This is a genomic window from Fictibacillus terranigra, assembly GCF_030412265.1.
GTDB lineage: Bacteria > Bacillota > Bacilli > Bacillales > Fictibacillaceae > Fictibacillus_C > Fictibacillus_C terrinigri.
Window position 1 is genome coordinate 461,372 of sequence record NZ_JAUHLN010000001.1, and the last position, 230,686, is coordinate 692,057.

Genomic DNA, 230,686 nt, shown 5'->3' on the forward strand with positions numbered 1-230,686 from the left:
CAGTGCCGATCGGGCACTGGCTTTTTCCTTTCGACAGGAAGCCATTACTTGTAGATATTGGCGATGACCATACCAAGCACAGCAAGAATGAGAAACACAAAAGCCATCCCCGGGGCCTTGGCTCTGTAATATAAAAAACCGGCATATACGAACACGAGTGATACCCCAATGATAAGGATGGGGAAATGAGGCAGGACGTACCGGTCAAATGAATCAAAGGAAGACACCAAAAATATCGCCTCTTTTCTGTAGGGGTTGTCTTATAACTATATAATACCAATCATTGTCTTTGCTGCAATGAAGGGATGAAGAGGGACTCGATAGCTGTTCAATCAGAACTCAAGCAAGATAACAAAAAAACCTGCCGCAGCAGGTTTTTTTAATTTCTGATTTTGGAAAGCAGGCGGAGCATTTCGAGATATAGCCAGACGAGTGTAAGCATCAATCCGAATCCTGCGTACCATTCCATATATTTTGGCGCCCTCTGTTCCACGCCTCTTTCAATAAAATCAAAATCAAGCACGAGGTTGAGAGCGGCTACCCCCACAATGACGAGACTGATGATAATGCCGACTACACCGGTTTCATGGATAAATGGAACATGCAGTCCGAAAAATCGAAGAACAAAATCAACCAGATAAACGATGAAAATACCGAGAGTCGCCGCCATGACGCCAAGCCTGAAATTTTTTGTAACTTTAATCAAGCCCAATTTGTACACGATCAAAAGCGCAAAGAGCACGCTGAACGTGAGCAGAACCGCTTGCGTCGTAATGCCTGATAATTTTGCTTCATACATGGCACTGATGCCGCCGAGGGCAAGACCCTCCAGCATGGCATACAGAGGTGCTAAAAACGGTGATGCTTTTGGAACAAAAATGGTGATCAACGAAACGATGAAAGCTCCAATGACTCCTGCGAGCAGAAGCGGCGCCACTTGTTTTCCATCAAAATATTGATTCCACGTGTAAAAGGCTGTGGCACATAACAAAACGAGCAGGATGAACGTTTTATTCACCGTTCCCTGAAGTGTCATAGGATGATCCATCCCCTGGCCTTTTAGCTTGGAAAACGCGGAGTCTTTTAAACTAGGATTAGAACTCCTCATCACTTAACCTCCTTTTACTAAACTATACTATAGACGTGCTTCTTTTAAACCTTTCTTAGCAAAAGAAAGGTGTTTGGGGGCTTTTTTATGGGCTTTTTGAGAAGAAAGTAAATGATATTGAGTAAATTTCACGAGACAGAACCGGAAACGCGGGTTTTTTTAGCCGGTTCCAGTTGATAGGTTTGGAATGGGGGTGCGAAAGCTGCTCATTTTAGGTGTTGGACCGTTGCTTAGTTGTTTTTAGGTTCGATTTTTTAGGTTAATCGTTCAAAAATACCGATTTATGTTCAAAATCCATTCATTTTTGTTCAAATCCTAATGTGCAAGGCCTGAGAGGTGAGAGAGCTTGTAATGAAATTGAAGGCAAGCACTTAGCGGTCGGGGAAAACCATCCAGTAGAACTCGGTGGTTTTTTGTATGGTTTGCCGGTGCAGGTTCGGAGACGCTTTAATGAAAATGGTGTGTTCTGCAAGTAAACCCTGTCGAATCGCAAGTAAAAGGCATATTTTCGCAAGTAAACTTTGTCGAACCGCAAGTAACAGCCCCGTTTCCGCAAGTAATTCATGTCGAACCGCAAGTAACGCGTCTTCCCTAGACTCAAAGGGCGGATTGCCAGGATAACCTATTTGTTATATAACAGACTGTGATATAATTAGACTAAACTTTCTAATTATTTGATTTGTGGAGGGGATCAGTCGATGAATGTGCCAATGCTTTTGCCTCAATTTCTTGATCGCGCGGTAAAGTTGTATGGAAAAAAAACTGCAATCATTGGAGAAAAGCACTCCTATACCTATTATGAGGTGAATCAACGGGTCAACCAGCTCTCACGGGGGCTGCAGGAAGCTGGCATTGAAAAAGGAGATCGCGTGGGTTACCTTGCTCCGAACACGTCTGAGATGTATGAAGGATTTTACGGCGTACTGCAGCTGGGAGCGGTGATGGTCCCGCTCAATACGAGGCTTACTCCGGAGGATTATTTATACATACTGAATCACAGTGGAACAAAAGTGCTCTTTGTTCATCATGAGCTGGTGAACCAGATCGAGCCGGTGCGTAATCAGTTAACTGCAGTGGAGGAGATCATTGTTCACGGTCTTGAACAGGATAAGGATGGGCTGATCGCCTATGAGAAATGGCTGGACCAGTTCGATACCGCAGCGGTGGATCGTCCGGAGATGGATGAGAACGACCTGGCGACGCTTTTGTATACGAGCGGAACGACTGGCAAGCCGAAGGGTGTAATGCTGTCTCATCGCAGCAATTTTCTGCATGCGCTTACATCCATGCATCACCTGCGTGTTTCTGACCGTGATGTCCTGCTGCATGTGCTTCCGATGTTCCATGTCAACGGCTGGGGCTCTCCTTTTTACTATACGGCGAACGGGGCCACACAGGTTTTCTTGAATAAAGTAATGCCTGCAGAGATTTTTAGAAAAATGAAGGAGCATGGCGTTTCGGTGATGCACATGGCACCGACCGTTCTGAACAGCCTTTTGCAATATGCAGCAAATGAGGAGGAAGCTGTAAAAACGGCACAGGAGCTGCGGATTGTCATTGCCGGTTCCGCACCGCCGCCAGCCTTTGTGAAGCGGGTGGAGGAAGAGTTGAATTGGGAATTTATCCAGGTGTATGGCATGACAGAAACTTCTCCACTGATTACGACCTCCATGATCCGGGACACGCAGGCTCATTTGCCGAACGAAGAGAAGTACCGTTTAAAAGCGAAAGCGGGATACGAATTTATTGGGAGTGAAGTAAAGGTCGTCAACGAAAACGGAGATGAAGTGGCCCACGACAGCAGGGAGATCGGTGAGATCGTCGTCAGAAGCAATACGGTCATGGAAGGTTACTGGAACAACCCGGAAGAAACGAGCCATGCGATCCGAAACGGGTGGTACCATACGGGGGATATGGCGGTCGTGGATGAGGAAGGCAACATTGAGATTGCCGACCGGAAAAAAGACATTATTATTTCAGGCGGGGAAAATATTTCGTCCATTGAAGTCGAGGGTGTTCTGTATGACCATCCTGCGGTTCTTGAAGCAGCAGTGATCGCAGTGCCGCATGAAAAATGGGGAGAAACCCCGCAAGCGGTCGTTGTCCTCCGTGAAGGGCATGAGGCGAGTGAGGACGAACTGATCACGTTCGCCCGCAGCCGTCTGGCTCACTTTAAGGCGCCGACGATCATCGTTTTTGCGGATGAACTGCCAAAGACCGGTTCTGGCAAAATACAGAAGGTGCATCTGAGGAAAGAGTACTGGAAGGATAAGGGACGGCTCGTTAACTAGCAGGTTTTGATCGTGACTGGTTATAAATACAAATGGTGTATTTCTCTGAAAATATGTATAATGGCACTTTAAGCGTTTAACGCGTTTCATGGTAATTCAATGCTAGAGGAAGGCAGGGGCAGCATGAAAAAAGATCATCAGGATTTAAAAAAGGGGTTATTGCCGCGTCACGTTCAATTTATCGCGTTAGCAGGGATGATAGGAACGGGTATTTTCAAAGGGAGCTCAGACACGCTTAGTTTGGCAGGGCCGAGTGTCGCATTAGCTTATCTATTAGGCGGGGCATTATTATTCATCGTTATGACGGCATTGGCTGAAATGGCCATTGTCTATCCTAATTTAAATGTTCAGAATCTCGTTTACAAAGCCTTTGGCCATCGGGTTTCATTTATTGTTGGCTGGCTTTACTGGGTCAACTGGGGCATTGTAACGGTTGTTGAAATATTGGCTGCGGGAAGCTTTTTGAAGTATTGGTTTTCCTCAGTGCCGTTATGGCTGTTAAGCTTGTTCTGCGCAGTCTTTATTATTGGAATCAATTTATTTCAAGTAAAATATTATGGTGAGATTGAGTTTTGGTTTGCGGGAATTAAGATCGTTGCGCTTACAGCTTTTATCATCTTAGGGGCATGTATCCTGTTTGGACTGATTCCCAGCTCTATTGATCAGCCTTTGAGCAACTATACCGATTATGGCGGTTTCTTTCCTAACGGGATCGGCGGTATGTTGAGCGCGTTCTTAATCGTCATGTTCTCCTATGGAGGGGCAGAGCTGATTGGGGTAGCAGTGACCGAAACGAAGGATGCACAAAAAGTGCTGCCGAGAGTGATTAAGGGGACAGTGGGAAGAGTTGTGATTTTTTATATTCTCCCCATTTTGATCATCTGTGGTTTAATGCCGTGGAACAAGGTATCCCTCGCTGAAAGTCCGTTCGTTCAGGTTTTCGATATTACAGGAATCCCTGGAGCAGGGCACATCATGAACTTTGTTCTTTTAACTGCCGTTTTATCAGCAGCAAACTCAGGGATCTATGCAACTTCCAGAACACTTTTTTCAATGGCACAGAGCGGTGAAGCGCCTAAAAAGCTGCTGAAGGTGTCCAAAACGGGTATTCCGATCAACGGCATTATTATTACATCCATCTGTATTCTAATCGGGGTCTTTCTCGCGTATATGACACCTGAAAAGATTATTGGCTATTTGATGACCATTCCTGGATTCACCATTCTTCTGATCTGGATTGCGATCTGTCTGGCACAGTTAAAGCTGCGCCGGCATTATGAGGAAAGGCCATTTTTCCAGGTGAGAGGCTTTCCTTTTACGACGATTCTCGGTGCTGTGCTATTATCGGTCATTTTTATTTTCTTCCTGTTCAATAAAGATAACATTATCGGTACAACGGTCTGTCTTATCATTGTGGCCGTTATTACTTTACTCGCTTTCTTACGTAAAGGTTCCAAAAAAGAGTCGATCGATTAATACAAAAAGAAGCAGCTGGCCTTGCAGCCGGCTGCTTTTTTTTATCCTGAATGAAAAAGGAAACACTCGAAAATCTGAATTTGACCCATAAAAAGAAGGTTTTCTATCATTATGGGGAACCTTTTTTTTAAACACTAAAATGAAACTGTACTTTTCTGCTGTAAAATTTCTCTATGGAACAGTTGATGCAGAACAATTTTTATCGGTTGAATGCTAGGAAATTTGGAAGGGCGGCAGCTAATTCTTTTATCATGAATTCAACGGTTATTATAAATTTCAGTAATTTAAAATTTAACAGAGCTAAGTTTGTCAAAAAGCATATCTCGTGTTCCAATATTTGGTTATAATGGAATGGCAGGGGGGGTGTCATATGAGAAGAAAGTTTTATTTATGGGCATTGTTCTTAATCGTTCTTTTATTCGTTATTCCTCCATTACTGGCTCCCGCCATCCACAACGACACTCATCAAAAATCTGCGATACGAAAATATTTGGTGAAGGAGGGCCATCCCTATCAGAGTTTCGTTGCAAGAATGACGAGCAGGGGAAGGGATCAAGACCATGGTGAGAGGTATGAAGTCACTTGGCATGATTTTAGTAGTGATTCCGGAATGACCCCTGCCATTTTCTATGTGAAGAAGAATAAAAAGGGCTATTATGTCGAATCAGCAGGAACCGGCCCCTGAAGATCGCAAGCCTGATCACGAAAAAAGCAGCGGACACTTGTCAGCTGCTTGTCTCATGCAGTAATTTTTGTTTGGCTGTATAAGCCATGTGGAAGTATTTGCTCGCCTTCTTATCGTTTTCAGAGTTGTAGTACTCGGAGGCGAGCTTTTCGGCGTAATCCTGGACATATCCCCATAGCTGGACGGATTCAAAATAGGGAAAGGCTGCAGCGGCCGTCTGTTCCAGCTGCTCAGCAGAGGAGGACTGGTTGTATTCGCTCAGGATGGAGAAATGGTGGATGTACTCCTCGTTTTGAGCATCACGGGCCATTTTCAGCCCTCGGATGATCCAGTCATCGGCAATGTCATGGTTTCTGAGTTTCACATGTTCCCGTGCGATCAGGAAGGTCGTCTTGTAGTCGGTCTCTTTGTCTTCAAATACCTCGGTCAATAGGGCGATCGCTTTTACAGAAAGATTTTGCTCTGCATATAAAAGGCCGAGGTTGTAGCGGATCTTGAGCTCGAACGGTTCTTTTTTCAGGCTGTATGCACGAAGGATATCCAACGCAGATAGAAAATGGTGCTCGGCTTCCCGAAACTGTTTTAAAGAGGTTGAGGCGAGACCGATCACATTTTCGCTGCCGGCGAGTTTCACTTCATAGCCGGATTTGTTCTCAAAGTATTCTTTTGCCTTGATGGCGTGGCGGACGGCGAGCAGTGGCTGACGGATGTGATAATAAAAGGTAGCGACTTTGTAGTTGAATTCCGCTTTTTCGATCTCATCAGGAAACTGGTTTAACATCTTTTCAGCCAGCTGATAGTGCAGCTTGGCTTCGAGATAGTTCCCGGTGTCTGTCGCATAGATCGCTTTGAAGAAGTGAAAGTAATAGGATAAAAAATCGTCTGTTTCCCTTTTTTTCTCTTCAACCAGTTTGTTCAAGGTATACCGCGCTTCCCAAAGATCATTGACCAGAAGCTGATACCTGAAGCTTAACAAAGAGTAGTAGATAAAGAGGGTCTGTGTAGGATCGATTTCCATGTTCTCAATCTTTTCGTCAATTTCCAACTTCAATCTGCGGGATTCTACGAGGTTTTGTGAGAGAATTTCACGATACCAGCTGTTTAACAGCTGAGTCATCCGTTCCGTACTCGTCAGCTCTACTTCCATAGCGTACGCCCCACCCTTTAGCATAAATTTACAATTTAACACAATCTTAGCATAATCGTTATCTTTCCGATTGAGTAAATTGTCGTAATTAACTGAAAATTTTAACCTAACTTTTCTCCTAATTTTTTACTAGACAAGGGAGATTGGTCGGCAAGTCATAAAAAAGAGGGAAGGAGATCGCTCTCTTTCCCTCTTGCTGTTTTATGTTAAGGCCTGGGTGTGCAAACCTGCAACTCGAAAGTTACCCATTTGTCGTAGAAAATGTCTTACCGTGTTCCGCATTCGTAACTGCTGAATGATCCGCGATATAGCCACCAATCAATAAAGCACCAGCCAATGCAATACCTACAAGAGCACTTGTCATTTTCTTCATATTGACACCCCTCAATATTATTTGTTTTGTTTGTTCTGCTGAAGATTCCTCGGTACAGGATTTCAAAATCGAACGCTCCCGGCCTCCTTTGTCTTCAACAATATCTTACAATTTACAACAATAATAGCAAAGATTTTTAAATTTGCATTGGGTAAAATGTCGCAATTTACAAAATTTTCTTATATAACTTTTTTACTAATTTTTCCTTTGTTCTTGTTCCCAAGCGGCGAGGTTAAAAAAATAACCAAAAAGATAGTCTCATAGTGGTATAGACAACCTTTCAGCAGAGGAATACCCTTTAAATGACATCTTAGGAAAGGAAAGGAATGAAAAAGAAAGGAGGAATAAACATGAAAAAGTTAGCAGCCTGTATGCTGCTGGTTATTCTCTTCGCCGGGATCACTGCCCCATTGGCCGTCAGTGCGTCCAGCGAACACAGCGTGAAAATCCGTGTGATGAGCTATAACCTGCACTACGGAAACAGCATGGGGAATGTATATGATTTGAACGCCCAGGCTGAAGTGATCCGCCAGTCGGGGGCGGAGATCATCGGGCTTCAGGAAGTCGATGTTCATTGGGGCAGCCGGAGTTTGTTTGAAGACGATATGAAACTCCTTGCTGAAAAGCTTCATATGCATTACTTTTTCGCACCCATTTATGATCTGCCGCCGCTCAATGCCGGAGAGCCAAACCGCCAGTTTGGGGTAGGCGTATTGAGCAAGTATCCCATTGTGAGGGCAGTGAACCGGGAGATTACAAGACTGTCTACGCAAGTCCCCAACCCAGTTCCAGCTCCTGCACCTGGCTTTGCCCAAACCTTGATCAATGTTAAAGGGATCAAGCTCCATGTCTACTCTACACACCTCGATTACCGTGCGGATCCAGCCGTACGGGCTATGCAAGTGAACGATATGCTTTCCATATTGAAGGAGAGCTCCCGCCAGAAAATTTTATTCGGAGACATGAACGCTCAGCCGAATGCGCCCGAACTAAAGCCCCTTTTCAGCACTCTTCATGATACATGGAACAGCACAGAACTCGGGCTGACTTTTCCGGCGAACCATCCTTCATCCAAGATCGACTACATCCTAACCTCAACGCGTATCCGCTCAAGTTCTTCGTATATTACCAGCACACTTGCATCTGACCACCGTCCCATTATTGCTGATCTAGCCATACCGCGGCCGTTAAAATATAAGGAGGGAGTAAGATGACCAGCAAGTTCGTTCGTGTTTTATTCATTGTTCTGGCCTTCATGATGGCTTTTCCAAGCCAGTCACTCGGCGCTTCAAGCCCGGGGAAGCATGGAAAAGGAGAGGGCTGGATCAAACGTATCGTGAAGCACATGACGGTGGAGGAGAAGGTAGGCCAGGTCTTTATCATTCATGTGTATGGCAAAACGGCTGAGGACCCGGCCTATGAACAAACCAACATCAAACAGAAACGCGGAGCGAAAAACTTCGTGGAAGCAATTGGGAAGTATCATCTGGGAGGCGTCATTTATTTCAACTGGACGGATAATATCGGCATCCCGGTGGATAAGGCCCAAGTGAACAAGCTGTCCAATGATATTCAAAAAGCAGCGATGAAACAAAGGATGCCGATTCCGCTGTTCGTTTCCACTGACCAGGAGGGTGGAGTTGTGGCGCGTGTAACGGAGCCTGGCACCGTTTTCCCTGGGAACATGGCACTGGCTGCTGCTCAATCCGCAGACTATGCCAAACAGTCCGCCAGCATCATGGGTCTTGAACTGAAAAGCCTTGGCATTAACTTGAATTTTGCTCCGGATCTGGATGTGAACGTGAATCCCAACAATCCGGTTATCGGTGTTCGTTCGTTTTCTGAAAACCCGGACGTTGTTTCCCGTTTGGGTGTCGCCCAGGTGAAAGGATATCAGGAGCAGAACATGATGGCGACCGCCAAGCATTTTCCGGGCCACGGTGACACCGATGTAGATTCCCATTCCGGTCTGCCCATCATCAACCACGATTTGAAGACACTGAATGAAGTTGACTTGAAGCCGTTTAAAGCTGCCATCCACTCAGGGATTGATGCGATCATGACCGGACATCTTGTTGTACCGGCGCTCGATGATTCCGGAATGCCCGCTACGTTATCCAAGCCGATTCTGACTGGAGTGCTTCGTGAAAAGATGAAATTCAAGGGACTGATTATCACCGACAGCCTTGGCATGTCAGGAGCGAATATTGTGCCGCCTGACCGTGTCCCGGTGGAAGCGTTTAAAGCGGGTGCAGACATTCTATTAAATCCGCCGGATGTTGATGTTGCCTACAGCGGGCTGTTGAATGCGGTGAAGAGCGGAGAGATTTCCGAAAAACGCCTGGATCAGTCGGTGGCCCGCATTCTAAAAGCGAAGATGAAGCGTGGGTTGTTCCACCAACCGTATGTGAAGCCGGATGCGCTCAGCCAAATCGGTTTGCCTGAAAATCTTCAGAAAGCGGAGAACATGACGGATCAATCGATTACGATGATCAAAAATGAGAACCATACCCTGCCGATTCAGCAGGGAGATAAGGTGCTTGTGACCGGACCGTCCCTCGGCAAACCATTGGAACTGGCGTCAGCCTTGAAGGAGAAAGGATTAACGGCGAGCGGGTTTGCAACCGCAGCCAGTCCGACTGCAGCCGAGATCGCGAGTGCAGTGAATCAAATGGCCGGCAAGGATCTCGTCGTAGTCACCGCTTATACAGCTAACACGAACAGTGCTCAGCAGAACCTTGTAAAAGCTCTGCAAGCAGCGGGTAAGCCGGTTGTCCTCGCCTCCATGCGAAATCCGTACGACATTATGGCGCTGCCGGACGTTACGGCCAATATCTTAACCTATGGAAATCAAAATGTATCGGTGAGGTCCCTTGCGAAAGCCTTGGCTGGAGAAATCAGTCCAGGCGGCAAGCTGCCGATAACGATTCCAGGGAAATATCCATTCGGTTTTGGATTAAGCTACTGATTAAATGAAGCGAAAAGAGCTTGGGATGCAGGGTTTCCAAGCTCTTTTCATTTGAACGATTGTTTAATTTTTAGCGATATAGCCTTCCACTTTATTGACTCCGCCGCCGAACCAGCGTTTGCCTGTTCCCGTGTAGGTGTACCCGAAGCTGTCTTTTTGTTTGTAGTGATTGACCGCTTTATCAAGGTCATGAAAGACCCGATGAAGATAGACAAGCGCTGTTCTGTCCTTGGATAATGTCACCTCTTGTGCCAGGTCTTTGGCATTGTGCAGGTCCTTTTCTATATTTTTATTTTTCACGTGCAGGGTTTTGATGCTGCTTACGAGCTGGCGTGCATGTTCTTGCTGATCACGCCAGTTGATGCGGTGATCGGCATCATAGCAGAGGGTCTTGTTGTAGTATTGATGAAAAGAAGCAATGATTTGAGAGTAGGGTTCAGCGGAGGCTTGTCCTGTTCCGGCGGCTTCCACCCGTTCGGAAACGGATGTGGCTGAGATATAGTACCAGGCCGATCCAGCGATGCTGAACAATAGAAGGGCAAGGACAGTGAATGTTTTCTTTTGCTTAACGAATAGGCTCACGAAATCACTTCCTTCTAATTTTCTATTTATTCTGAATATTATACCATAATTTGGACTTAAAAATATTGTTTTCTTTGTAACTTCTGGTTTAAAGTGACGACTAATGAAGTGTAAATCAAAAATGATTTATAAAAAAACGAGGGTCTAAAGGAGAGGGTCTTGTTATGAAACCATGGAAAAAAATTACGGTATCAGTGTTGACGGCATCAGCTTTGCTAATGGGAGTGCCTTCTATAGCTGGAGCACAAGAAAAGCCCGATTATTCTATTTTTCAACTGCCTAAATCAGGTGTGCTGAAAGTGGGAGACAGAGGAGAAAACGTTAAAGTCTTGCAATGGGCGTTGAATAAAGTGGTGAATGCCGGGTTGAAAACTGACGGAATCTACGGTTCAAAAACAAAGAGTGCCGTTATCAAATTCCAAAAGAGTGCAAAATTAGTTGCAGACGGCATTTATGGAAAGAAAACGCATGCTGCCCTTTCGGAAAAAATCAATTCCTTCGGATTTCCGGAGATCGTTTTGAAGGAAGGCAGCAAGGGAGAAGCGGTGCGCATTCTTCAAAAAGGGCTTAATGAAATTGGATCTGGACTTACAGTTGACGGAATTTACGGCCCCAAAACAAAAGCTGCGGTTCTCAAGTTCCAAAAGAAATATCCTGAGTTAAAAGATACCGGTATTTTTGATGCAGACACGAGAATCCTTCTTGATAAAGTGTTGCATGACTGATTCCCATTCAAAAAAAGCTTGCAGTCTCGTTTAGAGGCCTGAGCCAACCTAAATAAGTGAGACAATATAAAACACCTTCGAACTGGTACAATGAAAAAACAAGTACTATTATCGGAGGTGTTTTTGCATGGGCAAAAACAGATATTCAAGCGAGACCAAATGGGCTGTGGTCAAAGACAAACTCAGCGGTCAGTTCACGACGAAAGAAATTATGGAGAAATATGGAGTAAAAAATAGTACTCAGATTAAAACATGGATGAAATGGTACCGTGAAAATGAACTTCACAGGGTTGATCAACCGATTGGGAAACAGTATTCATATGGGCATGGACCGGAATCCGCAAGTGAAGAAGAGAAAAAAGAACGACAACATTCCCACTTGAAAATGGAGAACGAAATCTTAAAAAAGTACGTAGAAATGGTAGAGGAGTTGAAAAAAGAATAGTTCTTCAATTCAACCAAACCAGGAATCATGGCCGTGTTCGTTGTGCTTACGTACTACATCGAGAAGTTCGCAACGAGATGGAGAGATACTGCCAAAGCATAACTAATTCGAGGGGCAGTGGTCCCTCGAATTTTTGTGTATGGAACAGCAGTTAATAAGAAAATGAAATGTTTTGATGAAAGTATGTAAAAGTGATTCTAAATGATAAGCCATGATAAGGGTTATCCTGTCATCTGTTTCATATCGAATTTACGTAAGGCTACTTTTCAAAAATAAAAAGAATCCTTTCCGTCAGTAAGTAAAGGATTCTTTTTAGATTTCTATTGTACACCTAAACAGACGTTGACTAAATTACTACGTTATTTTTTGTATTCTTTATATAACTCAATCATTGGCCGAATGGTAATGAAAAGTGCTCCTATAGTCAGCCAGACAAAGGCTAAACAAACCCACCCTTTAAAAAAAGTCACACTATACACATAGCCTGTTAAAAACATGATTCCTGGCAAAATGGCAATCAAGACTAGACTTAAACCAATCGCCCAGCGAGTATACAATTTAGTGTCCCTAATTAATTGATCTTCCATACTAGTTCCTCCTCTGTAGCTTGACCTTGATCTTGACCTTTCTCTTCATCAAAGCTTTTAAATTTCTCTTTTAATGATTCAAAATCAAATTCCTCAGAAGATAGTAAACTATGACCGATTGAAATAATACCGCTAACAATAAAAACAGCTAAATTTCCAAATAGCATTGGATATAGTTGACCCAAAGACTCAATATTAACATGACCAGTTAATATGTAAGCAGAACTGACCCATACAAAGACTCCTCCTATCATTCCTAATAAAGTGCCGTAAAAAGCTCCCTTGTTTGTTGCGCGTTTCCATGTCAATCCAAGTGTTATTGGAATAACCGCTGCACTGACAAATATACCCATTGCCATATAAACAAAGCCAAGACTTATTCCTAAATAGAAAAGTAGGATTGACAATAAACCCATTGCTAGGCCGAAACCTAGTGTAATAAAACGTGATACCTTTAATAATTTTTCACTACTGGCCGTCGGATGAATAGAATGACGATAAATATCAGTCACAATAATATTGGTTACTGCAGTAAGTTCGGCAGAACCAGCCGAAGTAACAGCCATAAATAACATGATGATAAACAAGAGAGAGCCTGCTGTACCTAACACATGAGATGCCATAACAGGAGCAACTGAATCAGGAGATGAAACAGCGATTCCCAAACCTGCTGCACTAACTCCTAGAATAGTAGCTATGGCAAATGGAATCGAAAACCATGCAAGTCCTCCATAAAGATATGCTTTAGAAGCAGCTTTATCCGTACTTGCAATGGCTCTTTGCCAATAAGCTTGATCCACAAAAACTGTCCCAAAATTCCCTACAATATTAATAATTCCAAATAGTAGTCCAGGAACCGATGCCATGGTGAGCATTTGTTTCGACTCAGGTAAGTGACGTAAGCCTTCGTAAATATTTGTAATTCCAAATTTGTAATAGACAGCTACTCCAAAAATAGCAAGTACAATAAATAAAATGACAGTATGTAAGTAGTCGGCAATAAAAGAAGCTTTTAATCCACCGATCATGGTGTAGAAGGTAAAAGTTAATGGGATAAGAAAAGCAGCAAGATATAAATTCATTCCCGTTAATTGGTGTAGGGTAATAGCTCCACCTAGAATAATCATGGAGGTTACAATTACATTTGTCCCTAAGGCAAATACCAGCATTAATCGATGATTCTTTTTATCGAATCGTTGAGCGATAAACTCTAAAAATGTGTGAGCTTTTGGTGCTTTTCGTTTTAAATGAATCGTAAGAATTGCAAACAATAAAATTTGAATTGTAGCACCAGCAGCATACCAAAAAGGTCCACTAATTCCATATTGATATCCTGTTGAAGAAGACATCATAAGCGTAGCTGCCCAAGTCCAAGCGGCCACAATTGAGGCACTTGCCAATCCGACACCGACACTCCTGCCGGCTGTATTAAATTTTTCCGCTGTCATTTCATTCCCATGTCTTTTGGAATCCATTCTATGTATTAGAACTGTAATTCCGGTAAAGATAACACCAAAAATTAATAGAATAAGATAACCAGTCATAGGTGTTAACATACTTATCCCTCCTCAAAATTGATTTAATATTCTTAAAATTACCACATGTTCTTTAAACTAACAATACATGTTAAGAAAAATAACATAAATATTTTTTTGAAGTTAATATTTATATATTCATGGTTTAATAATTTTCAAGTCTATACGTATGTTTTTTGAAAGAAAAGGTATATAAATAGCGTGTTTTAAGGGATTATTTTAGCTCGGGTATTATTTGAAATCGATTGGATTGTATGTTTTTTGTTGAAATAATCAGAATTTATACTATAACTTAATCAACTGTTATGTTATGTTTTATTACATAGAAGTTTGGAGGAGGTTTATAAAATGAAATTAACAGAAGTAGAAAAAGAGAAATTGTTAATTGTTGTTGCTGGTCAACTTGCTAAAGATCGAAAAGAACGAGGGGTTTTACTTAATTACCCTGAAGCAACTGCATATTTAACATGTTTTGTTATCGAAAAAGCACGTGACGGTAAAAGTGTCGCAGAGATAATGGAAATGGGACGTCACGTACTTACAATGGGGGATTTAATGGAAGGTGTACCTGAAATGCTAGAAAGTATTCAAGTGGAAGCAACATTTCCTGACGGTGTAAAGCTTGTAACGATTCATCAACCAATATCAATGGAGGTAAAAGCATGAAACCAGGAGCATTTCAAATAGCAGAGGGTACAATTGAAATAAATCAAGGCAGAGATAGATGCGAATTAGTTGTTAAAAATACCGGTTCACGTTCCATTCAAGTAGGTTCACACTTTCATTTTGCAGAAGTGAATGGTGCTCTTTCATTTGATCGAGAAAAAGCAATTGGCATGCGTCTTGATATACCATCCGGTACAGCTGTTCGAATGGAACCGGGAGAAGAAAAAAAAGTAGGTTTAGTTACGTTTGGTGGTCGAAGGACTGTATATGGATTGAATGGCATGAGTGAAGGATTTATGGATGAACGAGGAAAGGAAAAGACTATTAAGAAACTTACAGAAGCTGGTTGGATTACAGAGGAGGTTTTATCGTGAAGATATCTAAACAACAATACGCAGAACTCTTTGGACCGACTGTTGGAGATAAAGTACGCCTGGCGGATACTGATTTGTGGATAGAAATAGAAAAGGATTGTACGGTTTACGGTGAAGAAGTTATTTTTGGCGGGGGAAAAACAATTCGTGATGGAATGGGACAAAACGGAAGGATTACAGCTAAGGATGGTGCACTCGATTTAGTTATTACAAATGTGATTGTAGTAGACTATACAGGTATCATAAAAGCAGATGTTGGTGTAAAAGATGGACGAATTGTAGGCGTCGGTAAAAGTGGCAATCCAGATATAATGGATAAAGTGGACCCTGACCTAGTGATAGGAGCTGGAACTGAAGTTATTTCAGGCGAAGGCAAAATTTTAACTACTGGTGGTGTTGATACACATATTCATTTTATTTGCCCGCAACAGATGGATGTTGCTCTGTCTTCAGGAGTAACAACATTAATTGGTGGAGGAACTGGACCAGCTACCGGCAGTAAGGCTACAACGTGTACCTCAGGTCCATGGTATATGTCAAGAATGCTGGAAGCAGCTGAAGAATTTCCAGTTAACGTAGGATTTTTAGGAAAAGGAAATGCCTCCCATAAAGCTCCTTTAATTGAGCAGATAGAAGCAGGAGCAATAGGTCTTAAACTTCATGAAGATTGGGGATCAACTCCTAGAGCGATTGAAACTTGTATGGAAGTAGTAGAGCAAGCTGATGTTCAAGTGGCGATACATACAGATACACTAAATGAAGCTGGCTATTTAGAGAATACACTTGAAGCAATTGGCGATCGTGTTATTCACACATATCATATTGAAGGAGCGGGTGGTGGACATGCTCCAGACATAATGAAATTAGCTTCCTATCCAAATATTTTACCGTCCTCTACAACACCGACAATGCCTTACACAACGAATACCATGGAAGAACATTTAGATATGATGATGGTATGCCACCATTTAGATGCGAATGTTCCAGAGGATGTTGCTTTTAGTCGCTCACGTATTCGTGCAGCAACAATTGCTGCAGAAGATATCTTACATGATATGGGTGCTATTAGCATGATGTCTTCCGATTCTCAGGCAATGGGGCGTATTGGTGAGGTGATTATCCGTACATGGCAAACGGCTGATAAAATGAAAAAACAACGTGGTGCTGTTGCTGGTGAAAACGGAAATGATAATGAACGTGTAAAACGGTATGTTGCTAAATATACAATTAACCCAGCTATTACACATGGAATTAGTCATGAAGTAGGGTCAATTGAAAAAGGGAAATTGGCTGACCTTGTTTTATGGGACCCAATATTCTTTGGTGTAAAGCCAGAGCTTGTTTTAAAAGGCGGGATGATTGCACGTGCGCAAATGGGAGACCCTAATGCTTCGATCCCAACTCCAGAACCAGTGTTTATGCGTAGAATGTACGCTTCATATGGTAAGGCTAACCGTTCTACATCGATCACATTTATGTCACCCGCAAGTATTGATCTTGGTGTTCCTCAAAAATTAGGTTTAACGAAAATGATTTCACCGGTTCGTAATATCCGAAATTTGAGCAAATTAGATATGAAGTTAAACAATGCTTTACCTCACATTGAAATTAATCCAAAAACCTATCAAGTGTTTGCTGATGGAAAAGAGATTTCATGTCAACCTGTTAGCTATGTACCACTTGGACAACGTTACTTTTTATTCTAACTTTGCTAACTAAAATCAACAAATTAGAAAAGTTTATGACTAAATAAAGCCTATGGATTCCATAGGCTTTTACGATGCGAAACCCAGGTGCCTGGCACCATTGCCCTGTCTCAAATCGCTAGGTCAGTCTAGCCGGCAAGCTTTTTTGTCCTATTTCGTTACCAATACCGGGCAGCTGGCTTCGGACAGTACTCTTTGGCTGACACTGCCGAGAACCAAACGCTTGAAACCGCTGAGACCGCGGCTGCCCATAATAATCAGGTCCATGTCATGGGTGGTGGCATAGCTGCAGATGGAGCGTGCGGCTTCACCTTCGAGCAGTTTGGTTTTCACACTGATAAATGTCTCTGGAACAGCGTCTCTCGCTTTTGCCAACAGCTCCTCTCCATGGCTTTTCTCCATGGTGGCGGCCTGTCTGACTTCCTGTTCGATCGAATCCTGATAGGCTGCCATCGAATATCCTTCTCCATATAGCGGATAAGGCGTCTCGTTCAATACGTGGGCGAGAGTCAATTCAACACCCAGGTTCTTTGCCAGCTCGATTCCATGTTCCAGTGCCTGCTGGCTTCCTTCCGATCCATCGAGCGCCACAAGAATTTTTTCATACTTCATGATCGTTCTCCTCCTTTTTTCTAGTGAAAATAGCAGTGAGAAGCATTCGTGTATGTTTTTATCCAATGGCTTGGCGGTAAAAGAAATGTTTATACTTTTCCATTACCTAATCCGGCAGGTTTTAAACCCCTGCCTTAAGGTTCAAGGTGACTCTTTATGCGGCTGCTTCAGCATGACATCGATTTCTTGAAAGAGAGGATGATTCAAACTTTGTGCCATCCTCCTTTTTATGAAATATGAGCTCCCTTTTCCTTTTTTTCCAAGAGCCATATCGCCATTTGCAGCGTTAGGGCATCCCTAAAACTCCTGGGGTCATAACCAGTTTGTTCTTTAATTTTATTGAGCCTGTAAATCAATGTATTTCGGTGAATATGGAGGCAGTCTGCCGTTTTCTGCATGTTAAGGTGATGTTCAAAAAACACCTGAAGAGTTTCGATAAAAGGGCGCAGCGACCGGTGGAGCACGCGCTGGAGGAGCCTTGTTCCTGCTGCCGTTTCTGTCTGATAAATAAGAGCTTTTGCTTCAAGTTCGGCAAAAGAGACCACTTCCTGATTGCTATTGCTGATTTCAAGCGCAAGAGAGCAATCTTCATAGGAGCGGTGAAACATTTGAAGATCCGCATAAAGGGTACTGAAGGCCAGGCGGAAGGTCAGTTTAAGAAATTTCAGCACTTGATAAATTGCTTCTATTCTCTTGTGGACGATTTCATCTTTCATACCGGATAAGGCGATGCATAATCGGTTGGTGTTCACAAAGCCGATCAGGCAGCCGGCTGCACCGGCTGCTTTTTCAAGTTGTTGAAGAATGATCGTATCGGAAAGAGAACGGTCCTCCAGCTGAATGACCAGGGTATGATAGGGAGGAGCAAGTTTAATGTGAAGAAGGTTAAGCCGGCGCTCGATATGTTCCATAGCAGGATCTTCTTTAAGAAGGTTTTCGATGATCATTTCTTTCGTGCGCTGCTGCCACTCTGCCTGTGTAGCCATGTAGGCCTGTTTGATCAGAAGTTCGGTTGTCATTTTAACAAGTCCCCCAAAATCCCTCATTTCCTCAGGATCTCCAGTAATTCCGATCACACCGACAATTTTTTCATCAAAAATAATAGGGAGGTTAATGCCGGATTGTGCTCCTTTCCATTTTCCCTCATGATCCGTCGGTATTGTGAAAGGCTGTTTGGTCTGCAACACCTCAAGTGCCCCTTCGTGCATGTGATAAAGGCGGGACGGGTCGCAGGAAGCAATGATAATTCCTTTGCTGCTCATAATATTGACGTTTCGGTTTAAACGGGCAGACGTTTCCTTGACGATCATCTCGGCAATTTCCGTTGTGAGCATAACAGCCTCCTTTGGTTGAATCATACAAAAGAATCAAATTTTAAACCTGTGTTTCTGGTTGTTTCGACCATAGATTTCTAATATTCAGATAAGTATAATATAAAAAAATGCAAACTGAAAGCGTTTTCGAAGGAGGAGGTTTAATGATGAAGATTGTGATCGCTCCCGATTCCTATAAAGGAAGCGTATCAGCGGTGGAGGCGGCAGAAGCTATTGAACGGGGGGTCAGGAATGCCGACCCTTCCATCCAAACGATCCTTGTTCCGGCGGCCGACGGTGGTGAAGGAACGCTGGACACATTGGTTTCAGCAACGGGAGGAAGGAAAAAAACAGTACGGGTAACGGGTCCGCTTCACAATGATCTGAATGCTGAATACGGCATTTTAGGAGATGAGAAGACATGTGTCATCGAGATGGCTTCTGCCTCAGGCCTCTGTCTTGTTTCTCCTGAACACCTTAATCCGCTGACAGCGACGACATACGGTACAGGACAATTAATGAAACAGGCACTGGATGACGGGTTTCGTTCCTTTGTGTTGGCCATAGGAGGCTCTGCTACAAATGACGGCGGAGCGGGAATGCTGCAGGCATTAGGTTTAAAGCTCCTGGATGAGAACGGCAGCAGCATTCCATTCGGTGGCGGTGAGCTCCATAAAATAAAAAAAATAGATCTTTCCGGCTTCGATCAGCGGGTCAAAGAATGCTCTTTTCTCATCGCCTCAGACGTGCAAAATCCGCTCGTCGGCAAGGAAGGCGCATCAGCCGTATTCGGCCCGCAAAAAGGGGCAACAGAAGAGATGGTGAAAATTCTCGATGATAACCTTGTCCACTGGGCGGACCTGGTGGAGCAAGCGACAGGAGTCAGGCTTCACGATATGCCTGGTGCGGGAGCCGCAGGGGGCATCGGGGGTGCGTTTCAAGCGTTCTTTCCGGCACAGATGAAGCGGGGAGTGGATGTTGTCACCGAGTATGCCGGGCTGCCGCAGGCTTTGGACGGAGCCGACTTGGTCATCACGGGTGAAGGAAGGGTCGATTACCAGACAGCTTCAGGAAAAACACCGATGGGGGTAGCGCAGCTGGCCAAAGAGAGTAATGTTCCAACCCTTATCCTTGCCGGATCCGTCGGAGAGGGTACAGAAGTTCTCTATCAATACGGAGTCATCAGTATCACAAGTATGATTCAGCAGCCATTAACACTCGGGGAGGCCATGAAGCGTGCGCCTCAATTGCTGGAGTATAGTGCAGAGCAGCTCGTAAGAACGTTTATTCAGCCAAACGGAAAGCGAGGGTCTAGACGATGAAGCTTAAACAAACGATTGAAAGAGTGCCCGGCGGTCTCATGGTCGTGCCGTTATTGTTCGGTGCGCTGCTTAATACGATCGATCAGCTTCACCTTCCTCCTGTGATGAAATTTTTAGAGTCACTTGGTGTAGCAAAAACACCGGAAGGCTATTACGAGTTTTTGAGAATCGGCGGCTTCTCGCAGGAACTGTTTAAAGACAGTGCACTCGTACTGATCGCTCTGTTCCTTTTTTGTGCAGGAAGCCAGATGAATTTACGGGTTGGAGGAGCGGCTCTGAAAAAGGGAGTGCTCCTCGTTGTTTCCAAATATTTGACGGGCCTCGTTATCGGTCTTCTGTTTGGCTGCTTTTTTAACCCGATGGACGGTCTCTTCGGGTTGTCCACAATGGCCATTATTGCTGCGATGACGAACGGAAACGGCGGAATGTATGCCGCGCTGACAGGCCAGTATGGAAATCGGTCCGACGTTGGGGCAGTAGCAGTTCTCTCCTTGAACGATGGCCCGTTTTTTACGTTAATGTCATTGGGACTTCTGGGATCCAGCTTTCCGATCATCGCTTTCATTGCCGTTCTCTTGCCGATCGCGATCGGGATGATTCTCGGAAATTTGGACGAAGATATTCGCGACTTTCTTAAAGCGGGAGAGATCCTGCCTGTTCCGTTCTTTGCCTTTGCTCTCGGAGCCGGTATGAACCTGGCTAGTTTCTTTAATCCTTCGGTCGTTACAGCGGGCCTTACGATCGGGGTCTTAACTACGGTTCTTACAGGATTCACAGGCATTCTCGTGTTTAAATTATTCAGGGAAAACAGCTATATCGCACCGGTTTCTGAAGCTTCCACCGCCGGGAACGCCGCCGGCACGCCCGCTGCCATCGCCGCGGCAGCCTCCGTTGCAGCGGGATCTGGAATGATGAGTGCAGCAGAAGCACAGTCCTACAAGGAAATTGTCAACATAGCTACGGCACAGATCTCCATCGCCACGTTGACGACCGCTATTTTATGTCCGATCGCTGTCATTTTAATGGACAAGTATCAAAGAAGAAAAGGAATCAATGGCCGGCTGGAGAAGTTTGAATTGGAAAGCAGCTCCATCCAGAAGGAACGTGTTCCCCCGACCACAACCTGATCAGCTTATTTAGAAGGAGAGAGCGTAAATGGAAACGACCTTGTTATATGGAAAAGAAGGACTGAAGCTCCGTTTGCCTGAATCCGCTTTTATTGTGGAGCCAAACAACCTAGCTGGGCTTGAAGATGATGAACAGGCTCTGCTGGAATCATTGCGGAAACCAATCGGCACGCCGCCGCTGAAAGAAATGGTCAAACCGACGGATCGGGTGGCGATTGTCATCAGTGACATTACAAGACCTACACCGAACGACAAGCTTGTTCCGCTGTTGATCAAGGAACTGGATCACGTGCCGCTTCGGAATTTTGTCATCATTAACGGAACGGGCACCCACAGGGACCAGACGAGGGAAGAGTTCGTTCAGATGCTCGGCGAATGGGTCGTGGACAATGTCAGGATCATCAATAACCAATGCCATGATAACGAATCCCTTGTGAATTTGGGAAGAAGCCGGTTCGGCTGTGATGTGTGTTTGAACAAGGAGTATGTGGAGGCTGACTTCCGCATCGTTACCGGATTTATTGAACCACACTTTTTTGCCGGCTTTTCCGGCGGCCCTAAGGGAATCATGCCAGGCATTGCCGGAATTGAGACCATCATGACGTTCCATAATGCGAGAATGATAGGAGATCCGCGTTCCACCTGGGGGAATATGGTGGATAATCCCGTTCAGGAGATGACCCGCGAGATCAATCAAATGTGCAAACCTCATTTCATGCTGAACGTGACCTTGAACCGGGAAAAAGAGATCACGAATGTGTTTGCCGGTGAATTGTATGAAGCCCATGACAAAGGCTGCGCGTTTGTGAAAGAGCATGCCATGATTCAGTGCGAAGAACGGTTTGACGTCGTCATTACCTCAAATTCGGGTTATCCGCTTGACCAAAATCTGTATCAGGCCGTCAAGGGGATGAGCGCCGCCCATAAGATCGTAAAAGAAGGGGGAACGATCATTATTGCTTCTGAGTGTTCAGACGGGCTGCCGGATCACGGTAACTACTCAAAGATCTTTCAGTTTGCCCAAACACCTCAAGCTCTGCTTGATCTGATCAATGATCCGGAGTTTAAGATGTTCGATCAATGGCAGGTGCAAAAACAGGCGGTGACCCAGGTATGGGCGGATGTTTATGTATATTCAACACTCACAGATGAACAGGTGAGAGGAGCCATTCTTGAGCCCACTCATGATATCGAGGGGACTCTTGAGGCGCTGAAAGAAAAGTACGGACCGGGCATGACGATTGCAGTATTGCCGCTAGGGCCCCTTACCATTCCTTATGTCGAAGAACGGAGGGGTCACATTGCTGCACGCTAAGTTTGAGAGACTGGAAGAGATTTTACGTGAGATGAAGACGGTTGTTGTTGCTTTTTCAGGCGGGGTCGACAGTACCTTCCTGCTGAAGGTGGCCCTTGATACGCTTGGCAGGGACAACGTGCTGGCGGTGACCGCTGATAGCGAGACCTACCCTTTTGAAGAGCTGGAGGAGGCGAAACGGCTAGCATCCCTTCTCGGTGCCAGGCACCAGATCATTGAAACATCAGAACTGAGCATTCCAGGCTACTCCGAAAATACGTCCAACCGCTGTTATTTTTGTAAAAAGAGCTTGTTTGAGCATCTCATACCGATCATGCAGGAGCACGGCTATGAAAACATGGTGTTTGGCCTTATTGCCGATGATATGGGAGAACACCGGCCCGGCACAAAAGCAGCGAGGGAATATAACGTACGGGGTCCGATTCAGGAAGCGGATCTGTATAAGAGTGAAATCCGGGAGCTTTCTCAAGCCATGGGTCTGCCTACGTGGGATAAGCCTTCTTTCGCGTGCCTCTCTTCACGGATTGCGTATGGCGAAGAGATCACCATTGAAAAGCTGCGGAAGATTGACCGTTCAGAACAGGCCATCCGCGCACTTGGCATCCGCCAGGTACGGGTGCGCACTCACGGGGATATGGCCCGGATTGAAGTGGAGCCCCAAGAGATGCCAAAGCTTCTTCATCATCATGAGGAAATCACCTCCAGGCTGCAGGAATTTGGCTATATGTACGTGACGATGGACCTTACCGGCTATAAGAGCGGAAGCATGAACAAGGTCCTTGCCGAAGCAAAAACAACGTGAGAGGGGCGGATCGGATGAAAAAGTTTGAAGACTTGGGCTTCAGTAAAGTAGATCTGGATCGCGAGACGCGTACAGGCTATCCCGAGGTCATTTACGGAGAAGGGAAGACAGCGGGACAAATCGAGCAGATCATGGCGACGCTGATTGAAACCCATGGCAAGGTGATGGTTACGAGGCTATCAGAAGAAAAGGCAGCTGTGTTAACGAAAGCTTATCCGGATGCACATTATCATGCGGTTTCACGGATTCTTCTATACGGTTCACCAAGGGATAAATACGGCGGTGATGTAATGGTGCTATGTGCAGGCACATCAGATCTTCCTGTTGCCGAAGAGGCGGCAGTTACGGCGGATTGGATGGGCTGTAATGTAAACCGTCTGTATGATGTGGGTGTCGCAGGCATCGACCGTTTGCTTGCCTACCGTGAGGAAATCACAAAGGCCAGTGTGCTTATCGTCGTGGCCGGAATGGAAGGGGCATTGCCGAGTGTCGTAGGAGGCATGGTTCAGCGGCCCGTCATTGCGGTTCCGACTTCTGTCGGCTACGGGGCACATCTGCAAGGATTGACGCCGCTTCTCGCCATGCTCACTTCCTGTGCTTCAGGCATGAGCGTCGTAAATATTGATAACGGATTCGGGGCCGCCTACCAAGCGGCGCTGATTCTTAAACTTGCCACAGAGGGGGTCCAGCATGAAACAGCTCTATCTTGATTGCCAGTATGGGATATCGGGCGACATGACCTTGTCTGCGCTCATTGATTTAGGAGCAGACCTTGCTTATATTACGGAGCATTTAAAAGAATTGCCGATCGATCCGTTTTCTATATCGGTGAAACGGGTCGATAAAAGAGGAATCTCCTCCAATCTGCTGGATCTTCAGTTCAGCGCGGCTGAATTGGTGGTGGCAGGTGTAAATGCAGATGCAGGACATCACCATGACCATGAAGAAGAAGGCCATTCCCACCATCATGCCCACTCTCATCAAGGGCATTCGCACAGCCAAGACCATTCTTCGCACAGCCACGGGCATTCGGACAGCGATGGGCATTCGCATGACCATGAGCATTCTTCGCACAGCCATGAACATTCGCATGACCATTTACATACCCATCATCACCACCACGAACATCGCAAAGCATCCACAATTTTAGAGATGATTCGAACGAGCGATCTGCCTGCTAGGGTAAAAGACAGGAGTCAAAGGGTCTTTGAAGTGATCGCTGAGGCAGAAGGTAAAATTCACGGGATGGATCCAAAAGAGGTCCATTTCCATGAAGTCGGGGCGATGGACTCCATCATTGATATTATTGGCGTCTGCCTGGCTCTTGAAAGTCTGGAGATTGATAGAATTACAGCCTCACCGGTGCCGACAGGCCATGGGAAAGTCAAGATGGCTCACGGACTCTATCCGATTCCGGCTCCAGCAACTGCGGAAATCCTGAGAGGAGTTCCTCTTGAAGATTTTCATGTAAGAGGTGAATTAACGACGCCAACCGGGGCTGGCTTCCTAAAAGCTTTAGCGGATGATTATGGATACATGCCAGCGCGCGCCATCGACAGGATCGGCTACGGCGCCGGCCAGAAAGATTTTGAGCATCCGAATGTCCTTCGTGCTATTTTATTTGAATGATAGTTTACCTGATTTCGCTGATGGACGCCGTTTTATGAAAATGATGTGTTCTGTGAGTAAATGGTGGAAAACGGGGAGTAAAGTAGGCAATTCCGTGAGTAAATGATCGAAAACGGTGAGTAAACTCTGACTTTCCGTGAGTAAGTCATGACGAACCGCAAGTAACGCTGCAGGGCATAAGTGAGAATATTCAGATCGGATCAATTATGGCTGGATTTGGCTCAATCATTCCCGGGTTTGGCTCAATCATTTCATTTTCCGCCCAATTAACGTTCAGTTTGACGACTCCATCCCAAAAACACCTCACAAAAAGGAACCTCAGCCGTCTGAGGACCCTTTTTCGGTACTCTATGAAGCTCTTATTTAGAAACGATCTTTCTCATCGACTCTGCAACGGATTCCTTCCGTTCTTACTTTTAAAATAAAAATAGTACATTATCTCTAGTTTTCAGAAAAGCAAAAAAACAAATTGACACACTTTGACACGATGTACTATGATTATCACAGAAAATGAAAACACAGAACTGAGTTTTATATTATAAAACAACCAAGGCATTGCACCCAGAGAAGAACGTCCAACGCACATTCTATTGAGGGAGCAATGCCTTTTCTTCGGAGAATAACGAAAACTTGGTTTTATAATATAGAACAAAATCACCTCAAGAAGTAAAAAACAAATTTTTTTGCGCAGAGATGTTACCGCTTTCAAAAAAACAAAAAAGGATGGGTGAGCTCCATGAAATTGAAGAAAGGTTTAGGGGTTATGATGGTCGCGGCATTATTATCATCTCTTTTGTTATCAGGCTGTGGAAGCCAGTCTTCATCTTCCTCCTCAGGAGAAAAGACAAAGACGATCAAAATCGCCAACTACTTTGCTAAAGATCATCCACAGAACGTAGCACTCAGGGAGAAGTTCAAGCCGATGGTGGAAAAGGAATCGGGCGGTACGCTGAAGGTTCAGATCTACGATAACAGCACGCTCGGGGCGGAAAAGGAATTTTACGACGGGGTGCGAAACGGCACGATTGAAATGGGGATACCGGGGCTGATCATGCAGGCCGATATTGAAAAAATGGCGGTGCCGGAGTGGCCGTTTCTTTTTAAGGACTATGAACATGTGAAGAAGGTGCTGAACGGGCCGATCGGCAAGGAGCTAACAGAAGACATGGAAAAGAAGCATGGAGTAAAGCCCCTGGCATGGAGCGCAAATGGGTTCAGGATGTTTTCGAGCAACAAAGCCCTTCAGGACATGAACGATCTTAAAGGGCTTCGGATGAGGATGCCAAATATCCCTAACTATATCAAGCTAGGGAAGCTGCTGGGGATGAATGTGACGCCGATGCCGATTTCTGAAGTGTTTTCTGCTCTCGAACAAAAGGTGGTGGATGGCCAGGATAACCCTGTGGCTACTTTACGGGCGTCCGGCTGGTATGAGGTTCAGAGCAATGTACTGGAATCCAAGCATATGTTTAGTCCGAACATCTACATCATTAACAGCAAATTTTTCAATGGACTGTCCAAAAAACAGCAAAAAGTCATTGAAAAAGCATCCAAATCCGCTGCTGACTATGAATTTGGCCTGATGGAAAAAAGTTATGATGCTGATAAAAAATTCTTGTCAGGCAAAAACGTGAAATTTACAACACCTGATGCAGCGTTCGAAAAGAAAATGGAAGATGCGGCACAGCCGATGTACGACGAATTCTACAAGCAATATGACTGGGCCGAGGATCTCGTTAAAAGGATAAAAGCTGAACAATAAGATCGGGATGAAAGGAGGGAAAAAGATGGAAAAGGTCTCAAAGTACTTAGAACGACTGCTGAATATATTTATGGCCGCAGCATTGGGGATGATGGTCATTCTTGTATTTGGAAACGTTGTATTGCGCTACCTTTTTAACTCAGGGATTACATGGTCGGAGGAAATGTCGCGGTATTTGTTCATATGGCTCACATTCCTCGGTGCGATCGGTGCCTTTAAAAGCAAGGAGCACCTGGGGGTAGACATGCTGGTCAGGCGGTTGCCCAAGAGAGCAAAGAAAGTAGTACTCGTAATCAGTGATCTGCTCATGCTGTTTGTTCTCTTCCTTGTTCTTGAAGGCAGCTGGAAAATGACCATGATCAACATGGACAGCAAAGCGCCTGCTACTGGCCTGCCTCTTTCCTTTGTTTATGGGACCGGAATTCTGGTCAGTGTGGCGATGGGGCTGATCCTTATCAACAATCTATACAAAGTGCTATCCAACAAGCTGGAGGAAAAAGATCTCATCCTGATCAGCGATTCAGAAGAATTGATAGATTTTCAGGAAAATGAACTTGGGAAGGAGGAGAAACAAGCATGATTGGAGTGTTTATTGGTTCACTGCTCGGTACGATGGCACTTGGAATGCCTATAGCGTTTGCGCTGCTTTTAAGCGGTGTTGCACTTATGTTCTTTCTTGGCATCTTCGACAGCCAGATCATCGCTCAAAACTTAATTAACGGAGCTGACAACTTTCCCCTGATGGCCATTCCTTTCTTTATGCTGGCAGGTGAAGCCATGAACGCCGGCGGCCTTTCTCAGCGCATCGTCCAGATGGCCATGTCGGTGGTCGGACATATCAGAGGCGGCCTCGGTTATGTGGCTATTATTGCAAGCGTTTTATTTGCCAGTCTGTCAGGTTCTGCTGTTGCTGATACCGCTGCATTGGGAGCAATCCTGATCCCGATGATGGTGAAGAGCGGCTACGATGTTAACCGTTCGAGCGGACTCATTGCCTCGGGGGGGATCATTGCACCGATCATCCCGCCAAGTATTGGTTTTATCATATTTGGAGTAACGAGCGGAGTATCCATCACCAAGCTTTTCATGGCTGGAATTGTGCCAGGAATGTTGCTGGCAGTTGGGCTTTGTGTGACATGGGCCATTGTCGCACACAAGGATAAGGTCAAAGTTCAGCCCCGTAAATCGATGAAAGAAATCCTGATCTCGGTGAGAAAAGGGTTTTGGGCGCTTCTATTGCCGGTCATTATTATCGGCGGCCTGCGCGGCGGTATTTTTACACCGACTGAAGCAGCGGTTGTTGCGGCCGTATATGCTCTGTTCGTCGGACTGGTCATCTACCGTGAACTGAAAATTTCAGAGCTATACGGCATCTTGGTGCGGTCGGCAAAAATGACAAGTGTCGTTATGTTTCTTGTTGCCGCAGCGCTCGTATCCTCGTGGCTGATCACGGTAGCTAATCTGCCTGCTCAAGTCATCGGGCTGCTCGAGCCGCTCATGGACCATCCGCTGCTCATCCTATTAATGATCAACCTGCTAGTCATTCTGATTGGGACAGCGATGGACATGACCCCGACGATTCTTATCCTTACCCCTGTTTTAATGCCTGTTATCCAGCAGGCGGGGATTGACCCTGTTTATTTCGGGGTTCTGTTTATTATTAATAATGCGATCGGCCTCCTGACTCCTCCGGTGGGTACAGTATTGAACGTTGTTTGCGGAATCAGCAAGATCAGTATGGAGGACATCATGAAAGGGATATGGCCGTTTCTTCTGGTGGAAGTGATCGTGCTGGTCCTGCTGATCTTATTCCCGTCCCTCGTTATGGTTCCGCTTGGATGGTTTACCTGATTAATAAGGAGTGAAAGTTATGAGCAAGTTTAAAGTGGTAGTCACAGACTGGGAATATGATGATCTGCGGTATGAAGAAGCCGTTTTTCATCTCTATCCCGAAATTGAACTGGTTGCGGCACAATGCCGGACAGAAGAAGAGGTCATCGAGGCGTGCCGGGATGCGGACGCACTGGTGAATCAGTACGCTCCCATCAGCAAGCAGGTCATAGAGAAGCTGGAAAAGTGCAAAGTGATCACGCGTTACGGTGTCGGTGTAAACACGATTGATCTGGATGCTGCGACTGCAAAGGGAATCTGTGTCGCCAATGTCCCGGATTATTGTATGGACGAAGTGGCGGACCATGCGCTGGCTCTTCTGCTTTCTGCCAAACGAAAAGTCGTGGCCGCTAACCAAAACGTGAAGAAGGGTCTGTGGGATTTTAAAGTCACCCAGCCGATCCACCGTCTTCGCGGCCAGGTGCTCGGGCTTGTAGGCTTTGGCAAGATTCCGCAAAGCCTTGCTGAGAAGGCCAAGCCTCTCGGGTTTAAAGTGGTGGCTTTTGATCCGTATTTTTCAAAAGAAGATGCGCTGAAAAAAGGGGTCGAACTCGTCAGCCTTGAGGAGCTATGCCGTATATCAGACGTCATTTCCGTACACGCTCCGTTAATGGATGGAACGAGAGGGATGATCAATGCCTCACTGTTTTCCGTGATGAAAGACACCGCTCTTCTCATCAACACTTCCAGGGGGCCGGTCGTGGATGAACAAGCCTTAATCGATGCATTGGAATCAGGAAAAATCGGAGGTGCGGCTCTGGACGTGATCGAAGAAGAACCCATCTCTGCCGGCCACCCGTTCCTCTCCATGGAAAACGTCATTTTAACACCGCATGTCGCGTGGTATTCCGAGGAGGCAGCAAAAGAGATGAGGACGAAAGCGGCGCTGGGAGCCGTCGATGTGCTGATGTGCAAGGAATATCCGAAGTATCTCGTCAACGTTCAAGTGAAAGAGCAATCACACCTTAAGTCCAGTCAGCCGGAAAGCCGTTATGTGATGAGTTAGCCATTTCAATTCAAGGGGGAAATAAGATGAATCATTGGGTGAAAAAGCTGGCATTGGGGATCGTCCTTCCAGGGATGCTGGTTCTTGGAGGCTGCGGCGCCAGCAAGTCTGGAGGATCCGCTTCAGGATCAGGAAAGAGTGGAATTCAACAACGAACGATCAAAGCAGGAATCGGGTTGAATGAAGACCATCCTGAAGGACAGGGAATGATCAAGTTCAAAGAGCTGGTGGAGAAGAAGAGCGGCGGGAAAATGAAAGTCCAAAACTTCTTCAGTGCCACTCTTGGTGATGATCAGAAGATGACAGAAGCACTGCAGGGCGGGCTTCAGGAGGTGACGGTTCCTTCTACATCTCCTCTTGTTGGAATGATCAAGGAATACGGTATTTTTGATTTTCCTTTCGTCTTCAATACCGAGGAAGAGGCTTATGCGGTACTGGACGGAAAAGTGGGACAGGAGCTTTTGAAGAAACTGCCTGAGCACAATCTGATAGGACTCGGATATTGGGAGAACGGCTTCCGTAACCTGACGAACAGTAAACATCCAGTAAAAACGGCGGAAGATTTTAAAGGGCTGAAGATCAGAACGATGCAAAACGAGGTTCATCTGGATGCCTTTAAAAAGCTGGGGGCCAATCCTTCACCGATGGCTTTTTCAGAAGTATTTACCGCTTTGGAAGGGAAAACGGTAGATGGCCAGGAAAACCCGCTCGCAACCATTAAATCAAGCAAATACGATGAAGTTCAGTCTTACTTAAGCATGACAAAGCACGTCTACACGCCGTTTGTTTTTCTCGTCAGCAAAAAATTCTGGGACGGGCTTTCTGAAGAAGAGCAGAAGATTATGAAAGATTCCGCGGTGGAAGCCGGTAAATACCAGCGCGACTTAAACCGCAAAGAAAATGAAAAAGCGCTGAAGGATCTTGAAAAGGCAGGCATGAAGGTCAATGAAGTATCTGATGCGGAAAAAGAAAAGATGAAAGAGATCATCAAGCCGGTGACCGATAAATACGCCAAGAAGTTTGGAGAAGACCTGGTCAATCAAATGATGGATGAAGTAGATAAAGCAAGAAACCAATAAAGAGAAGCACCATTTGAGGAGGAAGATGGATGGAAATCATATCACAGCTTCTTCATGACATACCCCTTCCAAAAATGTTGAGAGTTAAGCAGGTCTTCCATGCTCCAATGCTTGAGGACACAGCAGAGGAGGTTCGGAAAACCCTTAAGGATACCGGCCTTTTATCCAGAGTATCTCCTGGAGACCGGGTGGCCATTGCGGTTGGAAGCCGGGGGGTCGCCGACCTTCCTATCCTGGTCAGGGAAACTGCAGCTGCTGTTGAATCAGCCGGAGGGTCGCCTTTCATCGTTCCTGCCATGGGAAGCCATGGCGGAGCGACGGCAGAAGGCCAGCGGGAGGTGCTGGAACAGCTTGGTGTTACTGAGGCATCCGTGGGTGCGCCCATCCTTTCGAGCATGGAGGTCGTGCAGACTGGCATGCTGCCAAACGGCCTTCCGGTGTATACCGATAAACATGCGTATGAAGCGGATAAGGTCATCGTTATTAACCGGATCAAGCCGCATACCGCGTTTCGCGGTCCTGTCGAGAGCGGATTGATGAAGATGATTACGATCGGCCTTGGAAAGCAAAAAGGAGCAGAAGCTGCCCATGCCTACAGTTTTAAACACATGGCCGAGCATGTTCCGGAGATGGCTAAGATCGTTCTCTCCAAGGTTCCAATTATTTTTGGACTGGGATCCATTGAGAACGCTTATGACCGGCCGGCCAAAATCGTGGCGGTTCCGGCAGAAGAACTGGAACAGAGAGAGCCTGGCCTTCTGCTGGAAGCGAAGCAGCTTATGCCAAAAATCATGTTTGATCCGATCGATGTGCTGATCGTCGACGAGATCGGAAAAGATATTTCGGGCGACGGAATGGACCCGAACATTACAGGCAGGTATGCTACCCCGTATGCGTTTGGCGGGCCTAAAGTGTCACGGATTGCCGTACTCGGCCTGACCGGGAAGACACATGGAAACGCAAACGGAATCGGCATGGCGGACATGACGACAAGGGCATTGGTTGACAGCATCCATTGGGAAAAAGGGTATGCCAACGCCTTGACGAGTACGGTCACCGACGTCATCAGAGTGCCGATGGTTCTCGAAAGTGAGGAAATGGCTGTTAAAGCGGCGATCAAAACCTGCAATGCGTACGATCTTACAAAAGCCAGGGTCGTCCGAATAAAAAATACACTGGAGTTGGAGCATATCTGGATCTCGGAAAGCCTGATGGAGGAAGCGGCGGGACAAAAGGAAATCGAAGTGCTGTCCGAACCGGCAGCCATTCATTTAGCTGGCGAAAAAGGGTGATATTACTCGCTGTTTACAGCATGATGGTTCTTTCCTATACGGTGAACCTGTTTTTGGACAGCATCATGCTTGATGAAGTGACGGGGATCCTTGCCCTGCTTTCTCTTATTCTTTCCTTTCCGAAGGCATCAGGCTTGTACAAAACCACCGGCACGGTTTTCATGGTGATCGGCTTCTCTCTGTATCTCTATTTGCAGAAGCCGCTGCTTGAGCTTCCGCATTACATGAATTCAACGGTGGTCCTGCTCGTGATCTTCTATGTTCTTCCTTTTATCAACAGCATTATCATCGTCGGGCGGTACGATAAGAGTGTCAATAAACTGCTCAAGCGGCGCGCCGGCCATCTTGGGCAGCTCTATTACAGAAGCTCTCTTGCCAGTTTTCTGCTCGGCTCTTTTTTAAATATAGCGACCATTCCGCTCGTAGAATCGGTGCTGCGCCGCAATCTACATAAGGTGGAAGACCGTGTACGAGATCTTTTCATCAGCCGGGCGATGCTCAGGGGATATGCCCTTTGCCTGGCATGGAGCCCGATGGAAATCCTGGTGGCGATCAGTGTGGATATCACACACTCTGACTATGTTCGCTTGCTGCCGTGGCTTTTCTTGTTTTCTATGATTCTCTTAATGATTGACTGGCTGATTGGCCTGCGCTACCGGAGATACAGGATTGAGCAGTCTGCCGCGATGGAGGATGTGCCGCTTGATCCGGGAACACTCAATAAAGCAGCCATCCTTCTTGTGTATCTGAGTGTGTTTATCATCACTGTAATTGCAGCCAAAAGGTGGCTCGAAGTAAATTTTCTCATGTCCGTTGCCCTTGTCATCATCCCGTATTCGATTATCTGGGCGCTGCTCATTAAGAGGATTAAATCGTTTGGTTCTTATAGTTTAAGAGAATGGCGGAGGAGAGCCGGTTCGCAGCAAAATTATATGGTTCTGTTTTTGGCCGCCGGTTTTATGATAAGTACGCTGAAAGAAACATCCTTCTTGGACTATTTGCAGCAGCCGTTTGCTTCTGTTCAGCATGTGCCCTTTTATCTGTTTCTGATGATTCAGGTCATCTTTCTGGGGCTTGCCATGATTGGGTTTCATCCGCTCGTAACGATCAGCATTCTCGGTGAAGTCATTCAGCCTCTGCTGGGGCAGATCAATCCGCTTAGCTTTGCGATCGTCCTGATCTCTTCCGGTCTTTCCACCGTTATGGCAGGACCTTATAACATTACCGTTTCGTTAACTGGAAGTTTGCTGCATCAGAATCCATACCGCATTTCATTCTGGAACATTGGCTTTGCCTTTCTATACAGCAGTGCAGGAACCATCATCGCCCTGCTGCTCTTGTGAAATGGAAATGTGGCATTGCCAAAAAAGGAGGCCAAATGACAAAGATCACGGGTTTTCAGCTCTTTAAAGTAGCTCCCCGGTGGCTGTTTTTAAAAATTGAAACAGACGAAGGCATCTCGGGATGGGGAGAACCGATTGTAGAAGGCAAAGCGAGTACAGTGGAAACATGTGTGAATGAACTGAGCCACTATTTTTTAGGAAAGGATCCGCGCTGTATAGAGGATCATTGGCAGGTCATGTACCGCGGGGGATTCTATCGGGGAGGGCCGGTTTTTATGAGTGCCATCTCCGGAATCGAGCAGGCGTTATGGGACATCAAGGGCAAATTATATAATATGCCTGTTTATGAAATGCTGGGAGGCAAGGCCCGTGAAAAGATCAGAGTGTATTCATGGATCGGCGGTGACAGGCCGAGTGATGTCGCGGCTGAAGCAAAAATAAAATCAGAGCAGGGCTTCACCGCTGTAAAAATGAATGCAACAGAAGAAATGGACTATATTGATTCTTTTTCAAAGGTTGAAGACGCCATTAACCGAATAGGGGCCGTCCGTGATGCAGTAGGGAAGGATTTTGGAATCGGGATTGACTTTCATGGGAGAGTCCACAAGTCTATGGCTAAGATTCTGGCCAAAGAACTGGAGCCCTACCGTCCGATGTTTATTGAAGAGCCGGTGCTGCCTGAAAACAACGAAGCATTGAGGGAAATTGCCAGATACACTACCGTTCCTATCGCGACAGGAGAGAGGCAGTACACAAGATGGGGGTTCAAGCAGCTGCTGGCAGACGGATATGTTGACATCATTCAGCCAGACCTTTCCCATGCCGGCGGTATTCTGGAATGTAAAAAGATAGCAGCCATGGCTGAAGCATACGACGTTTCGGTTGCTCCTCATTGTCCGCTTGGGCCTATTGCATTGGCTTCTTCATTACAGCTCGATGCCTGTACGCCTAACGCGATCATTCAGGAGCAGAGCCTCGGCATTCATTACAACGAGGGCAGCGATTTACTGGATTATCTTGTGGATGCCTCTGATTTTAAATACGACGAGGGTTTTGTCGAGATTCCTCAAGGAGCCGGCCTTGGCATTGAAGTAAATGAGGAACGTGTGAAAGAGGCTTCTGAACGGGGCCATGAGTGGAGAAATCCTGTATGGAGAAATACAGACGGCAGTGTAGCTGAGTGGTAAAAGAAAAAGAGGCGGTGAAAGAACATGGAGTACCCCTATATTCAGAACACCTATAACCCGTATCGTGACAATGTTCAGGGAAAGGCCAATGAACCGATCTGTGTCGCTGGCCTCCTGGACCGGTCAAAGCAGATCGTCGGACACGCCTACGAAGGAGAAGCGCCGGATTGGACACTGGAGGAGATCTACAATCGGCTTCATGAGAATGCGCCGAGGATCGCTATCATCGGAGGTTCGCCTGACCATCCGGCACATATCATGGATTTTCAGACGTCTGCCAGAGCTGCTTTGCGGATATGGCAGAACGGCGGTGTTCCCTTTTATTTCTCAACGCCTGTCATGTGTGATGGGACAGCTCAAAGCAACCAGGGGATGAGCTATTCGCTTCAAAGCAGAAACGCGGTGGCGGAAATGGTGGTGAATCAGATCGAAGCTCATAGTTATCATGGCGCTTTCGTCATTCAAGGCTGTGATAAACAGCCTCTTGGCGTTGTAAGCGCCCTGGCTCATCTGGACCGCGTCCGCAATTACAGGGGGGAGGCACCTTTTTTTGCGACATTCGCACCAGCACACGTCTTGCAGGGAGGTACCATTCCTGCAGATTTATTCGAAGAGCTTGAGGCCGTAGCGAAAGCTGCAGAAGACGGAGGTGCTGAGGATATTGCCTTTGATCTTCGCGATGCCATGGCCTACATCCTTCAATGCTCTTCCAACACTGCTTTTCAGGGGGTGCTGCAGCGGGCAAAAGAAAGAGGATTCATCACCCAGGCCGCACATGATGACTATGAAAAACGCCTTGCAGTCAATACGTGTGACGGGCTTGGCGGTGTATGCGCCTTTAATGGAACAGGCAACAGTTCCCGTCATCTGGTAGCGGGAATGGGGCTCGTCCATCCTGAACTGGAGCTCCTTACGGATCCGCCAGCACAGGAGCAGATCAATAAGGCACTCGATTCACTGTCTGTCATGATTAATCAGCCGGCCTTTGGCGTTTCGAATATCATGGCGTCAAATATCAAGAATGCGATCCGGATCCACAGCGCTTCAGGAGGATCGACCAACTTGATGATGCATATAGTGGCGGGCATGCTGTATGGCGGCTACACGTTCAGCCTTCATGAACTCGACCGCATTCATCATGAGGTGCCGGTGCCCGATTTGTTCGATTACAGTTTGACCCAGGGCAGGGATATTTTTGCCTTGGCCATGCAGTGCTGCTCAGGCAACAGCCGGGGCATGGAGTCACTGTTTTATGAACTGATCCAGAACGGAGTTCCGATGGATGTGGATGCACCGACCGTAACCGGAACAAGCTGGCGGGACCGGCTGGAGAAGGATGGAAAGAGTCCCATCGAAAGGATTGCACAGAACCCCGTCATCCTTTCAAAGCCGAGGCGGCCATACAGTGGAGTGGATGTACTGACGGGGAATTTTTTCGAGAGTGCTGTCGTGAAAATCAGCGGGATGACCACCCGGCAGCTTGATGAGTTTGATAAGAAGGCAGCCTTTGTCCTTTATTATGAAAATGAAGAGGATGCGAATGAAGGCTTGCTTGATGCCAATCTGTTGGAGAAGCTGAAAAATGATCGTCAGTTCTCTCAAAAGAATCTTCTTGCGGCTCTGAAGCAGAATGCGCCCGAACAGTATTCGGCGTATGCTGAACTTGCCTATGACCCGTTGTTCGAGGCGATGGTGGAGGAAAGTATTCTAAAAATAGCCGTAGTGGTATCGGGGCAAGGACCTGCAGCGTTTGGCATGCCTGAAATGTTTACCCCGATGCAGCATATCAATGCCAGCCGTAAGCTGAAAAAACTGGCCACTCTCATCAGTGATGGACGCTATTCAGGCGTAACGTACGGAGCGGCTGTCGGCCACATGACGCCTGAAGCGAAGGAAGACGGCGGGATTCTCTACCTTCAGACAGGTGATGTTTTGTTCCTTGATTTTAGGGAGCGTTCGATTCAGTTCATGGAAGAAGATTCTTTTCAAAAAGGCGAGCAGGTCTTTGCGTTTGATCATATACGGCAGCAGCGGAAAGCCCTGGCAGAAAGACGGATGAAGACGATCCGCAAGCGTCAGCGGTCGGTGGCAGCGAGCAACCGTTTGACCAGCCATACCGATGCGGCGCACGGAGTTGTCCCGCTGCAAGTGTTTGAAGAAGCTGATCTCGATTATAGAAAAGATATCGCTTCCCTGAAATTGGCTGAACGTTAAGTAATCAAAAACGGAAAGGTGGAATGGAAGTTGGAACAGACAAGAAACGCGATTGAGAAACTGGGGTTTCCAGGACGAGACTGTCATGAGCTGCCAGATTCATCAAAAACTTTCCCGGATGGGGCACAGTATCGGGTGGAGATCCCCAGTGTGGAAGGCCCGGCTTCTTTTGAGGCTGTCGTAGAAGCGTGTGAGAAGTATGAGGTGGACATCCACCGGATTTCACAGGGAAGCGGCATCATGCTGCTGACGGATGAAGAGCTCGAACAGATGTCAGCCATCGGCAAGCGGGAAAACCTTGAGGTCAGTTTGTTTGTAGGGCCGAGGGGAACGTGGGATGTATCAGCCATGCAATGGGCGAGTGCCGGAAAAATAGCCGGCCTGCGCGTTCAGGGAATGGATCAGCTCGTTTATTCCATTGAGGATATAAAGAGAGCATGCAACGTCGGAATCAGGAGCATCCTGGTAGCGGATGAGGGGTTGCTGTGGCTCGTGAACGAGTTCAAGAAAATGGGAGAACTGCCGGGAGATCTTATCGTCAAAGTTTCCGTACAGGTCGCCCAGGCCAACCCCGTTTCCATCCGCCTGATGGAGCAGATCGGGGCCGGGACCTACAATGTGCCGACCGATCTGACGCTGTCGAGGCTGGCGGCGATCAGGCAGGCAGTTGACCTTCCGATCGATATTTATGTTGAAGTGCCGGACGATGTCGGCGGGTTTATCCGGCATTATGAAATTCCTGAGATCATCCGTGTAGCCGCTCCAGTTTACATCAAATTCGGCTTGCGGAACGCACCGAACATTTATCCTTCAGGTTCCCATCTTGAACCGACATCGATTGCCCTTTCGAAGGAACGAGTAAGAAGAGCCAAGCTTGGGCTGGAGATGATCAAGCGGTACGCACCTCATCTCAAGGTCTCCAAAAAGGGCGCTGAAGGCATTGCCATCCCCGTGTACGGTGAAAAAGTATGGACGTCGTAACGTTCGGTGAAACGATGGTCCTCTTCCATCCATCATCAGCCGTCCCTCTCCGCTTTGCGGGACAATTTGAAAAAACGATTGGAGGAGCAGAATCAAATGTGGCCATCGCCCTATCGAGGCTGGGACATCAAGCAGGATGGATCAGCAGGCTGGGGAATGATGACTTTGGTTTATATGTCCGGAATTTTATCAGGGGGGAAGGAGTGGACACCTCCAGGGTGGTATTCGACCAGGCAAGCCCTACCGCGGTTTTTTTCAAAGAAAAGCGTACAGAACAGGAGCCCAAGGTGCATTATTACCGCTCAGGTTCCGCGGCCAGCCGGATGATACCGGAAGACCTTGACGAAGACTATCTGGCCAAGGCAAAGTATCTGCATGTAACGGGCATTACTCCGGCGTTAAGCGAAAGCTGCCGAGATTCAGTGTTCCATGCCATTGCTCTGGCAAAACAGCACGGAGTGACGGTTGTTTTTGACCCTAATATCCGGTTGAAGCTCTGGAGCAAGGAAGAGGCAAAAAAAACCTTAGTGGAAATCGCCTCGCGAAGTGATATCGTCCTTCCGGGAATCGAAGAGGGGACCCTGATGACCGGCCGATCTCAGCCTGAGGAAGTGGCCCGGAACCTTTTGAGGAATGGAAGCAAGGCGGCCGTTGTGAAATTAGGGGCTGAAGGCGCCTATTATGATAATGGCAATGAAAGAGGTTATATTGAAGGTTTCCATGTTTCCCATGTGGTGGATCCCATTGGTGCCGGGGACGGTTTTGCCGCAGGTTTTCTTTCCGGCCTGTTAAGAGGATGGCCGTATGAGGAGGCAGTTAAGCTGGGTAACCGGGTAGGGGCCTATGCTGTAACGGTTTCTGGAGATGTGGAAGGCTATCCTTATTTTGATCAATTATTAAAGGACAATGAGGAAATCCTTAGATGAGAGGAGCAACGGTATGCTGCCAAAAGTGAACTTGCTTCAGGAATTAACGAAAAGCGGCATAATAGCTGTCATGCGCCGGATGCCGAGAGCACAAATCGCTCCCATCGCAGAAAGTATTGCAGAAGGAGGAGTCAGCGCAATAGAAGTAACGGTGGACTCTCCAGATGCCTTTCGGGTGATCGAAGAATTGTCAGATCAGCTTAAAGGCCGGGCGATCGTAGGGGCGGGAACGGTTATTGACGGTGAATCTGCGAGATTGGCCATTCAAAGCGGCGCTGAGTTCTTGTTTAGCCCCTCCTTGCATGAGGAGGTCATCCGCATGGCACTCCGCTATGGAAAAGTAGTGATGCCGGGAGTGATGACCCCATCAGAAATGATTCAAGCGATGGAGTGGGGAGCTGACATGGTGAAGCTTTTCCCGGCTTCTGTCCTAGGTTCGAAATACGTAAAGGACATCAGAGCTCCTTTTCCACATATCCCAGTCGTTCCAACAGGAGGGATTCATCTTGATAATACGGCCTCCTATATCAAGGCCGGCGCTGCTGCAGTCGGCATAGGAGGGAGCCTCGTCCCTTCAGAAGCCGTTCGAACCAAGGATTATACTTGGATTCAGCAAAACGCAGAGCAGTTTGTTTCAATCGTTAAAGGTGCACGTCAATCACTCTCGCTTACTGACAATATACCGTTAATGTGATTCTTTCCAATATGAGGTATGTTACTATTAGGGAAAGACAAGCCTACTAATCTTCTGTTAAAGGGTGATTGAAAATGCCGATTATTCAGTCCGTAGACCGTGCACTTCGAATTCTGGATCTTTTTGATGAATATGAAACCGAGCTGAAAATTACGGATATCAGTTCAAGAATGAACCTTCATAAAAGTACCGTCCATTCCTTGTTAAAGACGCTTCAGCATTATCGATACATTGAGCAGAATCCTGAAAATGGAAAGTACAAGCTGGGAATGAAGCTGTTCGAAAGGGGCAACTTTGTCATTCATAACCTGGACATTCGTTCCGTTGCAAAAAAGCATTTGTTGGAACTTTCCATGAAAACAGGAAACACGATCCATCTCGTTATTTTAGATGGAAAAGAAGGCGTTTACATCGACAAGGTAGAAGGTTCCGCTGCCACGATCCTCTATTCAAGGATCGGACGCAGAATTCCGGTTCATTGCAGTGCTGTCGGAAAAGCTCTCGTTGCGTTCAAAGGCCAGGATGAGCTGTATTCCATTTTAAAGGATTATGAGTATATCAGCCAGACTCCGAAAACGATCACGAATGAAAAAGACTTCCTGGCAGAATTGGATAAAGTCAAGGAAGAGGGGTATGCCGTCGATAACCAGGAAAACGAACCTGGCGTTTCCTGCACCGCCGTACCGATCAGGGATCACTCCGGGAACGTCATCGCGGCCATCAGCATGTCTCAGCCTGTTCACCGCATCAATAAAAAAACGGTAAACGAGATTGTCAGTATGCTGAAAGATACAGCAGAGAAAATCTCCCATGAGCTTGGCTTCGGTGTAAAAGCTTCTTCCAGCTGATCACGACAGCACTCCTCATGGCAGGAGTGTAACCAATTATGAAAACTCAGTTTTATAATATAAAACCAAGGAGAGTGACCAATGAGAATTTTACGATACAAAAACAAAAGAGAAACGATTGTATTAGCAGCGCTGGCAGATGATGAAAGAGTATACGACCTTCCTCATTCTGACTTTATGGAGCTTGTTTACGCTTCTGAACGTGAAGGCAAACCAACGATTCAATATGTGAAGGATCTAATCGCGGGACAAGAGCCGATTGAAGAAGCTTTTGATGAACTGCAGCTCGCCGTTCCGATTGCGGCGCCGGAAGTTTGGGCGTCAGGTGTGACCTATGAAAAGAGCAAGGATGCCAGAAACTATGAAGCTACCGCAGGGAAATTAGATGCGGACACATTCTACGACAAAGTATACGAAGCCGAACGCCCGGAGATCTTTTTTAAGTCAACAGCGGCCCGTACCATTGGACCCGGGCAGCCCGTCTATTTACGCAGTGATTCTGACTGGCAGATTCCTGAACCGGAGCTTGGGCTAGTGCTGAGCAAGAGCGGAAAGGTTCTCGGTTATACGGCAGGAAACGATATGAGCTGCCGGGACATTGAGGGTGAGAATCCTTTGTATCTTCCGCAGGCCAAGGTGTGGAAGCATTCGTGTGCCATCGGTCCGGTCATCTTGCTGGCTGAAGCGGTAGATGATCCGTATTCCTTTGACCTTGCGTGCCGAATCTACAGGTCGGATGAAAAAGTGGTGGAAGGAACGGCCAATACGAAGCAGCTGAAAAGAAGATTTGATGAGCTGGTAGAGTTTCTTGCCCGTGATAACGAATTGTTTGACGGAACCGTTCTTCTGACAGGAACTTGCATTGTGCCGCCGAATGAATTTACTTTAAAGGAAGGCGACCGGATTGAGATTGAGATTTCTTCGATCGGTGTTTTGAACAACCCGGTGAAAAAGCAGGAAAGCAAGATCCCAACGGCTCATTAACCCTTAAAAAGACTGAATCTTCAGGGAGATGGGAATTCATTGAAACTTTACACAAAAACCGCGCTTGTCACCGGGGCAGGTTCAGGAATCGGCGAGGCCATTGCCAAACGGCTGTCAGAAGAGGGCGCCTATGTGGTTATCGGTGGGAAAAAGAGTAGCGGAAGACATCAATGCTGGCAGAGAGTCGCTGCAGAGTTTACTTCCGTTGATGTGACAAAGCAAGCGGACATGAAGCGAGTGGTAGAAAGGGCTGCCGAAACGTTCGGCACCCTGGACATCCTTGTGAATAATGCAGGTGTGGGGAAAGCGGGTGCCCGGGAACAAATGAGATGCGCCAGCCGATCGGCCGGATGGGAACGCCTGAAGTCTTCTTTTATTACAGGAAGCCATTTGTGGCGGATGGCGGCTTAACGGCGAGGTTGTCGGACCTATCAGGCGCTTGCGCTTTTCTTTAAAGGAGGAAGTGGATATGAACTATAAAACGATCATGATGAAACCGCTGGACCATGTGGCAATCGCCTTAATGGATCTTCCACAAGGGGCATTGATCCATGTCCGGTGCGAAGAAAAAGTACACGAGGTGGAACTGAAGCAGGACATTCGCTTCGGCCATAAATTTGCGGTGAAACCGATTGGACAGGGCGGGGAAATTTTGAAATACGGTGAAGTCATCGGCAGGGCAGTTGCTGACATTGCAACCGGAGAGCATGTTCACGTTCATAATCTGGAAGGCATAAGAGGAAGGGGGGATAAAGTTGAATCCAGAGTTTAACACCAACGAATTGCTAGGGTACAGGAGGCCGGACGGGAAAGTGGGCGTAAGGAATCATGTTTTGATCCTTCCGACGATCACGTGCGCCACCCAGGCCGCAAAACAAATTACGGAACTTGTGCACGGAACTGTGAGCTTCATCCATCAGCATGGCTGTGCACAGGTGGGAGAGGACTATGACCAGACGTTTCGCACGTATGTAGGAATGGGATTGAACCCGAACGTGTACGGTGTAGTCGTCCTTGGCCTGGGCTGTGAGACCCATCAGGCAAGAAGCGTAGCTGGAGAGATCGCCAAGAGCGGCAAACCAGTGGAGGTCGTTTCGATTCAGGACCATGGAGGCACCTTGATGACGATCGCTGAAGGGGCACGGGTTGCGGCGAGAATGGTTCAGGATGCCTCCGCTCAGCGCAGGGAGCCCTTCGATTTTAGCGAATTGATCATTGGTACGGAATGCGGAGGATCGGACGCCTGCTCCGGCCTCTCTGCAAACCCGGCGGTCGGAGTTGTGAGTGATATGGTCGTGGATGCCGGCGGAACGGCCATCTTGGCGGAAACGACAGAGCTGATCGGTGCTGAACATTTATTGGCGAAGAGAGCCGTGAATGAAAAGGTAGCGAAGCGGGTGTATGAAGTGATCGAACAGATGGAAAGCAGGGCCATCCTGATGGGAGTTGATATCAGAACCGGTAATCCTAGTCCCGGAAACATTGAAGGGGGCTTGAGTTCACTGGAAGAAAAATCGCTTGGCGCTTCCAACAAATCTGGCAGCCGTCCACTGCAGGAGATCATTGATTATGCACAGTATCCGACCCAAAAGGGTCTCGTTTGGATGGATACACCGGGACATGATATCGAACAGCTGACAGGTATGGTCGCCGGCGGGGCTCAGGTTGTTCTGTTTACGAGCGGCCGCGGCACGCCGACAGGATCACCGATCGCGCCAGTGATCAAGATCTCCACCAACACGGCCATGTTCGAAAAGATGAGGGATAACATGGATTTGAACGCCGGGACGATCATCGATGGAGAAGAAACCATTCAAACGGCGGGAAAACGGATCTTTGAAGAAATTAAAGAGGTTTCTTCAGGAAAACTCACAAAATCGGAAGTGCTCAAGCAGCATGATTTTGGTATTTGGAGAATCGGGCCTACGTTTTAACCGCCTTCTGAATAGCAGAAGGATTTAAGCAAGTTTTTTCCTATCTGCTTTTCGATGCCAAAATAAAAGTAACTCAGATATATGCTTTAACCGAATCTAATAAATTAAAGGGAGAGATGAAAAATGACGGTACAAACACAAGTGAAAACCTTTCTGAACTATGTGAACGGTGAATGGGTAGAAGCATCCACAAATGAGACGATCCCTTGTATAAATCCAGCGAACAAATATGAAACGGTCGGCTACGTTCAAAAATCCGGCAAGGAAGATGTGGAACAGGCGGTATCTGCTGCTAAGAGAGCGCAAGTGGCCTGGAAGAAGCTTTCAGGTGCGGCAAGAGGCGAATACTTGTATAAAGCAGCGAGCATCTTGGAAAGCCGGGCGGATGAGATCGCAGAAACGATGACGAACGAGATGGGAAAAACGTTCGCTGAAGCAAAGGGAGAAACGTTGAGAGGCGTTGCAATCCTTCGCTATTATGCGGGAGAAGGGATGCGCAGGACGGGTGACGTCATTCCTTCCACCGATAATGAAGCACTCATGTTTACGACGAGAGTGCCTCTCGGAGTCGTCGGGGTCATCTCACCATGGAATTTTCCAGTGGCGATTCCGATCTGGAAGATGGCACCCGGGCTTATTTATGGGAACACGATCGTGATTAAACCGGCACAAGAAGCGGCGGTTACTGCCGTTAAGGTCATCGAATGCCTGGCTGAAGCGGGAATTCCTGCCGGAGTCGTAAACATGGTGACAGGCACCGGCTCTGTCGTCGGACAAGCGATCGTGGAGCACCCGGATGTGAATGGAATCACGTTCACTGGTTCGAACGCGACAGGAAAAGCGATCGGACAGGCAGCTCTCTCGCGGGGAGCCAAATATCAGCTGGAGATGGGCGGAAAGAACCCGGTCATAATTGCCGCTGACGCGGATCTTGATCTTGCCGTGGATGGTACGATCAGCGGGGGGCTCCGTTCAACAGGGCAAAAGTGTACAGCGACGAGCAGGGTCATCATCCATGAGGATGTTTATGATGTCTTCAAAGAAAAACTGCTGGCTAAAGTCAGAGAGCTGAAGGTCGGTCCTGGACTCGACGGGGAAACGTGGATGGGCCCTTGTGCCAGCGAAAAGCAGCTGGAGACGGTGTTATCTTACATCGAAAAGGGACAGGCAGAAGGGGCCGCGCTCCTCTATGGCGGACGTCAGCTGACCGAGGATGTCGCAAAGGATGGTTTCTATGTGGAGCCAACGATCTTTGAAAATGTAGAGACAGGCATGGCCATCTCTCAGGAAGAAATCTTTGGACCAGTACTTGCATTGATTAAAGTAAGTACGCTGGAAGAAGCGATCGAGCTGGCGAACGATGTGGAATACGGATTGAGTGCTTCGATCTACACGACCAATATCAGCCACATGCTCTCCTTTATCAATGATATGGATGCAGGACTTGTCAGGATTAATGCAGAAACAGCAGGTGTGGAGCTGCAGGCGCCGTTCGGCGGGATGAAGCAGTCCAGCTCCCATTCCAGGGAACAGGGGCAGGCTGCCATCGAATTCTATACGTCGATCAAAACCGTTTTTGTCAAAGGATAATAAAGATGAGGATTACATGATGGTGCCAGGCACCGTCATGTAATCCTCCTATTTCATTTAAAAAGGAGATGTCATATGAAAACGCTGACGTTTAAAAAAGATGGAAAATGGGCGCTTGGTGTAAAAACCGAGCGGGGTGTTCTGGATGTAAAGGAAGCTGTCCATCTATTGATGGCCGATGCTGAGGGGATTCCAGAAACCGTGGATGAACTGATTTTAAAGGGACAAAAGGGCAAGGAAGCTCTTCAACGACTGGCAGATACAGAAATCGCGTCGGATGACGTGTTTTACCGTGAGGATTCACTTACTCTCGGACCATGTGTGGTTTCTCCGCAAAAAATAATCTGTGTGGGTTTAAACTACAAAAAGCATGCGGAAGAGTCGAACATGGCATTGCCGGAAACACCGATTTTATTCAGCAAGTTCACCAATACCCTCGCGGGACACCTGCAAGAGGTCAGATTACCGGAGCGTTCCCTGCAAGTGGATTACGAAGTGGAGTTAGGGCTGGTGATCGGGAAGACGGCCCGCAATGTGGAAGTTGCAGAAGCAAGAAATTATGTTTATGGGTATTGTACGGCCAACGATCTCTCGGCAAGGGATCTTCAATTTAAAACCGGGCAATGGCTGCTCGGTAAAACGTGTGACGGTTTCAGTCCGGCCGGGCCTTACCTAGTGAGTGACGATGAGATAGAAGATCCGAACCGCTTGCCGCTGAAGACTGTCTTAAACGGATCTGTCCGCCAAGATTCCAATACATCGGATATGATTTTTTCCTGTGAGGAGATCATCAGCTATATCTCACAGCATATGACTCTCTATCCCGGTGATCTTATTTTAACCGGTACCCCTGAAGGTGTGATCATGGGTGAGCCTGAGGGCGAGAGGAATTGGCTCAAGGACGGAGATGAAGTGACGGTAGAAGTAGAAGGCCTTGGTCAATTAACGACGATTATGAGAAAATAAACAAAAAGAGAATAGGAGATACATATGGAGTTTACGACCGTCTTAATCATGGCATTGCTGCTCGGACTGAAGCATGCCCTTGATCCGGACCACATTGTGGCGGTGACGACAATCGTCAGCCAAAAGAAAAAAGCCCGGTTTTCCGCTCTTGTCGGGGCCTGGTGGGGAGTCGGGCATATGACGACAATCGTCTTGATCGGCAGCGCTATTATTTATTTCAACCTGCTCATCTCTCATTCCGTGGAAAAACTCCTTGAAGGCATTGTCGGTGCCATGATCATTTACCTCGGTGTAAAAGCATCTTACTCCCTGAGCACAGAAAAAAAGCAGGAGCACGCCGCAGATCGTGACAAAAACGGCTGGATGCTGAGACCGCTGATTGTCGGTTTACTGCATGGCCTCGCAGGCAGTACCGGTGTGGCTTATTTATTCCTCAGCACGATCGATGACAAGTATATGGGCTTATTATATCTGCTTGTCTTTGGTGCAGGAACCCTTCTGAGCATGGTACTCGCTACCATTCTGATCGGCATGCCTTATTCCTGGGCTTCGGATCATAAGAGGCTTAACCTTTTATTAACACGAAGCACCGGTATTCTGAGCGTCATCTTTGGAATCTATTATCTTTGTGAGATCCTGTTCCTTTCCTGAAAGGACAGGGTCTTTTTATTTATAATGGCTGATGGCCATGTTTTTTGCCTCGTCATAAATCGTTTGAAGCGGGAGATTATGCCTCTCGGCCAAAGCCCTGCAGTCCTCAAATTCCGGTGAAAACTTAATCTTTTTTCCCTGATAGATTCCAATCTTGACTGAAACCTCGCCCCACGCTGTTTTTGCTATGTAGAATTCCCTTCCGAGACGGTGACAGGAAACAGGAAAAAAGCGAAGGCCGAAACTGGTCGTTTCTTTGAAAATAATCTCTTCGAGTTCCGGCTGTCTGAGGGGAGTAGTAAGAACAGACAGTTTATAAGCTGGACGATTCTTTTTCATATAGATGGAAGTGTAATACACATCATTGGCACCCGCAGACAGCAGCTGGTCCATCGTAAAGCCAAGCACTTCACTGCTGCAGTCATCAAGGTTCACTTCAATCATAATCATCTCGTGATCAAGCTGTTCACGAGCGTGCCGGGATGAAAAATCAGTCATGTGGAAGGACTCCTTTTCTCTAAGTAATGTTGTTTACATTATACCAATTAAACACACGTTTAAGAAAAAAGCTTGTGGTCATCCTCTTTAGTGTTGAGGTATGATGATAAGAGATCGACTGGAAGCGTTAACATGGAGGGGATTTTGATGCTGAACAACAATGGCCAGCAAGACGTGAATGCAACGAGTTCGGAGACCAATATCCATACGGATTTTAAAAATAGTATGACCTACGGTGAGTATTTACAGCTGGATAAAATTTTATCAGCGCAGCGCCGGCTTTCCGGCCATCATGACGAGGTGCTGTTCATCGTTATCCACCAGGTGAGTGAGCTGTGGATGAAACTCATTCTTCACGAACTGCATTCAGCGATTGAATCGATCACGAACGACGACTTGTCCAGTGCGTTCAAAAAGCTGGCGAGGGTGTCAAAAACGCAGTCACAGATCATTCAGGCGTGGGATGTACTGTCCACGATGACGCCTTCCGAATACATGGAGTTTCGGGATTCGCTCGGACAGGCGTCCGGGTTCCAGTCTTACCAGTACCGAATGATCGAGTTTGCGCTCGGTTATAAGACGCCGCATGTATTGAAAATCTATGAGAAAGATCCTGAACTATTAGTAGAGTTGAAGAAGGCTTATGAAGCGCCAAGCCTCTATGATGCGGCCATCCGTGCATTGAACAAGGCCGGTTTGGCAATCGATGAAGAAGTGCTCAACCGTGACGTGAAGCGCACGTATCAAGAGAATGATTCGGTTCGCCAAGCGTGGACCACGGTCTACCGTTATCCAAACCAATATTGGGATCTGTATGAGCTCGCTGAGAAACTCGTAGATATTGAAGACTGGCTTCAGCAATGGCGCTTCCGCCATATGAAGACGGTTGAGAGAATCATAGGGTTCAAGATGGGGACTGGGGGTTCCTCTGGTGTCGGTTATTTGAAGAAAGTGCTCGACCAAAGGTTTTTCCCGGAACTGTGGGATATTCGGACGATATTATAAAAAGTAAGGGCCAAGGGGTGCGAAGTGACCATCTTGGTTTTTATTTTGGTCTTTATAGGTACATCTATCTATTAACTGATGATTTAAAATTAATATGAAAATAGTATATGTAGTCTATATTCTCGTTCCTCACGCTCTATTATACTTGCAATGTAACAATATTTTACAAAAGGGGGAAATTCAGTGAAAAAGAAGTATGTCATTCCAATGGTTTTAACCGCTTCACTTTTTGCATCTCCATTTGCGGCCTCTTCCGCATCTGCCATTGCCAGCACTGATTCAAAGCCTGTGTTCATTACTGAGGTAAAATCTCCGAAATTCAGCCACAAAAATGCAGCTAACGCCATTGCCTACTTACAGGAAAATAAATCAAAATTCGGTTTAAAGGATCCAAAAGGACATCTTAAAGAAAAGAAGGTGGAATCGGATAAGCTCGGAATGACGCATGTTCGTCTGCACCAATCCAAAAATGGTTTACCTGTTGAAGGTACAGAAGTCATTGTCCACTATAGAAAGGACGGAAGTATTGCCAGTGTCACAGGCTATTACAATAATACGGCAGAGGAAGCCGAATTGGATACAACAGCAGCCATCTCCTCGGGCAAAGCTTTAGAAATCGCGAAACGATCGGTAAAAGCTCCTGACTCAATTGACTACGAGCCGACGACTCAGCTCGTTGTTTATCCATACAACGGAAAAATGCACACCGCCTATAAAGTAAACGTAAACTTTCTTGGTGAAAACCCGGGTAACTGGTTCGTTTTTGTCGATGCCAAAACAGGAAAAGTCATCGATCAATATAATGGATTAATGCATGCAGACGAATTGAAGGCTTCCAAAGGCTCAGGGATCGGTGTAAAAGGAGCTCACCGTAATCTGCATATTTCCCACCAAAATTTAAAGGATGGAAATGGAACAACCTTCTTCTTAAAAGACATATCTCATGATAATCTTGCAGGAATTTCAACGTATGATTTTAAAAATCAGTGGCGTTCGGCTGAAGTGAACCTCCCAGGCGTGCTGTTTGCCAACAAAAGTGCTTCGTACAAGAGTGACTATGACCGTGCAGCCGTTGACGCCCATTACAACTCCGAGGAAGTATACCACTATTATAAAGATGAGCATGGACGCAACTCCATTGATGGTAAAGGGATGGAGATCATCTCATCTGTCCATTATGGCGTGGACTATAACAACGCGTTCTGGAACGGCGAGCAGATGACCTATGGAGACGGGGACGGCACGTTCTTTATTCCTCTGTCTGCGGCACTCGATGTTGCAGGGCACGAAATGACCCATGGAGTAACCACCCATTCTGCCGGCCTCCTGTACCGTAACGAATCCGGGGCGCTAAATGAAGCGTTCTCCGACATTTTCGGTGCCTTGATCGATTCAGATGACTGGGAAGTAGGCGAGGATGCGATGGCACAGGAAGCAGTGGAAAGCGGACGGCCATCTCTCAGAAGCTTAAGCCAGCCGGACAAGTACCCGGTGAATGCCGCCTATGTCCCATATGGCAACGGAAAAGGGATGTATCCAAAACACATGGACGAGTTCTACAAGCTGCCTCTCAGTCTTGATAACGGCGGTGTTCATATTAACTCCTCTATTATCAACCACGCAGCCTACCTGACTGGTGTTCAGATCGGCAAAGAGAAACTCGGAAAAATCTACTACCGCGCGTTAACCACTTATCTAACGCCAACCTCCAACTTTAAAGACGCACGCAGAGCGCTCATTCAATCAGCAGTGGATCTGTATGGTACAGGAAGTGAAGAGACTGACGCAACAGAAGATGGATTAAATAAGGTAGGAATTACGGAATAAGTCGATTCAGGAGCACCTATGCCATCCCCGTAAGGGAAGCATAGGTGTTTTTCTTATTAAACACTCGTTTAATGCTGTTTAAAAATCGCAGGATTCACATTGAAATGTCTGGACACAATTTTTTGGAAGACGGCGGACTCCCGTTTGATGTAAGGAAGGGAAGGAACAGGCTTAGGAACGCCGAAAATGGGTCCACTGACATTAATTGTGAAGCGTGAGGAACCGATGAAGCTTCCTGTCACACGGATTTGGTCAGCAATCAGCAGGATGGCGAGGCGCTGTCAATGACATCGATAAGAGTGGTGGCAGCCTGGCCGCTGCCAATGCCTTCTAATCGTGTACATCAGGTCAAGGGTCCTCCTAAAGAGGGACGAAATCCACCTGGTGTCACAAATACCCCGGTGATTGAAATTTGTCCAGTGAGAAGCAAGGCCGCTGTTGCCAGACTCAGCCCCCTCTGAAGGGCGGTTATAACCTGTAAATCGCTATCAAGTTTATTCGCTGTTTTTCCATGACCTTGTTCCTGTCAGTGCACTTGTTAATCCGTCCATCTTTAAGTACGTAAAAAGAAATGTTCAGATTGTCGAAGCCGCATCCACATTTGGCCAAGGCATCACGGTAGCCGACTTTAGGGATCACCCGGTGATCAATCCAGGCCAAAATGATTATTCTGTTATTGCCAATGACTTGGATTATGATGCATTTTTAAAGGATGTTTACACTGTTATCCGGTCTTAAAATACGCCTGTTTACATAAAGTTCACGTAATTTTAAGAGATGCTCAATCAATGCTTTACCAAATATTTAACTGTCTTAACATTGATCTGTTACTATTATCCTGACTTTATGCAAGCAGAAAATTTTCCTTATTCCTTAAACGGCATGGCCTTTTTAAGGATTAATTGTTCCATTCATTTACATCATAGGTAAAAATACCCTTTTTTACAATTCACTTTCTCTGATATGATCATAGCGGATTTCAATTTTTATCCAATGATAGATTAAGAGACTATGAATGAAAGAGGGGAAAGGGCAAGATGAAGGGAATCATGAGAACGATGGCATTGTCTGCTGCATTGATTGGAATGGGATCGGGAGTGGTTACACAAGTGGAGGCGGCTGATCACAGAACGAAAGTCGTAGACGTGGCCCATCGAGGGGCTTCAGGCTATGCACCTGAACATACGATCACCTCTTATAAAATGGGTGAAAGGCTTCATGGAGATTACATTGAAATTGATCTGCAGATGACGAAGGACGGCAAGCTCATTGCGATGCATGATGAGACTGTAGACCGGACAACGGACGGAACGGGCCGAGTGAAAGATTTGACGCTGGAACAAATTAAGCAGCTTGACGCCGGTTCTTGGTTTAATGAAAAGTATCCGCAATATGCCAATGAAGATTATGCTGGCCTAAAGGTTCCGACGTTAGAAGAGATTTTTAAGCGGTTTGGCAACCATAGAAACTATTACATTGAAACAAAAGCGCCAGATATTTACCCGGGCATGGAGGAAGAGCTTCTTCGTCTTGTGGATAAATACAGAATCAATAAGCGCACTTTATTGATTCAATCGTTCAGTAAGGAAAGCCTTCTGAGGGTAAAGGAACTGGATGCGTCGATCAAACTCGTCCAATTGCTGTCTTATAAAGAAGCAGCAGTCGCAACTGACGCTGAAATCGCCGCATGGAAAGAATATGCCGTTGGAATCGGGCCGAACTTTACGTATCTCGATCAAAACTATGTTCAAAAAGTAGTAAAAAGCGGGCTTCAGCTGCATCCGTACACGGTGAACGAAACCGCTGATATGAAGCGCCTGATCGACTGGGGTGTAACGGGCATGTTCACGAACTTCCCAGATCGGCTTCATCAATTGCTGAAGGAACAGAGAAAATAAAAAAAGAATGAAAAAAGCCGCTCATGGGGGATGAGCGGCTTTTTCGCTGCACCAGCCTTTATGCGGCGTTGAGCTTTTGTGCCTTTTTTGCTTTTGCTTGGACGAAAAGCATCATGATGGCACCGATTAACGGACCAGAAGCGAGTACAAGGAATCCGTAGAAGTAGCTTGAGGTAGCATCCACCACCATGCCGACAACAAGCGGGGAGATGAGTGAACCGAGCTGCCAAATCGCGTTGACGAGGCCCATCGCTGTCCCGACAAGCCGCTCTTCCACCAGTTCGCCGATAATGGCGGTCATCACGGGACTATAGATGAATGCTGTGACCCCAAGGATCGCCGTGAGTGTGAAGAGAATTCCTGTATGTGTGTTTACACCAAACCAAATAAGAACGGGTGCGAACAAAAACAGCGCCCAAAACGCGATCGTCTTTTTATTAAGATAGTCGGACACGAATCCGATGAGCGGCTTGCACAAAAGACCCGCCATGCCATAAACAGCCATCATTTTGCCCGCCGCAACTAACGAAAGGTGGAGCGAATGGTTTAAGTACGCATTGGCCCAAGTGGCGGTCCCCCAGGTTGCCCAAAGTCCGCCAAATCCTGCAATTCCTGCGAGAATGAGGTTTTTATTGTTTAGAACGGTGAGGATCTCACTCATGGAAGAGACGGATTTCTTTGTTCCTTGATAGCTGCTGGTTTCTTTCAGGAAAAAGAAGCTTAGCACGATGCCCGCGATGGGCAGAAGCCCCGCAACGATAAAAGCAGAACGCCAGCCGTGAGCGGCAGCAACCGAAGGTACAAACAAGTTCACAACAGTCACTCCAAGCGAAGTGGCTGTCATGAAAAAGCCGATCGCGATCCCTCTTCGTTTAGGGGAGATATGATCGAATATAGCAGCGAGAGATGCCGCAAAGATTGCACCAGAGCCGAGCCCTGCCAGAAGCCGGAAGACAAATCCCTGCTCAAAAGAATGAACGGTCGACATCGTAAGGGTGAAAATCCCCATCATAAAATACGAACTCAGCAGCACTTTCCGGTAGCCGAACCGGTCGGTCAGTATGCCGCCCGGAAACTGTGTAATCACATACCCGATATAAAACGCAGTCATGTAGCTTCCGGCATCGGCCGCTGACAATCCCATCTCTTTTGCAGCAAGAGGAAGGACAGGAGGCCACGAAAGTCTGTCCACAAACGAAAACATATACGCCATCCAGACAAGAACAATGACAGCCACTTGCCGGATCCAATTTTTTCTCATAAATGATATCTCCTTGTAACGGTTTGTGATCAAAGGCCATCTTCTTCGTCAGACGCTCCTCTTCCTCATGTACGTCCAGATACATTCTAAGAGAGTCGCCGTTTGCTTCCTTCAAGAGGCCGCTAACAAACCTATCAGTTATTACACATTATTAAATATAACAAATGAAGCACGATTAAACATAAAAAAAACCTTCCTGAATTAAAGTTCCAAGAAGGTTTAAACGGTGAAAAAGGCAAGCACGGATAAAATGACCGAGGTCACAGTCATCGCGGCGAGCGGACGAAGTGCACGGTCTCGAAGTGCATGGAAGCTGATGTTCAAGCCGAGTCCGACCATCGCCATCGTAAGGATGAAGGTACTGAGGTTTGAGATGTCATCCAGCACTCGTGAGGAGACGGGAATGACGCCACCCAAGATATAACTGCCGATCAGGCTCATGACGATGAATCCGATGAGAAACCAGGGGAACTCTACTTTTGCCGCGTCTTCATGCTTTTCGGGTGAGCGTTTTTTCATCCGATACATAAAGAAAAAGCAGAGCGGAACGAGCAGAAAGACGCGCCCCAGTTTTGCGAGCAAGGCCACCGCCAAAGCATCCTGGCCGGCCGGTGCACCCGCCAATGCGACATGGGCGATCTCATGCAGGGAAATGCCCGCCCACGTTCCATATTCGGTGTCCGACAAGGGGAGCCAGGGCAGGAGCACAGTATAAAGGATAGAGAACAGCGTCCCCATCAAGGCGATGATCCCGACGCTGATCGCCGTGTCTTCTTCCCTGGATTTTACGATCGTGGAGATGGCGGCAATGGCCGCTGCTCCGCACACACCTGTACCAACACCAAGCAGCAGGGAGATCGAAGCGTCAGCTTTCAGCCATTTGGATAGTGCGTACATCACAAGGATAGCGAAGGCAACGGATCCGATGCCCCGGACGAGCAGAGGCAGCCCCTGATGAAAAATAATGTCGATGTTTAGTTTTAATCCATATAAAATAATTGCAAAGCGCAGCAGTCTTTTTGATGAAAACTCGATGCCTGACCTGAGTTTTTCAGGATAGCCGGAAACTTGCCGGAAAACGACTGCAATCAGGATCGCACTGGCAAGCGGTCCAATGTGATCGAATCCAGGCAGTTTGGATAAGCCTAATCCCAGGATCGCGATAAAAAAGGTAAAACCAATGCCGGCAAGCCAAAACAGGCGCGAACCTTTTACGATGTTATTCGATTTTTCGGTGTATTCCATAGGCCGTTCCTCCTGTATGATTTCATGTTACTCCCGTACGATGTATAAGTAAAATCACTCTTTTGGATGCTGATGATAACTAATTTGTTATAAATGAGTTAAACTAAGATTTAAACAGATGTTTAAAAACGGAGGGGAGAGACTGTGGATCAGGAGCTGTACGTGTTTGTGACAGTCGTTGAAAAAGCCAATTTTTCGAATGCTGCTGAAGCTTTGCATATCACCCAGCCGGCAGTGAGCCGATACATTAAAAACTTAGAGGGGAAAATGAACGCGAAACTGCTGGAGCGCAGCAACAAGATGGTGCAGATGACAAAGGCTGGTGAGATCGTCTATCATCACGCGAAGGAAATTTTATCATTGCACGGGAAGATGAATGTGCTTGTCGCTGACTTGATGAGTGAACCGAGCGGCAGACTGAGCATTGGTGCAAGCTATACATTTGGTGAATATATCCTGCCTCACATCATCGCATCGATCCGTTTGGAATTTCCGAGGATCCATCCGTCCATCATGATCGGCAACACCCGAGAAATCGTTCATCAAGTGGCAACCCGGCAGATTGATATGGGAATTATTGAAGGTAAGATGACAGATGAGCACGTCGTAATGGAGCGGTTTTCGGCAGACAGCTTGGTGGTAGTTGTTTCAGCCGGACATGAGCTTGCTCAGAAGGCAGAGGTTTCGTTCTCGGATCTTGAGGATGAAACGTGGATTGTCCGCGAGCAGGGGTCCGGAACCCGTGAGGCAACTGAGCAGATGTTTACTGACCACCACATTACTCCAGGTTCGGTCATGGAGTTCGGCAGCACACAGATCATTAAAGAGTCGGTTGAAGCAGGGCTCGGCATTTCTTTTCTTTCCACATGGACGATACGGAAGGAGTTGGCTCTAGGAACGCTTAGAGTCCTTGATCTGACGGGCTTTCCGGTGCAGCGCCAGTTCACGCTGGTCACGCAGGATACGGAATTTCGGACGAAGGCAATGGAAGTGTTTTTGAGGGTTCTGAAGCAGGGATGAGGTTTGTTTTTTGTGCGTTTCCCGAAAAAGTGTAGTACTATTCTACAAAAGAGCAATACATCAAGGGAGGTTGCTGTTTTGCAGAAAAGATATGGATGATCTCGTGAAAAGTGACCAATGTTTCTTTGTCGCGACAGGCATTACAGATGGCATTCTCTTGAATGGTGTCCGCAAAAAAAGCGGAGGAGCCCTATTTACCCACTCGTTCATCACCGTGGGCGGAAAAGGCAGCTATTTTCAATTTATCGAGACCCGCCATTAAGATGGCGGGTTTTATGATGAAAACCACTCCCGCAGAGGAGTCTCTACTTTTAGAATTAAGAATTCTGGGGCTGTGAGGACTCGGGCTGAATGGGAAAGGTAAGTATGAATACCGTTCCTTTTCCGACCTTGCTATGCACTTTAATGTTGCCTTTCATTGCTCGGACGATGCTGTACACGACCATCATTCCAAGACCGGTGCCTTTGGATCCTTTCGTTGAGTAGTAAGGCTCACCCAAGCGGTCCATTTGGTGTTTGGTCATGCCGACTCCTGAATCTTCAATCCGGACCATGGCCTGTAATGGTGTAGCGATGGATTCGATGGTAAGCTGTCCGCCGCTCGGCATCGACTCAATGGCATTTTTTACGAGATTTAAAAAGCACTGGCGTATCTTTTGCCGGTCTCCATAAATGGATGATACCGGTTCCAGTTTTTCTGTAATTTCTACGGAATATTGGTTAGCGAACGGATGAAGTATTTTAATGACATGATGAAGTTCGTCGTGAAGATAGATATGGCTTAAAGAAACGATGGAAGGTTTAGAAAACGTCAAGTAATCCTGAATCACTCTTTCTGCTGATTCCAATTCACTTTTTACGAGGGACAAATATTCGGTGCGCTTTTCATAATAGGTATCCTCTTCTTGAAGAAGCTGGACAAAACCCATCGCCGTAGTCAGCGGATTTCGTATTTCATGCGAGATCGCTGCCCCCATCTGTTCCACGGCTTCAAGCCTCCTTGTTTTCACAACATGCTCCCGCAGCACCATATTTTTATCAATCAGCTCCAAAAAATACGAAATCATGCCGACACCGAGCGGCGGAATGACCATATAGGCAAACCAGACGTCTACAAGCTCTTTTGAAGAGAACATCATCTGGGTGAATATCATCGTTAAAAAGCTGATGATCAATGTATAGAGGGAAGATAAAGCGACCCTGTAGTTAGACGAGAGATTAAGGAACCAGGGCGAGAGGCGCCACAAGGAAACGCCGAGCACGGCATAAAGCAGAATATTTAAGAAAAAGCCGGTGTCAACCCCGTAAAAGGCCCTTAATAGTACAGCCATCAAACAAAAGAGGGGAGCATACCCCGTATAAAAACCGGCGGCGATGACCGGAATATTTCGAAGGTCCAAGTACATGCTGCTGCTGAGCTTATAGGAGAACAAATAACAAAGAACAAGGGATACAGTGAAATAAACATAGGTCATTTTCCGGTAGCGCTCCTGGGCGTGGGATTTTCCAGTTCCAAGCAGGCAAAGAAAGAGCAATACAATGAGCAATGAGAGGTTAAACCAGAAGTGCACAGTGATCTCCATGTGCTATTCACATCCTGTTGATTTTAGGTATATTTTACCTTTTGTACACAAAGTGGACAAGATTTTTAAGTAAGGCAGGTATGGAAAACTAGAGTCAATAGTTAAAATATACCACTATGACCAGATACCGTCGGGTTGACACTTTCTTTATCTGTCTGATATATTAGCATGGTAAAGTAATAAACTATAAAACAGATTTCACTATGAAACGCGGTGGTGAACAGCCATGCGTTTTTTTATATTAGAGGGGATAGATTTAGATGCATACAACGGATACAACGAAAAAATGGGGGTTCTGGCTTTTAGCGGCCTTCGTTATCGGAAATATGGTGGGTTCAGGCATATTCATGCTTCCGAGTACACTGGCACAAACGGCGAGCCCGCTAGGAGTTACCTTTGCCTGGCTCGTTACAGGCTTCGGGGTGATGATGATTGCACTCATTTTCAGTAAACTGTCGATTCGCCGTCCAGACTTAACTGCAGGACCGCAAAGCTATGCACGCGCGCTATTCAAATCAGAGAAAAAAGGGAACTTAGCAAGCTTTAGCATGGTTTGGGGGTATTGGGTAGCCAACTGGATCAGCAACGTGGCCATGGTCACTAGCTTTGCTGGCTACTTGTCTGCGTTCTTGCCGATTATGCGAGCTGAAAATGTTGTGTTTTCCATCGGTTCACAGGATATCCGGCTCGGTAAAATCATAACGTTTGGCGTATGCACGGTATTGCTCTGGGGCATTCACTTTATTTTGGTAAGCAGCATGAACAGAGCAGGGAAATTGAATTTTGTTGCGACAGCATCCAAGGTTGCTGGTTTTGCACTCTTTATTGTTGCTGCCCTTTTTGCATTCCAGTCTTCCAACTTCGGTGATTTCTATACACCTGTCGTGGAGGAAGGCGGAACATCACATGGTTTGTTCAGCCAGGTGCAACTGGCAGCCATCTCAACGTTATGGGCGTTTATCGGCATTGAATCCGCCGTTATTTTATCAGGGCGCGCGAAGTCGCAGCGGGATGTGAGCCGCGCTACGATCTTCGGCCTTATCGTTGCGCTTGTCATCTACATGGCGATTACGCTTCTAACGATGGGGATCCTGCCTCAGGACGTGTTAAAAGCATCGGACAAACCATTTGTTGACGCGCTTACTGCTTTGATTGGAAGTGCGGGCGGACAGGTGATGGCGATCCTTGCACTCGTTTCCTTATTTGGGGCAACGATCGGGTGGATTTTGTTAAGCTCCGAGGTTCCTTATCAGGCGGCAAAATCGGGAACGTTTCCTGCCTACTTTGCAAAAGTGAACAAAAAGGGAAGCCCGACACGAGCGCTTACAGTCACAAATGTGATGTCACAGATTTTAATTTTCTCTACCATTTCAGGCACCATCAGCCAGGCGTATACGTTCTTAACGACAGCAGCCACGCTTGCTTATTTGATTCCTTATCTAGTTTCAGCTGTCTTTTTCCTGAAGCTGACGTTAAAAGGGGAAACTTCCGGTGGATCACGTGTCATGGACGTCATTATCGCGATTTTAGCACTTATTTACTCGGTATGGGTCATTATTACAGGTACAGCGGATATTAAAACATTTGCTCTGGGGATTGGCTTGTTCCTTGCAGGCTTTATCATCTATCCTTTGATCAACAGGAAGAAGAGCAGAGAAAGCTCAGGATCTGCGGTGTCAGTAAAGAACTAAATCATAGATAAAAGGGAAATAAACGGTGCCAGACACCGTTTATTTCCCTTTTTCATTATTATTCCCGATTTCAGGCTTCACCCATAGCTTTCGGAAATCCGCCCAGCCGAAGTCATTCAGCCGAACGCCCTTCAACAGCACCGGATAGTTCCATTGTTTGGCGATGTGATACAAGTGGAGAAGGATCTTTTCGTCTTCCATGTACGTTTCGATCTCCTCTAAAATTAAATCGCGTTCCTCATAACTTTCCTCACGGGTAAACCTGGCCAGGTGATCGTCCAATATGCCGATTTGCTCTTCAGACAAAAGAGTACGCATGCTCCGCTCACTTTTTATAAAAGATAGGAAGCCGTATTGGGTATCGCGTTCGAGAACTTCGCCCTTGGAGAGGATTTCAGCGTCCAACGGCTGAGGGTCCAGCAGGGTGTAAGGAGACAGCTCAACCGAAATGCCGGCCCGAGAAAATGTTTTCTGAAGCCATTCTGCTTCCCGGAGGCCCTCGCTCGTATAGTCCAAGTACTTAAAGGTAAGAGTCTCTCCCTGATAGGAGCTTTTGCTCAATAAGCCCCTCGCACGATCGATGGAAGCTGGATGAAACGCTGAAAGCTTGCTCCGCTCCGCCCACATGCTGCTTGCCGGACTGTTTCGCCGTCCGCCAAGCTCTGCGATCATGCGGTTCCGGTCGATGAGCTCATCGATGGCCTTGCGGAAATAAAGGTCATGGTGCGGGCCATCTTTTTGGAAATTAAAGACTAAATATTGAGAGCCGTTGTTGTCTACCCTCATCTCGCGGTTTTCCATTCCCTCACTTCCCGGCAGTTCATAGTGCACGATCCGGTCAGCGTTCAGCTCGACGAACCATAGCTCTACACGGTCAAGCAGTGCCCTGCCGTTAAAGTGTTCATCAAAGGCTTCAAGGATAAATACTTTTTCGTTATACTCCGTTACTTTAAACGGACCGGTTCCAATGAGCTCCTTGCCGGTTACAATCGGTACATCATGCGGCAAAATTGGTGCATGGAAGGAGCTCAAGTAATGCAAAAAGAACACGTTCGGCCGTTTTAAAATAATCCTCACTGTGTAGTCATTGAACGTTTGGATGGTATGGATCTCGGAAAACAGATGGAGGTATGGTGATCTTATCGAAGGATCCCGCAGCCGGTCCAGCGTATACTTTACATCCTGTGCAGTAAGGATTCGCCCGTGGTGAAACCGAACGCTTTTCCGCAAATAAAAGGTCCACTCGGTTCTTTCAGGATCCACGTCCCAATGGTGGGCAAGATGAGGTTCAAACTTCTCGGTGACAGGATTAAAGTTCACGAGCGTATCAAAGATCTGCCGGACAAAATGAGCTTCTGCTGCCGAATAGGAATGAGCGGGATCGAGTGCGGCGAGCGGACGCCTCATCGGAATCTTCAAAAGATCCACCCGGCTGGATACGGTCTGTTTGACATGAAGCCCGAAGTTGTCCTGAATACGGCTCTGCAGTTTTTTCGCTAAATGCTCAGGAAGAAGCGGGCGGTTCAGGAATTCCGCAGCCTCCGTGATCAGATTTTTTGCCAGCAGCTTTGAGAAATAGGCGTCGACGGCCTCTTCCAGACTGTAATGGAAAAGCACTTTCGAGCGGTTCCCGCGCCCTTTCCCCGGGATCCACGTGAGCCACTTTTCCTCGCCCATCCTTTTTAGGAGAAGATTGACGTTTCGCTTTGTACAGAAAAATAAGGTTTCCAGCTGGCTGATGGTGACTTCTGCAGGGGCTTCCTCTTTTTGTTCGGGATGCTGCAAGTGCAGGGTGATGTAGTAATCCAGGATCTCCATGCCGGTTTCCTCCATAAAAGGTGAAATTCTTTTCTGAATTTTACACTTTTTCTTCCCCTTTTACTAGAGGAAAATAAACTCCAGATAGAAGAACTGGTAAAAGGAGGGAGAAAGAATGTTTCGAGATTTACATCCGAATATAAAGATAAGGATTATAACGTCATTTATGACACGTGCCGTTGGAACGATGATTTTTCCGTTTATGGCGATCTACCTGTCGGACAAAATGGGTCAGGCGCTCGCGGGAATCATCCTGCTGATCAACGTGTTTGTCTCCATTTTGGTTGGGTTTTATGGAGGGTATGTCGCGGACAGGGTCGGCCGTAAAAAGGTCATGGTCATCGGACAGCTGATTACTGTGGCCGCATTCCTGTTTATGACGGCCGCCAATTCCCCCTGGTATGATTCCGCCTGGGTTACATCGTTCATGATGCTTATCCAAAGCATCAGCTCAGGGCTGATGAATCCGGCGGCTGAGGCGATGCTGATTGACGTCAGCACGAAGGAAAACCGGAAATTCATGTACAGCATCAACTATTGGGCGGTCAACCTGTCCATCGCGCTCGGTTCCATTGCAGGGGGATTCCTGTTTAAGTCTCACCGTTTTGAACTGTTTATAGCTATAACAGCCGTCAGTATCCTCACGCTGTACCTTGTCACCTATGTGATGAGAGAGTCCTACACCAAGACTGCCGCAAATCCTGAAAAGATCAACGTGTTCAGGGACATGGCCAACAACTACAAAACGGTCATGAAAGATAAAGTGTTCTTGTGGTTTTGTTTAGCATCCACTCTCATCGTCGCGATTGAGTTTCAGACAGGAAACTACATCTCCGTGCGGCTTGAGGACGAATTCACCTCTCAAATGGTATCGTTCGGCGACTGGTTTACCTACCAGCTCGACGGCTTGCGGATGATCAGCTGGATCCGGACATTGAATACAGTGCTCGTCGTTGCGGGAACCGTGCTTGTTACGCGCTGGATGAGAAGATATTCGGATCAGAAAGTCATCTATACCGGCTTTTGGATGTACACAGCCGGTTACGCTGTGCTTGGCTACAGCAATTCGGTCGCCCTGCTGCTCGTTTCCATCTTTATCGCTACGATCGGCGAGCTCATGTACGTACCGGTCAAGCAATCGATTATGGCTGATATCGTAAATGATGATGCGCGAAGCTCCTATATGGCGGTTCAGGGCTTAACCTTCCAGATGGCTAAAATTCTTGGAGCGGCCGGCATCACGATCGGATCATTCGTCCCATCCTGGGGGATGGCACTCGCTTATCTCGTGTCCGGGATGCTTGGAATCTACTGTTTTACAAAAGTTACGGGACCACTGAACAAGACTGTTAAAAAAGAAACAAAGAAAGCAGCAGCTGTTTAAAAAAAGGAGGCGTTTTAAGAGCGCCTCCCTCTTGCTTAAAAATATATCGTATTGTACGATATAAAAAGAGGTGAAGAAAATGGATGTTTCATTCTTTAATGAACTATGGACAGATCTGTATTATTTGCTGCATTACAGACATGAAGAAAAATTAACCCACCAAAACGTGAGGTGCATGCAGGCGGTAAAAAAGAAGAAGGATGCGACGGTTGCTGATGTGGCCGATGTTTTGCAAGTGACGCATCATTCTGCATCCGAGCATGTGAAACGGCTGATCGATAAAGGTTATTTAGAGAAAGAACGATCAGCTTCAGACAAAAGGACGGTTTTTGTAAAGCTGACTGTGCTTGGTGAAGACGCACTGAAACGGAACACCGAACTCGATGAACAAAAACTGCAGGCTGTCCTGGACCGTTTGAGCAAGGACGAGCAGAAGAGTCTGATGGACGCATTTGAGAAGCTTAGAACGGAGGCAAAACATGTATACGGTCGTTAAAATTACAATATCGGCACTGGTCATTGGTATGATTACTGCTCTTGCCAAACATTCACCGCGCTATGGAGGAATCGTGGCGGCACTTCCGCTGGTCAGCCTGCTGAGTTTGTTTTGGCTCTACACTCAAGGAGAGCGGCCGGATCACTTGAGCCAGTTTATGTATGGCGTGCTGTACGGGCTGCCGAGCACCATCGTTCTGATTTTCATTGTTGCTCTATCACTTAAGCATGCGGTTCCTTTTTTTCTGGCGGTCGTATTCGGTATCGGAGGCTGGGGACTGTGCCTGCTTGTTCAAAAATTCCTCTTGTCAGGGGCTCTGCTCAATTTTCGCTAGGTTACGTCTCTGAACGGTACGTTTTCCCGAGTTCTTCTCCAAGGCCAAAATAGTGCCTGAAATTATAGATTAAAGGCCGCCATTGGGCAGGATCGATGTGGTTTGTTCCTGTGATGATTTCTGGATGAGCATGAACGTTTACGGCCTGTGTCTCCACGATAGCAAAGAACGGTGAATAATCAGGAACACGGATCTGCTCCACTTTTGCTTCGATTTGAAGCGGGCATTCCTGGATTCGGTCCGGCTGGACGCTCACCGATGGTGTGGATGTGAAGCCAGATTCAGTAAACTTGTCTTTTTTGCAGGTGAACCCCAGCATCTGTTTTTCGTAAGGAACTGGATCTTTCGCCGTGTAGGGAGCGAGTTTCTCGACCTTCTCCCATAATAAGGCGTCCGGGATGTTCAGTACGCATTCTGGTGTGCTTTCCAAGTTTTCAATGGCCTTTCCACCGAGGCCGATGCCTAAAATGATGCTGTTGCCCAGCGCCCAGGAAGATGAAATGGGGCTGATATTGGTTGTATGGTCATCGTTTAAGGTGGTCAGCAGGATTACAGGGGTGCCGTAGTATAGGATTTTCGGTGTGATCGTTTGGATTTCTTTCATATCGTTCGCTCCTTTTTTTAACGTGATTTTATTGTAGAGCAGGAATTCTTCGATGTTCATCGAAGTATGGATGTAAAAGGAGGCGATGTTGGGATGGCACAATCGAATGTGGCCGAGATAGCTTCGATCGTGAGTGAATCTTCACGAGCGGCGATGCTGACAGTTTTGATGGACGGCCGGTTTCATACGGCCAGCGAACTTGCCTTTATGGCTGGCATCAAACCTCAGACAGCGAGCTTTCATCTTTCAAAAATGCAGGAAGCCGGTTTGATCGTACAGGAAAAACAGGGCCGGCACCGTTATTACGGCATTCAGAACGAAGAGATCGCGAAGGTGATGGAGTCTTTTCTTTTCATAGCACCGCCTGTCAAAATTAAATCGCTGAAGCAGTCCTCGCAGGATAAGGCGATGAGGTATGCACGAACCTGCTATGACCATCTGGCGGGGAGCCTCGGAGTCCAACTCGCGGATGCACTTTTGAAAACGGGTGTTTTACGTGAAGACCACGAGAACTTCCGTGTTACGGAAAAGGGTGAGCTATTTTTTAAAGAACTGGGAATTCCACTCGAAACGGTAAGCAAGAAACGCCGGTCGTTCTCTTACCGGTGTCTGGACTGGAGTGAACGGCGCCATCATCTGGCAGGTGCACTCGGCCAAGCGGTTTTAGAACGGTTAATAGAGCTGGGATGGATTCAGCGTGTTCCTCAAAATCGTGCGGTAAAGGTGACCGAAGAGGGGAAAGACGGCCTGAAAAAAACGTTCGGCATTGATCATTCGAAGGAGGGAACGTAAAGTGGCAAGCCATAAACAAATTTTTTCTGAGGCAGGCAAGGGAATGCTTCAGCAGGTGCGGGAGATCTGCAAAGGGTTTCCGGAAGTGACGGAGCAGATTGATGGCTTTGGCCATACGTCCTTCCGTGTGAAGGACAAGCCTTTCGTCATCATGGGGGAAAATGAACAGGGAACTTCTTTGGCGATGAAAACACTGCCAGAAACACAGGAGATCCTTTTGCAGGACGAGCGTTTTTTCAGACCGGCTTACATAGGCCAGCACGGCTGGACCTCCATTTACACTTCGGACCGTCTAAATTGGAACGAGATTCAGAGCTTGATCCTTGAGGCATACTGCCGGACGGCACCAAAGCGGCTGGTGAAGATGCTCAAAGACAAATAAACTAGTGAGGGAAAGGAAGTTCGTATCGTGAACGAAAAAATAGAAAATTATCTTGAAGAGAACAGAGATGCCCATTTGAGACAGCTTAAAGATTTTCTTGCTATTCCGAGCATCTCGACACAAACCGAGCATAAGGGAGATATGGAGAAGGCAGCGGAATGGACCGCACAATCCCTCCGCCAGCTTGGTATGGACAATGTTAAAGTATATGAAACAAAGGGGCATCCGGTCGTGTATGGCGAGTGGCTGAAAGCGGAGGGAAAGCCAACGGTGCTCATCTACGGGCATTACGATGTACAGCCGGTAGATCCCGTAGAGCTATGGAACAGCCCGCCGTTCTCGGCTGAGATCCGTGATGAAAAGCTCTATGCCCGTGGGGCGAGTGATGATAAAGGGCAGACGTTTATGCACTTTAAAGCGTTGGAAGCGATCCTGGAGACAACGGGTACACTGCCGCTGAATTTCAAGTTCTGCATTGAAGGCGAAGAAGAGATGGGAAGCCCGAACCTGCCCGCTTTTGCGGAAGAACACGAAGATTTGTTGGCAGCAGACCTGATCGTGGTTTCAGATACAGGCATGATCGAAAAGGGGAAGCCGGCCATCACCTATGGACTCAGGGGATTGTGCGGTCTGCAGATCGACTTGAAGGGACCAAGCGGAGACGTTCACTCCGGTCTTTATGGAGGGACCGTTCAAAATCCGATTCATGCACTCGTTAAAATTGTAGATTCCTTCCACAGTGAAGACGGGCATATCCTGGTCGATGGCTTCTATGATGATGTTTTGACCGTGACCGAGCAGGAGAAGGAAGAGTTTGCTACCCTTCAGTTCAATGAAGAGGAAGTAAAGAAGGAGCTGGGTGTCAACGAGTTATACGGTGAAGCAGGCTACACTTATCTTGAGCGGACATGGACCCGTCCGACCCTTGAAGTGAACGGCATCTATGGCGGCTACCAAGGCGGAGGTCTGAAAACGGTCCTGCCTTCAGAAGCCCATGCGAAGATCTCCTGCCGTCTTGTGCCGAACCAGGAACCTGACAAGATCGTGGAGCAGCTGAAACAGCACATTACGAAACATCTGCCTCCTGGGGTCGAAGTAGAGATGAATCGGTTCGATCAAGGCCATCCTTACTTGACGCCGATCGACCATCCTTACGTTCAGGCGGCTGGTGATGCCTATGAAAAAGTGTACGAAGTGAAGACTTCCTATATTCGAAGCGGCGGCTCCATCCCAATCATCGCCACATTTAAACAGTTGTTTAACCTGCCGATTGTGTTAATGGGATTCGGCTTGCCGAGTGAAAACTTCCATGCGCCTAACGAGCACTTTCATCTGGAGAACTTTGATAAAGGGCTGCGCGTTCTGTGCCATTATTGGGAGGATGTAGCGAAGATCGAGTTATAAATCAGGGAGTAACGCCCAGGCTGGAGGAGCCTGGGTTTTTTTACGGGTAAAAGTGAGAGGGATTGAGGCAGAGTCTGGTGTTAAGTGGCCATTTGGCCTGAACCGCCTGCTATAAAAAAAGGGACTCCCGCAAAGGAGTCCGTTTTTGCAATCGATTAACTTGCCGGCACTTCTTTTTTTACTTCTGCTTTCTGTCCGCGGTTGCCCATCACATACCGGTCGCCACCGACGAACAGGGCGACGATGAACCCGATGGCACAAGCGGTTAACGCGAGGTAAAAGCCGTGATGCAAGGCTTTTTCCAACGCCTCTCTTAAAAAGCCGACGACTTGAGGAGGAAGCTGAATGTCCTTTTGCATCAGGATTTCCGGCTTAGCCATCTGCTCAACTTTATCCGCTGGCAGCTGGGACGTTGCCGCGAACTCCTTCATTTTGTCTTTTAAATCATTGTTAACGATCGTAGCGGTAATGGCAGCTCCCATGACACCGCCGATGCTGCGCCAAAAACCGACGACAGAGGAGGCGATCCCGATGTACTTACTATCAACGGACTGTGCAACAGCGTTTTGTGAAACGCTCATGAGCGGCCCCAGGACGAGAAGGCCCAGTACAATCATGACTCCTGTTACCATCCAGTTGCCGGTTTCATGAGTAATGGTGCCGAGCAAATAAGCTTCGATCACTCCAACACCCATCGCAAAGGCCATGATCGTGCGAAAACGTATTTTGGTACAAAGAAACCCGGCGATGATCGCTCCAACCATGATAGGAAACATCATGGGCGTCAATACGCTGTTTGAGTTTTCATTGCCGATAACGGCGACCGAAAGAATCGGCAAATACGTGATGGCCGAGAACATGATGGCACCCTGGCAAAAGACGACGATGCTCGTTCCGAGGACCATTTTATTTTTAAAGATGGTAAGCGGAAGGATCGGCTCCTGCGCTTTTCGTTCGACGAAGAGGAAGAGCACAATTGACACGGCAGCACCGGAGAAAAGTCCGATGATCTGTACGGAATCCCATGCATAATCCTTTCCGCCCCACTCCAATCCGAGCAATAGAAGGACCGTAGATGAGACGAGCAGCAGCGTTCCTAAGTAATCCACCTTTGGTTTAAGATCGGATTTGGACTCTTTTAAGGCGATCGCCAGCGTGATGATGGACAGAAGGCCAAAAGGAATGTTTACGTAAAAGCACCATCTCCATCCTAATAAAGAAGACTCTGATATCCATGTGCCAATCTGCGGACCGAGAACAGAGGAAATACCAAAAATCCCTGCAAAAATTCCCGACATCTTCGCGGCTTGCTTCGGATCGGTCGAGACAGAGTAGATGATCGTGAAGGAGATCGGAAAAATTGCTCCGGATCCTACCCCTTGAATGACACGGTAAAAGATCAGCTGATCAATGTTCTGTGCGGTTCCGCATAGGGCGGATCCAATAAGAAACAGGCTGATTCCAATCAAATAAAACAGTTTACGTCCAAACAAATCGCTCATCTTGCCGAAGACGAGCATCGTACTGGTCGCTGCCAGCATATACGCTGTGAAAATCCAGCTCATTTTATCAAAGCCGCCAATATCTTTGATCACTTGACTGATACTGGCTGAAACGATGGTGTTATCCAACGAAGACATGAAAAGCCCCAGTGCCATTGCCAAAACAACAAATCCCATTCTTTTGTTTTGAGCCATACCTTCACCACTTCCCCTTATATTCAATAAATACCATTATTTAGAATACCATCATCCATGATGGCTGAACAGTAAATTTTTTATAAAGGAAAATAGTTTTCAAGTACAAGCACTAAATTGAAAATAATCATAGTTTACTAGAAGGGGGTGATGAAGTTGCAAAACAAGTGCAATTGCTGTTCGGATCGAAAACAGAAGAAGTCTAAACGTAAACCGGTAAAGGTTATTACGTTTGGAGGACATAAAGGCTGTTGTTCACGTTAAGAAGAACGCTTAGGATGCTGTCGATTATTTTCCGGGAAATATGATGCGATCTGTCGTTTAGATTCAGGGTTTGGCGGATACACATAAGTATAGGCGATGGAAAAATAAATGTAGACATATATTGCAACCATCTGCGACACGTTTTTTAACCAAAATAGACTAATCTAAACCCAGAAGAAACTAATCATAAATTGTCTGTTAGAAAATATCACGAATTTCTATTTTATATAGCCATTTTTCCGTATAGTTGCATAAAGATATGTACTACAAGCCTGTTTTGAATAAAAAGGAGAGGCGTGTAAACCAATGGCAACCTACCACAATCAGGTATTTGTGTCCATGCCGGAACACGAAGTTCATGATGAACGTTCACCGATTTACTTTACTTGTATTCAGGAAGGTTTGATCGTGCGTGCCACTTATACAGGAGAAGGCATTCAATATGGAACATTAGTAGGAATGGTTGATAAAGAAGGGGAACTTCATTTTAAATACCATCACGTGAACAAGAACGATGAGCTGCGGAGCGGCGTGGGGAAGCTGGTGCCTGAAAGGCAGCCAGATGGCCGCTTAACGCTGACTGGAACCTGGCAGGGGATCGACGGTGCACAGCAGGAAAAAATGCAGTGCTGTGCATTTCAGGGTCAAGGTGCCAGGCACCTCAATTACACAAGTTTGTAATCGTGGTGCCTGGCACCAATTTTTTAACGACAGAGCTGAAGGGGCTGAGATAAAACCTTGATGGCTTCCTTATTGTTTGAAACATCCAAATAGATTTTTGTTTTCTCCCCTAGATAGATCGCTTCAATCTTAACCTTACACCATAATGCTCCCTGAATCATTCCCAGTTGTCCAGGTGCCCCTGAAGCAATCTCAAGGATCTGAATAACGTGCTTTTCTGTCCAATGCACATGAGAGGATGAAAGGATGTTTCTGACGGCTTCGATTTCGTTTGGGCTCTCACCTTCTGTGCTGCCCACTACAAATCTAAAAACGCTAAGAGGACTGTAAGGGTCTGGTTTCAGCTGTTGGAATCCATTGATATTGATCCCGCTTAGAGCAAGGTGCTTGAGTAATTTCGCAAGGGTTGGATCATCAGCCATCATTCGAAACTGGGTTCTGACATTATACTTTAAACCATTCTGCATAGGCTCAATACTCCTTTACTGGCACATATTAATATAAAAATATGTTATTGGGGATTGTACTCATAACTAAAACCAGACGGAGCAGGCAGAACATCACTTTAAAAAGTCATAAGAAAACAAGAGAAGCCCCTTCCTATTTAGAGGAGGGGCTTCTTAACGTAACTCTATTACTTAAAGATATCATATGAAACGGTTCCGCTTTTGATCGTAAGTGATTTTAGTTTTTGAGTGGTCTCAGGATTGGCTTTCAGTTCCCCCATGAACTTATCATAGGCTTCCTGTACGGAGGAGACCGTATAAACCGCACGCTGCCGCCTTTGATCGGTTGAAGCTTCTACTAAATAGAGATCAAACGTATCTTTGTTCAAGAATCGCACCCCCATAGCTTGATAGTATTATTTTCTTCAATCGTTTAGATAGTCCTGCCTGTGGCGGGGCTGTTACAAAAAAGTAAACTTACCTCCTAGTAAATGGAGAGTTGGAGGCTGTTACCGATGAACAATGTCTTTTTTTGTCCGGTTAAGAGGAGAATGTTGCGATTTTGTCGCACAATTTATCATCCAGGATGTACCTATATAGAGTAGAATAAAAGTGGGTGATCGAATTATGCTGAAAAAGTTAATCAAAAACATGGATTATAGTTTAATAGCAGCCACACTGTGTTTATGTATATTTGGTCTGGTCATGATTTACAGCAGCAGCTACTGGGTCGCGTTTAATTATGGAAGAGAAGCAGACTTTTTCTTTAATCGCCAGCTTATCTTTGTGCTTGGCGGCACTCTGGTTTTTTGTCTCTCCTCTATCTTTCCGTACAAAGCGTATATGAAGCTTACTAAACTCATATTAACCATAACCGTTTTTCTGCTCATACTAGTTTTTCTATTGGGAAAGGTCGTCAATAACGCGCAGTCGTGGATTAGTCTGGGAGGATTTAACCTTCAGCCGGCTGAGGCAGCCAAGATTGCGATCATCATCTACTTGTCATCGATTCTATCAAAAAAACAGTCTTACATTTCCGACTTTAACAAAGCGATTGCGCCTCCGTTAATTGTCGTTGGGTTTATTGCCTTACTTATTCTCATGCAGCCTGACTTCGGTTCGATGCTGATCCTGGTTTCAATCGCAGCTTGTATTCTCGTTTGTGCGAGGATCCGTTTCCGTCATGTTGCGATACTGGGAATAGCTTCTGCGGTACTGATGGTTATTTTCTTCCTGTTTGTGGCGAGCGACGAGCAGCTGTCCCGATTTAAGGGAGCTTATTCACCATTTGAGCACCAAAAGGAAGGCTATCAGCTCATCAATTCATATGTGGCCATTTCAGCCGGTGGAATGGAAGGGGTAGGGCTTGGCAACGGGCGAACAAAATACGGATACCTGCCAGAGGGGCAGACGGACTTCATCATCGCCAATGTATCAGAGGAATTTGGATTTGTGGGTGTTTTGGCTTCGATAACCGGCTTGTTTTATATTGTGATCAGAGGATTTATTATCGGCCTTCGCTGCAAAGATACATTTGGCCGGCTGCTGGCATTTGGTGTCGCCAGCATGATTGGCATACAGTCGTTCATTAACCTGGGGGCTGCCACAGGAATCCTGCCCGTAACCGGCGTTCCGCTGCCTTTCCTGAGCTATGGAGGATCCTCACTTCTCGTCATCATGTTTTCGATGGGCATTCTCACAAATGTTTCTGCGTTTGTGAACCTGAAAAGAAATCCGGTTCCGGAAGATGCCTTGGAAAAAGACAAGCCTTTACAGCCGGTTCGTAATAACGTGGCTTCGTTTCCTTATCAAAATAAAAAGAAGCCAGCTCATTAAGAACGTAAGTGGTGCCCGTAGGCGGTGCCAGGCACCGCGATTACACAAGTGTGTAATGCGGGTGCCTGGCACCACTTTTTTGCGATTCTTAGTCAAAAAGGTACAGGCAATTCGAAACGGTGAATGTAAAATACGTAAAGCCTGCATTAAGCAGATTCGTTGAAGATTTTAGAAAGCCTGCTTAAGATCTTTTAAATTCCCCCATATTTTACCTTGGATAAACTCCTTTTAAGCCCCTCTTTCTCTATTGGGATAAAATATCCTTTCCATAAAGAACCATAGTTAATAAAGTGAAGTAGGATGGAACTTCTTGGGATAAATACACCCGATTTGTACTGTTGTTAAATGATTGTAAATGTTCCCCAGAGTTCAACTAAAGTCCCGTTCTATCAACATGTTTTCCTGCTATACTCAATTTGAAAATTTCACCTGTTTTGCTTATTGATCCACATTATACTTTTCAGATTTCTGACCTATACAGACCTGCCAATTTCCTTACGAAAGTTATAGCTTTAGAGCGCGCACCAAGGAATCGGCCATTTGCGGGATGGCTGTCTTTTGGTGATTGCCTCGTAATTGAAAAATAGGCAGACGCTAAAACAAAAAGCCGTGCATCTCAATGAAGTCTATTAAAGAATGCATGGGCCTGAGCTTAACGGCCCGAACAGGAACAAATGTATGATAATACGGGAATATCAAATACACAACTATAGGAGGACGCTATGATTGACATTCATTCACACATCCTGCCAGGAATTGATGACGGAGCACCTAATATTGAAGTGAGTCTGGAGATGGCCCGGTGTGCACTAGATCAGGGGATAACATATGTGATCGCAACACCTCATCATCGAAACGGTATGTATGAGAACGAAAAATCTTTTATTTTGGAGCAGGTCGAGCAGTTAAACAACCGTTTAATGGAGGAAGGGCTTCCCTTGACGGTACTCCCCGGCCAGGAGTTAAGGATCCAATACGAAATTCCACAGAACTTGGAACAGCTGCTGTCTTTAAATCATACGAAATACATGTTTATCGAGTTTTCATTTACAAGGGTGCCTAATTATTCGCATGAACTGTTCCATGAAATGCTCGTCAAAGGCTTTGTACCGGTGATCGTTCATCCTGAACGGAATACAGAGCTGCAGGAAAATCCAGAACTGCTCTACGAGTTTGTCCAGCAAGGGGCTTTGACGCAGGTTACAGCGGGAAGTGTGTTAGGATACTTCGGAAAAAAGTGCAAGTCATTCTCTCAAGAACTCATCAGCCACGTCCTGACTCATTTCATCTCATCCGATGCGCATAACGTTTCAACGAGAGGATTTTGTTTAAGGGAAGCGTATGAGGAGATTACAAAACAGTTTGGTGTCAGCAAAACAACCTATTTTCAGCAGAATGCACATTCCTTAGTGGAGGGCCGCACAATCCCTGCAGGGGTACCTGATCCGATTAGGAGTAGAAAGCTTGTGGGTATTTTATTGACTACTTAGTAAAAAGGTGCCAGGCACCGCGATTACACACTTGTGTAATGCGGGTGCCTGGCACACCCTATTTTGCGTGTTTTTCTTTTTTCATACTCTTTGTAAGGTAGCCGCCTTTGAAGCTGCGGATTTCAAAGGAGACGAGGAAGGCTTTTGGTGCAATTTCATCGACGATTCGAAGGAGTTCTTTTTCCCGGCTTCTTTTCGCCAGTACATCCAGACGAAACCGTGCATTGTCTTGGCGGCCTTCACCCTGATAGACGGTAACGCCGAATCCTTCTTCGCGAAGACGGTTCACCAATTTTTCTGACCGGTCGAGCAGGTTGATCTGGTGGGTGACGTAGCCGATCGCCAATTTATTCTCGAGCACTCCGCCCAGCAGGAGTCCTACTCCAAATCCGAGGGCGTAGGCGATGATGTTCCAAATGTTCGACATATCCTGAAACACGATTCCGAGGGAAAGCACGTTGATGGCCGCTTCCACCACCCCGATGACGCTGGCTTTTCGTGTTTCGCCTTTCACAAGCAAGATGGTACGGACGGTCACAATTGGGAGCAGAGACAGCTGCATGAGAAAAATAATGAGGGGTTGCCACATATGTTGGACCTCCTTGATCATTGTTCTGGTATTAGACAGTGTTCCATAATGATGTTTTACCTAAAACAGACGCCATGAAACGCGATACCCAAAAGTAAACGCTTTCAAAGAGAACGGAATAAAAAAACAGACGGTGGGATTTAACGTCTGTCTTATAAGAAGCGGGAGAAAAGATTCGCCACTTGTTCTCTTCCCTTTTGCAGGAGAGGTCTCTTTTGGTAGCTTTCATACGTCAGAAGCTCTGAACGCTGGATATCCTCCTCGATCGTTTCTTTCACTCTATTAATGAACGAAGCGGTATAGATGAACCCATTCATTTCGTCATTTATATAAAAGCTTCTCTTGTTAAAGTTTCCAGATCCGATGTCACACAGTTTATCATCGACCACAACAACTTTCGAGTGGTAAAATCCCTGGTAGAATCGATAGATCTTGCATCCATGCGGCAAAAGCAGGCCGTAATAGCGGAAAGCCGCTTCTTTTACAAGCGGGTAATCGCCATTGAACGGAACGAGAACCTTCACATTTACTCCTCTTTTTAACGCGCGGATCAATTCATCTGTCAGTTCTTTTCCAGGGATGAAATAGGGTGTGCAGATGTAAAGCTCTCTCTTCGCTCGTCTTACCATCGCGAGGAAGGTTTCCTGAAGATAAGCTCCGTTCGTACTTTCAAAATGATGTTCAATTCCGCCGGTCTCCCGGACATGCTCCTGAGGCACGTATGTTTGCTTTTCACCGGTTGCCCTATTCCAATCCCGGTAAAATTGGTTCCTTAAATCGTCCACGCTTTTCCCGAGAACCTTCAAGTGATGATCCCTCCAATAGCCGAGCTTTGGGTTATTTCCTAGATAGTCTTCTCCGAGGTTAAACCCGCCAATATACCCGATCTCACCATCAATCACACTTATTTTCCGGTGGTTATGGGTAAGGGAGGTGAACAGCAGGTAGGGAAGAGAAGGTTTGTGGGAAAAAGCTACCTTTACTCCTGCGTCCCGGCAACGTTTGATCTGTTCTTTCTTCACATTCTTTGAGCCATAATGGTCGAGCAGCAGGCGAACGGTGAGACCTTCATGGGCCTTCTGGCGAAGGATAGCGAGAAATTCATTGCAGATCTTGTCGTCACATACGGTATAAAACTGAATCTCCACTGAGTCTTTTGCGTTTCGAATGTCTTTAAAGTAGCTGGTATACAGCTCATTCCCGTCCGTAAAAAGGCTGAGCTTGCCCGTACGCTTCGGGTAGCGCTTCACTCGATGCCGGTTCAAGTGCTTCTTGTAACCAAGGTAATAGCTGAGCCATAGTGAAAATACGAGACATATAAGAATGAGAACTGTGATCGTGAGGGCAATCATTGTATGGGAAACCTCCATAGTTATTAAATCATGCATATCCTTCACAGTTTTGCTCAATATCGACGGATTCATTCAATAGACGGACCTAGAATTATGAGGCTTTTCATAGTATATTGGCTTATATAAATACACGTAAGTCACGGAAAGCCAGGTGAATTCATGAAACGCTTCATCTTTTACTGGCTGCCGGTCCTTTTAGTAGCCGGCGGTATATTTTACTCTTCCGCTACACCTTATCAAAAACAGGACATGCGGCCGACACTGTCACATTATTTGGACCATACAATGATCGCCGATTTCTTCTCGTCCGCAGGATTTGAGTATGCCGGGGAGGAAGTCAGTGTGCAGGCGCTCGGACCTGCTGGTTTTGTAGAATTCCTCATTCGGAAACTGGCTCATTTCTCGGTCTATTTTTTGTTAGCCTTTCTTTTGTACAGAGCGCTTCGCTTTACCTTTAATAGAGGAAAAACGTTCATTCTGTCGTTTATCCTGACGGTAGCCTATGCGGCATCGGATGAGATTCATCAGCATTTTACGTCCGGACGCTCACCGCACGTGGAAGATGTAATGATTGATGCAACGGGTGGATTAGCAGGATTGATTATAGCCGTGCTGATTTACTGGAGGCATTTTCGCCGAACAACCCATTAATTTTCGACAAAAATTTTATTCCCTATGTAAGGTGGACCATTTTCTGCTGATAGGTGTAATGGCAGAGATGATAGCTGGGGGAAGGTTGAATTTTATAATTGATATCAGGGAAATAAGAAAAATTCCCCTTGTGGATGTTAAGGGGAATTTTTGTGTTAAACAAGTGTTTAAATAGGTTGTCGTTACATTTCGTTGATGGGATTCGACAGTCTTGATTACTCACTACTTCCAGTCCGTAATAGTTGTTTTAGTGACGAAAATTTTAGGTAATATATGAAGATAGCACTTATGAGGTACTGGAGGTTCACTCATGCTGATGTTTATCGCAGGCTGTTTTGTCGGGTCCATCCTAACTGTCTTTATCATGAGCCTGATGATTGTATCCAAACGAGCAGATGAAACTAGTGAAAAACAGTATAAAGATAAAGAATAGGAAGGTGCCAGGCATCGCAGTTAATCCCAGTGTCTGGAACCTTTTCCGTTTTAACCCTCTTGCTGGCGTTTTTTAATCTCCTTCAGTGCGACCAGCTTTAAGGCTTCCATTTCTTTTGGGGACAGCTTTTCGTTTAGAGTGGCTTCGATCTCCTGTCGTTCTTCTGGTGATACACCATCCAGCGCTTTATCCTTCATGTCCTTCAGATTATCCATGCCCACTTTTTTAATGACGGTCTTCAGTGCTTCCTCTTTAGTATGAAATGGCAGGTCCTTCTGTTTGGCTAATTCATCAAGATCTCCGCCATCCTTTATGTAATTTTCTATTTCAGGATCATCCATCAACTTGTCCGCATCTTTATTATCGACGATCTCAGCTGCTACTTGGTCCACCAGCTTGTTGGCTCCGTAGTGGACGATCGCGTTATAGGCAAAGTAACCAATCGTTCCAAAGAGCAGGACAAACACTAAAACCCATTTCAGCATCGAAAAGCCCCCGTGTTTTTCTTAGATTTTAAAAGGGTGCCATGCATCTTCAAATGCGGTGCCTGGCACCCACAAATGACACCAAAACGAAAACCTTCTATTTATACATTGTTTTCATCTGTTTTTCTGTTCCTTGAATGAAGACCGGATTTTTCGCAGGGTCCATCCACTTCAGCAGCTTCACTACATTATCTTGAGATACCGCTGTACAGCCGGCGGTTGGCTTATCAGACGCACGCCACACATGAAAGAAGATCGCACTTCCTTTTCCTTTAACGATCGGGTTCATGTTGTACTCAATGACAGCACCGTAGTGATATAACGGTTCAAGCTTCATGCGCTCAAACGATTTCCAGCGCTTATTAGGATCGCCCTTATAAACGATCCATTTGTTGTAATCCTTAGAGGTTACATCGTCGACCCAATAGTCATACTGATCGGTTTTCGTATATGATAGTTTGACGCCTGAAGGCTTGTTCACTGTTCCGAAGCTTCGGCCGATGTCATAGATGCCGGCTGGTGATTTGCCATCGCCTTCTTTTTTGTTTGTACTAATGCCGTTTTTCCCGAGAACAGCAGGCATGGAATATTTCTTTACCCATTTTCCTTTTACATTCTCATATGCGGTAATCTTGGCTGTAAACTTGTCTTCCTTGTCTGCTGTTACAAAAACAGCCTGTTTTGCTTTTCTTTCCTTATATACTTTTTTGAGCAAAGCATTTTGGTGGGAAGGCATGGAAAGCGCATAAGTCGGAGTAACAGCACTCAACACGAACAGCCCGATAACTAGGAAACTCAGAAACTTTTTCATAAATCTTTCCTTTCTACACTGTTTTCCTTCATTATACAATTTATGCTAGGGCATAAAAGCGTTTTATGGAGATTTGAGAACAAGAACCTAGTCGCAAATTGTGGTTTGTGTACTTCTTACTATCGAGGTGCCAGGCACCGCGATTACACAAGTATGTAACGCCGGTGCCAGGCACCTTTATTTGACAAAAAAATACGTATTTATCCTTATGTTCTGAAATATTCCTTTGTTAGTATAATTAGAGAGTTAGGGATAAAAACAAAAAAATTCATACCATAGGGGGAAAAGGATGAAAAAGATAGTATTTACACTTGTATTGGCTGTCCTTGTCGGCTTGTCAGGTTTCAGCTTCACACCTTCTGCTTCGGCAGCCAGCTACGTCAACCCGATTCAGACCTATACATACTCAGAAATGACAGCGGATATGAAGGAACTGGCGAAAGCCTATCCTGGTCTTGTCCAATACCGTATACTCGGCAAAACAAAGTACGGTCGAACCATCTATGCGATCAAGCTCGGAAAAGGAGATGCCACAGTATTCTACAACGCCTCTCACCACGCCCGAGAATGGATCACGACGAACATCGCCATGGAAATGGTCGATGCCTATGCAGATGCCTACAAGAGAAATACAACCTACCAAGGCTATAACGTTCGTAATCTACTGAATGATGTATCCATTTGGATCGTCCCGATGGTCAATCCTGATGGAGTGACGCTACAGCAATCCGGGCTAAAGGAATTTCCGAAATCTGCACACAGCGGCCTCATTAAAATGAACAAAGGGAGCACGAACTTTAAACGCTGGAAATCAAACGCGCAGGGGATCGACCTGAACCGGCAATATCCATCCGGCTGGGCTGAAATTCCGCGAAGTGAAGCGCCAAGCCCTTCCTATCAAATGTATAAAGGAACTAAGCCTCTTGAGGCACCGGAAGCGAAGCTTCTTTACAACTTCACTTCCTACGTCAATCCGGAAGCGACTATTTCTTATCACACGTCAGGACGTGTCCTTTACTGGCATTACCTGAACAAAAAAGAAAACTACAACCGTGACTATGCGATGGCCAAAGCTTTCGCATCGATGACCAAATACACACTCGTCAAACCAAATAACGATAAGAAGGGCGGAGGCTATAAGGACTGGTTCATTACCCAATACGGCCGACCAGGCTTCACACCTGAACTGAGCTATCATGTCGGAGCGACCAACCCTCCGGTTTCAGTCATCAATGAGGAGTGGAACCGTAACCGAAAAGCCGCTCTTTACGTAGCAAACGAAGGAAAGAAGCTGTGGGAGAAGAAATTCACGAAAACAAACACAGTGATCACAACCTTTGCTCCGTTTAACCTGTACGACCGCCCGAGTTCCACGTATAAAACGAGCACGAAGCTGAAAGCACAGAAATTAACGGCGATCGGAACGAAAGGAAGCTATTTCAGGATCAACACGAAGGATTACGGGAAAAAGTGGATCATTAAAGATAACTATGTTACAGGCACGGTCACTGATTTTCATACCAAGCCAAAAACCTTCCTTGTAAAAGAAGCAACACCGCTTTACTATTCACCGATCGCATCCAAGAAAACGACAAGCAAGCTCTATCCGGGTGAGGTTCAGGCCATTAAATCATACGGCAGCTATTATGCCGTGAAGACGAAGTTCAATTACGACCTTTGGATCAAGAAGGACAGCAATACGGTAGATTTCAATCCGGCAGCAGCCAACGAACAGCTGGCGCTGAAAGCTGCAACACCGCTGTATTCATTGCCGCTTGAGGCCAAGAAAACAGCAGCAGCCCTTAAGCCGCAAACCGTAAAGGTAACAAAAAAGTGGAGCAACTGGCTCTATGTTGAAGGTGCAGAAGGAAAAGGCTGGATAAAACAGATACAATAGTATCAGGAAGAAATGAGGACTGCCAAATGGCAGTCCTTTTTTAATTGTTCGGCATGGGGACAAAAAAGAATAATATTTTGTAAGAAAACTATTAATATCTGACAAAAAGTGTCGATAATACTTTTGTAGCAAGTGAAGATGAGAAAATAGGAGCGGACTTAATGCACTACTAATATTGTAATTTATTACAGTTGTTAGTTATAAATTCATATTAAGTTTACAAATGATACTAGATTTTTATCAGAATTTGCTATATCATATGAAATGTATTACAAGTTTGGAAGATTATTCCTATTTAGGTATAACTAAATACCTAAAGGGTGTCTCTTTCGACAAAGGCTTTTGGTTTTAAAAATTAATTAGAGCTGGCAATAGGTATATAGTTACATAGCTTCCTTGTCCGGGAAGATTTTTGCTCTCTGATTAATTTTTATAAAATAATTGTGATTTAGGAAGGGGAATTTCAGGTAATGGACAAAAAGAAAGCTCTTAAGATCGCGACAGCAACGACTGTTGCAGCAAGCGCATTCGTTTCTGTAGCACCGGCAACATCCGCTGCTTCTACAACTACAGCATCTAAAGCAGTAACAAAAGCAGAGGCAGATGCTAAGAAAGTAAAAGATCTTTACAATGCCAAAAAACTTAGCTTCAAAAAGATCTCTTACAAAACAGCTACGGCTTCATACAACAAAGCGGTAGCAGAAGTTAAAAAGCTTAGCAAAGGCAAAACAAAAACGGCTCTAGAGAACCGTTTGAAATCAGTGAAAAGCATCCACACTTATGCTGCTAACTATAACAAAGCAGTCGATCTTGGTGCTGCTCTAGCAACTGCTACTAGCAACGTGAACGCAGAGCTCAAAAAAGCTTCTTTCGATCTTGCAGGAGCTAAAAAAGATCAAGCTGCTCTTAAAACAGCGACAACGAACTTCACTAAGCAGGTAGCAAAAGGTACTGTTTACGGTGAAAGCCCGCGCGCTCAATTCAACGCTAAATACCTAACTCCAGCTAAAACTGCTGCAACTGCAGTAGACAAAAAGATCAAAGCTGTTGAAGCTGAACTTAACGATGTTAAAATCGCAACTGCTGACGCAGTAGCTCTTGAGTCTGCAGTTAAAGGCCTTAAAGACGAAGCTTCTGTAGCAACTGCAGAAAAACTTCTTACAGCTGCTAAAGCTTCTTTCGCAAAGGTTGACACTGCATCTGCAAAATCCAGCCTTTCTAAGCGCATCGCTGCTGCAGAAAAAACACTTGGCGATTTCAAAACCGAGTGGAACGAAGTTAAAACAGCTACAGCTGACGTTGTAAAACTTGAAGAAGCTGTAAAAGTTCTTAAAGACGAAGCTTCTGTAAAAGCTGCTGAAGAACTTCTCGATGCTGCTAAAGCTTCTTACGCTAAAGTTGACACTGAGTCTGCAAAAGCTGATCTTGGAAAACGCATCGAAGACGCTGGAAAAGCAATCGAAGCTAAAAAAGCTGAACTTGCAGTTCCTAAGGTTGAGTCTGTAAGTGCGGTTAACGCTAAAACAATCACTGTAACATTCAGCAAAGCTCTTGATGCTAAAACTTTAAAAGCTAACAACACAGACGTAATTACTGTAGCTGCTGGTGATAATGCCCATGATGCTGGTACAATCACTCAAGAACTTAGTGCTGACGGCAAAACACTTACTCTTAAAGCTGCTAACTACTTTAAAGGTGAGTATACAGTAAAAGTTCCTTTTGAAATTGTAAAAGCTGTAAGTGGTCAATTTGTTAGCCCAGTAAACCAAAAGGTAACAGTTAGTGACACTGCTGCTCCAGTTCTTTCTTCTGCTAAAGCTACAGTTAAGGACACAAAAGATGGAATTAAATCTGTTACCTTAACTTTTAACGAAGATGTTTCTTCTATTGACACTGTGAAAATTGGTAACCAAAACTACACACCTGTAATTGTTGGGAACACAGCTACAATTAATATAGACCTTGATGCAACTAAAGCGTACGATTTAACAGTTGTAAATGCTACTGATGCAGCTGGCAACATGAAAGATGTTCAATCAGCTCCTGTTACAGTTTCTGTAGACAATGTTGCACCATCTATCACAAGTGTAGTACCAGCAGGTGAAAATAAAGTTAAAGTAACATTAGATAAAGAATTAAAAAATAATTCATTAGTTATATCTGCTAAAGTTGGAACGTTTACTACTAATATTTTCTCAAGCGCAGTAGTTAATCCTGAAAATAAAAAAGAGTACACTGTTACATTGAACAGCAGCTACCTATTCAAAAATGGAAGCACTGACACAGTAACATTAACAGTAGCTAAAGATGCGCTTCAAGATTCTTTAGGCAATTCAAATGCAACTGAAATTACAAAGTCTGTTACCCTTGCTAAAGATACAACTGCTCCAGCTGTATCAAACGTAGCAACTACAGTAGTTAATGGTAAAGTAACTGCATTTGAATTAACATTTAACGAAGAAGTAACTTCCCTAGACGCTTCTAAAGTTTATGTGGTGAATTCTAAGGGTGAAATCATGTCCCTGGCTAATGTAGCTACTCCATTAGTAAAAGTTGACGATAACAAAAAAGTTGTGTTTACTCTTGCAAATGGTTTAACTGCGGATAAGTACAGCTTCGATTTATCAGAAGGATTCGTAACTGACAAGTCTCTTGCAGCTAATAAAAACACTAAATACTCATTTATGGTTGATGTAACAGAAGCTGGAAAGCCAGTTGAAACAACGTTTACTATTGCAGATGTAACTGAAGCGGACAATATTCTTACTGTAGATTTTGGAGCAAAAGTAAAAGCAACTGGAACTGGTTCTGCATTAAATCCAGCATCTTACCAAGTTAATGGAGTCACTTTACCTTCAGATACAAAAATTGAATTTGCTCAGGATAGCAATGGAGTAGTTCAATCGAAAGTGGTAATCACTCTTCCTGGAGGATTTGTAAAAACTAGTGATACTAAAGCTGTATTCCGTGTTACTGGAGTACAAACATTAGACAACAAAGTTAGCAATCCTTTCATTAAAACTATTGATATTGAAGACAACACTGCTCCAGAAGCAAAATCAATTGTAGCTACAGATCTTGATGAAATTACTGTAACTTATTCAGAAGCTCTTTCTGCACTTGCGTTAGGTTCTGATGTTGCAGATGAAGTAAAACTTTATGACAGCAAAGGTGCTTCCGTGGCAATTGAAGGAGCAACAGTTTCGGCAGAAGGAAAACTTGTCCTTACTGTGGCTGATTCTTCTGCTGTAACAAAATTAACAACAGTGGAGACAAAAGAAACTGCTGACATTAAAGACCTTGCAGGAATTATTCAAAAAGCAGGTTTAACTGTTAATAAATAAGTTTTTAATGTGCTGGATTAAGGATTGATAAAATCTTAATTCAGCACCCCTTTCCTGGAGAAACCCCAAAGACATAAGTCTTTGGGATTTCTTCTATAGATAGAACCTTGAAGCGATATTTCATACACACGTTTAAGAAATATGTACCGCATTGACTCTATGAAAACGCGTCAGAAAAAGTACTCCTTACCCATTTATAATATGTATCAATACATACAGCCGCCGAAATACGCTATAGAGTCCTACCTCGTTCTTTCGCAAGACTATGTCTGTACTACGTTTTTCAGCGAGTAGCAATTGACCATTGACTCAAAACCGACACAAACCACAAATTCCCAACCCCGACCTGCTGCTGCTTGTCTGCCATACGCTGCAAAGCCAGAAAGAAGTGTACAATGGCATATTGCGGTTCAAACTAAAAAATAAAGCATTGATACAAAGCGGAATGCAGGAATTGAGGAAGTAGACTAAAATGAAACAATGAAAAACGGACCGTTATGCATGAAAGCGGCCCGATTTTCATTATTCACTTATTTAATACTGATCTTCCAAGGCCCATTGGCTTGAATTCCAATCGCATAAACAGAGTCATCCGGTATGCTTTCAACCGTGGAGCCGTGATAATTACCGATCTCGTTAGCCAAAAGAACGGAATCGTTGATCTTAACAATGAAGTTTTCACTGCCGGAGTGTGAAAGTGTGAATGTTCTGGCACCAGAGTTCATCCGTACAAATCTAACATCGTCGCCATTACCGCTGATTGTTCCCTTTTCCTCTTTCGGAATATCCTGGCTTCCCTGGATGGTCCATGAACCGCTTGCTTTGACATTAAACATATAATTACCGCCATCTGGAATAGCAACAAAGCGTTTACCGTGATAGGATCCAATGGTATTGACCAGGAGATCCACCTGGCTTCCATTCTCATCAAGAAGACTGACAATGAAATTTTGCGAACCGGTATATCTCGCTTCAAAAACGACAAAACCTGGGTCAAGTTTGATCGTTTTAGTTGCTGTGTCTCCATTACCAGATATTTTCATAGCATCAGCTTTACGTTTTGCTATTGCAGCTGCTTTGGCTTTAGCTGCCGCTTCTGCTTTCTTCTTTGCTTCAGCCTCGGCCTTTGCCTTTTGCTCGGCTTCTGCTTTTGCTTTAGCTTCTTCCTTCGCTTTTTGTTCAGCCGCTGCTTTCTGTTTAGCCTCGTCTTTAGCTTTAGCTTCTGCTATCTTCGCTTTTTCTTCTTCAGTGTCTTTTTTTACTGCCTTATTATTTGTACTGGCAGTCTGTGTTGTATCATTTGCACTATCCAGTGAGACTGCTGCTATAAAAACGACCATGCAAACCCCGGCAATTAAAAAATTCTTCTTAGCTTTTCCATTCTTTTTAACGAGGCCAATAAGAGCCAGGATAACAAAAACGAATAGAGCAATTAAACTTGTAAATCCAAAAAACATCCCCACTTTGCGATCTCCCTTTTTACCTTGGTTTTAATTTCACAAGAAAAGCTAATCACATGAAAGTGATTAGCTATAGCATTTACGCTCCAACATTCTGTCCTGAGGCAGCAGTCGTAATGATTCCCCGACCCTGAAGCTCTGACTGTGTTTGCTCGTCAGCAGGACGGTATCCTTTTTCCAATAAATCTTTAATATTAATTTTGTTATAAATAAAAGAAAAGATAATTCCAGGAATCCAAGCACCAAATCCAACAGTAAAAATACCGGCAAGCAGTCCAGTAATAAACATAATGGCTGCCCATTTCAGATCACCTCTGAAAAGAGCGGGAAAGAAACCAAAGAAAAAAGTAGTCCAGCTAAAACCAATCTTTACTTCTTTAACAACCCCTGCTTCATTTTGTAACCTTGCACGCATTAAAACACCCCCTTTTGACCTATGTAAAAATTACTAATCAATTATACCACTATATTAAAAATTATGAAGTATTTTACATGGAAAATAACTATTTTTATGTTAAATAACAAGGGCTGGCACTTTTACTGTTTTTGTTCCTTAATCAGACCATATCTATGCAAGTGTGTTGAATAGGCCAATGGTATTAAAATCTATCAATTGAAAAAATAGATATTTCTATATAAAAATCTGAAAATATGGTATATTTTTTCATGGAAAAACCTAAAAATTAAAAAAAGTCTTACAATGTTTTAACGATTTCTACAAAAAAATTCTTAACTTTTTTCAGAGGTCAAATTTGTGAGTGGGGTGGCTGTATTGAAAGGAATTATATTAGCAGGCGGTTCAGGCACAAGGTTGTATCCGATTACAAAATCGATATCAAAACAATTGGTTCCGATCTATGATAAACCTATGATCTATTATCCGCTGTCTGTATTGATGCTGGCGGGGATTAAAGAGATTCTGATCATCTCCACACCGCAGGACATCCGACAGTTTAAGGAACTGCTTTCGGATGGAAGCAGCCTCGGGCTATCCTTGTCGTATGCCGTCCAGGAAGAGCCGAGGGGGCTTGCAGAGGCCTTCATCATCGGAGAAGAGTTTATTGGCTTCGATAAGGTGGCACTTGTTCTGGGCGACAATATCTTCTATGGACAAGGGTTCTCGGAGACGCTCTCGCGCGCTGTATCTGTGGATGATGGTGCCGTAGTGTTCGGCTATTATGTAATGAATCCTGAAGACTATGGCGTTGTCGAATTTGATAGTACCGGTAAAGCAGTGGCGCTGGAGGAAAAGCCTGCGTATCCCCGGTCCAACTATGCGGTTCCAGGCCTTTATTTCTATGATAATGCTGTTGTGGAAATCGCGAAAAATGTGGAACCGAGTCATCGGGGGGAGCTTGAGATCACCTCCATTAATGAGGAATATTTAAGGCGGGGACAATTAAAGGTGCAGGTGCTGGGACGCGGAATGGCATGGCTGGATACCGGCACACACAGCAGTCTGCTGAAGGCGAGCAATTTTGTCGAGGCCGTGCAAAACCGCCAGGGGCTTTATATCGCCTGCATCGAAGAAATCGCATACCGAAAGGGATACATCAATGAACAACAGCTGCTAGCCCTTGCGGAACCTTTGAAAAAGACAGACTACGGACAATATTTAATCCGCCTGACAGACCAGAGCAGGCATTTGTCAGAAATTCAGTAAGAGGTGTGAACAGATGAAAACATACTTAGTAACAGGCGGTGCCGGTTTTATCGGCGCTAACTTTATCCATTACATGCTGAACAAGTATGACAGCATAAAAATCATCAATGTAGATAAATTGACCTATGCGGGAAACCCAGAAAACGTTAAAGAGTTTGATAGTCATGCAAACTATCATTTCATTCAGGCTGACATCTGTGACAAGAGCCTGGAGGATGTGTTTAACCAATATGATATTGATTATGTAGTGAATTTTGCCGCAGAGTCCCACGTGGACCGAAGCATTGAAGATCCGGAAGTTTTTGTGAAAACAAACGTCCTCGGTACATTGAACCTGCTGAATCTGGCGAAGAAAAGCTGGTCTTTTGGGGAGGATCTCTATAAAGAGGGCAAAAAGTTTCTTCACGTGTCTACCGATGAGGTGTACGGTTCGCTGGGAGAGACAGGATTCTTTGAAGAAAGCACGCCGATCGATCCGCACAGTCCGTATTCTTCGAGCAAGGCTTCGTCTGATCTTATGGTGAAGGCTTATTTTGACACATATAAAATGCCTGTCAACATTACACGCTGCTCCAACAACTATGGGCCGTATCAGTTTCCGGAGAAGCTGATTCCGCTCATCATCACTAACTGCCTGAACGGAAGGGAGCTTCCTTTATACGGGGATGGATTGAACATCCGTGACTGGCTGTATGTTGAGGATCATTGCAAGGCGGTCGACATGGTCATCAACAGCGGAAAGCCGGGGGAGGTATACAACATCGGAGGGCATAACGAGCGCACCAACATCGACATTATGAAGACGATCATCGGATACCTTCAGACCCGGGTGGATGCGAATATTTCTGAACAGATGATCACGTATGTGACCGACCGCAAAGGCCATGACCGCCGGTACGGCATCAACCCGGAGAAGATTAAACAGGAGCTGGGCTGGGAGCCGGATACGAAATTTGACGACGGCATCGTTAAAACCATCGAATGGTACTTGAACAACAAGGACTGGATCAAGAACATCCAAGACGGCAGCTATCAGACACAAGCCTATGTGAACGCGCAGAAATAAAAAGAGGAAGGGGGTATTCTGTGTCTGCAGAATAGCTCCTTCTCATATATCGCCGTCTTAATGATCCGAAACGGTATAGGGGAGGAAGAACGATTGAGAGTCTTTATCAAAAAGGCCATGAAGAAGCTGATGCTTGGCCATCGAATCAGTCATATCGAGATAGAAGACAACCGCAAGCTGAAGGTTATGTTTGATCAGTTAAGCCACCTGTCCGGTAAAACATATCTTGTACTCAAGGACAAGGCGACGGGGCGAAGGCTGCAGAGTGAGATTCAAGGGAACAAGGCGTACATCAACCTGAACGAATTGCACGAGATGGCGGATGCAGGAAAGATGGATTTTTACCTGAAAAGCTACCTGTTCAACAGGACACTGCAGACAAGGATTGCACATAACCATGATGTTCCGCTGTTTGAGCATATTGATGAAGAACGAAAGAAGAAGCTTCGTTTCTATAAAACGATCCGGAATAACCTTTCACTGATGACGGAAAAAACCTCGTTCCGCTGCACGCTCCAGGAGCTCAAACCGATGGGGAACAACTTCTATCTTGCGGGTGAAGTGGAACCGCTGGAGGAGATGAAGCCGGCAACCGTTGAGATGGTGCTTGTCAGAAGGGATACGCGCCAGGGATTCGGCTACAAGTTTGAGCTTAAGAAGAAACCGGGCAGCGGGAACATGTACACCTTCAATGGAATGATTTTCATTGAAAAGCTGAGAAGCGCACTCGCGATGAACTCTCGCTGGGACGTTTTTTTCCAGCTCAGGGACGATAAAAACAACCTCATTCACCGTGAAATCATGAACACGCAAGGCTTCAGAAGCTATGAGCGGGAAGAGTACCGTTACCTTGAAACGGCACAGCTGAACGATGAGCATGTGGCGGTCCTTTACGCGACGATGGGAAAAAACAGCCTGGCTCTCTGGTATACCGACAAGAACCAGTATGCGAGAACCTATCAGATCGCGAAAGGAAAAAGCATCTTTAATGAAGTGTGTGAAAGGGAAAAGCTGAACACCAGGATGGTTTTCTTTGAGAGCTTCCTGGGGAAAAACTATTCCGGAAACCCAAAGTACATATATGAAGAGATGATTCAGAACAGCCGGTTCAAAGACTACATTTTCGTCTGGTCCTATTCAGGTCCGAATCCGGAATGTATTCCAGGCAATCCGATCATCGTGAACCGCAGCTCCGAGGAGTATTACAAATTTTTGGCGCGCGCAAAGTATTGGGTAAGCAACATCATCCTGCCGATCCACCGAAAGCGGGAAGGGAACGTCTATCTGCAAACGTGGCACGGTACACCGCTGAAGAAGCTGGGTTTTGATATTGAAATCGAAGGGCCTGAAACACTGGCCCGTGAAAACTTCTATATCGAATCGCGGAACTGGGACTACCTCGTGGCGGCCAACAAGTATTCCAGTGATATTTTTAAACGAGCGTTTAAATTCGATAAGAAGGTGCTGGAGGCCGGGTATCCGGCGAATGATATTTTTTATCAGGGGGATACATCTTCCAAGGCGCAAAGGCTCAAGGAAAAACTCCTCATTCCTGCGTCCAAAAAGGTCATTCTTTATGCCCCGACATGGCGTGACAATGAGATGGCGAATTCCTGGGATCATACGTTTACTCTGCCGTTTAACCTTGAGGATATGTATCAAAGGCTGGGTGAGGAGTATGTTCTCGTTCTGCGCCTGCATCATCTCGTATCGGAAATGCTGGAGATCGATCCGAAATACAAAGGCTTTGTCTATGATTTTTCCAAGTATGATGACATCCAGGAGCTGTACACGCTGTCTGATCTGCTCATTACGGACTATTCCTCCGTGTTCTTTGATTATGCCAACTCAAGGAAACCGATCCTGTTCTTTGCGTACGACTTTGAATCGTACAGGGACAACATCCGCGGCTTCTATTTGGACATGGCGAGGGATCTTCCTGGTCCGATCATCCGGACAAGTGATGACCTGCTCGACGCGATAGAAAACATTGATTCAGTGAGTGCTCAATATGCTCAAAAATATGAAGAATTCTATAAGGAATACTGTTCTCTTGAAGAAGGAAATGCGGCGAAAACAATAGCTGAACTTGTGTTTAAGTAGAAGCAGCTTGGGTGAGGGGGAATGAACCGCTTTATGAACTCCATTTGCTTCAAATCAGCCGGCTCTTAACATCGCCAGCGCCCCCCTGCTATAGAAAAAAAGACTTGAGGGTCCTATTCAAGCATCAGCATGCCCGATAAGAAGGATATTCAACAACAGTCTTTATAAGGTTTCGATAATAACCAACGTAAAAAGAGGTGTCTGCAGTTTTGAAGAAGAATGTCCTGGTTTTTCCCTGCGGTTCTGAGATCGGCCTTGAGATTAACAACGCCCTTCGATTTGTAAAGGGATACAAGTTATTCGGCGGGTCAAGTGTTTCCGATCACGGAAAGTATGTTTATCAACACTATATTGATGGAATTCCGAACATCGACGCTCCGGATTTCATCGATCACATCAATGAAGTCGTGAAGAGGCATCACATCGACTATATCTTTCCCGCTCATGACAGTGCGGTCTTAAAGCTCGCCCAGCATCAGGATGTGCTCGATGCTGAAGTGATCACCTCGCCAAAAGAAACATGCGAGATCTGCCGCTCGAAAAAGAAAACGTACGAGTATTTCGCTGATTCTCTCTTTGTCCCGGCCATGTACCGAACAGCGGATGATATTGCTGGATATCCGGTGTTCTTAAAGCCGGATGTCGGTCAGGGCTCTAAAGGGGTGGCTCTGGCGAAAACCCGCAGCGAGCTGGAGTACCATATGGAGAAAAATAAAGATCTGCTTGCACTCGAGTATCTTCCGGGCAAGGAATATACGATCGACTGTTTTTCTGATTTTAACCGTGAGCTGAAGTTTGTCGGGATGCGTGAACGAAAACGGATCAAGAGCGGGATCAGTGTGAACTCGGCTTCTCTGGAACCGGCGGCTGTCGTTCGGAAGATAGCAGAAGAGATCAATCAGAAGCTGAATTTCCGAGGCATGTGGTTCTTTCAAGTGAAGGAGGATCGACACGGCGAGTTCAAGCTGTTGGAGATCTCACCGCGAATCGCTGGAACGATGAGCCTGTACCGCAATAAAGGCATTAACTTTCCGCTGCTGAGCCTGTTTGATCGTCAGGAGTACAAGCTCGATGTGATCGAAAACCATTTTACGATCGAAGTCGACCGGGCGCTGATCAATCGTTTTACACTGGATTTTGAGTATGAGCGGGTATTTATTGATTTTGATGATGCGATTACAAAGGATGAGAAAATCAACCCATTGGTTATGATGTTCATTTATCAGTGCATCAACAAGGACATCGAGCTGGTCCTTATTACGAAGCATGCAAGGGATATCAGAGAAACGTTGACTCATTTAAAGGTGGACCACAGCATCTTCAGCGACATCGTTCATATTACAAAAGAGGACGACAAGCACAAATATATTAAAAATGAAAAGCCATCCATTTTTATTGATGACTCCTACAGCGAGCGCAAGATGATGAAAGAGATGACCGGAATGCCTGTTTTCGATTTGGATGCCATTGAATGTCTCATTGACTGGAGAAACTGACATGATCACTGAATTAAAGCTAGAGAAACCCATACAGGTGACAAAGCCGAAACTTCCAGACTTCGACATCTACCAGGAGTATATCCGGGGAATCTGGGAGAACCAGTGGCTCACCAACGATGGGCCGCTGCATGAAAACTTTAAAAAGAACTTAAGAGGATACTTGGGTGCCGATCACCTGGAGCTGTTCACGAACGGCCACCTGGCGCTGGAAACAGCGATTAAGGCATTGGATTTGAAAGGCGAAGTCATCACGACTCCGTTTACGTTCGCATCTACGGTTCATTCCATCGTCAACTGCGGTTTGACGCCAGTTTTCTGCGATATTGAGAGGGACAACTTCACGATCGATGCCGATCAGATCGAAAAGCACATTACAAGCCGTACAAGTGCAATCATGGCCGTTCACGTGTTTGGTCTGCCGTGCAATCTTGAGAGAATTGAAGAATTGGCTCAAAAGCATAACCTGGCGGTGATCTATGACGCCGCGCATACTTTCGGGGTAGAGGTGAACGGCAGAAGCATCGCCGATTATGGAGATGTTTCCATGTTCAGCTTTCATTCGACAAAGGTGTTTCATTCGATCGAGGGAGGACTTCTGGCTTTCAAGGATGGCGAATTAGCACAGAAGCTGAAAGCTCTGAAGAATTTTGGAATCACTTCTCCTGATTCGGTGGACTATGTAGGCACCAATGCCAAGATGAATGAGTTTCAGGCGGCGATGGGCTTGAGCAACCTGCAAACGATCGATGCGGATATCCATAAAAGGAAGCTCGTCCATGAGACGTACATCGAACATTTGAGCTCGGTGGAAGCGATCCGCCACCTGCCGAATCCTATGGTGAACGTGAAGCATAACTACTCGTATTTTCCGATCCTGCTGAATGATCAGGAATCAAGAGATCAGCTGCATGAATCGTTAAAGAATTACAACGTGTTTACGAGGAAGTATTTTTATCCGTTGTGTACGGAATTCAGCTGTTATGCGGAGTATAAGCAGGATATGCCGATCGCTTCTTCCGTCAGTGAACGCATCTTATGTTTGCCGATGTATACGGAGCTGGAAACAGAGATTGTCCAGCGAATTTGCAGCATAATCAGATACGAGTTGGGTGAAGGAAGATGAATAACTATAAACTGAGTGTCGTTGCATTAGTCTATAACACGGAAGAATTTTTAAGAGATTGCCTGGAATCTCTCGTTAACCAGACGCTAAAAGGGATCGAGATTATTCTGGTCAATGACAGCAGCCCTGATAACAGCCACCTGATTCTTGAGGAGTACCGCGAAAAATACGATAACATTACGGTCATTCATCAGGAGAACAGCGGAGGTGCGGTAGCCGGCAACAACGGTCTTAAACGTGCAACCGGAGAATATGTGACCGTCATGGATTCAGATGATATCGTTCCTTTGGATGCGTACGAGAAGCTGTATCGAAAGGCGAAAGAAACAGATTCTGATATCGTGATCGGGAAGCCGAACATTCTTGTTAATGGAATTCAGAAGGAGATCATCTATAAACGGGAACGTGATGTTTGGATGAGTCCGAGGGAAGTGAACCATCTTCTGGAGTTTCCGGATATCTTCTACGATGGCTTCTATTGGAACAAAATCTATAAACGCGATTTCATGATCGAGAACGAATGCTTCATGCCGCCGGGAATGCTGTATGCGGACCGGCCGATGGTCCATAAAGCGTTCACGAAGGCAAAGAAGATCAACATTATTACAGACACCGTCTACTTGTGGAGAAAACGTGAGGAAGAGACGGATAACAAGTCGATTACCCAAATGAAAAACGATATAAAAAATTTCCTCGACCGCATGAGCTCTTTGCAGCATCAATTGAATTACTTTGACAGCCTGCAGGATGAAGAACTAAAGACCGCTTTTCTGAAGCGAAATATTGACCGATTGTTCTTCCCGATCAAGGGGATCGTGGAGGATGAAACATTTAGGGACGTTTATTTGCGTGAAGTAAAAGCTGTCCTGAGTGATATAAAAAATGTGTATGACAATGATCTGGGTGTCCTAAGAAATCTTTACATCTACATGATCTTAAACGGTCTAACGGATGAACTTCTGTCCTACCTGGCTAAAGAACCGACCGGGCCAATCGTCGAAGAAGGTGATCACTATTATTGGGCGCTGCCGTTCTTCAGGGATGGCTCTGGACGGATTCCAGATGAATTTTACCGTATTAAAGTGCTGCTTGCTAACTTTGTTAAAATCAGAAGCATACAGTACGAGGGACATCGCATATCAGTCAGCAGACTGAGAATTCCAAATGTTTTTGATGTGGAACAGGCATCTATCATTCTTAGATCCCGAACGGATGTTACAGATCGGATCGTATTGCCGCTCGTGCCGGACAGTGATGGGGGTTTCTCCGCTTCAGGAGAATTGAACCGCCAGCAGGAATCCAACATTTTCGATGTGTATGTGGAATTCAGGGATATGAACGGCACGGAAAGTATGTTCCGTATTAACAGCAGGATGGTGGAGACTCCGCTGACAGAGCAGAAGTCCAACAACAGAATATACTTTACGGGCAAGCAAAATTTATCGCTGCTCGTTTCAAATCTCCGAATCTCGCATATCACCTGTGATGACCAAAAAATCTGGCTCTCGGCTCCAGGCACGAACCCTAACATTAGTTTCTTTATGAGGGACAGGCGATCGAAGGAAAAGATTTTTTTTCAGAAGGTCGACGACTCACAGTTCCAGCTTCCATGGAAGTATTTTCTTGAGAGGCATGGTTCATATGATCTGTCCTACCGGCTGATCAATGATAATGTAAGAATCAGTGCCGCCCAGTTCGACCGTTTCGAACCTCAGCTTATCCGAATCGATGACCGGTACATTGATCTGTATAAAACGGGCAATAACAACATATCCCTCATGTCGTTTACAATGATCAACCGGATTACGGGGAAATTGAAAAAGCTCATAAAAATGAAGAAGTAATAAAGCACATTTAGATGGTTTGGAACAGCAGAGGAGCTGACTCATAAAAGGGAGTCAGCTCTTTTTTACGTTTCCCCGGGTTATTTCTAGTACGGCAGGGATTTCCATTCATTTATAGTATTAACATGAGTTGAACCGAACTTCGCACTCCAATTGTACGTACTATTCACCGATATAATGGAGCTGGATCTTAAAATGGGCCCCCCGCTCATTCCACTTGTCACATACGAAGAATGAATGATGGCATTGTATTGAACATCAGTTATGGATCCAGCACTTTTATACAAATAATAGTATCCAGAACCCTCCCCTCTATCAGTGGGATACCCAAATGAAATGATAGAGTTTCCAATTCCGGAAGCAGTCGAAGTGATAGGCAGATGATGGGAATGGCTGGAGTCAATTTTTATGACGGCGTAATCATATTGTACATCTCTTAAATAGATTTTCCCTTGGCTGGGAGGAGTCGAGTTTACCCATCCAATCGGCGCATAAGCTTTGGTGGATGACCATCCGCTGTGAAGGAGGGTACTATTATTATCCGCAGGATAGACAGACCAATAGGAATGGAATTTATGAGTATATGCATCAAATACACAGTGAGCTGCAGTAAGTACGGTCGTTTTGTTTAAAAAGGTTCCGGAGCATGCATACCAATCGCCCCTTGCATCTTTAAAATCAATTTGTGCCATCGCGTTGTACGGACTTGCATCCGTTTTTGTCACTTTCACTCTATCATCGTCAGAAAATGGAGGAACTGCAGAACTGGTAAATGAAATCCTGCTATTAAGAACTGGGCTATGTTTTCCTTGTATAATATCCCCTTGAGAACTAACAGACATAAATTTATTTTGTATATTTTTTATTCTTATTCGTTCACTTGCACTAAATTCTTTTACAGGGTTGAGTTTAGCACTTTTAAGTTTTTCATTTAATCTTGAGGCTTTCTCTTTTTCCAGTTTTAGCAAACCGATGTTATCATAGAGCTGACCAGTTCCTCCATATTTTTCTTGTTGGAAAGGGGCTGCCTTGGGAGTGAACAGAGGAACAACAATGAACAAACATAACAATAAAAAGCTAAGTTTCTTCATATTTCACATCACCTCCTAATACGTTAATGTAACAATCTGAAAATAGGAAAAAAGGAGGAGTTATGCTGAAATACCTTAAAAGTATCTTGCTTATCATTTTGTTAGCAAGCTGTTCTTCCCCAGGAGAAAAGGACCATTTAAGGTCCAAGGAGATCACCTTGCAAATTGTTAATACACAGGAAAAAAATCAGCATTACTTACTTACGGTTACAACGGATGGAACAGAAACAGATCAGTCCGCTGTACTGCCAAAAAGTCTTTTCGTCATTACAAATGAAAATAAAGAAGCAAGGGTAAAGTTAAATTTGAATTCCAAATACACCATTAAAGCAGCGAAGACCCCTGTAACAAACATCGATGAATTCCAAAACAAGAAAAAAAGGGGACAAAAAGTGGCAGGTCCCCTTTTAGCAAGTGTTGATTTCACACCTACCAAAGATTCAGACACATTGAAAATAAAAATAAATAACGATAATCATTAAAACAGATCGCTCAGAGCGAAAACAAAGCAGGCCTAAACCTGCTTTGTCATTAATAGTCCTTCTTCTTTTTCTTTTTGCAATCACATTTAGTTGGATACCCCGGATCATAGGTCTCTTTTTTCGTTTCTTCTTTATAAACATGGCGAGGGACATATTTGATATGTTCTCTTTCAATACGGACGACAGGATGAACGAAGGTTACTTCTTTTTCAGTATATTTGTCGGAAATAATATACTTGGGATCACAATAGATCTTTTTACCAGATTTTTTTTCTTTTCCCATTTAGAACACCTCCCTTCTACTCTATTAAATGCAAATAGCAGAGAAGTGGATACGGACAAGTTAATCACTATTGAAAAAAAAGGCCATGAACGGATAAACGCAAAAACTGGTATCCTGCGGGATGCTAGTTTTATGAGGGAATAAATTTGTGGCTTATGCCTGGGCGCTTTTTGTTATTGCAAGAAAATTTAAACATTTATCGTTCCTGTTAACTTTCGACAATTTTTGCCGTTATTACTAGAGTAGTAAATTTACTGAGTAAGGGTGAAAAGCATGAAACAATATACAGTGATTTTGTTCATAGCGGCCGCTTTGCTTTTGAGTTTGAACGGCTGTTCGACTGCGAAAGAGCCGGCCTTTGCGGCTAAAAAGAGAGTCAAGATCGGTATCATGCTGTCGGATGCAGGGCTTGGGGACCAGTCATTTTCCGATGCAGGGTTTGCCGGTCTGGAAAAAGCGCGCGACGAGGAGGACATCGTCTTCAACTATCGTGAGCTTAAGTCCAGCGAGAGCTATGAAGCGGGGATTCAATCTCTTGTAAAAGAAGGAAATGACCTTGTCATCGGGCTTGGATTCGCCATGCAGAAGGATTTGGAAAAGGTCGCTCAAAAGTATCCGAAGCAGAAATTCCTGCTCATTGATTCTCAGTCCAAGCTTTCCAATGTCTATTCCGTTACCTTTAAGGAGGAAGAGGGATCCTACCTCGTCGGGGCGATTGCCGGAATGAAGACGAAAAGCAATGTGGCTGGATTCATCGGAGGAGTGGATGTTCCGCTGATCCGGAAGTTTGAAAAAGGCTATATCCAAGGCATAAGGGCAGTGAATCCCAAGGCAAAAGTGATTTCTGAATTTGCGGGAACGTTTGATGATGATAAGCTTGGTGAACAGATGGCTAAAAGGATGATTACCAAGAGGGCGGACTATATTTACCCTCCGGCGGGATTTACAGGAGTGGGAGCCTTGCTGGAAACACAAAAAGCAGGAGTCTATGCTTTTGGTGTCGATACGGACCAGTATTACCTCGCAGAAAAAGCGGTTGCCACTTCCATGGTGAAGAAGGTGGATGTCGCGATCTATCAAGCGGCAAAAGAGATGGCTAAAACAGGACAATTAAGAGAAAAAGACAGCGTTCTCGGCATAAAAGAGGGCGGCATCGATATTGCACCGGTTCGGGTGATTCAACTGAACGCCAAGCAGCAAGCCAGATTGAATGAGTTAAAGGAAGGAATCTCTCAGGGAACGATTCACATCCAGCTGTAGAGGCGAGAAGGAGCTTACACCATGAAATTGAAAACTAAAATTTTAATGATATCGATCGTGCCGCTGCTGCTGTCTGTCATCATCATCGGCTACAACATTTTTGGAATGACGAAACTGAATTCATCGACCGAAAAACTAGTAAACATTCTCGTTCAAATTGAAGAGCTGAACAGCTCCGCCAAGAGCCTTGAAAAATCATTAAGTGCGTACTCCCTGAACATTTCAGCGAGCAATACGAACGATGTGACCAAAGATTTTCAAATACTCACTTCTGATTACAAGATGCTGAGAAAAGGGCTGACCGATAAAAAACAAACGCAGCTGATCGAACGGATCGGAAGTAAATTCGATGAGCTTAAAAGCGAGTCCGGTACGGCTGTAAAAGAAGGTGACCAGGCCGAGATCAAACGGCAGTCTCTCAGGACAAAAGGATTGATCAATGATGTGTACCAGCTGAAACTGCTGATCAATAACGAGTACGAATGGATGCAGTCCGATTTAAAGGAAAGGATCAAAGGAATGATTCTATTCTCCATGATCGCTCTTATCGTTTTGGTCATCGGCAGCCTTATTTTTTCCATCAGTATCACCCGCAAAATTGTAACACCGCTGAAAAAGATTACGGAGAACGCTGAGGAAGTTGCGAACGGAAATCTGGCTGTGCCGGCTATTGCGGTTCGGACGAGAGATGAAGTGTTTGCGTTAAACCAGTCGTTCGCTCAGATGATCGATAACTTAAGAGCTGTTATTACCCAAGTCGGAAATGGATCTGGACAGGTTGCTGCTTCAGCAGAACAGCTGATGGCAAGTGCCGATGAAACGATGAAGGGCAGCGAATTGATTACGGCGTCCATTCAACAGGTTTCGGAAGGGGCCGAAAGTCAAACGAGAATGTCGAATGAATCCGTTCGCTCAGTAGAGCAAAGCAAGAACGCGGTGGGGCAGATCTCAGAAAATGCTGCCTTGGTGCTTGAACTGGCCGAGAACGCCAGTGAACAGACCCACCACGGCTCGGCACTCGTGCTTGACACCCTTGAGCAGATGGATTCCATTCAACATTCGGTGGCAGGAACCGACCAGGCATTAAATGATTTAAGCCAGCGTTCCGTAGAGATCGGTTCCATTCTTAACATCATCAATGACATCGCTGAACAGACGAATCTGCTTGCACTCAATGCTGCCATTGAAGCAGCACGCGCAGGAGATGCCGGTAAAGGGTTTGCCGTCGTAGCGAATGAAGTCCGCAAGCTTGCCGACCAGACACGAAAATCGGTGCTTGATATCTCAAAAATGACGAAACACATACAGGAAGAAACGAAAAATACGGTAGCCTCAATCCATGATGTGAAGGAAAAAGTGGACTCAGGATTGGAGATCGCTCAGAAGACCAATGAATCGTTTACGACCATTCTGAACGCGATCGTCCAAGTGACAGAGCAGATCAAGAAGATCTCCTCTACATCTCAAAAGATAAATGAGGAAGTGAACCACGTTTCCGGTCATGTTTCGGAGATGTCGAACGTAGCAGGAACGACATCCGCCAGCGCGATAGAAGTAGTCGCAGCTTCAGAAGAACAGCTCGCCAGCATGGAGGAAGTGAATGCGGCAGCCACCGCTCTCACCAATCTGGCTGAAGAGCTGCAGGACGTCGTATCGAAGTTTAAATTATAGTTTAATAATGCCGGGGGCAGCAGCCCTCGGTATTTTTCTGCTTTATAAAAAGTAAAGGCCATTGGACCGATAATAGGTATATGACTATACGTTTTACGTAAACGACCGGGAGACATGCAAAACATGACTTTGAATATCATTACTTGCCATTGAGCTGCCATTCGTGCTGCTCTCTATACTTATTGCCGCAGCAGCGTCTTATACGGCGCTCAGCCTGGGAATACGGATACATAGAACGAAGGGAAAGCTGCGTTACTTATGGCTATGGGGCGGATCAAGAACGCTGAGCGGCTTTGTACCGGGTAAAAGAGGAAGGAAGAAATGTTCGTAAGTGTGGAAGCTCTTTTGCGCTGGGAACATAAAGAGCTTGGGATGAAGGCTTATATTCAGCAAAACAAAGCGGACGAAATCAGGTTCGATTTACCTGAAGCAAACACAAGAATTGGGGGAAATGAGGCATGGATCAGGTAAAGGTTGAAATAGGGCAGGAGCTGTTAGAAGATCTGTATTCCGCTAGCAGCATCCTGCTCCTTCGAAAAGGAACGATCATCAACGAAATTCATATGCGCCTGCTGGCGAAGTATGATGTGCATACGATCAAAAGGAACAGCATCAAGCAGAAGCCTCTGCCAGTGGAGGAAAAAGTGAAAAAGGTATACCAAGAGACTTTTTTAAAACTGAAAGAGCAGTATGCTTCCATTTATAAAAAGGAAGTTTTAACGAATGAGGATGCGGTCTGCATAAAAGAGGCGTTCTCTGGGTTGGACATCAGGGACAACATCTCACTCATTCAGCTGAAGGAGCAGCTCAGCCAGGATGAATATTTGTATCAGCACAGTCTGAATGTTGTCCTCGTCGCAAAAAAAATAGGCCAGGTGCTGTATGTGAGCAAGAATGAACAAAACATGCTGGCACAGATGGGCATTTTTCATGATGTGGGCAAATTCAAGATCGACCCGGCCATCCTGAACAAACCGGGGCGATTGACGGGCGAAGAGTATGAAACCATGAAAAAGCATCCGCAGTATGGCTACAATCTATTAAAAGATGCGGGGCTCCCTCAGGAAATCCTGCTGGGTACACTGATGCATCATGAACGGCTGGATGGAACGGGGTATCCGAATAAAGTGTCTTCGCACATTCCCTTTTTAGTCCGGATCCTGTCTGTGGCGGATACGTTTGATGCCATCTGTTCCAGAAGAGTCTATAAAAACAATCGATCGATCTTTTTTGCCGTCGATGAGCTCATTAAGGACGCCAGGCAAAACCGATTGGATATTGATGTTGTCATACCGTTCGCCAACTATTTGATGGAAGCTCTGAAAGAAAGAAAAATTCCGCTGCGCAACGGGAAAACCGCTGAGATCCGGCATGTGTTCCCGGACAGTCCCAACCAGCCGATCCTTGAGGTAGAAGGCTATCTGCCGCTGAATTTGAAGGAATCCGGATTGACCCTCTTGCAGGTAGCGAGTGTTTGAATGATTGTTTATGGGTGCCAGGCACCGTCGTTACACAAGTGTGTAATTGCGGTGCCTGGCACCTTAATGATGTTTTAGATAAACATCGTATATTTTTAGCAGCTCCATGTAGTTCGGAGGGGGATCCAAATCAGGTTTTCGCTGCCGCACCACTGCAAGTGCCTGAGCAAGCCCCAAGTTAAATCTCTGCATAAAAAAGGCGGCTATGAAAAAGCCCAAACGCTGATAACCTGCTTTATCATGAACGAGAATATGGTGGCCTGAATCAAGCAATTGATTCATTTGGTCCATCATTTTTACCACCCATGGGATATCCGGAGCATGATACAGCGTCAACGGGGCCCAAATCATTACCCGGCCAGAAAAGTCGAACGGAGGATGATCAGGAGTTGTTCTCAGGTTAATGATGGCTGTGATATGCTGTTGAATAAATCCCCAATCCTCACTCCTTATAAGACCCCCGATATACAGTTTGCCTGGAATCATTTCTACCATAGTTCATCTCCTAGTTCAGCCCTGTTACTGTATGTATATTTCAGACTGCAGCCATGAGGAACAAAGTTTTTCGGGCGGGGTGCCTGGCACCACCCAAAATAAATAGGTGATCGTATTATTTTAGTAACACTTGTCCTATAGCCGAATATGCTAGACAGTGAAGGATGCAAGTAATTTTCTGCGGCTATTTTCAGTGAACAGACAGGTCGCTTGGACAAGCTTGAATCCATTCGGAAACTCAAATTTATAGGAAAGTTAGGGATATGATGTTCGAGTATGAAACGGGCGAAATGAATGAGATGAGCAATACGTGCAATTCATGCAGTGGCAATACGGAAAATGGGGGCGATGTTATGGGCACCATGATGAATGAAGAGATATTTGAAATCGGCGCCAATTGTCTGCTGGTGATTGGGCACCGCTTCTTCGCTGTCGTAGAAATAGAGTCGGAGGTTCCAGGTGTCGATTTGGAAGTGTTTGTGATCATCCGTATTGATGAAGAAACCGCAATACGACTTCGTCGTGCAGGATTGGAATTATGTGAAGTCGTGAATAGAATTCCGGAAGCAACAGAGGATGTAACTGTAGAGTTTAAATGTATTTTTATCAATAAAAACAAGGCGTTTGCATTGTTTGATGTAGAAGATGGATTTGACCGGGCAGTATTTGTGAGAATTTCCTTAGATGAGGCGAGAGAACTGATCAGGATGGGCGCGCCGCAGTGCACCGTTGTTGATGCTCGAGAACATCATCATTAAAAAGGAGGTGCCAGGCACCACTCATTACACAAGTGTGTAATGGCGGTGCCTGGCACCTATCCGTTTGTTTACTTCTTCGCCGCGTCGATAATACGGCCCTCAATTTTAGGATCTACCGTTTTGATTTTTGCTACATAATCTCTTAGGTTTTCCCAATCAGAGAAACCGAGGTCGGTTACACGGCCCTGTTCGTAGGCTTTTTTAAATACTTCGAAGTTGTCTCCGCCTTTTGCTGTGAAGGCATTAGTGGCAACAACGTATTCTTTGGCTGGATCAAGGGCCGTAAATTGTCCTTTTGTTTCTTCGACGTCTACTGATACTACTCGCTGACCAGCAGGTTTGCTGCTGTCAAACTTGAATTTCATGCCTGATACGTGAAGGAACGCGCCGCTTTCTTTCGGTGATTGATCTACACTGTGCTCAAGAGCCTGTTTGATTTCAGCACCAGTCAGTGTCATCGCAGCTAATGTATTGCCGAAAGGAAGAGTCGTTAGTACTTCTCCCAGCGTGATCTCACCTGCATCGATCGGAGCGCGGATGCCGCCGCCATTTTGGAACGCGATTACTGTTTTTGAGTTGAATTGCTTCGCTTTATCGAGCATCGCATCTGTGATCAAGTTTCCTAATGGGGTTTCATTGCTGCGCACACTCGGACCAACGTCGGAAGAGCGCGGGTTTTCCATCGCATTCACTGCTGTTGCGCCGGTCGGTGTATTTTTAAGATCAGCAATTTTGTCAGAGTACTTCTTCAGCATACCGGCTGCTTCTGGATCATCCTTCTGGTCGGCCACTTTAATCAACTTGCCTTCTTCTTTCACTACTTTTCCGTCCTGGTCAAAGTCAACATCCAATGTACCGAGATAATCGCTGTATTGGCCTGTTTGAACGATAACGGTAGAATCTTTATCCTTGCCGTCTTCGTCTTTTGATACTACAACAGGTGCATTCAGCTGTGTATGGCTGTGTCCGCCTACAATGACGTCGATCCCATCGACTCTTTTCGCAAGCTCGAGGTCATTGTCGTATGCAGGATTGTCATCATAGCCGATGTGAGTCACCGCGATAATTTTGTTGATGCCGCGGTCTTCAAAGGATTGAACGGCTTTTTGTGCTTGTTCAGCATAGTTTTGGAATTGAACTTTGCCAGGGCTTGAGATGTCCTTCGTTTCCTCAGTCGTCAGCCCGAAGATTCCAACGTCCTCACCGTTTACTTCTTTAACGATTCCAGTATAGATGTTTCCGTTTTGCGGGGACGCACTGATCTTTTTCGTTTGCAGGCCGTTGAACAGGCTGTCTTGCGAAAAATCTACGTTCGCGCTGACGAAAGGAAAGTTAGCTTTTTTCACAAAATCGGATAAAGCTTTATGTCCGTCCGGGCTTGCGCCAAGATCGAACTCATGGTTGCCGAATGTCATTACATCGTATTTTGCAAGGTTCATAAATTCAAGGTCAGCCTGTCCTTTGAACTCGTTAAAGTACAGGGTGCCGGAGAAAACGTCACCTGCATCGATCAATAAAGAGTCAGGCTTTGCTGCCCGAACGTCTTTGATGGCTGTGATGCGTTTTGCCACGTTATCGAGGTGAGCGTGCGTATCGTTCGTGTGCATGAGGGACAAGCGGAAGTCTTCAGGCTTGTCACCTTTTAAGTCGTACTTGTAGATGCCGAAGCCCCTATCATCCGTTTTTCCGGTATAAGAGATCTTGCTGTCCGCAGTAAGGTAATCGGCTCCTTTTGGAGAAGAGGTAAACGTAACATCAGCATCTCCCTGGATCGGTGCGATGGACCAGTTGTTGTCAGCAGTAGGGGTGATCTCCTTTTTCTCTGTGATGTAGTCCATCAAGATTTGACGGTTCTCTTCTGTAGAGTCAATCACATACTCTGCACCTTTAACGCCAGGGAAATTTCCGCCGCCGGAGGCACGGTAGTTATTGGTCACAACGATGAAATCCTGGTCCGGATCGATGGATTTGCCGTTGTATTTCAAGTTCTTAATACGGCTGGAATCTGAAATTTTCACGCCTTTAACGTCATAGCGGGCTGGTTTTGTAACATCGATCTGGTACGTTACACCGTCGATCACATCGAAGTTGTAAACTGGGAAGGTCTCGTTCAGCAGCTTTTGCTCTCCTGTTTTGTTCGGATCGATCGTGTTGAACTTCCCTGCTGACATTTCAAGCCATTGCTTGATATCAGACCCTTTTACTTTAATGGCTTTGATGGTGTTGTCATAAAGATACAGGTCAGCGGCACTGCGGATGGTTAAGTCGCCTTTGTTGATCTCTGTATATTCTTCCGCCCCGTTGCGTCCTGCCTTAAATGGTGCACCTACAGAAAGGATCGGCAGGTCTTTATATTGCGGCTTGTTGGCAGCGATGTATTTTTCCGCGTACCATTTTTGTGCGTTCGTAACGACCTGAACGGAAGGATCGTCTTTGACAAGCGCGAAATAGCTGTAGATATCATCGGTTGTTTTCCCGATCGGTGTGTTGACGTATTTGAATGTTGCGTTTACTTCTTTTCTTACGGCGTCAACGATCTCAGGATCTTCTTCCGCTTTGTAGCCTGTGTTTTTATCGTAAATGGCTTTTGTGGACGACTGCGTGTTGTAGATCTTCCATTTGCCTTTCACTTTTTGAAGGTTAAGATCGATGATTCCAAGGTTGCTTCCGCCATAGCCGGCTTGGACTGCGGCAACACCATTGATGGTTCCTTTTGCGTTATCAACACCAGGAAGGACATTTCCTTGTGCGTCTTTAAAAAGAACATCGAGTGATTTTTCATCCGCTGCAGGGAAGACCTTGTGCGTATGAGAGAAGGTGATCGCATCGATTCCAGGAACTTTGCTCAAGGAATAGATGACATCCTCCTGGTTTTTCGTATCGCCGTTGAATCCTGAGTGAGTCATCGCGACAACAACGTCTGCTCCGGCTTTTCTCATTTGCGGTACGTATTTCTTCGCCGTTTCAATGATTCCGCGGGCTGTGACTTTGCCTTCCAGATTGGTTTTATCCCAATCCATGATCTGAGGCGTCACAAGGCCAAGATAACCGATTTTTACCGATGTTGTTTTACCGGTTTGGTCTGTTACTTTTTTCGTAACGATTTTGTAGGGTGTGAATTGGTTTTTATCGTTGTTGGGATTGCTGTCTTTGTCCTTTTTATAGATGTTAGCGTTGATGTAGGGGAAGTTAGCACCCTTGATTGCGTTGTCCAGGTAATCCAAGCCATAGTTGAACTCATGGTTGCCGAATGTGGCCATGTCATACCCCATGAGGTTCATAGCTTTATAGACAGGATGAACTTCGCCTTTTTTAAGTGGATTAATCTTAGCTTTATAGGTTCCGAGCGGAGTTCCCTGGATCAAGTCTCCATTGTCGACAAGTACGTTGTTTTTTACTTCCTCACGTGCTTCCTGAACGAGTGTTGCTGTCTTGGACAGGCCGACTGCGTCAGATGGAGCCGCTTTGTAAAAATCATAAGCTACTAGATTGGTATGAATATCTGTTGTTTCCATGATACGAAGTGTGGTAGGTGATGTTGATACCGGGGTTGCGAGGTTCGTGCCAAACTTGCTGGTGTTGCCGTTGTAGTTCTTAACGACAAAGACTTGCACCCAATAGGTTGGGTTTTTTGAATCAAAATGAGCATAAAATTTGGAGCTCGTCTTGATGTCTGTTTCTACTGCTGCCTGTGAGACGGGCGTTTTGCCTTTCATCAGCTGAAAAACAACTGCTTCTTTACCCGGGTTTCCCTTTTTGGGTGTAACTGTAACGGAAGCCTTCGTGCCTTTTGAGAAATCTACGTAAGGAGCAGAGATTTCAAATGGTACTTTTGGAGCAGGTTTTTTAGCCGGTTTAGAAGCGGCGAGCGTTGGACTGGCTAATTGTGATGATACGAGTCCGATCGCAAGTGACGAGGCCAGTAACTTCTTGAACGAGCGTGTAAACGACATAGATTCACAGCCTTTCAATTTTTTGCACTGCTAGATTAATATATCACGAAAGTCCTAGAAATTTGTAGATTTTTTTGAATTATTTTGAAGATGGACCGGGATGAAAGAGAGGGGTCTAGGGCGGTGTGAGGGGCGGAGTGAAAGGCAGTGGAAAGAAGGTACAGAAAGGCGGTAGAATGGCGGTGCCAAGCACCGCCCTTTGACATATGTCAAAACGTGGTGCCTGGCACCAAAATAAAAAAAGGATTCAACAAGCTTTTGTGGAAGTTAATGGGCTGGAATGGAAGAATGCCGGCCTGTGGGTACTGGCCGAGAAGGAGGATGCGGATGGAAAACACGCTGCCATGCAAGGGATGCAGAGGCCTTTGCTGCGGTCCGGTTGCCATTACGGAAGCAGAGCTCAAGAAGATAAAAAAGAAAGTAAAGGCTATGCCGAGGAAACTGCGCAGTGAGCTGGAGAACCAGAAACGCTACTACGGAACATGCATCTTTTATGATTTAGAGCAGGACAAGTGCGGCATTTATTCAGCACGTCCTGAGGTGTGCCAAAAGTTCGGTTATCACAAAGGGCTGGTTTGTTTTAAAATGCCGGATCTCGCGGTGAAGGAGGATCCCGCATTCAAACGAAGGGTCACAGCTGGGGTGCTGTCAGTTGATTATACATGGACGGATTTTAAATAAATGAAAAAAGAGATGGAAGTGATCCATCTCTTTTTTTATATTTTTCAGGTCGGCTCAGTGGGTCTTCCATCTGTCGTACAGGCCCTCTTCATTAAGGACGGAGATGAGCGTCTCGGCCATATGGGAAGGAGGCCGCCACTTGAATTCCGTTTGCTTTCAAGATCCTGATCTTTTCATCGGCTGTTCCTTTGCCGCCTGAAAATAATCGCCCCCGCATGGCCCATCCGTTTGCCCGGCCTGGCCGCCAATTTCGCCACTCATGATGACCGCATAGGTCTCTGGATCTTCATAATGCTCGAGGGACGTCAATAAAATTCGTCCCGTTGACAGAGGTGGACGGGCTGATTCCCGCCTGTGACATCGTCAACTGCATCACGGAACACATCCCCGTATTGAATATGTTAAAAGTCAGAAGATACATGAGAGGCAAAGTGGATTGCCGCTCCTTCCTTAAAATTGGAAACAAGTTGCGATACGCTGTGTTCATTTCTTACGATAGGAAAGGTGAAAGAAATATCAACACTTTTAATAGCCTTTCGTGTAATCCACCTTGTTGATGGAAGGAGACTCTCCCTTCACATAATGCCTTAAATTAGGAATCAGGATGTCCTCGATCACCCGCTGGTCGTAGTATTGAGTGGAGCCGGCGGTATGAGGAGTGATGATGACATTTTCCATTTCCCATAGCGGGCTGTTGTCCCCGAGTGGTTCGGTCTCGAACACATCCATGCCGGCTCCTGCAATCTCACCACTTTTCAAAGCCTGGACGAGATCTTCTTCGACCACGATATCACCGCGTCCTATATTAATGAAGAAAGCGGACTCCTTCATCAGCTGGAACTCCTTTTGGCCAAGAAGCCGATGAGTCTCTTTCGTTAGCGGCAGTGTCACCACGACATAGTCGCATTGTGGTAGCAGGTCATGCAGCTGACTGGAGGAATACATTGTATCGATGTATTCTTCCGGCTTTCCGGAGTGGCGCATTCCCAGTACCGTCATGCCGAACGCCTTGGCGATCTTGGCGGTTTCTTTTCCGATGGCACCAGTACCCAGGATACCGATGGTCTTTCCATGGATCTCAAGTTTAAGATTGGAATGGTCCCAAGTTTTTGACTGTTGGTTGCGTACATAGGTGTGAATCTTGCGTGTTAGCCCGAGCATGAGAGCAAAAATGGTCTCAGAGATCGGGTAGGCATGTACCCCGTTGGCGCTGGTGAGGTGCACATTGTGGCTTGAAAGCTTCTCTAACGGAAGGCTGTTCACCCCGGCACTCCATGTTTGAATCCACGTTAGAGGTGAGTCCTCTTTGTTAAGCGTGTATTCCTCCATCCCTTTTTTCCATCCGGCGATCACTTCAGCATCAGGTGCTTCCTTTTGCCAGATCTCCTTATCCCTGCCGGTGACGATGGTCCATTCCGGTATCACCTCTTGTATTTTTTCCACATAAGAAGAATCCACATTTTGAGCGATCAGCAGTTTTCGAGCCGTCATCCTATCCCATCCTATCTATGTATTTTCATTTAGTTTAACAGAAGGAGGAGAATTTTTGTGGTGCCAGGCACCGCATTTTGACACTTGTGTAATCGCGGTGCCTGGCACCAAAATAGGATAAAAGACAGACAGGATTTTTACATCGTTTGGATGAATGTTTATTCAGTGTACTTTTAAAAAGTTCAATATTAATAGGAGGAAGAAATGAAAGCGCTATCGAACTTCTTTACTGCCCTTGTACAAAGGTTTTTGCCTGATCCGTTTGTTTTTGCTTTGATTCTCACCATCATTCTATTTTTGTCAGGCGTTATTTTTACCCATCACAGTCCGATTGAAATGGTCGGGTTCTGGGGATCGGGTTTCTGGAATCTCCTGGCTTTTGCGATGCAGATGGCTCTTGTCCTGGTGACAGGGCATGCTCTTGCGAGTTCGCCACTTATTAAAAAATGGATGGTTAAGCTAGCCAGCTTTGCGAAAACGCCAGCTCAAGGCGTTATTCTGGTTACGCTCGGTTCTGGGCTCGCTTGCTTTATCAACTGGGGATTCGGACTCATTGTTGGTGCTCTGTTCGCAAAGGAGGTGGCCAAGCGGATTCCGGGTTCGGATTATCGTTTCCTGATTGCCTGTGCGTATATCGGGTTCCTCACCTGGCACGGAGGACTATCAGGATCTATACCGCTTGTAGCCGCAACTCCGGGAAATCCGATGGAAAAAACGGCGGGGCTAATCCCGCTCACGGATACCATTTTTACAAGCTATAACTTGTTTATTACGCTCGCGCTGCTCATCATCCTGCCCATCATGACAAGGCTGATGATGCCGACTGGAAGAGATGTGATCGGCATTGATCCGAAGATTTTGGCGGAGGACGAGGCTTCTGCAGCAACGGCGATCGCCCGGGCTGAAGTAAAACGAACGTTTGCCGTGACGATGGAAAACAGCAGAATCCTCAGCCTGGCTATCGCTGTGCTTGGCTACTCGTACATCGTCTATTACATAGTGGAGAATGGTTTTAAGATTGATATTAATACCGTTAACCTGCTGTTCTTTACGACAGGCCTTCTTCTGCACGGCACACCGCTGTCTTATATGAACGCGGTTGCCAATGCAGCAAAAGGGACGGCAGGCATTTTAATTCAGTTTCCGTTCTATGCAGGGATCCAAGGGATGATGGAGCTGTCAGGCCTGGGAGGTATGATCACCAACGCGTTTATCTCGGTTTCCAACCCGTCCACCTTCCCGTTCTTTGCGTTTTTGAGCTCAGGTTTTGTTAACTTCTTCGTGCCGTCCGGCGGAGGGCACTGGGTCGTACAGGGGCCGTTCATCATGCCGGCCGCAGAGCAGCTCGGCGTCGATCCTGGCATCGCAGCGATGGCGATCGCCTACGGTGAAGCATGGATGAATATGGCGCAGCCGTTCTGGGCGCTGCCGGCACTGGCTATCGCAGGCCTGGGTGCCAGGGACATCATGGGATACTGCGTGACCACCCTTCTTGTATCGGGTGTCATCTTCACGATTGGGCTGTCGTTCTTTTAAGGTAGTGGCGTGCCCGTTTGGCGTGCCAGGCACCGCCATTACACAAGTGTGTAAACGTGGTGCCTGGCACCAAAATAAAACTAAAGAGGTAAAACACGTGAATGTCGATCTTTCAAAAGATACCCTGTTTTCCACGGTTGTCTTCAGGCTAAGGAGTGCTGGCTGTGTATATGCCGAGGAAGAGACCCGGCTGCTTATGGATGAGGCGGAAACACCGGCACAGCTGGATGCTATGATAAACCAGCGAATGGCAGGTTATCCTCTCGAACATATCGTTGGCTGGGCAGAGCTATGCGGTTTCCGCATCGAAGTGGACCCTGATGTTTTTGTCCCGCGGCGCCGAACAGAGTTCCTGGTTGCCCAAGCAGCAAATATTATACGGCCGGGAGATATTGTCGTTGATCTTTGCTGCGGATCAGGTGCTGCAGGTGCAATACTTGCAGCCAGCCATGAAGACATCCAGCTGTACGCTTCAGACATTGATCCCAAAGCGGTTCAGTGCGCTCGCCGAAATATCGATGCTTTCGGTGGCCATGCATATCAAGGTGACTTATACGAACCTCTCCCAGAAACCCTCCGCGGCTCCGTTAATGTTCTGGTTGCAAATGCGCCCTACGTACCGACGGATGCGATCGGGTTGCTGCCTGCTGAGGCCCGTCTCCACGAGGACCGAATAGCACTGGACGGCGGTAAGGACGGCCTCGACATCCAGAGGAGGGTGGCTGCTGGTGCGCCAAACTGGCTGGCACCTGGAGGCTATCTTCTGGTGGAGACCAGTGACCGGCAGGCACCGCTATCTCTAGCAACTTTTACTGAAATCGGATTGTTGTCAAGGGTGGTCAGCTCCAGTGAACTTGAATCAACGGTTGTGATGGGCATGAAACCAAAAACGTAAAATGAAAATAAAAAGCCGCATCAGCAGTAAACAGCTGATGCGGCTCTTACTTTTTAACACTGATTAACGCTGTGATTTTCGATAACCTGCTTTTTGAGCTTCAGCCTCGGAGCAGAACATGACCTCGGCTTTCGTCCGGTCATAGTATTCTCCGCTAGGCATGTGGTAGATACCCGATTGGTTTCCTTTAATGTTGCAGCTGCCTTTTGGTTCCTCAGATGTTTTTCCTTGATTGCCCTGATTGTTTGCTTGTGAACTCCCTCCAGAAACCGTTCCGTTTTCTCGGCTGTCTTTCGCTTTTGCATGGAAACCGTCTTGTTGGGCGTAGTTCTCGATCGACCATATTCCGATCCCTGCTTTTTGAGCTTTTTCCTGTGTCGCACGGAACTGATCAACGTATTTCGTGTTCGGCGGGTATACATATGCCACACGAGCAAGGCCTTTTTCCAGGAGCAGCTGGTTAAAGTTTTGCTTGCCGATCCATATGTAAGCGAGCAGCCTTCCATATTTATCGCGCTCCGAAACGTCCAGCTCCACACCGACTTTTTTGCCGGTCAACTGTGATTTCGTAAATTTAGAGCTTTCCGGTCCGAATGGCTGAACACCAAGCCTCGGGTGTTTTGTTTCAGGTGTATCGATGAGAAGCATGCGAATACGTTCTTTTTTTCCATTCCTAAGCTTTACGTCCAATGTATCGCCGTCAACCACATATGTAACGGTAGCCGGGATGCCTTTTACTGCGTTTTGTCCTGTGGCGGTATTGGTTTTAACATTTTTTGACGATGGGTTTTCTTGTTTGGCCGCAGGATCATCTGCATTGTTGCCCGGATTTGTGCTTGTTTGGGCTGAATTAGGCGATTGGGCACATCCTGAGCTAAAGACGGCGGTAAGCAGCAGAATGATTAGTCCAGTTAGAATTCCATTTGATTTTGTTTTCAAGTTGATCTCCCCTTATGTTTTAAAACGTTCAAGATGGTTAGCGGGTCCGAATAAAAATACAAAAGCTATTATACTACGATATGGAATGGAGAAGGGAACAAATATGGTTAAGTTTAGCGGCTCTTTATAAGAAATAAGAAAAAGGGGTTTTTGTATGCAGGGTGAATGTAAAACTCTGGGATGAAAGTATTGCGATGGGAAGGCAGAAAGCGCAAAATTCAAATAAATAGGATGTGAAGGATTGAAAAAACTAGTAGCTGCGGTCATTCTGCTGTTGCTCAGCTTGATTTATGTAGTAGCACGAGTCACGCAAAAAGCATTGTATTTAGACAGGTTTTCGGTAAATGCTGAAAATCCCGTGTGTTTTCATTGGAATACGATTAGTATCAACACAGGCTTTATTAAAGAGGATCCAGGATCCGTCTATTATATTTGGGTCACACCGGTCTACATCGCCGTACTGCTTGCCCTCCTCTTAACGATCATGGCTGTTGTCAAGAGGAAATAGAAGTAAGGGTGCCAGGCACCGCTTTTACACAAGTGTCAAAAGCCGGTGCCTGGCACCTTCAAAGGAGAAGAACTCTTAGTAAGCCAGGCGGTGGTCGCAGCAATCAACTTATTGAAGTGAGGGATGGAAGAAAACGTATGGTTAGCTCCTTTAATGAGATGAATGTTGCTGTTTCCACAGGCTCTTTTTCGTGTTTTCTCAAAAAATTCACTGCAATAATGGGCCGAAATGTCTTTGTCATCTGTACCATGAACAAGCAGCACGTCACCGGTAAATCGGGAAAGCTGATCTAACGGGTGAAACTTTTTAAGCGACTGCATGAATGTTGTGGTCAGGGAATAACCCAAGTGATCCACATACCCTTTAATAAATAAGTTGCTGTATTCTTCTTGTCCAATGATTTTTACGATATCTTCAAACGGTTTTCCTACCGCCGACCAGAGGATCAACCGTTTTACCCGTTCGTCGCGGTCTGCAGAGTGTACGGCGACTGCGCCTCCAAGGCTATGGCCGAGCAGCGTGATTTGATCGGGATCAATGCCAGGCAGCTGCAGGGCAAAGCTGACAGCAGCATGGGTCTGGTCAATCAAGTCTTCAAAGCAATGTTCACCATAGTTTCCTTCGCTTTCTCCGCATCCCGCATAATCAAACCGAATGACTACAAATTGATTTTTTGAAAGCTGCTGAGCGGTTTTAACAAACAAGCGATCTACTCCGATCCGATTGCTCGTAAACCCATGGCATATAACAACGACTGGCTGCTTGGATCGCTCTTTGCCTACGGGGGAATCTGGATAATGTACAGTTGCAGTCAGCTTTTTTCCTTTCCAGTGGATACAGTCATGCTTTTCCATATGACCAACTCCTTAAATTTTAGTTTTTATAAATAACTATTCTTATCTATTTACTAGGAATTAGGATGTTAAAGAACCCCTTCCTATGTTCACTGAAACATAAGAAGGGGTTGAAGAGACCGAAGAATGATCAACACAATTCTTATCTTCCAAGCAACTCGGCTTGTTGAAATTGGCACAGTGCTCTAAAAGAGTCTGTTGCCGAGGTTTCTCAGGGTCAATTCCCTCCACCTCTCTTGATAAGAAGTATATAATTTTATTTAATGTAAAATAAATTTAAAAGTTTGTCAATTGGAAAATCCTAAATTGGGACAACTCATTCAAACCGGTATGTATACATCCTATGCTTTTTTTTTATTTTGGTGCTATTATTTTGGTGCCTGGCACCAAAATCTAAAATATTTTATACTGTAAATTAATAAACTGTTAGAGTAATAGACTCAGACCGGAAGAAGGATAAATGTGATAGAAAAAATAAACCAACAGCTGGAAAGATGGATGCCATTTATTACACCCGCAAGTGTCATCCTAGGAATTTTGCTTACGAACGAACTGAAGAGCTGGCTTTTTTTAGTCCCATGGATCTTTTCATTCATGACATTTTCAGGTAGTTTAGCATCTAATTTCAATCATCTCCGCCATACACTTTCCCGGCCGTTGCCCATACTGACAGCACTTATCATCCTGCATATCGTGATGCCGATGTGGGCATGGGGAGTCGGACACATTGCGTTTTCCACTGATACTCATACCATCACCGGACTTGTATTGGCAATGGTTATACCGTGCGGCGTGACAAGCAGCATATGGGTGTCCATCTATAGAGGCAACAGTACCCTCGCGCTTTCCATTATATTGATTGATACACTGTTATCACCGATCGTCGTTCCTTATAGCCTGGCGCTGTTTGTTGGAGAGACCGTTTCCATTGATGAATGGTCCATGGTAAAGGACTTGCTGATTATGATCGTGATTCCGTCTGTGATCGGCATGCTGCTGAATCATTGGACAAAAGGAGAGATAAAAATCACGTTTGGCAAACGAATTTCGCCTGTTTCTAAAATCTGCATGAGTGTTGTGGTCGCCATCAATGCTTCGGTAGCTACCCCCTATTTGGTTCATGTGAACGGCAAACTATTGTTGATTGGCTTGTTCGTTCTGTTTATTGCGGCCAGCGGATACTTAATATGCTGGCTGACCGGTATGTTTTTTGGTTGGAAAAGAGAAACGGTCATAGCCCTTGTTTTCAGTGGAGGGATGCGTAATATTAGCGCCGGTTCTGTTATTGCGCTCACCTACTTTTCACCGGTAACTGCAGTACCTGTTGTTGTCGGGATGCTGTTTCAGCAGATCCTCGCCTCCGTTTATGGCCACGTGTTAGCAAAACACTACGGCAGGCACGATGTTCATCCTAAAGAGAGCAGGAAGGCCGCTGTATAGTCAAAAGCTGGTGCCAGGCACCGTCATTACACATGTGTGTAAACGCGGTGCCTGGCACCAGTTTGCTCATTTCCCTTTCTTAACGGATAGGATGAAACGTACCAGCAATGTTTCGAGCTGCTCATCCTTTATCTTTTTTGTGTTGAAATGCTGGTGAATCTGTTTTTTTAGCACGTCACTGGTCATCACCATTCTCCTTTCCTCTTTGTTTTCCTACTTTTTTCTTCCATTTGAACAATATCCCTGCTTGTTGTCGAAAGAAGGGGTAATATGTCTTATGCGCTATATGTAGCGGGTCCATTTATTATGATTTTATTACCATAATTGCTTGAATATATTTCCTGATTTTTGAAGGATTAAACATGAAATTAATAAAGTTGAAGGAAACGAGAGTTTGAGTGGGGGGTTCCTTTTTCAGCACTTTTTTTATGAAAGCATGCTAAACTGATTGTATACATGAATTACCAATATAAGGGGGGGATTTGATACGAAACGAATCAAAAATCGCCTTGTCGCCTTTCAGTTTTAAGAGTCGATACTAATAAAGTGAAAAATTCTTAAAACAAAGGAGAACAATCAAGTCATGATTTATGAATCGCCTCGTGAACAATACGCTAATATAAAGAAACTGTTGAAAGAGCACAAGCATCATCCCGTATTACAGGGAGTCATTTCAGGAATAAACCGCGGAAAGATCTTTGTCGATGATGTTGAAACGCCGTCCACCACATTAGTCTGGGCGTTTAATGAGATGTTTTATCTGGCAGGAGTCTGTACAAACCATGCATTCAACTCCTGTCTGCAGCCATTTATAGCGGATGTTATAAAGTCACAAGCCTTGGAAGTTGGTGAGCAAGACTTCAATCTTGAAGTCTATCCTTCTGAACTGTGGCAGGACGTGATCCCATCTATTTTTCCTGTGGGATTAAAAGTCGGTGAGCGGGTGCCTTTCAAGTTTCACCCAGAGCAATTTTCATCTTTTAGACTTAATCCCTTGCCTGAAGATTATCGAGTGCTGAGAATTACTCCACAGTTGCTTTTCTTGGATTCTCAACAGATCATCAGTAATGAGATTAAGAAATTCTGGAGTTCAGAGGAAGCATTCTTTTTACATGGGCTGGGATGGGCTGCTCTCCATGGCAACAAAATCATTGGCACATGTATAAGTGTATTTGCTTGTGGAGATGGCCTGGAGATTGGCATCCATGTTTATGACACATCACATCGGGGCAAAGGGCTCGCAACGTGTATGGCTCATGGCATGATCACTGATTGCATGACCATGGGGATTTCCCCTCATTGGACAACGGAAAGCTTTAGGTATGATTCCATCGTTATCGCACAAAAGCTTGGTTTTGAAAGGCTTCCTAATTATCAAGTGTACTATCTTCCCTATAACTATTTTTAATGGAGCCAGCAATCATTGCTGGTTTTTTAATGTTTATATCGACACATTTTGTCGATGTTTAGGAATTTTATGGTATAATCATGGATATTATTTCAATTTTTAGAACTATTAGAATAAAACGTTGGAAAAACATTTCCATGATGTATGGCTGTAGAAGGAGGGGGAATAATCATCAAAAAGGTATCTGTTATTATTCCAATCTATAATACGAAAGAATTTTTACCAGAGTGCCTGAATTCGGTAATCAACCAGACGTACCCCAATTTAGAGATATTGCTTATAAATGACGGTTCTGATAAACCATGCCGTAAAGTGATCATGGAATACGCAAAAAAGGACGATCGTATAAGCGTTATCCATTCTACAGAACGAAAAGGCGTCGGGGCCGCCAGAAATGCAGGGATGGATACTGCAACAGGTGATTATGTTTACTTCTTGGATAGTGATGATTATCTGCCTTTGACCACTATTCAGCTCCTGACCGAAAGTATTGGGCAGTACAGCATGCTATCCGGAAGTGTAAAGAAGATTACCTTTAAAGTAGAAGCCGATCTCCCTGAGCGCACACATAAAGTTTTAGAAAATCGGAACAAAGACCGCTTGTTTAGAAATAATTCGGTACTCAACCGATTAATTTCACTTCATTTTATACATAGCCACAACCTCAGATTTAATGAGGAGGTGGAGTGCTATTCAGACATTTCTTTCCTGATACCCGCCATGATTTATTTAGATCGATGTCCTTATTTAACGGACTGTCTTTATTATAAGAGGGTCAGGAACGATCCCATCACTAACCCAGCGCTCTCCCAGCTCGAAAGGGATAAAAAGGTTGGTGATTTTTTGCGGATCTATAATGATATGAAAGACTGTTATGGCAATCATGCAGCGGCGTCCAATTTTCTTGATCAGCAATTTCTAAATTATTACCGCCGATCGATCATCATGCTTCTTGCGGATCGAAAGCAGGTTGAGCAAACCTTTAACAAAGCTTCAATATCAGCAAAAAAAGTAAACCCCCGATCGATGAAGAAGTTAAATATACTTGTAAAAGCTGAGGTGGATCAGCTGAAAAAAGAGAGGAAGGCCATCTTTAGCGGATTAATTAAGCTTCACCATTTTCTTTATAATGCAGCAGGAGCCATCAGAAGCAAGCGCAAAATATTTTTAATTCTGTATCGAAGCCTATTTATTCGGCTGCCCTTAAAAGAAAAAACGGTGGTTTTTGAAAGCTTTTTAGGAAAAAACTACTCTGACAGCCCAAAATATATTTATGAAGAAATGCTAAAAAGTAAAAAGGGGTATAAATTTGTCTGGATCTTTAATGAAAAAAGGAAAATACCGGGTAACGCAAGACAGGTAAAGCGATTCAGCCTGGCTTACTATTATTATCTGGCTACTTCTAAATACTGGGTCAGCAATTCGAGACTCCCGATGCATCTTGATAAAAGGCCCGGAAACATCTATTTGCAGACATGGCATGGGACCCCTTTAAAGCGGCTTGTTTTTGATATGAATGATGTATATTCTGCGAATCCAGATTATAAAAAGCATTTTTATAAGCAGTCAAGAAGATGGGATTATTTGATAGCGGCTAACCAATATTCATCTGAAATTTTCAGAAGCGCCTTTAAATATGAAAAAGAGATGCTGGAGTTCGGCTATCCCCGCAATGACATTTTGCATGATGCGGATCGCGAAGAAAAAGCACAGCAAGTGAAGCTTCAGCTTGGCCTTCCTTTGGATAAGAAGGTAATTCTTTATGCTCCAACATGGCGTGATGATGATTATTATCAATCTGGAAAGTATAAATTTCAGTTAAGACTGGATCTGGAGGAGATGAAGCAAAGGCTAGGCGATGAATATGTGATCCTTTTGCGCATGCATTATTTTATTGCGGACAACATTGATACGGCAGGAGCGGAAGGTTTTGCCTATAACTTCTCCAAGCACAATGATATTGCAGAGCTGTATTTGATTTCAGACTTGTTAATTACGGATTATTCGTCGGTATTTTTCGATTACGCGAATTTACAGCGTCCTATTCTTTTTTATACTTATGATTTGGAAAAATACCGGGACACGCTCAGAGGGTTTTATATTGATATGGAAAAAGAAGTTCCAGGACCGCTTTTAAGAGACAGCAGTGAGGTCATCAGCTCGATTGAAAACATAGATATAGTAAAGAAGCAGTATAAAGAAAACTATGGTCGGTTTTACGATAAATATTGCAGCTGGGAAAATGGCAATGCAACGCAGCGAGTGATAGAAAGGGTTTTTAAATAAGGTATAACAAGGGGCCGGTGAATTACCCGGCTTTATTTTTATGTAAGGTCTGGACGAGAGGTGAGAAAAAAGGTATACTCTAAATAAGAACATATGTTCGTTTTATAATTCGTATTATTCCTCAGAATTAATCCCTTGTAAAGACCTATTTTAAAAATTCCCCCATCTTTCTTTGACTTCTAACATTAAATATTAGGAAATTATGTGAAATCAGCAGGGATTTCAGTCTTCCATGAAGTAATTGTGCTATCATCAATTGTTGAACTCAGTGACTAAGCTGAAAGGAGCCTGCTTTGACATGAACGTTCTGGTAGCGGAAGACGACTTGCATCTCGGAAAGTTAATTGTCCATATGCTGAAAAAAAACAAATATCATGTGGAGTGGGTATCAAATGGCGACGATGCCTATAACACCGCGCTGGCAACTGATTTTGACATTGTTATTCTGGATTGGATGATGCCTGGCCAAAACGGACTGGAAGTGTGCAGGCGGTTAAGATCAAAGGGCTATTCTCAAGCGATCTTAATGCTCACGGCAAAGGACTCCGTGCAGGACCGGATTCATGGGCTCGATGCAGGAGCCGACGATTACCTCGTCAAACCGTTTGAGATTGACGAGCTCCTTGCCAGGCTTAGAGCTTTGTCGCGCCGGAATTTTGCTCCTATCGTGGAGGAGAAAGCCGTTCTTTATGATATTGTTTTGAATCGTACAAGCTATAAAGTGAATTCAGCAAAGCGGGAGATTCAGCTGACACCGAGAGAATTTCAGCTCTTTGATCTTCTTGTGCGCAATAGGGGCCAAGTGCTCCCGAGGGAAACCATTCTTGACCGAGTATGGGGCATAGATGCAGATGTATCGGCGAAAACAGTGGACGCTACTGTAAAGCTTCTCCGCAAAAAACTGGGAAAGCTCACTAAAAAAGAGATCATTGAAAGTGTCCGCGGAGTGGGGTATCGCCTTGAAAACTAGCCTTTATTCCCGCTGGAATCTGTTGAAAAACCTGAACCTCATCAGCCGTACCCAATGGCGGCTGACGATGATTTATACCGGCATCCTGATGCTGTTTTTAATTCTTTTTATGGTCATCGTTTATTTTTTGCTTTATGGAGTGATTGTCAGCAGCCAGGAGGATCAGCTGAAAAAACTCGTGGATCAGGAAGTAACGGTCATCAAACAAAAACTGATAAAAGGAAAAACGCCTTCCATACAAAACTTTGTGATGCTTTCTGATGAGCAGTTCTTCTATTACGTGGTCGATGCGAAAGGCAATCTTCTGACGGGCGATGAGCTTTATCATCATCTTCGCCCGAAGCTGTATCAAGAGCTGGAAGGATGGAATCCAGACCCCAAAGAGATTCGCTATGAGAACCTAGATATCTCCTATTTTGTTCCCTGGAAAGAGGATCCGAACAAGCGGAACATTGATTTAATGATGGCAGGACGCAAAATATATAAAGGAAATCAATTCATTGGTATTTTATATGTAGGGAAAAGCATATCCAATAGAGTAGAACTTTTTGACTGGCTATTGAATATTTTTGCCATTTTGCTTGTATTCTTTTCCTTTGTCGCCTTTTTTATCAGCTATTTTATGTCGAAGCGAGCGATGTCGCCGATCATTAAATCGTATATGAAACAGCGCGAATTTGCTGCGGATGCGTCACATGAACTGCGAACGCCATTAAGCGTTATTTTATCGTCAATTAATGCATTGGAGATGGAAAAGCCGCTTCAGGAGGATGAATTTTCAAACTCCGTACTCTCCAATATGAAATATGAAGTGAAGAGGATGATTAAGCTGGTAGGAGATTTGCTCACATTGGCCCGTTCCGATGCGGAAAATACGAAGTTGCGAAAAGAAGTGTTCGATCTTCACGAGCTTTCAAAAAAAGTGGTTCATTCGGTTGAAACTCTTGCGGATGAAAAACGTATAACATTAAAGCTGAACGCACCTGCTAAGCTTTTTGTGTACGGGAACCGTGCGCGGCTGGATCAGCTTCTTTACATTCTGCTGGAGAATGCAATCAAGTATTCACCGGAAGAAGCAGAGGTTAAGCTTGAACTTACTCTGAAAAATGAAGATAAAAATAAAATGCTCGTTATATTGGTTGAGGATCAGGGTATAGGGATAAAGCCTGAAGAACGCGAACGGATATTTGAGCGTTTTTACCGTACGGATAAATCACGGTCCAAACAGCTTGGAGGCCACGGTTTGGGGCTTGCGATTGCAAAATGGATCGTCGAATCTCACAGCGGCTGGATCCATGTTGAGGGCAAGTCCGGAAAGGGAAGCGTTTTTACAATTAAAATACCGCAATAATAAACGAAAACAACTGCTAAAGTAAGAAATTTTTAGGAAAAATAAATAAAAATAAAATTAAATCTTTGCTTTTCATCATATTTTCACTTTTGCTATTTATAATAAAATAGACTAAAATTTACAGGTGCGAAAAAAAGCAAATAGACAATTATGTTTTAGAGGTACTAGAAGAGGTGAAAGAATTGAAAGGTCTTTTAAAAGCTGGCCAAAATGTTGTACAAAAGCATCTTGGTTTTTTCATTTTAGCTGTTGTTCTTTTTTGGCTAAAAACGTATACAGGCTATCTCGCTGAATTTAATCTTGGTATAGAAAATGGAATGCAGAAATTCTTGCTGCTGATTAACCCGATCAGTTCAGCTATTTTCTTTTTTGGGCTGGCTCTCTTTGCAAAAGGTAAAAGAGCCTACATCTGGACGATTGTCCTTAACTTTTTCCTTTCCTTTGTTTTATATGCAAACATCGTGTATTACCGATTTTTTAATGATTTCATCACGATGCCGACCCTTACTCAAACGAAAAACTTCGGGGATCTGGGAGGAAGCATCTGGGAACTGCTGAAGCCTTATGACCCGCTTTATTTTATTGATACCATCATACTAACCGTTCTGGTGGCTGCAAAATTCATCAAACCGGAGCCGGTTCGAATGGCTCGCAAGAAAGTGCAGCTCGTGCTGGTTTCAGCGATTGCGCTGCTTATTATCAACATCGGTTTGGCGGAAACAGATCGTCCGCAGCTTTTGACGCGTACATTTGACCGCAACTACTTGGTGAAATACCTTGGAACATACAACTATGTGATTTATGATGCTATTCAAAGCATGCGTATTTCCGCGCAAAAAGCATCTGCAGATTCAAGCGATATGGGTGACGTCCTCAACTACAAAGACGCCAACTACGCTAAGCCTAATCCTGCTTACTTTGGCAAGGCGAAAGGCATGAATGTCATTTACATTCATCTGGAATCATTCCAGAACTTTTTGATCAACTACAAACTGAATGGTGAAGAAGTGACACCGTATTTAAACTCGTTCACAAAAGATAAAAATACGTTATACTTTGATAACTTTTTCCACCAAACAGGTCAAGGTAAAACATCAGATGCAGAATTCATGCTGGAAAATTCCATCTATGGACTTCCGCAAGGTTCAGTATTTACTACGAATGGGAATAACACGTTCCAGGCAGCACCTGCTATTTTAGGTCAAAAAGGTTATACTTCTGCCGTGTTCCACGGGAACTACAAAACATTCTGGAACCGTGATGAAACGTATAAATCTTTTGGTTATGACAAGTTCTTTGATGCAAGCCATTATCAGATGAAGGATGAAGATGTAGTTAACTACGGCCTCAAGGATAAACCATTCTTTAGAGAATCCATCCCAATGCTGAAAACATTGAAGGAACCGTTCTATACGAAATTTATTACGCTATCCAACCATTTCCCTTATCCGATCGATGAAGAAGAAGCTACCATCGGTCCGGATGATACAGGAGATGGATCAGTCGACCGTTATTTCCAGACAGCACGTTACCTGGATGAATCGATTAAAGAGTTTATGGATTACTTGAAATCTTCAGGGCTTTATGACCGCTCTGTCATTGTCATGTACGGTGACCATTATGGTATTTCTGAAAACCATAATGAGTCGATGGCCAAAGTTCTGGGCAAAGATCAAATTACTCCATACGACAATGCCCAATTGCAGCGAGTACCGTTCATGGTCCATGTTCCAGGGATTAAAGGCGGAGTACAGCACCAGTATGGCGGACAAGTCGATGTGCTTCCGACATTGCTTCACTTGCTCGGAATCGATACAAAAGAGTATGTCCAGTTCGGAACTGACTTGCTGTCCAAAGATCATCAACAAGTTGTTCCATTCCGTAACGGAAGCTTTGTGAGTCCAAAGGTTACCGCGATCAATGGAAAATACTTTGATACCAAAACTGGGCAACCGGTTAAAAAAGATCCGGAAATTCAGAAGGAACAGGAATTTGCCGAAAACTCACTCCAGCTTTCTGACAAAGTGGTTTACGGAGACCTGCTTCGCTTCTATACTCCACGTGATTTTAAACCGGTAGACCGTTCGAAATACGATTACAACTTCCGCGGTGAAGAAAAAAGTAAAGCAAAAACCGAAGGCGAAGGGCAACCAAAGCAGGAAGAAGCACCTGCAGGCCAGTCACAAGAGCAAAACTAAACAAGAAAGCATTGCCTGGAAACAGGCAGTGCTTTTTTCTTTATAAAAAAAGCACCCGTTCATGCGGGTGCTCAAATTTACACGTTTTTACGGGTTAGCAAGTAGTCAATCACTCGGTCAGAAGAATGGCCATCATGCAAGCTGCAAAACGTTTTATAAAACTCGCTGTAATCAGGTGCTACTCCTTTAATGACTTTAGGCAGGGCCTGAAGCAGCTGTTCTTCGGTGTAGCAGATCTCACCTGCATGCCGTTCGCTTAAGTCAAAGTAAGAGCCTCTTAAAGGACCGACATAATCGTCGTAGTCAGGGACGTAATAAATAACAGGTTTCAAGCTGCAGTACCAGTCAAATACAATGGAAGAGTAATCGGTGATAAGGACATCAGCTGCACACATCAGCTCAATGGCATCGTCCCAGCCGCTGACATCAATAACTCGGCCAGCGAGACCTGTTATTTTATCATCAGAGCTGCTCATATGATGAGATCGGATGAGCAATATCGCGTCTTCAGGAGCATGCTCAATAAATTTAAATGGATCTAACATCAAATTGAATTCGAACATAGAGTTCCCAAGATGTTTGCCATCGCGCCAAGTGGGCGCATAAAGGTAGACAGGCACGTTATCGTTGTGTACTCCAAGTTTTTCTCTTATTTTTTGTCTGACATTCAAGTACCTATCGTTATCATAGAAGATATCATTGGAAGGATAACCGAATTCTACGACTTCCCCTTCATACCTAAAAGCTGATTTGAAGATCTTTGTAGAATAAGGATTTGGAGATAATAGGGCATCCCATTTCGTTGATTTCACATAGAACTCAGGAGTCGAGCGTCTTTCTAATGGACGGGATAAAATGTCCCAATGCAGTCTTTTGAAAGGTGTACCGTGCCAGGTTTGAAAATAGAATGTCTCCGGCCGATGGTACCAAAGCGGGAAAGTCGTGTTGTTGATAATATATCGTGACCGTGCGAGAAAGTTATAATACTCTGAGGATGCTCTTTCTACAATAATAGGATCTCCCGGAATCTTTTCTTTGCCGGAATAACACCACACATATGTATAATTCGGATACCGTTCAATCATGCGTTCATAAATGTATCTCGGGTTGCCAGTATACTGTTTTCCCAAATTACTCTCGAAAAAGAACAGGTGCTGATCAACCTTATTAGCCTCTGCGGCCTTTTTGTATTGCCAAGGTACTCCAAATCCGCGAGACTGCGCAATGAAATTAAAAACTGCAGGATATTTGGGGAATACATTCTTCTTTAAGTCATCCTGAGAAATCGTCGAAAAATAATCCAAAACAAAGGGGTTTAAATCCAAAGAATCCGTTTTCATTTCTCCACCTCCAGCGTCTGTTAGAAAACATTTTTATCCATTGTCATCATTTACCTATTATACCTTAAGCCCAAACATCTTCCAATGAAGTGTTGTCGGATGGTGGAACAGAAAAACAGATGCCAAGGCGATGGCATCTGTTTTTTTAACTTATGCTGTTTTGGCTAGCTTAGGTGACGTGTTCTTGATTTTACGATTGATGTTGCCTACAATATAGGATCCAAACGGCAGAATGGATATCAGTTTAATTAGAACCATCGAGATCAAAAGTGTGATCAAGAAGAGCGAAAACACTTGCAGATGGGTTTGATCAAACCATTGAGCGCTATAGGGAGCCAGGTAGCGCTGAACCTGCCAATGAACCAGGTAGATCCCAAATGAATAATTGCTGATCAGGTTCACGATTTTCATGTTCGGAAGCCGCTGTCCCCAAGCCAGAACGAAGAGGCCGAGAGATACGGTTAGCGGCAGCAGATCAAGACGTTTTGAACCTACACTGACGTAACCGGATATATAAAAGATGAGTACGATCACAAGACTTAAAATCACCCCAATGAGGGTATGATAACGGTATTCCTGCAGTTTGGCGGCAATGACTTTATAATTTCTGCCAATCGCATAGGCAATGGTAAAGTATGCAAACCATGCGGTGAACGGAATTTTCAAATACGTTAAATTTTCTTTAATCCAAGGGTGCGCGCCCTCCATTACTTTAAAATGAAGAGCCATCACAAGAATACTGAGCGGAATGAGCCAGTTCATTGTGATCCTGTACTTTGTTACAACGTAATGCAGGAGATAAAATTGAAAAATGATCAGAACAAAATACCCTTCGTAATTTCCCAACAGGTTGTTTTTAATCATAATAGCGATATCAATATTGGGGTTAAGGTGGTAGCTCACCAATGCATCAATGACCGCAAAGACGATGAAAGGAGCAAGAATCCACTTCACTCTCTTCTTCCAAAAATTTTTTGGAAGCTCATCGGGATAGCGGTTTGCCAGAATGATCTCGGACAGGATGACAAACGTTGGCGTGGCGTAGCATAAAACGATACGCAGCAGGCTGTAAGCTTCGGACGCAGGGTAACCGCCGACAGAAACGGCTGTCAGTGATGTGCTGTGCAGGAATACGATGCACAAGCAGGCGATGGTGCGCATTAAGTTCCATTCTTTAATCAAGGGTATTTGCCCCCTTTCCATTAAAATCAGACGTTCCAATCAATTCATGAACACCATAACAATGAACAAGGAAAGGGAGCAACAAGATTCTACATTCTTAACAATTATTTATATAAACTTTATAAAACTTTTAAAAAGTAAAATACATGAAAAGACGGCACTCTCTGAGACGAAAAGTTGCCGTCTTTCTTATGATTATTTGATGGGGATGAGGATATCCATCTGCTTGGTTTGAGGATCTGCGCTTCGATTATCGTAAAGCTCGATCTCGACTCCGCCAGCGTGTTCATAGCCAGAGGATGGGAACCATTCCTTAAAGATATATTGCCATGTTGCCTGAATGCTGTCGGAAAACTCGTAATCCGATACTTTTGGTGTGGTGAACACCGCGTATTTCGTTTCAGGAAACGTTCTCGCAACCAAGCCATCAGGTACGTTGCTGGCATCTGTCACTTCAGAACAGATTAAGTAGCTGAACGAACTGTTCTCCTGGTTAAAGTCTGTGCAGATGCCAAGTTCTACAGACGGATCCTTCTTATCTGGAATGGCTTCTCTCATTTTATTGTTGTGCAGGTAAGTCTGCCAGAACGCCGGTATTTCCTTTAGATTCTTACCGTCTTCACTCGTGGTTTTGAGTTCATATCCGATCACGCTGAATTCTGGTTTCATTAAAATTTTCGGCTGCATGAATGGTCCTCCTACAATGGGTTTGTTGATGAGGGCGGCTTTTTCAGGGAGCGTAAAGGTGTACAGCTTTTCTTTCCGAAACTGCGTGGGTGTCACCGCGAATCGTTTTTTGAACGCCCGGTTAAAGGACTCATGGGAAGAAAACCCGCAGCTGAAGGCAATGTCCACAATCTTGAGCTCTGAATGGACAAGCAGATCCGCTGCGTGCGCAAGCCTTCTTTTCCGAATATAGTCCATTACCGGGTGGCCGACCAGCATCAAAAAGACGCGGTGAAAGTGAAAAGGCGAAAAGCAGGCAATGCTGGCGAGTTCCGGAAGTGTTAATGATTCCTCCAGGTTCTCTTCGATATAGTCGATCGTTTTTTGAATATTGTAGTAGTAATCCGTAACGTCCGCCTCCCTCATGACTCTATCTTAAAATGGTTCAGAAAGGAATTCTTAACCTTTTTTGCGGTGTTGAGGTTTTTAGTGCCTTTTTGGTGCCAGGCACCGAAATTAAACCCTATTCTTTTTCGGCAAATGAATGAATAAAGCCTTCTTTTCGGGAAGTAATGGTAAAATGAGGATAAGAAAGGCAGGCTAAATCGGGTGCCAGGCACCGTAAATAGGAAGGGGCGATGTATATGTTTTGTGATCTTGGAGATGTTCGGGTTCATTATGAGGTACGCGGGGAAGGGACACCAATCATTTTGATACATGGGTTTTCTCTGGATTACCGGCTGATGGAAGGCTGTATGGAACCGGTTTTTGCAGGTAAAAGCGGATATCAGAGAATTTATCTGGACCTCCCGGGGATGGGGAAGACCAAGGGAGAGCACTGGATTAACGGAACGGATGACATGCTGGAGGTTGTGACACGTTTTATCGATGAAGTCATTCCAGGGCAGTCATTTTTAATTGCGGGTGAATCGTACGGGGGCTATCTTGCGAGAGGAGTTGTAAGCAAGATGGCTGGAAGGGTAGAAGGGCTGCTCACGATTTGTTCACCGATTTATGCCGAGCATGCCAAAAGAGAGCTGCCGGAGCATACGGTGATTAAAACGGATAAACGGCTGATCGCTTCCTTAACAGAGGAAGAAGCTGCGGAATTCACCTCCCTTGCAGTGGTACAGGATGAGTATGTCCTGAACCGAACGAGGGAGGAAATCATGCCAGGCGCGTTGCTGGCGGATCCTGATTTTTTGGAGAAGATCAAACAGAACTATTCTTTTTCCTTTTCCATTGATCTGGCGAAGCCTTTTGAGAAACCCGTACTGTTCTTTGCAGGAAGGCAGGATGCGGTCGTCGGCTATAAGGATCATTGGAAAGTCATGGGCCAATTCCCTCGTGCATCTTTTGCTGTGCTGGATCGTGCTGGGCACAACCTTCAGATTGAACAGCCAGCAGTATTCAATGCGTTAGTGGCTGACTGGCTGGACAGGACAGAAGAGACCACCTCCCTGAAAAAAGAGCCCATAAAATGACCGGTGTGGTATAATGGTTTTTTCCAAAGAATAACTATATTACACAAGAATTGAAACAAAAAGGTAAGGTGAAAGAGGCATGATAATAAGAGAAATAAAAAAGGAAGCACTGGTGGCCTTGGAAAACAAATGGGGCTTTGCGGTTTTGCTGGCCTTCCTTTTGGGGATATTTACGGTTTTCCTTCCAAACGTCATTGATTTTTTTGTATTGGGTGGAGTTGATGAGTTTAATGGAGCAACACGAAGCGTATGGGCAGACATATTTTCTTTGATCATTACGGGTATTGTTTATCCCATTTCGATTGGTTTTAACTGGGTGTTTTTAAGTCTCATACGGCGCGAGCCTCAACAAGTGAAGAGCATGTTTCAGCCCTTCCTGGATATCGGCACTTTCCTGAAAATTATTGGTACATCGATTTTAATAGGAATTTTCACGATGCTATGGACACTGCTGTTGATCGTTCCAGGAATTATCAAAGGGCTTGCCTATTCGCAAACCTTTTATGTACTCAAGGATAACCCGGGCATTTCCATGACAGGAGCAATCACCGAAAGCCGTCGGTTAATGGACGGATACAAGTGGAAGTATTTCCTTCTTCAGCTGAGTTTTATCGGCTGGATCCTCTTGGCGCTAGCGACATTCGGGATTGGATTCCTATGGCTGATTCCTTATATCACGGCTTCCTCTGCTGAATTTTACAATGAAATTCGCCAGGCTAAAAACAACGATTCTGTTGAAGCTTAATAAGAAAGGGCATCTGTGCATTAAGCACGGATGCCTTTTCTAGTGATAGGAAAACCTATTCTCTTAGTAATAAAAATTCCCCTGTTTGCAGGTGGTCACCGTAATGTTCTGCTTCTTCATGTTCGACCCCCAGGAAAACGAGCCGCTCTTTTCCCGAGAGATTCTGTGAGAAGGACGAGTTGTCGGATTGGTCCAAAAAATGCTGGATGGTCTGCTCGTTGTCTTCTTTTTCTTCGATGGTCTCATAGGGGCCAACGACTAAAAAAGTGCTGTTCTCGTGCTTCGGTTTCAGATGATTTCTCTCATCCACCGCTTCCTGCTCGGTTTTATACACTCCCACTACGTTAAACATTTTTCTTCCCCTCCCTAAAGATGTTAAATATTTAAATAATGAAAATAACTTTCCAATCAATACCCGTAATGTTTCAATCTGTAACATTATGTAACAAAAAATCCTCTGAGTGATAACCAGAGGACGAAGGAGTCGTGTTTTTTAGTTTTGTTTTTCCAGCGCCAGTTTCATGCCAAAGCCGATCAGGACCACCCCGGTGACTCCCTGCATGATCCGCTGAGTCGCAGGCCGTTTCATTAAGACACTGATCTGGTTGATTAAATAAACGTAAAAGAAGAACCAGACTGCGGTCAGAACCGTATAGGTAAGTCCCATGATGGAAAACTGAACAAATGCATCGCTTCCTCGTTCTAGAAACTGCGGCAGAAAGGTGAGGAAGAAGAGGGCGACCTTCGGGTTCAGCAGGTTCGTCAGGAATCCCTGTCTGAAACATGAGCTTGGCCTGTGGTGATGAGCTGACTGCTCTGCAGAATCTTCTGCATACCCGGTCTCAATTTTCCGTTCCTTCATGGACCAGAGCGATTTGATCCCAATGTAAACCAGATAGATCGCACCGGCATATTTAAAAATAGAAAAAAGAAGTGCCGACTTTACGATAATGGCAGACAAACCGACGACTGCCGCAATGGTATGTATAAGTAAAGCACAGCATGTACCAAGCATGGTTTTAAAGCCGCCGTTCTTGCCGAGAGATAACGTGTTCCTTGTGGCTATGGCTGTATCAGGGCCCGGAAGAATAATCAGGCACACCGCCATGACGACAAAAAGAAAAAAATGTTCCAACGTTTTAAACGCCTTCCCCAGTTAAATTTATTCCAATGTACCACAAATTCTTGGTGCCAGGCACCCCAATTACACACATGTGTAATCGCGGTGCCTGGCACCTGTATTTTTTTAGCGGATTTTGGTGGAATTTTTTGTCGATTTGCCGATAGAAATAGTAGAAAAAATTAGTAGAAAGATAGAAAGTGAGAAAGGGGGCTAACGCTTTTGAGAAAGATGACTTCACTGGCTCTCATCCTGGCATTCTTTTTATCTCTTTTTATCACACATGCGGAAGCAGCAGCGAGCCAGACTAATCAAAAAGCAAAAGTTACAGCAACAATTTTAAATGTCAGATCGAAGCCAAGTACGCGCAGCAGTATCATCGATAAACTGAAAAAGAATGCAGCCGTTACCATTAAAACAGAATCGAATGGGTGGTCCCAAGTATCTCTTAAAAAGGGGACAGGCTGGGTATCATCCAAGTACTTGAAAAAGGATGCCCCGGCATCCACGGCGAAAACAGGGTACGTCGCGGCGACCTCTCTTAATCTTAGAGCAAAGGCTTCGACTTCCAGCAAATCATTGATGTTTTTGAAAAAAGGAAACAAGGTGACCATTCTAAAAACGTCTGGTTCCTGGTATTACATCCAGGCATCAGGCAGCAAGAAAGGGTATGTATCCAAGAATTACATCTCTGCGAAAGCACCTGCTCCTTCCTCATCTCCAGCAAAAACGGTATATGGCTATGTCAACGCCTCTTCTTTTTTAACGCTGAGAGAAAAAGCTTCAACGTCAAGCAAATCTCTCATGCAGCTGCCACGAGGAACAAAGATTACAATCATAAAGACGTCAGGGTCCTGGCACAATGCAAAAGCTCCTAACGGAACAATAGGCTGGGTTCTTAAAAGCTATGTCACCAGCAAAGCACCCGCACCTGCTCCAACTAAAACGGTTTATGCTTATGTTAATGCGGCATCTTTAAATGTAAGAGAAAAAGCGACAACCTCCAGCAAATCGTTGATGACGCTGAAAAAGGGCCAGCAGGTGAAAGTTTTGGATCCTGGAAGCACGTGGAGCTATATTCAGGCTTCAAACGGCACAAAGGGATGGGTGTCCAAGAAATACTTGTCACCGAGTGCTCCTGTCTCTCCGCAGCCATCCATTAAAAAAGGGTATGTGACAGCTAACGATTTAAATGTAAGACAAGGGGCGGGAACCACTTATATAGTACTGGGCAGACTAAATGCCGGTGCCGAAGTGCAAGTGATTTCCAGCAAAGGAGACTGGCTGAGCATCAAGACATCCAAGGGATTAAACGGGTGGGTGCATATGGCCTATATCACTTACACCAATCTTCAGGATGACAGCTTGTCTCTACCGGCAAGTTTTCCGAACCTAAGAGGAAAAAAAATTATGATTGACCCAGGGCACGGCGGTTCAGATGTCGGCGCAATAGGTGCTGGATATGGCACCTATGAAAAAAATGTCACGCTGTCCACCGCACTAATCCTGCAGCAAAAACTCCGAGCGGCCGGGGCAACAGTCTACATGACACGCTCCACCGATACATACATTCAGCTTACTTCGCGTCCACAGTTAAGCAATAACTACTGGGTGGATGCATTTGTTAGCATTCACTACAATTCAGGAGCATCTGCTGGAACAGGGATCGAGACGTTCTACCAGCGGGGTTCACAGTATAGCCGATTAGCTTCCTTAGTTCAGCAAGGGGTTGTAAAATATACAGGCTTCAGAAACAGAGGTTATGCAAGTAATAACCTTCAAGTGCTGCGAACCAACAAGCGACCTTGTGTTCTTGTTGAACTCGGTTTCCTATCGAATAAAAGCGAAGAAAAGATTGTGAAAGCATCAGCCCATCAGCAAAAAGCTGCCGCTGGCATCGCAGAAGGGCTGAACAATTATTTTAGATAGCCAATTGATTTGGTGCCAGGCACCGCCCTTACACAAGTTTGTAATCGCGGGTGCCTGGCACCATTTTTTTTTCTACTTGAGAAGGGAAGTGAAGACGGCTGTAGAACATTATACTCTACCTCTTGTTTTTGCATCGCTCTTTCCCCATCCTTTAAAACCCCCAATCGAAAGGAGCCCCGTAATGCCGCGCAAACAACGACCCTGGTTTCCGGGTGCAATCTACCATATTACCTGCAGAGGAAACCGCAAAACCCCCATCTTCTATGACCGAGAAGACTATCTCTACTACCAATACCTGCTGAAAAAGACAAACAGACGACACCCTTTCAACCTTCATGCTTATTGCCTCATGCCTAACCATACTCATCTTCTTCTGGAAACGACCGTCAGTCCTCCAGGCGAAGCGATGGGTTATTTAAATACTCAATATGCCAAGTATATCAATAGAAAATATGATCTCGTCGGGCATGTGTTTCAGGGACGGTATGGTGCTTCTCTCATTGATTCCATGATGTACTTAATAGACGTCAGCCGTTACATTCATCAAAATCCTGTAGCCGCACTAATGGTACTGAATGCGGAAGACTATGAGTGGAGCAGCTACAGTCACTATATTGCAGCTGGGCTGGATCCAGGTGTAAAGGTGAAAACCGAATATATCCTGTCACAGTTTCCAGCCCCTAAACAGGAGAATTACAAGAGTTTCATAGAGGGAGCGGAATATGGCGATATTGTGAGGAGGGCGCCGGTGCTTTAATAACGGATTGGTGCCTGGCACCAACAAATTACCAATATTTTTAAGAAATTTCATTTTACTAGAAAAGAAAAATGATATAATTAAGCTTTCATAAAATTAGACAAAGATGGGGAAGAGAATGAATACATTTAAACGAACGCTATCCGTTATAACCGCTGGATTGGTAGGAACGAGCCTATTAGGTTCAGCTGTTCACGCGCAAGGAACAGAGCTTGCTAAAAGAAACATGTTTTTCAGCACACAAACGATCGAACAACCCGCTGAATCCATCGATCTAGCCAACGTAAATAAAAGAGAAATTATCGTAAAAACCAAAGAAGGAAGCACGTTTGCACCATCTGCTTACGGTTTGGTCAATACCGCCTCACCTTCGATCCTGAAAGAAGAAGGAATCAGCGTCTATCAGATACCAAACGATAAAAATTATGAAAAGACACTGAATCAGATTAAAGAGGATCAGGCAGTTGATTATGCTGAGCCGAACTATGTTTCCAAGAAATCAGCAGAGCCGGTATTGCCGAACGACAAACTGTATGATCAGCAGTGGGCTTTGAAAAAGATCAACTGGACAAAAAACCTTGTGAATCCTTCCGCAGGACAGAAGCCTGTTATCGTTGCGGTTTTGGACACTGGAGTTAATGCGAACCATCCTGATCTACAAGGAAAGCTGCTTAAGGGCAAAGACTTTGTCAACAATTTACAAGCGCCCACTGATACGGTCGGCCACGGGACTGAAGTCACCGGGATCATAGGGGCGACGACAGATAATAAGATCGGAATCAGCGGTCTTAACAATTATGTTAAAATCCTTCCTGTACGGGTCGGAGGCAAGGTATCCATCCCTAATTCAAGCGTGATCGCTGGTCTTCATTACGCGATCAATCAAGGGGCAAAAGTTATCAACATGAGTTTTGGATCGGCGGAACCGAGCCAGGCTGAATACGATGCGATTATGGAAGCTGTCCGCAAAGGAATCACCCTTGTTGCTGCATCAGGAAATGAGAACCCGGTGTACGGTGTGAACTATCCTGCTGCCTACCCTCAAGTCATCAGTGTCGGTGCGACAAGATATAACGACACGATCGCGCCTTTCTCTAGCAGAGGGCCTGAGCTTGATGTGGTGGCTCCGGGAACGGACATCATGACGACATTGAAGGATCGCACCTATGGCCAAAAAGGTGTGTCAGGGACGTCATTCTCGGCACCGATGGTATCCGGATTGGCTTCGCTTTTATTAACAAAAAATCCGTCACTGACACCTCAGCAGATCGAATATATGATTGAAAAGTCAGCTTACAAGCCTAATCGTTCCGGTTATAATACCGCTGCCGGACTGACTGATTTTTATGGATACGGAAGAATTGATGCGGCAAAAGCTTTAGAAACAAACTTCCCTTCTCTTTCTGGAGATACAACAGAAAATCCGGCGAAAGCGAAATGGATAAGCAAGGGAACCGTATACAAGGATAAGTTTGACGTTCCTTTCGATGGCGATATGCACCGATTCAAATTAACGAAAGAGTACAATGTGAAGATTGAAGTATCTGCTGCAGCAGGCATGGATCCAGTCATCGCTGTGGACAGAGTTTCACGTGACGGAAAGTTGACGTATGAAAAAATAGCAGATAAAAGCGGAGTGGGCAAAGCCGAAACATGGTATGCGAAACTGAAGCCAGGCATCAATTATGTGACTGTTTATGAAGCGAACAACCACTGGTCCGCAAAGCCGTACAGTATGAAACTTACAGCGTATGAAGCTGTAGCGCCAGCTGCTCCTAACGTAAACAAAGTCGATAGCAACGATAAATATGTTACCGGAAAGGCAGAAAAGAAATCCAGGGTAGAAGTCAAAAAAGGGAATACCGTGATTGGAAAAACGACGGCAAGTTCTACAGGCGCGTATAAAGCCCCAATCAAAGTTCAAAAACGCGGCATGGTTCTATACGTAACAGCAACCGACGCAGCAGGCAACAAAAGCAAGCCAACCAAGATCACAGTAAAATAATATAATATTCTTTGATGATCAGCTGAAAGGCTCTCCGTTTTTTAACCCGGAGAGCCTTTTTTATTTGGTGCCTGGAACTGCGATTGCACACTTGTGTAACGCAAGTGCCAGGCACCAAAATTAGCGCAATTGAAAGTGAAGCTTAAGCCGCCCTTGCATTTCTACCCGATACGTAAAATGTACCGAGATAAGAAGAATGAACTAGTCTTATAGATATGTTCCTACAGGGTGCCAGGCACCGCCGTTACACACTTGTGTGAAGATGGTGCCAGGCACCCTCTCGGCACCCTATCAAATCACACCAAAAAATACATCTTTCTGCCCAAATATACAAAAGAGTTAAAAAATTTACTTGTAATCTTATAGTTTCTTCCGATATATTTAGTAGTATATGGCACTTATGGTCGAATAAGGAGGGTTACGCATTTGAAAAAGGGAAGCACGAACGCGGTCAAAACTCTGGTCATTTCCTCTGCTTGTGCGGGGGCTATTCTATTGCTTCCGTCCAAAGGAGAGGCAGCATTAGGAGATCAAGTGTTAAGGAACGGCATGAAGCACCCGGATGTGAAAGAACTGCAGCGGGCACTTTTGCAGCAGGGCTACTTAAAATCTTCTTATGTTACGGGTTATTATGGATCGATCACGACAAATGCAGTAAAGCAATTCCAGAAAAAGCACCATCTCGTCATCGATGGGATTACAGGCAAGATGACGGTGCGGGCGATTACTCAAACGACTGGGATCAAAACACCTCCGAGTACTCCTAAAACTGCAGAAGCAGCCTATAAGACGCTGAAGCAGGGTTCACAGGGGATTGAGGTTGAAAGACTTCAGAGAAAGCTTAAGGAGCTTAAATACTTTAAATACCCTAAGATCACTGGGTATTATGGCAGGGTTACTGCAGATGCTGTAAAAGCCTATCAGAGGGAAAAGAAGATAACGGTATCAGGAATCGCGGACGATCGGACTCAGCTGTTACTCTTTAAGACCTCATCAACTGCTCCTGCAAAAGGCCAAATGCCCGTATCTGCTAAACCGAAGCCTGCATCAGGGGCTTTGCGTTTGAATTCAGTAGGATCGGAAGTATATGAGCTTCAGTCCAATCTAAAGGATCTTGGTTTCTACAGCTATAGCCTCGACAGGATTTTCGGAAAACGGACCGAGGCAGGCGTCAAGTCCTTTCAAAAAGCTTACAAGCTTCCCGTCACAGGAGCAGCAGACAGTAAGACTCTTGCAAAATTAAGTGCCGAAGTAAAGAAAAAGAAAGATGAGCAGGCCCCTCCTCCATCCACAGGACTTCGTTTGAAATCTGTAGGGCCTCAGGTTTATCAGCTTCAATCCAACTTAAAAGCTCTTGGTTTTTATACATATAAGATGGACAACATCTTTGGAAAGATGACTGAGTCGAGCGTCAAGTCTTTCCAGAAGGCTTATAAGCTTCCTGTTACCGGGGTCGCCGACAGCAGGACCCTTGAAAAAATTACGGCTGAAGTGAAAAAGAAGGGGATTGAACCGGCTAAACCGGAAACGGCCGCCAAGCCGTTCAGCGTCATTAACCTGGTGGGGGATGCGGCTGAGCTTGTCGGAACGCCATATACTTGGGGCGGTGACACCTTGGAAGAAGGCTTCGACTGCAGCGGCTTCCTCGTGTACTTGTTCAAGAAACAGAACGTTCAGCTGCCTCGAACGGTTGCATCTATTTGGAGTGCTGGAAAACCAGTAAGCAAACCGAAAGTGGGGGATATCGTATTCTTTGAAACGTACAAAAAAGGGCCTTCCCATGCGGGCATCTATATCGGCAACAGTAATTTTGTGCACAGCGGTTCACGCGGAGTAACCGTCAGCGACTTTAGGCTGTCCTATTGGACCGACCGCTATCTTGGTGCCAAACAGCTATATTGATACAAATCGGGTGCCAGGCACCGCCTTTTGACATATGTCAAAACGTGGTGTCTGGCACCTTCTTTTTGGCGCGTTCTTTTACTTCTTCAGTTTAATCATCCGGGTACCGTAACAAAGGTATTGGGTCCGGCTTGATTTGGTAAGGGAAGGATAAGTGTATGTGTGGTTGCCGATGTAATGGCCGTCTTTATGGATACGTTTGATGACCGAAGGATTGGCTTTTACCTGTTTTCCGACGACAAAGAAGGTCGCTATCACATGGTATTTTTTTAGGATGGTGAGAATTTGGTCCGTTGTTTTTCCGTCGGGTCCGTAATCCATGGTGAGGGCAGCTGTTTTCTTTGTATTTGGACCTGACCGGTACACCTCAGTCGATTTTGTGGCTTTAACGGGTTGGTCAGAAGAATGAATGAAATGTCCAGCAAAAAAGCAAACAAACCGAAAAAATATCCCCTTTTTCATGTTTGATCTCCCTTTTCTCAATGGAGTGAATTTCTTACTGTTGGTGGTTTTAAAGGAGTAGACAGTGCTTCCTGAAAAAAGTTTCATGGAACAAATTAAATCATCCAATTTTTTAATTTCGGTTGGAGAGACATTGACTTTTTGCCTATCCGTTACCATAATAGGAATAAAGTACTTTATTTTTGGATAATAAATGGAAAAATCATATTAATATATTACTGGAAAACGTATTTGAGGAAGGGTAAACAACATGAAGGCAGGGGCAATTGAAGTCCATGACTGGAAAAGTAATATTGTTCCTCATCAAACAGAGGAATGGTACTATCATTCTTTTAAAACCTTGCTGGGATTGAGGGTTAAAGGATATCAAAACCGCCATCGGTATTACTTTTCTCTTTATAAAAAAAATATTCGAGCGCTATATATCACGAAGCATGCGGCATACCGATGGAACATCCGCATCGGTCCGAACATGGGCCTTGTTTCCCTGCGGTCCTACATGAATACACTGTGGTCTGAGCCGGAGCGGGTAATCATCATCGGACGGAATACCGGAATCATAGATAATGAGATTGTATTTACTTTTGAAGTCGAAAACAGCAGCATGATTGTTACGACCTTTTATGGAAGGATTTCTATTCTGCCTGCTTTGCAAAGCATCACAAACCTGCATAAACTGGACGATTATCCCCATCAGCTGCTTGATCTGTATCGGCCGGAACATGTACTGCGGCATCAGAAGCTTCCGATTCTGCCCATGAATTCCATGATGTTCTCTGGATCCCGTTTTTCCTATAAGCTTGAGGAATTCCTATTCGAGCAGAACACCCAAAGACTGATCAGCGGCTTCCGTCCATCTTCTATGGGTTTGGAACGCAAACGGTTTTTGTATACGTTTATGAATAACGGTCAGCTGACGGTAAAAGAGCTCATCCCCGGACAAAAGATTGGTAAAAGTGTAAACAGTGCGCTGCGGCTTATCTCACAGCCGGAGATGGCTGCCTCTTCCTCAAGCGAGCTTCTGACCCAATAAACGGAAAAAAGAGAAACCCGCCGAGGGTTTCTCTTTTTCTTTAGGATTGCGGGGGATAGACCTTCCATGCTGAAAGATCAGGTGTTTTGTTAAGAAGCAGTGCTTCCGGAAAAATAAAGGTCCATGGCTTGCTTGTGTTGGCCTTTACTTCAAAATCAGTCAGCTGGAAGGCTCCTTTGGCTGTCAGTTCACCGCTGCCGTCTTTAAAGCATAACGGAAGCTGTTCCACTTTGATGTCTTTATCGCTCCCGTTACGGATGAGCAAGGTAACAGAAAGGTCACTGTTATCGGCCATACGGGCTTCGATGCCCATAAAATTGATCTCGCCGGCTGTCAGAGGAGGGAGGTTACTGACCATCTCATAAAGCCTTGTCTTCTGCACATCGTTTAAGCTGTTCTTCCAGCTTTCATGGAGCATAAGCTGGTGTTCAGATGGTGCTTTCTTCTTCAATTCAAAAGCAATTTTCCAGTCATTATCTGCAGGAAACACATTTCCGGTCAGATCTTCTTCAGAAAACATGAAAATCCATGGCTGGCAAGCGCCCGCCGGAAGATCGCCCATCAGCTCAAGATCAAACGTTTTGCGTGCAAAGGCGGTTCCCTCCGCATCAAGAAGAAGCAATGTCACTTCCTCGAATCGGATGCTTTTGGACAATGTGTTGCGGATGAAGGCATTCACCATAAAACTGTCGTCATCTGCTGCCACATCCATTTTTGAGATCGAAATTTGGTTTGGTTTTAATTTAGGCAGCTGTGCATGGTGGAACTGGTACACATAGCGCTCCTGTATGGCAATGTCCCAATCCGGATGAATGTGAAGTTCCGTTTCCGCCTCTTCAGCAGCGGGCTCCTGGCCAGCGTCGGTATCTTGAACCGGCTCCACCACGGCTACGGGTGTCTCGTTCGTATCTTTATGGTTTGTATTCTTTTTGAAAAAGGATAGCATTACTGTCCTCCGGTTAGTTCCGTTTGGCTGTATTGGACCACAGTCGCAAACTGGATGGTGATTTCTTGGCTCCATTCTCTGTGCATGCCGAGGAACGCATCATACGCGTCTTTTTCAAACATGCGGTAAGGATCTTCCTGAGAGTAGCTCTTCAGGTGCATGCCTTCTTTTATAAAGTTCATCGTTTCCAGGTGGCGGAGCCAGAGGGTATCGAGCGAACGCAGGATAAAGCCTTTCACCTCGTGATCGCGTTCTGTATTCCCTTCTTCGGCCAAACGTTTCATCAGACGATTCCTCTCTGCCAAAAACCGATCAATGGTTTCCTGAATCTCTTCCTTTTCCATGTCGTTAAACGTGGATTCGGTCAGCGTTTGTTCTGGAAAAATCGTTTGAAGATCAGCCCTCAAACCGTTAAGATCCCAGTCGTCAGACGGCAATTCCTCCACACAATGGGCATCGGCCACATGCGTGGCATATTCCTTCGTGCTCTCCTGGATGAGGGGATAGACGGATGGTTCATCCAAGATGCGGTTGCGGAGGGCATAAACGACCTTGCGCTGCTGATCGGAAACGTTATCCACCTTCAGCAGGTGTTCACGTGCCGAGTAGAAGATTCCCTCAATGGAAAGCTGTACTTTGTTTACAAACTTGAGAGGTTCGGGTTTGATGACTTCCCCTGTGGAGTTGGTCTCGGCTTTTTTGATCCATTTGTCGATTTCTTCTTTATCCATCTTGCTGAACAGCTCGTCCTCAAGAGACAGGATAAACTGGGAAGAACCCGGATCTCCCTGGCGTCCGGCACGTCCGCGCAGCTGGTTGTCGATGCGGCGGCTCTCATGACGTTCCGTTCCGATGATATGGAGTCCGCCAAGTTCGGATACGCCCTCACCGAGCAGGATATCAGTTCCGCGTCCGGCCATGTTCGTTGCGATCATGATCGCTCCTTTTTGCCCCGCCATCGAGATGATGCGCGCTTCCTGCTCTTCGCTTTTTGCGTTCAAAATCAGGTAAGGGAGGTTCTCCTTGTCGAGAAGGGAAGCCAGATGCTCGGACTGCTCGATGGAAGTCGTTCCGACGAGAATCGGGCGTTCCGTCGCATGAAAAGTTTTGATATCAGCTACGATCCGCTTGAATTTATCAGCAAGGCTGCGGTAGACAACATCCGGGAGGTCTACGCGCTGTCTCGGACGGTTCGTAGGGATCTCAACAACATTCAAACGGTACGTGTTGTAAAACTCCTGTTTTTCCGTCGAGGCAGTACCTGTCATGCCGGAAAGCTTGGAGTAGATTCTAAAATAGTTCTGGATCGTGATGGTCGCCTGGGTCTCGTTCTCATCCTTGATCTCAAGCCCTTCTTTAGCTTCGATCGCCTGCTGAAGGCCGTCGCTGTAGCTGCGCCCTTCCATGACCCGCCCGGTGAACGAGTCGACGAGCGTCACTTCGCCGTCCTTAACGATGTAATCAACATCGCGTTTCATGACCGCGTGGGCACGAAGGGATTGAAGGACAAAATGGAAAAGCAGCTGATGCTCTTCATCAAACAGATTGGAGATCCCGAAAGAGCGTTCGATGGTCTGAACGCCTTTCTCTGTAAGAAAGAGCTGTTTCGTATCGGTCACGAGTTCAAAGTGCTCGTCCCTATTGAAGAGGGAGACGATCTGATTTGTGATATAAAACAGATCGGCGGATAGCTGTGATTTATTCGCGATAATGAGCGGTGTTCTCGCTTCGTCGATCAAAATCGAATCAATCTCATCCACGATGGCATAGTGAAGCGGCCGCTGCACTTTTTCAGAAGAGTGAAGCACCATATGGTCACGAAGATAGTCAAAACCGAACTCGTTGCCTGTTCCGTATGTAATGTCGGCAGAGTATGCTTTTTGTTTCTCTTCCTTAGAGATTTGCGATGTATTCAAGCCGACTTCAAGGCCAAGAAAACGGTGGATTTTTCCGATCGTTTCAAAGTCGCGGCCGGCAAGATATTCATTGACCGTAATGACGTGAACGCCTTTTCCTTCTATAGCGTTCAAATAGCTCGGAAGCGAGGCGACGAGTGTTTTGCCTTCCCCTGTCTGCATTTCTGCGATTGAACCCTCGTGCAGGACGAGTCCGCCAAGAAGCTGAACGTCATAGTGGCGCTGCCCGAGGATTCGCTTTCCAGCCTCACGGACGACAGCGAAGGCTTCAAGCTTGATGTCGTCCAGTGTCTTTCCGCTGTTGAGCAATTCCCTAAAATATTGAGTCTTCTGCCGCAGCTCTTCATCCGTTAAGCGAGAGATTGGGTCTTCCAGCTCATTGATCTGCTGTACTTGTTTATTTAAACGTTTGACATCAGCGGAAGAGTATCCTTCCATAACCTTTTTTACTATTCCCAGCATAATAAATCTGCTCCCTTTGTCAATTGCATATATATGGCATTTCTATCATATAAAACTATTTATTGGATGTCTATTCCAATTCATTGACGGTGCCAGGCACCGTTTTCTCTTCTTCTTTATTATCGTCCAAGTTGTGTTCTTATTTTAGGATAAAACTTAAAAACCCTGATTGAAGGCTTGAAAGCTGCAGAGCGCGATACAGTGCTTTCGAAGCAAAACCCCTGCATATCCTGAATGGAATAGCTTCCTGTTCCATTTAGGCCAGCCGATGTTGGGCTATGGGGCTTTGGCTCAAACAACACATCGTGACCATGGAAGAGGGGGAATTTAAGCTTACGAGCGGAGATGAACTATATATCGATCAGCCGTTTAAAGCGGTTTCTGTAAAAGGAAAGTATCTGTCTCACAAAAAGAGGAACTACAACGGCGTCCTGGAAGTGTCTTTCGCCGATCCTAAAAAGAAACGTCTGAATGCCATCTGCCGTCTGAACGTGGAAACGTATCTCCAGGGTGTCGTACCGTCAGAGATCAGTGCAAGCTGGCATCCGGAAGCAATTAAGGTACAAGCGGGGCAGCAAGAACGTATGCGCTGAAGCTTCTTCGTCCAGCGGGCAAGTGGGATGTTTACGATACGGTCGATTCGCAGGTTTATAAAGGTGCCGGACAGGAAGAGCCAATGTCAATGCTATCATCAACGGGGCTACAAAAGTTGAGGTTATCACATACAAAGGCAGTTTGATCAATGCTTACTTTTCGGCCTCTGCCGGAGGATACACGGTCGGTTCAGGATTCGTCTGGAGTACGGATCTGTTGTCATACTTAGTGGGCAAACCCGATCCTTATGACCAGTCAAAATTCGCGAAAAACTGGTGGACGTATGAACTCAGCTTTGATGAGATCAGCAAAAAGGCGGCTTCCTACTAAATTGGCGAAGTGATTGACATTAAAATTTTGGAAAGGGAATATACACGGGCGACGAAGGTAAGAATCACTGGATTTAATGAAACTATTGAGATTTCAGGAGCTGACTTTCGAAAAATGATGAACGCGGACGCCATGAAATCGGCTATTTTTACGCCTCGCCTTGTGAAGAATGAACCAGCAAAAAAAGAGAGTTATCCAAAAGGATAACTCTCTTTTCAGGGGTTAGGGGTTGGTGGTGGTTATATAAAATATGTACCCCGCCTGCCATTGTTCTAAACCTGAAAAAAACAAACTTTTTTATTTAGATTGTGGCATCATTGACTACAGCGTAAAATAAAGGTAGCATGAATCATTAATGAATACATACAGCCTACACAGTTGTACTTAGCGAGGTATGAATATGAAAAAGAAAATTAAAGTAATGACGATCTTCGGTACACGGCCCGAAGCGGTTAAAATGGCGCCGCTCGTCCTGGAGCTGAAAAAATACCATGAAGAAATAGAGCCTGTTGTTACAGTGACTGCCCAGCATAGGCAGATGCTCGATGCGGTCCTCGATACGTTCGACATCACCCCTGACTATGACCTGAACATTATGCAGGACCGGCAGACGTTAAGCCAGATAACGACCAAGGCGCTCATTGGCCTTGAAAACATTTTGAAGGATGTCAAACCGGATCTTGTCCTCGTCCATGGGGATACAACGACGACATTTGTGGCCGGCTTGGCAGCATACTATCAGCAGATCGCGGTTGGACATGTAGAAGCAGGGCTGCGTACACATAACAAATATTCCCCGTTCCCGGAAGAGCTGAACCGCCAGCTTACCGGTGTGATCGCTGACCTTCATTTTTCACCGACGCCTGCTGCTGCCCGCAACCTGCTGGATGAGAACAAGCAGGGAGACAGCATTTTTGTCACGGGTAATACAGCAATCGACGCGTTATCCACGACCATTCAGGACGTTTACACTCACGAGGTGCTTGAAAAGATCGGCCATGACCGTCTGATTTTGGTTACGGCTCACCGCAGGGAAAATCTCGGAGAACCGATGAGGAATATTTTTCGCGCCATCAAAAGAATGGTGGAGGATTTTTCAGACGTACAGGTCGTTTACCCCGTCCATTTGAACCCGGCGGTCCAGGAGCTGGCGAATGAAATTTTAGGAAACGATCAAAGAATTCACCTGATTGAGCCGCTTGGTGTTATTGATTTTCATAACTTCGCCTCACGTGCCCATTTGATTCTGACAGACAGCGGCGGAGTGCAGGAGGAGGCTCCGTCTCTTGGTGTTCCGGTACTTGTTCTCCGCAACAACACAGAACGTCCCGAAGGCATCGGAGCAGGAACGCTAAGGCTGGCTGGAACGGAAGAAGAAAATATTTATATGATCACAAAAGAACTGTTAACCAACAGCCGTGCGTATGAAGAAATGGCCAAAGCGTCCAATCCGTACGGAGACGGACAGGCTTCACGCCGGATCGTCGAGGCGATCCTCTATCATTATGGTATGCGGACGGAGCGTCCGGATTCGTTTCACGCATAATCAAGTACACGATGCAGCACTTAGCCTTCATGGATTTCCGATGAAGGCTTTTTGCGTTTTATTCAGGAGTCCATTGGGGAAAATAAGACGGTATGTATTCAAAATGGATTTGGAGTGATTGTATGTCTTCACCTTTTCGCCAGACAGCAAGAGAATTTCTTCAGAGTGATAAAATCGAAATCGTGAATTATCCTTCAAGGAGGCCGGCCAAATGGTTCGGCCGCAAAAAGAAAATAACCGTCGTTACCGCAGCTTACAATGTGGAGACGTTTATCCACAAAACGGTAGATTCAGTCATCCAACAAACCATGGACTTCGATGACATCGAATATATTATTGTCGACGACTGTTCGACAGACAGAACGAAAGAAATTCTTCATCATTATGCCTCTAAGCATAAAAACATATGTGTGGTTTCCTTGAAGGAAAACACAGGAACACCTGGAACTCCGCGTAATATAGGAATTGAGCTCGCAACCGGAAAATACATTACTTTTTTAGACGGAGACGATTGGCTGGAGCCGGACGGGCTCGAAACACTCGTAAACATCCTTGAGGAAACGGGTGACGATTATGCAGTCGGAAAAACGATCAAGGTCACCTCGGATTCAGAGACCATCATTGGCGAGCATGAGTCGGTCAAAGAAAGACGGAGCATCACACCGTACGAGATTCCCCGCATGTTTTACCATATGGGGCCTCGTGCCAGAGCGGTAAAGCTCTCCTTGCTTAAAGAGCATGACATCGGCTTTCCTGATATGAAGTTTGGGGAAGACAAACAGTTTTTCTGTGATGTTTTTTTTCATGTAAATACCATTTCCACAACGACAAAGCCTGTCTTTTACGTCAACCGGACCGATGAGAACCCCGGTTCACTAACGAAGGTAACCTCTGTTCTGGATAAACGGCGCTGCGATCTGCAGGTCATCCAGCATATTAAAGCGCAGAATCTGCCGGTTGAAAAAGAGAGAGCCGCGTTAACCAGGCTCTATGAAATTGATATGTTTAAGACGTTTGACAGCCAGGTTTTTGTGCGATCGGATGAGAAAGAGGCTTTCATTGGCGTACTCCGCGAAGCGATGGAAACGACGAAGGACCTTCGGTATGACTTCAGGGAGTCCTTTCAGGTTCCAATGTACCGTGCCGCCGCTGATCTGTTTATGGAGGACCGAATCGATGACTTTATCCAGTTATTTACATGGCTGAAAAGAGAAAAGAACAAGAAATACGTGATAAAAGACGGACTCCCGTATTATGAGCTTCCTTTCTTCAACGACAAGTTTCAGCACATCCGTATACCCATGCTTGCACGAGCTATCGATTCCTATACCGAAAATGGGGACTACGTGCAGACCTTTGAAATCTATGGCGACCATGTCGATCACGTCAACACGGTGTTGATCAGAGACAGGAAGAACTATTGGAATGAAATACAAGTGGATTTCGAGATTAGCGGAAACAGAGGGGAATTCAGAGTCCCATTCAAGAAGCTGAATCAATTGAAAACAGCTTTCTATACAGTTTTCATCCGATACAATGATTATGAACTGATCAATATTAAACGGATCCTGAAGAATGAAATGGTGTATAAAGATCGTACGTTTAATTTTTACTCTACCAAAGCAAATAATATCGGTTTGAAAATTACCGAGTAACCAGGATTGACAAGGGCTTAGACGGCTCTTGTCTTTTTTTGTTTCCAATATGTTGTAATAAAATAATTGGAAAACGGTTGTCAAAAAATGAAGAATTCAGATGAATAGTATAGGGTAGGGCCGATTTATGCCGGATTTTATGCGGGTATTTACAACTTTTTTACATGTTTTTTACAAAATTAAAGAAGAGACGAAAGGATTTTTGTATGCTTTTTAGTTCAACTGTCTTTATGTTTTTATTCTTGCCAATCGTATTGCTGCTTTATTTCCTATCGCCTCGCCCGTTTAAGAACACGATCTTGCTCGGCGCGAGTTTGATTTTTTATGCCTGGGGAGAACCGCGGTTTGTACTTGTCATGCTGTTCTCCATCGCGATGAACTATGTGTTTGCACTGATCGTAGATGCGAAGCGTGAGGAAAAAACGAAGGTGAAATGGATCATCGGCGTCATGGTGGCCGCTAACTTGCTGCTGCTCGGAGTGTTCAAGTATTCCAACTTTATTGTGGATAACATTAATGAGTTGTTTGGAATGAGTATTGATATTCCGAAAATTCCGCTGCCGCTGGGAATCTCTTTCTTTACGTTCCACGCCATAAGCTATGTGATCGATGTTTACCATAAAGAAAAAGCACAGAAAAACCCGATCGACCTGGCACTGTATATCGCGCTGTTTCCGCAGCTCATCGCAGGCCCGATCGTCCGGTACCATACGATTTCCCACCAGCTTAAAGAGCGTTATGAGACGTTCCAGCGCTTTGCCTATGGGACGAAGCGGTTCATTATGGGGTTAGGGAAAAAAATGATTCTGGCGAATGGCTGTGCTTATGTGGCTGACCATGTTTTCGCACAGAATCCCGGAAGCATGTCAACCAGCCTTGCCTGGATCGGAATCATCGCCTATTCCCTTCAGATTTACTTTGATTTCTCGGGATATTCCGATATGGCGATCGGGCTGGCGAAGATGTTTGGATTTGATTTTCTTGAAAACTTCAACTATCCGTATATCTCGCGTTCCATCAGCGAGTTCTGGCGCCGGTGGCATATATCCCTCGGCTCTTGGTTCCGTGATTACGTGTACATCCCTCTTGGCGGAAATCGAAAAGGGGAGATGAGGACGTACTGGAACTTGTTCATCGTCTGGATGGCAACGGGCATCTGGCACGGAGCGAGCTGGACCTTTATCGCATGGGGTCTTTATTACGGAGCATTCATCATGCTTGAGAAAGCGTTCCTTGGCAAGCTGCTGATCAAGGTGCCGCGGTTTATCCAGCACATTTATGCCGTTTTTATCGTAGTGATCGGATGGGTGTTTTTCCGTTCTGAAACGTTCAGCTATGCGTATTCCTATATTCAAACCATGTTCGGCCTGAACGGGACAGGGCTGTGGGACACAGATGCTTCCTACTATTTTACTCAGTATGGAATGGTGGTCCTGCTCGCACTTATTGGGTCAACGCCGTTCTTAAAGCTATTGATGGACAAGGTGGAGGACAGAGCGGAGACCTCTCAAGGAATTGGTATTTTTGGACGGGATATCGCAATGACGAGCTATTATGCCGTCATCCTTGTACTGACTGTTATTTATATGGTTTCTAATTCGTTCAACCCATTCATCTATTTCCGGTTCTAAAAATCATAAGAAGGGAGACGGGGGCACGAGATGAAGAAAAAAATAGCGGATATGATTCTTATTGGCTTTTTGCTGCTGTTCATCTTCGGCTTTGGATTATGGACGTGGCTGAAGGATGATAACCCTGTTTCAGCATTGGAGAACAGGGATTTGAAGATGCGGCCAGATGCAACGGTGGAACGGCTGCTATCAGGGGAATACTTCAAATCCTTTGAAGCTTATTTTAATGATCAATTCCCGGGTAGACAGGCGTTTATTGAAGCCAATGCCTCGGTTGATAAATTTATCATGCAGAAGGATGAAATCAGGGATGTGTATGCTTTAAAAAATGGCTACCTGATCAATCCGGTGCATCCGAAAGACAAGACGAAGGAAGTAAATCATAAGATCAATTCCTTCGCCCATACACTTAAAAAGAAAAACATAGATGTGTACTTTGCATTGCCGCCAAACAAATCGACCATCATGGAGAATAAACTCCCGGATTACATCGAGGCCCACGGCAATGAGCTGTCAGATAAGCTGATGGATGGTTTCTCTAAGGATGTTCATGCGCTCGATCTGCGGCCGACGATAAAGCCTCATCTTCAAGAGCCGAATATGTATTTCCATACGGACCATCATTGGAAGCCGAAAGCCGCTCATTATGCCTATGAAAAAATCATTGATGAAATGAATAAACAGCATCCCGGCGTAGGCAGGCCGATTCCGAAGAGCCAGTTTACGTGGAAAGAGGCTCCAGAAAAATTTTACGGTTCAGATGCAAGGAAAACAACCAAATCGTATGCTTCCAAACCCGATACGATTACGATCGCACAGCCAGAGTTCAAGGAAAAGCCAATTTCGATCTGTTATCGGAAAACGTGCGGCCATTCATTTTATGATATGTCCAAGCTTAAGGAAAAAGGCACTTACGCTAACCATTATCAGACATACTTCTCTGGAGACGTCTCTGAGGCCGTCATCAAGAATCCGAACAAGCCAAACGGTCCGAAGGTGCTCATTCTAAAGGATTCCTATGTGAATCCGATGATCCAGTTCCTGTCCCGCAACTTTAGCGAGACACGAATTATTGATATGAGGCACTACAAGCAGAAGAGCGTCTATCAGTACATTGACCAGCACGATATCGATGCTGTTCTGTTCGTGCATAACATCAACTCCATTAATATCACACCAGCCTTTGTGGACTTCAAACACCCAGGCGGCGGTGAAAATCAATAAATGGTGTAGTGTTATCAAAGTAAACCATCCATTCCGGGGGGACAGCTCCCTGGAGTGGATGGTTTTTTGTGCAGGAGAAAAAGATGCGCAGCTTACCGAACAACACAAAAAATCCCTCTTCAACAGGAGAGGGATTTTTGTTTCTTCCTATTTATTAGGTTTTCTGATCGCGTTCAGTACAGGCCGGTAATTTTGACCGACAAGCCCTACGCCTTCAACTACAAGCTCGATGCCCAGAGTTAGAACGGCAATGATGAACAATGAACCCCAGAGCGTCGAGGTTGAGAAGAGGATCGCTGCAATCCCGAACACCGCGCTCATCGCATAGATGATCAATACCGTTGTGCGGTGGGAGTAGCCCAAACGCAGGAAGCAGTGATGCAGATGCGATTTGTCGGGTGCTGACAACGGCTGCTTATGCAAAATCCTTCTTATGATCGCGAAGATCGTATCAGAGATTGGAACACCAAGGATAATCACCGGCACCACAAGAGAAAACAACGTAACGTTTTTAAACCCAAGAAGTGATAAGACCGATATGATGAACCCTAAAAAAAGTGCTCCGGTATCGCCCATGAAGATTTTAGCGGGATGGAAATTGTAGAACAGGAATCCAAGAGTTCCGGCCAAAACGACACCGGCGATTGCCATGACAAGCACGTTGCCCATGATAAAGGCCATCGCGGCGATCGTGAACAATACAATAGAAGAAACCCCGGCGGCAAGCCCGTCCAATCCATCGATCAAGTTGATCGCATTCGTAATGGCAAGAACCCACAGCACCGTTAGCGGGATGCTGAACCAGCCCAGCTCCAGACGTCCGTCGAAGGGGAGATTAATGAAATGAACCTGAATGCCTCCGAAAACGACAACACAGAGAGCGGCTGCAATTTGCCCCGCAAGCTTTACTTTGGGTGATAATTCATAAATATCATCAAGTAATCCGGTCATAATAATGATAGCTGATCCCAAAAGGATGGGCACCGTATATGGGCTTTCCGGATGAAGGACCCAGAAGCCGATTAAAAAGCTGATAAAAATGGCGAGTCCGCCCGCTCGAGGCATCACTTTCGCATGAACTTTTCGGTTGTTTGGACTATCGACCGCTCCGATAAAGAAAGCGGCTTTTTTAACTAAAGGTGTTAGTATGATCGATGCTAGAAAACATACGAACAATGTAACGTAAAACATATGACACCTCATTAATTTCAAGATATGTTTCTGCTGTGTACCTACAAAAGGGTCGAAACGATTTGTCGATTCTTGTAGGTTGAAACAGAAAATACATCAATATTGTCAAATTTTTCGATTTGGTCTCTAGGATTATACCATAGAAAATAGATTCTCAAGTATAAAAATATAAATTTTTGGAAATACTGTACGGCGAATTAAAAAATCCCCGGAAGAAGAAGCAAAATGCTCTTCCTTGCCAGGGATTTACTGAATGAAATTTTTTATCGGACTGGAACTTTTGCGATCTGCTGCATTTTAACCTGAAGCACTTTTAAAGCGAATTGCGGAAGTGCAATCTGGCGTTTCCAGCGGGATGGCTGCTTCACTAAACGGTAGAACCATTCAAGGTTCATCCTTTGCCACACTTCAGGCGCACGCTGTACTTCTCCAGCAAGAACATCGAATGTACCGCCGACACCCATGAAAATTCCGTGCTCGAAGCGGGAAAGATGCTGGTTAATCCACGCTTCCTGACGCCCGGCGCCTAATGCAACAAGGACGATGTCAGGTTTGATGTGCTCAATCGTGCTCGCTATCTTATCATCATTCAGATCAAAGAATCCATGATGGTAACCGGCTATCGTAACGTTCGGATATTCCGTTTCAATGGTTTCAGATGCTTTTTCAATGACCTTGTCCCGTCCGCCAAGCAAATAAACACTGTAGTTTTTCTCGTTCGCAAGGCTTAAAAGGCGAAGCGTCAGATCAAAACCGGTCACACGTTCCGGAAGAGGAAGTCCGAGAAGGCCGGCCGATTTAATGATCCCGATGCCGTCAGCTGTGACGTAATCCGCGTTTTTAATGACGGACATAAAGTCTTCTTCTTTACGGGCCTTCATGACGACTTCCGGATTCGCCGTTACGACGAACGCCTTCTTTCGGTCCTCAAGGTGAGAATGAAGTGTATTTATAAAATTGTTAATGGTTGTATTTAAAAAGTCGATTCCCAGTATGTTCACTGTATTATTCATCATTAATCCCCACTTTTTGCAATTGGATCATTACACAGCTTCTGAAATAGGAAGTTTCTCCAGCACCCTATGTGCAACTAAATGCCTAAATCATTTATGTAGCTGTTTAAAATGTGAGATACATTCATTCCGATAAAGAACAGTATCAAGAAATAAATGCCATTGTTTATTAAGAACTTGTAAAAAGACCTTAAAGATTATATTATAAGTATTGACGTTCCGATAGGGAACATCTGTTACAGGCTATTATACCATGAAACTTGTAAGTTTGTAAAAAATATATTAAGAGTTCGTTAACATAAAGCTGAATAGCAGGCTGACCATCTGCGATTCAGTGCATTAACGCTATTCTATAAGGAAGCTTTTCTTTTGTATTCCCATTATTTTATTCATAAAACATTTACAATAAGTTAACAAAACAACAAATTTATACGAAAAGATTATTAGCGAGAGAGAAAAGCAACGATACAATTTACAAAATATTTACCTGTTATTTATTTATTGGAAGAAGGGTAAATATAATTAGAACATTAAGGAGAGGATTGCAAGATGAAAAAGGTATTAACTTACGGTACATTTGACCTGCTTCATTGGGGGCATATCAATTTATTGAGAAGAGCTAAAGATCTTGGTGACCATCTGACAGTTGGATTATCTGCAGATGAGTTCAATGCGATCAAAAATAAAAAATCATACCACAGCTTTGAAAACCGCAAGATGATTCTAGAATCGATCCGTTACGTGGATGAAGTGATTGCGGAAAAGACTTGGGATCAAAAAATCTCCGATGTCGTGGATAATAACATTGATATTTTTGTGATGGGTGACGACTGGGAAGGCAAATTTGACTTCTTAAAAGAGTATTGTGAAGTGGTGTATCTGCCGCGTACGATTGGAATTTCCACTTCTCAGATCAAAAAAGATTTATTTACTGTTAAAAATGGTTAAAGAAATTGCTATCTGGCTGTATCTGTTTTACTTCAAGCTTCAGTTTACTTTTTTTAAACTGTTTCCAGTCCGGAAAAATAAAGTGACCTTTGTTGTTTCATTTGGAGACAACTCCATGTTTCTTTATGAAGAGCTGAAGAAGCTGCAGCCGGATAGCCCTATTGTTTTTTTGGCGACGAAAAATGCGATTCCCAAATTGCATCCTTACCAGTCCGGTGCCAGACTCATCCCGTTTGAAAATTCGATAATGAGCATGGCAAGGACGGCCTATCACCTGGCAACCTCCAGAGTAGTTGTGGTGGATAATTATTTTGGGCTGCTTTCAGCCGCCAAATTTAAGAAAGTGACAGAATGCATACAGCTTTGGCATGCCGCGGGCGCTATTAAAACGTTTGGACTGAAGGATAAATCCATCTCCTTTAGAAGCCAGCGTGCGCATAAGCGGTTTTTAAATGTTTACAAAAACTTTCACAAAGTTGTTGTTGGATCGGATGCCATGGCTGATATATTTAAGGAAGCTTTTCAACTTTCATCCGCCAACTTTTTACGGACCGGTGTACCCAGAACCGATCTTTTTTTTAATAAAAAATGGACGAGTGAAGTGAAAGAAAAATTATACGGGGAAAACTATATCCTAAAAGATAAAAAGGTCATTCTGTACGCTCCGACTTATCGGGATCATCACCTGGAGGAGTTTGATCTGCAGCTTGATTTTGACCTGCTTCAGCGGGAGCTTGGGGATGAGTATGTGATCCTGCTGCGCAGTCACCCAGTACTAAAGGATAAGGTTGACGTTGAAAAGCATTATCCCGGTTTTGTATTCGATTATTCATCGGGTTGGGACATTAATGAAATCTTATTGGTTACTGATCTTTTGATAACGGATTATTCTTCGATTCCCTATGAATTTTCATTGTTAAACCGGCCGATGATCTTTTATCCGTATGACCTGGAAGAGTACAGTAAAACAAGGGGTCTTTGGGACAACTATGAAAATCTGGTCCCCGGACCGGTTGTGTTTGACACCCGTGAGATGATAAAAGTTATTAAAGAAAAGGGTTATGACATGAATAAGGTTCAGCAATTTTCGGCCATATGGAATCAATATCACTTCGGACATTCGAGCCGGTTATTGGCTGAATATATTCTTGAAACAGAAAGAGAGAGAGACGTAAATGCAAGCGGAAGCTAACTTACAGGTTCAAGAGGGTTTTGCACCTACTAAAAGAAGAAAGTGTATTCTTCATAACATCGAATTGAATCAAGATATTGCTATTATAAAATATCTTTTGAAATACAACTCAGTCTTCCAGGAGCCTTTAGCTGGACACCTTTTATTGGTGGAGCGCATGTCTGGGCGTGAATGGGAGTTACCGTTTACCGTTTTAGAGGCGAATGAGCAATATTACGTTCTTGAATCAAGACTGGAGCAGTCTGAAGTTGTAAAAGGGCTTGTTTGGGATGTCTATCTTATCATCCATGCAGAGCAATCCGTTTCACTTGAGGAAACCCAGCAGGCGGATACGAAACCTGAAGATGATTTTGACGAGGGTGAAGCAGCGGAAGAGGAGACCCTAACCGACGCTGATACAGACAACAGCACCGAAAATGACAGTGAAGATGATCCTGAAGCGGAAGAGACCATCGAAGAGCGTGGCATTCTGGAAAAGAAATACCGGATGAGGACGAAGCATCCATTTCTAGAATTGGGTTCTGCAGTGGATCCTCGAACGAAGCAGGCGATTACACCTTATACGACAAATAAAGGGAATCTTTCATTCAAGATTCACGATCGCGGTCCTGTAATCAAAGTGGAAGAGGCGGAGCTTGATAATAGAGGAAACGTGACCCTTGAAGGGTTCTTCTTCTCTCCTTTCCCTTATGAAAATAATGTGCTGGAAAAAACACTCGTGATCGGCGGCCCAGAAGGGATTGAGGAGCGTGTCATTCCCTACCAGACGATTGAACGAGACGACTTGAGCCCGTATTTTCAAGATCAGCAGCCACACAGAGCAACTGGTTTTAAGGTAAAGCTCCATGTAAGGGACCTATGCAGCACTGATGAAAATTCAACATTCCGTCTCTACTTTAAATGGGAGGATGAGGATACCCTTGGACCTGACCAAGGAGACCTGGCGATTCCTCTCCAGCTGATATCCTTTAAACGCAGAATCAACAAGCATGTTATTCTCAACACAGACAGCGGGAAGAAAAAGGTTTCCCTCACAGCACGCAAAAAAACGAGATCGATCGTCATTAAAGTGGTTCAGTACAGCTTTGTACAAGAACTGAAAAAGAAAGTTCGCCGCACCCTTACGAAGGTGAAACAGAGCAAACGTACAAAAAAAGCCTACATGGCGGCTTTCAGGATGGCGGGCTATCTGCCGGTTAAGAAAAACCTTGTGATGTTTGAGAGCTTTCTAGGTAAACAGTACAGCTGTAACCCGCGCGGCATCTACGAATACTTGAAGGTGAACCGTCCTGACCTTGAGCTTGTGTGGAGTGTGGATGGAAGAAATATCGGCAAGTTTGAGAATGCCGGCATTCCTTATGCCAAACGTTTCTCCATCAAATGGCTGTTTAAAATGGCGCGTGCCCACTATTGGGTAACGAACAGCCGGATGCCTTTGTGGATTCCAAAATCAAAACACACGGTGTATTTTCAAACGTGGCATGGTACACCGCTCAAACGCCTGGCAGCCGATATGGATGAGGTCCATATGCCAGGAACGAACACGAAGAAATACAAAGCCAACTTCCATAAAGAATCAAGCAAGTGGGATTATCTGCTTTCCCCAAATGCCTATTCCACTGAGATCTTCCGCCGGGCCTTTAATTTCCATAAAGAAGTGGTGGAAGTGGGCTACCCAAGGAACGATGTGCTCTATACGAAGAACAGCCCAGAGGACATCAAGGAACTAAAAGAGAAACTTGAGCTTCCTCAAGATAAAAAGGTTATTCTTTATGCACCAACATGGCGGGATGATCAGTTCTACGGCAAAGGAAGATATAAATTTGACCTGGAACTTGACCTTCTGCAGCTTAAGGAAAAATTTGGCGAGGATTATGTTATAGTGTTAAGGATGCATTATCTCGTGGCGGAAAACTTTGACCTGTCGCCATACGAAGGATTTGCTTATGATTTCTCTTATCATGGAGATATCAATGAGCTTTATCTTGTATCTGACGTCATGATTACCGACTATTCTTCTGTGTTCTTCGACTATGCGAACTTGAAGCGGCCGATGATTTTCTTTGTTTATGACATTGAATCCTACCGTGATAAGCTAAGGGGCTTTTACTTTGATTTCGAACAGTATGCCCCTGGTCCACTCGTGAAAACAACAGATGAGGTCATTGCAGCTATAGAAAAGTTTGAGTCAGACGGATTTACGATTCATTCAGAGATCTTTGATGACTTTTATGAACGATTTTGCTACTTGGAAAATGGACAATCTTCTCACAAAGCCGTTCAAAAAGTATTCTAAACCAATCTCTTTGGGAGAGGATTACGAAAATGATTTCAGCTTTTAAAGTACTAAAAGAACAACTGAACAGCTTTTACTTGATGATGCGTTTATCAATGTACGAGCTTAAAATTAAGAACAACAACAACTATTTAGGCATGCTTTGGGAGATCCTTAATCCTGCTATCCAGATCAGTGTGTATTGGATTGTTTTCGGGATGGGGATGCGAAATAATTCAAACGTTGGGGATGTACCTTTTCTGCAATGGCTTGTAGCCGGTATTGTTATCTGGTTTTTCATTAGTCCGGCCATCCTGCAGGGATCGAAATCCATATATACAAGGATTAAGATTATATCAAAGATGAATTTCCCATTAAGTGTCATTCCGAGTTATGTTATATTTTCTATTCTTTATCCAAATGCTATGCTATTAGGAATTATTGCAGTGATTTTCCAATTTACCGATAAGAAAATTTCTTTATATTATTTGCAGCTTCCTTATTACATGTTGGCTGCAGTGGCACTTGTATTTTCTCTGTCACTTATTACCTCAACCCTTTCAACGATTGTCCGCGATGTGCAGATGTTCGTGCAATCGATCATGAGGATGCTATTCTATGTGACACCGATTTTATGGAATCCTTTTGAAAATGAAAATTTGCCGAAATTTTTATTGTATCTTGTAAAAGCCAATCCTTTTACTTATATTGTGGAGGGTTTCCGAGATGCCCTTTTAAGCAGAGGCTGGTTTTTTGAAAACAGCCAGCAGAGCCCTCATCTAGAGTACACCCTGTATTTCTGGGGATTGGTATTGGTTCTGTTCCTGATTGGTTCCACGCTCCATGTGAAATTAAGAAACCGATTCGTGGATTACTTATGATGCGGAGAGATGGACATGAGTAAAACTGTAGTAGTCAGCAACGTAACGAAAAAATTTAAAATGTATAAAAAGCCTGCCGAAAAGCTGTTGGACATCATTTTGCCTAAGGGCTACGGTGAGGACTTTTATGCGATACAAAATATAAGCTTTGAGGCCGATCAGGGTGACGTCATCGGTATTGTCGGGGTGAACGGTTCGGGCAAGTCCACACTTTCCAACCTGATTTCAGGGATTATTCCACCAACGTCAGGGACAATCGAACTGAACGGAGAGGTGTCGCTCATCGCGATTGCCTCCGGTCTGAACAATGAGCTGACCGGCCGTGAAAATATTGAGCTGAAGTGCTTGATGCTTGGGTTCAGCAAACAGGATATAAAAAAGCTTGAGCCTGAGATTATTGAGTTTGCGGACATCGGGAAATTCATCGACCAGCCTGTTAAGAAGTATTCGAGCGGTATGAAATCCCGTCTCGGTTTTGCGATTTCCGTAACGGTTGATCCAGATATTCTCGTCATTGACGAAGCACTTTCTGTTGGTGACCAAACGTTTGCCGACAAGTGTTTGGATAAGATGAATGAGTTTAAAGAGCGCGGAAAAACGATCTTTTTTATCAGCCATTCCATGGGGCAAGTTAAGAAGTTCTGTGAGAAGATCCTTTGGCTGGAATATGGAGAAGTCAGGGATTACGGTCCGATGAAAGAAGTACTTCCGAAATATCAGGCGTTCCTAAAAGAGTATAAGGCTATGACAAAAGAAGAGAAGAAGCGGTTTAAAGAGCAAGTGCAGCTCAAACAAAGCGGGAAGGCAACGCCTAAAAAAGAACTGCAGCCAACAGCAGAAGAGAAGTAAATCGGTTTGCACCGCATTAATTGAATGAAGTCTTTCGAATAGAACGGGGTGCAGCTTGGACTTAAACGGATGCACCCCTTTTATATGTACGAGCAATCAGAACGACTTGGGGAATGATCGAGCAGTATAGGGGCCTATTACTACTACGATTCTTATAAACAGAAGGAGAAATAATGATGAAGCGACGAACCGGCATCTTAAATCGAATCATAAAAATTCTCAGGCCGGAAAAAAAGGCAGTTAGACGAAAAACGTTCAAAGAGGAACTATCGATCCGACAATCAGGAGAACAACTAACCTTGGAGGGCAAATTAAAGCCAGGATTCCTGGCAAGAGGCTTGTCGTTTTATTCACGGGCAACTGGTGAAATGATAAAGGTTGCGGAAACGGAAGCTTCTACGGAATTTGAATTCACCCTTTCCGTCAAACAGCTTCTTCCTTATGTTCAGGAGGAGGGCAGGACAAACTTTGATCTGTATTTAACGATACAGCGGCCAACTGAGCTGTTTGCAGAAGAAACGCTTGAAAGAATGGAAGACCGTGGTGTGTACATCCCACGGGAGGACGGCGGGCAGGATATTGCCTATCCGATCAGACTCGGACGCTTTGCCGAAATGAACGTGCAGGAGTTTATCCCTTTTGAGAATGAGGATTTATGTTCTTTTATTTATGTGACGAAAAAAGGTAACGTTTCCTTCGTTGCCAATTCGGCAGTTTTCCTAAGGCCAAAAGTTCAAATTGATGAAATCGTCTTACAAAAGGATCAGCTGTATTTTAACGGAAAGTTTTTTACCCGGGATGCAGCCGTTCAAGAAGCCAAGCTGCTTCTGAAAGGGCGCGATACCAATATGGAGCACCGTATCCCTGTTTCCATTGAAAAAATGGCTCGGGAAACGAAGCTGAAATTTGGTATGCACAGGTACCGGTATAAGGTTGAGGCTGATTTCAAGCCGTTCTTTCAGCAGTATAACTTTGGGCAGGATATCTATGATTTCTTTTTTGAGCTGAAGTTTGACTTTTCTTCAGAACCGCTGCTTGCAAGAATTGGCCGCCCGCGGTTCAGGGCCCGTTATTTCTTAAAGGATGGCTATGTAAAGGCAGGTCCATCGACCTTTGCGCTTGCTCCGTACTTTACGTTCAAAGGGTTCAATCTGTCGCTTCAAGTGGATGAATTTACGAACGAAGCCTATCGGTACATGACAAAGATTAAGCGCTGGGCATGGCTTTTACGCCCGTTTTATAAAGGTAAAAACATTTGGCTCGTTGGTGAACGGCCTTATAAAGCCCAGGATACCGGATACCATTTCTTTAAATATATTAGAGAAAAGCATCCGGACAAGAATGCTTATTATGTCATTGAAGAGCAATCCCCTGAACTTAAGAATGTAAAACCGCTTGGCAATATTCTCTATTACAAATCGAAAGAGCATATTTTCAACACGTTTATGGCGAGAAAAGTGATTAGCTCCCACCATCCAGATTATCTGTATCCTTTGCGGACGAAACGTTATAAAAAAGCGATCAAAGCGACCAAGGTATTCTTGCAGCACGGGGTCATGGGCACGAAGAACATGGTAGCGAACTACGGGAAACGCGCCCCGGGCTTTGATACCGATCTATTCCTGGTCTCTTCAGACTTTGAAAAGGAAATGATCGTAAATGACTTTGGCTATGACCCGGATGAGGTCAAGGTCACCGGTTTGTCCCGATTTGACAGCCTGCTTGCCGGAGATGTAGAGAAGAAGCGCCAGCTCTTGATCATACCAACATGGCGTGACTGGATCATCAATGATGACGTCTTTTTGGAAAGTGAGTATTTTGAGCGTTACCGTGAATTGATCAATCACCCGAAATTGCATGAGATAGCGGAGAACTTTGATTTCGAACTCATTTTTTGTCTTCATCCAAACATGCAGAAGTTCACGTCCTTTTTTGCAGGATCACCCGTGCGCATCATCAGCCAGGGGGAAGTGGATGTGCAGCTTCTCTTAAAAGAAAGCGCCATGATGATCACGGATTATTCTTCCGTCGGTTTTGACTTCAGCTTCCTGCATAAGCCGATCTTATATTACCAGTTTGACCGCGATCGGTTCATTGGAAAGCGTCCGTCGCACCTGGATCTGGATAACGATCTGCCGGGTGAGGTCGTGCTTGGAACAGAGGAGATCCTGGCCGAGGTCGAGCGCTATGCTAAACGAAACTTTGAAGTGGAAGAAAAATATATAAACCGTTCTAAGAAATTCTTAAAATACAGGGATCGCAGCCACAATGATCGGATCTATAAGACGATCGAGGAATTTGCAGCTGAAAAGAGATGGATTGACAAGGTTCGGGAGGATGAACTTTATCAAGCTGCATTCCGAAGGTTCCGCAGAAGCAAATATTACTTCCCGTCCATGAGGCTGTTTTACCGGACGGCCCGTCTGCTGCCAGTGGACAAGAATCTGATTGTGTTCGAGAGCGGGGTAGGAAAGCAGTATGCCGACAGCCCGAGGGCCATCTATGAAGAAATCCTGAAGCGAGACCTGAATTATAAAAAGGTATGGATCTACAATAAGAATGTAAGGTTCCCGGATCAGGATACAAAGGTGATCAAAAGACTCAGCCCGAGCTACTATTATTATCTCGCTAAGGCAGGGTACTGGGTGAACAACCAGAACTTCCCGACCTATCTTGGAAAACGCCGGCAAACCACATACATTCAAACGTGGCACGGAACACCGCTCAAAAAAATGCTGTTTGATATCGAAAAGGTGGAAGGCCGTGATGAAGGTTATGTTGAACGAGTCCATAAAGCGACGAAAACATGGGATTACCTTATCTCTCCAAGTGCCTACGCAACGAAAGCATTCCGCAGTGCTTTCCGCTATGAAGGCAATATGCTGGAGATCGGTTATCCGCGCAATGATATCTTTTACCGCGAGGACCGTGACCAGCTGGCCGAAAGCATCCGTCAGCGCCTGAACATTCCAGAGGGGAAAAAGGTCATCCTTTATGCGCCGACCTTCCGGGATAACCAGACGTCGAAAAATAATAAGTTTACGTTTGAGCTGCAGTTTGATTTTGAGCAGATGCAGCGTGAACTCGGTGATGAATATGTGCTGCTGCTGAGAATGCACGTTGTTGTCAGCAACAAGCTTTACATTCCTGAAGAATATAGAGAGTTTGTGTATAATGCCTCAAGCTACCCTGACATTCAGGAGCTCTATCTGGTGACTGATGTTTTGATTACCGACTATTCTTCGGTCATGTTTGACTTTGCGAACATGAATCGCCCGATCTTGTTCTTCACATATGATTTTGAAATGTACCGTGACCAGCTCCGCGGCTTCTACATGGACTTTGAAAACGAAGCTCCTGGCCCGCTGCTGCGCACATCGGATGAAGTAACATCGGCGATCAAGAACATTGACCAGGTGATGGATAAATACGAAGGCCGATATAAAGCCTTCCATGAGAAGTTTTGTTCATTGGAAGACGGCCGTGCGGCAAGCCGCGTCGTCGATAAGTTTTTTAAATAGTGGAGCTAAAGGCCGGATCGGGAGGCTGCTTGAAGGCAGTCTTCCGGTCCGGTTTTTTTGTTGTGGGAGGGGGTGCTTGGTCGACAAAAGGGATGTGTCAAAATGAGTAGAATGATGTCGAGTGCATTCGTTCATTTTTTTGAACATAATATTCATTTTTTGAACATACACGCAGTATCTTTGAACATAAATCATCGGTGGCTTAAAAATGCATCAGATGATCGCGGATTTCGACCTTTAATTTTGCCTTATGCATTATCTATTAGTTAACAGAGAGGATATTAAAAACAACTTAGTCCCTACTTTAATAAAACCAAAGAAAATTCACTGCAAACAGGTGAAATCTCCATACATGAACTAAATCGACCCGCACGCACTCCAATTCACCATCCCTCACAAGCACCCCAAAAGAAAAAGCCGGCCATCAGGGCCGGCTTAAACTCAATTCTGTTGTTTGCTTCCGCAGTACTATTCTGTCGAAGTGGAGTCGGTACTGGAATCTGTTCCAGTACCTGTTCCGCTGTCCTGTGTGCCCGAGCCGGTGTATGCAAGATGCTCTTTGAGCCGGGCACCGATATTTTGTACTGATTGTTCGTTTAATGAATAGTAATAGATATTATTGATTCTTGTATCGGTTCCTTCTAATTTAAGTGATTCGATATCACCTACGGATTTTGCGTATTTAAGAAGTGCGAGCATGTTGCCGAACGTGAAGTTGGTGGACATGTTGTCGCCGACGTTCTCAATGAGCTTTCCGTATTTTGGAATCGATTTGATCTGTGTTGATTCCTTAATGATCGCTTCAACGATTTGTTTTTGTCTGTCGCCGCGCATAATGTCCGAGTCAGCGTGCCGAGTACGGGCAAATGCGAGTGCTTGTTCAGCGTTCAGCCTTTGCTGGCCAGGCTCAATGGTGATGGCTCCTGGGCGGTCTTGGCTGTCCTGCTCAACGATTTTCTTTTTCACGTCCACATCCACTCCACCCAGCGTATCTACAATTTGCAGGAAGGCATCGAAATTAACGCGAACATAATAATCGACCGGGATGTTGAAGAGGTGTTCCACTGTATCCACGGTAAGGTCGATGCCGCCGAATGCATGGGCGTGTGTGATCTTGTCCTTATTCATGCGCCCCGGTATCGTAACGTAGGAGTCACGCGGGATGCTGACCATTTTTACGGATTTTTGATCACGGTTGAAGGTAGCAAGGATGAGGGCGTCTGTCCGGTTGCCTTCAAATCCTTTTTCTCCTTTACGGTGTTTACTGTCATCGATCCCTGCGATGAGTACGGAGAAGTTGTCCTTGCCAGGATCGACTTCATTCATACGCAGCTGCGATTTTTCCCCTCGTGAAAGGGTCTCCTGCGCTTTTGATGAGGCATTGGCCAATTTATAAGTTAAATAAGATCCGAAACCGACTGTTCCTAAAAGAATCAGAATCAATGGGAAGACGATAAACTTTATGCGTCTCTTTTTCTTCTTTCTTTTCCGTATTTGTTGACGGTCCATCTATAGTATTCTCCTTTTCTTCTCTCCATCAATATCTATGATTTTATGGGTCGTGCATATAATGAAATTCCTCTATTATTGTCGAAACCCCTCGACATAAGGAACGTAAATTTATGGAAGCATACAATAAAGATACCTTTAAAGTTGTGTAAATACAATAAAAAAAATTTAAAGAATATTACAGTTTAATGAAGAATCCAGGAGAAGTAAAGGGTTTTTGGGCGAATATTTACAAAACCTTCATGAGAAATTTAAGTTTAGTTAATAAACAACCACTATCATGAGAGTTCAGGCCTCCTTTATGCCATTTGCATAAAAAGCGAGTTTTCAAAAATTCAAATGGCCCACCGAAAGATTAAGGGAACAGCCTTATACATGCTCTTTTTGGCAAGAATGATAAGAGCTTCAGGATTCAAAGGATGGTGAACAACATTGCAGAAGGAAATGAAAACAGCAAGAGAGCACATGATCCTGATAACCAACCGTTATCCTTACCTGCCCGGGGAGCAGTTTTTAGAAACCGAAATGAAATACATGGAACCGTTATTTGAAAAAATTGAAATTGCTGCAGTTAACGGAGCAGGCGAAAAACGGCCTGTGCCTGAAAAAGTAAGTGTCCATCAGCTTCCCGGACGGCCCGGGGGCACGAAAAAATACATTCATACGTTTTACAGTGTCACGGCAGATGTGCAGGGCCGGCGCTGGCTTTCCAGCGAGCTGCCGAAAGCCCGTATGTTTGGAAGTAAAGGACTGCTGCAGCTGGCCAACTGGCTGAGCCATGCGATCCGGATCCGGGATGAAATCAAAAGAAAGTGGCTGGATGATAAGAACTTTGACAGCCGCAAGGCCGTCTTTTATTCGTATTGGCTGACACCTTCAGCTGTGGCTTTGGCGATGCTGAAGGAAACCTACGGAGATGATCTTTTTACGGTATCCCGTGCTCATGGCGGGGACGTCTACGATTACAGGCATTCCATCCCTTATCTGCCGTTTCAGGAAAGGGTGATTTCCGCCTTGGATTCGGTGCGGATGATCTCCGATGACGGAAAACAATATTTGGAAACTAAATATCCGAACTCTGATGCGCGGCTTCTCGTCAATCGCCTTGGGACGGAACGGCCTGGATTTACGGCATCACCTTCAGAAGATGGAATTCTCAGGATCGTTACGTGTTCATACGTCAAACCGGTAAAACGGCTGGATCTGCTCGTAGAGGCGTTGAAAGAAACGACTTCACGCATCCACTGGACGCACATCGGCGATGGGGAACAGCGGGAAGAGATCGAGAATCAAGCGAAGAATGAGCTCCCGGCACAGGTTACCGTGGATTTTAAAGGGCATTGTACGCAGCAGCAGATCTTTGAGTTTTATGAGTCCCAGCCGGTGGATCTTTTTGTCAATGTGAGCGAGAGTGAAGGAATTCCAGTGACGATTATGGAAGCATTCAGTACCTCAATTCCGGTGATCGCCACCGATGTTGGCGGTGTAAAGGAACTCGTCAATGAGAACAATGGCTTCTTGATCCCATCAGACATTGATGCTGCGGAATTGGCACAGTATATCGAGCGTTTCGCTGCACTTCCGGAGGAACAGAAAATGATGTACCGTTCGAATGCCTTTAGCAAATGGGAAAAAGATTATGATGCCCAGAAAAATTACAGAAACTTTTTACACAGTGTAAAGAATGGGAGCGGAATTTTGATATGAGCGACGGCAATCGAGGCTTTGTCAGAAACAGTTTCTTAACCTTTTCGAGACAGGTGACCAATATTGTCATCGGCATATTGCTGCTTGTTGTTCTGGCTCGTATTCTGGGGCCAGCCGGACAGGGTAAGTATTCCCTGATCACCCTGCTGCCAACAGTTCTTCTGACTTTTCTTACTCTTGGCATTAACACGTCGACGATCTATTACATCAGCAGGGGAGACGTGAAACTAAATACGGTCTACAACAATAACATCATCATCGGTACGCTTCTAAGCCTGGTCAGTATGGGGATCGGGGCGGTTGTCATCTTCTTTTTCTCGGAAAAGTTTTTCAATCAAACCCCTCATACGCTGCTGTACCTTTGCTTATTGGCATTGCCGTTCATGTTTTTGCGCGAGTATTTTCAGACGGTCTTTCAGGGTTTGCAGGATTTTAAACTGTTCAATACGGCGATGGTCGTCAACCAGCTCGGGATCCTTGTTTTTGTTGCAGTATTCGTCCTTGTTTTCAGGCTTGGGCTGGAAGGCGCCATCATGGCGTTTATCGCAGGAAACCTGATCAACGTGGTTTATATGGTCTATCAGCTGAAGAAAAAGCATAAGCTGCGTTTTGATATCAGAGGATTTTCGTGGGAGTATTTCCGCAAGTCCGTGAACTACGGGCTTAAAGCGCATATCAGTAACTTTGCGAGCTTTTTGAACTACCGGATCGTTGTTTTCCTCATCGGGTTTTTCATGGTCGACTCAGCGGTAGGGATCTACGTAACCGCGATGAACATCGGGGAGAGGCTGACGATCTTTGCGGCTTCTATATCCAACGTCCTTTACCCAAAAATCGCAGCCATAAAAACCGATGAAGAGAGAAACCATCTCACCTCTCTCGTATCAAGAAACATTATGGCGATTACGTTAATCATTGCGCTGGCAGGTACGATTGTCGCTAAGGATCTGATCGTCACTCTGTTCGGCCATGAGTATGAGACAAGTGCGAGCCTGCTTCAAATCACTCTGCCCGGTGTGGCGCTTCTGTCGGTCGAGAAGATTCTGTCAAATGACATTGCCGGCCGCGGCAAGCCTGAGTTAAACATGTATCTTTCCATCTTCAACGTGCTGTTTAACCTGGTGCTGAACGTGGTGCTCATTCCTAGGTATGGAGTGACCGGAGCAGCATTTTCTGCGACGATCACGTATTTTGTCAGCTTCCTCGTAAAGGTCGTCTTATACAAAAAAGTGACAAACGAGCCATACCACCGCTTTTTGCTCATTAAGAAAAGTGATCTTAAGCTCTATAGAACGGTGATTCGAAAACTAAAACTCAGGTACTGACGGGAGGATTTCAGCATGAATGTATTAGTAACAGGCGGAGCAGGGTTCGTCGGGACATTTACGAAAAACGAACTGGTGAAGGAAGGGCATACCCCGATTTTGGTGGATAACTTTACGACGGGAAGCGAAAGCAATGTAAACACGGAGGATGTGATCATCCAGAGTGATATCCTTGATCCCTCTCTGCCTGAACGGCTGCAGCCGCATGAAATTGACGCGATCATCCACCTGGCGGCCCAGACAAGTGTGCCTTCTTCGGTAGCGGATCCGCTATACGACATGAGATTGAACATTGAAGGAACGGTCAGAATGCTTGAGCTGGCGAAAGCTCTCGATGTGAAAAAGTTTGTCTTCGCATCCACAGCTGCCATCTATGGGGAGAATGAAAATGTGCCTCTTAAAGAGTGTGAACACTTTCAGCCTACCGCTCCCTATGGCATTTCAAAAGCATCCAGCGAAATGTATATCGCCAATTTTTGTGAAACGCATAGTATCGGCTATTCGATTCTTCGCTATTCCAACATCTATGGACCGAAACAGACGAAGGATGGAGAGGGCGGAGTGATTAAGATTTTCCTCGATAAGCTGCTGAGCGGACAGCCTGTCTCCATTTTTGGGGATGGCAACCAGACCCGTGACTTTATCTATGTGGAGGACGTAGCACGTGCCAATACCGCAGCTCTGTTCTGCGAAGACGGCATTTTCAATGTCAGCGCGAACGAAGAGATCACGGTGAACGAGCTGTACCGTGTGATGGCGAAAGAAATCGGCAGCAGCCTGGATCCGGTTTACGGAGAGCCGCGTGAAGGCGATATTTACCGCAGCTGCCTCGACAACCGCAAATTCATGGCGCTTGTGAACTGGAAGCCTGAGGTGCCGCTCGCAGAAGGCATCAAACAGACGGTGGATCAGATGAAAGCACAGAGAATTTAACATAAAAACACGGACAATAAGAATATATATATAGCACTCTTCTTCAATGAAGGGTGCTTTTCTTATTTTTAGGGGGTCAATTGGCGGCCGGCAAAATCTCTTTTATTAAGAAAATGTAAATCTCATACCCTTTGATGCTGCTAGCCCTATGGGCAAAAAGCCCCCCCAGCAGCGCCTTTTTGTAAATGTCCTTAACAATCTCTTAACCGAGAATTTACCTGAAATTCCTTGGAAATAATATAAAATGGACGAAGAAATCTAGTGAACAGCAAGTTATTGTTTTTACACAAAAGGAGTTTTGTCGATGCTTAATTTTGCGATTGTAGGATGCGGCCATATTGCTAAGAAACATGCGGAAGCCATTGACCGGGCAGAAGGAGCAGTACTCGCTGCTGTATGTGACATGATCCCGGAAAACATGGACTTCTACAAGGAGACGTATAACGCAAAAACGTATACGGATTACGCGGAACTGCTGGCCGATAAGGACATAGACGTGATTAACATTTGTACGCCGAGCGGCTTTCATGCAACGCTTGCCGTACAGGGTGCGGAGGCGAAAAAGCACATAGTCGTAGAAAAGCCGATTGCTCTTTTGATGGATGATACAAATGCAATCATAGATGCGTGCGAACGCAATGATGTAAAGCTGGCGGTCGTTCACCCGAACCGATTCCGCCCGGCGATGAAAAAGCTGAAAGAAGTTGTCGAAAGCGGCAAGCTAGGAAAGATCAGCCACATTAATGCAACCGTCCGCTGGAACAGAAACCAGGCCTATTACGATCAGGCGCCATGGAGAGGAACGAAAGGATTGGACGGCGGAGTACTCATGAACCAGGCCATCCATAACCTGGACCTCATGCTCTGGATGATGGGTGATGTGAACGAGGTGTTCAGCATGAGCGCCACTCGAATCCGTGACATCGAAGCAGAAGATGTCTGCACCGGCCTTGTCAAGTTTACGAGCGGAGCACTTGGAGTCGTTGAAACAGCGACCACCATCTACCCGAAAAACTTTGAAGAATCACTCAGCATCTTTGGTGAAAAAGGAACGATTAAAGTCGGCGGACCAACCGCAGTGAACGTGGAACACTGGAACGTTGAAGGCACGAGTGAAGAAGAAACAGCCGAACTTAAGAAACTGATAAAAGAAGATCCATTTGGAAAACCTGGCCATCAATGCATCATAGAAGACATGGTCGAAGCGATAAAAGAAGACCGGGGGCCGATCGTCACAGGTGAAGATGGCAAAAAAGCATTAGAACTGGTCCTTGCCATGTATGAATCAGCAGAAACCAATCAGCCTGTCAAAATGCTACCTCAGGAGGTTTTAAACTAATGGAAACTCTACAGACTACACAGCGAGATGTTACAAAGCAACTGTTGAACAAAATCGAAACGAAAGAGGCTGTCATCGGAGTGGTTGGCCTTGGTTATGTCGGACTGCCGCTTGCCGTTGAAAAAGCAAAAGCAGGCTACAAGGTCATCGGCTTTGACGTTCAGGAAAACCGTGTTGAAATGGTGAATGACGGAATCAATTATATCGGAGACGTTGTGGACGAAGAGCTGGCGATGCTTACTTCTTCAAAACAGATTCGTGCGACAACGGATTACTCTCTGATCTCAGAAGTGGATGCCGTTGCGATCTGTGTACCGACTCCGTTGGATATTTACCGCCAGCCGGATACATCCTATGTAGAGAGCTCAGGTAAAGAAATCGCACAGTTCCTTCACGAGGGCATGCTCGTCGTTCTTGAGAGCACGACATATCCGGGAACGACTGAAGAACTTCTTCGTCCGATCCTTGAATCTTCAGGGTTTACATGCGGTAAAGACTTCCACCTTGCGTATTCGCCAGAACGTGTCGATCCGGGCAACAAGGTGTTCAACACGAAGAACACGCCGAAAGTGGTAGGCGGAGTAACTCCGGAATGTACAAAAGTCGCTTCTGCTCTCTACCGTGCTGTACTTGAAGGAGAAGTGCATGAAGTTTCCAGTCCTTCAGTAGCTGAGATGGAAAAAATTCTTGAGAACACCTTCCGAAACATCAACATCGGATTGGCGAACGAGATGGCCATCCTGTGCGACAAGATGAACATTAATGTTTGGGAAGTAATCGATGCTGCCAAAACGAAGCCGTACGGATTCATGGCCTTCTATCCAGGCCCGGGCCTTGGCGGACACTGCATTCCGATCGATCCATTCTACCTTACTTGGAAAGCCCGTGAGTACAACTATCATACCCGCCTGATCGAAACAGCCGGGGAGATCAACAACAGCATGGCTGACTTTGTTCTTGAACGCAGCATGAAGATCTTGAACCAGGAAAAGAAAGCGATGAACGGTGCGAAGGTCGTTATCCTCGGTGTCGCTTATAAAAAAGACATTGAAGACATGAGGGAATCACCGGTCATTCCAATTCTTGAAAAGCTGGACGCTGCAGGCGCCAACTTCACGGTTGTTGATCCGCATGTGAATACGTTCCGGTACATGGGCGGTATCGTAGAAACACACGAACTATCCAAAGAAGTGCTTGAAAGTGCCGACCTTGTTCTATTAACAACAGATCATACAGCTTTTGACTATGAATTGATTGCGGAACACAGCCCTGTCCTCTTCGATACTAGAAATGCAATGAAAGAACTTTCTAATAAAGTCAAGAAGTATCACCTTCTATAAGCTTGTACGCTTATAAGATGGTTATATGTTAATCTTTGTTGCTCTTGAGAGGGTTGATTTCCGTTCCAGGCTGCTCGCTTTCCGCGGGGCGTGCGCTGAGCCCCACGGCGCAAGCGTCTTTGGGTCTCACCTGTCACGCTTCTCCCGCAGGAGTCTCGCACCTTGCACTCCAATCAACCTGTCTAGGAAGATCTTACTAAAATCTTTCAAAGATCCAATCTTTAGACCAAAAATAAAAAACCAGGCCAGCAAAGGTCTGGTTTTCCATGCAAATGGTTAACTCCCAAACTAAAGGTAGTGAACGTTGCCGTGAAAATCTGTCATTTAACTTCAGTCCATCCCGCTGACGACATCCGCATTTTTGTGAAGGAATGCCGGTCACTTGCTTTTGCGGGGCACGATGTATATTTAATAGCACCTAACACCGAGAATAAAATCATAGATGGTGTAAAAGTCGTTGGTGTATCCTCAACGGCCAGCAACCGTTATACCCGGATGTTTGCCGCAGCAAGAAGCGTGTATCAGGCAGCAATCGAAGTAGATGCTGATGTGTACCATTTCCATGATCCGGAGCTGATGACGATCGGTCTTCTTTTAAAAAAGAGAGGCAAGAAGGTCATCTATGATGTACATGAAGACGTGCCGGAACAGGTTCTGTCTAAACAGTGGATTCCGAAGCTCTTCAGAAAGAATATCTCGGTCGCGGTCAGAAAGATGGAAAAATACGCAGCTCGCCGATTTGATGCCGTCGTAACGGCCACACCGACGATCACGAAACGTTTTGAAACGTACAACTCCAACACGGTGACGGTTCACAACTTCCCGATTTTAAAAGAACTGATGGGAAATCCGTCAGTAAAAGAAATAGATAAAAGGAAAGAGAACAGCTTCCTTTATATCGGCGGAATTACAGCGCTTCGCGGTATTAAAGAAATGGTATCTGCCATCGAAGTGCTGAACGGCCAGGGACTGAACGGAGAGCTTGTGCTAGCCGGCAAGTTTGCGCCAGAACAGCTTGAACAGGAAATGAAGCAGCAGAACGGCTGGAGACATGTGGACCATAAAGGCTGGCTCAGCCGCAGCGAAGTAAAGGACGTGCTTCACCAGTCCACCGCCGGACTCGTATTGATCCGCCCGGAGCCGAGATACATGGTGTCCTACCCGATCAAGCTGTTTGAATACATGGCAGCCGGACTTCCATCGATCGCCTCCAACTTTCCGCTCTGGGAGGATTTTGTTATCGGCAACCGCTGCGGACTATGTGTAGATCCTCTCGATCCAAATGCAGTAGCTGATGCGATGAGATGGATCATGGAACATCCGGAGGAAGCCAAGCAGATGGGTGAGAACGGACGGAAAGCAGTGATCGAGAAGTACAACTGGGAAAAAGAAAGCCAAGAGCTGGTTGCGTTATATGAAAGGTTGGCCATGGCTGACAACAGGTCTTTAAAATGGGGTGAACAAGCAGATGAAGGTATGGATTTTAAATCACGTGGCGTTAAAACCGTCGGAAACAGGAATCACTAGACACTATGACATTGCCCATGAACTCGTAAAAAAAGACCATAAGATCCGAATATTCGCAAGCAGCTTTCTGGCCTACCGTTTTGTCTGGAGAAACAAGCAGAAGAAGAACTATAAGGAAAACGTGAACGGCGTCATTTTCGAGTGGCTCTGGACCCTTCCGTACAAAGGAAACGGTGTGATGCGGATCCTGAACATGATTTCTTACTTCTTCATGGCGTTGTGGCGCGGAATGATGAAAAAAGAGCGCCCCGATGCGATCGTCGGTTCGTCCGTCCACTTGTTTGCCTGCCTGGCAGCCTACTTTTTAAGCAAATGGAAGAAGGCGGCTTACATTGTGGAGATCCGGGATTTATGGCCGCGGACATTGATCGAGCTCGGATCGATGTCGAAGTATCATCCGGCCGTGCTCATGTTTGGTGCGATTGAGAAGTTCGTATATAAAAGAGCCGATCGGATTATCGTTACTTTGCCGGGTGCTGCGCAGTACATCAAGGAGATGGGTGTGGACGAGAAAATCATCCACGTTATTCCGAATGGCATCAGCATGGACCGAATGGAAGAAAAAGAAGGCAAGAGCTCTCTGGAGGATCAGATCAACGAGATCAAAGAAAGACACGGACAGGTTGCGATGTACGTCGGGTCTCACGGCGTTGCAAATTCACTGGAAACAGTCGTAAACAGCGCCAAGTTTGTCAGCCCGGAAAAAACAGCCTATGTCCTTGTCGGAGATGGCCCTGAAAAAGACAATCTCAAAAAGCTCGCCGAAGACTATGAGCACGTTTATTTCTTTGACGGCATTCCGAAAAAAGAAGTGATGCCAACACTTGCTTTGGCAGATGTTTTGTTAGTTTCCATGCTGGACACCCAGCTTTATAAATATGGTATTTCATTAAATAAACTGAACGATTACCTGCTCATCGGGAAACCGATCCTCTTTGCCGGCAATGTTTCCAACGACATTGTGGCAGAAGCGAAAGCCGGCAAGTCCGTTTCTCCTGAAAAACCGGGGGAGTTTGCTGACGGATTGGAGGAGTTATTGAGTTTAAGTGAAGATGAAAAAGAACAGATCGCAAGAAACAGCTATCGTTATGTCAACGAGAAGCACAACATTACGAAACTCGCCGACCGTTTCCTAGACATCTGCGCTATCCAGGAACGCGACGAAAAATCCCGCGCCTACCAGCTGAGCATGAAGGAGAACTAGGCGGATGCGGCTAAAGAGCTTACTGCCGCTAAAGAGACCCTGAAAATCTATCCTTCAGCGTGCGAGCCGTGATTCGCAAAGCGAATCACGTGTAGCCAACCCGAGAAAACATCGGCAGTATGAAGTTTTTACATCAGGATGAACACTATAAAACAGACAGAAAGAGGGATCATAGATGAAAGTGCCTATGCTTGATCTATCAGAACAATACCAAATACTCAAAGAGGAGATATTTGCAAGCTTGGAGGAGATCATGTCAGGCTCTCGCTTCATTTTGGGAGACAACGTGAAAAAGCTTGAGAAGGACGTAGCGGATTATAGTGCTGCAAAGTATGGGGTTGGCGTAGCGAACGGCAGTGACGCGCTTCATATTTCTTTGCTGGGGTGCGGTGTAAAACAAGGGGATGAGGTCATCGTTCCTTCTTTCACGTTTTTTGCCACTGCAGGTGCAGTTGCCCGTGCGGGGGCTGTTCCTGTTTTTGTCGATATCGATCCTAAAACGTACAATATCGATCCGGCGAAAATTGAAGCAGCGGTAACCGAAAAAACAAAAGCGATTATCCCGGTTCACTTATACGGCCAGATGGCCGATATGGAGCCGATTGCTGAAATCGCGAAAAAGCATAGCCTGGCCATCATTGAAGATGCGGCGCAAGCCATCGGTTCCAAATACAAAGGAAAAAATGTCGGTGAGCTTGGCACAACAGCGACCTACAGCTTCTTCCCAACGAAAAACCTTGGCGGATACGGCGACGGCGGCATGATCATCACCAATAATGAGGACATTGCCGAAACGATGCGTGTCATCCGCGTTCACGGCAGCAAGCCGAAGTACTATCACCACATCCTCGGATACAACAGCCGTCTGGACGAGCTTCAAGCAGGAATCTTGAACGTGAAATTCCCTCATCTGAACACATGGAGCGAAGCACGCCGTGAAAAAGCTGCGGTATATACCGAACTGCTGAATGAAAAACTTGGTGATCTAGTCGTGACTCCGTTTGTGGAAGAGCACAACTATCATGTGTTCCATCAATATACGATTCAAGTGCCCGACCGCAGCGGGCTGCAGGAATTCTTGAAAGAGCAGGGAATTGGTTCAATGATCTACTATCCAAAACCGCTTCATCTTCAGCCGGTATTCAAAGAGCTCGGCTATAAAGAAGGCGACCTGCCTGAAACCGAAAAAGCGGCAGAGCGCGTGCTGTCTCTTCCGATGTTCCCTGAACTAAAAAGAGAACAGCAGGAATATGTCGTTGAACAGATCGCTGCTTATTTCAGCAAGAATCCTATAAACGAAACTAAAGAAAAATCATTCGCATAAACGGAAGCAGGCTTTAGGAAGAAAGGGTGTTCTCATTGACGGTCAGCCAGGGGAGTAATGTAGTTATAGGAAAAGATGTTCAGCTCGGTTCAAACGTGATGATCGGGCACAATGTTGTCATCTACGACGGTGTCTCCATCGGTGACAACTGCATCATCCAGGATGGTGCAATCATCGGCAAGCAGCCGGCGAGAGCCAAAAATTCAGCGCTGCCGGCACTAAAAACTTTGCCGCCGGCGAAGATTGGTTCGGGTGTTACGATTGGTACACATTCGATCATTTACGCCAGTGCAGAGATTGCGGACGATGTCTTTGTCGCTGATCTCGCGACAGTCCGGGAGCGCGTGACGATCGGCGATAAAACGATCATCGGACGGGGCGCAGCGGTTGAGAACGACTGTGTCATCGGCGTAAAATGCAAGATCGAAACGAATGCTTACATCACGGCGTATTCAGAACTCGAAGACCTTGTGTTCATCGCGCCGGGTGTTGTTACTACCAACGATAACTATATGGCAAGGTCCAAGGAGCGGTTTAAGCATTTTAAGGGAGTTACGGTAAAAAGAGGCGGGAGGATCGGAGCTAACACAACGGTTCTTCCCGGCAAAGTTATTCATGAAGAAGCAGCAGTGGCAGCGGGAAGCCTCGTCACAAAGGATGTGGAAAGCGAGACTCTTGTCGCCGGGCACCCTGCAAGAAAATTTAAAAGCGTGCCTGATGATCAGCTGCTGAAAAATCAAGAGGCGTAACCTCTCCATGTTTCCCTTGAAAACAGCGATGAACTTACATCTTTGGAGGAACGGCGAAGGGAGGGGAGTACATGCCTGATCTGCGAACCATCTTACAATCAAAAATCACACAAATCTTTTTAGCCTTATGCTTTGCGGCCGTTACCGGCAACTGGCTCATCGACAGAGTGCCTGTCCAGTCGCCGGTGCTGCTGACAGCAGGACTTATCGGTTATGTGGCCATAATCGCGGTTTTTATCGCCATCAAACCGGTGGTCCAGCAGATCCCATTTATGAATTTACTGCTCTACATGTTGATTTTTTCCTCGTTTCTGGGCGCAGGGATTATGAACATTCCTGCAGGTCCCATTTCGATGTTTCCGTATCGCATGGTGTACGTTCTGATGGTGCCTGCTGTTCTTTATCTCGCGTTATTCAGAAGGGACGTCCTGCAGTGGGAGCAGGTAAGAGTCAAACCAGTGCTGTACTTTCATTTGTTCTGGATGCTTTATGCTCTCTTCTCTCTGAGCTGGAGCCGCTCGTTTTCCATGGGAGCCGTTGATCTGATCTTCTTGATCATCGGTATCTCCCTCATCTTTTTTATGGTCTTTCTCATGAAAAAGGAAGAGGAGTTCAAGTATGTGTACTGGATTTGGATAGTCATGTTCGCCGTTCTGACCGTGATCGGCCTTTGGAACCATGTCACACATCAACATCTTGCCATCTCCAGAATCAATAACGTGGCGGAATATCAAAAAGGAATTCCCACATCCGTTTTTGTCAACGAGAATGATTTTGCCAGCTTTATTTCGGTCAGCTTCTTTCTTGTTTTAGCGTTTGTTCATCGCACGAGGTCCTGGCTGATGAAGGCTGCGGGAGCTGCACTCATGCTGCTCTCGCTCTATGTGATGATTTTTACCTCGTCGAGGGCAAACTTTATCGCGATCCCCTTAGGTCTCGCCTTCTGGTTTGTCTTCTTAACGAACAAAAAAGCAAAAAGAGTGCTCGTTGTCCTCGGATTCATCGGGCTGGCTGCCGGAATTTTTATGTTTAAAGAAAAATTTGCAGCTGCCATCGGAAAGGTGGAGGGCATGCTGCACAGCTTGATGTCCAGCGGCTCGCAAACCGAGATCGCCTCAGTCGATATCCGTTCCAATCTTATTAAGAACGGATTGCTTTTTTTCGAAAAAAGCTTTGGGTTCGGCATCGGTTCTGGGAACTCTAAGTATTATCTCATGCATTATGCAGAATTTCCGACGAAGGGAATCATCAACGTCCATAACTGGTGGATCGAGATTCTCGTCAACTATGGAGCTGTTATTTTTGCCGGTTATGTCCTTCTATATGTATGGGTCATCCTGCAGCTATTCCGTATCTTCAGACAATCGGGTACCCTCTATGAAAAAATAATCAGTGAAGGACTGCTTGGCGGCATGATTGCTTTCTCGCTTTCCTGCATCAGCCCAAGCTCGCAGATCTCGCTAAACTACCTCTGGCTGCTTTTCGCATTCTCCATAAGCTACATTAATTTCTGGAGAGTGAAACAAAACGGGGCTAAATATCGACCAACGAAGTAAGGGAGTAAGTGTATGGACACGCAAATGAAAGAAATTACAGAAAGCATCTTGCACCGATTTAAAAAGTTATTCATCCTATTGCTGCTGATTCCTGTTCTAACAACAGTCATCGCCTACTTTATGGCAGCAAAAGCGCCGAGCTCTGCACAGGCCACCGCCAAAATAAAACTGGGGCAAGCAGAAAACTCCATGCTGAATACGCCGGAAAGTGCGAAAGAATACCTGGCGAGTGATGAGTTTTTAAGTTCTATTAAAGGCCTGAACAAGGATGAAGAAAAGGCGATGAAAGAAAAGCTGCAAGTCGCTCCAGAAACGGATACGATTATCACGCTGACCCTGGCGGATGAGAATAAAGGGAAGGCGAAGTCACAATTGAAGTCAGTGGTGAAGGCGTTCATGACCGAACGCAATCACCAGACTGAGCAATGGAAAACCACACTGGAGGATCAGATCAAGAAAGTGGAAGGAACTGAAGTCACCGGTGAAGGAACGATCAAGAAGGAAGAATATTTATTTGACCTTAAAACAAGAGCGATGAAAATAAAAGAACCAAAGCTGCTTGAAAAGGTAGACACGGCAGAAATGGCCGGCGATCCAAAAAGGAAGGCTGTGCTCGGGCTGTTGGTAGGGCTCATGCTGAGTGCCTCCATCCTGCTGCTTCCGGAAATTTTTAAAAAGTAGCTTCAACCCTCTCATTTGGTGGTAATGAGAAGAGATGAACTGCAATATGGGGAATGGATTTTTGAATTCACAGCGGATAAGCATAGTTTTACTTTTGTTTATCAAAGTTTCGAGATATAATTTTTGAAGAGATTGAATGCGAATTTTCATGGGGCGTTGTTGGGCAACATAAGCAGGAGGACCCTTGCTTAAATCCATTGAAGAGTTGGAAAAAGAGGGATAACATGAATGTTCAATTGATCATTGCTGCGGTTGTGTCGTTCGCGGTTGTAGTGGTCGCCATGCCTTTTATCATTAAGCTGGCGGTCCGCCTGAATGTGACCGACAAACCGAATCAACGAAAAGTGCATCAAAAAATAATGCCTCGCTGGGGTGGAGTCGGCATCTTCCTTGGCGTTGTTGTCGGATATTTTGTCTCGGGCCTGTATGAAATGCAGCTAACCGGGATTATTGTAGGTGCAGTGCTTATCGTATTGATCGGAATGATAGACGATAAGTACGAATTAAGTGCAAGAGTTAAGCTTGCCGGCCAGATCCTGGCCGCTCTTCTTGTCGCATCTACAGGGTTAACCATTGAATTGCTCACCATACCTTTTGTTGGTACATTTCATTTAGGTCCATGGGCATACATCACGACAATTTTCTGGATCATCGCCATCACGAACGCCATCAATCTGATTGACGGCCTTGATGGCCTGGCCGCCGGCGTGTCGGTTATCGTCATGGTGACGATCGCGATCATGGCGGGGTTAAACGGAAACATGATGATCCTTTCCCTTGCCCTTGTGATCGCAGCTTCTACGGCAGGCTTCCTGATGTACAACTTTAATCCGGCAAAAATCTTTATGGGCGATACAGGATCACTCTTCCTGGGGTACTCCATCTCGATCCTGTCGCTGCTTGGACTGTACAAAAGCGTTACGCTGTTCAGCTTTGTCGTACCGATCATCATCCTTGGTGTGCCGGTATTCGATACGTCCTTTGCCATCATCCGCAGAATGGCCAACAAAAAGCCGATCTCTGCGCCGGATAAAGGGCATCTGCATCACCGGTTGATCAATCTGGGCCTGTCCCACCGAAAGACCGTTCTTGTGATCTACGGGCTCAGCATCGTATTCAGCGTCGCTGCTGTAGTGTTTGAATCCAGCACATTGTGGGGCTCAGTGGTCATCGTCATCGGCCTGCTGCTGATGCTTGAGGTGATCGCCGAGATCATCGGCCTCGTGCATCATAAATACCGACCGGTGCTCTTCCTCTACAAGAAGTTCATCGGCACGATGCAGGTGAACAGTCCAGACAAGGATTAATGAACGAAACCATTTTAGGTGCCAGGCACCCGTTTTTGACACATGTCAAAAGCCGGTGCCAGGCACCTTTTTCTTATCTTAAAAAAATACAGGAAATCATAAAAAAGTGCAGAAAATCCTGTCTCTTTAAACAAGAAATCATTTTTATACTATAAGTATATGTAAACGCTTCCATAGGAATGACGCCGCCTATCACACGTTTTTTAGGCGGACAGGCTTTATTAGTCACTAAGCTTTAAATCCAACTAAACAAAGGAGGTGTACTTTATTAAGCTGTTATGATATCGCAAGCGGTCAAAATCATTTGGAGGTGTAACGTTTTGAACAATAAGAAAAGAATGCTTTCTGTATTCACGTCCACAATATTCCTTACATCGATTCTCACCCTCCCTGTCAGTCAGCCTGTGAACGCACTAACCCATACGATAGAGAAGGGTGTCGATGACTTCTATACCTCATTTGAGCAGAACCAGCCTCAGCCTTCCTGGGAAAATACAGTGGAAACCGATGCAGAAGGCCGTAAAATGTCTTCTGGAATCGATGGAAACATTCGGTATGAAGGCATCCAGGGCGACATCACTCATAAAGTGGAAAAGGTGACGGTGAGCGCGGAAAACCCGCCCAATGAGATTGGAGAGAAATTGACTGACAGAGATGTGAACACAAAATGGCTCGCATTTGAGCCAACAGGATGGATTGAGCTTAAGCTGTCAGAACCGGAAGCCGTTGTTAAGTATGCTTTAACATCTGCCAACGATTATGACGGCAGGGACCCGAAAGACTGGCAGCTCGCCGGTTCCAACGACGGAAAAAGCTGGACTGCTCTCGATACGAGAACGAATGAGGATTTTCCAAAGCGCTTTGAACGCAAACTCTACTCGTTTGAGAACCAAACCAAATACCTCTACTACCGCATCAATATTTTGAAAAACTCAGGAGAAAACCTCACACAAATTGCTGAGATCGCCCTATCCAACGGGATTGACGTACCCGCACCGCAGCCTGCCGATATGAAGTCCGAGCCAGGAAATGGCCCTTCAACTTCGTATACCGCAAAAACGAAGGCCGGCTGGACGGGGACAAAAGCCATAACCTATTCAGGAACGCATCTTCCGAAAGACAGAGCGTATTCCTACAATAAAATAGTAGATGTAAACATTGAAGTGAACCGGAAAACCGAGCTCTCCTACTACATACATCCCGAGTTTACAGACAGTGACCAAAATGACTATTCGAGCTCATATGCGGCCGTAGACCTGGCTTTCTCGGACGGCACCTATCTTCATGATCTCCAGGCATACGATCAGTATGGAATCCAGGTAAGCCCCCAAGCACAAGGTAAATCTAAAACCCTTTATATGAATCAGTGGAACTACAAGCATTCTAATATTGGGGCTGCAGCTGCCGGGAAAACGATCAAACGAATACTCATTGCTTACGATAACCCGAAAGGCCCAGCCGTTTTTAAAGGTTCTGTCGACGATATCAAAATTGATGGAACGCCGGTGCGCAAAGCTTACGATCATCGTTCAGATTATGTCAATATTTTGCGGGGCACACAGTCCAACAGTACGTTCTCAAGAGGAAACAACTTTCCGGCAATCGCTGTTCCGCATGGCTTTAATTTCTGGACGCCTGTAACTGATGCAGGTTCCACAAGCTGGCTGTATAGCTATAACCAGAACAATAATGCAAATAATCAGCCGGAGATTCAGGCATTCTCGATCAGCCATGAGCCAAGTCCGTGGATGGGCGACCGCCAAACCTTTCAGGTCATGCCATCCGATTCTGCGAAAGAAAAACCGGACGCTGATCGAAAGGCCAGGGCACTGCCGTTTAAGCATTCCAATGAAACGGCAAAACCCCATTATTACAGCGTTACCTTTGACAATGGAATCCGTACGGAAATTACACCTACCGACCATGCCGCCTTGCAGCGGTTCACATTTAAAGGCGACAGCTCCAGCCTGATTTTTGACAATGTGAACAACAACGGGGGCATACAGATCGACAAAGAGAAAGGCGAGGTCAAAGGCTATTCAGATGTCAAAAGCGGCCTTTCTGCAGGTGCTTCGCGCATGTTCGTCTATGCGAAGTTTGATCAGCCGATCACGGACAGCGGCATGCTGACTGGCGAAGGAAGGGATAAGGTCACCGCTTTTGTACGTTTTAATACGAAAGACCAAAAGGCCGTTACGATGAGAGTGGCCACGTCCCTCATCTCTGTGGAGCAGGCCAGGAAAAATCTTGAACAGGAAATTTACCAGGAGGACACTTTCGATTCCATAAAACAAAAAGCACAGAAAAAATGGGATAGCCTTCTGAACAAAATTGAGGTAGAAGGGGCGAGTGAGGATCAGCTCGTAACTTTGTACTCTAACATGTACCGGCTGTTTTTATATCCGAACTCCGGCTTTGAAAATACGGGGACGATAAAAGAACCTCATTATCAGTATGCGAGCCCGTTTTCTCCGCCAGTCAGCGAAAGCTCGCCTGTTCAAACAGGAGCAAAAATCGTGGATGGAAAAACGTACGTCAACAATGGGTTCTGGGACACGTACCGCACCACTTGGCCAGCCTATTCTTTATTCACACCTACAAAGGCGGGCGAGATGATTGATGGTTTCGTTCAGCAGTACCGTGATGGAGGATGGGTTTCCAGATGGTCATCACCAGGCTATGCGAACTTGATGGTTGGAACGAGTTCAGATGTAGCATTTGCTGATGCCTATCTAAAAGGTGTTCACAACTTCGACGTTAAAAGCTTCTACCAATCCGCCATAAAAAATGCTTCCACCGTCAGCCCCAATCCTGGAACAGGGCGCAAAGGCCTTGCAAAGTCCATCTTTGACGGGTATACCAATACAGCTACCGGAGAGGGACTGTCCTGGTCCATGGACGGTTACATCAATGACTATGGTATTGCCAATCTCGCAAAGTCGCTGAGTGAAACCGCCGGTAAAAACGACGCAGCTAAGCTTCAATATAAAACAGATGCCAAGTATTATTTAAATCGATCCCAAAACTATGTCAATCTGTTCAATCGTGATGAGAAATTCTTTATCGGCAGAGCACCTTCGGGTGAATGGCGGGCGAACGGAGAGGAATTCGACGCGAGAGAATGGGGCGGGGACTACACCGAAACGAACGCGTGGAACATGGCATTCCATGCACCGCAGGACGGACAGGGCCTTGCTAATCTGTATGGAGGTAAAAAAGGCCTGGCGGCAAAACTGGATCACTTTTTCAGCACTCCAGAAACAGCCCTGCATGCAGGTGAATATGGTGGCGTCATACATGAGATGAGAGAAGCTAGAGATGTGCGCATGGGCATGTATGGACACAGCAACCAGCCTTCCCATCACATTATGTACATGTATAATTATGCAGGCCAGCCTTGGAAAACACAGGAGAAGGTGAGAGAGGCTCTTGACCGCCTCTACATCGGGAGTGAAATCGGGCAGGGCTATGCTGGTGACGAAGACAACGGAGAGATGTCAGCATGGCAGATCTTCAGTGCATTGGGCTTTTATCCTTTAAAGATGGGAAGTCCGGAATATGCCATCGGAGCTCCACTTTTCAAAAAAGCAACCATTCAATTGGAAAATGGGAAGAAAATTGTCATCCATGCTCCTAAAAACAGTAAAAAGAATAAATATGTTCAGGGCTTGAAGGTTAATGGAAAAAGCTACAGCAAAACGTTTATTCTTCACTCAGACCTGGCAAAGGGCGCAAGACTGGACTTTGATATGGGCTCTAAGCCTTCGAAATGGGGAAGAGGTAAAAAGGATGCCCCAGCTTCCATTACACAGGACTCGACAGATGGATCCTCCCTGCAGCCAAAACCCATGGGCGACCTCACAGACCATCAAGCAGGAGAAGCCAGTGAAGCACAAGGTGGAAAAGTAGAGGCTTTATTTGATAACACGTCGACTACCGCTGAAAATCTGAACAGTAAGCGGCCGGCCATACAGTATCGTTTCAAAAATGCAAAAACAGTGCAGATGTATACCATGACGTCAGCCGCTGGTCCATCCGGTGACTCCGATCCGCAGCGTTCGGATCCAAAGAGCTGGGTCTTAAAGGGATCCGTGGACGGAAAACGCTGGGTGGAGCTGGATAAGAAGGAAAACGAGCATTTCACATGGCGTCTTCAAACACGGGCATTTTCCGTCAAACAGCCTGGCCAATACATGTACTACAAGCTTGAAATTACGGAAAACAACGGCGGCGGCAGCACCTCACTTGCTGAACTTGAGCTGCTGGGGAAAGATCTAACCTCGGATTTTAACGAGATGAACAAGAGTGTTGACGATTTCTTTCAATCTGGAGACTTGAATGGTAAGTTAAAAAGCGCACTTGAACAAGATTTGAGCAGCGCACAGTTGTTTTATGAAAAAGGACTATACAAATTGTCAGGCAGCTATATGCAGAAGTTTATCAATCATCTCAATCAGAGAGACTCCCAACAGTATGTATCGAAGGAGGCAATAAGGAAACTGGATGCAGATGCCCACGCTTTGATGTCTTCCCTCCTTCAGGTTGTAAATTAGCACCTGGCGAGTTTCTACTATCTTATTCTCTTTTCCCTGGGAAAAGGGTTGAAAGCGGTTAAATAAGGGGATGAGAGCCTTACATGAGGGGGAAACGTACTTTTTTCCTTGATCAGGGACCAGCTTTGGGACGTTATTCACGGAAATCCTTCATTTACTCACGGTTCGACACGAATTACTCACAGAAATGGACTCTTTACTCACGGAAATGGACTCTTTACTCACGGAAATTCACTTATTAATCACAAAACCAATCATTTTCATAAGATAAAACTCTAATAAACAAGCAGAAAACATAAAAAAACCCGCCAAATCTGGCGGGTTTTCTACTTTCTTATTCTCCTGTCCCCTGGCTATCGCTGCTGCCGTCAGCGGAAGAGGAGCCATTGCCTTTATAATCAAGGATCTCTTTCATTCGATCGGTTACTTTTTGAACGACTTGCTCATCAGGGCTGAAGTAGTAAACACCGTTGATGTACTCATCTTGTCCCCCAATGTTCATGCGTTCAAGCTCTTTGCTTTGAATTTGTTTGTAGAAGTTCCTCATACCGAACAATTCTTTGAGTGAAATATTCGTTTGAACGTTATTTCCTACAGAGTTCAACAGGTTGTCCGCCCTTGAAATCGACTTGATGGACAGCGCTTTGTCAGCTACGGCTTTCATCGCTTGCTGCTGGCGTTCCTGGCGGCCGAAATCCCCGCGTTTATCCTGTTTACGCATCTGAACGTACGTAAGAGCTTCATCGCCGTTCAGATCCATCTTTCCTTTGTGGAAGTAGATCTTCTTGCCTTTCAGGTTTTTCTGAGAGAAGTCGAACGGCACGTCTACGGTAATTCCGCCGACGGAATCTACGACCTCTTTAAACCCTTGGAAGTTGGTACGGACATAATAATCGATCGGTACATTAAGGAAATGCTCAACTGCATCAATCGTTGCCTGTTCTTTATGCCCTTTTTTGCCGTATGCATAAGAGTGGCCAATCTTGTCTTTGCGGCCTTCCACCGGCAAATACGTTCTTGTATCCCGTGGAATACTGACGATCGCCGCTTCTTTCGTATCGGGATTAATGGTTAGGACCATCAGAGCATCAGAGTGGCCTGGTGACCCTTTGTAGTTTTCGACACCCATCAGCAAGATCGTGACAGGGTCTTTACCCATTGTGACTTTATCCATGCGAAGATCGGATTTGTTGCCATGGGCAAGGCCTTTGTAGCTTTCATCCGCTGTGGATTTCACCTTGTAGGCCAAGTATCCGGCATAAGCGACTCCACCGAGCATACAAAGCACAAGGAGAACAAGAAACATGCGGATCAATCGCCGGAATGGACGGCGTTTTCTTTTTTTTACTCTCCTTCTGACAAGCCGTGTCGGCTGCCTTTCTTCATTATAATAGCTCATGTTTTATTCCTCACTTTAACGGGAAAGTTCCCTAATTGATCTCTCAATAATTCAACCCTACAGTCCATAGGTTTCGACACTTTCTGAAATAAATGGGGATAGAACTACAAGATTTTTTCTTCCAAGTATTCCATTGAACCGTCTTCTATTGTAGCATGCGCATTTGTGAGGTTTATTAAATATTCTTTAAAGTTTTGTACGTCTTCCACAGAAACATACGCAAGAATTTCAACCTGCTCAAGATAGTTAATTTCTTTGATAATGTATGGAGAGGATCTTAACTCATTCTCGACTTTGCCGAGAAGTGTATAGTCAATCTTAGTATGGACAATTTGCATCAGTTTGCGTTCTACCACTCCGATGGCGTTCAAACCCTCGCTGACGCTTTTTCCGTAAGCGCGTATCAATCCTCCTGCACCAAGTTTGATTCCGCCGAAATAGCGGGTAACTACGACGACGACATCTTTTAATCTTCTTTTTTTCAGAACCTCGAGCATCGGAACGCCAGCAGTGCCGCTCGGCTCTCCGTCATCGTTCGCTTTTTGAATCTGGTCGTGCTCCCCGATCAGATAGGCAGAACAGTTATGGGTCGCGCCATGATGGGTTTTTTTGATGCTTTGTATAAATTCCATCGCTTCAGCTTCAGTCGTTGCCCTTGCGAAATGAGCGATGAACCTTGACCGCTCGATGACAATCTCATGCTCGCCGGTTTCTTTGACGGTAAAATAGTTGGATAACATTTTTCAGCGTGCTCCTTAGTAATGGATTTAAATAAATCGTAAAATAAATGGTAATGAAAAAATGTAAAGTTCACTTAAAAATTATCCCAAAAAAGCTACAAATTGAGGGGATTTAGTGCTATCCTTCATTATAAGGCGCAAGCAACTTTCCTACAAATTTCTATGCAGAATAGACATAAAATTCCTTTTTCATACGAATGATTTATGGAATAAATGTTTTTATTTGGATTTATGGTAAGAAAGTCCCATGTCCAATTTAGGTAGGATGGTTCTAGAACTAAAGTCTGTTCTTCTTTATCGTTTTAATTGGAGGATATTTACAAGATGGCAGCTAAAACACAAATCGATCCAAAGCTTTTAGATGGCATTCTTACAGAAACCATCAATACCGTTAAAGTAAGCCAGACTCAAGTGTTTGATATCAGCGAGGAATCGCGGCAGGAATTTTTGCGGCTGGCGAAAGAGCTTGAAGATGTCAAAGAAAAAGCGCTCGAAGCCATTGACCGGTCGGACCTGCTTGAAGAAAGGTCCAAGATCGCCAGGTCAAAGCTGGCTCAGGTAAGCAAACACTTTCAAAAGTACAGTGAGGGCGACATTCGCGAGGCCTATGAAAGCGCAAATGCCATTCAGATCGAGATGTCGATTGCCCGCCAGACGGAGAAACAGCTGCGCGAAAAACGGAACGATTTGGAAAGGCGCTTGAATGCTCTGAAAGAGACGGTGGCTAAAGCTGAATCGCTCGTTGGGCAGATTTCGGTCGTCCTGAATTATTTAAGCGGAGATTTATTAAAGATTAATGAACTTGTGGAGGATGCCAAGCAAAAGCAGGAGTTTGGCCTTCAGATCATTGAAGCTCAAGAGGAAGAACGCCGCCGGGTATCACGTGAAATTCATGATGGTCCGGCCCAGCTCATGGCGAATGTATTAATCCGCTCCGAGCTGGTTGAAAAAGTGTTCAATGAAAAAGGTACACAGGCTGCAGTAACTGAAATTAGAGACTTACGAGAGATGGTCAGAGCCTCCTTAAGGGAAGTCAGGAGAATTATTTACGATCTCCGGCCGATGGCGCTCGATGACCTTGGACTCGTCCCTACATTAAAAAAATACTTGCGCAACGTCCAGGAAAGTACCGGAATTGAAATCGAGCTCGTACCCATGGGAAATGAGCGGAGATTTCATACGAAGATGGAAATAGCGTTATTTCGATTGATTCAAGAAGCTGTCCAGAATTCATGCAAACACGCCGATCCGAAACATATCTCGGTGAAGATCGAATTTACGGACCGCAATGTATCCTTATTTGTAAAAGATGACGGTAAAGGTTTCGATGCAGGTGTTCCGCAGAAGACCAATTCGTTTGGGCTGATCGGAATGAGGGAGCGCGTAGAACTGCTTGAAGGCACACTGAAAATCAGCTCGCGCTTGAATATCGGAACCGGCGTTTATATTCAAATACCTATACGAGATCGGGAGGGTTCAGAATGAGAAGTCTAAATGTTTATGAATCCAGTGCAGCGGCACCGGATAAAACAAGAATTGCAATTATTGATGACCATCGATTGTTCAGGGAGGGCGTAAAGCGCATCCTGGATATGGAGGATGAATTTTCAGTCGTAGCCGAGGGAGATGACGGTTCTGAGGCTGAAGATATCGTAAATGAGCATCATCCTGATGTCGTGCTGATGGATATCAACATGCCGCACATCAACGGTGTGGAAGCAACACGCCGTTTGGTCGAAAAGGCTCCCGAAACGAAAGTGATCATCCTTTCCATCCATGATGATGAAACGTATGTATCCCATGCCGTCCAGACGGGGGCTTCTGGCTACCTGCTGAAGGAAATGGATGCTGATTCTTTGATCGAGGCTGTAAAAGTAGTCGCAGAAGGCGGAGCGTACCTTCATCCGAAGATCACTTACAATCTTTTAAATGAGTTCCGCCGTTTATCAACATCGACGAAGAACAATGCCAACAACCCGAACAATATCGGTCTTACTGAAGTGGAGTATCGCAAACCGCTTCATATTCTGACCCGCCGTGAATGTGAAGTATTGCAGCTCTTGGCTGATGGAAAAAGCAACCGCGGAATTGGAGAAGACTTGTTCATCTCCGAGAAGACGGTCAAGAACCATGTCAGCAACATTCTCCAAAAGATGAACGTGAACGACCGAACCCAGGCTGTGGTTGAAGCCATCAAGAACGGCTGGGTAAAAGTAAAATAAATACGATTGAGATGCCCGGTTCTTTATGGAGCCGGGCTTTTTTTTATCCTTCAGCTCCTTACTTAACTGGCGGTAGGGCTTGGAAACCCCTTCACACTTTCAGCCGGGAGCGAAATCTCGGCGATTGTCCCTTCTCCAACGGTGCTCGTGAAGTGCAGATGCCCCTGATGGTTGTCCAAAATCTTTTGGGCGACCATCAAGCCGAGCCCCTTGCCGTTCTCTTTTGTCGTGAAAAAAGGATGAAAGAGCTGGTTCAGGTGGCCATCGGCAATCCCCATACCTTCGTCCTTGATCTGAATCAGCAAATTTTTGTTTGGATTTGATGTAACCGTTATCGTTACCTTGCCGCCGCCAGGCATCGCTTCGATCGCGTTCTTGATCACATTGACAAAAACCTTCTTTAACTGGTTTTCTTCGCATTTAACGGTCGCTCTGTCGATGCAAAACTGAGTATCGATCTGTGCATTGTTGAGGCTGGCCTGTCCGGTGAGAAGCCGGATGACCTGGTTGATCAAAGGAAGGAACTCAACCACTGTGGTGACCGTCATGTGCGGCTTGGCCAGCACCATGAATTCATTGGTAATCTCGTTGATCGATTCTATGTCCTCCAGCATGATGTGTAAGTACTCTGTGAAGTTGAACATCGAGGGGTGATCAAGAAACATCTGTGTGAACCCTTTAAGGGAGGTAAGAGGATTTCGGATTTCATGGGCGACCCCGGCAGCCAGCTCCCCGACAACGGCTAATTTTTCTGATTGATGGATCTTTCTCTCCATACATCTCCTTTCTGTTAAATCTTTAACCGTACCGATGATGCCGGTCAGTTTGTGATTCACGAAATAAGGGATGTTAGTGATCTCTGCTTCAAATACAGTCCCGTTTTTATGTTGGATGAGCACCTCCCGTTTGATCGGTTCACCGGCGAGGGTCCGCTGAAACAGTTCTTCTGTTTTTTCTTTTTCCGATGAGGCCAGGAGAGAGGTATAGAGAGTACCTTCCAGTTCAAGTGCAGAGTAGCCGGTGATCTTTTCCAAAGCATGATTGCCCCCTGTGAACCTTCTGTCTTTACCGATCATATAGACGCCGTCCGGATTCAGAGCGATCAGGGAATGGTTGCGCTGTTCACTTTCATCCAGCTGCAAGGATTTCAGCTTCAGCTGCTGATCATTCATTGCTCCAAGTACATACAGCAGTGTAATGAACAAGGAGGCTACGATCACAATAGCTGTGGCGATTAAAGAGAGGCTTCCGAGACTTGGATCATGCATGGCAAGAAAAAGGTGATGAGACTTCATCAGCATCGCTTTTTCACCGATATAGTGAAGACCGGTCAAAGACGCAGCCAAGAACAGACTGTTGATGACCTGGTTGAATGATGAAGGATGGGGAACAGAAAACTGTCGGTAGAGAGCGATGCCTGAAAATAGATAGGCAGCTGCAGCAGCGAGGCTGGATACAAGAACGTCATAGTGAAGACTTGAGTTCATTGCCGCCGTTTTCATACCGAAATAATGAAGGGCAATGATACAGGACCCCATGAAGGAAAAAGAAAGTAAGACACTGCTCTTTTTATGAAAGGACTGGGTAAAATAAAAGGCTCCGTACGCTCCGGCAACAGCGATGAGCATGCACTGGCTGATGGCGGAAATATGATTGGCGGCTGTCAAGGACATGTTGAGCGACATCATCCCGACAAAATGCGTACCCCAAATCCCGATACCCATCGTCAGGGAAGCGCTGAACAGCCAAAAGCAGCGGGAATGATTAGTTTTCCGGTTACTTCTACGGGCAAAATCTAAAGCAACGAAAGAGTAGACGACGGAAACGACGACGGATAGAGCAACGATATATAGATTATGCTGCATAGTATGAAAGGACCTCCTATACATGAATATAATTTACTAATTTCTTACAATTTCGACGTTTTCCTTCTTTTAATCACAATTTTTTGCAAATATTTTCCTGGGTCCATTGGACCTTCTTTGCAATTGGTATCAGCCTTGTGGCCAAGTCCTGTTTTTTTCGATCCCGTCTGGGGTAATAAGTAAGAAAAACAGGAGTGGTGGGCTGAATGGAAAAAGGATATTATTTGACAGCAGATATTGGCGGAACGAACGTGGAGACTGCCCTTTTTAAAGATGGCACAATGCTGGGGAACAGAGAATTTCCGACACAGGAATTTGTGGATTCCGGTGTTCTTATAGAATTGGCGAAACAAGCTAAGGAGATGGCAGAGGAAGAGAACGTAAGCTGGGGGGATATTGTTTCGGCTGGAATCGCAGCACCCGGCGTGATCGATCCAGAGGAGGGCATTGTTTTTCGTGCCCCCAATCTGAAATGGAAGGATTATGCGCTGAAAAAAGAAGCGGAGGAACGGCTGGGTGTGCCTGTTCATATTGATAATGATGTAAATGCCGGATTGCTGGGCGAAGTCTATTACGGAGCTGCACAGGGAAAGAAAAATGTCCTCCTGTTCATGGTTGGAACAAGCATTGGGGCAGGCCTGCTGATTGATGGCAAGGTCTATCGCGGAGCAAACTGGGCATCAGGTGAGGTCGGCCACATGATCAGTGATCCAGAAGCAGCATCCGGTTCGTTTGTTCCGATCAAGGAAGGCTACGGCTTTTTAAGCAGCAAAATGGGTGGTGTGGCTATCGCCCATCATTATCGGGAAGGAAAGCGGCTGGAGGGGGGAGTGTCCGAGGAAGACCTCAACCAACTGAGAGCCGCTGATGTGTTTCAGTTCGCGGAGGAAGGGGACAAGCTCGCCCAGGGTACGATCCGGGAGGGCATTCTTCATATGGGGATCGCCATCATAAATGCTGCTGCTCTTCTTAATCCTGAAACAGTTGTCATCGGCGGAGGAGTCGCTCAATCGGGCAACTGGTTCCTTGGAAAAATAAAGAGCATGCTGGAAGAGTGGGTTCCGTGTCCTACCGAGGTGGTTCTTGCCGGCTTAAAGGATCAATCACCGCTCTATGGGGCTCTAGCTCTTTGCCAGCTGATGGATAAAGAGGGAAAGGTTCAGGCAGGAAATGGATGAAGGTTAGCGAAAGTAAATATGGAAAAAGAAAGCGCCGTTTTAATGAAAACGGCGCCTGTTTCGTGTAAACTACTAACGTAGATGAGACAATGGACGAAATACTGTCAGGAAAGGAAATTCCAATGAGCAAGGTAGCGATAATGACAGACAGCACGGCATATATTCCAGAACATATCAGAAACGAAAAAAACATTGTAATGATTCCGCTCAGCGTTATTTTTGACAATGAATCGTATAAAGAAGAAGTGGAACTGAACAAAGATGATTTTTACGAGATGGTCGGAAAGAGAGGTGCCCTTCCTAAAACATCACAGCCGTCCATCGGCGAACTGGCTGACACACTCGAACGATTATCACAGGATTATGACGAAGCCATCATGATCACCCTATCGAGCGGCATCAGCGGTACATATCAAAGCGCCCTAAGCGTTGCAGACATGGTGGAAGGCATCCGGCTTCATGTGTTTGATTCCGAGATCAGCTGCTCTCCGCAGGCTTATTACACATACAAAGCAGTGGAGTTGGCGAATGGGGGAGCGGACGGAAAGGAAATCATGGAGGAACTGAACCGTATCAAAGAACGCGGAATTCCGGCCTACTTCGTGGTCGATGATCTGAATCATCTTCACCGCGGCGGCCGAATGAACGCGGCTCAGCTTCTCGTCGGAAATCTTCTGCAGATCAAGCCTGTTCTTCATTTTAAGGATAAAAAGATCGTACCTTTCGAAAAAATCCGCACGAAGAAAAAAGCGATCGCACGCATTCATCAGCTCATGGAACAATCGGTAACACCCGATGAGCGTTTGCAAGTGAGTGTGATCCATGCCCAGCGGGAAGAAGAGGCGAAAGAAATCGCAGCCGACATTCAGGGACGATACCCAAATGCAACCGTCGCGATCGATTACTTCGGTCCTGTCATCGGCACCCACCTTGGTGAAGGCTCGATCGGCATCACCTGGATGAAAAATTAAATAACCAAACGGAGGAATGAAAGATGAAACTTCCTTTTCAACAGGAGACGGCGCCATGAGGTTCGTCTCTTTTTTTGCTGATGGAAAAACACTGGCGGCTCCAGATGCCCTTAAGCCGCCGGATGTCAGTGCTGCCCCTGTTCCCTTTTACAAGCTTCCAGTCCTTGATCCCCCTGATTTTTTCGGGCATCTCCCCTTTTCCCATGAACTTCAAGCCTTCTTATCAGGCAAGCTTCTCTCATTTGATGAACTCCCCTACCCGATGGATATGATTCATGAGCATTACCTTCATGGCTGCTTAACGTATGTAAAAGGAATAGCAGTTGATGTTGGAGGCTCGTTTGTATGCAAACGGTGTGGCAATGATAAGCCGCGGCTGTTTGCTTCTTTCTCCTGTTTTCGGTGTAAGGAGACTGAATGTGTTTATTGCAGGAAGTGCCTTGTGATGGGGCGGATCAGCCGGTGTACACCTCTCGTCCGCTGGTGCGGACCTCAGTTGGACTGGCGGGTGGATGACGTAGCGCTTGAGTGGGATGGTGATTTGTCGGCCGCTCAAAAGAAAGCTTCAGATCAAATGGTTTCCCGGATTGGTGATGAGGGTGAGCTGCTGATCTGGGCGGTATGCGGTGCAGGAAAAACAGAGGTTCTTTTTCATGGAGTGGAAAAAGCGCTGAAGGCTGGACAGAGGGTTTGTTTGGCGACTCCAAGGACAGATGTGGTACTGGAGCTGCTTCCACGATTGCGTAAAGTGTTTCCCGGTGTTACTTTGGCAGGTCTGTATGGCGGAAGCGAAGAGAAGTCGGAGGGAGCTCAGTTGATTGTTTCAACAACCCACCAGCTGTATCGCTTTCGAGAGGCGTTTGACCTTGTGGTCGTTGATGAAGTGGATGCCTTCCCGTATTCCTATGATCAGTCATTGGAATATGCAGTTCATCAGGCGAAAAAGGGAAATGCCCTGCTCGTATATCTCAGTGCTACACCAAGCAGAAAGATGAAGAAAAGTGCGTCGCTTGGTCATCTAGCACATGTAAGGATTCCCGTTCGATTTCATGGGTTTCCGCTGCCTGTTCCAAGGTTTGTTTGGTGCGGAAATTGGAAGAAAAGGCTGAAAAAAGGCAGGCTGCCAAGCAATGTAGTGGACTGGGTGAGCCATCAGTTGGAGGTAAAGAGGCAGGGATTTTTGTTTGTTCCGTCCGTTGCCGCACTTCATCAGGTGGTGGCTCTATTGAAGGCCGGTTTCCCAGGAATTGAAGGTGTACATGCAGAGGATCCGGAGCGTAAAGAGAAGGTGATGAAGTTTCGGAAGGGCGAGGTTTCAATAGTAGTCACGACGACTATCCTTGAGCGCGGGGTAACCGTTCCCTTTACGGATGTAGCCGTGCTCGGTGCGGAAGAGGATATCTTCACGGAAAGTGCTCTTGTCCAGATCGCCGGCCGATCTGGACGAAGCAAGGACGATCCAGCAGGCGATGTCTTGTTTTTTCATTATGGGAGGACGAATGCAATGGTCGATGCTAAAAGGCATATTGAGGGGATGAACAAGGAGGCGGAACTATGAATTATTGTCTGTATTGTGATAAGGGGTTCTATGATCCTGTCAATTGGCGTTCTGTTCTAGGGCTGGCTGATGAAGTGCACTTTTGTGAGGTGTGCAGTTCTTCTTTCGAGAGAATTCAAGGAGAAGTATGTGAGATTTGCGGCCGCTCTTTTTCTTTATTTCCCGAGAAATATCGACAGGAAAATCGCTGTAACGACTGTTTAAGGTGGGAAGAAGACGACAAATGGCGAGGGATTCTCGCTAAGAACCGGTCATTGTATGTCTACAATGATTTTTTGAAGGAGCTGATCAGCCGTCTGAAATACAGGGGTGATGCGGAGCTTGTGAATGGGTTTAGGCAGGAGTTAAAAGGCGTTTATCGGCAAGAATTTAAGGGGTGTGTTGCCGTTCCGATGCCGTTAAGCCGCGAACGGCACTACGAGCGGGGATTTAACCAGGCACAGCTGCTGGCAGGATTGTTGGGTGTGGAAGTGGTGCATGCCGTGAATCGGGTATTGCATGAAAAGAAACAGAGTAAAAAGTCAAGGAGAGAGCGGCTGGAAATGAGAGAAAGGATTTTCATGTTGGGCGTTGATGAAGAGCTCGTTAAAGGAAAAAGTATTGTCCTTGTGGATGATGTGTACACGACCGGAGCGACGATCCGACAGGCGGCTATCGTCTTGAAGGAGGCGGGGGCTCGGAGTATTGCCTCACTCACACTGGCTCGCTGAAAATTTTTATGCCTCATTAAACTAGTTGAAGCAGCTTCCGATAATTACGGTAGAGATATTAGAGGAGTGATATCGGAATGGGGGAATTGAAAAATTGCCCAAGCTGTGGAAACTTATATGTCGAGCACCTTCGTCCAGTATGTGATACATGCTTTAAGGAAGAAGAGCAGATGTTTGAAAAAGTGTTTCAATACATGAGGAAGCGGGAGAACCGTCAAGCCACCCTGTTTGATGTTCATCAGCACACCGGGGTGGATGAAGAGAAGATCACGAAGTTCATCCGCCAGGGAAGAATCCGTGTGGTCGGGTTTCCGAATTTTTATTATCCATGTGAAACCTGCGAAGGGCCGACCCAGGAAGGAAGACTGTGCAGCTCCTGTAAAAAGAAGATCATGGGTGATTTGAAAACCGATGAATTTGAAGCGAAAAAAAAACTGGTTGATCTAGGAAGGTCTTACTATACCGATTAATCGAAAGTCCTATTTTTATATGAACAGCTTCAGTGTTTATATTTTAAACCGATATAAGAAATAGGAAACGCAGGAGTGATCCTGCAAAAAAGAGGTGAATCCTATGAAGATCAATAGCTTTAATCTCGTCAATATTAATCCCTACATGAAACAGAACCAACAATATTCCATAAAGAACGAGGAAAAGATGAAGCAGAGCGACGAAATCCAAATCTCAGCTGAAGCAAAAGATCTTCAATCATCACAGCAATTTTCAGCAAGCCGCCAGGATAAAATAAATGAAATTAAAATCCAGATCAATTCCGGACAGTATCAGCCAGACTCAAGAGAGATCGCCCGGAAGTTCTACCAATTCTGGAACTAGGAGGACCTCATGGCACTCACGGACATGACATCTTTATTAAACGAGCTGCTCCACGTCCACCGGGAGCTCAACAGCATCGCCGAACAGAAAACAGCGATCTTAAAAACAGGTGATGTAAAGGTGCTCGATGCTTTGATGCTTAAAGAGAATGAGCATGTGAAGACCTTGATGGAGCTTGAAGAAATGCGTAATGGAACAAGCACTCTCACGATGCCACAATTGATTGATCAGGCTGGACCAAGTGAAAAGGAACAGCTTGAAGCACTTCAATATGAACTTTCAAAAGAATATATGCTTTTAAAGGAACGCAACGAACTGAACCAGCAGCTGATCCATCAGTCTCTGCAGTTTGTGAATATGTCACTGAACATGTTCATGCCGGGGCCTGAAAAAGTAACGTACAGCCGACCGCAGGCAAAGGAATACGCGGGAGCAGGGAGCTTTTCTCTGTTTGATTCAAAAGCCTAGAACGGAGGAACATTCATGGTATCAACGTTTCATGGGTTGGAGACCGCCCGCCGCGGGATGACAACCCAGCAATATGCCCTGCAAGTGACCGGGCAGAACATCGCCAATGCCAACACACCCGGATACTCGCGCCAGCGTGTAAACTTCACCCAGACCGCGCCTTACCCTGCACCAGCCATGAACCGCCCGCAAATTCCGGGGCAGATGGGGACTGGAGTGGAGGCTGGTTCGATTCAGCGTGTGAGGGAAAGCTTCCTGGACGTGCAGTTCCGCGGAGAGAACACGAAATCCGGTTACTGGGGAGCCAGAAGCGAAGCACTTGAAAAAATGGAAGATATCATGAACGAGCCTAGTGACAACGGCTTGTCCAGGACCCTCGATCAGTTCTGGCAATCCCTGCAGGATCTCGCAGTCAATCCTGAAGACGATGGTGCCCGTTCGGTTGTGCGCCAGCGCGGGGTAGCTGTAGCAGAGACCTTTAACTATCTATCAACCTCGCTATCAACCATTCGTGATGACATCAAGAGTCAAGTGGATATCTCCGTTAAAGAGATCAACTCGATCGCGGAACAGATGAATAACATTAACCAGCAGATCAGTGAGATAGAACCGCACGGTTATCTTCCGAACGATCTGTATGATGAAAGAGATCAGCTGGTGGACCGTCTTTCCCAGCTCGTTAATGTGAAGGTGACGAAGACTTCGAGCAGTACTACAGCTTCCCCGCTCGCTGAAGGGAAGTACACGATTGAGATTACAGATGCATCTGGAGCATCATTAGGTACATTAGTAGATGGAAACAGCAGTCCGCTTTCTTTTAAAAGCCTGTCTGCAGACGAGAGCAACGGTAATATTTCCGGCTTTTCTTTGGGTGGAACCGCACTGGCATCAACTGCTGTCGGAGGCAAGCTGGAGGGAATGACTTCAGCTTATAATAATGATTATCCGGCTATGCTCGATCAGCTGGATAATCTAGCTCTTGATTTTGCGAAGGCATTTAACGATGTGCACAGTAAAGGATGGAGTTTGAACGATATTAATAGCACCACTGGAACTCAAACGCCACACGACTTCTTTGCCCTTGATAATCCTTCTACACCAGCAAATGATCAAGTGAAAATTGATGGTACAACTCCTGCAAAAGGTGCAGCCAAGCTCCTTAAAGTGTCCTCAGAAATTACGGATGACCTCAAAAACATCGCGGCGGCTACAAGCAAAGCAGCTGGAGATGGAAGCAATGCATTAAATCTAGCAGGTGTAAAAGATACGACGAACTTAAAATCAAAGTATGAGGCAGCGATCGGAAAGATGGCGGTTGATGCCCAGCAGGCGAACCGAATGAGCGCGAACTCGGATACTCTCGCGAATTCCGTCGATCAGCGGCGCCAATCGGTGAGCGGAGTCTCATTGGATGAAGAGATGACCAATATGATTCAGTTTCAGCATGCATACAATGCGTCTGCCCGAATGATCACAATGGTCGATCAGATGCTCGATAAAATTATTAATGGAATGGGTATGGTAGGAAGGTAGGTGACTTTTTATGCGTGTAACACAAAGCATGCTGTCAGGAAACATGCTGCGTAACCTTAGCAGCAGCTATGCAAAGATGGGAGAATACCAGGATCAGCTTGCCACCGGAAAGAAAATTAAGAGACCATCCCAAGATCCGGTTGTCGCGATGAAAGGGATGGCCTATCGTACAAACCTGGCGGAAGTAGAACAGTTTAAACGGAACTTTGGAGAAGCATACAACTGGGTGGAAAGCTCAGATGATGCTCTTGATAAAGCAACGAGTGCTTTACAGCGTATTCGTGAACTAACGGTCCAGGCTTCCAATGGAACGTATGAAGAAAACCAGAAAGCGGCAATAGGTGAGGAAATCAAGCAGCTGAAAGAGCATTTAGTTACCATTGCGAACACCCAGGTTGCAGGAAAGTATATCTTTAACGGGAATGATACGACGAATGCACCGGTTACGTTGACAAATGGAGAAGTAACAAAAGTGTCGACCAACAGCAACGACGTGAAAATTGAACTCTCCAAAGGCATCCAGCTTGGTGTCAATGTGAAAGGTTCAGAGATTTTTACAACCGGTACGAATCCTGGAGATGGATTGTTCAGTGATCTATCCGCATTGGAAAAGGCACTGGACTCTCAAAGCACTCCTGGAGGCTATACGAAAGAAATTGGTAACTTCCTAGGGTTGCTCGATGGTCATATTAATAAAATTGTTGCAGAGAGAGCTGAACTGGGTGCGAAGAACAATCGTCTGGAACTAATGGAAGACCGGGTGGATGAGCAGGAAGTGATCGCAAACCGCATCCTTTCTGACAATGAAGATGCTGACGTGGAACGTGTGATCACTGACATGAAATCACAGGAAAGCGTTCTTCGGGCGGCAATGGGTGTTGGCTCCCGCATTATTCAGCCATCATTATTGGACTTTTTACGCTAAGTAGGAGCTATCTATGTGATAGCTCTCTCTTTTTTAGGGGGAATTAAAATGAGTGTTCCTCAGCTTAGAATGGAATCAACCAAAGGGCAAATCGGAATTACCACCACACCGCCTGTTCAGGAAATCGAACAGCAGCCGGCAGATCTTGAAATCCAGCAGCCAAAAGCCGATCTGAGCATCGAAACGATTCCAGGAAAGCTTACGATTGACCAGTCACAGGCCTGGGCACACATGGACTTAAAGCCCATATCGAAGAGGATTGAGGAGTTCGCACAAAGAGGATACAGCGACTGGCTGGATGGCCTGTCCAGAATGGCTGAGCAAGGCGATGAATTGATGAGGATTGAGAACGGCGGCCAGCCCATTGCTGATCAGGCGAAGGAAAATGGAGAAGATCCGATGCTGGAATTGAACATTGGGTTTGTTCCGTCTCCTTTTAGTGTAAAAACAAACTATGAACCTCCTAAAGTTAATATTGACTGGCAGGTTAACAGGCCGATCATTGAATCAAGGATAAACAAACCTATTCACGGCTATAAACCTGGTAAGGTGCAAATTGATATGAAGCAATGGCCTTCTTTAATAATTGATGTGACAGGCCAAGAGATTGACCAAAAAAAGTAAAGTGGTGAAAACATGGAACTGAAAACTAAATTTCATGGTGATATAGAAGTTGAAAAAAATGATGTCATAACGTTTGAACACGGCATTCCGGGATTTGAAGAAGAGAGGGGATTTGTTATCCTTCCGTTCGAAGATACTCCGTTTTCTGTGATGCAATCTGTATCTACATCGGGGCTTGCATTTGTAACGGCAGATCCGTTTACATATTTTCCTGGATATGATTTTACATTGCCTGAATCTGTAGTTAATGGATTAGCAATAAAAGAACAGAAGGATGTGTTTGTGCAGGTTATTGTTACATTGCGTGAAGACCTGAAAGAATCGACAGCCAACTTGCAGGCGCCAGTCATCATTAATAAAGTAGAAAGTCTTGGTAAACAAGTGGTATTGATTGATAACAAGTACACGTCAAGACATCTTATTTTCGCCTCAGCAGCAGAAAAGCGGGGTGTTTAGAGATGCTTGTACTCACTCGCAGGATAAAAGAAGCGATCCAGATTGGTGATGATATTGAGATCACCATTCTTGGGATTGAAGGTGACCAGGTAAAGCTCGGGATTAATGCACCAAAGCAGGTGGAAATTCACCGCAAGGAAATCTATCTCTCCATTAAAGAGGAAAACAGTGAGGCTGCCAATACTTCTATTAACCTTATGGATCAATTAAAAACATTAAATAAGTAGTATTTTACTATAAACATTCCCATTCGATAGACGATATTAGTGGTGAGCAAACAATCAAGAGGATTGACGGCCGCAATCGTCTTTTTTGTTTGATAACATGACCAACCACAAGGATGTGGGCGGGAAACATTTCAAGGAGGAAATAAATAATGAGAATTAATCACAACATCGCGGCGCTAAATACTTACCGTCAATTGAACAGTGCTTCTACAGCACAATCTAAATCAATGGAGAAATTATCTTCTGGACTTCGTATTAACAAAGCGGGAGATGATGCTGCAGGGCTGGCAATTTCTGAAAAAATGCGTGGGCAGGTACGTGGTTTAGATCAAGCATCACGTAATGCTCAGGATTCTATCTCCATGATTCAAACAGCAGAAGGCGCATTAAACGAAACACATGACATTTTACAACGTATGCGTGAATTAGCTGTTCAAGCAGGAAATGATACAAATACAAGCGGGGATCGTACTGAAATACAAAAAGAAATCAATCAGTTAACTTCAGAAGTTAACCGTATTGGGAACACTACAGAATTTAACACTCAAAAATTGCTAAATGCTAGCGCAGGTACAGTAACTCCTGCTGCCGCTGCGGTAGCAGGTGATTATGCAATTACTATTGGTACAGCTGACGTCACAATTGACGGTAAGATTTTCACTTACAATGCTACTGGTGGTGGAGTTACTAACTTTAAAAACTCAGCTGAGCTAGCTACTTTAATTAATAATGACGCAACATTATCTGCGAAGTACACGGCAGCTGATGCAACAGGTAAGTTGCAATTAGTTCAAAAAGCAGGTCAAGAGTCAGCTACAGCTCCAGTTGCATCAGGGACAGGTGTTGCCTTAGCTACTACAACAGCAGGAAAAGTGGCAGCAGCTGCAAAATCTTCATTTTCTTCTCAAATTGGTGCGAACGAAAACCAAACTATGACTTTAGACTTTGCTGATATGAGAGCTGCTGCACTTGGAATTACTGGTACTTCGGCAAATTTCACTTCTACAGCAACAGTCACTGATGGAACAAACAATACTGCAAATGAAAAAGCACTGGATGTGAGTACTTCTGCTAAGGCAGGTAATGCCGTAACTGCTATACAAGGTGCTATTGATAAAGTTTCTGCTGAACGTTCTAAATTAGGAGCTAACCAAAACCGCCTAGAGCACACAATTAACAACTTAGGAACATCTTCCGAAAACCTAACTGCTGCGGAATCCCGTATCCGTGACGTAGATTATGCTTTAGCTGCTTAGGCAGTGACAAGCACAGTCGTCCTGGCTGGTAACGGTCAGTGATAATTATCGGGTGAATTGCTGGAAACCCCTTAAGCTTTTCTTGCCACAACGTAGTTGGAAACGACAGGCGTGAAGGTTAAAAAAAGAAAAGATTGGGCAATCAGCAGCCAAGCTCCTGTCTCGAAAGAGTGGAGAAGGTTCAACGACTAGGATAGACCATCTAAGGCCAAAAGCTATGATGATGAAATCCGTAGGTGACACAATGTGGTTCAGCATTGTGGATCCGAAGTGCCCGACCCTTACTAGATTGCTAGAGGGTGAAGATATAGTCTGGTCATTTATGAAAGTAAATGTTCGCACGATGGCGAAAGAAATGATGAACCAAACAAAGAACTCTATTCTTTCTCAAGCAGCACAAGCTATGCTGGCTCAATCCAATCAAATGCCTCAAGGTGTATTACAACTCTTGAGATAATTGATTCCAAGGGCGTCTAGTTTGGCAACGAGCTAGATTATCACTGGGTGAATTGCTGGAACTTCCTAAAGCTTTCTCAACCACAGCGCAATCGGAAACGATAGACGTAACGGTTTGAAAATGAGAAAGATGTACAATGGATAATCAGCAGCCAAGCTCCTGTCTCGAAAGGGTGGAGAAGGTTCAACGACTAGAATGTACTGTCTACGGCAGATGCTATGACAATGAGATTCGTAGGATGAGAAATCATTCGAAGTGCCCAGCCCCTTAACATTAAGGGTGAAGATATAGTCTATTCTGTTGCTGAAAAGCACAGTGGCAAAGCAAGCCAACCAACAACCACAAGGAGTTCTTCAACTTCTTCGTTAATATTTCAAATGGTCATCTCTATGGGGGTGGCCATTTTTTTGTTCATAGTAGATTAGTCCAGTTATTACTGGAAATCATTAAAAGTTCTAATAAGTAACCGATATTAGTAATAACTGAATTTACGGTTTGCAGGAGGGCTTGTATCAGTGGAAGTTCAAGGCACGCTATCAACGATTACCAATATTTTTGCTAATAATGACCGGAAAGCTGTTAATAAAGAAAACAAGCAGTCTGAATCAATAGTACATTCAGAAAAAGTAGCTAAAAAAGATTTAGAAAAAATGATTAGTGGAGTGAACGATTTACTGCTGCCCACTCATACATCATCGAAATTTGTTCTCCACGAAAAATTAAACGATTATTATGTGCAGGTTATTGATGACAATACAAAGGAAATCGTCCGAGAGATTCCGTCGAAGAAGTTTCTGGACATGTATGCCTCCATGCTCGATTTTGTTGGACTTTTTATTGATAAAAAATTTTAATGAGAGGTGAAGTGAATGAGTACATTGCGCATTAGCGGGCTTGCCAGCGGTATGGACGTTGATTCCATGGTAAAAGAAATGATGAAGGCCCAGCGGTTGCCGCTCGATAAACTAAATCAAAAGAAACAATTACTGGAATGGCAAAAAGATGATTATCGAACGATGAATACCCTTCTTTCAAGCCTGAAGGATTTGTCCTTTTCCATGAAACTGACATCTTCCTACCGTGCAAGAACGGTAACTACCTCAGATGAGAGCCGGATCACGGCAACAGCCAGTTCATCAGCAAATCCAGCTTCCTATAATATCTCTTCAGTGGAAAAACTGGCAAGTGCAGCAACCAAGGTTAACGCCGGAGCGTTATCAAAATCATCTACAGAGAAAATAGATGCCAATGCTGGCCTATATGATCAAATGACGAAGTTTGCCAGCTATGCAGACAGCTCAAGCACAGGATTTGATTGGAAACAAGGGAGTATTGAAAAAGAAACACAAACCGTTGGAACAGCTACCGATACGATTCAATTAAAGGGAAAAAATTTAGAGAGTTCATTGCTGTTAAGCAGCACCATCAAAGTAAACGGGAAGGACTATGAGGTCGTCAGTTCCTTCAGTGATCCCAAATCACCTGGACAAGTTATTGTCGGTCAAGACGGCAAGCTGACGTTTAGTGAGCAGCTTGCGGCGAACAGCTCAGTATCGGCCACGTACTTCACACCTGATCATACAGACACTATTACTGCACCTGGCGAAACGAAGGATTTCCAGCTTTCCAAAACTTCAATTGTGTCTGGTTCGTTAACGACTGTTGCAGTAAAAACATCAGCTGGAGCAGTTGAGAATTACACAGTGGTCAGTGATAAGAGCCTGCTCACTACCGGTTCAAAGAATGTATATGTCGACGAGAAGACAGGCCTACTCTCAGTTGCCGATAATCTAGAAAAAGGCGCTGAAATATCAGCAACCTACAAAGAGAATTATTTGACGTTTGGCATTCAAACCTATGATACAGACGGAAAAGCAGTTAAACAGACGTTCGCAGTGAACGGATCTACGTCATTAAACACGGTCATTAATCAAATTAATTCATCCAATGTTGGAGTAACTGCTTTTTATGATACTCAGACCGACCGAATGACGCTAACCCGGTCACAGACAGGGAACTTTAATCCGAACGGTGATGAAATCAATACAACGGGTGATTTCTTAACATGGGCGGCACGGTTTGATGGTAATGTGACTAAAAGCGGTGGGGAAAATGCTGTCTTCACCATAAATGGGCTTAAGACGGAGCGCACTTCCAACACCTTCGCCATGAACGGAGTGACCTTCACTTTAAAACAAAAATTTGATACGGGTTCGGTTTCCTTGGCCGTGGGAAATAATGCGGATGACGTAGTAAAAAATATTAAAGCATTTTTCGATAAATACAATGAGACGATCTCAAAGGTGAAAGATAAGATTTCAGAAGAACGTTACCGAAAATATGATCCGCTGTCAGATGAAGAACGGGAAGCGATGACAGATAAACAGGCTGAGCTTTGGGATGAGAAGGCCAAGAGCGGGCTGATCAAGAGTGATCCGATTCTTTCATCCGCTTTAAATGAAATGCGCCAGAACATGTTTGCCGCCGTGACAGACAGTTCGATTAATCCAAAATATAACCAGTTAGCCAAGATCGGCATTACCACTTCGAGTAATTACCTTGAAGGCGGAAAGCTTGTGCTTGAAGAGGCGAAATTGAAGAAGGCGATTGAAGATGACCCTGCCTCTGTTGAAAAGCTCTTCACCAATACGAGCAGTGTCAGCAGTGAGAACGGCCTCATGCAAAGAGTGTACGATACGTTGGGCAAGGCGGTTAACAGTATTAAGGATAAAGCGGGAAATTCCCTTCTGGTCAACAGCCAGTTTGTCATCGGGAAAGAACTGAATGATCTGGATACCCGTATCGATGCGTTCAATGAGCGGCTGACTCAAATCGAGAACCGCTATTACAGCCAATTCACCGCGATGGAGCAAGCGATTCAGCGTTCCAACCAGCAGAGTGCCTACCTGTCACAGTATTTCAGCCAATAACAAGCAATACATTAAGGGAGTGACATGATGTCTTTACCAAACCCATATCAGTCGTACCAGAACAACTCGGTTCAAACGGCATCGCCCGGAGAACTGACATTGATGCTCTATAATGGCTGTCTGAAGTTTATTAGCCAGGCAAAGCAGGCCATTCACAATAAAAACCTTGAAGAGAAAAACACCAGCTTATTAAAAGCACAAAAAATCATCCAGGAGCTTATGGTCACGTTGAACATGGATGCTCCGGTTTCCCAGACTCTCATGCCGATGTATGATTATATCCATCGCCGCCTGATTGAGGCGAACATTCAAAGCAGCGTGGAGATTTTGGGTGAGGTGGAGGGGTTTGTGACCGAATTCCGTGATACATGGAAGGAAGTTATCCATATCCATCGCCGTCAGCAGTATGGCCAAGGGGGGAGAGTATAATGGGAGCCATCAGCGTTTTGCTCGAAATCACTCACAACCTGCATGGTCACGTGAAGAGCGGTCTTCCAAAGGAAGAGCGTGAACCCTACATTGAGCGGTTGAATGAGCTGCTGGATCAGCGCGAAAGACTGCTGAGCGAAATCCCGGTCACTTTTACAGAAGAAGAGAAGCGGATGGGGCTTACCATCCTTCAGCTGGATGAGATGGTTCAGCCTCTGCTCGACCGCCAGCTCGCTGAGATTCGCCGTGACATCACATTGATGAATCAAAAGAAAACCAGCTCCCTACAGTATGCTAACCCATACGCGGCTGTTTCGGGTGACGGCATGTTTTTTGATAAAAAGAACTAAGTAACTCCGGCTTGTATATGAGCCGGAGTTTTTCGTCTCCATTTGTCAAAATGATGTGTTTTGGGAGTAAACATGGATTTTCCGTGAGATAACGGTGAAAAACCGTGAGTAAAGTCCGCGTTTTCGTGAGTAATTCGTGTCGAACCGATAGTAATGATCTTCGATTTGCAAGTAAACACCAAACACCGGCAAAAAGCAACGGCGATTAAGCCGTTGCTCTCTTTTTCTTCTATTATTCTAGTTTACGGCTCTTTCTACAAGCTTTGCATAGGCGGATGCGCCTTCTGGCTTGAGATGGACACCGTCATTATAAAAGTATGAGGTTTGTCCGTTGCTTGCCTCGTTCCAGTTCACAAGCTTCGTATGAGGATGTGAGGACGCGACTTCCTCCAGCGTGGTGTTTACTTCCTTTTCCCACGGACGGGGAACCTGGCTGTTGATCAGTACGATCTCTTTGTCTTTTCCGACCTTATCGAGGACGCTCACGAGCTGATCTTTGGAGAAAGGTCCGTTCGTTCCAAGCCCGATGACGACTGTGTGCCCGAGGCTTCCGTTTGCCTTCATGTGATCGATGACATCTGAAGCATCCTTCAGCTGGCGGCCGATCTTGGCGTCAACCGTTGCCTTGGGGAATTTTTCTTTAATATAAGGTGCTACGTTCACCATGACCGAGTCACCGATCACTGAGATTCGTTCGTCCGCCGGTTTAGGCGGCGGGACAGGTGCTGGTTTTGGATCAGGCTTTTGACCAGAATCCGGTTTTGACTTCTCTTCCGGTTTTGGTTGTTCATGCTTCGGTTTCTCTTTCGGTTTTACAGGTTCAGGGTTCATGATGGCCTGCACGGCTTTCTTTTCCTGTCCTTCTTCGAGCTTGTGAAGCGTTGGGACGACAACCGTGAAAAAGATGACGACGATGACCGCTGCAGAGCAGCCAAGGATAGACTTTTGCACGAGGGTCGCGCGTTTCCACGAATGAGTGGTTACGTTTAATTTCGATCTCCATCGTTGCAGTGCCCCATGGCGGATCGGCTCCTCAACAAAGTGCCAAGAGAGCGTGGCCAAAATAATGATTAATGCAAATTGAGTGATTTTGAGCCATGCAGATGGATGAACATTTTCCTGTGCCGGGTTGGATAGAACAATAACCGGAAAGTGCCATAGATAGATTCCGTACGACCGGACACCGATCCAGCGAAGCGGCTTGCATCCCATCACCATGCCAAGCCGGCTGGACGGGTGGGCAAGAGTCGCTACGACAAACAACGTGAAAATGGAAAGAATGACCATTCCGCCGCGATATAAAAAGCTATCGAATTGGCTGGTGAATCCGATCAAGAGCAGAATGCCAAAGAGACTGAGTATTCCTACCATATCGAGTGCTTTGCGCTGTTCTTTCGGGAGACGGGTGGACAGTTTTCTGCTCGGCCAAACGATGGCAAGTCCGGCTCCGATGAGCAGTGCGAAAGCTCTCGTATCGGTGCCGTAATACACACGGCTAGGATCTTCTCCCGGTGTATACAGGACAGCCATCGCAATAGCTGAAATGATGGCTGCGGCCAGTATGCTGTTTAGAATCACTTGTTTATTTTTTATGTAATGAAGGCCGAGTAACAGTATGAGCGGCCATATGAGATAGAACTGTTCCTCCACCGCCAGCGACCATAAGTGGTTGAGCGGAGAGGGAGGCCCGAACTGGGCAAAATAGGACACTTTGTGAAAAATGAGCCACCAGTTGCTTACGTATGTAAGAACAGAAAGCACATTAGCCCAGAGGTCCAGTAAAAACGAACGTTCGAAAAGAAGGACCCAAAGAATAACGAGAGCCAGCATGGACAGCAAGGCTGGCAGGAGTCGGCGTGCCCGTCTGATCCAGAACTGTTTAAAGTTAATTTTTCCTGTTCGATGGTATTCGGCGATGATTAAATCTGTGATCAGGTAGCCGGATAGCACGAAAAAGATGCCGACACCCAACAATCCGCCCGGTGCCCATCCGAGATTTAAGTGATAGGCGATGACGGCGAGAACAGCGAACGCCCGCAGTCCATCAATCCCCGGCATATACCGCTTGTTTTTCTGGGTAGGTTCAGGCATCCAGCTCCCCCCTTACCCAGAAATCTTTCTTCTTATTATATAGTAACCTTGCTGCCTTAAAATCTGCAGTAACTCCTCGCTGCTGGCAGCATGCAATGTAAAACATGGTTGTTCTCCCTCCATATGAAGCACATCTTTTTATCTCCCATAATAGTTTAGTGGTTTTCCAGTAGATTGAAAACAAAACATTTCTACTATTTTCGACAAAATTTCATGTAAAAAAATTCCTGATCGCGGGGGAATTTAGCCTATGGTCTACTATAGTTCAATTGGTTTTACTGAATCAAGGAATAAATGGCTCATGGAGCTGGAATAGGAAATATGTCGCACGGGAATAGGTACAAACTTCCGGGAATTTACCTAATTTTACTAATAACAGCTAGTTCATATGAGTGTGTACCTTCATTACAATAGGAAGAGAGAGAACAAGCGGGCGGTGATCAAATGTTATTTGACAAGCAAAAAAATACAGGATGCAGGCGGAAATGCCAGATTGGTATTCCGGCAACGTATCGGAGTCGATGCACAACCTGGATAGCCTCGGACGTGACCGCGCACATGTACAGACCCAAGCCCAAGACTGGGAGAGCAAAAGCAAAGCGAGCTATAAGCAGGCCATGTCAGAAGCGGCAAGCACCCATTTTTCATCAGCCAGTACGGGAGAACAGTTGAAAGATGCGTTAAAAAGAGAAGCGGCCAGGCTCAGACAGCAAGCCATGAGATTGAGAGGCAGGAAAGCTCGAGGAAGCAAAAAAGCTTGAAGAGGAAAAAAGGTTAAAAAAAGCATTAATCTTGAAGGACCGTAAAATCACAATGTCTTTTTTACTGGCTTAACAGAATAGAAAGGGTTACTTAAATGGGTTGTTTAAGTTCATTTTTTCGGTTTTTGTTTTTTGCAGTCAGCTTAATTCCTATTATATGGTGTGGTCTCTTTTCGCTCGTCTCCTTTTTCTCCGCCTTATTTGGAGGAGGAAGCTGGATCGACCGATAGGGGAGAAAGTTTTCTTGGAGCAGTCCTGGAAAGGCAGTGAATCGAGTTGGAAGGTTTGTAGCAAGGCGTTAGGATATTTCGCTCATAAGGAACGCTCTTTGCTGTAGAAATCTCTGCATAGCTACCCTTTTATTTCCAAAAGTGATGTATAATGTGGTTGGTACATAGAATGAATCAATATACAGCTGCAATATTTGATGCAAAAGTGGGGTGTAGCATGAAGGGTCCAGAATTGATCAAGGACTTGTTTGACCTGAAGGAAAAAGGATATCTAAAATATGAAGATTATTTGAGGGTGGTTGAAGGGATCAACCGTTATGAAAGGGACCAGAGGAGGTTTGCGGAAGGGAAGGAGCTCTATGTACAGGCGGCTATTGAACCGGAGCGGTTGGAGGAAACACCACAAGTTCAAAACGAAGAGCCCGGCCACACGAATAAGGTACCTGAGGCTCAGCCTGTACCAAAGCCTAGACCTGTTCCTCCGCCACCGGCACCAAAGCCGGCGCTCACTGCGGAACAAAAGCGGGAACGAAACTTGACGCTGCTCATGACAGCAGGCGTCGTGCTTCTTCTTCTCGGCGGGCTTACCCTCGCAACGAGCAACTGGGAGGTTTTCAGTTCTCTCACGAAAACATTGCTGGTGGGCGGGATCGCTGCGCTTTTTGGAGGGCTCGGTGCACTGTCACAGCGGGTGCTTCACATTACGAAAACTGCCTTTGCGTTCTTTGTACTGTTTGCGCTATTCGTACCGATCACCATTCTGTCGGCAGGATATTTTGAGCTGTTCGGCAGCTGGCTCAGTTTTTCAGGGGATGGAAAATATGTGCTGGGGGCTGTTACCAGTCTGATCTGTCTGCCGGTCTATTGGCTGTTCACGAAGTCGTTTTCATCCAAATTGTTCGCCTGGTTAACGCTGATCGCCTCGGCCATCGGCTATGCGTTTGTTCTTTTGGCGTTCGGCATTGAGAAAAACGCGTTCTATTTTGCATATGCCCTTGGAAATGCGGGTTATATCTATCTTTATCATGTACGAAAAGCGAAGGATGCAGATATCTATCAAAAGGTAATGCCTATTTTTATTCAAAGCAATCTGATCTTATCAACGTTATTCATTATCATTTCTTTCGAACAGCCGCTTTCTCAGAGCTTCAACCTGGTTTTGGCCGCTGTACTGTATTTGGCGATGAGAATGGTGAACAAGCGGGTTGAATATGAGCTCCTGTTCATGGCTTTCATTTCGTATGGACTCTATCAGCTCGTTGAACAAGCGGTGGGAGCTGGTCTGAGCCTTGTTCTTATCCCGGTCGTTCCTGTTGTGCTGCTCGCTGTTGCCCGTTATTCGAAGGGCAATCTGAAAAAGTATTATCAGATCGCCAACGGGGCTGTCTCTGCCCTTGCGTTTTTACTCGTGACGGGAAAGGGGCTGATGCTTTCAAGCGGAGAGGGGAGCATATGGATGCTTCTCGGGTACCTCGTTATCGCGGGGAACTTTGTTTACTTAAGCTATAACACGGCTTTCCGTCTCTTTACGTATCTCGCCCCTTTCTATATTTTCTGTGCTGCGTTGGAGGTATATCATCTCACCAGCTCGTCCAGCATGGAGTATTGGCCGCTGGCGGTCGGGATTTCCGGATTGGCCACGTATGTGATCGGCCAGTTCATCCAGCCGATCCGCCGCCCCAGCCTGTATATGGGCGGAGTATTCCTGCTCGTAGGTTTCGGATTGACACTGTTGATTTCTGAGTTTTGGCAGACGGTCGTTCTTTCCCTGCTGCTGGCCGGACTTTCGGCAAGGCACTATACAACAGAAGAGGGCATGACTCAAAAAGTGTTCGCCGCAGGCGCTACGGTCTTTCTATTTTTTGCGGGCTTTTCATTGGGAATGGCGCTTATACCTGATCCGGATCATTCGCTCGCGATAGGAATAGGCACAGTACTGCTTGCTGCATTGCATTATTGGAAAAAAGGTGACCGCACTCTCGGCCAGTACGCATTGATCGGTGCCATGTTCGTTTCTCTGGCGAGTTTTATTTCGTCCTTCAGTACGGAAGCCGACTGGATCCGTTTCGTCTGCAGTCTGCTGTTTACTTTTATGATGTTTGTCGGAACACGTTATTTTAAACAGATCGTTGGTTATGGAGTGGTGCAGGCTGGGTTGTTCTTTGTTTTTTATTCGCTGCTTCACTTAGCGGCAGATCCGCTGAGCGAACGTCTTACCCTGATCTCGATTTCGGTGCTTCTCTTTGTTTCCTATGAAGCGTTAAAACGGGTGGAACGCCAAAGCCATCTTCCCGCGGTGATTGTGAGTCAGGCAGCTCTGCTTTATGCCGTATTCTATAACATTATTACATCAGGTGAAACACTGCCTTATCTCTTACTGACCGTCCTATACGGTTTATACGTGTGGCGCTCCGCGTTTGAAGCAGAGAGAAAATACAGTCTTTACGCGGGACTGACGGTTTTATCCGCTGCATTCGGATTTATGGTCAATGAGTGGTTTCCTAACGAGAACCGTCTTGTTTACAGTCTGTTGCTGCTGGCTGCTTATTTTGCTGTCTCAAAAGTGTGGAAGGAACGTCTCCGATGGTATATTGTTCCGTTCACCATTTTGGTGATGGCCGAATATCTGGCGGATTCCTATTACAGCGGAGATGTGATCTCTCTTTGGTTTTTTATGGTTATCATCTTTGTGTTTATGGCGTTTTTCCATTCTCTTAAAGGCTATTGGAGAACAGCCGCAGCCTTCCCGCTGATTTTTTTCTGGATCGGGATGGCCCATTTATTGGATTTTTACAGTCTTTCTTCTCCGATCCGTGCGGGCGTGTGGTATGCGATCGGTATCCTGTTTACAGCTGCAGGCATGTTTTTATATGAAAAACTGTATCAACAGGAAAACGATGAAAAAGTGGATATGTACGGAATTGCAGGGCTCGTCTATGTTTGGACCGGCTGCATGCAGGCAGTGGAATGGGTGTTCATCGCAGGGCTTACGCTGATTGCGGTAGTGCTGTATCAGCATTCGAGAAGGATCAGAGTCGTTCCCATCGCCCAAAAAGTGCTTCAAACGCTTTCACTGCTCGTTAGTCTATTAACCTATTATACGATCATCGACATCATTGATTTCCCTGACTATCTCATGGCTGAGCTGTATGTGCTGCCATGGATCCCGGTCAGCTGCCTGCTGGCGAGAAAGACATGGAATCTCACCGAAAAGGTCAACATGTATGTCCAATACAGCTTGATCGGCGTCATCTCTTTGATCCTCATGATCGATGCGATGTACAGCTACAAGATCATCGATGCGATCATCCTTGGGACACTGGCCGTCATCTTTATCCTTTACGGTTTTGTTTCGAAACAAAAAAGCTACTTCTTCAGCGGCCTGATCGTGCTGCTGGTCAACGTACTCGTACAGACCCGGCCATACTGGGGCAACATGCCGTGGTGGGTGTACCTGTTGATCGCGGGAATCCTGCTGATCGGGTTTGCCGGTTCCAATGAATATAAAAAACAGAAGGGCGTTGAGTCACCATCACTGAAGGAACAAATTTTGCGAAAGTGGAGTTCGTGGTTCGGCGCCTGGAAATAATGAAACAAGGACAGTTCCTCTAAGGGGGCTGTCTCTTTTTTAAGCGTTCAATGGTTTGTGTAAAAGGCGAGGGATTGATAAAATAAACCGAAAATTCCCAGTCAGGAGGAGCAGCAATGAATATAACGGGAAATACCATTTTGATTACAGGTGGAGCATCAGGGATCGGACTGGCCTTCGCTGAGCGGTTTTTAAAAGAAGGAAACAAGGTCATTGTAGCAGGCAGACGGGAAGAAAAACTGGCAGAAGCCAAAGAGAAGTACCCGGAATTGCACACAAAAGTGTGTGATGTTTCCAAAGAAGACGAACGCATCGCTCTGTTTGAATGGGCATCCAGTGAATTTCCAGATCTCAATGTACTCGTAAATAACGCAGGCATTCAGCAGCGCGTCAATTTGCAAAACGCCGACCATGACTGGAGTTATTATCAAAAGGAGATGGCGATCAATATTGAAGGTCCTATCCATTTGTCCATGCTGTTTATTCCACACCTGAAGAAACAAAAAAGGGCAGCCATCATGAACATAACGTCAGGGCTGGCGATACAGCCTGGTGTCTGGGTTCCGATTTATAGTGCGACAAAAGCGGCCATGCATTCCTTTACGCTGACACTGAGATATCAGCTCGAAGACACGAATATCGAGGTAGTGGAAATTCTGCCGCCAGCGGTGAATACGGATCTAGGCGGTGTCGGGCTGCATACGTTCGGCGCTCCGGTGGATGATTTTGCGGATACCATTTTTGAAGGACTGAAAAAAGAAAAAGTGGAGGTTGGCTACGGCGGGACAGAAGAGCGTCTTAGCGCACCGAGAGAAGAAATTGAGCAGGGGATTTTGGCAGCTTGGCAGAATTTCCTGAAAAGCAATCCCGAATTTATGAAGTGATCTTTCATCCCCTTTCAGTTGGAAAGGGGGCTTTGTTTGGTGCCAGGCACCGCTATTACACAAGTATGTAAAGGCGGTGCCTGGCACCTGGTTGTTGGCACCATTTCAAATGAAAGAGCTCTCGACGCTGTTGGCTTCACAGTAGTATTCGCTTGAGCGTTTGTATTGTTTCTTTCGGTAATAATAATCTCCGAGCTGTTCATAGCACATACGGATGTACATGAATTCATCCTTTTGCTTGAAGATCGGAAGGGCGGTCTCCTCCAGAAAGATTTTATAGTCCTCCTCGTTACGCCTTTTTTGTACCTGAAATTGGAGGATCTTCAGCAAGCAATAGGTTTCATTCAATTCCCCTTTTAAGAGCACGAGCCCCTTTTCAATCCAGCGGGTGGCATCCTCAACTTCATTCAGCTGAAAAAGGTTACTGGCGAGAAGGTAGATCGTAAGCTCCCCGCCTTGCAGTTCTTTGCGGACATTCAGTGATTTTAGGAAGTAATCGATCGCTTCCCACGGTTTCTTTTGCTTATGATAGACAATCCCCATATTATGATAGATATGTACTTTTAAATGGCCGATATCCGGCAGGGACTCTATGCCTTTCAGCGCCTTTTTAAAATAAGAGAGGGCAGTAGCATGTTTATTGATCCGGTTGTAGTTGATGCCCAACAGGATATAGCAATCGACCACTTTAAAAAATAGGATGTTTTTATTGAACTCTTCCATCGCCCGCTCGGAGTGAAAGATGGAAAGTGTGATCTTGCCCAACCGGCTGTAGATGAGTGCAAGCTGGTAATGGTATTCCGGCTCATTCACATACTCGCTTGCTTTTAAATACAGCTCCAGCGCTTTTTGAAAGCGTCCTTTTAAGTATTCATTCAAACCTGAAAAGTAAAAATAGTACGCTTCAATCTCTTTTGGCATATACGCCATGTATTTTTCAGCAAAAGCCAGCTGTTCTTCTGCCTGTTTAAAATCCCTTATAAGAAGAAAATGGCGAGTCGCAGCCAAGTGAAACATCGTTAAGAGTTCTATGTCGGAGATGCCTTTAATCTTCTTCTCAATCGCTATGTAATGTTCGGTGGAGGCCGGCCGGTTTCTCGCTTTTATATCTTCATACCAGTCAAAAATCATCTTCTTGATGCCATCGGCTGAGGAGGATTGCAGCAGCTCATCGTATTCTATATTCAGCCTTTTGCAAAGCAAAATAAGAATTTCCCGAGAAGGGACGATGCTGTTGTTCTCGACTTTACTAAGGTAGGGAACTGAACATATGCCAGAAGTGAGCTCTTTTTGGGTAAGTTTGTTTTTTTCTCTGAAATATTTTATTTTCTCCCCTCTAATCATGATTCACCTCTTCATCTATTCTATTTTTTTCTATATCATATCATAGAAAAAAACGGATTTTTCCTATAATATACATAATTTTACCGAATTACAACCTTATTTGTCTGTAAATGGTAATAAGGTTCGAAAGAATGGGGAATAAGTCGAATTTCCTAGGAAATAATCTGTCGATACCTGTTCATATTTACTGTTTTTATAAGTGAAAAAGGACTTGAGCCGTGAAGGAAGAAAGTTAGGCATAGGGAAATTTAAAAAAGGAGTTGAAGCTTTTGAAAAAGCGTATTGGAATCGTAGGAAGCGGAACGGCCGGATTGCAGCTGGCTTACGCTTTAAAGGATGATTTTGAAGTCATCATGGTTTGTCATCGTACACCAGAACAGCTGCGCAGCGGCCGGATCATGTCCACGCAGGTACATTTCGGGCCGACACGTGCCCGCGAGGAACGTTTTCATATGCCGAAATGGGAAAGCAATTCATTGATTGAAAGTATTCATATCACGGTCGGGGATCAAAAGCTGTTTGCAGGGATGCTTGAAAAAACAGGTTTATCCGTCGATCAGCGCCTGGCTTACTCTCGCTATGCTGAAGATTTGGAAAGAGCTGGTGTTTCCTTTCAGCAGAGGAAGGTGGAAAAAGAGGACATTGAAGAATTGCGTGACGAATTTGATCTGGTCATTGACTGTACAGGGAAAAACGGCCCCCTTGTCCCGTTTCCGATTGAAAAAGAACTTACCCCGTTTCAAAACCCACAGCGTAAGAGTATCGTAGGATATTTTAAAGGAGTAAAGCCCATCTCTCCTCTTGGGGTCAACGTGACGGTGATCCCGGAACTCGGGGAGATGTTTGAGATTCCGTCTGAAACGGAGTACGGTCCTGTTACCATCCTTTTCATTACAGCCGTTCCAGAGGGGCCGTTGGATATGTTTAAAGGCATTAAGACACCTGAAGCATTCACGATTAAAATGAGAGAAGCCGTTGAGATGTTTTTCCCGCACATCCATGAGCGAATAGTGGATTTAGAGTTTGCCCTATGTGATGAGAACGGCTTCTTACAGATCGCGATTACACCTGAAGTACGTATCCCTTATCTCAACAAGAACGGCAGGCTGTACCTGGGCTGTGGAGACAGCGTGATTCTCAACGACCCGATCACCGGACAGGGAAGCAATCTCTCATCCTATTGTGCGGAAAAATTATCTGACCTGCTGATCGAACATAAGCATGCGGATAATTGGGATGAAGAGATGGGACGTTTATACTGGGAACGGATCAAGCCGTTTGTTAAAGAGGTGACAGAGTGGACGAACGCGATGATTCAGCCTCTTCCCGGCCATATCGTTCAGATGCTGCTCAGTGCTGCAGAAGATCAGCAAAAAGCGGATAAAATCGCCCGCTGGTTCGAAAACCCATCCACCGCTCACGAAGCATTTCTCACGAAGGTTTAAAGATTGAGGGTGCCAGGCACCAGTTTTACACACTTGTGTAATCTCGGTGCCTGGCACCCTTTTGTCTAGTCTTATCACCCTGTTTTAGCAAATTTTAGTAACTTAGTCTAGTACCTCCATCCCTTTTTCTTTTTTACAATAGAATGACAGAGATAGAGCAGGCGGTGATGTTATGATTTTTGATAAGCAAAAATACAGGATGCAGGCAGAGATGCTGGATTGGTATTCGCACAAAGTGAATGAATCGATGCAAAAGCTCGACCAGCTTAGATGGGGTCGAAACCGTGTGCTGACAAAAGGGGATACGTGGGGAAGTAAAAGCAAAGCTACATACCTGCAAATCATGTCAGAAAGTGCAAGCACTACTTTGCTTCGGCAAGTACAGGAGAACAATTGAAAGAAGCGTTAAAAAGGGAAGCCGCCCGGCTAAGAGAAATGGCAGATGAAATGGAGAGGCAGGAGAAACTCGATGAGTCAAATAAACGTCAAGCCCGATGAACTCGAAGCTCTGGCCAAGGATATAGAGAAATTAGAAGATCAGTGCGACGACATAAAAGATGCGCTAAAATGGAACTTCGAACAATGATTATTATGAACTCTTCTTAGGTAATAATATTTACTTTTTTGGAACTGCCAGTGTTGATCGTCCACTAGTTTACATTCTTACTCAAGTCTAATAAGGTAATCGTTCAAAAAAGGTAGTGCTTAATTTCGATAGTACATGATTTTTGTATACGTTTAAAAAATAGTGAAAAGCCCTGGATAAACTCATCCAGGGCTTCCCTTATCATTCTACCTAGAAAACTCTCCCTCCAGCGCCTTCACAATCTCCTCCACCGACTGTCCTTGTCCGCTCTGAACAGCGGCGAGGAACGCGCCCTCAACAAGCGGAACATCCGCAAATTGAATGGTACGGCCACCGGTATAGAGCTCGAGTGCCATCTCGGCGTTCATGGTCGCGGAGCCAATATCAGTTAAGATGATGGCGTCGTCGGTTATGGCAGAGAAAGCTTCTTCAATCCTGGAGACGTCTGTGCCTATTTTCCCCCCCTCCAGGCCCGCCGCATTATGAATCTCCACATCTGATGCCATCTCAGCGAGGAGTTCTTTGAGACCGTCCGCCAATTTTTCGCTATGAGATACAAGAATGAGATTAACCATTCAGCACCTCCGCAATCTGGCGAAGCAGAATGGAGCTGGATAGGGCACCCGGATCCTGAACACCCTTGGTGGCGTCGCCGAAATAGGAGGCCCGTCCTTTAGTTGCCTTTAATTCCTTCGTATCTGCCAATGCGTTTTCAATGACCGTTTCAAGCGGTTCAGCACCCATTAGAGCTTCAGTAAACGGCTCCCAAACATCCAACATGGTCTTTTGGCCGGTTTGTGATTTTCCGCGGGCGGCAACGCCTTCAACGGCCTCACGAAAACCGTCGTACAGTTGATCACCCTCAACCGCTTCTTTTCCGTTCCATTTGGACGCGAATTTTACAAAGACAGTGCCGAAAAGGGGACCGGATGCACCGCCGACCGTCTTGATCAACGTCATGCCGACAAGCTTGGAAAGCTCACCGAGATCTTCAAAAGGATCCTTGCCCTGCAGTTCTTTTTTTAACGCCTGAAAACCGCGTGACATGTTAATGCCGTGGTCACCGTCTCCAATCTCCCGGTCAAGGTCTGTGAGTTCGTCTTTTTGCTGTTCGATCTGATCTGCTGTGTTTAGCAGCGCTTGTTGTAATGCTTCTGCAGTTAGTTTCATTTTTATTCACCTCTCACTGGAAATCCGATCGTATTTGATGGGGCATCCAAGTACCCGAGTAATTCATCGTCCACGGCAAGCAGTGTGATGGAAAATCCGTGCATCTCTAGTGCTGTCATATAGTTTCCTGTATAGCTGCGCTCTATTTTATAATCTTGCTGTTCCAATTGTTCACTCACATATTTATAGGTCAGATAAAGCTCGGACACTGGTGTTCCTCCCATACCGTTCACCATGACGGCGATCCGTTTGTCGGTCACTTCTGAGGTGAGTTTATCCAGCAGCTGAGCGACGATCTCTTTTACCGAAGCAATGGGTTTCCGCTCAATGCCTTTCTCTCCATGGATCCCTATACCGATCTCCATTTCATCCTTAGGCAGCTCGAAGCCTGGTTTTCCGCTTTCCGGCATATAGCAGGGGGAGAGGGCCATTCCGATGGACCGCACTTGGCGAATCGCTTTTTCGGCGACCTGTTTTACCTCTTTTAACGATTTTCCTGAAGCGGCTGCAGCACCGGCAATTTTATGAACGAACACCGTACCGGCCACACCGCGTCTGTCATCATGGTTTTGGATGGCGATATCATCATTGACGATCACTGTCTCTACCTGGATGCCTTCGAGCTCTGCCAGTTCCTTGGCCATGTCAAAGTTCATCACATCGCCTGAATAGTTTTTGACGATCAGCAGGACACCAGCACCTCCGTCTGCCGCCTTGATCCCTTCGAGCACCATGTCCGGTGTCGGGGAGGTGAATATTTCCCCGCAGACCGCCGCACTAAGCATGCCTTCCCCAACATAGCCTGCATGAGCGGGTTCGTGTCCGCTTCCTCCGCCGGAAACGAGTCCGACCTTTCCTGAAGGGGTACCGCCTTTTCTTTTTATCAGATTTACGCCTTCCACTCTTTCATAATGACCGGGGTGGGAGCGTACGAGTCCGTCAACGATGTCTGATACGAATTGATTGGGATCCTGCATGAGTTTATCCAACATTCATCTCTCCTTATCTGCTTGAAATCGAGTACGGATAAGAACCCGTTACTATAACTTTCGCCTGAAATCTAGAAAACTGTCAAGGAATTAAAACGCTTTCTTATTATTCCCCGCGCCTTTTTGTTTGAATCATAGAAAAGCTTCAGGGTGAAATTAGTCGGTGTTATCCGCATCATCCGTTTGCAATTACCGGATCATCAAGCGCGGCATGTACGCCCCAATAATAAAATAGGAGAGAGACCCGCCACGAGGGTGTCCCAAGGGGCATGGATTAAATGATCGGTTTTTGCTCCAGGTCCGTAGCTTCCGGCATAGGACATGGCGAGCAGAAATAAATAGTAGATAATGAGCCACCATCCGGATTTTAGGTGGAGCTTAACTATTTCTTTCGTATGCGATGGTTCACGATAGGCAAAAACGAAATATAGAATAAGAGACAGGATGGTGATCGGTATGATGAACGAAACGACCTTCCATTTGCTCCAATAGATGACGAGTGTCGCACCGACAAAAGCGAGCGGTGTGACGATTTTGGCCGCACGGAGCAGGAATGGGCGTTCCAGCTTTGGTACTTTATGGCGAAGGGACATTAAAGAGACCGGCCCGACGATGAAGGTTAGCGCTTTTAACGAGGTGCTGGCGTCCACTAAATCTGCCCATGCCTGGAATCGGTATGGCAGCATCCAAATGATGGCCAGGACAAGAGCGAGCCAAAGGGCAGTTCTGCCGCCTTTAAAAGCACCTCCTTATTCGTTCACTTTGTGTACAAGTATAGTTAAATTTCCCTGAAATTCTCCCGTATAAACCGCGGCAAAAATAAAAACCAGTTCTTTCAGGTTTTGACCTGAGAAACTGGCTTCTTTTCTACCTTTTTATCATATTGAAATGCGCGTTCAGCTGCCCCCTGATCATCGTATCCCGCAACTGCTCTTTTCTTGTTCGTTCCTCTGCTTTTTTCAGCTCCTTTCTGATCTCATGCGTCTGAACCCCGTCTTCTCTCTTGTCTGCTATGCTCATCAGCATCTCCACATCTGAAAAGGAATACTTGCGTGTGCCTTTTTCTGTCCGGGCAGGAAAGATTAAATTCCGCTCCTCATAATACCGGATCTGCCTGACCGATAACCCCGTTAATTCTTTAACCGTGCCGATGGAAATCACTTTTTTCTCTTTATATGATGAACTCTCATTAGACACCCACATCACTCCTTTGTCAGTGGTGGCACGAAGTTCTTTCCATTACTATAATGTTTTCTTACGCTAAAGAAAAGGAGTATGTTAGATTTTCTCACATGAGTTTTTGCCATCTGAAAAAAGTGCGTAAGGTAATCTTACAGGTTAGGGGATTTTCCTGTTTTCCTTTTTTATAATAGCCTTAACATTTCCGGGTAACTGAGGAGGGATCGCGTGAAGACATTGCTTTGGCAGTTTGGGATCATCCTTATGGCCTTAGGAGCCGGTAACGCAGCGTCGGCGTTCTTTCATCTGCCGCTGCCGGGAAGCATCATCGGGATGTTTTTGCTGTTAGCTGGCCTTCTCACAGGGATTGTCAAACTGGAATGGGTGGAAGGTGCCGCGAACTATCATCTCCGGCACATGACGCTCTTGTTTATCCCGCCGGTTGTAGGTCTCTTTTTGAACTGGGGAACCGTTCATGTCCAGATATGGAAGGCCCTGATCGTGCTTTCATTGAGCAGTTTATGTATTTTGCTTGGCACAGGATTTTCTGTTGAATATTACGAAAAACGAAAGAGGAGGAGAGATTCATGAGCATGATGTTAGGGAACGCCATGATGAGTATTGTAACGACCGGCCTTGCGTATGCTTTTGGCCTTAAAGTCTACCGCAGAAGCAATCACAATGTCTGGCTCAATCCGTTATATACGGTCACGCTGCTTCTGTTTCTCCTGCTGCCTTTTCTTCATATGGATGTAAAAACATATGAACAAGGAAGCAGCATCTTTTCCATTCTTCTTCAAACAGGCATAGTCTCGCTTGCTATTCCTGTTTATAAACAATATCCGCTCATTAAAAAAAATATAAAGAAGATTACGGTGGGGATTGTCAGCGGGGGAATAGCTGGAGTAGCTTCTGCTGGCGCATTCGCTGTTCTGCTCGGCTTTAAAGGGAACGTGGTCGCTTCCATGCTTCCAAAAGCAGCCACGCTGCCGGTAGCGCTGTCTGTCTCAGATACATTGGGAGGAACGTCTTCTTTGACGATTTTATTTGTGCTGGTTTCTGCATTATTCTCCCTCATCGTCGGTCCCCGGGTGCTTGACCGATGCAACATTAAAAGTAAAACAGCCCGCGGACTCGCGATGGGGATTTCCGCACAGGCGCTCGGAGCGAACCGGTCGTTTCAGTGGGGAGAAGAAGAAGGTGCCATGGGAAGCGTCGGCATGACGACAACTGCCATTCTGGTTTCGGTTTTCATTCCAGCGGGCATGATAATAACGGCGTATTTATAAAAGGAGGGGATCATTCAGCATGGAACAGAAAAAACAGACCCTGATCACAAAGCTGATCGATGCAGGCTACTATAAATCAGAGAACGGCCACCTGCACGAACTGAGCATAGAAGAGCTCTTAAAGGAATACCAGACAATCAAGCTGATCGATGGTGGTGCCAGGCACCGCCATTACACAAGTATGTAATCGCGGTGCCTGGCACCCCATGATAAAAACACCTTCCTCTCAGAAGGTGTTTTTATCATGGGGTTTATTAAATAAAACAGTGAATATTTAATAAATGATTTTATTAACATGGTTAAAATACAAAAAAAGAACTAGATTACCATAATAATCGTTCATAAAGAATTATCGTATGGAATGAAAAAACCAAATAGAGATGGAAACAACCATAAAGGAGGAAGAGAAAGGGGAGAAAACTAATTTTTGAGCAAAAAGTGCCGAATCGAGGGTTCCCTTTAGACGGGTAGAAGGGAAATCGCAATAAGGGCTCTGTTGCGCCTCATGAAGGGCCGAATTTCCGTTGGAAGACAAATCCAGATTCGCTTGTGAATGGCGTTCCGGAATAATCATCCGCGGTCATGGCTACAGGCGGAGTAAATGGGAAACACAAGCTCATCTGATCATGGAAGCCTCCATCCAAGGGGTTAATGACTCATACTTGGTGATTTTAATCATCGGCATCCTTTTTTTCCTTCTCGCCTTCTTTATTAAACGCGTGGATCAAGCTCCCGAAATAAAGTCATCAAACATTCACCTGGACAAAGCAGTCATCGTAAAAGCTTGATTCAATACGTGGCTTTTTTTAAGAATATCTATCTAATGAAAACCGCATGGATTTGGGCGGTTTTCCTTTTGGGTCTGTAACTTTTTCCACTTTGGTTCGTATATGTGGTATGGTTTGTTTAGATGAACTTACAGATTCTTACTTCTTGCCGCATAGATTATTGGAGGAATGATGAATGGCTGAAAGAGCTGAGAAGAAGAACCAGTCTAAGTTCTGGACGGTTCTTGCCGCAATCGGTGTGTTTTTGCTTGGAAAATTAAAATGGGTTTTTGGATTATTAAAACTGGGAAAATTTGCGACGCTTATCTCCATGATCGTGTCCCTCGGTGCGTATGCCGTTTTTTATGGATGGAAATTTGCTGTAGCTCTCGTGTACCTGCTATTTGTTCATGAGATGGGCCACCTGGTGGCGATGAAACGAAAGGGTATACCGACATCTCCAGCCATTTTTATCCCGTTCATGGGTGCGGTTGTTGGGATGAAGGAAATGCCGAAGAACGCGAAGGATGAGGCATTTGTGGCCTATGCTGGTCCGCTGTTCGGCTTGCTGTCGTTTTTGCCGGCCGTTTATTTGTATGAGACTCAAGGGTCTCCGTTCTGGGGGCTGGTCGTCTTTCTTGGCGCCATGCTGAACTTGTTTAATCTGTTTCCGGTATCTCCGCTGGACGGCGGCCGGATTGTTGGAGTCCTCTCTACAAAATTATGGCTGATCGGGCTCATTTGTATGATCCCGTATATGTTTATTTCACCCGATCCGATCATCTTTTTAATCTTCTTGTTCGGAATCGCTACTTGGTGGAAACGGGTACGTGAGGATTATGTTCTTCAGGAGAGCAGCCAGGCACTGGAAATCTACCGTAAAGAGGAAGAAAAGGTCCATTCCCTTGTGAAGGAAATGGACGAATACAGGGAGCTCCCTAATTTTCCGTATATCGTCGACACATTTATCGATGAGGGAAGGGTGAAGCAGGAGCGGTTGATGCGCCAGGTTCCTGCCGGATGGAATATTCCTTTCTTCCATGATAAGAAACGGCTGAAAAAAGCCGCCTTGCTGACAAAGCTGGAACTCCTCGCAAAGCGGGAGAAATGGTTCCTCTTTATTTTTAAAGAGGAAGTGATGAAAGAACGGGAGAAAGCACGGCTCCTCTCTGAAAGAGCCATTGATACCGAAGAAGATGATCATTGGGAAGAACCGGAGGCCGGCCGTCCTGAACGGGTCGTTGAAGCATACCTATCTGCTGTAAGAGATGAAGCGGATAAACAGCAGGAAGAAGTCGGCCGACGTAAAAACTATTACGTCGCGAACATGAAAACGAAAATTACAGTGCTGATCCTGTATCTTGCACTTGCTGGTGTATTGTCCTACTTTGCCGTATACGGTCATACCATCATGGAAGTCCACCGCGAGCTGTTGACGAGATAGGCCTTTTTTAGGTGCCAGGCAACGCCATTACACACTTGTGTAAACGCGGTGCCTGGCACCCTTTTTATTTAATAAATGCTCTGAATTTTCATATAAACTTTACCTCTAGCAGCCGATAAAAAGGAAAACAAAACTATCTGCAGCTTTAGGGGGATCAGAGGATGTTTAAAAAATTACAGTCTAAACTAATGGTATCCATCGGTATATTAGTAGCATTATCGCTAATCACCGTTTCTTTGTTTACCTACCGGCAAACGAGCGGGGAAATGCAATCCAGTATTGAACAACAGGCAACGGGGGTTACCGGTCATTTAAAGAAAACAACTGAAATGTATCTGACACTATATGGGGATACCATTGAACGCTACAGCCGTGACAGCAGGGTAATCAGTTATCTTCAAACCTTGGAAAAAGATGAAAAGAAAGGCCTGGGTCAAAAGTGGCCATTGGTAGACGATGATTATCAAACTTTTCTTCAATTGAATAAAAACGCAGCCGTTTTATATGTCGGGGCTGCAACAAAGCAATTTAAAACGACGCCTAAAATTGATCTGCCGCCTGGATTTGATCCAACATCGCGGCCATGGTATCAGAAGGCTGTGAAACAGCCGGATCAAATTTTATGGACGGACCCCTATATTGACGCAAGCTCGGGAGAATATGTAGTGACAGTCGCCAAAAGTATTGTTGAGCCTGGAAGCAGCAGGGTCCTGGGAGTACTTGGGCTTGATTTAAGCTTGGCTGGTTTATCCAAGATAATCAATGAAACCAATGTCGGGTATAAAGGGTATCCCATACTTTTGGATGGGAAAGGTATTGCTTTAGTTCATCCGGCACAGCAAAAGAAAAACCTTTCTAAAACAAGTTATGTAAAGAAGGTTTTGGGAAGCCATGACGGATTGGTTCATTACACAGGCAAAAGCAGCAAGTATTACCTGTTTTATCAGACGATCGATAAAACCCATTGGAAAATAGGAGTCGTATACGACCAAAAGGTATTAATGGCCGGTGCTGCTAAGCAAGGGAAAATCATGCTGTTGATTACGGTGCTATCCGTTATTGCTTCGTTGATCGTTACGTATTTTCTTTCGCGCAGCATCGCTAGACCGATAATTGAAATGCGAAATAAAATGGAACTGGTTGCTGAAGGGAACCTGACGATAAAATTGCAGGAAAAAGGAAGAGATGAGATTGCTCAATTAACCGTTCATTTCAACAAAATGGTGGATGATATAAGAAGATTGATCAGTTCAGTGGAAACTTCCATTTTCCAAGTGACCGATTCAGCGTCAAATCTAACCGCTGTCGCTGAAGAGACGATAGCTACTAGTGATGAAGTGGCTACTGCCGTGACAGAAATTGCTGCAGGGGCAACGAAGCAGGCCGAGGATGCAGAAGAAACCAATAACAGGACACTTGAACTGTCAAACCATATACAAGAGCTTCATAGCCAGACAGACAAGATGCTGGGCTTATCCGATCAGGCTTTTGAAGCGAATCAGACAGGAATAGCCAAGATCACCCTGCTGGATGAAAAATCGAAAGAGACGGGCAGCGTGCTAGAAACCATAGGCATCGTTATCGGTGGGCTTTCGGAAAAAGTACAGGAAATCGAAGAAGTGGTCCAAACCATCACGGACATATCCAATCAAACGAATCTGCTCGCCCTCAACGCCAGCATAGAAGCTGCGAGAGCTGGTGAAAGCGGCAAAGGGTTTGCCGTTGTAGCAAATGAAGTAAGAAAACTTGCTGAGCAATCCAAACACGCAACGGAACGTATCCGACGAACGATTGAAGGGATTGAGACTGAGACAGAACGTGCAGTAAAAGAGATGGAGAACACAAGAAATATCTCTGTTGAGCAAAAAGAGAGTGTGAAGAACACCATTCAGGCTTTTCGCCTTATTTCAAGTACGGTCCTGCAAATTGTTGAATCCATTTCCGGCGTTAAAAAAGAGGTTGAATTTGTTCGATCCTTTAAGGAAGAAGTTGTAGCATCCATTCAAAATATCGCAGCGGTAGCGGAACAATCTGCAGCCGCCTCACAACAAGTCAGCGCTTCAACGGATGAGCAATTACGCGCGCTTGACAGTGTGGCTCAATCAGCAAATGAACTGAACGCGGCGAGCAGCCATTTACAGGATCAGATCAAACACTTTAGCCTCGCACCGTAAATCATCGGATTTCAATACGAAGCACAGCCTTTACACCGTGTAAAGGCTGTGCTTCATTTTCATTTCCTAATCCCATATACAATCAGCCCAAGACCAGCCAGCACCCATAACAGCTTTCCAGTACTGATCTTCGCGGTAATGCCGACAAGACCCAAGGACATGGTAGAGAAAAAAATGATCGGACCGATAATGGACAAGGTGGAATTGATCAGCAGTGCTTTTTCAACCGAATTAAAGCGAAGCATTAAAAATGCAGCAGATACCTCACACAGGCCGGACACCATTCGAATCAGAGCCATTCCAAGAACAACCTTCTCAAACACCTGAAACATCTATTCAACCCCCATGCGGGTGCCAGGCACCTAGATTACACACATATGTAAAAGCGGTGCCTGGCACCGCCTGCTCCATACAATATATGTTGTCCACCCCAAAGTAGAAGTGAATAATAATTGATTGGTTCTCTTGTCCGGAACAGGTGTACCATTACAAAATGGCACGTATTTATTTAGTATTTTACAAGAATTTTTGCTGAAAAAGATTATTCGACAAAACTTCTCAATATTCGCTAAATGAAGAGTTTGACAACAAATTTTTAAATGTGTAATACTATGATTGTATAGGGCTCCTATACAGATCGTCATGATGAAGGGATAGTGAAAGTGCATGCAAGGTAAAGTAAAATGGTTTAATGCAGAAAAAGGGTTTGGCTTTATCGAAAGAGAAGACGGAGATGATGTTTTCGTACACTTCTCAGCTATCAACTCTGAAGGTTACAAATCTCTTGATGAAGGCCAAGAAGTTGAGTTTGAAATCGTTGATGGAGCTCGCGGTCCTCAGGCAGCCAACGTAACTAAACTATAATGTAAACTAGCCGATACATCGGATAATAACCCGGCATTCTTAGAATGCCGGGTTATTTATGTTTTTATTGTGTAATGGGTGCCTGGCACCGTCATTACACAAGTGTGTAAAAGCGGTGCCTGGCACCATTTGTCGATTATGTAAATGTTTTGTCAAGATATTTTAAAGTTTACACAGGAATTGATAAAGGGTATATCGAAATATATATACATCACGGAAGGAGGAGTTAAGATATGCAATTTAACATTCGTGGAGAAAACATTGAGGTGACTCCGGCTTTAAGGGAGTATGTAGAAAAGAAAGTTGCTAAACTTCAACGCTATTTTAACGAAACTCCGAACACTGACGCGCATGTCAACCTGAAGGTCTATAACAATGACCAATCCGTTGAGGTGACCATCCCTATGACAGGGTTGCTGCTCCGTGCTGAGGAAAGCCATACGGATATGTATGCTGCAATTGACCTCGTAATTGAAAAATTAGAGCGTCAGATTCGTAAACATAAAACAAAGGTGAACCGCCGTTCCAAACAAAACGGAGGCATTCATGAAATGATTGCCAACAGTGCAGACGCAACAACAACATTAGTCGTGGATGACGAGGAAGATGACGAGTTTGAAATCGTCCGTGAAAAAAGATTTGATTTTAAACCGATGGATACTGAAGAAGCTATCCTGCAAATGGATCTGCTAGGCCATAATTTTTTCGTTTATAATCATGCGGAAACCGGTACAACAAATGTGGTGTATAAACGCAGAGATGGAAAATATGGATTGATCAGCCCGGAATAATCAACTAAAACAAAACAGCCGGCCAAGGGACGCATCAATTGTCTTTTGCGCCGGTTTTTTAATGCCATCTTTTCATGTCCATTCAAAAAAGGACTTTGGCTGCTCAGCAAGAAATGAGTATAGAAAGATAAAAATGGGGGATCTGCATGCTTTCAGAAAAACAGCTGTCACAAATAAAAAAACTTCAGCAGCAATGCGAATCATTCGAAAACCTGCGATTGAAACTGAACTGGGACATGCTTGAACAGCGGACGGATGAAAGAAAGGAGGACTTTTTTCATTATGAGGCAGGTGAATTAGCTGCATTTATCGGCCTATACGGTTTCGGAAACAAAGTGGAGATGTGCGGCATGGTCTTTCCAGCACATAGGCGGAAAGGGATTTTCACCTCCTTATTTAAGGAAGCGGCGGAGGCTGTCAAATTCCAGCGATACGAACAGATCCTGCTGAATGCTCCCTCCACTTCACATACTGCAAAGGGATATTTAAAAAAGGTTCCTTGCCGTTTTGCCTTTTCAGAGCATCAGATGAGATGGCAGGAAGGGCCGATTCAGCTGGAAGAGGGGGTCACGTTAAGGCAATCTCGTCCCGAGGACTTTGCGTTTGAGGTTCAGATAGATGTGGATTGCTTTGGATTCCATCCCGATAAGGCCCATGAGTATAACCAAAGCATAAAGAACGACGATAGGCAGCAATTCTACATTATTGAGAACAATGGAAAAGCGGCAGGAAAAGTCCGGGTGGCTGCCGATTCAGGGGAGGCCTGGATCTATGGCTTTGCAGTTGCTCCATCCGAACAGGGGAAAGGGATCGGCCGTAAGATGCTGAAAACCATTATCGCCGATCAGCACCAGCAAGGGAACTCGGTTTTCCTGGAAGTGGAAGCGAAAAATAACCATGCCTTGAAGCTTTATGAAGCATGCGGCTTTAAAGTGTACTACACACAGGATTATTACCGTTTGTCCAATGGATGAATCGGGTGAACACTCATTGTGTTTTTCTGCAATAATGCCTATAATTTTACATGATCATGAAAAAGGGGATATTAACTATGAAGAGTATTTTAAAGACCTATCGTTTTCCGCTCATTCTTCTGCTGGCAATCGTCATCGGAAGCATCATCGGTTTTACGCAAGGTAAGGATGCAGCTGTATTAAAACCGTTTGGTGATATATTTTTGAATGCGATGTTTATGATCGTCGTACCGCTCGTTTTCTTTTCCATCTCATCCGCGATCGCTTCCATGGGCGGGGTCAAGCGTCTAGGGAAAGTCATGGGCTCCATGTTGGTTGTTTTCCTTTTTACAGGAGTCATTGCTTCCGTCGTCGCAATGGCTGGAGTTAAAATTTATTCTCCGTCAAAAGGCGTTAACATCGAGCTTGTAAAGCCTGAGGAGGCGGCAGAGAAAGTTTCACTCGGTGACCAGATCGTTCAAACACTGACCGTATCTGATTTCTCCGAATTGTTTTCACGCTCGAACATGCTCGCTCTAATTTTATTTTCTGTATTGATGGGTGTGGCTGTTTCAATGATCGGTGGAAAAGGGAAACCATTCGCTGACTTCCTTAAATCAGGAAGCGAAGTGATGCTGAAGATGGTCAGCCTTGTGATGTATTATGCACCGATCGGTTTGGGGGCGTATTTTGCAGCATTGATCGGGGAGTTTGGACCAACTCTTCTAGGATCTTATCTGCGCGCCGTTCTGTATTATTATCCTCTTGCTATTATCTATTTCTTTGGATTTTTCTCGCTATATGCTTATATGGCCAGTGGTAAAGCGGGTGTCCGCCACTTCTGGAAGAACATGCTTTCTCCATCATTGACGGCTCTTGCCACTTGCAGTTCAGCTGCTTCCATTCCTGTTAACCTTGAAGCCTCTAAGAAAATGGGTGTGCCGAATGATATTAGCGAAACGGCTGTTCCTCTTGGTGCAACCCTTCATAAAGATGGGTCTGTCATGGGCGGTGTGCTGAAGATCACCTTCCTGTTTGGGATCTTTGGACATGATTTCTCCGGCATCGGCACCTATGTCCTCGTTCTCGTTGTTTCGCTGCTTGTAGGTATGGTCATGGGGGCAATTCCGCAAGGCGGGATGATCGGTGAAATGCTGATTCTTTCACTCTTTGGATTCCCGATTGAAGCCTTGCCGATTGCTGCCGCGATCAGCACGATCATTGATCCGCCGGCAACCCTGCTGAATGCGACGGGTGATAACGTGGCAAGTATGATGACAGCACGCCTCGTTGAAGGCAAGAATAGAATGAAAGAAACCGTCATGAGACTTGGCGAACAAAAAGGGGCATAAAAGTTCAGGGGCACAGCCATTTAGGCTGTGCTTTTTAGCAGGTCAGCGAGACCGTTTAAAAGGGCTTTAGGGAGTGCATCCTTAAGGATGAAGGACTTAGACTCTGCCGATTCAGCCAATCGACATACAGTTTTTGCAATAAAACTTCGAAGAGGTGTAGAGTTTAACGGATTTAGGCTTTGTTAAAGCTTTTTGTAAATTCTTTTACAATTCCACCATTCATTCCATTTTTCTTTATACTTAGAATCAGAAGTTTGTGAAAGGACGTACGAAAAATCCAATTGACAGCTGAAGAGGCTTCAGCTTTCTTGTCGTGAAATTCACAAACTGATAGAATAAGTAATAGCACTTATTTCCTGAACAGAGGAGCGTTAGCAGATGATAGGATTGCTTAAAAAAATTTTTCCAAGTACGAACGATCGAAATTTAAATAGATACCAGAAGATCGCTGATCAGGTAGATGGACTGGGGGAAGCGCTTAAAGGTCTTTCGGATGATGACCTTCGTCAAAAAACGGAGGAATTCAGAGCGCGGCTCTCCAAAGGGGAATCACTGGATGCCCTTCTTCCTGAGGCGTTTGCGGTTGTTAGAGAAGCGGCAGACCGTGTACTCGGATTGCGTCCGTATCCTGTTCAAATCATGGGGGCAACGGCGCTCCATGAGGGCAATATCGCCGAAATGAAAACCGGTGAAGGTAAAACGCTGGTAGCGACGATGCCAGTTTATTTGAATGCTCTTGAAGGAAAAGGCGTTCACGTGGTCACTGTCAATGAATACCTTGCGCGCCGTGACTCCGAATTGATGAGTCCTCTGTATAACTTCCTCGGCCTTACAGTTGGCTTGAACATCTCCAACCTTTCACGAGAGGAAAAACAGGAAGCGTATGCTGCGGACATTACGTACGGTACGAACAACGAGTATGGCTTCGACTATCTCCGTGACAACATGGTTGTTTATAAAGAACAAATGGTTCAGCGTCCGTTGAACTATGCGATCGTCGATGAAGTTGACTCCATTCTTATTGACGAAGCCCGTACACCGCTGATCATTTCAGGTTCAGCACAAAAGTCTACGGAAATGTACATGATGGCGAATATGTTTGTCCGCACGCTGAAAAAAGAAGAAGACTACACGGTCGATGTGAAGACGAAGAATGTTCAGCTTACGGAAGAGGGAATTACGAAGGCTGAAAAATATTTTAACATCGATAACCTATATGATTATTCTCATGTTACGTTAAACCACCATATCAACCAGGCGCTAAAAGCCAACATTATCATGATCCTTGATGTAGATTATGTGGTTCAGGAGGGCGAGGTCGTTATCGTTGACCCGTTCACTGGACGTTTGATGGCGGGACGCCGATACAGCGAAGGCCTTCACCAGGCGATTGAAGCAAAGGAAGGACTGGAGATTCAGCGCGAGAGCATGACACTCGCTACGATTACCTTCCAGAACTACTTCCGTATGTACAACAAGCTTTCCGGAATGACCGGTACTGCGAAGACGGAAGAAGAAGAGTTCCGCAACATCTACAACATGGAGGTAGTCGCGATACCGACGAACCGCCCGGTCGCACGTCAAGATAATTCTGATTACGTGTATAAATCCATGGCCGGAAAATTCCGTGCCATCGTGAAAGAGATTCAGGATCGCTATGCAACTGGCCAGCCGATTCTCGTGGGTACGGTAGCCGTTGAAACCTCTGAATTACTTTCACAAATGCTCCGCAAAAAAGGAATTCCGCATAACGTTTTGAATGCCAAAAACCATGAGCGTGAAGCGGAAATCATTGAAAATGCCGGCCAGATCGGCATGGTTACCATCGCCACCAACATGGCGGGCCGTGGTACGGATATCAAGCTCGGAGAAGGTGTGCGTGAGCTTGGCGGCCTTCATATCCTAGGTACGGAACGCCACGAATCACGCCGTATCGATAACCAGCTCCGTGGACGTTCAGGACGTCAGGGAGATCCCGGTTCTTCTCAGTTCTACATTTCCATGGAAGATGAACTGATGCGGCGATTCGGTTCAGATAACATGATGAATATGATGGAACGCCTTGGAATGGATGAAGATACGCCGATCGAAAGCAAGCTCGTGACCAAAGCGGTTGAATCTGCGCAAAAACGGGTGGAAGGTTCCAACTTCGATGCTCGTAAGCAGCTTCTTCAATACGACGATGTCATGCGCCAGCAGCGTGAGATCATCTACAAACAGCGCCAGGAAGTGCTTGATGCCGAAAATCTCGGTGATATCGTTCTTCGAATGGTTGACTCTTGTATCGAACGTATCGTTAAAGCTCATACGGCTGACGAAACGGTTCAGGAAGAATGGGATCTTACTGAGATTGTGAATTATGCTGTGGCTACTTTCTTGAATGAAGATGACCTGACAGTTAAAGAGATTGAAGGACTCGATCAGGAAGAAATTATCGAGGTGCTGAAAGAAAAAGCGCACCGCGCGTTTGCTGAGAAGGAATCGATGATCGAGCCTGAACATATGCGTGAATTTGAAAAAGCGGTCATTCTCCGTTCAGTTGACTCCAAATGGATGGATCACATCGACCAGATGGAACAGCTTCGCCAAGGAATCCACCTTCGTGCATACGGCCAAAACGATCCTCTTCGCGAGTATCAGTTCGAAGGCTTTGAAATGTTTGAAGCGATGATTGCTGCCATCGAAGAAGAAGTAGCGATGTACATCATGAAAGCTCAAGTAGAGCAGAACATGCAGCGTGAACAAGTCGCTGAAGGTAAAGCGGTTGTTCCGAGCGATAAGCAGGAAACAAAGCGCCAGCCTGTGAAGAAAAAGCAGGACATCGGCCGAAATGCTCTTTGCCCATGCGGAAGCGGCAAAAAATATAAACAATGTCACGGCGCAGTGGAGAATTAATCCCGCCGGGTGATATAATAAATGGAAGAAGCAGGAGAGTCGGGGTTTAAGACTCTCTTTGCTGTGTTTTTCACAGCAAAACAGCAGATACTCACGATTGGGTTACAACCAAAAACACGAGGTGGCAGAAATGGAATTAGTAGAGATTAAGCAAGAACTGAACATTATGGCTAAGCGATTAGCGGACTTCAGGGGGTCTCTTTGACCTCGATAACAAAAAAGCAAAGATAGCAGAGCTCGATGAAAAAATGAGTGCACCGGAATTCTGGGATGACCAGAACGCGGCTCAGACCGTGATCAGCGAAGCGAACGGGCTGAAAGATCAAGTGAACCAGTTTGAGGATTTAAACGGCCGTTATGAGGACCTTGAAGTGGCACATGAAATGCTGAAGGAAGAACCCGACGCTGACATGCAGAAAGAACTGGAGCGCGATTTAAAAGAACTTTCCAACGGGTTAAATACGTTTGAGCTTTCTCTTCTTTTAAATCAGCCTTACGACCGCAACAACGCCATACTTGAACTTCACCCCGGAGCTGGCGGAACCGAGTCACAGGACTGGGCATCCATGCTGCTTCGCATGTACACACGCTATGCGGAGCGTAAAGGATTCAAGGTAGAGACCCTGGATTATCTGCCAGGTGATGAAGCCGGCGTGAAGAGTGTAACGCTTGGCATCAAAGGCCACAACGCATACGGTTATTTAAAAGCAGAAAAAGGGGTTCACCGATTGGTTCGGATCTCTCCGTTTGATTCATCCGGACGCCGCCATACCTCATTCGTATCATGTGATGTCGTGCCAGAGATCAATGATGATTCTGAAATCGAAGTCCGTACAGAGGATTTGAAAGTGGATACGTACCGTGCCAGCGGAGCAGGCGGCCAGCACGTTAATACGACGGACTCTGCTGTACGGATTACGCATATTCCTACAAACACGGTTGTTTCATGCCAAACCGAGCGCTCACAGATCAAAAACCGTGATCATGCAATGAAAATGCTGAAAGCGAAGCTTCTTCAGCGAAAGATTGAAGAACAGCAGGCGGAATTGGCGGAAATTCGCGGAGAACAAAAGGAAATCGGATGGGGAAGCCAGATTCGTTCCTACGTCTTCCACCCGTACAGCCTTGTAAAAGACCACCGTACGAACACCGAGATGGGAAACGTTCAAGCCGTTATGGACGGCGACATTGAAAGCTTTATTGATGCATATCTGCGTTCTAAAATCTAATATGAAGAGAAGATGAAGTCTGGCCCTGTTAAAGGGCCAGACTTTTTTGTATTTCTTGTTTTTGAAAATGACTCGTTTTGCAAGTAAACCTTGTCGAATCGCAAGTAAATCATGTCCAACCTTTTTAGCCCCCTTAATCATTTGGACACGAAATATAAAAAGAAATACACTAAAACTAGTCAAAGATTAAGGGGACAATCGAATGCCGAAGAAGAAAATCGAAATTATAGAAGATGTGAAAAAGAAACATGTTCGAATGGCGTTGGAATCCGGAAGAATGACCTCTATTGCCCGGAAAGCAGGAATATCCCGGAATACATTATCTCAGTGGATGAAGGAGTACGAAGATGAGGTCCGAGAACAGATGGAGGAGGAAGGCACCACTGTTTTATCCGATGACCCTTCAAAGGATGAGCTGCTGGAGAAGTATGAACAGGCCATGAAGTTACTTGGAGAGAAAGAACTGGAAGTGGCGATGTTAAAAAACCTCTTAAAAAAAGGGAATTCTCCATCGAGGAAAAAATAGCAGAAGCCAGGTTATGGATAGAAGAAGGATTCTCTGTAAAGAAAACAACAGAATCTTTGGAGGTGCATCGTTCCTTGTTTTATTACCATGAAAAGACGGATCAGGAGGAGCTTTCCCCTATAAAAAGGGGCCGCCCGACCCCCGGGTATTCCTTAACGATAGCTGGAGACAAAGTCTCAGATCTCGAGATTGAAGAGTTTCTCATGGAAGCCATTGAAGGAGAAAAAAGTGCGTATGGGTATCGGAAACTTACCCACTATCTCCGCACGGAGAAGCAGCTGGATATTAATCCGAAAAAGGTTTACCGGCTGTGTGCTGGCCTGGATATTCTAATGCAGAAGCGAAAGAGCGGCCCCTTATATCCCAGAAGACTTGCCAAACAGCATATCATTACGGGGCCTAACCAATTATGGCAGCTGGACATCAAATACGGATCTATCCAGAAGAGTGGCCGTTTTTTCTTCCTGGCCAGTGCCATCGATGTGTTTGATCGCTGTATCGTAGGATATTATCGAGGGTCGACCTGTCAGGCGTTTTTAAGGCGTCAGATTCATTTCTCAGATGAGGATGATTCAATGAATTTAATTATACGGACAGATAACGGCCCTCAGTTTTTAAGCCGGTCCTTCGGAGAATTCTGCCATCATCATTACGTTCTACATGAAAGAATCCCACCGAAGTCTCCGGATCTTAATGCCTTTATTGAATCCTTCCACAGCGTGATTGAACGAGAATGTTATCAAGAATATAACTTTGATTGTTTTGATGAGGCATATTATCGAATAGATGAATACATCGATTTCTATAACAAACGTCGATACCACGGAAGTCTCAACTATATGTCACCTGTTCAATATCATGAGTGGTTCAAGGAACATGGCTGTAAAGAAGATATGGTCGTCAATTTATAAAAAAGAACTCCATCTTCTTTCAACGACTGAAGATGCAGAACAAAAAAGTAAAAAACTAAGATAAACGAAGAATAAGAAACTTGTGTCTAAAAATACGGGGGCCAAACCGCAACTGCCAGTGAAAATAGCATTTTCGCAAGTAAATCATCATATGCCGCAAGTAATTCATGTCGAACTGCAAGTAATGGCAGCATAAGAGGCCCCTGCAGTCCAAGATCTCTATCTTTTCTATCTAAATCACACAAAAAAACGATCCAACCGGGGCGGTTGGATCGTTTTTTTGTCTTGCGTTCATTTCCTCGTTTAAACTTACCTGTTTCTTTTGCCAGGATAAGCTGCATCTCCTTTTCGCCTGATGCGTTATGGAGCATTGAGAGGCCATTGTCCATCGTTTACTATGTATACCTTCACTATTGCAGGGGTAAAATCTCCTCGTGTGCCGGAACATGCCGCTGCAGCACCTCGATCTCATGCTCCAAGTAGGAGATATAATGTTCCATCTGTTCAAAACGTTCGAGTATGGCGTAATGATAGTTGTCCATCCCTCGTTCCAGCTTATTGAAATTGGATTCAATGATATCAAGCTTGGCCTGATAACGATCCAGTCTTCCGAGTGCTTCCTCCATACGCTGTAAAAGGAGCAGATACAGCTTTTTTTCGTCGATTTTCATCGGTTCATCTCCTTCAAGTCCTCGTTATATTGTTACTAGTTTAACTGAAACTTGTCTGAATTTGTAAATAATATTTCGACAAATACACTGTACGCCATGAAGCTAAAGGCGCCATGCTGTGTGGCAGCGGGGAGCTGTCTGACCGCGGATGATTTATTTCAATTTTATTCCTTTACCGCGTCATTGGGATCGCATTCACAGGGCAGAATAGTAGTGATATAATGATGCGGGTTTTACCATTTTACGAACTTGAGGGGTTTAGAAAGTAGGGTAATGTAGCAATGATGACAGCTTTGCGAAGACGTAATGGTGTTTTGCCGCCAAGGGCAGAACTTGCCTTGGAATATATATTTGTAGTGATTGGTTCGGCCTTTGTAGCACTCGCTTTTTCTGTTTTCTTGCTGCCGAACAAGATTGCTTCCGGCGGGGTGAGCGGAATCAGCACGATCCTTAAATGGGTGGCTGGCTGGGATCCCTCCATTGTCCAATGGGCGCTCAACATTCCTTTGTTTTTTGCGGGAATTATGTTTCTCGGAAAACAGTTTGGAGCCAAAACGCTGGTCGGAACAGTCGTTTTACCGTTGTTCGTTTTTATCTTCAGTGATTGGGGCCCGGCAACCAATGATCCGCTGCTTGGTGCGTTATTCGGAGGATTAGGTGTGGGAGCCGGACTTGGCATCGTGTTCCGGGGAAAAGCTTCAACAGGCGGTGTTGACCTCCTGGCACAGATCGTCCACAAATATGCGGGCGTCTCTCTAGGAACATGCATCCTGTTTATCGATGGGACAATTGTTTGTACATCTGCCCTTGTTTTTGGTCTTGAGAAGGCTCTTTATGCCTTGATCGCCATGTTCTTGACGGCAAAAACGATCGATGTCGTGCAAATGGGGCTTGGAGTTTCGAAGGTGGCGCTGATCATCTCTGATCAGGAGGAAGATATGCGCCAGGGCATCCTTACCGAGATTTACAGAGGGGTGACCAAAATCGATGCGTTCGGCGGGTATACGCAGGATGAACGGCCGATGCTCATGTGCGTGGTCGCACAATATGAGGTGACCAAGCTGAAACAATTCGTTAAGAGCGTTGATCCATCAGCATTTATTATCCTGTTGAACGCCAATGAAGTCCTGGGCGAAGGATTCAAGCGTGCGTAATAAAAATAGTTGCCGGTGAGCTTTGTTGCTCGCCGGTTTTTTTATAGGATTTGCCATTCACATACTGAGGCTTGAAAGAGATCCTCAAGTGTATTTTTCAAAGTAAATGAAAGGAGCCTGCTATTTGTGAAGCAGAGAAATCTCCTTTACAATAGGCGGTTCAATCCTCCCACTCAAAAGGGTTAAAAAACTGAGAAATGATGGATTTTGTCTAAATCTGTGTGCTGTACCGACAGTATAAGTTAAGAACCTGCGAATGGGTATGTTTGTCGGC

The 230,686-nt window shown here is 45.4% G+C and carries 203 protein-coding genes, 2 pseudogenes and 1 riboswitch; of the genes and pseudogenes, 149 read left to right on the plus strand and 56 right to left on the minus strand.

Translation table 11 applies throughout. The annotated features are described in order from the left end of the window. Window positions 1-44: 44 nt before the first annotated feature. Both QYF49_RS02305 and QYF49_RS02310 read right to left on the minus strand, forming a co-directional pair. Window positions 45-230, minus strand: a complete 186-nt coding sequence (locus tag QYF49_RS02305) for a hypothetical protein (protein ID WP_290398014.1) — start codon at window positions 228-230, stop codon at window positions 45-47. 149 nt (window positions 231-379) lie between these two features. Continuing rightward, window positions 380-1,108 (minus strand): Bax inhibitor-1/YccA family protein, encoded by a 729-nt coding sequence (locus QYF49_RS02310; RefSeq protein ID WP_290398015.1) that lies wholly within the window; start codon window positions 1,106-1,108, stop codon window positions 380-382. 698 nt (window positions 1,109-1,806) lie between these two features. On the opposite strand from QYF49_RS02310, the gene QYF49_RS02315 reads away from it, so the two are divergent. The 3 genes from QYF49_RS02315 (at window position 1,807) to QYF49_RS02325 (ending at window position 5,560) form a co-directional block, all read left to right on the plus strand. Further along, a complete protein-coding gene (locus tag QYF49_RS02315; RefSeq protein ID WP_290398016.1) occupies window positions 1,807-3,399 on the plus strand; it encodes a long-chain-fatty-acid--CoA ligase in 1,593 nt (530 codons plus the stop codon). 123 nt (window positions 3,400-3,522) lie between these two features. Beyond that, window positions 3,523-4,875, plus strand: coding sequence for an amino acid permease (locus QYF49_RS02320; RefSeq protein WP_290398017.1), 1,353 nt, complete (start codon window positions 3,523-3,525; stop codon window positions 4,873-4,875). Between the two features lie 370 nt (window positions 4,876-5,245). Next, window positions 5,246-5,560, plus strand: a complete 315-nt coding sequence (locus QYF49_RS02325) for a hypothetical protein (RefSeq protein ID WP_290398018.1) — start codon at window positions 5,246-5,248, stop codon at window positions 5,558-5,560. 40 nt (window positions 5,561-5,600) lie between these two features. On the opposite strand, the gene QYF49_RS02330 is transcribed toward QYF49_RS02325, so the two are convergent. Beyond that, window positions 5,601-6,707 (minus strand): response regulator aspartate phosphatase, encoded by a 1,107-nt coding sequence (locus QYF49_RS02330; RefSeq protein ID WP_290398019.1) that lies wholly within the window; start codon window positions 6,705-6,707, stop codon window positions 5,601-5,603. A 241-nt stretch (window positions 6,708-6,948) separates the two neighbouring features. Beyond that, the gene (locus tag QYF49_RS02335; protein ID WP_290398020.1) at window positions 6,949-7,146 is read right to left on the minus strand and encodes a hypothetical protein; all 198 of its coding nucleotides are present in this window, start codon (window positions 7,144-7,146) and stop codon (window positions 6,949-6,951) included. 284 nt (window positions 7,147-7,430) lie between these two features. Between QYF49_RS02335 and QYF49_RS02340 the strand changes: the two genes are divergently transcribed. Beyond that, window positions 7,431-8,294, plus strand: coding sequence for an endonuclease/exonuclease/phosphatase family protein (locus QYF49_RS02340; protein WP_290398021.1), 864 nt, complete (start codon window positions 7,431-7,433; stop codon window positions 8,292-8,294). Beyond that, a complete protein-coding gene (locus QYF49_RS02345; protein ID WP_290398022.1) occupies window positions 8,291-10,048 on the plus strand; it encodes a glycoside hydrolase family 3 protein in 1,758 nt (585 codons plus the stop codon). Before QYF49_RS02340 ends, QYF49_RS02345 begins: the two co-directional genes overlap by 4 nt. Window positions 10,049-10,111: 63 nt before the next feature. Here QYF49_RS02345 and QYF49_RS02350 read toward each other — a convergent pair whose 3' ends face one another. Then, window positions 10,112-10,630 (minus strand): hypothetical protein, encoded by a 519-nt coding sequence (locus QYF49_RS02350; protein WP_290398023.1) that lies wholly within the window; start codon window positions 10,628-10,630, stop codon window positions 10,112-10,114. 164 nt (window positions 10,631-10,794) lie between these two features. Here QYF49_RS02350 and QYF49_RS02355 point away from each other — a divergent pair, with 164 nt between their 5' ends. Both QYF49_RS02355 and QYF49_RS02360 read left to right on the plus strand, forming a co-directional pair. Continuing rightward, window positions 10,795-11,355, plus strand: coding sequence for a peptidoglycan-binding domain-containing protein (locus QYF49_RS02355; protein WP_290398024.1), 561 nt, complete (start codon window positions 10,795-10,797; stop codon window positions 11,353-11,355). Window positions 11,356-11,482: 127 nt separating this feature from the next. After that, complete coding sequence (locus tag QYF49_RS02360) at window positions 11,483-11,800, plus strand: transposase (protein ID WP_290398025.1); 318 nt, start codon at window positions 11,483-11,485, stop codon at window positions 11,798-11,800. Between the two features lie 359 nt (window positions 11,801-12,159). Here QYF49_RS02360 and QYF49_RS02365 read toward each other — a convergent pair whose 3' ends face one another. Both QYF49_RS02365 and QYF49_RS02370 read right to left on the minus strand, forming a co-directional pair. Further along, window positions 12,160-12,387 carry a hypothetical protein gene (locus QYF49_RS02365; protein WP_290398026.1) on the minus strand — a complete coding sequence of 76 codons (228 nt, stop codon included), beginning with the start codon at window positions 12,385-12,387 and terminating at the stop codon, window positions 12,160-12,162. After that, window positions 12,372-13,943: a sodium:solute symporter family protein gene (locus QYF49_RS02370; RefSeq protein WP_290398027.1), complete on the minus strand. Its 1,572-nt coding sequence runs from the start codon at window positions 13,941-13,943 to the stop codon at window positions 12,372-12,374. Before QYF49_RS02370 ends, QYF49_RS02365 begins: the two co-directional genes overlap by 16 nt. A 327-nt stretch (window positions 13,944-14,270) precedes the next feature. Here QYF49_RS02370 and ureA point away from each other — a divergent pair, with 327 nt between their 5' ends. From ureA to ureC, 3 genes are read left to right on the plus strand one after another with little or no spacing between them, the layout of a single operon-like run. Further along, on the plus strand, window positions 14,271-14,588 hold the full coding sequence (gene ureA / locus QYF49_RS02375) for an urease subunit gamma (protein ID WP_290398028.1): 318 nt from the start codon (window positions 14,271-14,273) through the stop codon (window positions 14,586-14,588). Beyond that, the gene (gene ureB / locus QYF49_RS02380) at window positions 14,585-14,962 is read left to right on the plus strand and encodes an urease subunit beta (RefSeq protein WP_290398029.1); all 378 of its coding nucleotides are present in this window, start codon (window positions 14,585-14,587) and stop codon (window positions 14,960-14,962) included. The genes ureA and ureB overlap by 4 nt, the downstream gene beginning before the upstream one ends. Beyond that, window positions 14,959-16,668 carry an urease subunit alpha gene (gene ureC / locus QYF49_RS02385; protein WP_290398030.1) on the plus strand — a complete coding sequence of 570 codons (1,710 nt, stop codon included), beginning with the start codon at window positions 14,959-14,961 and terminating at the stop codon, window positions 16,666-16,668. The genes ureB and ureC overlap by 4 nt, the downstream gene beginning before the upstream one ends. A gap of 150 nt (window positions 16,669-16,818) precedes the next feature. Here the strand turns inward: ureC and QYF49_RS02390 are convergent, their stop codons facing one another. Further along, complete coding sequence (locus QYF49_RS02390) at window positions 16,819-17,280, minus strand: universal stress protein (protein WP_290398031.1); 462 nt, start codon at window positions 17,278-17,280, stop codon at window positions 16,819-16,821. A gap of 227 nt (window positions 17,281-17,507) precedes the next feature. After that, window positions 17,508-18,614 (minus strand): CdaR family transcriptional regulator, encoded by a 1,107-nt coding sequence (locus QYF49_RS02395; RefSeq protein WP_290398032.1) that lies wholly within the window; start codon window positions 18,612-18,614, stop codon window positions 17,508-17,510. 146 nt (window positions 18,615-18,760) lie between these two features. On the opposite strand from QYF49_RS02395, the gene QYF49_RS02400 reads away from it, so the two are divergent. The 26 genes from QYF49_RS02400 (at window position 18,761) to QYF49_RS02525 (ending at window position 46,135) form a co-directional block, all read left to right on the plus strand. Beyond that, window positions 18,761-19,915: a glycerate kinase gene (locus QYF49_RS02400; protein ID WP_290399020.1), complete on the plus strand. Its 1,155-nt coding sequence runs from the start codon at window positions 18,761-18,763 to the stop codon at window positions 19,913-19,915. Beyond that, window positions 19,912-21,042, plus strand: coding sequence for a 2-keto-3-deoxygluconate permease (locus QYF49_RS02405; protein ID WP_290398033.1), 1,131 nt, complete (start codon window positions 19,912-19,914; stop codon window positions 21,040-21,042). Before QYF49_RS02400 ends, QYF49_RS02405 begins: the two co-directional genes overlap by 4 nt. 28 nt (window positions 21,043-21,070) lie before the next feature. Then, a complete protein-coding gene (gene larA / locus QYF49_RS02410; RefSeq protein ID WP_290398034.1) occupies window positions 21,071-22,357 on the plus strand; it encodes a nickel-dependent lactate racemase in 1,287 nt (428 codons plus the stop codon). Next, a complete protein-coding gene (larE, locus tag QYF49_RS02415) occupies window positions 22,320-23,159 on the plus strand; it encodes an ATP-dependent sacrificial sulfur transferase LarE (protein ID WP_425589535.1) in 840 nt (279 codons plus the stop codon). The genes larA and larE overlap by 38 nt, the downstream gene beginning before the upstream one ends. A 14-nt stretch (window positions 23,160-23,173) precedes the next feature. Then, window positions 23,174-23,869 carry a nickel pincer cofactor biosynthesis protein LarB gene (larB, locus tag QYF49_RS02420; protein WP_290398036.1) on the plus strand — a complete coding sequence of 232 codons (696 nt, stop codon included), beginning with the start codon at window positions 23,174-23,176 and terminating at the stop codon, window positions 23,867-23,869. Further along, a complete protein-coding gene (gene larC, locus QYF49_RS02425; protein WP_290398037.1) occupies window positions 23,850-24,788 on the plus strand; it encodes a nickel pincer cofactor biosynthesis protein LarC in 939 nt (312 codons plus the stop codon). Before larB ends, larC begins: the two co-directional genes overlap by 20 nt. A 736-nt stretch (window positions 24,789-25,524) precedes the next feature. Continuing rightward, window positions 25,525-26,550, plus strand: a complete 1,026-nt coding sequence (locus QYF49_RS02430; RefSeq protein WP_290398038.1) for a TRAP transporter substrate-binding protein — start codon at window positions 25,525-25,527, stop codon at window positions 26,548-26,550. A gap of 25 nt (window positions 26,551-26,575) precedes the next feature. Continuing rightward, complete coding sequence (locus QYF49_RS02435; protein WP_290398039.1) at window positions 26,576-27,130, plus strand: TRAP transporter small permease; 555 nt, start codon at window positions 26,576-26,578, stop codon at window positions 27,128-27,130. Continuing rightward, window positions 27,127-28,401 (plus strand): TRAP transporter large permease subunit, encoded by a 1,275-nt coding sequence (locus QYF49_RS02440; protein ID WP_290398040.1) that lies wholly within the window; start codon window positions 27,127-27,129, stop codon window positions 28,399-28,401. The genes QYF49_RS02435 and QYF49_RS02440 overlap by 4 nt, the downstream gene beginning before the upstream one ends. A gap of 19 nt (window positions 28,402-28,420) precedes the next feature. Next, window positions 28,421-29,446 (plus strand): C-terminal binding protein, encoded by a 1,026-nt coding sequence (locus tag QYF49_RS02445; protein ID WP_290398041.1) that lies wholly within the window; start codon window positions 28,421-28,423, stop codon window positions 29,444-29,446. A gap of 26 nt (window positions 29,447-29,472) precedes the next feature. Then, window positions 29,473-30,525, plus strand: coding sequence for a TRAP transporter substrate-binding protein (locus QYF49_RS02450; RefSeq protein ID WP_290398042.1), 1,053 nt, complete (start codon window positions 29,473-29,475; stop codon window positions 30,523-30,525). A gap of 29 nt (window positions 30,526-30,554) precedes the next feature. Continuing rightward, complete coding sequence (locus QYF49_RS02455; RefSeq protein WP_290398043.1) at window positions 30,555-31,817, plus strand: nickel pincer cofactor-dependent isomerase, group 22; 1,263 nt, start codon at window positions 30,555-30,557, stop codon at window positions 31,815-31,817. Next, window positions 31,814-33,160, plus strand: coding sequence for a hypothetical protein (locus QYF49_RS02460; protein ID WP_290398044.1), 1,347 nt, complete (start codon window positions 31,814-31,816; stop codon window positions 33,158-33,160). The genes QYF49_RS02455 and QYF49_RS02460 overlap by 4 nt, the downstream gene beginning before the upstream one ends. 35 nt (window positions 33,161-33,195) lie before the next feature. Next, window positions 33,196-34,347, plus strand: a complete 1,152-nt coding sequence (gene dgoD, locus QYF49_RS02465; protein ID WP_290398045.1) for a galactonate dehydratase — start codon at window positions 33,196-33,198, stop codon at window positions 34,345-34,347. A gap of 24 nt (window positions 34,348-34,371) precedes the next feature. Beyond that, window positions 34,372-36,561, plus strand: a complete 2,190-nt coding sequence (locus QYF49_RS02470) for a dihydroxy-acid dehydratase domain-containing protein (protein WP_290398046.1) — start codon at window positions 34,372-34,374, stop codon at window positions 36,559-36,561. Window positions 36,562-36,591: 30 nt separating this feature from the next. Beyond that, window positions 36,592-37,542, plus strand: a complete 951-nt coding sequence (locus QYF49_RS02475) for a U32 family peptidase (RefSeq protein WP_290398047.1) — start codon at window positions 36,592-36,594, stop codon at window positions 37,540-37,542. Further along, window positions 37,530-38,468 carry a sugar kinase gene (locus tag QYF49_RS02480; RefSeq protein ID WP_290398048.1) on the plus strand — a complete coding sequence of 313 codons (939 nt, stop codon included), beginning with the start codon at window positions 37,530-37,532 and terminating at the stop codon, window positions 38,466-38,468. Before QYF49_RS02475 ends, QYF49_RS02480 begins: the two co-directional genes overlap by 13 nt. Before the next feature lie 13 nt (window positions 38,469-38,481). Continuing rightward, complete coding sequence (locus QYF49_RS02485) at window positions 38,482-39,162, plus strand: bifunctional 4-hydroxy-2-oxoglutarate aldolase/2-dehydro-3-deoxy-phosphogluconate aldolase (protein ID WP_290398049.1); 681 nt, start codon at window positions 38,482-38,484, stop codon at window positions 39,160-39,162. A 74-nt stretch (window positions 39,163-39,236) separates the two neighbouring features. Then, a complete protein-coding gene (locus QYF49_RS02490) occupies window positions 39,237-40,010 on the plus strand; it encodes an IclR family transcriptional regulator (protein ID WP_290398050.1) in 774 nt (257 codons plus the stop codon). Window positions 40,011-40,091: 81 nt separating this feature from the next. Continuing rightward, a complete protein-coding gene (locus QYF49_RS02495; protein ID WP_290398051.1) occupies window positions 40,092-40,994 on the plus strand; it encodes a fumarylacetoacetate hydrolase family protein in 903 nt (300 codons plus the stop codon). Window positions 40,995-41,033: 39 nt separating this feature from the next. Further along, window positions 41,034-41,405 (plus strand): SDR family NAD(P)-dependent oxidoreductase, encoded by a 372-nt coding sequence (locus QYF49_RS02500; RefSeq protein ID WP_290398052.1) that lies wholly within the window; start codon window positions 41,034-41,036, stop codon window positions 41,403-41,405. A gap of 58 nt (window positions 41,406-41,463) precedes the next feature. Further along, on the plus strand, window positions 41,464-41,766 hold the full coding sequence (locus tag QYF49_RS02505) for a UxaA family hydrolase (protein WP_290398053.1): 303 nt from the start codon (window positions 41,464-41,466) through the stop codon (window positions 41,764-41,766). Beyond that, the gene (locus QYF49_RS02510; protein ID WP_290398054.1) at window positions 41,750-42,928 is read left to right on the plus strand and encodes a UxaA family hydrolase; all 1,179 of its coding nucleotides are present in this window, start codon (window positions 41,750-41,752) and stop codon (window positions 42,926-42,928) included. The genes QYF49_RS02505 and QYF49_RS02510 overlap by 17 nt, the downstream gene beginning before the upstream one ends. Window positions 42,929-43,051: 123 nt before the next feature. Beyond that, window positions 43,052-44,518, plus strand: coding sequence for an alpha-ketoglutaric semialdehyde dehydrogenase GucD (gene gucD / locus QYF49_RS02515; protein ID WP_290398055.1), 1,467 nt, complete (start codon window positions 43,052-43,054; stop codon window positions 44,516-44,518). A gap of 75 nt (window positions 44,519-44,593) precedes the next feature. Next, window positions 44,594-45,484 carry a fumarylacetoacetate hydrolase family protein gene (locus tag QYF49_RS02520; RefSeq protein WP_290398056.1) on the plus strand — a complete coding sequence of 297 codons (891 nt, stop codon included), beginning with the start codon at window positions 44,594-44,596 and terminating at the stop codon, window positions 45,482-45,484. Window positions 45,485-45,508: 24 nt separating this feature from the next. Beyond that, window positions 45,509-46,135, plus strand: a complete 627-nt coding sequence (locus QYF49_RS02525) for an urease accessory protein UreH domain-containing protein (protein ID WP_290398057.1) — start codon at window positions 45,509-45,511, stop codon at window positions 46,133-46,135. Between the two features lie 15 nt (window positions 46,136-46,150). On the opposite strand, the gene larC2 is transcribed toward QYF49_RS02525, so the two are convergent. After that, the gene (larC2, locus tag QYF49_RS02530; RefSeq protein WP_290398058.1) at window positions 46,151-46,633 is read right to left on the minus strand and encodes a nickel pincer cofactor biosynthesis protein LarC2; all 483 of its coding nucleotides are present in this window, start codon (window positions 46,631-46,633) and stop codon (window positions 46,151-46,153) included. Window positions 46,634-46,780: 147 nt separating this feature from the next. On the opposite strand from larC2, the gene kynA reads away from it, so the two are divergent. The 3 genes from kynA to QYF49_RS02545 all read left to right on the plus strand — a co-directional run bounded on the left by kynA (window position 46,781) and on the right by QYF49_RS02545 (window position 51,363). Next, window positions 46,781-47,638 carry a tryptophan 2,3-dioxygenase gene (gene kynA, locus QYF49_RS02535; protein WP_290398059.1) on the plus strand — a complete coding sequence of 286 codons (858 nt, stop codon included), beginning with the start codon at window positions 46,781-46,783 and terminating at the stop codon, window positions 47,636-47,638. Window positions 47,639-47,821: 183 nt separating this feature from the next. Then, the gene (locus tag QYF49_RS02540) at window positions 47,822-49,465 is read left to right on the plus strand and encodes a M4 family metallopeptidase (RefSeq protein ID WP_290398060.1); all 1,644 of its coding nucleotides are present in this window, start codon (window positions 47,822-47,824) and stop codon (window positions 49,463-49,465) included. A 1,037-nt stretch (window positions 49,466-50,502) separates the two neighbouring features. Next, the gene (locus QYF49_RS02545) at window positions 50,503-51,363 is read left to right on the plus strand and encodes a glycerophosphodiester phosphodiesterase (RefSeq protein WP_425589536.1); all 861 of its coding nucleotides are present in this window, start codon (window positions 50,503-50,505) and stop codon (window positions 51,361-51,363) included. 58 nt (window positions 51,364-51,421) lie between these two features. Here QYF49_RS02545 and QYF49_RS02550 read toward each other — a convergent pair whose 3' ends face one another. Further along, window positions 51,422-52,624, minus strand: a complete 1,203-nt coding sequence (locus tag QYF49_RS02550) for an MFS transporter (protein WP_290398061.1) — start codon at window positions 52,622-52,624, stop codon at window positions 51,422-51,424. Between the two features lie 219 nt (window positions 52,625-52,843). Then, complete coding sequence (locus QYF49_RS02555) at window positions 52,844-53,869, minus strand: YeiH family protein (RefSeq protein ID WP_290398062.1); 1,026 nt, start codon at window positions 53,867-53,869, stop codon at window positions 52,844-52,846. A gap of 144 nt (window positions 53,870-54,013) precedes the next feature. On the opposite strand from QYF49_RS02555, the gene QYF49_RS02560 reads away from it, so the two are divergent. Both QYF49_RS02560 and QYF49_RS02565 read left to right on the plus strand, forming a co-directional pair. After that, window positions 54,014-54,889: a LysR family transcriptional regulator gene (locus QYF49_RS02560; protein WP_290398063.1), complete on the plus strand. Its 876-nt coding sequence runs from the start codon at window positions 54,014-54,016 to the stop codon at window positions 54,887-54,889. A 91-nt stretch (window positions 54,890-54,980) separates the two neighbouring features. Beyond that, on the plus strand, window positions 54,981-55,151 hold the full coding sequence (locus QYF49_RS02565; RefSeq protein WP_290399022.1) for a fructose-bisphosphatase class II: 171 nt from the start codon (window positions 54,981-54,983) through the stop codon (window positions 55,149-55,151). Between the two features lie 55 nt (window positions 55,152-55,206). Here QYF49_RS02565 and QYF49_RS02570 read toward each other — a convergent pair whose 3' ends face one another. Further along, window positions 55,207-56,472, minus strand: coding sequence for a sensor histidine kinase (locus tag QYF49_RS02570; RefSeq protein ID WP_290398064.1), 1,266 nt, complete (start codon window positions 56,470-56,472; stop codon window positions 55,207-55,209). Between the two features lie 260 nt (window positions 56,473-56,732). Between QYF49_RS02570 and QYF49_RS02575 the strand changes: the two genes are divergently transcribed. Beyond that, window positions 56,733-58,163 (plus strand): amino acid permease, encoded by a 1,431-nt coding sequence (locus QYF49_RS02575; RefSeq protein ID WP_290398065.1) that lies wholly within the window; start codon window positions 56,733-56,735, stop codon window positions 58,161-58,163. Window positions 58,164-58,202: 39 nt separating this feature from the next. On the opposite strand, the gene QYF49_RS02580 is transcribed toward QYF49_RS02575, so the two are convergent. Beyond that, a complete protein-coding gene (locus QYF49_RS02580) occupies window positions 58,203-59,981 on the minus strand; it encodes an ABC transporter substrate-binding protein (RefSeq protein WP_290398066.1) in 1,779 nt (592 codons plus the stop codon). A gap of 115 nt (window positions 59,982-60,096) precedes the next feature. Here QYF49_RS02580 and QYF49_RS02585 point away from each other — a divergent pair, with 115 nt between their 5' ends. From QYF49_RS02585 to QYF49_RS02595, 3 genes are all read left to right on the plus strand, one after another. Further along, complete coding sequence (locus tag QYF49_RS02585; protein ID WP_290398067.1) at window positions 60,097-61,365, plus strand: MDR family MFS transporter; 1,269 nt, start codon at window positions 60,097-60,099, stop codon at window positions 61,363-61,365. A gap of 79 nt (window positions 61,366-61,444) precedes the next feature. Next, entirely contained in the window at window positions 61,445-61,861 is a 417-nt protein-coding gene (locus QYF49_RS02590) for a MarR family winged helix-turn-helix transcriptional regulator (RefSeq protein ID WP_290398068.1), read from the plus strand. Further along, a complete protein-coding gene (locus QYF49_RS02595) occupies window positions 61,845-62,195 on the plus strand; it encodes a DUF3147 family protein (protein ID WP_290398069.1) in 351 nt (116 codons plus the stop codon). The genes QYF49_RS02590 and QYF49_RS02595 overlap by 17 nt, the downstream gene beginning before the upstream one ends. 1 nt (window position 62,196) lies before the next feature. Here QYF49_RS02595 and QYF49_RS02600 read toward each other — a convergent pair whose 3' ends face one another. Further along, window positions 62,197-62,799 carry a flavin reductase family protein gene (locus QYF49_RS02600; protein WP_290398070.1) on the minus strand — a complete coding sequence of 201 codons (603 nt, stop codon included), beginning with the start codon at window positions 62,797-62,799 and terminating at the stop codon, window positions 62,197-62,199. Between the two features lie 93 nt (window positions 62,800-62,892). On the opposite strand from QYF49_RS02600, the gene QYF49_RS02605 reads away from it, so the two are divergent. The 3 genes from QYF49_RS02605 to QYF49_RS02615 are packed head-to-tail and all read left to right on the plus strand — an operon-like array spanning window position 62,893 to window position 65,377. Then, complete coding sequence (locus QYF49_RS02605) at window positions 62,893-63,591, plus strand: ArsR/SmtB family transcription factor (RefSeq protein WP_290398071.1); 699 nt, start codon at window positions 62,893-62,895, stop codon at window positions 63,589-63,591. A gap of 43 nt (window positions 63,592-63,634) precedes the next feature. Beyond that, entirely contained in the window at window positions 63,635-63,973 is a 339-nt protein-coding gene (locus QYF49_RS02610) for an MmcQ/YjbR family DNA-binding protein (RefSeq protein ID WP_290399023.1), read from the plus strand. A gap of 27 nt (window positions 63,974-64,000) precedes the next feature. Continuing rightward, window positions 64,001-65,377: a dipeptidase gene (locus tag QYF49_RS02615; RefSeq protein ID WP_290398072.1), complete on the plus strand. Its 1,377-nt coding sequence runs from the start codon at window positions 64,001-64,003 to the stop codon at window positions 65,375-65,377. Window positions 65,378-65,532: 155 nt separating this feature from the next. On the opposite strand, the gene QYF49_RS02620 is transcribed toward QYF49_RS02615, so the two are convergent. After that, a complete protein-coding gene (locus tag QYF49_RS02620; protein ID WP_290398073.1) occupies window positions 65,533-67,074 on the minus strand; it encodes an MFS transporter in 1,542 nt (513 codons plus the stop codon). A 570-nt stretch (window positions 67,075-67,644) separates the two neighbouring features. Between QYF49_RS02620 and QYF49_RS02625 the strand changes: the two genes are divergently transcribed. Then, on the plus strand, window positions 67,645-68,019 hold the full coding sequence (locus QYF49_RS02625; protein WP_290398074.1) for an avidin-fold protein: 375 nt from the start codon (window positions 67,645-67,647) through the stop codon (window positions 68,017-68,019). Between the two features lie 23 nt (window positions 68,020-68,042). On the opposite strand, the gene QYF49_RS02630 is transcribed toward QYF49_RS02625, so the two are convergent. Both QYF49_RS02630 and QYF49_RS02635 read right to left on the minus strand, forming a co-directional pair. After that, window positions 68,043-68,486, minus strand: a complete 444-nt coding sequence (locus QYF49_RS02630; RefSeq protein ID WP_290398075.1) for a hypothetical protein — start codon at window positions 68,484-68,486, stop codon at window positions 68,043-68,045. 167 nt (window positions 68,487-68,653) lie between these two features. Next, complete coding sequence (locus QYF49_RS02635; RefSeq protein WP_290398076.1) at window positions 68,654-68,854, minus strand: hypothetical protein; 201 nt, start codon at window positions 68,852-68,854, stop codon at window positions 68,654-68,656. Between the two features lie 238 nt (window positions 68,855-69,092). Here QYF49_RS02635 and QYF49_RS02640 point away from each other — a divergent pair, with 238 nt between their 5' ends. Together QYF49_RS02640 and QYF49_RS02645 are read left to right on the plus strand one after the other, a co-directional pair. Next, a complete protein-coding gene (locus tag QYF49_RS02640; protein WP_290398077.1) occupies window positions 69,093-70,301 on the plus strand; it encodes an FtsW/RodA/SpoVE family cell cycle protein in 1,209 nt (402 codons plus the stop codon). A 722-nt stretch (window positions 70,302-71,023) separates the two neighbouring features. Then, a complete protein-coding gene (locus QYF49_RS02645) occupies window positions 71,024-71,791 on the plus strand; it encodes a tyrosine-protein phosphatase (protein ID WP_290398078.1) in 768 nt (255 codons plus the stop codon). A 58-nt stretch (window positions 71,792-71,849) separates the two neighbouring features. Here the strand turns inward: QYF49_RS02645 and QYF49_RS02650 are convergent, their stop codons facing one another. Together QYF49_RS02650 and cls are read right to left on the minus strand one after the other, a co-directional pair. Beyond that, window positions 71,850-72,380 carry a DUF2179 domain-containing protein gene (locus QYF49_RS02650; protein ID WP_290398079.1) on the minus strand — a complete coding sequence of 177 codons (531 nt, stop codon included), beginning with the start codon at window positions 72,378-72,380 and terminating at the stop codon, window positions 71,850-71,852. A gap of 152 nt (window positions 72,381-72,532) precedes the next feature. After that, complete coding sequence (gene cls / locus QYF49_RS02655; RefSeq protein WP_290398080.1) at window positions 72,533-73,732, minus strand: cardiolipin synthase; 1,200 nt, start codon at window positions 73,730-73,732, stop codon at window positions 72,533-72,535. Window positions 73,733-73,891: 159 nt separating this feature from the next. On the opposite strand from cls, the gene QYF49_RS02660 reads away from it, so the two are divergent. Both QYF49_RS02660 and QYF49_RS02665 read left to right on the plus strand, forming a co-directional pair. Further along, the gene (locus QYF49_RS02660; protein ID WP_290398081.1) at window positions 73,892-74,383 is read left to right on the plus strand and encodes a VanZ family protein; all 492 of its coding nucleotides are present in this window, start codon (window positions 73,892-73,894) and stop codon (window positions 74,381-74,383) included. A gap of 310 nt (window positions 74,384-74,693) precedes the next feature. After that, window positions 74,694-74,816 (plus strand): DUF3789 domain-containing protein, encoded by a 123-nt coding sequence (locus tag QYF49_RS02665; RefSeq protein WP_290398082.1) that lies wholly within the window; start codon window positions 74,694-74,696, stop codon window positions 74,814-74,816. Between the two features lie 50 nt (window positions 74,817-74,866). Here QYF49_RS02665 and QYF49_RS02670 read toward each other — a convergent pair whose 3' ends face one another. Then, window positions 74,867-75,301 (minus strand): hypothetical protein, encoded by a 435-nt coding sequence (locus QYF49_RS02670; protein WP_290398083.1) that lies wholly within the window; start codon window positions 75,299-75,301, stop codon window positions 74,867-74,869. Window positions 75,302-75,398: 97 nt separating this feature from the next. Continuing rightward, window positions 75,399-76,112, minus strand: coding sequence for a L,D-transpeptidase family protein (locus QYF49_RS02675; protein ID WP_290398084.1), 714 nt, complete (start codon window positions 76,110-76,112; stop codon window positions 75,399-75,401). 289 nt (window positions 76,113-76,401) lie between these two features. On the opposite strand from QYF49_RS02675, the gene QYF49_RS02680 reads away from it, so the two are divergent. Further along, on the plus strand, window positions 76,402-78,009 hold the full coding sequence (locus QYF49_RS02680) for a M14 family metallopeptidase (protein ID WP_290398085.1): 1,608 nt from the start codon (window positions 76,402-76,404) through the stop codon (window positions 78,007-78,009). A 470-nt stretch (window positions 78,010-78,479) separates the two neighbouring features. Continuing rightward, the gene (locus tag QYF49_RS02685; protein ID WP_290398086.1) at window positions 78,480-81,353 is read left to right on the plus strand and encodes a hypothetical protein; all 2,874 of its coding nucleotides are present in this window, start codon (window positions 78,480-78,482) and stop codon (window positions 81,351-81,353) included. Window positions 81,354-81,883: 530 nt separating this feature from the next. On the opposite strand, the gene QYF49_RS02690 is transcribed toward QYF49_RS02685, so the two are convergent. Next, a complete protein-coding gene (locus QYF49_RS02690) occupies window positions 81,884-82,816 on the minus strand; it encodes a hypothetical protein (RefSeq protein WP_425589537.1) in 933 nt (310 codons plus the stop codon). 76 nt (window positions 82,817-82,892) lie between these two features. After that, window positions 82,893-83,228, minus strand: coding sequence for a DUF2628 domain-containing protein (locus QYF49_RS02695; RefSeq protein ID WP_290398087.1), 336 nt, complete (start codon window positions 83,226-83,228; stop codon window positions 82,893-82,895). A 357-nt stretch (window positions 83,229-83,585) separates the two neighbouring features. On the opposite strand from QYF49_RS02695, the gene rfbA reads away from it, so the two are divergent. The 6 genes from rfbA to QYF49_RS02725 all read left to right on the plus strand — a co-directional run bounded on the left by rfbA (window position 83,586) and on the right by QYF49_RS02725 (window position 92,111). After that, window positions 83,586-84,476: a glucose-1-phosphate thymidylyltransferase RfbA gene (gene rfbA, locus QYF49_RS02700; RefSeq protein WP_290398088.1), complete on the plus strand. Its 891-nt coding sequence runs from the start codon at window positions 83,586-83,588 to the stop codon at window positions 84,474-84,476. Between the two features lie 13 nt (window positions 84,477-84,489). Continuing rightward, window positions 84,490-85,542 (plus strand): dTDP-glucose 4,6-dehydratase, encoded by a 1,053-nt coding sequence (rfbB, locus tag QYF49_RS02705; RefSeq protein WP_290398089.1) that lies wholly within the window; start codon window positions 84,490-84,492, stop codon window positions 85,540-85,542. A gap of 93 nt (window positions 85,543-85,635) precedes the next feature. Further along, complete coding sequence (locus tag QYF49_RS02710; RefSeq protein WP_290398090.1) at window positions 85,636-87,645, plus strand: CDP-glycerol glycerophosphotransferase family protein; 2,010 nt, start codon at window positions 85,636-85,638, stop codon at window positions 87,643-87,645. Between the two features lie 209 nt (window positions 87,646-87,854). Next, complete coding sequence (locus tag QYF49_RS02715; RefSeq protein ID WP_290398091.1) at window positions 87,855-89,141, plus strand: ATP-grasp domain-containing protein; 1,287 nt, start codon at window positions 87,855-87,857, stop codon at window positions 89,139-89,141. A 1-nt stretch (window position 89,142) separates the two neighbouring features. Next, entirely contained in the window at window positions 89,143-90,267 is a 1,125-nt protein-coding gene (locus QYF49_RS02720; protein ID WP_290398092.1) for a DegT/DnrJ/EryC1/StrS family aminotransferase, read from the plus strand. Continuing rightward, window positions 90,264-92,111 carry a glycosyltransferase family 2 protein gene (locus QYF49_RS02725; RefSeq protein ID WP_290398093.1) on the plus strand — a complete coding sequence of 616 codons (1,848 nt, stop codon included), beginning with the start codon at window positions 90,264-90,266 and terminating at the stop codon, window positions 92,109-92,111. Before QYF49_RS02720 ends, QYF49_RS02725 begins: the two co-directional genes overlap by 4 nt. Window positions 92,112-92,197: 86 nt before the next feature. On the opposite strand, the gene QYF49_RS02730 is transcribed toward QYF49_RS02725, so the two are convergent. After that, a complete protein-coding gene (locus tag QYF49_RS02730; RefSeq protein ID WP_290398094.1) occupies window positions 92,198-93,202 on the minus strand; it encodes a trypsin-like serine peptidase in 1,005 nt (334 codons plus the stop codon). A 62-nt stretch (window positions 93,203-93,264) separates the two neighbouring features. Here QYF49_RS02730 and QYF49_RS02735 point away from each other — a divergent pair, with 62 nt between their 5' ends. Next, window positions 93,265-93,684 (plus strand): hypothetical protein, encoded by a 420-nt coding sequence (locus QYF49_RS02735; RefSeq protein ID WP_290398095.1) that lies wholly within the window; start codon window positions 93,265-93,267, stop codon window positions 93,682-93,684. Between the two features lie 49 nt (window positions 93,685-93,733). Here the strand turns inward: QYF49_RS02735 and QYF49_RS02740 are convergent, their stop codons facing one another. Next, the gene (locus tag QYF49_RS02740; RefSeq protein ID WP_290398096.1) at window positions 93,734-93,967 is read right to left on the minus strand and encodes a hypothetical protein; all 234 of its coding nucleotides are present in this window, start codon (window positions 93,965-93,967) and stop codon (window positions 93,734-93,736) included. 273 nt (window positions 93,968-94,240) lie between these two features. Here QYF49_RS02740 and QYF49_RS02745 point away from each other — a divergent pair, with 273 nt between their 5' ends. The 4 genes from QYF49_RS02745 to QYF49_RS02760 all read left to right on the plus strand — a co-directional run bounded on the left by QYF49_RS02745 (window position 94,241) and on the right by QYF49_RS02760 (window position 98,376). Next, window positions 94,241-95,227: a BMP family lipoprotein gene (locus QYF49_RS02745; protein WP_290398097.1), complete on the plus strand. Its 987-nt coding sequence runs from the start codon at window positions 94,241-94,243 to the stop codon at window positions 95,225-95,227. Window positions 95,228-95,248: 21 nt separating this feature from the next. Beyond that, window positions 95,249-96,898, plus strand: a complete 1,650-nt coding sequence (locus QYF49_RS02750) for a methyl-accepting chemotaxis protein (RefSeq protein WP_290398098.1) — start codon at window positions 95,249-95,251, stop codon at window positions 96,896-96,898. 321 nt (window positions 96,899-97,219) lie between these two features. After that, on the plus strand, window positions 97,220-97,369 hold the full coding sequence (locus QYF49_RS02755; RefSeq protein ID WP_290398099.1) for a hypothetical protein: 150 nt from the start codon (window positions 97,220-97,222) through the stop codon (window positions 97,367-97,369). Next, window positions 97,357-98,376, plus strand: coding sequence for an HD-GYP domain-containing protein (locus tag QYF49_RS02760; RefSeq protein WP_290398100.1), 1,020 nt, complete (start codon window positions 97,357-97,359; stop codon window positions 98,374-98,376). Before QYF49_RS02755 ends, QYF49_RS02760 begins: the two co-directional genes overlap by 13 nt. Before the next feature lie 63 nt (window positions 98,377-98,439). Here QYF49_RS02760 and QYF49_RS02765 read toward each other — a convergent pair whose 3' ends face one another. Further along, on the minus strand, window positions 98,440-98,871 hold the full coding sequence (locus tag QYF49_RS02765) for a dual specificity protein phosphatase family protein (protein ID WP_290398101.1): 432 nt from the start codon (window positions 98,869-98,871) through the stop codon (window positions 98,440-98,442). 353 nt (window positions 98,872-99,224) lie between these two features. Here QYF49_RS02765 and QYF49_RS02770 point away from each other — a divergent pair, with 353 nt between their 5' ends. After that, entirely contained in the window at window positions 99,225-99,629 is a 405-nt protein-coding gene (locus tag QYF49_RS02770) for a hypothetical protein (protein ID WP_290398102.1), read from the plus strand. A gap of 68 nt (window positions 99,630-99,697) precedes the next feature. On the opposite strand, the gene QYF49_RS02775 is transcribed toward QYF49_RS02770, so the two are convergent. Continuing rightward, the gene (locus QYF49_RS02775) at window positions 99,698-103,582 is read right to left on the minus strand and encodes a bifunctional 2',3'-cyclic-nucleotide 2'-phosphodiesterase/3'-nucleotidase (protein WP_290398103.1); all 3,885 of its coding nucleotides are present in this window, start codon (window positions 103,580-103,582) and stop codon (window positions 99,698-99,700) included. Between the two features lie 327 nt (window positions 103,583-103,909). On the opposite strand from QYF49_RS02775, the gene QYF49_RS02780 reads away from it, so the two are divergent. Then, window positions 103,910-104,263, plus strand: coding sequence for a YkgJ family cysteine cluster protein (locus QYF49_RS02780; protein WP_290398104.1), 354 nt, complete (start codon window positions 103,910-103,912; stop codon window positions 104,261-104,263). A 54-nt stretch (window positions 104,264-104,317) separates the two neighbouring features. On the opposite strand, the pseudogene QYF49_RS02785 reads toward QYF49_RS02780, so the two are convergent. Both QYF49_RS02785 and QYF49_RS02790 read right to left on the minus strand, forming a co-directional pair. After that, window positions 104,318-104,642: pseudogene (locus QYF49_RS02785) on the minus strand (succinate--CoA ligase subunit alpha); the annotation flags it as partial. A gap of 146 nt (window positions 104,643-104,788) precedes the next feature. Beyond that, window positions 104,789-105,754 carry a D-2-hydroxyacid dehydrogenase gene (locus tag QYF49_RS02790; RefSeq protein WP_290398105.1) on the minus strand — a complete coding sequence of 322 codons (966 nt, stop codon included), beginning with the start codon at window positions 105,752-105,754 and terminating at the stop codon, window positions 104,789-104,791. A 204-nt stretch (window positions 105,755-105,958) separates the two neighbouring features. Between QYF49_RS02790 and QYF49_RS02795 the strand changes: the two genes are divergently transcribed. Together QYF49_RS02795 and QYF49_RS02800 are read left to right on the plus strand one after the other, a co-directional pair. After that, complete coding sequence (locus QYF49_RS02795; RefSeq protein ID WP_290398106.1) at window positions 105,959-107,290, plus strand: TIGR00366 family protein; 1,332 nt, start codon at window positions 105,959-105,961, stop codon at window positions 107,288-107,290. A gap of 97 nt (window positions 107,291-107,387) precedes the next feature. After that, the gene (locus tag QYF49_RS02800) at window positions 107,388-108,185 is read left to right on the plus strand and encodes a putative protein N(5)-glutamine methyltransferase (protein ID WP_290398107.1); all 798 of its coding nucleotides are present in this window, start codon (window positions 107,388-107,390) and stop codon (window positions 108,183-108,185) included. A 63-nt stretch (window positions 108,186-108,248) separates the two neighbouring features. On the opposite strand, the gene QYF49_RS02805 is transcribed toward QYF49_RS02800, so the two are convergent. Next, the gene (locus QYF49_RS02805; RefSeq protein ID WP_290398108.1) at window positions 108,249-109,124 is read right to left on the minus strand and encodes a thermonuclease family protein; all 876 of its coding nucleotides are present in this window, start codon (window positions 109,122-109,124) and stop codon (window positions 108,249-108,251) included. Window positions 109,125-109,365: 241 nt separating this feature from the next. Between QYF49_RS02805 and QYF49_RS02810 the strand changes: the two genes are divergently transcribed. Further along, window positions 109,366-109,632, plus strand: a complete 267-nt coding sequence (locus tag QYF49_RS02810) for a hypothetical protein (protein WP_290398109.1) — start codon at window positions 109,366-109,368, stop codon at window positions 109,630-109,632. Window positions 109,633-109,667: 35 nt separating this feature from the next. On the opposite strand, the gene QYF49_RS02815 is transcribed toward QYF49_RS02810, so the two are convergent. Further along, window positions 109,668-110,486 (minus strand): alpha/beta hydrolase, encoded by an 819-nt coding sequence (locus QYF49_RS02815; protein WP_290398110.1) that lies wholly within the window; start codon window positions 110,484-110,486, stop codon window positions 109,668-109,670. A 139-nt stretch (window positions 110,487-110,625) separates the two neighbouring features. Continuing rightward, a riboswitch (SAM riboswitch) is annotated at window positions 110,626-110,732 on the minus strand. 216 nt (window positions 110,733-110,948) lie between these two features. Between QYF49_RS02815 and QYF49_RS02820 the strand changes: the two genes are divergently transcribed. The 6 genes from QYF49_RS02820 to ltaS all read left to right on the plus strand — a co-directional run bounded on the left by QYF49_RS02820 (window position 110,949) and on the right by ltaS (window position 120,139). Beyond that, window positions 110,949-111,926: a bile acid:sodium symporter family protein gene (locus tag QYF49_RS02820; RefSeq protein ID WP_290398111.1), complete on the plus strand. Its 978-nt coding sequence runs from the start codon at window positions 110,949-110,951 to the stop codon at window positions 111,924-111,926. A 583-nt stretch (window positions 111,927-112,509) separates the two neighbouring features. Next, window positions 112,510-113,334: a GNAT family N-acetyltransferase gene (locus tag QYF49_RS02825; RefSeq protein ID WP_290398112.1), complete on the plus strand. Its 825-nt coding sequence runs from the start codon at window positions 112,510-112,512 to the stop codon at window positions 113,332-113,334. A 144-nt stretch (window positions 113,335-113,478) separates the two neighbouring features. Beyond that, window positions 113,479-115,620, plus strand: coding sequence for a bifunctional glycosyltransferase/CDP-glycerol:glycerophosphate glycerophosphotransferase (locus QYF49_RS02830; RefSeq protein ID WP_290398113.1), 2,142 nt, complete (start codon window positions 113,479-113,481; stop codon window positions 115,618-115,620). 298 nt (window positions 115,621-115,918) lie between these two features. Beyond that, a complete protein-coding gene (locus QYF49_RS02835) occupies window positions 115,919-116,590 on the plus strand; it encodes a response regulator transcription factor (RefSeq protein WP_290398114.1) in 672 nt (223 codons plus the stop codon). After that, the gene (locus QYF49_RS02840) at window positions 116,580-117,941 is read left to right on the plus strand and encodes a sensor histidine kinase (protein WP_290398115.1); all 1,362 of its coding nucleotides are present in this window, start codon (window positions 116,580-116,582) and stop codon (window positions 117,939-117,941) included. The genes QYF49_RS02835 and QYF49_RS02840 overlap by 11 nt, the downstream gene beginning before the upstream one ends. A 182-nt stretch (window positions 117,942-118,123) precedes the next feature. Then, entirely contained in the window at window positions 118,124-120,139 is a 2,016-nt protein-coding gene (gene ltaS, locus QYF49_RS02845) for a lipoteichoic acid synthase (protein WP_290398116.1), read from the plus strand. Between the two features lie 77 nt (window positions 120,140-120,216). Here ltaS and QYF49_RS02850 read toward each other — a convergent pair whose 3' ends face one another. From QYF49_RS02850 to QYF49_RS02860, 3 genes are all read right to left on the minus strand, one after another. Continuing rightward, window positions 120,217-121,479 carry a CDP-glycerol glycerophosphotransferase family protein gene (locus QYF49_RS02850; RefSeq protein ID WP_290398117.1) on the minus strand — a complete coding sequence of 421 codons (1,263 nt, stop codon included), beginning with the start codon at window positions 121,477-121,479 and terminating at the stop codon, window positions 120,217-120,219. A 150-nt stretch (window positions 121,480-121,629) separates the two neighbouring features. Continuing rightward, window positions 121,630-122,661, minus strand: coding sequence for an acyltransferase family protein (locus QYF49_RS02855; protein ID WP_290398118.1), 1,032 nt, complete (start codon window positions 122,659-122,661; stop codon window positions 121,630-121,632). Between the two features lie 195 nt (window positions 122,662-122,856). Beyond that, the gene (locus QYF49_RS02860) at window positions 122,857-123,753 is read right to left on the minus strand and encodes an AraC family transcriptional regulator (RefSeq protein WP_290398119.1); all 897 of its coding nucleotides are present in this window, start codon (window positions 123,751-123,753) and stop codon (window positions 122,857-122,859) included. Between the two features lie 218 nt (window positions 123,754-123,971). Between QYF49_RS02860 and QYF49_RS02865 the strand changes: the two genes are divergently transcribed. After that, entirely contained in the window at window positions 123,972-124,811 is an 840-nt protein-coding gene (locus tag QYF49_RS02865) for an alpha/beta fold hydrolase (RefSeq protein WP_290399025.1), read from the plus strand. Between the two features lie 79 nt (window positions 124,812-124,890). Then, window positions 124,891-125,556 (plus strand): DUF975 family protein, encoded by a 666-nt coding sequence (locus tag QYF49_RS02870; protein ID WP_290398120.1) that lies wholly within the window; start codon window positions 124,891-124,893, stop codon window positions 125,554-125,556. Between the two features lie 55 nt (window positions 125,557-125,611). Here QYF49_RS02870 and QYF49_RS02875 read toward each other — a convergent pair whose 3' ends face one another. Continuing rightward, complete coding sequence (locus tag QYF49_RS02875; RefSeq protein ID WP_290398121.1) at window positions 125,612-125,908, minus strand: hypothetical protein; 297 nt, start codon at window positions 125,906-125,908, stop codon at window positions 125,612-125,614. A gap of 141 nt (window positions 125,909-126,049) precedes the next feature. Next, a complete protein-coding gene (locus QYF49_RS02880; RefSeq protein ID WP_290399026.1) occupies window positions 126,050-126,664 on the minus strand; it encodes a LysE family translocator in 615 nt (204 codons plus the stop codon). Between the two features lie 243 nt (window positions 126,665-126,907). On the opposite strand from QYF49_RS02880, the gene QYF49_RS02885 reads away from it, so the two are divergent. The 4 genes from QYF49_RS02885 to QYF49_RS02900 all read left to right on the plus strand — a co-directional run bounded on the left by QYF49_RS02885 (window position 126,908) and on the right by QYF49_RS02900 (window position 133,269). After that, window positions 126,908-128,605: an N-acetylmuramoyl-L-alanine amidase family protein gene (locus QYF49_RS02885; protein ID WP_290399027.1), complete on the plus strand. Its 1,698-nt coding sequence runs from the start codon at window positions 126,908-126,910 to the stop codon at window positions 128,603-128,605. A 181-nt stretch (window positions 128,606-128,786) separates the two neighbouring features. After that, window positions 128,787-129,362 (plus strand): transposase, encoded by a 576-nt coding sequence (locus QYF49_RS02890; protein ID WP_290398122.1) that lies wholly within the window; start codon window positions 128,787-128,789, stop codon window positions 129,360-129,362. 118 nt (window positions 129,363-129,480) lie between these two features. Beyond that, window positions 129,481-131,367: a S8 family serine peptidase gene (locus QYF49_RS02895; RefSeq protein ID WP_290398123.1), complete on the plus strand. Its 1,887-nt coding sequence runs from the start codon at window positions 129,481-129,483 to the stop codon at window positions 131,365-131,367. Window positions 131,368-131,793: 426 nt separating this feature from the next. Beyond that, window positions 131,794-133,269 carry a C40 family peptidase gene (locus QYF49_RS02900; protein WP_290398124.1) on the plus strand — a complete coding sequence of 492 codons (1,476 nt, stop codon included), beginning with the start codon at window positions 131,794-131,796 and terminating at the stop codon, window positions 133,267-133,269. Window positions 133,270-133,347: 78 nt separating this feature from the next. On the opposite strand, the gene QYF49_RS02905 is transcribed toward QYF49_RS02900, so the two are convergent. Then, window positions 133,348-133,731, minus strand: coding sequence for a polysaccharide deacetylase family protein (locus QYF49_RS02905; RefSeq protein WP_290398125.1), 384 nt, complete (start codon window positions 133,729-133,731; stop codon window positions 133,348-133,350). Between the two features lie 250 nt (window positions 133,732-133,981). On the opposite strand from QYF49_RS02905, the gene QYF49_RS02910 reads away from it, so the two are divergent. After that, window positions 133,982-134,764, plus strand: a complete 783-nt coding sequence (locus QYF49_RS02910) for a hypothetical protein (RefSeq protein WP_290398126.1) — start codon at window positions 133,982-133,984, stop codon at window positions 134,762-134,764. A 40-nt stretch (window positions 134,765-134,804) separates the two neighbouring features. Here the strand turns inward: QYF49_RS02910 and QYF49_RS02915 are convergent, their stop codons facing one another. Continuing rightward, the gene (locus QYF49_RS02915; protein WP_290398127.1) at window positions 134,805-135,710 is read right to left on the minus strand and encodes an accessory Sec system S-layer assembly protein; all 906 of its coding nucleotides are present in this window, start codon (window positions 135,708-135,710) and stop codon (window positions 134,805-134,807) included. Next, window positions 135,710-138,088, minus strand: a complete 2,379-nt coding sequence (gene secA2 / locus QYF49_RS02920) for an accessory Sec system translocase SecA2 (protein WP_290398128.1) — start codon at window positions 138,086-138,088, stop codon at window positions 135,710-135,712. The genes QYF49_RS02915 and secA2 overlap by 1 nt, the downstream gene beginning before the upstream one ends. Window positions 138,089-138,366: 278 nt before the next feature. Here secA2 and QYF49_RS02925 point away from each other — a divergent pair, with 278 nt between their 5' ends. The 6 genes from QYF49_RS02925 (at window position 138,367) to QYF49_RS02950 (ending at window position 145,068) form a co-directional block, all read left to right on the plus strand. After that, entirely contained in the window at window positions 138,367-138,681 is a 315-nt protein-coding gene (locus QYF49_RS02925) for a SpoIID/LytB domain-containing protein (protein WP_290398129.1), read from the plus strand. Between the two features lie 340 nt (window positions 138,682-139,021). Continuing rightward, a complete protein-coding gene (locus QYF49_RS02930) occupies window positions 139,022-139,219 on the plus strand; it encodes a hypothetical protein (protein ID WP_290398130.1) in 198 nt (65 codons plus the stop codon). A gap of 193 nt (window positions 139,220-139,412) precedes the next feature. Then, complete coding sequence (gene wecB, locus QYF49_RS02935; RefSeq protein WP_290398131.1) at window positions 139,413-140,558, plus strand: non-hydrolyzing UDP-N-acetylglucosamine 2-epimerase; 1,146 nt, start codon at window positions 139,413-139,415, stop codon at window positions 140,556-140,558. Between the two features lie 122 nt (window positions 140,559-140,680). Further along, window positions 140,681-142,213, plus strand: a complete 1,533-nt coding sequence (locus QYF49_RS02940) for a glycosyltransferase family 2 protein (protein WP_290398132.1) — start codon at window positions 140,681-140,683, stop codon at window positions 142,211-142,213. 206 nt (window positions 142,214-142,419) lie between these two features. Beyond that, window positions 142,420-143,844 carry an MBOAT family O-acyltransferase gene (locus tag QYF49_RS02945; RefSeq protein WP_290398133.1) on the plus strand — a complete coding sequence of 475 codons (1,425 nt, stop codon included), beginning with the start codon at window positions 142,420-142,422 and terminating at the stop codon, window positions 143,842-143,844. Window positions 143,845-143,874: 30 nt separating this feature from the next. Then, window positions 143,875-145,068, plus strand: coding sequence for a DHHW family protein (locus QYF49_RS02950; RefSeq protein WP_290398134.1), 1,194 nt, complete (start codon window positions 143,875-143,877; stop codon window positions 145,066-145,068). Between the two features lie 147 nt (window positions 145,069-145,215). Here QYF49_RS02950 and QYF49_RS02955 read toward each other — a convergent pair whose 3' ends face one another. Next, on the minus strand, window positions 145,216-146,259 hold the full coding sequence (locus QYF49_RS02955; protein WP_290398135.1) for a glycosyltransferase family 4 protein: 1,044 nt from the start codon (window positions 146,257-146,259) through the stop codon (window positions 145,216-145,218). A gap of 263 nt (window positions 146,260-146,522) precedes the next feature. After that, complete coding sequence (locus QYF49_RS02960) at window positions 146,523-147,275, minus strand: WecB/TagA/CpsF family glycosyltransferase (protein WP_290398136.1); 753 nt, start codon at window positions 147,273-147,275, stop codon at window positions 146,523-146,525. A gap of 546 nt (window positions 147,276-147,821) precedes the next feature. Here QYF49_RS02960 and tagD point away from each other — a divergent pair. The 6 genes from tagD to QYF49_RS02990 all read left to right on the plus strand — a co-directional run bounded on the left by tagD (window position 147,822) and on the right by QYF49_RS02990 (window position 156,938). Beyond that, on the plus strand, window positions 147,822-148,220 hold the full coding sequence (tagD, locus tag QYF49_RS02965) for a glycerol-3-phosphate cytidylyltransferase (protein ID WP_091002799.1): 399 nt from the start codon (window positions 147,822-147,824) through the stop codon (window positions 148,218-148,220). Then, complete coding sequence (locus QYF49_RS02970; RefSeq protein ID WP_290398137.1) at window positions 148,213-149,412, plus strand: CDP-glycerol glycerophosphotransferase family protein; 1,200 nt, start codon at window positions 148,213-148,215, stop codon at window positions 149,410-149,412. Before tagD ends, QYF49_RS02970 begins: the two co-directional genes overlap by 8 nt. Continuing rightward, window positions 149,396-151,708 carry a CDP-glycerol glycerophosphotransferase family protein gene (locus tag QYF49_RS02975; protein WP_290398138.1) on the plus strand — a complete coding sequence of 771 codons (2,313 nt, stop codon included), beginning with the start codon at window positions 149,396-149,398 and terminating at the stop codon, window positions 151,706-151,708. The genes QYF49_RS02970 and QYF49_RS02975 overlap by 17 nt, the downstream gene beginning before the upstream one ends. A 29-nt stretch (window positions 151,709-151,737) precedes the next feature. Then, a complete protein-coding gene (locus QYF49_RS02980; protein WP_290398139.1) occupies window positions 151,738-152,568 on the plus strand; it encodes an ABC transporter permease in 831 nt (276 codons plus the stop codon). A gap of 15 nt (window positions 152,569-152,583) precedes the next feature. Then, complete coding sequence (tagH, locus tag QYF49_RS02985) at window positions 152,584-153,417, plus strand: teichoic acids export ABC transporter ATP-binding subunit TagH (RefSeq protein WP_290398140.1); 834 nt, start codon at window positions 152,584-152,586, stop codon at window positions 153,415-153,417. Between the two features lie 173 nt (window positions 153,418-153,590). Continuing rightward, window positions 153,591-156,938 carry a CDP-glycerol glycerophosphotransferase family protein gene (locus QYF49_RS02990; protein ID WP_290398141.1) on the plus strand — a complete coding sequence of 1,116 codons (3,348 nt, stop codon included), beginning with the start codon at window positions 153,591-153,593 and terminating at the stop codon, window positions 156,936-156,938. Between the two features lie 468 nt (window positions 156,939-157,406). Here the strand turns inward: QYF49_RS02990 and QYF49_RS02995 are convergent, their stop codons facing one another. After that, window positions 157,407-158,447: an LCP family protein gene (locus QYF49_RS02995; protein ID WP_290398142.1), complete on the minus strand. Its 1,041-nt coding sequence runs from the start codon at window positions 158,445-158,447 to the stop codon at window positions 157,407-157,409. A gap of 432 nt (window positions 158,448-158,879) precedes the next feature. Between QYF49_RS02995 and QYF49_RS03000 the strand changes: the two genes are divergently transcribed. The 13 genes from QYF49_RS03000 (at window position 158,880) to QYF49_RS03060 (ending at window position 177,992) form a co-directional block, all read left to right on the plus strand. Next, window positions 158,880-160,154 (plus strand): glycosyltransferase, encoded by a 1,275-nt coding sequence (locus QYF49_RS03000; RefSeq protein ID WP_290398143.1) that lies wholly within the window; start codon window positions 158,880-158,882, stop codon window positions 160,152-160,154. Next, window positions 160,151-161,479, plus strand: a complete 1,329-nt coding sequence (locus QYF49_RS03005; protein ID WP_290398144.1) for a flippase — start codon at window positions 160,151-160,153, stop codon at window positions 161,477-161,479. The genes QYF49_RS03000 and QYF49_RS03005 overlap by 4 nt, the downstream gene beginning before the upstream one ends. 15 nt (window positions 161,480-161,494) lie before the next feature. Then, window positions 161,495-162,412 (plus strand): NAD-dependent epimerase/dehydratase family protein, encoded by a 918-nt coding sequence (locus tag QYF49_RS03010; RefSeq protein WP_290398145.1) that lies wholly within the window; start codon window positions 161,495-161,497, stop codon window positions 162,410-162,412. 304 nt (window positions 162,413-162,716) lie between these two features. Then, window positions 162,717-163,751 (plus strand): Gfo/Idh/MocA family protein, encoded by a 1,035-nt coding sequence (locus tag QYF49_RS03015; protein WP_290398146.1) that lies wholly within the window; start codon window positions 162,717-162,719, stop codon window positions 163,749-163,751. Next, entirely contained in the window at window positions 163,751-165,091 is a 1,341-nt protein-coding gene (locus QYF49_RS03020) for a nucleotide sugar dehydrogenase (protein ID WP_290398147.1), read from the plus strand. The genes QYF49_RS03015 and QYF49_RS03020 overlap by 1 nt, the downstream gene beginning before the upstream one ends. A gap of 309 nt (window positions 165,092-165,400) precedes the next feature. Then, window positions 165,401-166,618 (plus strand): glycosyltransferase family 4 protein, encoded by a 1,218-nt coding sequence (locus QYF49_RS03025; RefSeq protein WP_290398148.1) that lies wholly within the window; start codon window positions 165,401-165,403, stop codon window positions 166,616-166,618. After that, entirely contained in the window at window positions 166,560-167,822 is a 1,263-nt protein-coding gene (locus QYF49_RS03030; protein WP_290398149.1) for a glycosyltransferase family 4 protein, read from the plus strand. The genes QYF49_RS03025 and QYF49_RS03030 overlap by 59 nt, the downstream gene beginning before the upstream one ends. Window positions 167,823-167,997: 175 nt before the next feature. Continuing rightward, window positions 167,998-169,146: a DegT/DnrJ/EryC1/StrS family aminotransferase gene (locus QYF49_RS03035; RefSeq protein WP_290398150.1), complete on the plus strand. Its 1,149-nt coding sequence runs from the start codon at window positions 167,998-168,000 to the stop codon at window positions 169,144-169,146. A 26-nt stretch (window positions 169,147-169,172) separates the two neighbouring features. Further along, window positions 169,173-169,895 (plus strand): acyltransferase, encoded by a 723-nt coding sequence (locus tag QYF49_RS03040; protein WP_354005789.1) that lies wholly within the window; start codon window positions 169,173-169,175, stop codon window positions 169,893-169,895. A 71-nt stretch (window positions 169,896-169,966) separates the two neighbouring features. Then, window positions 169,967-171,451 (plus strand): O-antigen ligase family protein, encoded by a 1,485-nt coding sequence (locus QYF49_RS03045; RefSeq protein WP_290398151.1) that lies wholly within the window; start codon window positions 169,967-169,969, stop codon window positions 171,449-171,451. Between the two features lie 12 nt (window positions 171,452-171,463). Next, the gene (locus tag QYF49_RS03050; protein ID WP_290398152.1) at window positions 171,464-172,132 is read left to right on the plus strand and encodes a hypothetical protein; all 669 of its coding nucleotides are present in this window, start codon (window positions 171,464-171,466) and stop codon (window positions 172,130-172,132) included. A 224-nt stretch (window positions 172,133-172,356) separates the two neighbouring features. Then, a complete protein-coding gene (locus QYF49_RS03055; RefSeq protein ID WP_290398153.1) occupies window positions 172,357-173,439 on the plus strand; it encodes a glycosyltransferase family 4 protein in 1,083 nt (360 codons plus the stop codon). Between the two features lie 320 nt (window positions 173,440-173,759). Beyond that, window positions 173,760-177,992, plus strand: coding sequence for a GH92 family glycosyl hydrolase (locus QYF49_RS03060; RefSeq protein ID WP_290398154.1), 4,233 nt, complete (start codon window positions 173,760-173,762; stop codon window positions 177,990-177,992). A 334-nt stretch (window positions 177,993-178,326) separates the two neighbouring features. On the opposite strand, the gene QYF49_RS03065 is transcribed toward QYF49_RS03060, so the two are convergent. Together QYF49_RS03065 and QYF49_RS03070 are read right to left on the minus strand one after the other, a co-directional pair. Continuing rightward, a complete protein-coding gene (locus tag QYF49_RS03065; RefSeq protein ID WP_290398155.1) occupies window positions 178,327-179,391 on the minus strand; it encodes an LCP family glycopolymer transferase in 1,065 nt (354 codons plus the stop codon). Between the two features lie 104 nt (window positions 179,392-179,495). Then, complete coding sequence (locus QYF49_RS03070) at window positions 179,496-180,131, minus strand: YigZ family protein (RefSeq protein WP_290398156.1); 636 nt, start codon at window positions 180,129-180,131, stop codon at window positions 179,496-179,498. A gap of 324 nt (window positions 180,132-180,455) precedes the next feature. Between QYF49_RS03070 and QYF49_RS03075 the strand changes: the two genes are divergently transcribed. Next, on the plus strand, window positions 180,456-181,616 hold the full coding sequence (locus QYF49_RS03075) for a sensor histidine kinase (protein WP_290398157.1): 1,161 nt from the start codon (window positions 180,456-180,458) through the stop codon (window positions 181,614-181,616). Then, window positions 181,613-182,353: a response regulator gene (locus QYF49_RS03080; RefSeq protein WP_290398158.1), complete on the plus strand. Its 741-nt coding sequence runs from the start codon at window positions 181,613-181,615 to the stop codon at window positions 182,351-182,353. The genes QYF49_RS03075 and QYF49_RS03080 overlap by 4 nt, the downstream gene beginning before the upstream one ends. A gap of 62 nt (window positions 182,354-182,415) precedes the next feature. Here the strand turns inward: QYF49_RS03080 and QYF49_RS03085 are convergent, their stop codons facing one another. Continuing rightward, window positions 182,416-184,218 (minus strand): ATP-binding protein, encoded by a 1,803-nt coding sequence (locus QYF49_RS03085; RefSeq protein WP_290398159.1) that lies wholly within the window; start codon window positions 184,216-184,218, stop codon window positions 182,416-182,418. 206 nt (window positions 184,219-184,424) lie between these two features. Here QYF49_RS03085 and QYF49_RS03090 point away from each other — a divergent pair, with 206 nt between their 5' ends. The 18 genes and pseudogenes from QYF49_RS03090 (at window position 184,425) to fliT (ending at window position 199,124) form a co-directional block, all read left to right on the plus strand. Next, window positions 184,425-185,396, plus strand: coding sequence for an ROK family protein (locus QYF49_RS03090; RefSeq protein ID WP_290398160.1), 972 nt, complete (start codon window positions 184,425-184,427; stop codon window positions 185,394-185,396). A 122-nt stretch (window positions 185,397-185,518) separates the two neighbouring features. After that, entirely contained in the window at window positions 185,519-186,367 is an 849-nt protein-coding gene (locus tag QYF49_RS03095) for a DegV family protein (protein ID WP_290398161.1), read from the plus strand. A 16-nt stretch (window positions 186,368-186,383) separates the two neighbouring features. After that, a complete protein-coding gene (locus QYF49_RS03100; RefSeq protein WP_290398162.1) occupies window positions 186,384-187,925 on the plus strand; it encodes an ATP-dependent helicase ComFA in 1,542 nt (513 codons plus the stop codon). Continuing rightward, on the plus strand, window positions 187,922-188,635 hold the full coding sequence (locus tag QYF49_RS03105; protein ID WP_290398163.1) for a ComF family protein: 714 nt from the start codon (window positions 187,922-187,924) through the stop codon (window positions 188,633-188,635). The genes QYF49_RS03100 and QYF49_RS03105 overlap by 4 nt, the downstream gene beginning before the upstream one ends. 77 nt (window positions 188,636-188,712) lie before the next feature. Then, a complete protein-coding gene (locus tag QYF49_RS03110) occupies window positions 188,713-189,105 on the plus strand; it encodes a TIGR03826 family flagellar region protein (RefSeq protein WP_290398164.1) in 393 nt (130 codons plus the stop codon). A gap of 103 nt (window positions 189,106-189,208) precedes the next feature. Beyond that, entirely contained in the window at window positions 189,209-189,469 is a 261-nt protein-coding gene (gene flgM, locus QYF49_RS03115) for a flagellar biosynthesis anti-sigma factor FlgM (protein WP_290398165.1), read from the plus strand. A gap of 9 nt (window positions 189,470-189,478) precedes the next feature. Beyond that, window positions 189,479-189,937 carry a flagellar protein FlgN gene (locus QYF49_RS03120; RefSeq protein ID WP_290398166.1) on the plus strand — a complete coding sequence of 153 codons (459 nt, stop codon included), beginning with the start codon at window positions 189,479-189,481 and terminating at the stop codon, window positions 189,935-189,937. A gap of 15 nt (window positions 189,938-189,952) precedes the next feature. Beyond that, window positions 189,953-191,470 carry a flagellar hook-associated protein FlgK gene (flgK, locus tag QYF49_RS03125; RefSeq protein ID WP_290398167.1) on the plus strand — a complete coding sequence of 506 codons (1,518 nt, stop codon included), beginning with the start codon at window positions 189,953-189,955 and terminating at the stop codon, window positions 191,468-191,470. 10 nt (window positions 191,471-191,480) lie between these two features. Further along, window positions 191,481-192,395 (plus strand): flagellar hook-associated protein FlgL, encoded by a 915-nt coding sequence (flgL, locus tag QYF49_RS03130; protein ID WP_290398168.1) that lies wholly within the window; start codon window positions 191,481-191,483, stop codon window positions 192,393-192,395. A 48-nt stretch (window positions 192,396-192,443) separates the two neighbouring features. Further along, window positions 192,444-193,019 carry a DUF6470 family protein gene (locus QYF49_RS03135; RefSeq protein ID WP_290398169.1) on the plus strand — a complete coding sequence of 192 codons (576 nt, stop codon included), beginning with the start codon at window positions 192,444-192,446 and terminating at the stop codon, window positions 193,017-193,019. 12 nt (window positions 193,020-193,031) lie between these two features. After that, window positions 193,032-193,475: a flagellar assembly protein FliW gene (fliW, locus tag QYF49_RS03140; protein WP_290398170.1), complete on the plus strand. Its 444-nt coding sequence runs from the start codon at window positions 193,032-193,034 to the stop codon at window positions 193,473-193,475. 2 nt (window positions 193,476-193,477) lie between these two features. Further along, window positions 193,478-193,702: a carbon storage regulator CsrA gene (gene csrA / locus QYF49_RS03145; RefSeq protein WP_290398171.1), complete on the plus strand. Its 225-nt coding sequence runs from the start codon at window positions 193,478-193,480 to the stop codon at window positions 193,700-193,702. Between the two features lie 149 nt (window positions 193,703-193,851). Next, on the plus strand, window positions 193,852-194,958 hold the full coding sequence (locus tag QYF49_RS03150; RefSeq protein WP_290398172.1) for a flagellin N-terminal helical domain-containing protein: 1,107 nt from the start codon (window positions 193,852-193,854) through the stop codon (window positions 194,956-194,958). Window positions 194,959-195,298: 340 nt separating this feature from the next. Then, window positions 195,299-195,415, plus strand: a pseudogene (locus QYF49_RS03155) (flagellin); the annotation flags it as partial. Between the two features lie 515 nt (window positions 195,416-195,930). Further along, complete coding sequence (gene flaG, locus QYF49_RS03160) at window positions 195,931-196,269, plus strand: flagellar protein FlaG (protein ID WP_290398173.1); 339 nt, start codon at window positions 195,931-195,933, stop codon at window positions 196,267-196,269. Between the two features lie 15 nt (window positions 196,270-196,284). Then, on the plus strand, window positions 196,285-198,345 hold the full coding sequence (gene fliD, locus QYF49_RS03165) for a flagellar filament capping protein FliD (RefSeq protein WP_290398174.1): 2,061 nt from the start codon (window positions 196,285-196,287) through the stop codon (window positions 198,343-198,345). Between the two features lie 27 nt (window positions 198,346-198,372). Next, a complete protein-coding gene (gene fliS / locus QYF49_RS03170) occupies window positions 198,373-198,774 on the plus strand; it encodes a flagellar export chaperone FliS (RefSeq protein ID WP_290399029.1) in 402 nt (133 codons plus the stop codon). After that, the gene (gene fliT / locus QYF49_RS03175) at window positions 198,774-199,124 is read left to right on the plus strand and encodes a flagellar protein FliT (RefSeq protein ID WP_290398175.1); all 351 of its coding nucleotides are present in this window, start codon (window positions 198,774-198,776) and stop codon (window positions 199,122-199,124) included. The genes fliS and fliT overlap by 1 nt, the downstream gene beginning before the upstream one ends. A gap of 237 nt (window positions 199,125-199,361) precedes the next feature. Here fliT and QYF49_RS03180 read toward each other — a convergent pair whose 3' ends face one another. After that, window positions 199,362-201,215, minus strand: coding sequence for an acyltransferase family protein (locus tag QYF49_RS03180; protein WP_290398176.1), 1,854 nt, complete (start codon window positions 201,213-201,215; stop codon window positions 199,362-199,364). A 485-nt stretch (window positions 201,216-201,700) separates the two neighbouring features. On the opposite strand from QYF49_RS03180, the gene QYF49_RS03185 reads away from it, so the two are divergent. From QYF49_RS03185 to QYF49_RS03195, 3 genes are all read left to right on the plus strand, one after another. Continuing rightward, entirely contained in the window at window positions 201,701-201,976 is a 276-nt protein-coding gene (locus QYF49_RS03185; protein WP_290398177.1) for a hypothetical protein, read from the plus strand. 447 nt (window positions 201,977-202,423) lie between these two features. Beyond that, window positions 202,424-205,795, plus strand: coding sequence for a hypothetical protein (locus QYF49_RS03190; RefSeq protein ID WP_290398178.1), 3,372 nt, complete (start codon window positions 202,424-202,426; stop codon window positions 205,793-205,795). Between the two features lie 116 nt (window positions 205,796-205,911). Continuing rightward, the gene (locus tag QYF49_RS03195) at window positions 205,912-206,679 is read left to right on the plus strand and encodes an SDR family oxidoreductase (RefSeq protein WP_290398179.1); all 768 of its coding nucleotides are present in this window, start codon (window positions 205,912-205,914) and stop codon (window positions 206,677-206,679) included. 105 nt (window positions 206,680-206,784) lie between these two features. Here QYF49_RS03195 and QYF49_RS03200 read toward each other — a convergent pair whose 3' ends face one another. Further along, on the minus strand, window positions 206,785-208,023 hold the full coding sequence (locus tag QYF49_RS03200; RefSeq protein WP_290398180.1) for a tetratricopeptide repeat protein: 1,239 nt from the start codon (window positions 208,021-208,023) through the stop codon (window positions 206,785-206,787). 269 nt (window positions 208,024-208,292) lie between these two features. Between QYF49_RS03200 and QYF49_RS03205 the strand changes: the two genes are divergently transcribed. Continuing rightward, window positions 208,293-209,468, plus strand: coding sequence for a styrene monooxygenase/indole monooxygenase family protein (locus QYF49_RS03205; RefSeq protein WP_290398181.1), 1,176 nt, complete (start codon window positions 208,293-208,295; stop codon window positions 209,466-209,468). A 172-nt stretch (window positions 209,469-209,640) separates the two neighbouring features. Next, entirely contained in the window at window positions 209,641-209,865 is a 225-nt protein-coding gene (locus tag QYF49_RS03210; protein WP_290398182.1) for a hypothetical protein, read from the plus strand. Between the two features lie 395 nt (window positions 209,866-210,260). Here the strand turns inward: QYF49_RS03210 and dhaM are convergent, their stop codons facing one another. From dhaM to QYF49_RS03235, 5 genes are all read right to left on the minus strand, one after another. After that, complete coding sequence (dhaM, locus tag QYF49_RS03215; RefSeq protein ID WP_290398183.1) at window positions 210,261-210,629, minus strand: dihydroxyacetone kinase phosphoryl donor subunit DhaM; 369 nt, start codon at window positions 210,627-210,629, stop codon at window positions 210,261-210,263. Continuing rightward, a complete protein-coding gene (gene dhaL / locus QYF49_RS03220; RefSeq protein ID WP_290398184.1) occupies window positions 210,622-211,224 on the minus strand; it encodes a dihydroxyacetone kinase subunit DhaL in 603 nt (200 codons plus the stop codon). Before dhaL ends, dhaM begins: the two co-directional genes overlap by 8 nt. A 2-nt stretch (window positions 211,225-211,226) precedes the next feature. Continuing rightward, complete coding sequence (gene dhaK / locus QYF49_RS03225; protein WP_290399030.1) at window positions 211,227-212,213, minus strand: dihydroxyacetone kinase subunit DhaK; 987 nt, start codon at window positions 212,211-212,213, stop codon at window positions 211,227-211,229. Between the two features lie 200 nt (window positions 212,214-212,413). Continuing rightward, window positions 212,414-212,863: a hypothetical protein gene (locus QYF49_RS03230; RefSeq protein WP_290398185.1), complete on the minus strand. Its 450-nt coding sequence runs from the start codon at window positions 212,861-212,863 to the stop codon at window positions 212,414-212,416. Between the two features lie 217 nt (window positions 212,864-213,080). Beyond that, entirely contained in the window at window positions 213,081-213,410 is a 330-nt protein-coding gene (locus tag QYF49_RS03235; RefSeq protein WP_290398186.1) for a MerR family transcriptional regulator, read from the minus strand. Between the two features lie 210 nt (window positions 213,411-213,620). On the opposite strand from QYF49_RS03235, the gene QYF49_RS03240 reads away from it, so the two are divergent. The 6 genes from QYF49_RS03240 to QYF49_RS03265 all read left to right on the plus strand — a co-directional run bounded on the left by QYF49_RS03240 (window position 213,621) and on the right by QYF49_RS03265 (window position 219,066). Continuing rightward, on the plus strand, window positions 213,621-213,983 hold the full coding sequence (locus tag QYF49_RS03240; protein ID WP_290398187.1) for a CidA/LrgA family protein: 363 nt from the start codon (window positions 213,621-213,623) through the stop codon (window positions 213,981-213,983). Then, window positions 213,980-214,681, plus strand: a complete 702-nt coding sequence (locus QYF49_RS03245; protein WP_290398188.1) for an LrgB family protein — start codon at window positions 213,980-213,982, stop codon at window positions 214,679-214,681. Before QYF49_RS03240 ends, QYF49_RS03245 begins: the two co-directional genes overlap by 4 nt. 19 nt (window positions 214,682-214,700) lie before the next feature. After that, entirely contained in the window at window positions 214,701-214,868 is a 168-nt protein-coding gene (locus QYF49_RS03250) for a Fur-regulated basic protein FbpA (RefSeq protein ID WP_290398189.1), read from the plus strand. 337 nt (window positions 214,869-215,205) lie between these two features. After that, a complete protein-coding gene (locus QYF49_RS03255; RefSeq protein ID WP_290398190.1) occupies window positions 215,206-215,469 on the plus strand; it encodes a hypothetical protein in 264 nt (87 codons plus the stop codon). Window positions 215,470-215,644: 175 nt separating this feature from the next. After that, the gene (locus QYF49_RS03260; protein ID WP_290398191.1) at window positions 215,645-216,892 is read left to right on the plus strand and encodes a site-2 protease family protein; all 1,248 of its coding nucleotides are present in this window, start codon (window positions 215,645-215,647) and stop codon (window positions 216,890-216,892) included. A gap of 161 nt (window positions 216,893-217,053) precedes the next feature. Further along, window positions 217,054-219,066 carry a methyl-accepting chemotaxis protein gene (locus QYF49_RS03265; RefSeq protein WP_290398192.1) on the plus strand — a complete coding sequence of 671 codons (2,013 nt, stop codon included), beginning with the start codon at window positions 217,054-217,056 and terminating at the stop codon, window positions 219,064-219,066. Between the two features lie 59 nt (window positions 219,067-219,125). Here the strand turns inward: QYF49_RS03265 and QYF49_RS03270 are convergent, their stop codons facing one another. Next, on the minus strand, window positions 219,126-219,398 hold the full coding sequence (locus tag QYF49_RS03270) for a YqhV family protein (protein ID WP_290398193.1): 273 nt from the start codon (window positions 219,396-219,398) through the stop codon (window positions 219,126-219,128). Window positions 219,399-219,732: 334 nt separating this feature from the next. Here QYF49_RS03270 and QYF49_RS03275 point away from each other — a divergent pair, with 334 nt between their 5' ends. The 8 genes from QYF49_RS03275 to QYF49_RS03310 all read left to right on the plus strand — a co-directional run bounded on the left by QYF49_RS03275 (window position 219,733) and on the right by QYF49_RS03310 (window position 228,587). Continuing rightward, window positions 219,733-219,930 (plus strand): cold shock domain-containing protein, encoded by a 198-nt coding sequence (locus tag QYF49_RS03275; RefSeq protein WP_061971922.1) that lies wholly within the window; start codon window positions 219,733-219,735, stop codon window positions 219,928-219,930. 233 nt (window positions 219,931-220,163) lie between these two features. Continuing rightward, entirely contained in the window at window positions 220,164-220,721 is a 558-nt protein-coding gene (hpf, locus tag QYF49_RS03280) for a ribosome hibernation-promoting factor, HPF/YfiA family (RefSeq protein WP_290398194.1), read from the plus strand. 146 nt (window positions 220,722-220,867) lie between these two features. Then, window positions 220,868-221,695, plus strand: coding sequence for a GNAT family N-acetyltransferase (locus QYF49_RS03285; RefSeq protein ID WP_290398195.1), 828 nt, complete (start codon window positions 220,868-220,870; stop codon window positions 221,693-221,695). A gap of 77 nt (window positions 221,696-221,772) precedes the next feature. After that, entirely contained in the window at window positions 221,773-223,026 is a 1,254-nt protein-coding gene (locus tag QYF49_RS03290) for a dicarboxylate/amino acid:cation symporter (RefSeq protein ID WP_290398196.1), read from the plus strand. Between the two features lie 378 nt (window positions 223,027-223,404). Then, window positions 223,405-225,921, plus strand: coding sequence for a preprotein translocase subunit SecA (gene secA / locus QYF49_RS03295; RefSeq protein ID WP_290398197.1), 2,517 nt, complete (start codon window positions 223,405-223,407; stop codon window positions 225,919-225,921). 130 nt (window positions 225,922-226,051) lie between these two features. Continuing rightward, window positions 226,052-227,150 (plus strand): peptide chain release factor 2 gene (gene prfB, locus QYF49_RS03300; protein ID WP_290398198.1). Its coding sequence is split into 2 segments (ribosomal slippage): window positions 226,052-226,114 and window positions 226,116-227,150, totalling 1,098 coding nucleotides; the frame shifts between segments, so codons are not numbered across the junction. A 202-nt stretch (window positions 227,151-227,352) separates the two neighbouring features. Next, complete coding sequence (locus QYF49_RS03305; protein WP_290398199.1) at window positions 227,353-227,676, plus strand: transposase; 324 nt, start codon at window positions 227,353-227,355, stop codon at window positions 227,674-227,676. 17 nt (window positions 227,677-227,693) lie between these two features. Further along, window positions 227,694-228,587: an IS3 family transposase gene (locus tag QYF49_RS03310; RefSeq protein ID WP_290399031.1), complete on the plus strand. Its 894-nt coding sequence runs from the start codon at window positions 227,694-227,696 to the stop codon at window positions 228,585-228,587. A gap of 86 nt (window positions 228,588-228,673) precedes the next feature. Here QYF49_RS03310 and QYF49_RS03315 read toward each other — a convergent pair whose 3' ends face one another. Beyond that, complete coding sequence (locus tag QYF49_RS03315) at window positions 228,674-228,928, minus strand: hypothetical protein (protein WP_290398200.1); 255 nt, start codon at window positions 228,926-228,928, stop codon at window positions 228,674-228,676. 69 nt (window positions 228,929-228,997) lie between these two features. Further along, window positions 228,998-229,258 (minus strand): hypothetical protein, encoded by a 261-nt coding sequence (locus tag QYF49_RS03320; protein WP_290398201.1) that lies wholly within the window; start codon window positions 229,256-229,258, stop codon window positions 228,998-229,000. Window positions 229,259-229,539: 281 nt separating this feature from the next. Here QYF49_RS03320 and QYF49_RS03325 point away from each other — a divergent pair, with 281 nt between their 5' ends. Continuing rightward, window positions 229,540-230,412, plus strand: coding sequence for a YitT family protein (locus QYF49_RS03325; protein ID WP_290398202.1), 873 nt, complete (start codon window positions 229,540-229,542; stop codon window positions 230,410-230,412). The last annotated feature ends 274 nt before the right edge of the window (window positions 230,413-230,686 follow it).

What these genes read in the sequence shown, in the direction of transcription:
- QYF49_RS03250 (WP_290398189.1), top strand. Translation starts at nt 214,701, where the DNA reads ATGGAACAGAAAAAACAGACCCTGATCACAAAGCTGATCGATGCAGGC.
- QYF49_RS02680 (WP_290398085.1), top strand. Translation starts at nt 76,402, where the DNA reads ATGAAAAAGATAGTATTTACACTTGTATTGGCTGTCCTTGTCGGCTTG.
- QYF49_RS02790 (WP_290398105.1), bottom strand. Translation starts at nt 105,754, where the DNA reads ATGACGGCTCGAAAACTGCTGATCGCTCAAAATGTGGATTCTTCTTAT.
- QYF49_RS03315 (WP_290398200.1), bottom strand. Translation starts at nt 228,928, where the DNA reads ATGCAGCTTATCCTGGCAAAAGAAACAGGTAAGTTTAAACGAGGAAAT.
- QYF49_RS03320 (WP_290398201.1), bottom strand. Translation starts at nt 229,258, where the DNA reads ATGAAAATCGACGAAAAAAAGCTGTATCTGCTCCTTTTACAGCGTATG.
- QYF49_RS02825 (WP_290398112.1), top strand. Translation starts at nt 112,510, where the DNA reads ATGATTTATGAATCGCCTCGTGAACAATACGCTAATATAAAGAAACTG.
- QYF49_RS03015 (WP_290398146.1), top strand. Translation starts at nt 162,717, where the DNA reads ATGCTTAATTTTGCGATTGTAGGATGCGGCCATATTGCTAAGAAACAT.
- QYF49_RS03275 (WP_061971922.1), top strand. Translation starts at nt 219,733, where the DNA reads ATGCAAGGTAAAGTAAAATGGTTTAATGCAGAAAAAGGGTTTGGCTTT.
- QYF49_RS02860 (WP_290398119.1), bottom strand. Translation starts at nt 123,753, where the DNA reads ATGAGGGAGGCGGACGTTACGGATTACTACTACAATATTCAAAAAACG.
- QYF49_RS02645 (WP_290398078.1), top strand. Translation starts at nt 71,024, where the DNA reads ATGATTGACATTCATTCACACATCCTGCCAGGAATTGATGACGGAGCA.
- QYF49_RS02610 (WP_290399023.1), top strand. Translation starts at nt 63,635, where the DNA reads ATGCTTCAGCAGGTGCGGGAGATCTGCAAAGGGTTTCCGGAAGTGACG.
- wecB (WP_290398131.1), top strand. Translation starts at nt 139,413, where the DNA reads ATGAAAAAGAAAATTAAAGTAATGACGATCTTCGGTACACGGCCCGAA.
- kynA (WP_290398059.1), top strand. Translation starts at nt 46,781, where the DNA reads ATGCTGAACAACAATGGCCAGCAAGACGTGAATGCAACGAGTTCGGAG.
- QYF49_RS02720 (WP_290398092.1), top strand. Translation starts at nt 89,143, where the DNA reads ATGATCACTGAATTAAAGCTAGAGAAACCCATACAGGTGACAAAGCCG.
- QYF49_RS03010 (WP_290398145.1), top strand. Translation starts at nt 161,495, where the DNA reads ATGAATGTATTAGTAACAGGCGGAGCAGGGTTCGTCGGGACATTTACG.
- QYF49_RS03195 (WP_290398179.1), top strand. Translation starts at nt 205,912, where the DNA reads ATGAATATAACGGGAAATACCATTTTGATTACAGGTGGAGCATCAGGG.
- QYF49_RS02885 (WP_290399027.1), top strand. Translation starts at nt 126,908, where the DNA reads ATGACTTCACTGGCTCTCATCCTGGCATTCTTTTTATCTCTTTTTATC.
- fliT (WP_290398175.1), top strand. Translation starts at nt 198,774, where the DNA reads ATGGGAGCCATCAGCGTTTTGCTCGAAATCACTCACAACCTGCATGGT.
- QYF49_RS02745 (WP_290398097.1), top strand. Translation starts at nt 94,241, where the DNA reads ATGAAACAATATACAGTGATTTTGTTCATAGCGGCCGCTTTGCTTTTG.
- QYF49_RS02835 (WP_290398114.1), top strand. Translation starts at nt 115,919, where the DNA reads ATGAACGTTCTGGTAGCGGAAGACGACTTGCATCTCGGAAAGTTAATT.
- QYF49_RS02750 (WP_290398098.1), top strand. Translation starts at nt 95,249, where the DNA reads ATGAAATTGAAAACTAAAATTTTAATGATATCGATCGTGCCGCTGCTG.
- QYF49_RS02395 (WP_290398032.1), bottom strand. Translation starts at nt 18,614, where the DNA reads ATGCTCACAACGGAAATTGCCGAGATGATCGTCAAGGAAACGTCTGCC.
- QYF49_RS03185 (WP_290398177.1), top strand. Translation starts at nt 201,701, where the DNA reads ATGCCAGATTGGTATTCCGGCAACGTATCGGAGTCGATGCACAACCTG.
- larC2 (WP_290398058.1), bottom strand. Translation starts at nt 46,633, where the DNA reads ATGACTGATTTTTCATCCCGGCACGCTCGTGAACAGCTTGATCACGAG.
- dhaM (WP_290398183.1), bottom strand. Translation starts at nt 210,629, where the DNA reads ATGGTTAATCTCATTCTTGTATCTCATAGCGAAAAATTGGCGGACGGT.
- QYF49_RS02830 (WP_290398113.1), top strand. Translation starts at nt 113,479, where the DNA reads ATGGCTGTAGAAGGAGGGGGAATAATCATCAAAAAGGTATCTGTTATT.
- QYF49_RS02970 (WP_290398137.1), top strand. Translation starts at nt 148,213, where the DNA reads ATGGTTAAAGAAATTGCTATCTGGCTGTATCTGTTTTACTTCAAGCTT.
- QYF49_RS02575 (WP_290398065.1), top strand. Translation starts at nt 56,733, where the DNA reads ATGCATACAACGGATACAACGAAAAAATGGGGGTTCTGGCTTTTAGCG.
- secA2 (WP_290398128.1), bottom strand. Translation starts at nt 138,088, where the DNA reads ATGCTGGGAATAGTAAAAAAGGTTATGGAAGGATACTCTTCCGCTGAT.
- QYF49_RS02545 (WP_425589536.1), top strand. Translation starts at nt 50,503, where the DNA reads ATGAAGGGAATCATGAGAACGATGGCATTGTCTGCTGCATTGATTGGA.
- QYF49_RS02480 (WP_290398048.1), top strand. Translation starts at nt 37,530, where the DNA reads ATGGACGTCGTAACGTTCGGTGAAACGATGGTCCTCTTCCATCCATCA.
- QYF49_RS02955 (WP_290398135.1), bottom strand. Translation starts at nt 146,259, where the DNA reads ATGTTTTACGTTACATTGTTCGTATGTTTTCTAGCATCGATCATACTA.
- QYF49_RS02775 (WP_290398103.1), bottom strand. Translation starts at nt 103,582, where the DNA reads ATGTCGTTTACACGCTCGTTCAAGAAGTTACTGGCCTCGTCACTTGCG.
- QYF49_RS02795 (WP_290398106.1), top strand. Translation starts at nt 105,959, where the DNA reads ATGAAAGCGCTATCGAACTTCTTTACTGCCCTTGTACAAAGGTTTTTG.
- QYF49_RS02445 (WP_290398041.1), top strand. Translation starts at nt 28,421, where the DNA reads ATGAGCAAGTTTAAAGTGGTAGTCACAGACTGGGAATATGATGATCTG.
- QYF49_RS02595 (WP_290398069.1), top strand. Translation starts at nt 61,845, where the DNA reads ATGTATACGGTCGTTAAAATTACAATATCGGCACTGGTCATTGGTATG.
- QYF49_RS02665 (WP_290398082.1), top strand. Translation starts at nt 74,694, where the DNA reads ATGCTGATGTTTATCGCAGGCTGTTTTGTCGGGTCCATCCTAACTGTC.
- fliS (WP_290399029.1), top strand. Translation starts at nt 198,373, where the DNA reads ATGTCTTTACCAAACCCATATCAGTCGTACCAGAACAACTCGGTTCAA.
- QYF49_RS02630 (WP_290398075.1), bottom strand. Translation starts at nt 68,486, where the DNA reads ATGCAGAATGGTTTAAAGTATAATGTCAGAACCCAGTTTCGAATGATG.
- QYF49_RS02330 (WP_290398019.1), bottom strand. Translation starts at nt 6,707, where the DNA reads ATGGAAGTAGAGCTGACGAGTACGGAACGGATGACTCAGCTGTTAAAC.
- QYF49_RS03210 (WP_290398182.1), top strand. Translation starts at nt 209,641, where the DNA reads ATGATTTTTGATAAGCAAAAATACAGGATGCAGGCAGAGATGCTGGAT.
- QYF49_RS02450 (WP_290398042.1), top strand. Translation starts at nt 29,473, where the DNA reads ATGAATCATTGGGTGAAAAAGCTGGCATTGGGGATCGTCCTTCCAGGG.
- QYF49_RS02780 (WP_290398104.1), top strand. Translation starts at nt 103,910, where the DNA reads ATGGAAAACACGCTGCCATGCAAGGGATGCAGAGGCCTTTGCTGCGGT.
- QYF49_RS02490 (WP_290398050.1), top strand. Translation starts at nt 39,237, where the DNA reads ATGCCGATTATTCAGTCCGTAGACCGTGCACTTCGAATTCTGGATCTT.
- QYF49_RS02865 (WP_290399025.1), top strand. Translation starts at nt 123,972, where the DNA reads ATGTTTTGTGATCTTGGAGATGTTCGGGTTCATTATGAGGTACGCGGG.
- QYF49_RS03270 (WP_290398193.1), bottom strand. Translation starts at nt 219,398, where the DNA reads ATGTTTCAGGTGTTTGAGAAGGTTGTTCTTGGAATGGCTCTGATTCGA.
- QYF49_RS03100 (WP_290398162.1), top strand. Translation starts at nt 186,384, where the DNA reads ATGAAAGATGAAACTTCCTTTTCAACAGGAGACGGCGCCATGAGGTTC.
- QYF49_RS02950 (WP_290398134.1), top strand. Translation starts at nt 143,875, where the DNA reads ATGAAGAAAAAAATAGCGGATATGATTCTTATTGGCTTTTTGCTGCTG.
- QYF49_RS03085 (WP_290398159.1), bottom strand. Translation starts at nt 184,218, where the DNA reads ATGCAGCATAATCTATATATCGTTGCTCTATCCGTCGTCGTTTCCGTC.
- QYF49_RS03080 (WP_290398158.1), top strand. Translation starts at nt 181,613, where the DNA reads ATGAGAAGTCTAAATGTTTATGAATCCAGTGCAGCGGCACCGGATAAA.
- QYF49_RS02360 (WP_290398025.1), top strand. Translation starts at nt 11,483, where the DNA reads ATGGGCAAAAACAGATATTCAAGCGAGACCAAATGGGCTGTGGTCAAA.
- QYF49_RS02345 (WP_290398022.1), top strand. Translation starts at nt 8,291, where the DNA reads ATGACCAGCAAGTTCGTTCGTGTTTTATTCATTGTTCTGGCCTTCATG.
- QYF49_RS02725 (WP_290398093.1), top strand. Translation starts at nt 90,264, where the DNA reads ATGAATAACTATAAACTGAGTGTCGTTGCATTAGTCTATAACACGGAA.
- QYF49_RS02990 (WP_290398141.1), top strand. Translation starts at nt 153,591, where the DNA reads ATGATGAAGCGACGAACCGGCATCTTAAATCGAATCATAAAAATTCTC.
- QYF49_RS02470 (WP_290398046.1), top strand. Translation starts at nt 34,372, where the DNA reads ATGGAGTACCCCTATATTCAGAACACCTATAACCCGTATCGTGACAAT.
- QYF49_RS02320 (WP_290398017.1), top strand. Translation starts at nt 3,523, where the DNA reads ATGAAAAAAGATCATCAGGATTTAAAAAAGGGGTTATTGCCGCGTCAC.
- QYF49_RS03075 (WP_290398157.1), top strand. Translation starts at nt 180,456, where the DNA reads ATGGCAGCTAAAACACAAATCGATCCAAAGCTTTTAGATGGCATTCTT.
- QYF49_RS02555 (WP_290398062.1), bottom strand. Translation starts at nt 53,869, where the DNA reads ATGGAATACACCGAAAAATCGAATAACATCGTAAAAGGTTCGCGCCTG.
- ureB (WP_290398029.1), top strand. Translation starts at nt 14,585, where the DNA reads ATGAAACCAGGAGCATTTCAAATAGCAGAGGGTACAATTGAAATAAAT.
- hpf (WP_290398194.1), top strand. Translation starts at nt 220,164, where the DNA reads ATGCAATTTAACATTCGTGGAGAAAACATTGAGGTGACTCCGGCTTTA.
- QYF49_RS02915 (WP_290398127.1), bottom strand. Translation starts at nt 135,710, where the DNA reads ATGCTATCCTTTTTCAAAAAGAATACAAACCATAAAGATACGAACGAG.
- QYF49_RS02525 (WP_290398057.1), top strand. Translation starts at nt 45,509, where the DNA reads ATGGAGTTTACGACCGTCTTAATCATGGCATTGCTGCTCGGACTGAAG.
- QYF49_RS02765 (WP_290398101.1), bottom strand. Translation starts at nt 98,871, where the DNA reads ATGGTAGAAATGATTCCAGGCAAACTGTATATCGGGGGTCTTATAAGG.
- larE (WP_425589535.1), top strand. Translation starts at nt 22,320, where the DNA reads ATGTCGAAGAACGGAGGGGTCACATTGCTGCACGCTAAGTTTGAGAGA.
- QYF49_RS02585 (WP_290398067.1), top strand. Translation starts at nt 60,097, where the DNA reads ATGTTTCGAGATTTACATCCGAATATAAAGATAAGGATTATAACGTCA.
- csrA (WP_290398171.1), top strand. Translation starts at nt 193,478, where the DNA reads ATGCTTGTACTCACTCGCAGGATAAAAGAAGCGATCCAGATTGGTGAT.
- QYF49_RS03260 (WP_290398191.1), top strand. Translation starts at nt 215,645, where the DNA reads ATGGCTGAAAGAGCTGAGAAGAAGAACCAGTCTAAGTTCTGGACGGTT.
- QYF49_RS02400 (WP_290399020.1), top strand. Translation starts at nt 18,761, where the DNA reads ATGAAGATTGTGATCGCTCCCGATTCCTATAAAGGAAGCGTATCAGCG.
- QYF49_RS02670 (WP_290398083.1), bottom strand. Translation starts at nt 75,301, where the DNA reads ATGCTGAAATGGGTTTTAGTGTTTGTCCTGCTCTTTGGAACGATTGGT.
- QYF49_RS02740 (WP_290398096.1), bottom strand. Translation starts at nt 93,967, where the DNA reads ATGGGAAAAGAAAAAAAATCTGGTAAAAAGATCTATTGTGATCCCAAG.
- QYF49_RS02640 (WP_290398077.1), top strand. Translation starts at nt 69,093, where the DNA reads ATGCTGAAAAAGTTAATCAAAAACATGGATTATAGTTTAATAGCAGCC.
- QYF49_RS02760 (WP_290398100.1), top strand. Translation starts at nt 97,357, where the DNA reads ATGGATCAGGTAAAGGTTGAAATAGGGCAGGAGCTGTTAGAAGATCTG.
- flgM (WP_290398165.1), top strand. Translation starts at nt 189,209, where the DNA reads ATGAAGATCAATAGCTTTAATCTCGTCAATATTAATCCCTACATGAAA.
- secA (WP_290398197.1), top strand. Translation starts at nt 223,405, where the DNA reads ATGATAGGATTGCTTAAAAAAATTTTTCCAAGTACGAACGATCGAAAT.
- QYF49_RS02995 (WP_290398142.1), bottom strand. Translation starts at nt 158,447, where the DNA reads ATGGACCGTCAACAAATACGGAAAAGAAAGAAGAAAAAGAGACGCATA.
- QYF49_RS02770 (WP_290398102.1), top strand. Translation starts at nt 99,225, where the DNA reads ATGGGCACCATGATGAATGAAGAGATATTTGAAATCGGCGCCAATTGT.
- QYF49_RS02505 (WP_290398053.1), top strand. Translation starts at nt 41,464, where the DNA reads ATGAACTATAAAACGATCATGATGAAACCGCTGGACCATGTGGCAATC.
- QYF49_RS02850 (WP_290398117.1), bottom strand. Translation starts at nt 121,479, where the DNA reads ATGAAAACGGATTCTTTGGATTTAAACCCCTTTGTTTTGGATTATTTT.
- QYF49_RS02620 (WP_290398073.1), bottom strand. Translation starts at nt 67,074, where the DNA reads ATGGCTCAAAACAAAAGAATGGGATTTGTTGTTTTGGCAATGGCACTG.
- QYF49_RS02945 (WP_290398133.1), top strand. Translation starts at nt 142,420, where the DNA reads ATGCTTTTTAGTTCAACTGTCTTTATGTTTTTATTCTTGCCAATCGTA.
- QYF49_RS02365 (WP_290398026.1), bottom strand. Translation starts at nt 12,387, where the DNA reads ATGGAAGATCAATTAATTAGGGACACTAAATTGTATACTCGCTGGGCG.
- QYF49_RS02570 (WP_290398064.1), bottom strand. Translation starts at nt 56,472, where the DNA reads ATGGAGATCACTGTGCACTTCTGGTTTAACCTCTCATTGCTCATTGTA.
- rfbB (WP_290398089.1), top strand. Translation starts at nt 84,490, where the DNA reads ATGAAAACATACTTAGTAACAGGCGGTGCCGGTTTTATCGGCGCTAAC.
- QYF49_RS03045 (WP_290398151.1), top strand. Translation starts at nt 169,967, where the DNA reads ATGCCTGATCTGCGAACCATCTTACAATCAAAAATCACACAAATCTTT.
- tagD (WP_091002799.1), top strand. Translation starts at nt 147,822, where the DNA reads ATGAAAAAGGTATTAACTTACGGTACATTTGACCTGCTTCATTGGGGG.
- QYF49_RS03285 (WP_290398195.1), top strand. Translation starts at nt 220,868, where the DNA reads ATGCTTTCAGAAAAACAGCTGTCACAAATAAAAAAACTTCAGCAGCAA.
- fliW (WP_290398170.1), top strand. Translation starts at nt 193,032, where the DNA reads ATGGAACTGAAAACTAAATTTCATGGTGATATAGAAGTTGAAAAAAAT.
- QYF49_RS02875 (WP_290398121.1), bottom strand. Translation starts at nt 125,908, where the DNA reads ATGTTTAACGTAGTGGGAGTGTATAAAACCGAGCAGGAAGCGGTGGAT.
- larB (WP_290398036.1), top strand. Translation starts at nt 23,174, where the DNA reads ATGAAAAAGTTTGAAGACTTGGGCTTCAGTAAAGTAGATCTGGATCGC.
- fliD (WP_290398174.1), top strand. Translation starts at nt 196,285, where the DNA reads ATGAGTACATTGCGCATTAGCGGGCTTGCCAGCGGTATGGACGTTGAT.
- QYF49_RS02905 (WP_290398125.1), bottom strand. Translation starts at nt 133,731, where the DNA reads ATGAAAAAGGGGATATTTTTTCGGTTTGTTTGCTTTTTTGCTGGACAT.
- QYF49_RS02435 (WP_290398039.1), top strand. Translation starts at nt 26,576, where the DNA reads ATGGAAAAGGTCTCAAAGTACTTAGAACGACTGCTGAATATATTTATG.
- QYF49_RS02565 (WP_290399022.1), top strand. Translation starts at nt 54,981, where the DNA reads ATGGATGATCTCGTGAAAAGTGACCAATGTTTCTTTGTCGCGACAGGC.
- QYF49_RS02520 (WP_290398056.1), top strand. Translation starts at nt 44,594, where the DNA reads ATGAAAACGCTGACGTTTAAAAAAGATGGAAAATGGGCGCTTGGTGTA.
- QYF49_RS02605 (WP_290398071.1), top strand. Translation starts at nt 62,893, where the DNA reads ATGGCACAATCGAATGTGGCCGAGATAGCTTCGATCGTGAGTGAATCT.
- QYF49_RS03030 (WP_290398149.1), top strand. Translation starts at nt 166,560, where the DNA reads ATGAAGGTATGGATTTTAAATCACGTGGCGTTAAAACCGTCGGAAACA.
- tagH (WP_290398140.1), top strand. Translation starts at nt 152,584, where the DNA reads ATGAGTAAAACTGTAGTAGTCAGCAACGTAACGAAAAAATTTAAAATG.
- QYF49_RS02735 (WP_290398095.1), top strand. Translation starts at nt 93,265, where the DNA reads ATGCTGAAATACCTTAAAAGTATCTTGCTTATCATTTTGTTAGCAAGC.
- QYF49_RS02895 (WP_290398123.1), top strand. Translation starts at nt 129,481, where the DNA reads ATGAATACATTTAAACGAACGCTATCCGTTATAACCGCTGGATTGGTA.
- QYF49_RS02390 (WP_290398031.1), bottom strand. Translation starts at nt 17,280, where the DNA reads ATGAAGTATGAAAAAATTCTTGTGGCGCTCGATGGATCGGAAGGAAGC.
- larA (WP_290398034.1), top strand. Translation starts at nt 21,071, where the DNA reads ATGGAAACGACCTTGTTATATGGAAAAGAAGGACTGAAGCTCCGTTTG.
- QYF49_RS02910 (WP_290398126.1), top strand. Translation starts at nt 133,982, where the DNA reads ATGAAGGCAGGGGCAATTGAAGTCCATGACTGGAAAAGTAATATTGTT.
- QYF49_RS02730 (WP_290398094.1), bottom strand. Translation starts at nt 93,202, where the DNA reads ATGAAGAAACTTAGCTTTTTATTGTTATGTTTGTTCATTGTTGTTCCT.
- dhaL (WP_290398184.1), bottom strand. Translation starts at nt 211,224, where the DNA reads ATGAAACTAACTGCAGAAGCATTACAACAAGCGCTGCTAAACACAGCA.
- QYF49_RS03290 (WP_290398196.1), top strand. Translation starts at nt 221,773, where the DNA reads ATGAAGAGTATTTTAAAGACCTATCGTTTTCCGCTCATTCTTCTGCTG.
- QYF49_RS02315 (WP_290398016.1), top strand. Translation starts at nt 1,807, where the DNA reads ATGAATGTGCCAATGCTTTTGCCTCAATTTCTTGATCGCGCGGTAAAG.
- QYF49_RS02340 (WP_290398021.1), top strand. Translation starts at nt 7,431, where the DNA reads ATGAAAAAGTTAGCAGCCTGTATGCTGCTGGTTATTCTCTTCGCCGGG.
- QYF49_RS02550 (WP_290398061.1), bottom strand. Translation starts at nt 52,624, where the DNA reads ATGAGAAAAAATTGGATCCGGCAAGTGGCTGTCATTGTTCTTGTCTGG.
- QYF49_RS03105 (WP_290398163.1), top strand. Translation starts at nt 187,922, where the DNA reads ATGAATTATTGTCTGTATTGTGATAAGGGGTTCTATGATCCTGTCAAT.
- QYF49_RS02405 (WP_290398033.1), top strand. Translation starts at nt 19,912, where the DNA reads ATGAAGCTTAAACAAACGATTGAAAGAGTGCCCGGCGGTCTCATGGTC.
- QYF49_RS02925 (WP_290398129.1), top strand. Translation starts at nt 138,367, where the DNA reads ATGGGGCTTTGGCTCAAACAACACATCGTGACCATGGAAGAGGGGGAA.
- gucD (WP_290398055.1), top strand. Translation starts at nt 43,052, where the DNA reads ATGACGGTACAAACACAAGTGAAAACCTTTCTGAACTATGTGAACGGT.
- QYF49_RS02310 (WP_290398015.1), bottom strand. Translation starts at nt 1,108, where the DNA reads ATGAGGAGTTCTAATCCTAGTTTAAAAGACTCCGCGTTTTCCAAGCTA.
- QYF49_RS03110 (WP_290398164.1), top strand. Translation starts at nt 188,713, where the DNA reads ATGGGGGAATTGAAAAATTGCCCAAGCTGTGGAAACTTATATGTCGAG.
- QYF49_RS02355 (WP_290398024.1), top strand. Translation starts at nt 10,795, where the DNA reads ATGAAACCATGGAAAAAAATTACGGTATCAGTGTTGACGGCATCAGCT.
- QYF49_RS02685 (WP_290398086.1), top strand. Translation starts at nt 78,480, where the DNA reads ATGGACAAAAAGAAAGCTCTTAAGATCGCGACAGCAACGACTGTTGCA.
- QYF49_RS02625 (WP_290398074.1), top strand. Translation starts at nt 67,645, where the DNA reads ATGGCAACCTACCACAATCAGGTATTTGTGTCCATGCCGGAACACGAA.
- QYF49_RS02580 (WP_290398066.1), bottom strand. Translation starts at nt 59,981, where the DNA reads ATGGAGATCCTGGATTACTACATCACCCTGCACTTGCAGCATCCCGAA.
- QYF49_RS02980 (WP_290398139.1), top strand. Translation starts at nt 151,738, where the DNA reads ATGATTTCAGCTTTTAAAGTACTAAAAGAACAACTGAACAGCTTTTAC.
- QYF49_RS03035 (WP_290398150.1), top strand. Translation starts at nt 167,998, where the DNA reads ATGAAAGTGCCTATGCTTGATCTATCAGAACAATACCAAATACTCAAA.
- QYF49_RS03065 (WP_290398155.1), bottom strand. Translation starts at nt 179,391, where the DNA reads ATGAGCTATTATAATGAAGAAAGGCAGCCGACACGGCTTGTCAGAAGG.
- QYF49_RS02370 (WP_290398027.1), bottom strand. Translation starts at nt 13,943, where the DNA reads ATGTTAACACCTATGACTGGTTATCTTATTCTATTAATTTTTGGTGTT.
- QYF49_RS03120 (WP_290398166.1), top strand. Translation starts at nt 189,479, where the DNA reads ATGGCACTCACGGACATGACATCTTTATTAAACGAGCTGCTCCACGTC.
- QYF49_RS03050 (WP_290398152.1), top strand. Translation starts at nt 171,464, where the DNA reads ATGGACACGCAAATGAAAGAAATTACAGAAAGCATCTTGCACCGATTT.
- QYF49_RS03055 (WP_290398153.1), top strand. Translation starts at nt 172,357, where the DNA reads ATGAATGTTCAATTGATCATTGCTGCGGTTGTGTCGTTCGCGGTTGTA.
- QYF49_RS02650 (WP_290398079.1), bottom strand. Translation starts at nt 72,380, where the DNA reads ATGTGGCAACCCCTCATTATTTTTCTCATGCAGCTGTCTCTGCTCCCA.
- dgoD (WP_290398045.1), top strand. Translation starts at nt 33,196, where the DNA reads ATGACAAAGATCACGGGTTTTCAGCTCTTTAAAGTAGCTCCCCGGTGG.
- flgK (WP_290398167.1), top strand. Translation starts at nt 189,953, where the DNA reads ATGGTATCAACGTTTCATGGGTTGGAGACCGCCCGCCGCGGGATGACA.
- QYF49_RS03020 (WP_290398147.1), top strand. Translation starts at nt 163,751, where the DNA reads ATGGAAACTCTACAGACTACACAGCGAGATGTTACAAAGCAACTGTTG.
- QYF49_RS02325 (WP_290398018.1), top strand. Translation starts at nt 5,246, where the DNA reads ATGAGAAGAAAGTTTTATTTATGGGCATTGTTCTTAATCGTTCTTTTA.
- QYF49_RS03245 (WP_290398188.1), top strand. Translation starts at nt 213,980, where the DNA reads ATGAGCATGATGTTAGGGAACGCCATGATGAGTATTGTAACGACCGGC.
- QYF49_RS02960 (WP_290398136.1), bottom strand. Translation starts at nt 147,275, where the DNA reads ATGATGAATAATACAGTGAACATACTGGGAATCGACTTTTTAAATACA.
- QYF49_RS03305 (WP_290398199.1), top strand. Translation starts at nt 227,353, where the DNA reads ATGCCGAAGAAGAAAATCGAAATTATAGAAGATGTGAAAAAGAAACAT.
- QYF49_RS02430 (WP_290398038.1), top strand. Translation starts at nt 25,525, where the DNA reads ATGAAATTGAAGAAAGGTTTAGGGGTTATGATGGTCGCGGCATTATTA.
- ureA (WP_290398028.1), top strand. Translation starts at nt 14,271, where the DNA reads ATGAAATTAACAGAAGTAGAAAAAGAGAAATTGTTAATTGTTGTTGCT.
- QYF49_RS03190 (WP_290398178.1), top strand. Translation starts at nt 202,424, where the DNA reads ATGAAGGGTCCAGAATTGATCAAGGACTTGTTTGACCTGAAGGAAAAA.
- QYF49_RS03150 (WP_290398172.1), top strand. Translation starts at nt 193,852, where the DNA reads ATGAGAATTAATCACAACATCGCGGCGCTAAATACTTACCGTCAATTG.
- QYF49_RS03090 (WP_290398160.1), top strand. Translation starts at nt 184,425, where the DNA reads ATGGAAAAAGGATATTATTTGACAGCAGATATTGGCGGAACGAACGTG.
- QYF49_RS03265 (WP_290398192.1), top strand. Translation starts at nt 217,054, where the DNA reads ATGTTTAAAAAATTACAGTCTAAACTAATGGTATCCATCGGTATATTA.
- QYF49_RS02890 (WP_290398122.1), top strand. Translation starts at nt 128,787, where the DNA reads ATGCCGCGCAAACAACGACCCTGGTTTCCGGGTGCAATCTACCATATT.
- QYF49_RS02975 (WP_290398138.1), top strand. Translation starts at nt 149,396, where the DNA reads ATGCAAGCGGAAGCTAACTTACAGGTTCAAGAGGGTTTTGCACCTACT.
- QYF49_RS02870 (WP_290398120.1), top strand. Translation starts at nt 124,891, where the DNA reads ATGATAATAAGAGAAATAAAAAAGGAAGCACTGGTGGCCTTGGAAAAC.
- QYF49_RS02495 (WP_290398051.1), top strand. Translation starts at nt 40,092, where the DNA reads ATGAGAATTTTACGATACAAAAACAAAAGAGAAACGATTGTATTAGCA.
- QYF49_RS03135 (WP_290398169.1), top strand. Translation starts at nt 192,444, where the DNA reads ATGAGTGTTCCTCAGCTTAGAATGGAATCAACCAAAGGGCAAATCGGA.
- QYF49_RS02660 (WP_290398081.1), top strand. Translation starts at nt 73,892, where the DNA reads ATGAAACGCTTCATCTTTTACTGGCTGCCGGTCCTTTTAGTAGCCGGC.
- QYF49_RS03095 (WP_290398161.1), top strand. Translation starts at nt 185,519, where the DNA reads ATGAGCAAGGTAGCGATAATGACAGACAGCACGGCATATATTCCAGAA.
- QYF49_RS02440 (WP_290398040.1), top strand. Translation starts at nt 27,127, where the DNA reads ATGATTGGAGTGTTTATTGGTTCACTGCTCGGTACGATGGCACTTGGA.
- QYF49_RS02590 (WP_290398068.1), top strand. Translation starts at nt 61,445, where the DNA reads ATGGATGTTTCATTCTTTAATGAACTATGGACAGATCTGTATTATTTG.
- QYF49_RS02880 (WP_290399026.1), bottom strand. Translation starts at nt 126,664, where the DNA reads ATGGCGGTGTGCCTGATTATTCTTCCGGGCCCTGATACAGCCATAGCC.
- QYF49_RS03325 (WP_290398202.1), top strand. Translation starts at nt 229,540, where the DNA reads ATGATGACAGCTTTGCGAAGACGTAATGGTGTTTTGCCGCCAAGGGCA.
- QYF49_RS02695 (WP_290398087.1), bottom strand. Translation starts at nt 83,228, where the DNA reads ATGCGTGCAAGGTTACAAAATGAAGCAGGGGTTGTTAAAGAAGTAAAG.
- QYF49_RS02755 (WP_290398099.1), top strand. Translation starts at nt 97,220, where the DNA reads ATGTTCGTAAGTGTGGAAGCTCTTTTGCGCTGGGAACATAAAGAGCTT.
- QYF49_RS02485 (WP_290398049.1), top strand. Translation starts at nt 38,482, where the DNA reads ATGCTGCCAAAAGTGAACTTGCTTCAGGAATTAACGAAAAGCGGCATA.
- QYF49_RS03070 (WP_290398156.1), bottom strand. Translation starts at nt 180,131, where the DNA reads ATGTTATCCAACTATTTTACCGTCAAAGAAACCGGCGAGCATGAGATT.
- QYF49_RS03005 (WP_290398144.1), top strand. Translation starts at nt 160,151, where the DNA reads ATGAGCGACGGCAATCGAGGCTTTGTCAGAAACAGTTTCTTAACCTTT.
- QYF49_RS02675 (WP_290398084.1), bottom strand. Translation starts at nt 76,112, where the DNA reads ATGAAAAAGTTTCTGAGTTTCCTAGTTATCGGGCTGTTCGTGTTGAGT.
- QYF49_RS02940 (WP_290398132.1), top strand. Translation starts at nt 140,681, where the DNA reads ATGTCTTCACCTTTTCGCCAGACAGCAAGAGAATTTCTTCAGAGTGAT.
- QYF49_RS03180 (WP_290398176.1), bottom strand. Translation starts at nt 201,215, where the DNA reads ATGCCTGAACCTACCCAGAAAAACAAGCGGTATATGCCGGGGATTGAT.
- larC (WP_290398037.1), top strand. Translation starts at nt 23,850, where the DNA reads ATGAAACAGCTCTATCTTGATTGCCAGTATGGGATATCGGGCGACATG.
- flgL (WP_290398168.1), top strand. Translation starts at nt 191,481, where the DNA reads ATGCGTGTAACACAAAGCATGCTGTCAGGAAACATGCTGCGTAACCTT.
- QYF49_RS02600 (WP_290398070.1), bottom strand. Translation starts at nt 62,799, where the DNA reads ATGAAAGAAATCCAAACGATCACACCGAAAATCCTATACTACGGCACC.
- cls (WP_290398080.1), bottom strand. Translation starts at nt 73,732, where the DNA reads ATGATTGCCCTCACGATCACAGTTCTCATTCTTATATGTCTCGTATTT.
- QYF49_RS02455 (WP_290398043.1), top strand. Translation starts at nt 30,555, where the DNA reads ATGGAAATCATATCACAGCTTCTTCATGACATACCCCTTCCAAAAATG.
- QYF49_RS03200 (WP_290398180.1), bottom strand. Translation starts at nt 208,023, where the DNA reads ATGATTAGAGGGGAGAAAATAAAATATTTCAGAGAAAAAAACAAACTT.
- QYF49_RS02815 (WP_290398110.1), bottom strand. Translation starts at nt 110,486, where the DNA reads ATGGAAAAGCATGACTGTATCCACTGGAAAGGAAAAAAGCTGACTGCA.